The sequence below is a fragment of the Streptomyces sp. LHD-70 genome (assembly GCF_031157275.1).
Lineage (GTDB): Bacteria > Actinomycetota > Actinomycetes > Streptomycetales > Streptomycetaceae > Streptomyces.
Genome location: NZ_JAVIFW010000008.1, coordinates 1 through 227318 on the forward strand (window position 1 = coordinate 1; position 227318 = coordinate 227318).

Annotated in this window: 213 protein-coding genes, 3 pseudogenes and 2 riboswitches (1 of these 218 running past the window's edge); of the genes and pseudogenes, 87 read left to right on the forward strand and 129 right to left on the reverse strand. The window is 71.3% G+C overall.

All coding sequences use genetic code 11. The features are described 5' to 3' along the window. The 4 genes from RCO28_RS16780 to RCO28_RS16795 form a co-directional block, all read right to left on the reverse strand. On the reverse strand, window positions 1-809 hold an 809-nt coding region (locus RCO28_RS16780), incomplete at its 3' end, for a polysaccharide deacetylase family protein (protein ID WP_308941947.1). A gap of 250 nt (window positions 810-1059) precedes the next feature. Next, window positions 1060-1446, reverse strand: coding sequence for a VOC family protein (locus RCO28_RS16785; protein ID WP_308941948.1), 387 nt, complete (start codon window positions 1444-1446; stop codon window positions 1060-1062). Between the two features lie 198 nt (window positions 1447-1644). Further along, window positions 1645-2907, reverse strand: a complete 1263-nt coding sequence (locus tag RCO28_RS16790) for an Ig-like domain-containing protein (protein ID WP_308942254.1) — start codon at window positions 2905-2907, stop codon at window positions 1645-1647. A gap of 183 nt (window positions 2908-3090) precedes the next feature. Further along, entirely contained in the window at window positions 3091-3465 is a 375-nt protein-coding gene (locus tag RCO28_RS16795) for a hypothetical protein (protein WP_308941949.1), read from the reverse strand. Window positions 3466-3573: 108 nt separating this feature from the next. Here RCO28_RS16795 and RCO28_RS16800 point away from each other — a divergent pair, with 108 nt between their 5' ends. Next, entirely contained in the window at window positions 3574-3837 is a 264-nt protein-coding gene (locus RCO28_RS16800) for an LAETG motif-containing sortase-dependent surface protein (protein WP_308941950.1), read from the forward strand. A gap of 9 nt (window positions 3838-3846) precedes the next feature. Here the strand turns inward: RCO28_RS16800 and hutH are convergent, their stop codons facing one another. The 5 genes from hutH to RCO28_RS16825 form a co-directional block, all read right to left on the reverse strand. Then, window positions 3847-5421, reverse strand: a complete 1575-nt coding sequence (gene hutH / locus RCO28_RS16805; RefSeq protein WP_308942255.1) for a histidine ammonia-lyase — start codon at window positions 5419-5421, stop codon at window positions 3847-3849. 190 nt (window positions 5422-5611) lie between these two features. Continuing rightward, a complete protein-coding gene (locus tag RCO28_RS16810) occupies window positions 5612-6766 on the reverse strand; it encodes a GGDEF domain-containing protein (RefSeq protein WP_308941951.1) in 1155 nt (384 codons plus the stop codon). A 209-nt stretch (window positions 6767-6975) separates the two neighbouring features. Continuing rightward, complete coding sequence (locus tag RCO28_RS16815) at window positions 6976-7764, reverse strand: enoyl-CoA hydratase-related protein (protein WP_308941952.1); 789 nt, start codon at window positions 7762-7764, stop codon at window positions 6976-6978. A gap of 177 nt (window positions 7765-7941) precedes the next feature. Next, a complete protein-coding gene (locus RCO28_RS16820) occupies window positions 7942-9066 on the reverse strand; it encodes an adenylate/guanylate cyclase domain-containing protein (protein ID WP_308941953.1) in 1125 nt (374 codons plus the stop codon). Window positions 9067-9334: 268 nt separating this feature from the next. Next, a complete protein-coding gene (locus RCO28_RS16825) occupies window positions 9335-10264 on the reverse strand; it encodes a biotin--[acetyl-CoA-carboxylase] ligase (protein ID WP_308941954.1) in 930 nt (309 codons plus the stop codon). A gap of 162 nt (window positions 10265-10426) precedes the next feature. Between RCO28_RS16825 and RCO28_RS16830 the strand changes: the two genes are divergently transcribed. Continuing rightward, the gene (locus RCO28_RS16830; RefSeq protein WP_308941955.1) at window positions 10427-12025 is read left to right on the forward strand and encodes an acyl-CoA carboxylase subunit beta; all 1599 of its coding nucleotides are present in this window, start codon (window positions 10427-10429) and stop codon (window positions 12023-12025) included. Between the two features lie 16 nt (window positions 12026-12041). Further along, a complete protein-coding gene (locus RCO28_RS16835) occupies window positions 12042-12251 on the forward strand; it encodes an acyl-CoA carboxylase subunit epsilon (RefSeq protein ID WP_308941956.1) in 210 nt (69 codons plus the stop codon). A 126-nt stretch (window positions 12252-12377) separates the two neighbouring features. Here RCO28_RS16835 and RCO28_RS16840 read toward each other — a convergent pair whose 3' ends face one another. Beyond that, window positions 12378-13562, reverse strand: coding sequence for an SGNH/GDSL hydrolase family protein (locus RCO28_RS16840; protein WP_308941957.1), 1185 nt, complete (start codon window positions 13560-13562; stop codon window positions 12378-12380). A 219-nt stretch (window positions 13563-13781) separates the two neighbouring features. Here RCO28_RS16840 and mmpB point away from each other — a divergent pair, with 219 nt between their 5' ends. From mmpB to RCO28_RS16860, 4 genes are all read left to right on the forward strand, one after another. Beyond that, on the forward strand, window positions 13782-13910 hold the full coding sequence (gene mmpB, locus RCO28_RS16845) for a morphogenic membrane protein MmpB (RefSeq protein WP_308941958.1): 129 nt from the start codon (window positions 13782-13784) through the stop codon (window positions 13908-13910). A 104-nt stretch (window positions 13911-14014) separates the two neighbouring features. Beyond that, window positions 14015-15481: a penicillin-binding transpeptidase domain-containing protein gene (locus RCO28_RS16850; protein ID WP_308941959.1), complete on the forward strand. Its 1467-nt coding sequence runs from the start codon at window positions 14015-14017 to the stop codon at window positions 15479-15481. A gap of 92 nt (window positions 15482-15573) precedes the next feature. Beyond that, window positions 15574-16191 (forward strand): nucleoside triphosphate pyrophosphatase, encoded by a 618-nt coding sequence (locus tag RCO28_RS16855; RefSeq protein WP_308941960.1) that lies wholly within the window; start codon window positions 15574-15576, stop codon window positions 16189-16191. A gap of 154 nt (window positions 16192-16345) precedes the next feature. Further along, window positions 16346-17284 carry a hypothetical protein gene (locus RCO28_RS16860; RefSeq protein WP_308941961.1) on the forward strand — a complete coding sequence of 313 codons (939 nt, stop codon included), beginning with the start codon at window positions 16346-16348 and terminating at the stop codon, window positions 17282-17284. Window positions 17285-17348: 64 nt separating this feature from the next. On the opposite strand, the gene RCO28_RS16865 is transcribed toward RCO28_RS16860, so the two are convergent. Continuing rightward, window positions 17349-17810, reverse strand: a complete 462-nt coding sequence (locus RCO28_RS16865; protein WP_308941962.1) for a hypothetical protein — start codon at window positions 17808-17810, stop codon at window positions 17349-17351. A gap of 356 nt (window positions 17811-18166) precedes the next feature. Here RCO28_RS16865 and RCO28_RS16870 point away from each other — a divergent pair, with 356 nt between their 5' ends. Next, the gene (locus RCO28_RS16870; RefSeq protein WP_308941963.1) at window positions 18167-19939 is read left to right on the forward strand and encodes a biotin carboxylase N-terminal domain-containing protein; all 1773 of its coding nucleotides are present in this window, start codon (window positions 18167-18169) and stop codon (window positions 19937-19939) included. Window positions 19940-20102: 163 nt separating this feature from the next. Next, window positions 20103-20717 carry a TetR/AcrR family transcriptional regulator gene (locus tag RCO28_RS16875; protein WP_374991179.1) on the forward strand — a complete coding sequence of 205 codons (615 nt, stop codon included), beginning with the start codon at window positions 20103-20105 and terminating at the stop codon, window positions 20715-20717. A gap of 155 nt (window positions 20718-20872) precedes the next feature. Here RCO28_RS16875 and RCO28_RS16880 read toward each other — a convergent pair whose 3' ends face one another. Next, complete coding sequence (locus tag RCO28_RS16880) at window positions 20873-21811, reverse strand: DeoR/GlpR family DNA-binding transcription regulator (protein ID WP_374991190.1); 939 nt, start codon at window positions 21809-21811, stop codon at window positions 20873-20875. Between the two features lie 221 nt (window positions 21812-22032). Further along, the gene (locus RCO28_RS16885; RefSeq protein ID WP_308941965.1) at window positions 22033-23472 is read right to left on the reverse strand and encodes an NAD(P)H-quinone dehydrogenase; all 1440 of its coding nucleotides are present in this window, start codon (window positions 23470-23472) and stop codon (window positions 22033-22035) included. 201 nt (window positions 23473-23673) lie between these two features. Between RCO28_RS16885 and RCO28_RS16890 the strand changes: the two genes are divergently transcribed. The 5 genes from RCO28_RS16890 (at window position 23674) to RCO28_RS16910 (ending at window position 28187) form a co-directional block, all read left to right on the forward strand. Next, on the forward strand, window positions 23674-24111 hold the full coding sequence (locus RCO28_RS16890; protein WP_161699145.1) for a gamma-glutamylcyclotransferase: 438 nt from the start codon (window positions 23674-23676) through the stop codon (window positions 24109-24111). Window positions 24112-24248: 137 nt separating this feature from the next. Next, window positions 24249-25061: a purine-nucleoside phosphorylase gene (locus RCO28_RS16895; RefSeq protein ID WP_308941966.1), complete on the forward strand. Its 813-nt coding sequence runs from the start codon at window positions 24249-24251 to the stop codon at window positions 25059-25061. A gap of 82 nt (window positions 25062-25143) precedes the next feature. After that, window positions 25144-26793, forward strand: a complete 1650-nt coding sequence (locus tag RCO28_RS16900; RefSeq protein WP_308941967.1) for a phospho-sugar mutase — start codon at window positions 25144-25146, stop codon at window positions 26791-26793. A gap of 186 nt (window positions 26794-26979) precedes the next feature. Beyond that, complete coding sequence (locus RCO28_RS16905; protein WP_308941968.1) at window positions 26980-27567, forward strand: hypothetical protein; 588 nt, start codon at window positions 26980-26982, stop codon at window positions 27565-27567. Continuing rightward, on the forward strand, window positions 27507-28187 hold the full coding sequence (locus RCO28_RS16910) for a hypothetical protein (protein ID WP_308941969.1): 681 nt from the start codon (window positions 27507-27509) through the stop codon (window positions 28185-28187). The genes RCO28_RS16905 and RCO28_RS16910 overlap by 61 nt, the downstream gene beginning before the upstream one ends. A gap of 29 nt (window positions 28188-28216) precedes the next feature. Here RCO28_RS16910 and RCO28_RS16915 read toward each other — a convergent pair whose 3' ends face one another. From RCO28_RS16915 to RCO28_RS16930, 5 genes are all read right to left on the reverse strand, one after another. Next, the gene (locus RCO28_RS16915; protein WP_308941970.1) at window positions 28217-28516 is read right to left on the reverse strand and encodes a hypothetical protein; all 300 of its coding nucleotides are present in this window, start codon (window positions 28514-28516) and stop codon (window positions 28217-28219) included. A gap of 86 nt (window positions 28517-28602) precedes the next feature. Then, window positions 28603-29790 (reverse strand): helix-turn-helix transcriptional regulator, encoded by a 1188-nt coding sequence (locus tag RCO28_RS16920; protein ID WP_308941971.1) that lies wholly within the window; start codon window positions 29788-29790, stop codon window positions 28603-28605. A gap of 147 nt (window positions 29791-29937) precedes the next feature. After that, window positions 29938-30195 (reverse strand): hypothetical protein, encoded by a 258-nt coding sequence (locus RCO28_RS16925; RefSeq protein WP_308941972.1) that lies wholly within the window; start codon window positions 30193-30195, stop codon window positions 29938-29940. A gap of 68 nt (window positions 30196-30263) precedes the next feature. Continuing rightward, a complete protein-coding gene (locus RCO28_RS39365; RefSeq protein ID WP_374991180.1) occupies window positions 30264-30512 on the reverse strand; it encodes a DUF6188 family protein in 249 nt (82 codons plus the stop codon). A 1157-nt stretch (window positions 30513-31669) separates the two neighbouring features. Then, window positions 31670-31966 carry a hypothetical protein gene (locus RCO28_RS16930; RefSeq protein ID WP_308941973.1) on the reverse strand — a complete coding sequence of 99 codons (297 nt, stop codon included), beginning with the start codon at window positions 31964-31966 and terminating at the stop codon, window positions 31670-31672. Window positions 31967-32165: 199 nt separating this feature from the next. On the opposite strand from RCO28_RS16930, the gene RCO28_RS16935 reads away from it, so the two are divergent. From RCO28_RS16935 to RCO28_RS16950, 4 genes are all read left to right on the forward strand, one after another. Beyond that, window positions 32166-32900, forward strand: coding sequence for a PH domain-containing protein (locus RCO28_RS16935; protein WP_308941974.1), 735 nt, complete (start codon window positions 32166-32168; stop codon window positions 32898-32900). Window positions 32901-33072: 172 nt separating this feature from the next. Beyond that, window positions 33073-34023, forward strand: a complete 951-nt coding sequence (deoC, locus tag RCO28_RS16940) for a deoxyribose-phosphate aldolase (protein ID WP_308941975.1) — start codon at window positions 33073-33075, stop codon at window positions 34021-34023. 5 nt (window positions 34024-34028) lie between these two features. Beyond that, window positions 34029-35480: an aldehyde dehydrogenase family protein gene (locus RCO28_RS16945; RefSeq protein ID WP_308941976.1), complete on the forward strand. Its 1452-nt coding sequence runs from the start codon at window positions 34029-34031 to the stop codon at window positions 35478-35480. Next, complete coding sequence (locus RCO28_RS16950; protein ID WP_308941977.1) at window positions 35473-36363, forward strand: aldehyde dehydrogenase family protein; 891 nt, start codon at window positions 35473-35475, stop codon at window positions 36361-36363. Before RCO28_RS16945 ends, RCO28_RS16950 begins: the two co-directional genes overlap by 8 nt. Window positions 36364-36462: 99 nt before the next feature. Here RCO28_RS16950 and RCO28_RS16955 read toward each other — a convergent pair whose 3' ends face one another. Next, window positions 36463-36888 (reverse strand): hypothetical protein, encoded by a 426-nt coding sequence (locus RCO28_RS16955; RefSeq protein ID WP_308942257.1) that lies wholly within the window; start codon window positions 36886-36888, stop codon window positions 36463-36465. A 145-nt stretch (window positions 36889-37033) separates the two neighbouring features. Between RCO28_RS16955 and RCO28_RS16960 the strand changes: the two genes are divergently transcribed. After that, on the forward strand, window positions 37034-37693 hold the full coding sequence (locus RCO28_RS16960) for an ATP-binding protein (RefSeq protein ID WP_308941978.1): 660 nt from the start codon (window positions 37034-37036) through the stop codon (window positions 37691-37693). A gap of 251 nt (window positions 37694-37944) precedes the next feature. Here RCO28_RS16960 and RCO28_RS16965 read toward each other — a convergent pair whose 3' ends face one another. After that, entirely contained in the window at window positions 37945-38694 is a 750-nt protein-coding gene (locus RCO28_RS16965; protein WP_308941979.1) for a SigE family RNA polymerase sigma factor, read from the reverse strand. A 244-nt stretch (window positions 38695-38938) separates the two neighbouring features. Between RCO28_RS16965 and afsQ1 the strand changes: the two genes are divergently transcribed. The 5 genes from afsQ1 (at window position 38939) to RCO28_RS16990 (ending at window position 42836) form a co-directional block, all read left to right on the forward strand. Beyond that, window positions 38939-39616: a two-component system response regulator AfsQ1 gene (afsQ1, locus tag RCO28_RS16970; protein ID WP_282510855.1), complete on the forward strand. Its 678-nt coding sequence runs from the start codon at window positions 38939-38941 to the stop codon at window positions 39614-39616. Then, the gene (locus RCO28_RS16975; protein ID WP_308941980.1) at window positions 39514-41208 is read left to right on the forward strand and encodes a HAMP domain-containing sensor histidine kinase; all 1695 of its coding nucleotides are present in this window, start codon (window positions 39514-39516) and stop codon (window positions 41206-41208) included. Before afsQ1 ends, RCO28_RS16975 begins: the two co-directional genes overlap by 103 nt. Then, window positions 41205-41831: a hypothetical protein gene (locus tag RCO28_RS16980; RefSeq protein ID WP_308941981.1), complete on the forward strand. Its 627-nt coding sequence runs from the start codon at window positions 41205-41207 to the stop codon at window positions 41829-41831. The genes RCO28_RS16975 and RCO28_RS16980 overlap by 4 nt, the downstream gene beginning before the upstream one ends. A gap of 187 nt (window positions 41832-42018) precedes the next feature. Then, entirely contained in the window at window positions 42019-42558 is a 540-nt protein-coding gene (locus RCO28_RS16985; RefSeq protein ID WP_374991181.1) for a VanZ family protein, read from the forward strand. Between the two features lie 77 nt (window positions 42559-42635). Then, complete coding sequence (locus tag RCO28_RS16990) at window positions 42636-42836, forward strand: PspC domain-containing protein (protein ID WP_282539402.1); 201 nt, start codon at window positions 42636-42638, stop codon at window positions 42834-42836. Window positions 42837-42964: 128 nt separating this feature from the next. Here RCO28_RS16990 and RCO28_RS16995 read toward each other — a convergent pair whose 3' ends face one another. Continuing rightward, on the reverse strand, window positions 42965-43285 hold the full coding sequence (locus RCO28_RS16995; RefSeq protein ID WP_308941983.1) for an ATP-binding protein: 321 nt from the start codon (window positions 43283-43285) through the stop codon (window positions 42965-42967). Window positions 43286-43417: 132 nt separating this feature from the next. Next, window positions 43418-44572, reverse strand: a complete 1155-nt coding sequence (locus RCO28_RS17000; RefSeq protein ID WP_308941984.1) for an adenosine deaminase — start codon at window positions 44570-44572, stop codon at window positions 43418-43420. A gap of 137 nt (window positions 44573-44709) precedes the next feature. Here RCO28_RS17000 and RCO28_RS17005 point away from each other — a divergent pair, with 137 nt between their 5' ends. Beyond that, on the forward strand, window positions 44710-45468 hold the full coding sequence (locus RCO28_RS17005) for a prolyl oligopeptidase family serine peptidase (protein WP_308941985.1): 759 nt from the start codon (window positions 44710-44712) through the stop codon (window positions 45466-45468). Window positions 45469-45667: 199 nt separating this feature from the next. Here RCO28_RS17005 and RCO28_RS17010 read toward each other — a convergent pair whose 3' ends face one another. Then, window positions 45668-46651 carry a LysR family transcriptional regulator gene (locus RCO28_RS17010; protein ID WP_308941986.1) on the reverse strand — a complete coding sequence of 328 codons (984 nt, stop codon included), beginning with the start codon at window positions 46649-46651 and terminating at the stop codon, window positions 45668-45670. A gap of 62 nt (window positions 46652-46713) precedes the next feature. On the opposite strand from RCO28_RS17010, the gene RCO28_RS17015 reads away from it, so the two are divergent. Together RCO28_RS17015 and RCO28_RS17020 are read left to right on the forward strand one after the other, a co-directional pair. Beyond that, entirely contained in the window at window positions 46714-48027 is a 1314-nt protein-coding gene (locus RCO28_RS17015) for an MFS transporter (protein WP_308941987.1), read from the forward strand. Between the two features lie 144 nt (window positions 48028-48171). Further along, window positions 48172-49173 (forward strand): sigma-70 family RNA polymerase sigma factor, encoded by a 1002-nt coding sequence (locus RCO28_RS17020; protein ID WP_308941988.1) that lies wholly within the window; start codon window positions 48172-48174, stop codon window positions 49171-49173. Here the strand turns inward: RCO28_RS17020 and RCO28_RS17025 are convergent. From RCO28_RS17025 to RCO28_RS17075, 11 genes are all read right to left on the reverse strand, one after another. Next, on the reverse strand, window positions 49069-49452 hold the full coding sequence (locus RCO28_RS17025; RefSeq protein ID WP_308941989.1) for an STAS domain-containing protein: 384 nt from the start codon (window positions 49450-49452) through the stop codon (window positions 49069-49071). The two genes, RCO28_RS17020 and RCO28_RS17025, sit on opposite strands and share 105 nt — an antisense overlap. A gap of 102 nt (window positions 49453-49554) precedes the next feature. Further along, window positions 49555-50832, reverse strand: coding sequence for a thymidine phosphorylase (locus RCO28_RS17030; protein ID WP_308941990.1), 1278 nt, complete (start codon window positions 50830-50832; stop codon window positions 49555-49557). Window positions 50833-51097: 265 nt separating this feature from the next. After that, window positions 51098-51499 (reverse strand): cytidine deaminase, encoded by a 402-nt coding sequence (locus RCO28_RS17035; RefSeq protein ID WP_308941991.1) that lies wholly within the window; start codon window positions 51497-51499, stop codon window positions 51098-51100. Further along, the gene (locus RCO28_RS17040; RefSeq protein ID WP_308941992.1) at window positions 51496-52761 is read right to left on the reverse strand and encodes an ABC transporter permease; all 1266 of its coding nucleotides are present in this window, start codon (window positions 52759-52761) and stop codon (window positions 51496-51498) included. The genes RCO28_RS17035 and RCO28_RS17040 overlap by 4 nt, the downstream gene beginning before the upstream one ends. Then, entirely contained in the window at window positions 52758-53921 is a 1164-nt protein-coding gene (locus RCO28_RS17045) for an ABC transporter permease (protein WP_308941993.1), read from the reverse strand. Before RCO28_RS17045 ends, RCO28_RS17040 begins: the two co-directional genes overlap by 4 nt. Beyond that, window positions 53921-55549, reverse strand: coding sequence for an ABC transporter ATP-binding protein (locus tag RCO28_RS17050; protein WP_308942258.1), 1629 nt, complete (start codon window positions 55547-55549; stop codon window positions 53921-53923). The genes RCO28_RS17045 and RCO28_RS17050 overlap by 1 nt, the downstream gene beginning before the upstream one ends. Before the next feature lie 123 nt (window positions 55550-55672). After that, on the reverse strand, window positions 55673-56719 hold the full coding sequence (locus tag RCO28_RS17055) for a BMP family ABC transporter substrate-binding protein (RefSeq protein WP_308941994.1): 1047 nt from the start codon (window positions 56717-56719) through the stop codon (window positions 55673-55675). A 222-nt stretch (window positions 56720-56941) separates the two neighbouring features. Next, on the reverse strand, window positions 56942-58015 hold the full coding sequence (locus RCO28_RS17060; RefSeq protein WP_374991182.1) for a BMP family protein: 1074 nt from the start codon (window positions 58013-58015) through the stop codon (window positions 56942-56944). Between the two features lie 153 nt (window positions 58016-58168). Then, complete coding sequence (locus RCO28_RS17065; protein ID WP_308942259.1) at window positions 58169-59377, reverse strand: M20 family metallopeptidase; 1209 nt, start codon at window positions 59375-59377, stop codon at window positions 58169-58171. Between the two features lie 498 nt (window positions 59378-59875). Beyond that, complete coding sequence (locus RCO28_RS17070) at window positions 59876-60202, reverse strand: hypothetical protein (protein WP_308941996.1); 327 nt, start codon at window positions 60200-60202, stop codon at window positions 59876-59878. Continuing rightward, window positions 60199-60348 carry a hypothetical protein gene (locus RCO28_RS17075; protein WP_308941997.1) on the reverse strand — a complete coding sequence of 50 codons (150 nt, stop codon included), beginning with the start codon at window positions 60346-60348 and terminating at the stop codon, window positions 60199-60201. The genes RCO28_RS17070 and RCO28_RS17075 overlap by 4 nt, the downstream gene beginning before the upstream one ends. A gap of 374 nt (window positions 60349-60722) precedes the next feature. Between RCO28_RS17075 and RCO28_RS17080 the strand changes: the two genes are divergently transcribed. Further along, window positions 60723-62075, forward strand: coding sequence for a hypothetical protein (locus tag RCO28_RS17080; protein WP_308941998.1), 1353 nt, complete (start codon window positions 60723-60725; stop codon window positions 62073-62075). Between the two features lie 32 nt (window positions 62076-62107). Here RCO28_RS17080 and RCO28_RS17085 read toward each other — a convergent pair whose 3' ends face one another. From RCO28_RS17085 to RCO28_RS17100, 4 genes are all read right to left on the reverse strand, one after another. Further along, on the reverse strand, window positions 62108-63253 hold the full coding sequence (locus RCO28_RS17085; RefSeq protein WP_308941999.1) for a hypothetical protein: 1146 nt from the start codon (window positions 63251-63253) through the stop codon (window positions 62108-62110). A 34-nt stretch (window positions 63254-63287) separates the two neighbouring features. Beyond that, on the reverse strand, window positions 63288-64226 hold the full coding sequence (locus RCO28_RS17090; protein WP_308942000.1) for an N-acetylneuraminate synthase family protein: 939 nt from the start codon (window positions 64224-64226) through the stop codon (window positions 63288-63290). 11 nt (window positions 64227-64237) lie between these two features. Beyond that, window positions 64238-65557 (reverse strand): N-acylneuraminate cytidylyltransferase, encoded by a 1320-nt coding sequence (locus tag RCO28_RS17095; protein ID WP_308942001.1) that lies wholly within the window; start codon window positions 65555-65557, stop codon window positions 64238-64240. Between the two features lie 110 nt (window positions 65558-65667). Beyond that, complete coding sequence (locus RCO28_RS17100; RefSeq protein ID WP_308942002.1) at window positions 65668-67005, reverse strand: DUF6716 putative glycosyltransferase; 1338 nt, start codon at window positions 67003-67005, stop codon at window positions 65668-65670. Between the two features lie 187 nt (window positions 67006-67192). On the opposite strand from RCO28_RS17100, the gene RCO28_RS17105 reads away from it, so the two are divergent. From RCO28_RS17105 to RCO28_RS17115, 3 genes are read left to right on the forward strand one after another with little or no spacing between them, the layout of a single operon-like run. Further along, on the forward strand, window positions 67193-68179 hold the full coding sequence (locus RCO28_RS17105) for a glycosyltransferase family 2 protein (protein ID WP_308942003.1): 987 nt from the start codon (window positions 67193-67195) through the stop codon (window positions 68177-68179). Continuing rightward, entirely contained in the window at window positions 68179-69540 is a 1362-nt protein-coding gene (locus RCO28_RS17110; protein WP_308942004.1) for a polysialyltransferase family glycosyltransferase, read from the forward strand. Before RCO28_RS17105 ends, RCO28_RS17110 begins: the two co-directional genes overlap by 1 nt. After that, complete coding sequence (locus tag RCO28_RS17115) at window positions 69537-70691, forward strand: acyltransferase (RefSeq protein ID WP_308942005.1); 1155 nt, start codon at window positions 69537-69539, stop codon at window positions 70689-70691. The genes RCO28_RS17110 and RCO28_RS17115 overlap by 4 nt, the downstream gene beginning before the upstream one ends. Window positions 70692-70701: 10 nt before the next feature. Here RCO28_RS17115 and leuE read toward each other — a convergent pair whose 3' ends face one another. Both leuE and RCO28_RS17125 read right to left on the reverse strand, forming a co-directional pair. Further along, window positions 70702-71355, reverse strand: a complete 654-nt coding sequence (gene leuE, locus RCO28_RS17120; protein WP_308942006.1) for a leucine efflux protein LeuE — start codon at window positions 71353-71355, stop codon at window positions 70702-70704. An 81-nt stretch (window positions 71356-71436) separates the two neighbouring features. Then, window positions 71437-73017, reverse strand: coding sequence for a methylmalonyl-CoA mutase family protein (locus RCO28_RS17125; protein ID WP_308942007.1), 1581 nt, complete (start codon window positions 73015-73017; stop codon window positions 71437-71439). Window positions 73018-73181: 164 nt separating this feature from the next. Here RCO28_RS17125 and RCO28_RS17130 point away from each other — a divergent pair. Continuing rightward, window positions 73182-73307 (forward strand): annotated as a pseudogene (locus tag RCO28_RS17130) (L,D-transpeptidase); the annotation flags it as partial. A gap of 210 nt (window positions 73308-73517) precedes the next feature. Here the strand turns inward: RCO28_RS17130 and RCO28_RS17135 are convergent. The 3 genes from RCO28_RS17135 to RCO28_RS17145 form a co-directional block, all read right to left on the reverse strand. Further along, entirely contained in the window at window positions 73518-74669 is a 1152-nt protein-coding gene (locus tag RCO28_RS17135; RefSeq protein ID WP_308942008.1) for a hypothetical protein, read from the reverse strand. After that, a complete protein-coding gene (locus RCO28_RS17140; RefSeq protein WP_308942260.1) occupies window positions 74669-75334 on the reverse strand; it encodes an RNA polymerase sigma factor in 666 nt (221 codons plus the stop codon). The genes RCO28_RS17135 and RCO28_RS17140 overlap by 1 nt, the downstream gene beginning before the upstream one ends. A 254-nt stretch (window positions 75335-75588) precedes the next feature. Continuing rightward, window positions 75589-76125: a hypothetical protein gene (locus tag RCO28_RS17145; protein WP_308942009.1), complete on the reverse strand. Its 537-nt coding sequence runs from the start codon at window positions 76123-76125 to the stop codon at window positions 75589-75591. A 277-nt stretch (window positions 76126-76402) separates the two neighbouring features. Between RCO28_RS17145 and RCO28_RS17150 the strand changes: the two genes are divergently transcribed. Beyond that, the gene (locus RCO28_RS17150; RefSeq protein WP_308942010.1) at window positions 76403-79117 is read left to right on the forward strand and encodes an FG-GAP-like repeat-containing protein; all 2715 of its coding nucleotides are present in this window, start codon (window positions 76403-76405) and stop codon (window positions 79115-79117) included. Window positions 79118-79147: 30 nt separating this feature from the next. Here the strand turns inward: RCO28_RS17150 and RCO28_RS17155 are convergent, their stop codons facing one another. Then, window positions 79148-79855 (reverse strand): hypothetical protein, encoded by a 708-nt coding sequence (locus tag RCO28_RS17155; protein WP_308942011.1) that lies wholly within the window; start codon window positions 79853-79855, stop codon window positions 79148-79150. 250 nt (window positions 79856-80105) lie between these two features. Between RCO28_RS17155 and RCO28_RS17160 the strand changes: the two genes are divergently transcribed. Both RCO28_RS17160 and RCO28_RS17165 read left to right on the forward strand, forming a co-directional pair. Beyond that, window positions 80106-80423, forward strand: coding sequence for a hypothetical protein (locus RCO28_RS17160; protein WP_308942261.1), 318 nt, complete (start codon window positions 80106-80108; stop codon window positions 80421-80423). Between the two features lie 130 nt (window positions 80424-80553). Continuing rightward, window positions 80554-80781, forward strand: coding sequence for a hypothetical protein (locus tag RCO28_RS17165; protein WP_308942012.1), 228 nt, complete (start codon window positions 80554-80556; stop codon window positions 80779-80781). A gap of 18 nt (window positions 80782-80799) precedes the next feature. On the opposite strand, the gene RCO28_RS17170 is transcribed toward RCO28_RS17165, so the two are convergent. The 3 genes from RCO28_RS17170 to RCO28_RS17180 all read right to left on the reverse strand — a co-directional run bounded on the left by RCO28_RS17170 (window position 80800) and on the right by RCO28_RS17180 (window position 83774). Beyond that, a complete protein-coding gene (locus RCO28_RS17170; RefSeq protein ID WP_308942013.1) occupies window positions 80800-81315 on the reverse strand; it encodes a hypothetical protein in 516 nt (171 codons plus the stop codon). Between the two features lie 212 nt (window positions 81316-81527). Further along, complete coding sequence (locus RCO28_RS17175) at window positions 81528-82025, reverse strand: hypothetical protein (RefSeq protein ID WP_308942014.1); 498 nt, start codon at window positions 82023-82025, stop codon at window positions 81528-81530. Window positions 82026-82151: 126 nt separating this feature from the next. Beyond that, window positions 82152-83774 carry a glycoside hydrolase family 20 protein gene (locus tag RCO28_RS17180; protein ID WP_308942015.1) on the reverse strand — a complete coding sequence of 541 codons (1623 nt, stop codon included), beginning with the start codon at window positions 83772-83774 and terminating at the stop codon, window positions 82152-82154. 408 nt (window positions 83775-84182) lie between these two features. On the opposite strand from RCO28_RS17180, the gene RCO28_RS17185 reads away from it, so the two are divergent. From RCO28_RS17185 to RCO28_RS17230, 10 genes are all read left to right on the forward strand, one after another. After that, window positions 84183-84740 (forward strand): 2-oxo-4-hydroxy-4-carboxy-5-ureidoimidazoline decarboxylase, encoded by a 558-nt coding sequence (locus RCO28_RS17185; protein WP_308942016.1) that lies wholly within the window; start codon window positions 84183-84185, stop codon window positions 84738-84740. A gap of 137 nt (window positions 84741-84877) precedes the next feature. Next, a complete protein-coding gene (gene sdhC / locus RCO28_RS17190) occupies window positions 84878-85258 on the forward strand; it encodes a succinate dehydrogenase, cytochrome b556 subunit (RefSeq protein ID WP_282510925.1) in 381 nt (126 codons plus the stop codon). 5 nt (window positions 85259-85263) lie between these two features. Further along, on the forward strand, window positions 85264-85737 hold the full coding sequence (locus RCO28_RS17195; RefSeq protein WP_308942017.1) for a succinate dehydrogenase hydrophobic membrane anchor subunit: 474 nt from the start codon (window positions 85264-85266) through the stop codon (window positions 85735-85737). A 22-nt stretch (window positions 85738-85759) separates the two neighbouring features. Continuing rightward, entirely contained in the window at window positions 85760-87529 is a 1770-nt protein-coding gene (sdhA, locus tag RCO28_RS17200) for a succinate dehydrogenase flavoprotein subunit (RefSeq protein ID WP_308942018.1), read from the forward strand. Next, on the forward strand, window positions 87529-88287 hold the full coding sequence (locus tag RCO28_RS17205) for a succinate dehydrogenase iron-sulfur subunit (RefSeq protein ID WP_308942019.1): 759 nt from the start codon (window positions 87529-87531) through the stop codon (window positions 88285-88287). The genes sdhA and RCO28_RS17205 overlap by 1 nt, the downstream gene beginning before the upstream one ends. Window positions 88288-88431: 144 nt before the next feature. Further along, window positions 88432-89049, forward strand: a complete 618-nt coding sequence (locus RCO28_RS17210) for a Uma2 family endonuclease (protein ID WP_308942020.1) — start codon at window positions 88432-88434, stop codon at window positions 89047-89049. A 9-nt stretch (window positions 89050-89058) separates the two neighbouring features. Then, window positions 89059-89472, forward strand: a complete 414-nt coding sequence (locus tag RCO28_RS17215; RefSeq protein WP_308942021.1) for a VOC family protein — start codon at window positions 89059-89061, stop codon at window positions 89470-89472. Window positions 89473-89584: 112 nt separating this feature from the next. After that, window positions 89585-90013, forward strand: a complete 429-nt coding sequence (locus RCO28_RS17220; protein WP_308942022.1) for a hypothetical protein — start codon at window positions 89585-89587, stop codon at window positions 90011-90013. A gap of 4 nt (window positions 90014-90017) precedes the next feature. Beyond that, the gene (locus RCO28_RS17225; protein WP_308942023.1) at window positions 90018-90533 is read left to right on the forward strand and encodes a DCC1-like thiol-disulfide oxidoreductase family protein; all 516 of its coding nucleotides are present in this window, start codon (window positions 90018-90020) and stop codon (window positions 90531-90533) included. A gap of 11 nt (window positions 90534-90544) precedes the next feature. After that, the gene (locus tag RCO28_RS17230) at window positions 90545-91309 is read left to right on the forward strand and encodes a TetR/AcrR family transcriptional regulator (RefSeq protein WP_374991183.1); all 765 of its coding nucleotides are present in this window, start codon (window positions 90545-90547) and stop codon (window positions 91307-91309) included. 23 nt (window positions 91310-91332) lie between these two features. Here the strand turns inward: RCO28_RS17230 and RCO28_RS17235 are convergent, their stop codons facing one another. From RCO28_RS17235 to RCO28_RS17255, 5 genes are all read right to left on the reverse strand, one after another. Beyond that, window positions 91333-91710: a hypothetical protein gene (locus RCO28_RS17235; protein WP_308942024.1), complete on the reverse strand. Its 378-nt coding sequence runs from the start codon at window positions 91708-91710 to the stop codon at window positions 91333-91335. A 75-nt stretch (window positions 91711-91785) separates the two neighbouring features. Continuing rightward, window positions 91786-92181, reverse strand: coding sequence for a hypothetical protein (locus RCO28_RS17240; protein WP_308942025.1), 396 nt, complete (start codon window positions 92179-92181; stop codon window positions 91786-91788). 9 nt (window positions 92182-92190) lie between these two features. Next, a complete protein-coding gene (locus RCO28_RS17245) occupies window positions 92191-92625 on the reverse strand; it encodes an ATP-binding protein (RefSeq protein ID WP_308942026.1) in 435 nt (144 codons plus the stop codon). Between the two features lie 154 nt (window positions 92626-92779). Continuing rightward, window positions 92780-94090 (reverse strand): metallophosphoesterase, encoded by a 1311-nt coding sequence (locus tag RCO28_RS17250; RefSeq protein WP_308942263.1) that lies wholly within the window; start codon window positions 94088-94090, stop codon window positions 92780-92782. Window positions 94091-94143: 53 nt separating this feature from the next. Continuing rightward, window positions 94144-94386, reverse strand: coding sequence for an SCO4848 family membrane protein (locus tag RCO28_RS17255; RefSeq protein ID WP_308942027.1), 243 nt, complete (start codon window positions 94384-94386; stop codon window positions 94144-94146). Between the two features lie 175 nt (window positions 94387-94561). On the opposite strand from RCO28_RS17255, the gene RCO28_RS17260 reads away from it, so the two are divergent. Further along, complete coding sequence (locus RCO28_RS17260) at window positions 94562-95764, forward strand: D-alanyl-D-alanine carboxypeptidase family protein (RefSeq protein ID WP_374991184.1); 1203 nt, start codon at window positions 94562-94564, stop codon at window positions 95762-95764. A 52-nt stretch (window positions 95765-95816) separates the two neighbouring features. On the opposite strand, the gene RCO28_RS17265 is transcribed toward RCO28_RS17260, so the two are convergent. The 7 genes from RCO28_RS17265 to RCO28_RS17295 form a co-directional block, all read right to left on the reverse strand. Then, on the reverse strand, window positions 95817-96701 hold the full coding sequence (locus RCO28_RS17265; RefSeq protein WP_308942029.1) for a YihY/virulence factor BrkB family protein: 885 nt from the start codon (window positions 96699-96701) through the stop codon (window positions 95817-95819). Next, on the reverse strand, window positions 96689-97120 hold the full coding sequence (locus tag RCO28_RS17270) for a GtrA family protein (protein WP_308942030.1): 432 nt from the start codon (window positions 97118-97120) through the stop codon (window positions 96689-96691). Before RCO28_RS17270 ends, RCO28_RS17265 begins: the two co-directional genes overlap by 13 nt. Before the next feature lie 14 nt (window positions 97121-97134). Beyond that, the gene (locus RCO28_RS17275) at window positions 97135-98088 is read right to left on the reverse strand and encodes a decaprenyl-phosphate phosphoribosyltransferase (RefSeq protein ID WP_308942031.1); all 954 of its coding nucleotides are present in this window, start codon (window positions 98086-98088) and stop codon (window positions 97135-97137) included. Next, window positions 98081-98644 (reverse strand): phosphatase PAP2 family protein, encoded by a 564-nt coding sequence (locus RCO28_RS17280; protein WP_308942033.1) that lies wholly within the window; start codon window positions 98642-98644, stop codon window positions 98081-98083. Before RCO28_RS17280 ends, RCO28_RS17275 begins: the two co-directional genes overlap by 8 nt. A gap of 171 nt (window positions 98645-98815) precedes the next feature. Then, window positions 98816-99406: a 2'-5' RNA ligase family protein gene (locus RCO28_RS17285; RefSeq protein ID WP_308942034.1), complete on the reverse strand. Its 591-nt coding sequence runs from the start codon at window positions 99404-99406 to the stop codon at window positions 98816-98818. Between the two features lie 56 nt (window positions 99407-99462). After that, complete coding sequence (gene trpS / locus RCO28_RS17290) at window positions 99463-100482, reverse strand: tryptophan--tRNA ligase (protein WP_374991185.1); 1020 nt, start codon at window positions 100480-100482, stop codon at window positions 99463-99465. Window positions 100483-100696: 214 nt separating this feature from the next. Continuing rightward, window positions 100697-102160 (reverse strand): glycine hydroxymethyltransferase, encoded by a 1464-nt coding sequence (locus RCO28_RS17295; protein ID WP_308942036.1) that lies wholly within the window; start codon window positions 102158-102160, stop codon window positions 100697-100699. Between the two features lie 49 nt (window positions 102161-102209). Then, window positions 102210-102296, reverse strand: a riboswitch (ZMP/ZTP riboswitch). 120 nt (window positions 102297-102416) lie between these two features. On the opposite strand from RCO28_RS17295, the gene rocD reads away from it, so the two are divergent. Further along, window positions 102417-103622: an ornithine--oxo-acid transaminase gene (gene rocD, locus RCO28_RS17300; protein ID WP_308942037.1), complete on the forward strand. Its 1206-nt coding sequence runs from the start codon at window positions 102417-102419 to the stop codon at window positions 103620-103622. Window positions 103623-103672: 50 nt separating this feature from the next. On the opposite strand, the gene RCO28_RS17305 is transcribed toward rocD, so the two are convergent. The 3 genes from RCO28_RS17305 to RCO28_RS17315 form a co-directional block, all read right to left on the reverse strand. Beyond that, window positions 103673-104857 carry a glutathionylspermidine synthase family protein gene (locus tag RCO28_RS17305; RefSeq protein ID WP_308942038.1) on the reverse strand — a complete coding sequence of 395 codons (1185 nt, stop codon included), beginning with the start codon at window positions 104855-104857 and terminating at the stop codon, window positions 103673-103675. A gap of 3 nt (window positions 104858-104860) precedes the next feature. Next, entirely contained in the window at window positions 104861-105166 is a 306-nt protein-coding gene (locus RCO28_RS17310) for a hypothetical protein (protein ID WP_308942264.1), read from the reverse strand. 258 nt (window positions 105167-105424) lie between these two features. Next, window positions 105425-106894 (reverse strand): PLP-dependent aminotransferase family protein, encoded by a 1470-nt coding sequence (locus RCO28_RS17315; protein WP_308942039.1) that lies wholly within the window; start codon window positions 106892-106894, stop codon window positions 105425-105427. A gap of 47 nt (window positions 106895-106941) precedes the next feature. Here RCO28_RS17315 and RCO28_RS17320 point away from each other — a divergent pair, with 47 nt between their 5' ends. The 8 genes from RCO28_RS17320 to RCO28_RS17355 all read left to right on the forward strand — a co-directional run bounded on the left by RCO28_RS17320 (window position 106942) and on the right by RCO28_RS17355 (window position 111587). Next, complete coding sequence (locus RCO28_RS17320) at window positions 106942-107469, forward strand: carboxymuconolactone decarboxylase family protein (RefSeq protein ID WP_308942040.1); 528 nt, start codon at window positions 106942-106944, stop codon at window positions 107467-107469. A 59-nt stretch (window positions 107470-107528) separates the two neighbouring features. Further along, window positions 107529-107933, forward strand: a complete 405-nt coding sequence (locus RCO28_RS17325; RefSeq protein WP_308942265.1) for a carboxymuconolactone decarboxylase family protein — start codon at window positions 107529-107531, stop codon at window positions 107931-107933. 72 nt (window positions 107934-108005) lie between these two features. Then, complete coding sequence (locus tag RCO28_RS17330) at window positions 108006-108734, forward strand: isocitrate lyase/phosphoenolpyruvate mutase family protein (protein ID WP_308942041.1); 729 nt, start codon at window positions 108006-108008, stop codon at window positions 108732-108734. A gap of 316 nt (window positions 108735-109050) precedes the next feature. Then, window positions 109051-109269 (forward strand): hypothetical protein, encoded by a 219-nt coding sequence (locus RCO28_RS17335; RefSeq protein ID WP_308942042.1) that lies wholly within the window; start codon window positions 109051-109053, stop codon window positions 109267-109269. A 97-nt stretch (window positions 109270-109366) separates the two neighbouring features. Beyond that, entirely contained in the window at window positions 109367-109528 is a 162-nt protein-coding gene (locus tag RCO28_RS17340; protein ID WP_308942043.1) for a hypothetical protein, read from the forward strand. Window positions 109529-109542: 14 nt separating this feature from the next. Then, the gene (locus RCO28_RS17345) at window positions 109543-110172 is read left to right on the forward strand and encodes a hypothetical protein (RefSeq protein ID WP_308942044.1); all 630 of its coding nucleotides are present in this window, start codon (window positions 109543-109545) and stop codon (window positions 110170-110172) included. 66 nt (window positions 110173-110238) lie between these two features. After that, the gene (locus tag RCO28_RS17350) at window positions 110239-110895 is read left to right on the forward strand and encodes a hypothetical protein (protein ID WP_308942045.1); all 657 of its coding nucleotides are present in this window, start codon (window positions 110239-110241) and stop codon (window positions 110893-110895) included. A gap of 98 nt (window positions 110896-110993) precedes the next feature. After that, window positions 110994-111587, forward strand: coding sequence for a hypothetical protein (locus RCO28_RS17355; protein ID WP_308942046.1), 594 nt, complete (start codon window positions 110994-110996; stop codon window positions 111585-111587). A 21-nt stretch (window positions 111588-111608) separates the two neighbouring features. On the opposite strand, the gene RCO28_RS17360 is transcribed toward RCO28_RS17355, so the two are convergent. Further along, the gene (locus RCO28_RS17360) at window positions 111609-112019 is read right to left on the reverse strand and encodes an ATP-binding protein (RefSeq protein ID WP_308942047.1); all 411 of its coding nucleotides are present in this window, start codon (window positions 112017-112019) and stop codon (window positions 111609-111611) included. Between the two features lie 211 nt (window positions 112020-112230). On the opposite strand from RCO28_RS17360, the gene RCO28_RS17365 reads away from it, so the two are divergent. Both RCO28_RS17365 and RCO28_RS17370 read left to right on the forward strand, forming a co-directional pair. Then, complete coding sequence (locus tag RCO28_RS17365; RefSeq protein ID WP_308942048.1) at window positions 112231-113112, forward strand: helix-turn-helix transcriptional regulator; 882 nt, start codon at window positions 112231-112233, stop codon at window positions 113110-113112. 4 nt (window positions 113113-113116) lie between these two features. Then, a complete protein-coding gene (locus RCO28_RS17370; RefSeq protein ID WP_308942049.1) occupies window positions 113117-113311 on the forward strand; it encodes a DUF397 domain-containing protein in 195 nt (64 codons plus the stop codon). A gap of 74 nt (window positions 113312-113385) precedes the next feature. Here RCO28_RS17370 and RCO28_RS17375 read toward each other — a convergent pair whose 3' ends face one another. The 5 genes from RCO28_RS17375 to RCO28_RS17395 all read right to left on the reverse strand — a co-directional run bounded on the left by RCO28_RS17375 (window position 113386) and on the right by RCO28_RS17395 (window position 120730). Next, entirely contained in the window at window positions 113386-114378 is a 993-nt protein-coding gene (locus tag RCO28_RS17375) for a glycine betaine ABC transporter substrate-binding protein (protein ID WP_308942050.1), read from the reverse strand. A 60-nt stretch (window positions 114379-114438) separates the two neighbouring features. Continuing rightward, the gene (locus tag RCO28_RS17380; protein ID WP_308942051.1) at window positions 114439-116457 is read right to left on the reverse strand and encodes an ABC transporter permease subunit; all 2019 of its coding nucleotides are present in this window, start codon (window positions 116455-116457) and stop codon (window positions 114439-114441) included. Window positions 116458-116500: 43 nt separating this feature from the next. Further along, window positions 116501-117622: a glycine betaine/L-proline ABC transporter ATP-binding protein gene (locus RCO28_RS17385; RefSeq protein WP_308942052.1), complete on the reverse strand. Its 1122-nt coding sequence runs from the start codon at window positions 117620-117622 to the stop codon at window positions 116501-116503. After that, window positions 117619-119154, reverse strand: a complete 1536-nt coding sequence (locus RCO28_RS17390) for a GMC oxidoreductase (RefSeq protein ID WP_308942053.1) — start codon at window positions 119152-119154, stop codon at window positions 117619-117621. Before RCO28_RS17390 ends, RCO28_RS17385 begins: the two co-directional genes overlap by 4 nt. Window positions 119155-119251: 97 nt before the next feature. Continuing rightward, window positions 119252-120730, reverse strand: coding sequence for an aldehyde dehydrogenase family protein (locus tag RCO28_RS17395; protein ID WP_374991191.1), 1479 nt, complete (start codon window positions 120728-120730; stop codon window positions 119252-119254). 291 nt (window positions 120731-121021) lie between these two features. On the opposite strand from RCO28_RS17395, the gene RCO28_RS17400 reads away from it, so the two are divergent. Next, a complete protein-coding gene (locus RCO28_RS17400; RefSeq protein WP_308942055.1) occupies window positions 121022-121702 on the forward strand; it encodes a hypothetical protein in 681 nt (226 codons plus the stop codon). A 104-nt stretch (window positions 121703-121806) separates the two neighbouring features. Here RCO28_RS17400 and RCO28_RS17405 read toward each other — a convergent pair whose 3' ends face one another. From RCO28_RS17405 to RCO28_RS17435, 7 genes are all read right to left on the reverse strand, one after another. Next, on the reverse strand, window positions 121807-122679 hold the full coding sequence (locus tag RCO28_RS17405) for a hypothetical protein (RefSeq protein WP_308942056.1): 873 nt from the start codon (window positions 122677-122679) through the stop codon (window positions 121807-121809). Between the two features lie 2 nt (window positions 122680-122681). Next, window positions 122682-123059: a hypothetical protein gene (locus RCO28_RS17410; RefSeq protein ID WP_308942057.1), complete on the reverse strand. Its 378-nt coding sequence runs from the start codon at window positions 123057-123059 to the stop codon at window positions 122682-122684. Then, a complete protein-coding gene (locus tag RCO28_RS17415; protein WP_308942058.1) occupies window positions 123046-124812 on the reverse strand; it encodes a hypothetical protein in 1767 nt (588 codons plus the stop codon). Before RCO28_RS17415 ends, RCO28_RS17410 begins: the two co-directional genes overlap by 14 nt. Before the next feature lie 179 nt (window positions 124813-124991). Next, the gene (locus RCO28_RS17420; RefSeq protein WP_308942059.1) at window positions 124992-125981 is read right to left on the reverse strand and encodes a malate dehydrogenase; all 990 of its coding nucleotides are present in this window, start codon (window positions 125979-125981) and stop codon (window positions 124992-124994) included. 547 nt (window positions 125982-126528) lie between these two features. Continuing rightward, window positions 126529-127650, reverse strand: coding sequence for a DUF2690 domain-containing protein (locus RCO28_RS17425; RefSeq protein ID WP_308942060.1), 1122 nt, complete (start codon window positions 127648-127650; stop codon window positions 126529-126531). Window positions 127651-128134: 484 nt separating this feature from the next. Further along, window positions 128135-128563, reverse strand: coding sequence for a DUF3017 domain-containing protein (locus tag RCO28_RS17430; protein ID WP_308942061.1), 429 nt, complete (start codon window positions 128561-128563; stop codon window positions 128135-128137). 1 nt (window position 128564) lies between these two features. Next, entirely contained in the window at window positions 128565-129446 is an 882-nt protein-coding gene (locus RCO28_RS17435) for a bifunctional methylenetetrahydrofolate dehydrogenase/methenyltetrahydrofolate cyclohydrolase (RefSeq protein WP_308942062.1), read from the reverse strand. A gap of 245 nt (window positions 129447-129691) precedes the next feature. Between RCO28_RS17435 and RCO28_RS17440 the strand changes: the two genes are divergently transcribed. The 4 genes from RCO28_RS17440 (at window position 129692) to RCO28_RS17455 (ending at window position 132627) form a co-directional block, all read left to right on the forward strand. Further along, the gene (locus tag RCO28_RS17440; RefSeq protein WP_308942063.1) at window positions 129692-130258 is read left to right on the forward strand and encodes a hypothetical protein; all 567 of its coding nucleotides are present in this window, start codon (window positions 129692-129694) and stop codon (window positions 130256-130258) included. A gap of 46 nt (window positions 130259-130304) precedes the next feature. Next, window positions 130305-130946, forward strand: coding sequence for an RDD family protein (locus tag RCO28_RS17445; RefSeq protein ID WP_308942064.1), 642 nt, complete (start codon window positions 130305-130307; stop codon window positions 130944-130946). Between the two features lie 182 nt (window positions 130947-131128). Beyond that, window positions 131129-131761, forward strand: a complete 633-nt coding sequence (locus RCO28_RS17450; RefSeq protein WP_308942065.1) for an RDD family protein — start codon at window positions 131129-131131, stop codon at window positions 131759-131761. A 170-nt stretch (window positions 131762-131931) separates the two neighbouring features. Next, window positions 131932-132627 (forward strand): ester cyclase, encoded by a 696-nt coding sequence (locus RCO28_RS17455; protein WP_308942066.1) that lies wholly within the window; start codon window positions 131932-131934, stop codon window positions 132625-132627. Window positions 132628-132643: 16 nt separating this feature from the next. Here RCO28_RS17455 and RCO28_RS17460 read toward each other — a convergent pair whose 3' ends face one another. Both RCO28_RS17460 and RCO28_RS17465 read right to left on the reverse strand, forming a co-directional pair. Continuing rightward, window positions 132644-132853, reverse strand: coding sequence for a DUF397 domain-containing protein (locus tag RCO28_RS17460; RefSeq protein ID WP_308942067.1), 210 nt, complete (start codon window positions 132851-132853; stop codon window positions 132644-132646). After that, window positions 132834-133688: a helix-turn-helix transcriptional regulator gene (locus RCO28_RS17465; RefSeq protein WP_308942266.1), complete on the reverse strand. Its 855-nt coding sequence runs from the start codon at window positions 133686-133688 to the stop codon at window positions 132834-132836. Before RCO28_RS17465 ends, RCO28_RS17460 begins: the two co-directional genes overlap by 20 nt. Window positions 133689-133801: 113 nt before the next feature. Between RCO28_RS17465 and RCO28_RS17470 the strand changes: the two genes are divergently transcribed. Then, window positions 133802-134035 carry a hypothetical protein gene (locus tag RCO28_RS17470; protein ID WP_308942068.1) on the forward strand — a complete coding sequence of 78 codons (234 nt, stop codon included), beginning with the start codon at window positions 133802-133804 and terminating at the stop codon, window positions 134033-134035. Continuing rightward, window positions 134026-134400 (forward strand): ATP-binding protein, encoded by a 375-nt coding sequence (locus tag RCO28_RS17475; RefSeq protein WP_308942069.1) that lies wholly within the window; start codon window positions 134026-134028, stop codon window positions 134398-134400. Before RCO28_RS17470 ends, RCO28_RS17475 begins: the two co-directional genes overlap by 10 nt. Here RCO28_RS17475 and purH read toward each other — a convergent pair. Beyond that, a complete protein-coding gene (purH, locus tag RCO28_RS17480) occupies window positions 134397-135968 on the reverse strand; it encodes a bifunctional phosphoribosylaminoimidazolecarboxamide formyltransferase/IMP cyclohydrolase (protein WP_308942070.1) in 1572 nt (523 codons plus the stop codon). The two genes, RCO28_RS17475 and purH, sit on opposite strands and share 4 nt — an antisense overlap. Next, window positions 135965-136606, reverse strand: coding sequence for a phosphoribosylglycinamide formyltransferase (gene purN, locus RCO28_RS17485; protein WP_308942071.1), 642 nt, complete (start codon window positions 136604-136606; stop codon window positions 135965-135967). The genes purH and purN overlap by 4 nt, the downstream gene beginning before the upstream one ends. 217 nt (window positions 136607-136823) lie before the next feature. On the opposite strand from purN, the gene RCO28_RS17490 reads away from it, so the two are divergent. Then, window positions 136824-137684 carry a hypothetical protein gene (locus RCO28_RS17490; RefSeq protein WP_308942072.1) on the forward strand — a complete coding sequence of 287 codons (861 nt, stop codon included), beginning with the start codon at window positions 136824-136826 and terminating at the stop codon, window positions 137682-137684. Window positions 137685-137697: 13 nt separating this feature from the next. Here RCO28_RS17490 and RCO28_RS17495 read toward each other — a convergent pair whose 3' ends face one another. Continuing rightward, window positions 137698-139428 carry a DUF6350 family protein gene (locus RCO28_RS17495; RefSeq protein ID WP_308942073.1) on the reverse strand — a complete coding sequence of 577 codons (1731 nt, stop codon included), beginning with the start codon at window positions 139426-139428 and terminating at the stop codon, window positions 137698-137700. 180 nt (window positions 139429-139608) lie between these two features. On the opposite strand from RCO28_RS17495, the gene RCO28_RS17500 reads away from it, so the two are divergent. Next, window positions 139609-140910, forward strand: coding sequence for a helix-turn-helix domain-containing protein (locus tag RCO28_RS17500; RefSeq protein ID WP_308942074.1), 1302 nt, complete (start codon window positions 139609-139611; stop codon window positions 140908-140910). A 73-nt stretch (window positions 140911-140983) separates the two neighbouring features. Here the strand turns inward: RCO28_RS17500 and sucD are convergent, their stop codons facing one another. The 7 genes from sucD to RCO28_RS17535 all read right to left on the reverse strand — a co-directional run bounded on the left by sucD (window position 140984) and on the right by RCO28_RS17535 (window position 151322). Next, window positions 140984-141868, reverse strand: coding sequence for a succinate--CoA ligase subunit alpha (sucD, locus tag RCO28_RS17505; protein WP_308942075.1), 885 nt, complete (start codon window positions 141866-141868; stop codon window positions 140984-140986). Between the two features lie 21 nt (window positions 141869-141889). Beyond that, window positions 141890-143068, reverse strand: a complete 1179-nt coding sequence (sucC, locus tag RCO28_RS17510) for an ADP-forming succinate--CoA ligase subunit beta (RefSeq protein WP_308942076.1) — start codon at window positions 143066-143068, stop codon at window positions 141890-141892. A 573-nt stretch (window positions 143069-143641) separates the two neighbouring features. Next, window positions 143642-144946, reverse strand: coding sequence for a hypothetical protein (locus RCO28_RS17515; protein WP_308942077.1), 1305 nt, complete (start codon window positions 144944-144946; stop codon window positions 143642-143644). A 120-nt stretch (window positions 144947-145066) separates the two neighbouring features. Then, window positions 145067-146188, reverse strand: a complete 1122-nt coding sequence (locus tag RCO28_RS17520; RefSeq protein WP_308942078.1) for a hypothetical protein — start codon at window positions 146186-146188, stop codon at window positions 145067-145069. Between the two features lie 147 nt (window positions 146189-146335). After that, a complete protein-coding gene (locus RCO28_RS17525) occupies window positions 146336-147556 on the reverse strand; it encodes a VWA domain-containing protein (protein WP_308942079.1) in 1221 nt (406 codons plus the stop codon). Further along, window positions 147553-150132 (reverse strand): DUF5682 family protein, encoded by a 2580-nt coding sequence (locus tag RCO28_RS17530; protein WP_308942267.1) that lies wholly within the window; start codon window positions 150130-150132, stop codon window positions 147553-147555. Before RCO28_RS17530 ends, RCO28_RS17525 begins: the two co-directional genes overlap by 4 nt. 41 nt (window positions 150133-150173) lie before the next feature. After that, window positions 150174-151322, reverse strand: coding sequence for an AAA family ATPase (locus tag RCO28_RS17535; RefSeq protein ID WP_308942080.1), 1149 nt, complete (start codon window positions 151320-151322; stop codon window positions 150174-150176). A 163-nt stretch (window positions 151323-151485) separates the two neighbouring features. On the opposite strand from RCO28_RS17535, the gene RCO28_RS17540 reads away from it, so the two are divergent. Continuing rightward, window positions 151486-152850: an SWIM zinc finger family protein gene (locus RCO28_RS17540; protein WP_308942081.1), complete on the forward strand. Its 1365-nt coding sequence runs from the start codon at window positions 151486-151488 to the stop codon at window positions 152848-152850. 118 nt (window positions 152851-152968) lie between these two features. Beyond that, window positions 152969-154726, forward strand: coding sequence for a DUF5691 domain-containing protein (locus RCO28_RS17545; RefSeq protein WP_308942082.1), 1758 nt, complete (start codon window positions 152969-152971; stop codon window positions 154724-154726). Window positions 154727-154856: 130 nt separating this feature from the next. Here RCO28_RS17545 and RCO28_RS17550 read toward each other — a convergent pair whose 3' ends face one another. Continuing rightward, a complete protein-coding gene (locus tag RCO28_RS17550) occupies window positions 154857-155273 on the reverse strand; it encodes a cobalamin B12-binding domain-containing protein (protein ID WP_308942083.1) in 417 nt (138 codons plus the stop codon). A 501-nt stretch (window positions 155274-155774) separates the two neighbouring features. On the opposite strand from RCO28_RS17550, the gene RCO28_RS17555 reads away from it, so the two are divergent. Both RCO28_RS17555 and RCO28_RS17560 read left to right on the forward strand, forming a co-directional pair. Next, the gene (locus RCO28_RS17555) at window positions 155775-156629 is read left to right on the forward strand and encodes an alpha/beta fold hydrolase (RefSeq protein ID WP_308942084.1); all 855 of its coding nucleotides are present in this window, start codon (window positions 155775-155777) and stop codon (window positions 156627-156629) included. A gap of 238 nt (window positions 156630-156867) precedes the next feature. Continuing rightward, window positions 156868-158598 (forward strand): peptidoglycan DD-metalloendopeptidase family protein, encoded by a 1731-nt coding sequence (locus tag RCO28_RS17560; protein WP_308942085.1) that lies wholly within the window; start codon window positions 156868-156870, stop codon window positions 158596-158598. Between the two features lie 124 nt (window positions 158599-158722). On the opposite strand, the gene pcrA is transcribed toward RCO28_RS17560, so the two are convergent. After that, on the reverse strand, window positions 158723-161179 hold the full coding sequence (gene pcrA, locus RCO28_RS17565) for a DNA helicase PcrA (protein WP_308942086.1): 2457 nt from the start codon (window positions 161177-161179) through the stop codon (window positions 158723-158725). 250 nt (window positions 161180-161429) lie between these two features. Further along, window positions 161430-161610: riboswitch (cyclic di-AMP (ydaO/yuaA leader) on the forward strand. 6 nt (window positions 161611-161616) lie between these two features. On the opposite strand from pcrA, the gene RCO28_RS17570 reads away from it, so the two are divergent. After that, complete coding sequence (locus RCO28_RS17570) at window positions 161617-162786, forward strand: NlpC/P60 family protein (protein ID WP_308942087.1); 1170 nt, start codon at window positions 161617-161619, stop codon at window positions 162784-162786. 125 nt (window positions 162787-162911) lie between these two features. Here the strand turns inward: RCO28_RS17570 and RCO28_RS17575 are convergent, their stop codons facing one another. Further along, window positions 162912-163265 carry a hypothetical protein gene (locus RCO28_RS17575; protein WP_308942088.1) on the reverse strand — a complete coding sequence of 118 codons (354 nt, stop codon included), beginning with the start codon at window positions 163263-163265 and terminating at the stop codon, window positions 162912-162914. 343 nt (window positions 163266-163608) lie between these two features. Here RCO28_RS17575 and RCO28_RS17580 point away from each other — a divergent pair, with 343 nt between their 5' ends. Then, entirely contained in the window at window positions 163609-164664 is a 1056-nt protein-coding gene (locus tag RCO28_RS17580) for an NlpC/P60 family protein (RefSeq protein WP_308942089.1), read from the forward strand. Between the two features lie 23 nt (window positions 164665-164687). On the opposite strand, the gene RCO28_RS17585 is transcribed toward RCO28_RS17580, so the two are convergent. After that, on the reverse strand, window positions 164688-165266 hold the full coding sequence (locus RCO28_RS17585) for a GNAT family N-acetyltransferase (protein WP_308942090.1): 579 nt from the start codon (window positions 165264-165266) through the stop codon (window positions 164688-164690). Between the two features lie 114 nt (window positions 165267-165380). Here RCO28_RS17585 and RCO28_RS17590 point away from each other — a divergent pair, with 114 nt between their 5' ends. Then, on the forward strand, window positions 165381-166001 hold the full coding sequence (locus RCO28_RS17590; RefSeq protein ID WP_308942091.1) for a hypothetical protein: 621 nt from the start codon (window positions 165381-165383) through the stop codon (window positions 165999-166001). 39 nt (window positions 166002-166040) lie between these two features. Here RCO28_RS17590 and RCO28_RS17595 read toward each other — a convergent pair whose 3' ends face one another. Both RCO28_RS17595 and RCO28_RS17600 read right to left on the reverse strand, forming a co-directional pair. After that, the gene (locus tag RCO28_RS17595; protein WP_282535628.1) at window positions 166041-166754 is read right to left on the reverse strand and encodes a response regulator transcription factor; all 714 of its coding nucleotides are present in this window, start codon (window positions 166752-166754) and stop codon (window positions 166041-166043) included. Beyond that, window positions 166751-168076: a PspC domain-containing protein gene (locus RCO28_RS17600; RefSeq protein ID WP_308942092.1), complete on the reverse strand. Its 1326-nt coding sequence runs from the start codon at window positions 168074-168076 to the stop codon at window positions 166751-166753. The genes RCO28_RS17595 and RCO28_RS17600 overlap by 4 nt, the downstream gene beginning before the upstream one ends. Window positions 168077-168424: 348 nt before the next feature. On the opposite strand from RCO28_RS17600, the gene RCO28_RS17605 reads away from it, so the two are divergent. Then, window positions 168425-169774, forward strand: a complete 1350-nt coding sequence (locus tag RCO28_RS17605) for a PspC domain-containing protein (protein ID WP_308942093.1) — start codon at window positions 168425-168427, stop codon at window positions 169772-169774. Then, the gene (locus tag RCO28_RS17610; RefSeq protein WP_308942094.1) at window positions 169761-170240 is read left to right on the forward strand and encodes a hypothetical protein; all 480 of its coding nucleotides are present in this window, start codon (window positions 169761-169763) and stop codon (window positions 170238-170240) included. Before RCO28_RS17605 ends, RCO28_RS17610 begins: the two co-directional genes overlap by 14 nt. Here the strand turns inward: RCO28_RS17610 and RCO28_RS17615 are convergent. The 3 genes from RCO28_RS17615 to RCO28_RS17625 form a co-directional block, all read right to left on the reverse strand. Further along, window positions 170147-170662, reverse strand: coding sequence for a DoxX family protein (locus RCO28_RS17615; RefSeq protein ID WP_308942268.1), 516 nt, complete (start codon window positions 170660-170662; stop codon window positions 170147-170149). The two genes, RCO28_RS17610 and RCO28_RS17615, sit on opposite strands and share 94 nt — an antisense overlap. A 104-nt stretch (window positions 170663-170766) precedes the next feature. Then, window positions 170767-172032: a hypothetical protein gene (locus RCO28_RS17620; RefSeq protein ID WP_308942095.1), complete on the reverse strand. Its 1266-nt coding sequence runs from the start codon at window positions 172030-172032 to the stop codon at window positions 170767-170769. Between the two features lie 202 nt (window positions 172033-172234). Beyond that, a complete protein-coding gene (locus RCO28_RS17625) occupies window positions 172235-173020 on the reverse strand; it encodes a class II aldolase/adducin family protein (protein WP_308942096.1) in 786 nt (261 codons plus the stop codon). Window positions 173021-173237: 217 nt separating this feature from the next. Here RCO28_RS17625 and RCO28_RS17630 point away from each other — a divergent pair, with 217 nt between their 5' ends. Beyond that, the gene (locus RCO28_RS17630; protein WP_308942097.1) at window positions 173238-174707 is read left to right on the forward strand and encodes an FG-GAP and VCBS repeat-containing protein; all 1470 of its coding nucleotides are present in this window, start codon (window positions 173238-173240) and stop codon (window positions 174705-174707) included. A gap of 110 nt (window positions 174708-174817) precedes the next feature. Then, window positions 174818-175296: pseudogene (locus RCO28_RS17635) on the forward strand (pyridoxamine 5'-phosphate oxidase family protein). 32 nt (window positions 175297-175328) lie between these two features. On the opposite strand, the gene guaA reads toward RCO28_RS17635, so the two are convergent. Next, window positions 175329-176903 (reverse strand): glutamine-hydrolyzing GMP synthase, encoded by a 1575-nt coding sequence (gene guaA / locus RCO28_RS17640; RefSeq protein WP_308942098.1) that lies wholly within the window; start codon window positions 176901-176903, stop codon window positions 175329-175331. Between the two features lie 425 nt (window positions 176904-177328). On the opposite strand from guaA, the gene RCO28_RS17645 reads away from it, so the two are divergent. Both RCO28_RS17645 and RCO28_RS17650 read left to right on the forward strand, forming a co-directional pair. Then, window positions 177329-177664: a chorismate mutase gene (locus RCO28_RS17645; RefSeq protein ID WP_308942269.1), complete on the forward strand. Its 336-nt coding sequence runs from the start codon at window positions 177329-177331 to the stop codon at window positions 177662-177664. 791 nt (window positions 177665-178455) lie between these two features. Continuing rightward, window positions 178456-179442: an LPXTG cell wall anchor domain-containing protein gene (locus RCO28_RS17650; RefSeq protein WP_308942099.1), complete on the forward strand. Its 987-nt coding sequence runs from the start codon at window positions 178456-178458 to the stop codon at window positions 179440-179442. A gap of 111 nt (window positions 179443-179553) precedes the next feature. Here the strand turns inward: RCO28_RS17650 and RCO28_RS17655 are convergent, their stop codons facing one another. From RCO28_RS17655 to RCO28_RS17685, 7 genes are all read right to left on the reverse strand, one after another. Next, on the reverse strand, window positions 179554-181368 hold the full coding sequence (locus RCO28_RS17655; protein ID WP_308942100.1) for a GMC family oxidoreductase: 1815 nt from the start codon (window positions 181366-181368) through the stop codon (window positions 179554-179556). A gap of 60 nt (window positions 181369-181428) precedes the next feature. Then, window positions 181429-183084: a succinic semialdehyde dehydrogenase gene (locus tag RCO28_RS17660; RefSeq protein WP_308942101.1), complete on the reverse strand. Its 1656-nt coding sequence runs from the start codon at window positions 183082-183084 to the stop codon at window positions 181429-181431. A gap of 139 nt (window positions 183085-183223) precedes the next feature. Continuing rightward, the gene (locus tag RCO28_RS17665) at window positions 183224-185086 is read right to left on the reverse strand and encodes a serine/threonine-protein kinase (RefSeq protein WP_308942102.1); all 1863 of its coding nucleotides are present in this window, start codon (window positions 185084-185086) and stop codon (window positions 183224-183226) included. A gap of 118 nt (window positions 185087-185204) precedes the next feature. Continuing rightward, window positions 185205-186833: a serine/threonine-protein kinase gene (locus tag RCO28_RS17670; protein WP_308942103.1), complete on the reverse strand. Its 1629-nt coding sequence runs from the start codon at window positions 186831-186833 to the stop codon at window positions 185205-185207. 157 nt (window positions 186834-186990) lie between these two features. After that, on the reverse strand, window positions 186991-188712 hold the full coding sequence (locus RCO28_RS17675) for a serine/threonine-protein kinase (RefSeq protein ID WP_308942104.1): 1722 nt from the start codon (window positions 188710-188712) through the stop codon (window positions 186991-186993). Between the two features lie 180 nt (window positions 188713-188892). Further along, the gene (locus RCO28_RS17680) at window positions 188893-191376 is read right to left on the reverse strand and encodes a protein kinase (RefSeq protein WP_308942105.1); all 2484 of its coding nucleotides are present in this window, start codon (window positions 191374-191376) and stop codon (window positions 188893-188895) included. 190 nt (window positions 191377-191566) lie between these two features. After that, entirely contained in the window at window positions 191567-193594 is a 2028-nt protein-coding gene (locus RCO28_RS17685; RefSeq protein ID WP_308942106.1) for a serine/threonine-protein kinase, read from the reverse strand. Window positions 193595-193878: 284 nt separating this feature from the next. Here RCO28_RS17685 and RCO28_RS17690 point away from each other — a divergent pair, with 284 nt between their 5' ends. Further along, window positions 193879-195042, forward strand: coding sequence for a serine hydrolase domain-containing protein (locus RCO28_RS17690; protein ID WP_308942107.1), 1164 nt, complete (start codon window positions 193879-193881; stop codon window positions 195040-195042). On the opposite strand, the gene RCO28_RS17695 is transcribed toward RCO28_RS17690, so the two are convergent. From RCO28_RS17695 to RCO28_RS17705, 3 genes are all read right to left on the reverse strand, one after another. Then, window positions 195039-196169: an MFS transporter gene (locus RCO28_RS17695; RefSeq protein ID WP_308942108.1), complete on the reverse strand. Its 1131-nt coding sequence runs from the start codon at window positions 196167-196169 to the stop codon at window positions 195039-195041. The two genes, RCO28_RS17690 and RCO28_RS17695, sit on opposite strands and share 4 nt — an antisense overlap. Window positions 196170-196360: 191 nt before the next feature. Then, entirely contained in the window at window positions 196361-197275 is a 915-nt protein-coding gene (locus RCO28_RS17700; protein ID WP_308942109.1) for a LysR family transcriptional regulator, read from the reverse strand. 80 nt (window positions 197276-197355) lie between these two features. After that, entirely contained in the window at window positions 197356-199062 is a 1707-nt protein-coding gene (locus RCO28_RS17705; protein ID WP_308942110.1) for a glycerol-3-phosphate dehydrogenase/oxidase, read from the reverse strand. 221 nt (window positions 199063-199283) lie between these two features. On the opposite strand from RCO28_RS17705, the gene RCO28_RS17710 reads away from it, so the two are divergent. Further along, entirely contained in the window at window positions 199284-200543 is a 1260-nt protein-coding gene (locus RCO28_RS17710) for a nucleotide sugar dehydrogenase (protein WP_308942111.1), read from the forward strand. A 92-nt stretch (window positions 200544-200635) separates the two neighbouring features. Here the strand turns inward: RCO28_RS17710 and RCO28_RS17715 are convergent, their stop codons facing one another. The 4 genes from RCO28_RS17715 to RCO28_RS17730 all read right to left on the reverse strand — a co-directional run bounded on the left by RCO28_RS17715 (window position 200636) and on the right by RCO28_RS17730 (window position 205139). Further along, window positions 200636-201760 carry a GuaB3 family IMP dehydrogenase-related protein gene (locus RCO28_RS17715; protein ID WP_308942112.1) on the reverse strand — a complete coding sequence of 375 codons (1125 nt, stop codon included), beginning with the start codon at window positions 201758-201760 and terminating at the stop codon, window positions 200636-200638. Window positions 201761-201878: 118 nt separating this feature from the next. After that, a complete protein-coding gene (guaB, locus tag RCO28_RS17720; RefSeq protein ID WP_308942113.1) occupies window positions 201879-203381 on the reverse strand; it encodes an IMP dehydrogenase in 1503 nt (500 codons plus the stop codon). Window positions 203382-203520: 139 nt separating this feature from the next. Further along, window positions 203521-204108 (reverse strand): sigma-70 family RNA polymerase sigma factor, encoded by a 588-nt coding sequence (locus RCO28_RS17725; protein WP_282535606.1) that lies wholly within the window; start codon window positions 204106-204108, stop codon window positions 203521-203523. Between the two features lie 419 nt (window positions 204109-204527). After that, a complete protein-coding gene (locus RCO28_RS17730) occupies window positions 204528-205139 on the reverse strand; it encodes a response regulator transcription factor (protein WP_003948568.1) in 612 nt (203 codons plus the stop codon). A 384-nt stretch (window positions 205140-205523) separates the two neighbouring features. Here RCO28_RS17730 and RCO28_RS17735 point away from each other — a divergent pair, with 384 nt between their 5' ends. Continuing rightward, window positions 205524-205853 carry a WhiB family transcriptional regulator gene (locus RCO28_RS17735; protein WP_308942114.1) on the forward strand — a complete coding sequence of 110 codons (330 nt, stop codon included), beginning with the start codon at window positions 205524-205526 and terminating at the stop codon, window positions 205851-205853. Window positions 205854-205946: 93 nt separating this feature from the next. Here RCO28_RS17735 and RCO28_RS17740 read toward each other — a convergent pair whose 3' ends face one another. Continuing rightward, window positions 205947-206843, reverse strand: a complete 897-nt coding sequence (locus RCO28_RS17740) for a LysR family transcriptional regulator (RefSeq protein WP_308942115.1) — start codon at window positions 206841-206843, stop codon at window positions 205947-205949. A gap of 79 nt (window positions 206844-206922) precedes the next feature. On the opposite strand from RCO28_RS17740, the gene RCO28_RS17745 reads away from it, so the two are divergent. Beyond that, a complete protein-coding gene (locus tag RCO28_RS17745; RefSeq protein ID WP_308942116.1) occupies window positions 206923-207603 on the forward strand; it encodes an MOSC domain-containing protein in 681 nt (226 codons plus the stop codon). Window positions 207604-207663: 60 nt separating this feature from the next. Next, on the forward strand, window positions 207664-208437 hold the full coding sequence (locus tag RCO28_RS17750) for an SDR family oxidoreductase (protein WP_308942117.1): 774 nt from the start codon (window positions 207664-207666) through the stop codon (window positions 208435-208437). Window positions 208438-208586: 149 nt separating this feature from the next. On the opposite strand, the gene groL is transcribed toward RCO28_RS17750, so the two are convergent. Both groL and groES read right to left on the reverse strand, forming a co-directional pair. Continuing rightward, window positions 208587-210215, reverse strand: coding sequence for a chaperonin GroEL (gene groL, locus RCO28_RS17755; protein WP_308942118.1), 1629 nt, complete (start codon window positions 210213-210215; stop codon window positions 208587-208589). 96 nt (window positions 210216-210311) lie between these two features. Continuing rightward, entirely contained in the window at window positions 210312-210620 is a 309-nt protein-coding gene (groES, locus tag RCO28_RS17760; RefSeq protein WP_016434667.1) for a co-chaperone GroES, read from the reverse strand. Window positions 210621-210932: 312 nt separating this feature from the next. On the opposite strand from groES, the gene RCO28_RS17765 reads away from it, so the two are divergent. After that, window positions 210933-212309 (forward strand): FtsW/RodA/SpoVE family cell cycle protein, encoded by a 1377-nt coding sequence (locus RCO28_RS17765; protein WP_308942270.1) that lies wholly within the window; start codon window positions 210933-210935, stop codon window positions 212307-212309. A gap of 10 nt (window positions 212310-212319) precedes the next feature. Here the strand turns inward: RCO28_RS17765 and RCO28_RS17770 are convergent, their stop codons facing one another. Next, a complete protein-coding gene (locus RCO28_RS17770; protein ID WP_308942119.1) occupies window positions 212320-213138 on the reverse strand; it encodes a polysaccharide deacetylase family protein in 819 nt (272 codons plus the stop codon). Next, complete coding sequence (locus tag RCO28_RS17775; protein ID WP_308942120.1) at window positions 213135-214091, reverse strand: polysaccharide deacetylase family protein; 957 nt, start codon at window positions 214089-214091, stop codon at window positions 213135-213137. The genes RCO28_RS17770 and RCO28_RS17775 overlap by 4 nt, the downstream gene beginning before the upstream one ends. Here RCO28_RS17775 and RCO28_RS17780 point away from each other — a divergent pair. Then, window positions 214090-215385, forward strand: a complete 1296-nt coding sequence (locus RCO28_RS17780) for a class I SAM-dependent methyltransferase (protein ID WP_308942121.1) — start codon at window positions 214090-214092, stop codon at window positions 215383-215385. The genes RCO28_RS17775 and RCO28_RS17780 overlap by 2 nt on opposite strands. 47 nt (window positions 215386-215432) lie before the next feature. On the opposite strand, the gene RCO28_RS17785 is transcribed toward RCO28_RS17780, so the two are convergent. From RCO28_RS17785 to tsaB, 6 genes are all read right to left on the reverse strand, one after another. Next, window positions 215433-216725, reverse strand: coding sequence for an RNA polymerase sigma factor (locus RCO28_RS17785; RefSeq protein WP_374991186.1), 1293 nt, complete (start codon window positions 216723-216725; stop codon window positions 215433-215435). A 35-nt stretch (window positions 216726-216760) separates the two neighbouring features. Beyond that, the gene (locus tag RCO28_RS17790) at window positions 216761-217117 is read right to left on the reverse strand and encodes a YciI family protein (RefSeq protein WP_308942122.1); all 357 of its coding nucleotides are present in this window, start codon (window positions 217115-217117) and stop codon (window positions 216761-216763) included. A gap of 110 nt (window positions 217118-217227) precedes the next feature. Further along, window positions 217228-217488, reverse strand: coding sequence for a hypothetical protein (locus RCO28_RS17795; RefSeq protein WP_308942123.1), 261 nt, complete (start codon window positions 217486-217488; stop codon window positions 217228-217230). Further along, on the reverse strand, window positions 217485-218594 hold the full coding sequence (gene tsaD / locus RCO28_RS17800) for a tRNA (adenosine(37)-N6)-threonylcarbamoyltransferase complex transferase subunit TsaD (RefSeq protein ID WP_308942124.1): 1110 nt from the start codon (window positions 218592-218594) through the stop codon (window positions 217485-217487). Before tsaD ends, RCO28_RS17795 begins: the two co-directional genes overlap by 4 nt. Beyond that, a complete protein-coding gene (gene rimI, locus RCO28_RS17805) occupies window positions 218587-219069 on the reverse strand; it encodes a ribosomal protein S18-alanine N-acetyltransferase (protein ID WP_308942272.1) in 483 nt (160 codons plus the stop codon). Before rimI ends, tsaD begins: the two co-directional genes overlap by 8 nt. 50 nt (window positions 219070-219119) lie before the next feature. Further along, window positions 219120-219773 carry a tRNA (adenosine(37)-N6)-threonylcarbamoyltransferase complex dimerization subunit type 1 TsaB gene (gene tsaB / locus RCO28_RS17810; protein ID WP_308942125.1) on the reverse strand — a complete coding sequence of 218 codons (654 nt, stop codon included), beginning with the start codon at window positions 219771-219773 and terminating at the stop codon, window positions 219120-219122. A gap of 105 nt (window positions 219774-219878) precedes the next feature. Between tsaB and RCO28_RS17815 the strand changes: the two genes are divergently transcribed. Then, complete coding sequence (locus tag RCO28_RS17815; RefSeq protein ID WP_308942126.1) at window positions 219879-220427, forward strand: hypothetical protein; 549 nt, start codon at window positions 219879-219881, stop codon at window positions 220425-220427. Between the two features lie 73 nt (window positions 220428-220500). Here RCO28_RS17815 and RCO28_RS17820 read toward each other — a convergent pair whose 3' ends face one another. From RCO28_RS17820 to glmS, 7 genes and pseudogenes are all read right to left on the reverse strand, one after another. Continuing rightward, window positions 220501-220683, reverse strand: coding sequence for a hypothetical protein (locus RCO28_RS17820; RefSeq protein WP_308942127.1), 183 nt, complete (start codon window positions 220681-220683; stop codon window positions 220501-220503). Window positions 220684-220941: 258 nt separating this feature from the next. Then, entirely contained in the window at window positions 220942-221463 is a 522-nt protein-coding gene (tsaE, locus tag RCO28_RS17825) for a tRNA (adenosine(37)-N6)-threonylcarbamoyltransferase complex ATPase subunit type 1 TsaE (protein WP_308942128.1), read from the reverse strand. Between the two features lie 53 nt (window positions 221464-221516). Beyond that, window positions 221517-222739, reverse strand: a pseudogene (locus RCO28_RS17830) (alpha/beta fold hydrolase); the annotation flags it as partial. A 70-nt stretch (window positions 222740-222809) separates the two neighbouring features. Beyond that, window positions 222810-223952, reverse strand: a complete 1143-nt coding sequence (gene alr, locus RCO28_RS17835; protein WP_308942130.1) for an alanine racemase — start codon at window positions 223950-223952, stop codon at window positions 222810-222812. 146 nt (window positions 223953-224098) lie between these two features. Beyond that, on the reverse strand, window positions 224099-225523 hold the full coding sequence (locus tag RCO28_RS17840) for an NAD(P)H-hydrate dehydratase (protein WP_308942131.1): 1425 nt from the start codon (window positions 225521-225523) through the stop codon (window positions 224099-224101). 10 nt (window positions 225524-225533) lie between these two features. Further along, window positions 225534-225902, reverse strand: coding sequence for a holo-ACP synthase (locus RCO28_RS17845; RefSeq protein WP_282511120.1), 369 nt, complete (start codon window positions 225900-225902; stop codon window positions 225534-225536). After that, on the reverse strand, window positions 225899-227318 hold the 3' portion of the coding sequence (glmS, locus tag RCO28_RS17850) for a glutamine--fructose-6-phosphate transaminase (isomerizing) (RefSeq protein ID WP_308942132.1). The gene runs 428 nt beyond the window's last position; 1420 of the gene's 1848 nt are visible here — the last part of the coding sequence; its start codon lies beyond the right edge, outside the window; its stop codon occupies window positions 225899-225901. Before glmS ends, RCO28_RS17845 begins: the two co-directional genes overlap by 4 nt.

A 227318-nucleotide genomic window follows, 5' to 3' on the forward strand; every position in this document is an offset into this window, starting at 1 on the left:
ACGGCACAGCAGTTCCCGGCTCCGCCGGGCAGCCGTAGGGGCGCTCCGCGCCCGTCAAACCCGGCACCGCGACGCTCCGCGTCGCAACCCCGAGATGCGATTCCTCCCGGCCCTGAACGGCCGGGGTTCCTCGCAAGGATTCCGCTGAACTGGCGCACGACCCCGTCGGCCGGCTTCCTGCCGGGCCGGTCCGCGGCGACCAGGAGGTAGCCGTCGTCCTCCGAGGCGCTGCGTGCGGCGGGCCGCTCGGCCCCGCACAGCGTGGGGACGGTGGTGGTCATCGGCATCCGCAGGAGGGAGGTCCGGAAGCCGTCGGCGCCCGCGAAGGCGCTCTGCGTGAGGTGGTGCTCCATGGCGCCGCGCACCGCGGAGGCGGTACCGAGATCGGCCCCGGTGTACGTGTGGGAGCCGATCTCGTGGCCTTCCGCCCTGATGCGGCGGACCAGGTCGGGGTGCTCGGCCGCCCTGGCGCCGTCGAGGAAGAACGTGGCGTGCGCGTCGTGCTTCGCGAGCAGGTCGAGCAGGCGCGGCGTCCACTCCGGGTCGGGCCCGCCGTCGTACGTGAGGGCGACGGTGCCCGCGGGCATCGAGGCCGAGCGCACCCGGTCGCCGCGGAGGGAGAGGACGGGCCCGGCGTCGGCCGCCGCCCGGGGCACCGGAGCGGTGCAGTCCTGCTTGGTCTTGGCTCCGTCGACCTCGTTCTGCACCCAGCCGTGGAACAGCAGGGCCCCGAAGAGGACGGACAGGGTGAGGAAGAGGAGCGGCCAGTGCGCCCGCGGATCCCGGGCCTGCTTGTGCCGTGCCGCCATCAGGTGGCGGACGCGGCGCCGGCGTCCAGCGGGTCCAGGCCTTCACGCGATGGCCCAGTCGACCACCCGTTCTTCACGCTCCAATCACACATGGGAGGCGAGTCTATTGATCTCCCGACCCGCGAATTGGGGCATTACCTGACAAGCATGACCATCGGAGAGCATGACCTGCCCCACACTTCGGGCGTCCCGTGCAACCTTCTGACGCCCCGGAAGGACCGCGGGAACGGTCAGGAATGGTCAGGAACGGTCAGGAACCACTCCCGTACGGCCGCGTGAGGATCTCCATGTTGTGGCCGTTGGGGTCGATGAAGTACGCGCCGCGGCCGCCGTCGAGGTGGTTGATCTCGCCGACTCGGCGGTGGCCGGGGTCCGCGTAGTACTCGACGCCCGCGGCCTGGATGCGGCCGAAGATCTCGGTGAACTCGTCCTCGGAGACGAGGAACGCGTAGTGCTGCGAGGTGATGGGGCCGTCACCCGTGTCCAGGTAGTCGAGCGTCACCCCGTTGGGGATCTGCACCGGGACGAACGGGCCGTACTGGGGGCCGACCGCGAGGCCGAGCAGGTCGGCGAGGAACGCGGCCGAGGCCTCCTTGTCGTGGGCGGCGACGATGGTGTGGTTGAGCTCGATGGTCATCTCTGCACCTCCACCCAGAACGCTAGAGGCACTCCCGGGGGCGAACCATCGGGAATTCCGCCTAGGGCCCCGGACCACCCGTTCGGGGACCCGGGGCCTAGGTCATGGCCGCTAGGACCGGTGCGCCCCCACGGACGCAGGCGGGCCCGCACCGGAGATCCGGTGCGGGCCCGCGTGCGTAGAGCGGCCGGAGAGGGATCAGGCGGCGGAGCCGGCCTTCCACTCGGACCAGTCCATGTTCCAGCCGTTGAGGCCGTTGTCCGGGGTGATCGTCTTGTCCGGGGAGTTCTTGACGATCACGACGTCGCCGATCAGCGAGTTGTCGTAGAACCAGGAGCCCGGAGTCTTCGAGTCGTTGGCGCCCTTGGCGTCGGCGAGGCCGACGCAGCCGTGGCTGGTGTTGGCCGAGCCGAAGATCGACTTGGCGCCCCAGTAGTTGCCGTGGATGAACGTGCCGGACGTCGACAGCCGCATCGCGTGCGGGACGTCCTTGATGTCGTACTCACCCTTGCCGTCGTCGTCGGTGAAGCCGACCGTGGCGCCGTTCATCCGGGTCTCCTTGAACTTCTCGGAGATCACCATCTGACCGTTGTACGTGGGGTTCTCCGGGGAGCCCGCGGAGATCGGGATGGACTTGACGGTCTTGCCGTCCTGCGTGACCGTCATCGTCTTGGTCTTGGCGTCGACCGTGGAGACCTGGTTGCGGCCGATCTTGAACGTCACGGTCTTCTGCTGGACGCCGTACACACCGTCGGCGCCCTCGACGCCGTCGAGGTCCAGCTTGAGGGTCACGGTGGAGCCCTCCTGCCAGTAGTCCTCGGGGCGGAAGTCCAGACGGTTGCCGTTGAACCAGTGGCCGACGACCTCCTGGCCGCTGCTGGTGCTGACCTTGATGCCGTCCTGTACGGCGGCCTTGTCGGTGATCGCCTTGTCGAAGTTGATCGACACCGGCATACCGACGCCGACGGTCGTGCCGTCGTCCGGGGTGAAGTTGCCTATGAAGCTGTTGTCGGACGACACGGTCGTGAACTTGGCGTTCTCGTGCGCCTCGCGGCCCTTGCCGTCCTTCGCGACGGCCGTGACCTTGTACGTCGTGCCGCGCTCCAGCTGGGCGTCGGGCTTCCAGCTCTTCTTGTCGGCGGCGAGGGAACCGGCGACCTCGGTGCCGTCGGTGGTCTTCATCGCGACTTCGGTGAGCTTCCCGTCACTGACGGTGACCTTGGCCGCGTTGTTGATGCTGGCCTTGTTCTCGCCGTTCTTGGGCGTGATCTTGATCTGCGCGGTCGACGTCTCCTTGGCGGCGGCCTCGTCGGCCTGGCTCTGCGACTTCTTGCTGCCGTCGCTCGCCTCCGCGCCCTCGTCACTGCTGCAGGCAGAGAGCACCATTACGCCACTGAGCAGGGCAGACGCGGCTATGAGTCCCCTGCGCCGCTTCCGAGCCGTCATCACACGCTTCTCCATCATTGCCGAATCCCCATGTCCCCTTGCGGGCGCCCGCGGAGGCAGTCCCGCCATGCTTTAGAACACCCATGGTGGTTCGTCCGGTTCCAGGTGCGTCGAAGATGTGGGGAAGACCACGTACGTGTGCCCGTATCTCTGCCGTTTCTAGCAGTACGTGTACGGGTGGTGGAACCCGGCCCCGGTTCAGACCCTCCCGGGCAGGGACTCCTCGCCCTCGTCCACCTCGTCGTCCACGTCCTCGTCCACGTCCTGGTCCACGTCCTCGTCCCAGTCCGGCTCGTCCGGGTCGTAGTCGACGGGCTCGCTGCTCCACGAGGCCTGGGCGAGCTCGACCCCCGGGACCTTGCCGACCAGGTCGAAGGGGTCGACCAGATACGCGAGGGCCTCCGCGCCGTCCTCCCGCACGGCCGACTCGGCATGCGCCCGCTCCTCGTCGGGCATGAACTCGTCATGCCCGATGCGGTCGAGGGCGGCGCCGGTGAGGGCGCCGGGGTCGCTGATGTCCAGGACCAGTTCGACCTTCAGCCGGACATAACGGGAGGTCTCAGGAGTGCTCATATGACGGAGCGTAAGGCGTGACCCCTCCCGGCTTTCCCGCGACCCGCGGCTTTCATTAGCATCAGCTCACACGGCCAAATCGCCAGTACCACAAGGGGGATCGATCCCGTGTCCGCCGCACGTCGCTCGCTGCTCACCACCACTGCCGCGGCATCCGTCCTGGGTGCCCTGTGGTTCGTCCCCTCCGCGAATGCGACGGCCGACCTGCACGAGGAACGCCAACGCGTCGAGAAGGCCTCCGCGCACTCCGAGACCCGCCTCGCGGAGACCGGTTCCGCGCAGACCACTCCGTACGTGGTCGGCGGACTGCTCTTCCTCGGCGCGGGCGCCGGCTTCGTGGCGTACTCGGCCCGCCGGGCCCAGCTGCCCTAGCCGCAGGCCTTACGCCAGGGGTCCGGTCACCGACTCCGCTGCCGCGACGAGCGCCCCGCTGCGTACGAACTCCTCGGCGCGCGCCAGATCGGGCGACAAGTGCCGGTCGGGGCCCGGGCCTTGGATGCCGGCCGCGCGGGCGGCGGCGATCACGGCGCGGGAGGCGGGCGCGGGTTCCAGGCCCTCGCGCAGCTCGATCGCGCGCGTCGCGGCGTACAGCTCGACGGCCACGATCCGCGTCAGACTCCCCACCGCCGTACGGAGTTTGCGCGCCGCGGACCAGCCCATCGAGACGTGGTCCTCCTGCATCGCCGAGGACGGGATGGAGTCGGCCGAGGCGGGCACCGCGAGCCGCTTCATCTCGCCGACCAGGGCGGCCTGCGTGTACTGGGCGATCATCAGGCCCGAGTCCACGCCCGGGTCGTCGGCGAGGAACGGCGGCAGGCCGTGCGAACGGTTCTTGTCGAGCAGCCGGTCCGTGCGCCGCTCGGCGATCGACCCGAGATCGGCGGCGGCGACGGCCAGGAAGTCCAGGACGTACGCGACGGGCGCCCCGTGGAAGTTCCCGTTCGACTCGACCCGTCCACCTCCGTCCCTGAGCACCACCGGGTTGTCGATGGCCGCGGCCAACTCCCGCTCCGCGACCGTACGCGCGTACGCGATGGTGTCCCGGCCCGCGCCCGCGACCTGTGGGGCGCAGCGCACCGAGTAGGCGTCCTGGACGCGCGGCGAGTCGTCCTGGTGATGGCCGGTGAGGCCCGAACCGGCCAGCACCTTCCGCATGTTGGCCGCCGCGGCGGCCTGGCCGGGGTGCGGGCGGATGGCGTGCAGCTCGGGCGCGAGGACCTTGTCGGTGCCGAGCAGGGCCTCAAGGGAGAGGGCGGCGGTGACGTCGGCACCGCGGTAAAGCAGCTCCAGGTCGGCGAGGGCGAGGAGCAGCATGCCGAGCATCCCGTCGGTGCCGTTGAGCAGCGCGAGCCCCTCCTTCTCGTGCAGCTCGACGGGGGCGATGCCGTGCTCGGCGAGGAGCTCGGCGGCGGGCCTCACCGTGCCGTCGGGGCCCTCGGCCTCGCCCTCCCCGATCAGTGCGAGGGCGCAGTGCGCGAGGGGCGCGAGGTCGCCGGAGCAGCCGAGCGAGCCGTACTCGGGGACGACCGGGGAGATGCCCGCGTTCAGCAGGTCGGCCATGGATCGTGCGACCTCGGGGCGGACGCCGGTGTGGCCGGAGCAGACCGTCCTGAGGCGCAGGAACATCAGGGCGCGCACCACTTCGCGCTCCACGCGCGGGCCCATGCCGGCGGCGTGCGAGCGGACGATGTTGCGCTGCAGCTGGGCGCGCAGCCCGTGGCCGATGTGCCGGGTGGCCAGCGCGCCGAAGCCGGTCGAGACGCCGTAGACCGGCTCGGGCCCGGCGGCGAGCGCGTCGACGATCCGCCGGGCCGCGGCAAGCGCCTCCACGGCCTCCCCCGCCAGCTCGACCCGCACCCCGCCCCGGGCGACGGCGACGACATCGGCCGCGGTGACCCCCGACGTACCGAGGACCACAGCGCCCCCCGAACCGGCCTCCGCACCGACAGCAGGCATATCCATGGTCAGCAGCGTACGGATCGAGCGGGGGCACGGGGGGCGGCTCGGCTGGGCTCACCTCTTGCGGGTTGTCGGAGCCGCCCCCACCAGTCCGCTCGAGCGCTCGCCCCCCGGCCCAGCTCGGCCCGGGCCCACCAGCCCCCGCCCGGCCCCGACCGCCCCCGTGAGGCGCCCCCGCGAGCTTGGCTCACCGCCCCCGGAAGCGCCTTCGCTCGCCCTCGCGCGGGGCCGGGCCCGGCTCGTCGGCCAGGCGGACCACCGGGTCGTCCGGGCCCTCGCGGCCCGCCACCACCGGCTTCGCCGAGCGTGCGGCCTTGGCCCGGTACTGGGCGGCGTCCGCGAGGCGGAACAGGCGGCGGGCCGAGCGCACCGGACCGATCGGGTCGCCGGTCGACGCCACCCCGCAGGCCACACCCTCGCCGAGCTCCAACTCGGCCCCGCGTACGCAGAGTTCATCGGCGACCCGGACCACCTCGTCGGCGCTCGGCCCCGTCGACAGGAGGCAGAACTCGTCGCCGCCGAGCCGGGCCGCGAGCGCACCGGGCAGCATGGCGCCGCACAGCGAGAGCACCGAGCCGAAGCGTTCGAGCAGCCGGTCGCCGACCGCGTGGCCCCGGGTGTCGTTGACCCGCTTGAGGCCGTTCAGATCGCAGACCACGAGCGAGACCACGACGCCCTCCGGGTCCGCCCGGTGCCGCTCGATCGCCTCGTCCAGGCGGGCGTCGACGGCACGGCGGTTGGCGAGCCCGGTCAGGGCGTCCGTGTACGCCAGCCGGCGGGCCTCCTCCAGCCGCTCGAACTGGGCGATCCCCGCCGCGATCACGGACGCCAGGACGGTCGCGAAGTCCGCGTCGGGCCGCCCGAACTCGGGGGCGTCGAGCGACCGCCCCACGTACAACTCGCCCCAGGCCAGCCCGTGCAGCACGATCGGCGCGACCACGCAGCTGCTCCGGCCGCGCCTGCGCAGCGCCGCCACGCGCTGGTGGCAGTAGCCCGCCGTGGTGCCCTCGCTCGGCCCGCGCGCCGTCTCGACCCACGCGTCCGGTTCGCCGCCCCCGGCCCACCGCTCGTGCAGGAACTCGGTGATCTCCGGGAACTGGTGCACCGGATACGCCTCGTCCTCGGGGAACTCCTCCTCGTCCGGGGCCCGTTCGCCCGCGTTGACGAGGACCCGGAGGCGGCCGCGGTGCCGCTCCCACACCGACAGTGCGGCGAAGCTCCCGCCCAGGGCCCGGCGCGCGCCCTGCGCCGCGGCCAGCCAGGACTCCCGCGGCGTGTGCGCGGCGGCCATGGCCTGCGCGAGCGCGACGACGGCCCGCAGCCGGTCTTCCTCCTCAGCCATCCTCCCAGGCTAGGGAGTTTCCTCCCGATTCGCCGCTTTCAGGCCGGTCACTCGGGGTGCCCCGAAGGGGCGCGGGGCTGCGACATGTGCGGCTCCGCCGCGGGGCGCGCCCAGCCACCCGCTACCGGCAGCCGCGGTAGGACCGGTCACACCGACCTTGACGGCGGCCCGCCGCGCCCCGGACGACGGCGAGGCTCGGACCACCTGAGTCACGGCCACACCGGCTTCCGCTTCTCGTTGAAGGCCGCGACCCCCTCGGCCCGGTCCCCCGAGAACGCCACCGCACGCCATGCCGCGTCCTCCACGTCGAGCCCCGCCCGCAGATCGAGCCCCTGGCCGAGGCGCAGGGCGCGCTTGGCCGCGCGCAGCCCGACCGGGGAGTTGCCCGCGATCCGGGTGGCGAGGGCGAGCGCCTCGTCCCGGTCCCGGCCGGCCTCCACGAGCTGGTCGACGAGGCCCAACTCCCTTGCCTCGTCCGCCTCCACGCGCCGCGCGCTGAACACCAGCTCGGCGGCGCGCGCGGCCCCGACCCGGCGCGGCAGCAGCTGCGTACCCCCACCGCCGGGGATGACGCCCACGGACACCTCGGGCAGGCCGACCACGGCGGTGGCGTCGGCCACGATCAGGTCGCAGGCCAGGGCGAGTTCGAAGCCGCCGCCGAGGGCGAAGCCGTGCACGGCGGCGATGGTCGGCATGGGGAGTTCGAGCACACCGGTGTACGCGGCGCGGGTGGTGGGCCGCTGGCGCACGAGCTCGGCGTCGGAGAAGGAGTTGCGCTCCTTCAGGTCGGCGCCGACGCAGAAGGCCCGCTCGTGGGTGGAGGTGAGGACGGTGACGCGTACATCCGGGTCGTCGCCGAGGGCGCGGCAGGCGGCGGAGATGGAGCGGGCCATCGCGGTGGACACGGCGTTCATGGCCTTCGGCCGGTCGAGCACGAACTCGGCGACGTACTCGTGCCGCCTCACGACGACGTGCTCCCCGAACCGCTGCTCTGACATGGCGCCTCCGCCCTGGATCACACTGGGACACTTGTTAACGGTCGTTACCAGCGGATCATGTCAGGCCGCGGCGCCGGGGCCAATACCTGCCCGGACACCGCCTCGCGGAGAGCACGCACGGGGCCCGGCGCGGAGCGCACTCACGGAGCCCGCGCGGCGAGCCCGCGCGGACAGCGCTCAGTCGCGGCGCGACAGCAGCCAGGGCTCGATCATGCCGAGGCCACGCACCGGCCGCTGCCACATCGGCTGCAGCCCGAAGCGGTACGTGACCGGCTCGGCGCCCTCCTTCTCGGCGCGCTCGGCCTCCGCGGCGGCCTCGGACTCGGAGGCGGGGGCGTCGCCGGTCCTGGTGAGCTCCTCGGCGAGGGCCCCGTCGACCAGGACGGCGTCCTTGGGCGCTATCGAGGTGAGCCGGCTCGCGAGGTTGACCGTCGTACCGAACACGTCGCCCATCCGGGTCGTCACCGTGCCGAAGGCGATGCCGACGCGGAGCTCGGGCATCGTCTCGTCGTTGGCCATGGTCTCGATCAGGCGGAGCGAGATCTCGGCGGCGGTGCCCGCGTCGTCGGCGGCGAAGAGGACCTCGTCGCCGAGGGTCTTGATGAGGCGCCCGCCGCGCGCGGCGACGAGGTCGGCGGCGGTGGTCTCGAAGGCCTCGACCAGCTCGCCGAGCTCCTCCTCCTCCATGCGCCTGGTGAGCCGCGTGAAGCCGACGAGGTCGGCGAAGCCGACGGCCAGGCGCCGGTCGACCATCTCCTCGTCGTCGGCGACCTGGACGACCCGGCCGGTGGCCGCGGCGAGCTGGCGCCGCCAGACGTAGACGAGGAATTCCTCCAGCTCGGGCAGGAGCAGCTCGACCAGCGGGTACGTGACTTCGGTGCGGGTCATGCCCGGCTCGGGCGGCTCGGTGAGGCCCTCCAGGAAAGAGTCGATCTGCCATTCGGCCAGGCGGGCGGTGGTCTGCCCGGTGGAGCGGGCCACCTGCACGGCCATCGCCTCGCTGAGCAGGCCCGCCTCGACGAGACCCGCGAGGCGCCGCAGGGCGAGCACGTCCGCCTCGGTGAGCGCCTTGGCCTGGCCGATGTCGGGGAAGCCCATGGCCCGCCAGAAACGGGACGCCAGCTCCATGGAGACGCCCGCGGTACGGGCCGCCTGGAAGGCCGTGTAACGCCGCTCGGCGCCGAGGATCAGCTGTTCGAGCCGGAGCGCGAGCGGATCGTCCGCGTGGTCGGCCGCGGCGTCGTCGGCATCCCGGGGGGCGGGGTGGGTGCCCGTGCCTGAGCCCGTGTCGTCGACGGTCACTGCGTGTTGCCCTTCCGGTCTGTCGCGGTCTGATAACGACCGGGCCCCACGATACGGCAGGTGTGGGGTGCCTCACGTATGCCTGCCCATCCCGTCCGTTCCGGGTTCGACGGGCCCCTGCCGGGGAACACTGCGCGGCCGCCTCGGCCCGGTGCGCGCGGGAGGGACGGGACGCACCGGCCCCTCCGGCCTGGACGCACCGGCCCCTCCGGCGCGGATCCCGGTACGTCCGCGGCCCCAGGCGCCGCCCGCACCGGGACAACGCCCGCTACTCCGCCCGGAGATGCACCACGTCCCCCGCGCCGACGGGCTCCCGGGCGCCCTCGTCCGTCGTGACGACCAGGCGGCCGTCCGTGTCGAGGGCCGTGGCCTCGCCGACCAGGGTGCGGTCGCCGGGGAGTTCGGCGCGGACGCGGCGGCCGAGGGTCGCGCAGCCCGCCGCGTACGTCTCCTGGAGGCGGGACTCGGCCGGGTCGCCGCCCGCCGCGCGCCAGTCGCCGTACCACTGCTCCAGGGAGCGGAGCAGGGCGCGGACCAGCGGGTCGCGGTCGGTGCTCTGCGCGCCCGCGAGGGCGAGGGAGCCCGCGCCGGGGACGGGGAGTTCGTCGGCGCCGAGCGTGACGTTGATGCCGATGCCGAGGACCACGCCGGCCTCCTCGCCCGCGCCGGCCCGCTCGGCGAGGATGCCGCCGGCCTTGCGCTCCTCGCCGTCGACCGTGACGAGGAGGTCGTTGGGCCACTTCAGGGCGGTGTCGACGCCGGCCGTGCGGGAGAGCGCGGTGGCCGTGGCGACCCCGGCGAGCAGCGGCAGCCAGCCCCACCGCTCGACCGGCACCTCGCGCGGCTTGAGCAGGACGGAGAGGAAGATCCCGGAGCGCGCGGGCGCCGTCCAGTTGCGGTCCAGACGGCCGCGCCCCGCGGTCTGCTCCTCGGCGATGAGCACGGCGCCCTCGGCGTCGTCCACGGCACGGGCCGCGAGGTCGACGTTGGTGGAGCCGGTGCTCGGCACGACGTCGAGCACGGTCCAGAGCCCGCCGGGCCTGACCAGCGCCCGGCGCAGCGAAGTGGCGCTCAGCGGCGGCCTGTCGAGGTCGGACCAGGGGCCCGCTCCGGTGCCGGGGGCGGTGCTCGGAGCGGAGGCGGACGACGGGTTCGACGAGGAGTCGGGCGCTGATCCTGAGGACTTCGTTGGCGTCATGCAAGACAGCCTAGGTGTGGTAAATGCCGCACTGCCGAGGCGTGCCCGCGCCATTACGCTACGGCTCAGTAGCTCGGCGAGTCCCCAGCTCAGCACTTGCCGAGTCGCCACCCCAGCGCACGTCCCCATGAACCCGTGACCAGCCAGGGAGCCGCACCCCCGATGTCCGAGCCGGAAGCGCAGAGCGCCATCGACATCCACACGACCGCAGGCAAGATCGCGGATCTGCAGCGCCGTATCGAGGAGGCGACGCACGCCGGTTCGGCGCGGGCGGTGGAGAAACAGCACGCCAAGGGCAAGTTGACGGCGCGTGAGCGGATCGAACTGCTTCTGGACGAGGGTTCGTTCGTGGAGCTGGACGAGTTCGCGCGGCACCGTTCGACCTCCTTCGGCCTGGACGCGAACAAGCCGTACGGTGACGGTGTGGTGACCGGTTACGGGACGGTGGACGGTCGTCCGGTGGCGGTGTTCTCGCAGGATTTCACGGTGTTCGGCGGGGCCCTCGGTGAGGTCTTCGGGCAGAAGATCATGAAGGTGATGGACTTCGCCCTGAAGACGGGCTGTCCGGTGGTCGGTATCAACGACTCCGGTGGTGCCCGTATCCAGGAGGGTGTGATGGCCCTGGGGATGTACGGGGAGATCTTCCGCCGCAACACGCATGCGTCGGGTGTGATTCCGCAGATCAGTCTGGTCGTGGGCCCGTGCGCGGGCGGTGCGGTCTACTCCCCGGCGATCACCGATTTCACGGTGATGGTCGACCAGACCAGCCACATGTTCATCACCGGCCCGGATGTGATCAAGACGGTCACGGGTGAGGATGTGGGCTTCGAGGAGCTGGGCGGGGCCCGTACGCACAACTCGGCTTCGGGCGTGGCGCATCACATGGCCGGGGACGAGAAGGACGCGATCGAGTACGTCAAGTCGCTGCTGTCGTATCTGCCGTCGAACAATCTCTCCGAGCCGCCGGCCTTCCCGGAGGAGGCGGATCTGGAGACGAGTGACGAGGACCGTGAGCTGGACACGCTGATCCCGGACAGCGCGAACCAGCCGTACGACATGCACACGGTGATCGAACACGTCCTGGACGACCAGGAGTTCTTCGAGACGCAGGCGATGTTTGCGCCGAACATCGTGACCGGTTTCGGCCGGGTCGAGGGCCATCCGGTGGGTGTGGTGGCGAATCAGCCGATGCAGTTCGCGGGGTGTCTGGACATCGACGCCTCGGAGAAGGCGGCGCGTTTCGTACGGACCTGCGATGCGTTCAATGTGCCGGTGCTGACGTTCGTGGATGTTCCCGGGTTCCTGCCGGGTGTCGAGCAGGAGCACACGGGGATCATCCGGCGCGGCGCGAAGCTGATCTACGCGTACGCGGAGGCGACGGTCCCGCTGATCACGATCATCACGCGCAAGGCGTTCGGCGGGGCGTACGACGTGATGGGCTCCAAGCACCTGGGTGCCGATCTGAATCTGGCCTGGCCGACCGCGCAGATCGCGGTGATGGGCGCGCAGGGCGCGGTGAACATCCTGCACCGGCGCACGATCGCCGCGGCGGACGAGTCGGAGCGTGAGGACGTCCGTACCCGGCTGATCCAGGAGTACGAGGACACGCTCCTGAATCCGTACACGGCGGCCGAGCGCGGCTACATCGACGCGGTCGTGATGCCGTCGGAGACGCGCCGCCAGGTTGTCCGCGGGCTGCGCACGCTGCGTAGCAAGCGGGAGTCCCTGCCGCCGAAGAAGCACGGCAACATCCCCCTGTAGGCCTGTAGGAGGACCGATGATCAAGGTCGTACGGGGCAACCCGACCCCGGAGGAATTGGCCGCCGCGCTGGCGGTGGTGCAAGCGCGGAGCGTCGCGCTGGCGTCCGCGGCGGAGAGTTCCGTCCCCGCCCCCTCGGACGCGTGGTCCGACCCGGCGCGGGTGGCACGCCATCGCCTGCCGCAGCCGGGGCCGTCGTCCTGGGCCCGCACGTACTGGCCCGGCTAGGGCGTTCGGGGCCTCCGGCGCCGAAGGGGCTGAATTTTCAGCCCCTCCGGCGTTTGAGGAGGCCCGTCCGGCAGGCCACGCGGCGCCAGCCGCATATCGGACGCTGCGGGAAGGGGCGGGGAGGGGCTAAAGCACGCGGGTCAGTTCCTCGGCCATCCGCACATACCCCGCATCGTTCGGGTGCAGGGCGTCCCCGGAGTCGTACTCCGGAGCCAACCGGTCCGGGTCGGACTTCGCGGCCAGCGCCTTGTCGAAGTCGACGTACGTGTCGTACTCACCGGACGTGCGGATCCAGCCGTTGACCTCGTCGCTGACGCGCGCCGCGTGCGGGCCCCAGTGGTCGGAGCCCTTCAGGGGCAGCAGCGTCGCGCCGACCACCCGGACGTCGCGCGCACGCGCCTGGCGGATCAACTCGCGGTGCCCGGCGATCAGTTCGCGGGCGGAGACGACCGGCGCCGGATGGAACGTCGGCCGGTCGTGCCCCTGCGCGTGCGCCTCGCTGAAGCCGATGTCGTTGAGGCCCTGGAGAACCACGGCCGTGGCGACGCCGGGCTGGTCGAGGGCGTCCCGGGCGAAGCGCGCCGTGCCGCGTTCGCCGTACCAGGACGAGTCGTTGAGGACGAGGTTGCCGCCGATGCCCGCGTTGAGCACCGGCCCCTCGACGCGTTCGGCGAGCGCGTCGGACCAGCGGCGGTCGGCGCCCGGTGTAGAGCCGAAGCCGTCGGTGACGGAGTCCCCGAAGAGCACCACCGCGCCCGGGCGGCCGGACGCGCCCCGCCCGTCCCGCACGTCGACGCCCGACAGGTAGTACCAGGACTGCGTGCGGTCCTGGAACTCCGCGCCCGAGACACTGTCCAGGCGGTCGCCCGCGGCCTGGTAGGAGTCCGTGAAGCCCTGCGCGTGGAACGTGGCGGGTCCGGTCGTACCCGCGAAGTACAGCGTGACCGCCACCGGCTCGCCCCGGCCGAGCGGGAGGCGGACCGCGTCACTGGCGATCCGGCCGTACGCGGGGATCTCGGCCGAGCGCGCCCCGCCGAACGTGAGCCGCCCGACCGTGCCGGGCTCTACGGCCGCGCCGCCCGCGCCACGGGCCACGGTGGCCCCGGTGATCCGCAGCGGCGCGGTGCCGTACGCGTTCGACAGCCGGACGCGGATCTCGTCGCCGGCGTGGGTGACGCGGACGATCTGGCGCACGCTCTGGTGCGAGAAGCCCTGCTGTGACCAGTTCGGCGTGAAGCCGGTGCTGGGCGACTGCGGCGCGGCGGTCCAGGCGGCGGCCCAGTCCTGCTGCGGCATGACGAGGTTCTGCATCACAAGATCCCTGTCTCTCATCAGCGAGCCCAATGGAGCCCTATCGAGCTCTGTCGAGCCCTGTCGAGCCTTATCGGGTCTGACGTTCCCTTAAGGCGCTCCGTACGCTAGCACCGGACCCCGCACTAAAGGAACCTTGTTCCCGATTAGCTAGGTGGGGGCTCAACTGAGTACGCGTACTCAGGCGCCCCCGCCCCCGCAGCCGCGACCATCGACCTCATGCTCTGGTCCGACCCGAAAGACGAGCCACCGGAGGAACTCCGGGAAACTCAGGCGATGTTGAGGCGCGCCGGGCTCGTCCTCGCCCTCGCGATGGTCGTGGCGATGCTCGTCCTGGGCGCACCCTGACCGCGACCCCACCCGGCACGGCCCGCGGGCACCGGCGCAACCAAGGGGCCGTACCCTTCGTCCTACTTCCTCGGGATGGACAGATCGAAAGGGTTCGGTAGCCGGTGAACAGGCCACTGCGGCACATAGCCGTGTTCTGCGGGCTGCTCGTGCTCGCACTGCTGATACGCGCCAACTGGATCCAGTACGCGCAGAGCGAGCCGCTCGCCAAGCACGAGAAGAACCGGCGTGTGTCCATCGAGCGGTACGCGAAGGAACGCGGCAACATCATCGTCGCCGGAAAGCCCATCACCGGCTCGAAGGCGGTCGAGGGCGCGGACTTCAAGTACAAGCGCACCTTCAAGGACGGCGCGATGTACGCCCCGGTCACCGGGTACGCCTCGCAGGCCTTCGGCGCCAACCAGCTGGAGGCGCTCAACGACGAACTGCTCTCCGGCACCGACGACCGGCTGTTCCTGAAGAACACCCTCAACATGTTCACCAACGACGAACCGCGCGGCGGCGACGTCGTCACCACCATCGACCCGGCCGCACAGAAGGCCGCCTACGAGGGCCTCGGCGACCTCAAGGGCGGCGTCGCGGCGATCGACCCGGACACGGGCCGCGTCCTCGCCCTCGCCTCCACGCCCTCGTACGACCCGTCCACGTTCGCGGGCATGTCCGAGAAGGACTCGAAGGCCTGGCAGAAGCTCAACAAGGACAAGAACAAGCCGCTGCTGAACCGGGCCCTCAAGGAGACCTACGCGCCCGGCTCGACCTTCAAGGTGCTCACCGCGGCCGCCGCCATCGAGTCCGGCCGGGTCAGCGACATCAACGCCCCCACGGACACCCCCGAGCCGTGGACGCTGCCGGACACCAGGACCGAGCTGCCGAACCTGAACAAGAGCGGTGTCTGCAAGAACGCCTCGCTCAAGGTCGCCATGCAGTACTCCTGCAACACCGTCTTCGCCAAGCTCGCCGCCGAGATCGGCAAGGACGAGATGCGCGAGATCGCCGAGAAGTTCGGCTTCAACAACGGCGAACTGGACATTCCGGTACGGGCCGGCAAGTCCGTCTACCCGACCGACATCAACAGGCCGCAGACCGCCCTCACCGGCATCGGCCAGGGCTCCCTGACCGCCAGCCCGCTGCAGATCGCCATGATCGCCTCCGCCATCGCCAACGACGGCAAGCTGATGGAGCCGCACATGATCGACGAGCTGCGCGGCCCCGACACGGACATTCTGGAGAAGACCGATCCCAAGGAGATGGCGCAGCCCATCTCCGCGGAGACCGCCGACAAGGTCCGCGAGGCCATGGTCTTCACCGCCGAACAGGGCTCAGGACAGCCCGCCCTGATCGACGGCATCGAGGTCGGCGCCAAGACCGGCACGGCCCAGCACGGCGTCGACAACAAGCTGCCGCCGTACGCCTGGTTCATCTCGTACGGGAAGAACGCGGAGGGCAAGAAGGTGGCCGTGGCCGTCTTCGTCGACCCGGGGCAGGACATTCCGCGCGACCAGATCGCGGGCGGCAAGCTCGGCGGGCCGATCGCGAAGGCGGTCATGGAGGCGGTCCTGAAGAAGGGCTGACCCCGCCTCGGCAGCCACCCACCGGGCGCCCCACGAACCCTCTCGCTCGGGGAGGGAGTTCGTGGGGCGCTTGTCGTCGATACCCTCTCCCCATGACCGATCAGCGCCGCCGCCTCGTCCTCGCCTCCCAGTCCCCCGCCCGGCTCGGGCTGCTCCGCCAGGCGGGACTCGAACCCGAGGTGATCGTCAGCGGGGTGGACGAGGACGCGCTCTCCGCGCCCAGCCCTGCCGAGCTGGCCCGGGTCCTGGCCGAGGCCAAGGCGAGCGCGGTCGCCGGGCGTCCGGAGGCCGCGGGCGCCCTCGTGGTCGGCTGCGACTCGGTGCTCGAACTCGACGGCGAGGCGCTGGGCAAGCCCGCCGACGCCGAGGAGGCCACCGCCCGCTGGAAGTCGATGCGCGGCCGCGCGGGCGTGCTGCAGACCGGTCACTGCGTGATCGACACGGCCACCGGACGCCGCACCTCGGCCACCGCCTCCACCACGGTCCGCTTCGGCGAGCCGTCCGACGCGGAGATCGCCGCGTACGTCGCGAGCGGTGAACCCCTTTACGTGGCAGGGGCGTTCACGCTCGACGGCCGCTCGGCGCCGTTCATCGACGGCATCGAGGGCGACCACGGCAACGTCATCGGCCTCAGCCTGCCGCTGCTGCGCAAGCTGCTCGCGGAGCTCGGCGTCGGCATCACCGAGCTGTGGAGCCCGGCGGCCTCCTGACCTGCCGTCTCCCGACCTGCCGTCTCCTGACCGGCGGCCTCCTGACCTGCCGTCTCCAGACCGGCGGCCTCCTGACTGGCCGCCCGGTCAACCCCCCGATCCCGGTGCGGATAACATCCTCGGGCCAACCGCGTCGCACGTTCCGGGGGAGAAGATGAGCAACTCGTTCGGCCCGCCCGAGGGCCAGTTCGGCCCACCTCAGGGCCCGCCGGGACCGCCGCAGGGCGGCTCGGGCTTCGGCCCGCCCCAAGGGCCTCCGCAAGGGCCTCCGCAAGGACCTCCGCAAGGGCCGCCTCCCGGTGGGCAGTTCGGTCCGCAAGGGCCGTTCCCGCCTCCGCCGCCGCGCCGCAACAACAACGCGGGCGTCGTCATCGCCATCGTCGGCGCCCTGGCGCTCGTGCTGGTCGTGGTCGTCGGGCTCGCCTTCTTCCTCGTGCCCAACCTCTTCGACGACGACGGGGGCAGCAACACCTCGTCCGACTCCCCCGGCGTCTCCGCCGCGCCCACGGACGGCTCCTCCTCCGGCTCCGGCGGCCTCGACTCCAAGCCCGGCACCGACGCCACCTCGGCCGCCCCCGACCCGACCGAGAGCGCCTTCAAGGACGTCACCGCCGGCGACTGCCTGCCCCTGTGGGACACCGGCCACGGCGGTACGAGCACCGTCGAGTGGAGCTCCGAGCAGCCCCCGGACCCGGTCTCCTGCAAGAGCGACGACGCCCTGGTCCAGGTCACCGGCACCTCCGGCAGCTGCGACAGCGGTACGAACCAGGCCACCTGGACGTACTCCTCGCCCAGCTCGGGCGAGACCACCCGGCTCTGCCTCTCGCGGGTCTACCACAAGGGCGGCTGCTTCCTGGCCAACCAGGAGAACGGCAAGATCACCGGCATGGGCCCGATGACCGCCGTGGACTGCACGGCCAAGAAGGTGCCCAGCGCGTACAACCAGGTCATGCACATCACGGGCGTCTACAACACGTCCAAGGGCACCGACGCCAGCCTCTGCCGACGCGTGCAGAACGACCAGACGACGTACTGGTCCTGGACCGTCGACAACGGCGACACCCTGCTCTGCACGATGGTCTACCAGGGCTGATCCCTGCGCAGACCGATCCCTGCGCAGGCCGATGCCTGCGCAGGCCGATCCCTACGCAGGCTGATCAGGCGGGGCTCGGACCGTTCGCGGCGGCGGTCGTCGGCGTACCGTCCGGGCCCTCCTCGTTCGCGTCCGCGTCCTTCCCGTACGCGACCAACGTCAGTACGAGCAGGCCGAGTACGACCATCAGGAACGCGAAGGCCGTCCAGCCCACCAGGCCCACCGAGAACGCGCCGAGCACCGCGTGCAGCACCGCGGCCGCGATCAGCAGGATGCGGCCGACGCCGCCGGGCGCCCGGTCGCGCACTCCCGTACGCAGCAACACCAGGCCGCACAGCAGGAGATAGAGCCCCATCAGGCCGCCCGCCACCCACGAGCCGACGGTCATCGCGTGCGGATCCAGGCCGGCCAGGGACATCTTCTGGTTGTCCACGACCAGCCCCAGGAACCAGTTCAGCCACGCGATGCCGGCCGCCTCCACGACGAGCACGAGCGCGGCCACCAAGGCCACCGGTCTGCGCGCCACGGCGCCCCACCCACTTCCCCACGCCGTTACCCCCGGTAGGTCCGAGGGCGCCGCAAACGCTACTAACGGGTAAACCGCGGGACAAGACTCTGCGGAGGGGCAAAGATTGATACCGCCATTCGTAGGGACTCCACAAAGAAACCAGATCGGCTCCTGGCCTCACAGACAGAGACCTGCGCCACACCGTCCCGTTACTGTGCGGTTCAGGATCCCGTCGTACCGTGGTGCGACAAGGGATTTTGCGACTCGAGCGCCCCTCGAATAACGCTCCGTGTGGGCAAGCTCACTATTGGGGACGGGTCGATCCGCCGTGTCGGCAGTCCCTAAACTCAGCTTGTTTCAAGGAGGGAGCCAACGTGCGCAAGGTGCTCATCGCCAACCGTGGCGAAATCGCTGTCCGCGTGGCCCGGGCGTGCCGGGATGCTGGGATCGCGAGTGTGGCCGTCTACGCCGATCCGGACCGGGACGCCCTGCATGTCCGTGCGGCCGATGAGGCGTTCGCCCTGGGCGGTGACACCCCGGCCACCAGTTATCTGGACATGGCCAAGGTGCTGGCCGCGGCGAAGGATTCGGGTGCGGACGCGGTGCACCCCGGGTACGGGTTCCTCTCCGAGAACGCGGAGTTCGCGCAGGCGGTTCTCGACGCGGGCCTGATCTGGATCGGCCCGCCGCCGCACGCGATCCGTGACCTGGGCGACAAGGTCGCCGCCCGGCACATCGCGCAGCGCGCCGGTGCCCCGCTGGTGGCGGGCACGCCGGATCCGGTGAGCGGCGCCGATGAGGTGGTGGCGTTTGCCGAGGAGCACGGTCTGCCGATCGCGATCAAGGCGGCTTTCGGTGGTGGCGGTCGTGGTCTGAAGGTCGCCCGCACGCTGGAGGAGGTGCCGGAGCTGTACGACTCGGCGGTCCGTGAGGCCGTCGCCGCGTTCGGCCGGGGCGAGTGCTTCGTCGAGCGCTACCTGGACAAGCCGCGCCACGTCGAGACGCAGTGCCTGGCCGACAGCCACGGCAACGTCGTCGTCGTCTCGACCCGTGACTGCTCGCTGCAGCGCCGCCACCAGAAGCTGGTCGAGGAGGCCCCGGCGCCGTTCCTGAGCAAGGAGCAGAACGCCGAGCTGTACGCGGCGTCGAAGGCCATCCTGAAGGAGGCCGGGTACGTCGGTGCGGGCACCGTGGAGTTCCTGGTGGGCCTGGACGGCACGATCTCCTTCCTGGAGGTCAACACCCGTCTGCAGGTCGAGCACCCGGTCACCGAGGAGGTCACCGGCATCGACCTCGTACGTGAGATGTTCCGGATCGCCGACGGCGAGGAGCTCGGCTACGGCGACCCCGAGATCCGCGGCCACAGCTTCGAGTTCCGTATCAACGGCGAGGACCCGGGCCGGGGCTTCCTGCCCGCGCCCGGCACCGTGACCCTGTTCGCCCCGCCGACCGGCCCCGGTGTGCGCCTGGACGCGGGCGTCGAGTCCGGCTCGGTGATCGGCCCGGCCTGGGACTCCCTCCTTGCCAAGCTGATCGTGACCGGCGCGAGCCGCCAGCAGGCGCTGCAGCGCGCGGCGCGTGCGCTCGCGGAGTTCCACGTCGAGGGCATGGCCACCGCGATCCCGTTCCACCGGGCCGTCGTGGTCGATGAGGCGTTCGGGCCCGAACTGGGCGGTTCCACCGAGCCGTTCAAGGTCCACACCCGCTGGATCGAGACCGAGTTCGTCAACGAGATCAAGCCCTTCGCCGCCGGTCCTGCCGAGGCCGAGGAGGACGAGACGGGCCGTGAGACCGTCGTCGTCGAGGTCGGCGGCAAGCGCCTGGAGGTCTCGCTGCCCTCCTCGCTCGGCATGTCGCTGGCGCGTACCGGTCTGGCCGCGGGTGCGAAGCCCAAGCGCCGGGCGGCGAAGAAGTCCGGTCCGGCCGCGTCCGGCGACACCCTGGCGTCCCCGATGCAGGGCACCATCGTCAAGGTCGCCGTGGAGGAGGGCCAGCAGGTCAAGGAGGGCGACCTCGTCGTCGTCCTGGAGGCCATGAAGATGGAACAGCCCCTCAACGCCCACAGGTCCGGCACCGTCAAGGGCCTGACCGCGGAGGTCGGCAACTCCCTCACCTCCGGCGCCGCGATCTGCGAGATCAAGGACTGACGTCCGAGACACGCGTACGACGAAGGGCTCCCGGTTCCGTACCGGGAGCCCTTCGTCGTACGCACACGCCGCTGGGTGCGTCCGGTGACTGGCCGTTCGCGCACCGTACGGGGTGGCATCCTGGAAGCAGACCAGGGCCGAGGGGCCAGGGAGGACGGCTGTGATGACGACCAGCACCGGGCGAACCGAAGCGGTGCCCGCCGCGGTGCCCGCCGCGGTGCGTCCGATGCGCGCGGATGCGCGGCGCAATTACGACCGGCTGCTCGCCGAGGGCCGTGCCGCGTTCGCCGAGCACGGCACGGACGCGTCCCTGGAGGACATCGCGCGCCGCGCGGGCGTCGGGATCGGCACGCTGTACCGGCACTTCCCGAACCGGCACGCGCTGCTGAGCGCGGTCTTCGAGGACGCGGTGCGCGCGCTGCTCACCCGCTCGCGCGAGCTGCTCGACGACCCACAGCCGTGCGCGGCGCTCGTGGAGTGGCTGCGGGCGCTCGTGACGCACGCGGGCGAGTACCGCGGCCTGTCCCGGGCCCTCATGTCGGTCTCGCAGGACGACAGTTCGGCCCTCGCGCGGTGCAGCGCCCCGATGCGCGGGGCGGGCGGGGCGCTGCTCGTACGGGCGCAGGAGGCCGGGTCGGTGCGCTCGGACATCACGATCGGCGATCTGCTCCAGCTGACCAACGCGATCGCGCTGGCCGCTGAAGAGACGCCGGGGGACCCGGAGTTGGCGGATCGGTTGCTGATGCTTACGCTGCGCGGGCTCAAGTCGGGTACGTAGGGCTGCGCTTACGGAGTGCGGTCAGGTGCTGTTGTCCAGCGCACCCTCGATCGCCCTGCGGGCTCGTCCTCAAACGCCGGACGGGCTGATATTTCCGACGCGGCCGATAACGCCTGCGACGCCGCACAACAAGCAAGCGGCAGAAGCCAGTAGACCTACCTGCGCCTCAAGTCCGCCACCCTGGCCGCCCGTTCACGTTCCCGGTCGCCCGGGGTCGGGTCGGTCAGGGCGCTTGCCGTGCGCAGGGACGGTGGACCCGGTGTGACGTTCCTCCGCTGGCCCGGCAGGGGGACGTCCCGGCGCTGTGGAGGGCCCGGCGGCACCGGGTCGGCGGTGCCGCCCGGTGGGGTCGCGCCCGCCACCGCGACCTGGACGCCCTGGTCGGCGAGGGCCTGCAGTTCGGCGGCCGCGCGTTCGTCGTGCACCGGGGGCTCGTCCGTGACGAGCCGGGTGATGACGTCCGTGGGCACCGTCTGGAACATGGTGTCGGTGCCGAGCTTGGTGTGGTCGGCGAGGACCACCACCTCCGCGGCGGCCTGCACCAGGGCCCGGTCGACGCTCGCCGAGAGCATGTTGGACGTGGACAGGCCGCGCTCCGCGGTCAGCCCGCTCCCGGAGAGGAAGGCGCGCGACACCCGCAGCCCCTGGAGGGACTGCTCGGCTCCGCTGCCCACGAGGGCGTAGTTGGAGCCGCGCAGGGTGCCGCCGGTCATGACGACCTCCACGCGGTTGGCGTGCGCCAACGCCTGGGCGACGAGCAGGGAGTTGGTGACGACGGTCAGGCCGGGGACGCGGGCGAGCCGGCGGGCCAGCTCCTGCGTGGTCGTACCCGCGCCGACGACGATGGCCTCGCCCTCTTCGACGAGGCCCGCGGCGAGATCGGCGATGGCCGTCTTCTCGGCCGTCGCGGACAGCGACTTCTGCGGGAAGCCGGACTCACGCGTGAATCCGCCCGGGAGTACCGCGCCGCCGTGGCGGCGGTCGAGGAGTCCTTCGGCCTCGAGCGCCCGCACATCCCGCCGTACGGTCACTTCGGAGGTCTGGACTACGCGGGCGAGCTCCCGGAGCGAAACCGCTCCGTTGGCCCGCACCATTTCGAGGATCAATTGGCGACGTTCTGCAGCGAACACGAAACTGACAGTAACCCCAACGACCGTCTGCTTTCAGCAGTTTGCGCCGAATAACAGAAGTTGTTCGCATGGTCCGACGCGAAGTGGTATACGCAGGCCCAGTCCCCCGGCATAGTCCGGGTGACTGGGCCAATGACGTCGTACGAGGGCTCAACTCGCCCTCGGAGCAGGGGTTTTACGGGCTGTCAGGCCTCGCCCGCCGTCTTGCGCGTGTGCAGCTGGCGGGCAACCTCGGCGATCGAGCCGGACAGCGAGGGGTAGACGGTGAACGCATTCGCGATCTGTTCCACCGTCAAGTTGTTGTCGACCGCGATCGAGATGGGGTGGATCAGTTCCGAAGCGCGCGGCGAGACGACCACGCCGCCGACGACGATGCCGGTGCCGGGGCGGCAGAAGATCTTCACGAAGCCGTCCCGGATGCCCTGCATCTTGGCGCGCGGGTTGCGAAGCAGCGGCAGCTTCACCATGCGGGCATCGATCTTGCCCTCGTCCACGTCGGACTGGCTGTAGCCGACGGTGGCGATCTCCGGGTCGGTGAAGATGTTCGCCGAGACGGTCTTCAGGTTCAGCGGCGTCACCGCGTCGCCCAGGAAGTGGTACATCGCGATCCGGCCCTGCATGGCGGCGACCGACGCGAGCGCGAAGACACCGGTCACGTCACCGGCCGCGTACACACCGGGGGCGGAGGTGCGGGACACCTTGTCGGTCCAGATGTGGCCCGAGTCCTTCACGCGGACCCCGGCCTCCTCCAGGCCCATGCCGCTGCTGTTCGGGATCGCGCCGACCGCCATCAGGCAGTGCGTACCGGTGATGACGCGGCCGTCGGCGAGCGTGACCTCGACGCGGTCGCCGACGCGCTTGGCGGAGGCGGCGCGCGAGCGGGCCATGACGTTCATGCCGCGGCGCCGGAACACGTCCTCCAGGACGGCGGCGGCGTCCGGGTCCTCGCCGGGCAGCACGCGGTCACGGGAGGAGACCAGCGTGACCTTGGAGCCGAGCGCCTGGTAGGCACCGGCGAACTCGGCACCCGTGACACCCGAGCCGACCACGATGAGCTCCTCGGGAAGCTCGTCCAGGTCGTACACCTGCGTCCAGTTGAGGATGCGCTCGCCGTCGGGCAGGGCGTCGGGGATCTCGCGCGGGTGCCCGCCGGTCGCGATGAGCACGGCATCGGCGACGAGGGTCTCCTCGCTGCCGTCCGCCGCGGTCACGACGACCTTGCGGGAGCCGTCCATGTCCTGCTGGCCCTCGAGCCGGCCGCGGCCGCGTACGACGCGGGCGCCCGCGCGGGTCACGGACGCGGTGATGTCGTGCGACTGGGCGAGCGCGAGCCGCTTCACCCGTCGGTTGACCTTGCCCAGGTCCACGCCGACGACGCGGGCGGCCTGGTCGATGTGCGGCGTGTCGTCCTCGACGATGATGCCCAGCTCTTCGTACGAGGAGTCGAAGGTGGTCATCACCTCGGCCGTCGCGATGAGGGTCTTGGACGGCACGCAGTCGGTGAGCACCGACGCCCCGCCCAGACCGTCGCAGTCGACGACGGTCACCTCCGCGCCGAGTTGGGCGCCCACCAGGGCCGCCTCGTATCCGCCGGGTCCGCCGCCGATGATCACGATCCGGGTCAAGGGATTTACGCCTCGCGCTCTCGTTTCCGGCCCGCCCACCGCGTTCCGGCCGGGGGTCCCGGGGTCGCCCCCGGGCAGATGCAGTACGTACTCCATTGTCCCGCACGCTTCAAGTTGCTTCGCCCCGGGGCCCTCCAGTGGGGTACGACGGGCTCATGAGACCGCACGACCTGCGGCGGTCACTGTCGTACCCTCGGTCCCATGTCGCTCTACGCCGCGTACGCCGGCAATCTCGACGCGCGGCTCATGTCCCGCCGCGCCCCGTACTCGCCGCTGCGCGCCACTGGCTGGCTCAACGGCTGGCGGCTGACGTTCGGCGGGGAGCACATGGGCTGGGAAGGCGCGCTCGCCACGATCGTGGAGGCCCCGCGCTCCCAGGTCTTCGTCGCGCTCTACGACATCGCGCCCATGGACGAGGAGTCCATGGACCGCTGGGAGGGCGTCGGCCTGGACATCTACCGCAGGATGCGGATCCGCGTGGAGACCCTGGAGGGCGAGATGCCCGCCTGGGTGTACGTCCTGAACGGCTACGAGGGCGGCCTGCCCTCGGCCCGCTACCTCGGCGAACTCGCCGACGCGGCGGAGTCGGCGGGGGCGCCGCACGATTACGTGATGTCTTTGCGGAAGCGGCCCTGCTGAGGCCGGTAGCTGGTCACCCTCCGGGGGCTCCGCCCCCGCCCCCCCCGCGAGCTTGGCGGAACGTACAAGGCAACGATCGCGACACTGTCGACGGCAGCATCTACGCGCGTGGAACGACAACGGCTACCCTCGACCGCGTGAACGCTTCCGTAACCCCCACCGACCCGTACGCCGCCGCAGACGCCGCCGCCGCGCGGCTGCGTGAGATCACCGGCGCAGAGACCCATGACGTCGCCCTCGTGATGGGGTCGGGCTGGGCCCCCGCCGTGGACGCGCTCGGCACGCCCGAGGCCGAGTTCCCCGTCACCGAACTGCCCGGCTTCCCGCCGCCCGCCGTCGAGGGCCACGGCGGCAAGATCCGGTCGTACAAGATCGGTGACAAGCGCGCCCTGGTCTTCCTCGGCCGCACCCACTACTACGAGGGCCGCGGCGTCGCCGCCGTCGCGCACGGGGTGCGTACGGCCGTGGCCGCGGGCTGCAAGACCGTCGTCCTGACCAACGGCTGCGGCGGCCTGCGCGCGGGCATGCGCCCCGGCCAGCCGGTCCTGATCAGCGACCACCTGAACCTGACGGCGACGTCGCCGATCGTCGGCGCCAACTTCGTCGACCTGACCGACCTGTACTCGCCGCGCCTGCGCGCCCTGTGCAAGGAGGTCGACGCGAGCCTGGAGGAGGGCGTGTACGCGCAGTTCCCCGGCCCGCACTACGAGACCCCGGCCGAGGTCCGCATGGCCGGTGTCCTCGGCGCCGACCTGGTCGGCATGTCCACGGTCCTGGAGGCCATCGCGGCCCGCGAGGCGGGCGCCGAGGTGCTCGGCATCTCCCTGGTCACCAACCTGGCCGCGGGCCTGTCCGGCGAGCCCCTCAACCACGAGGAGGTCCTCCAGGCCGGCCGCGACTCCGCAGCCCGCATGGGCGCCCTGCTCACGCAGGTCCTCGGCCGGATCTGAGCGACAGTTCCGAGCGACGGTTCCGAGCGACAGTTCCGAGCGATCCGACCCGTACGACGTACGACGAGAAGCTGAGGCAGACGTGCAGGCAGACGCACACGAGGCGCTGATCACCCGGGCCAGGGCCTGGCTGGCCGAGGACCCCGACCCCGAGACCCGCGAGGAGCTGGCCAAGCTCATCGACGCCGGGGCGCACGAGGAGCTGGCGGACCGGTTCTCCGGCACCCTCCAGTTCGGCACCGCCGGGCTGCGCGGCGAGCTGGGCGCGGGCCCGATGCGGATGAACCGCTCCGTCGTCATCCGCGCGGCCGCGGGCCTGGCCGCGTACCTGCGCGCGCAGGGCAAGGCGGGCGGGCTCGTGGTCATCGGGTACGACGCGCGGTACAAGTCGGCGGACTTCGCGCGGGACACGGCGGCCGTGATGACGGGCGCCGGGCTGCGCGCGGCGGTGCTCCCCCGCCCGCTGCCCACCCCCGTCCTGGCCTTCGCCATACGGCACCTGGGCGCGGTCGCGGGCGTCGAGGTCACGGCCTCGCACAACCCGCCGCGCGACAACGGCTACAAGGTGTATCTGGGCGACGGCACGCAGATCGTGCCCCCGGCGGACGCGGACATCGCCGCCGAGATCGACGCGGTGGGCGCCCTCGCCGACGTACCGCGCCCGTCGGAAGGCTGGGAGACGCTGGGCGAGGAGGTGCTCGAGGCGTACTTGTCGCGGACGGACGCGGTGCTGGCCCCCGGCTCCCCGCGTACGGCCCGTACCGTCTACACGCCCATGCACGGCGTCGGCAAGGAGACCCTGCTCGCCGCGTTCGCGCGGGCCGGGTTCCCCGAGCCGGTGGTCGTGGCCGAACAGGCCGAGCCGGACCCGGACTTCCCGACGGTGGCCTTCCCGAACCCGGAGGAGCCGGGCGCGATGGACCTGTCCTTCGCGGCGGCCCGGGACTCCGAGCCGGACCTGGTCATCGCCAACGACCCGGACGCGGACCGCTGCGCGGTGGCGGTGCACGACTCCTCGGCGGGTGACTGGCGCATGCTGCGCGGCGACGAAGTGGGCGCGCTGCTTGCCGCGCACCTGGTCAAGCGGGGTGTGACCGGGACCTTCGCGGAGTCGATCGTCTCGTCGTCCCTCCTTGGCCGGATCGCTTCGGCGGCGGGTCTGGCGTACGAGGAAACCCTCACCGGCTTCAAGTGGATCGCCCGCGTGGACGGCCTGCGGTACGGCTACGAGGAGGCGCTCGGCTACTGCGTCGACCCGGAGGGCGTGCGCGACAAGGACGGCATCACGGCCGCGCTCCTCGTCACCGAGCTGGCCTCGGAGCTGAAGGAGCAGGGCCGTACGCTGCTCGACCTCCTCGACGACCTGGCGATCGAGCACGGCGTGCACGCGACGGACCAGCTGTCGGTGCGGGTCGAGGACCTGTCGATCATCGCGGCGGCGATGCGGCGGCTGCGCGAGCAGCCGCCGACGGAGCTGGCGGGCCTGCCGGTGACGCTGGCGGAGGACCTGACGCGGGGAACGGCCTCGCTGCCCCCGACGGACGGGCTCCGCTACACGCTCGACGGCGCCCGGGTCATCGTCCGGCCCAGCGGCACGGAGCCGAAGCTGAAGTGCTACTTGGAGGCTGTCGTACCGGTGGCCCCTTCGGACGGTCTGCCGGCGGCACGGGCGAAGGCGGCGGAGCTGCTTGCGGCGCTGAAGCGGGATCTGGCTGCGGCGGCGGGTATCTGAGCCGGTAGCGTTCCGGCCTTGAGGGGCGGCGGTGACCTGGACGGTCACCGCCGCCCCTCTTCGTACGTTGGGACCACCTGAACGGGTGATTCCCGCAGGGCACTTGACGCAGCGGGGCGGGAGGGGTGGGGCCCGCAAGGAAGGTGGACCGGTCTGCGCCCGACCGGCCCCAGGGGCTGCCCGCCCGTGTCCGCCCCCACCGAGGCCGTCCGCCGCGCCCTCCCCACCTCCCGGCGCCCCCGTCCCCGCCCCCAGGGCACGCCCCCACCCCGCGCGGACCTCCCCCACCGCATCGTCCGCGCCCTGCGCCACGCGGCCCCCGCGCTCTACGGCTACGCCTGCGTACGCCTCTTCTGCCTCCTCGTCGTCTCCCTCTGGGCCCACCGGGAAGGCCAGGGCCTCTGGCCGATCCTGGCGACCTCCTGGGACTCGTCCTGGTACCTGGGCATCGCGGAGAACGGCTACGCGCGGGAGCTGGGCACGGTGTACGACGCGAACAACCTGGCGTTCTTCCCGCTGTACCCGCTGGTGGTACGGGTGCTGGCGTGGGTGCTTCCCGGTTCGTCCGCCGGCGTGGGCCTGCTGGTGGCGGTGGTGGGGTCGTTCTCCGCGGCCTGGGGCATCTTCGCGGTGGGCGCGCGGCTGCACGGCCGCAGGGTGGGGTGTGCCTGGCGCTGCTGTGGGGCGGGCTGCCGGTCGGCCTGGTCCAGTGGATGGGCTACACGGAGTCCCTGTTCACGGCCTTCGCGGCGTGGTCGCTCTACGCGTCCTTGACGGGCCGCTGGGTGTGGGCGGGCACGCTGGCGTCGTTGGCGGGGCTGACGCGTCCGGCGGGGGTGGCGCTGGCGGCGGCGGTTTCGTTGGGGGCGCTTTTGGCTCTGCGACGGGGCTTCTCGTGGCGGACGGTGGCGGGTGGCTTGCTGGCCCCGCTGGGCTGGTTGTCGTACGTCGGCTGGGTCGGCCTCCGACTCGGCCGCTGGGACGGCTACTTCGCGGTCCAGGAGCTGTGGCACAACCATGTGGACGGCGGCGCGTACACGTTGCGCAGACTGGACGACCACTTCATCGACGACTCGACACCCGAACTGTTCCTGATCCTGGTGTCGTTGGTGCTCGTCGCGTCGGCGCTCCTCTTCGTACGGTGCGTGCTGGACCACCAGCCCCTGGTGCTCCTCGTCTTCACGGGCCTGCTCCTGGCCATCGTGCTCAGCAGCGGAGGCGTCTACTTCTCCCGAGCCCGCTTCCTCCTCCCGAGCTTCCCACTGCTGCTGCCCCTGGCCGTGCTCTTGGCCCGCGCATCGCTACGGCATGCCGTGGCTTGGGTGGTGGGGGTTGCGGTGGCGGCGGCTTATTGCGGGGGGTACATGGTTTTGGTTTGGCCTAGTGCGCCTTGAGGGGGCACTTCCAGCAGCGCCTTCAAACGTCAGCTGCAGGTGCCGGTCAGTCGTGCGCCCCTGCTGTCCGCGATGCGCTTCACGTCGCGCAGGGACTCGCTCATCCGTGCCAGGCCGTAGCGGAGTTGATCTGGCGTTGCCCTCAGGTCTGCGAGTAAGTCGTCGATGTGGTCGAGGAGTTCACCGGCCATTCCGAGTTGGACTGACTCCATGTTGTCCGCGACGCGCGTGAGGTAGCCGTCCCCGTCGGTCAGCAGGAAGCACGGCTTCCCGTCAGAGCCAGTCCATGGCAGCAGCCGTGCGATGTGCACTCCGTGCGGTTTGGTCATGCGTGTGACGCTACGGAGCTCAACGCCGCACTCTCAATGGCACTTTGACGTGACATCAGGCAGAAGTGCCACCCGAAGTCTCCGGGTCACATCGGCACCCCTATGGCGTCCGCGAGGATTCGCATGTCCGGGGTCAGTGTGCGCCGCCGGGCAATGATCCGGCCGAAGATGTCGCGGGCGTAGCGCTGGTTCGAGAGCCACTCGGGCGCAGAGGCCCGGATCTCCTGGAGGACGTCGATCGCTTTCGCGTAGTCCCGCGCCCGCGTGTGCGCCTCAGCGACGTCGAGCAGATGGCGGTTGCGGTTGTTGGACGTCGCGCGCATTCCGGACGTGGGGATGCGGGCGGAGAGCTTGAGCACCAGGTCCGGGCGGTCCACCACCATGGCGTTCTCGGCTCGCTTGAGCGCGACCGTGACGGGCCCGAACGCCCTGAGGAAGTCATCACCGGGTGCGAACTCCCGCCCCATGGCGACGGCTGCCGAGTTCGCGTACCGCAGGGTGTCCTCCGCCTCCCCCGGCCGGTTGTCCCGCACCGCCGCGGCAGAGGCCCGCAGCAGCAGCCAGCCCCAGGCGCTCAACTCGGCAGGCGTGGCACGGGAGATGCGCGGCTCCACCTGGTCCGCCCAGCGAACGGCCAACTCGCGTGCCTCGCCCAAACGCCCCTGTCGCAACAGCAACCAGCACCGCGTATTGGCCGTAGCGGCGATTTGAAGGTGGTCGGATGCGTCGTGGAGCGACCGATCGAGGGCGGTGTCCGCAGCACCGAACTGCCGGGTCTGTGTCAGCAGCCATCCCGTGAGCTGCATCAGCCGTACGCGCACGCCCCGTCCGGCCGGCCCGCCCGTCTCGGCGATCAGATCCGCATCGCGGATCATGGCGGGCAGGATCAGGCTCAACTCCCGGAACCGGTCTCCGGAGAAGAGCGGCAGGGCCGCGTCGATCAGGTCACGCATCCCGGCAACGGTGGGTGCTTCGCTCATGTCGGCACTGCCCAGGGGGCGGACGAGCGCCTGCCGGACGGGAGCCCACTGATCGTCACCATCAGGTTCCGCGTCTTGGTCGGCCCCCGCTGCGGGGCTCACCAAACTCGTGGTCGGGACACGCAACGCCACGGCCAACCGCCGTGCCGTCTCGAGACGCGTATCCGCCCTCTCCCCCTGCTCCAGCTTGCGAATCAAGGAGACGGATACCCCAGACACGGAGGCAAGTTCACGCTGCGTGAGCCCCCGCCGCTTGCGCACACCCTGAAGCCGCTTGCCCATGTCGGCACTCATGGTGCGAGCGTACGGCGACGAGGGACTGGCCGTGCAGCGATTCGTGTGGCGCCACCAGTCAAGGTCAAGGGGGTGGCCCGCTGGAGGCCAGGACCAGTCCAGGGCATGGTGCTCAGACGCGTGGCGACGTACGACCAAAGATCGAGGCTAGAGCGCCTTGAACGAGCCGGACGACAGCCACTCCACGGCCCACTCGCCCTCGGCGAAGAACTGGCCCACGGAAGCGAGGTCCTCGACCCAGTAATCCCCGCACCCGCGCCTGAACTCCCGGTCGTACGCCAGCAGAACGAGGTAGCTCGGCGGCTCCCCCGGAAGTGCGTCCACCCTGACGAACTTCCCGAGCTCGTCCCCGGCGACGATCCGTCCGACCACACCAACCCGCCCAGCGGACCAACCTGCCGTCATCGCCTCACCTGAACCCGGTATTCGGTACGTCGAACTCGCTGCGGCCAAAGGCCCGAAGGTCCCGTCGGTCACCGGCGCCACACAGCTAAACCACCGCCTGGAACCGAGACGATTTTGTGTCCTGCGGACGCAGAAAGCTGCCACGCCTCGAATTCATCGTCAGCGGCAACCCGAAGAACTGACCCGTCAGCAAAATTCACGTTCAAGACCCCAGACTTCACTCGCGCCTCATTTAAGCCCGAACCCTCGCCGATTCCGCGGCCACCGCCCTGGGGCCGATGGCCATGTTGTTCAACTTCCTCATAGCTGCGCCACACGCGACCCTCCCCCAACGCATCCGAAGCTCCGGCTCAAATGCTCATCGAACCAACCGGCCGCCGCATGACGGGGAAGTGGATCGGCTTCGGCATGGATTTTGACGTGAACTCGGGGCCTTGGGAGCGCTTCAGCCGCCTGCCTCAATAGCGGCGGACGAATCGAGCATTCGTCCGCCAACCCTCACCTAGATCAAATCCTCACAGAATTGAATCGACTACCGCGCGAACATAGCCATCCAGAAAACGATTCTGCTCTTGCGAGCATCCGCAAGGAACAGCTGAAATCCCCCAACCTCGGGACGTACGCTCAGCATCGACAAGGGATCTTCGGAGTACCCTTCGATAAATTCCAACAATTCAGAAGTCTGCTCATGGAGGACGGAACGGCCAGGAGACCTCCTCAAGCGTCGTTCATAAATGCGCTGCAACGTGACACGCGAAACGTCGCCCATCTCGTACGAAAAATCCCCGGAGACCGAATCAAAGGCAGCCTGCGGACATATTCCTGACTCGAAAGCGGAGCGCACAAGGCCCCTCACTACACCCTGGTCCACGACCCTCCATTAATGCCGATTTCCGCATCGCTGACTACTCCACGGTTCGTCACCTCTGATTCTTGCGCATACGAAATTCCTGGCACCCGTCTCGGAGGCCGTGAACGCTTCCATGAGGGAGAGTTGCCGCGCCGTGGCCGATTCCGGGTGGAGCTGGCAAGGCGACGCCCAGGCCACCTGGCGTGAGCGGAATGCGTCCGCCGCCTCGATCAGTGCGGATATCGCCCGATCCGTCTCGCGCAGCGCCGGAAGTCGACGACTGCCTGATCCGCTCCCTCACGGACGCTACGCCGAGGAAATCATCCGTACCTGCGATCAAGGCGAAACCCTGGTCCGTGACGAGCAGCGCGCCGGAAAAGTCGGGCAGCGCGATCAGCCGCCATTCCTCGTCGACGCCGACGGATCTCCTGGGCGAGTGCCTCGCCCGTCGCATCCACCTCTGCCGTCCGCGACTCACGGTCGGCGCCCTTGCGCCCGCAGACGAGGACGTACTCGTGGCCCCTCCCTCGAGCCCTCGCACACATCCGGCTGCCCAGGTGCACGGCATGCCCTGGATCGAACGGCGACGGTACGACCCTGCCGGCGCCATCCCCACGTCCACCGTCACCCGCCGGTCCACGACTCGATCGCCGCCTCCAACTCGTCCAGCGCGTAGCCCGTACGCAAGAACAGTTCGCGCGGGCTGAGGGAGACGAGGACTCCCCGGAAGAGGGCGGCCCAGAGCGACCGTTGGTGCGGTGGGATCTCGTCGAACCCGACGCCGCCCGCAGCCGAACCCCGCTGCGCCCCGGCGTGCCCGAACACACCGAGAAGAAGCGTCAACTCCCGTTGCGAGCAGCCCCATTCGGCAAGTCTCGTCTCCGAGAACTGCGGAAGCTGCCAGGCGATCTGTCGAAGCACCTGGAACCGTTCCTCAATGGGTATGTCGACACCGTCCACGCTGCTCGCCCTCTCCCCCGCACCGATGACTCCCCGGATGCCGCATCGGCACAGCGCGGTCGCGGCCGTGCGGCGTGGGCCGGCGCGTCAGCCGCCCGTCGGTACATCGTCGCCCAGCCCCAGTGCCACTCTCACCCCCCACTGCGTAACAATCACCCCCATGACGAGCCCGGACCCCACTCCCGATCCGCAGCCCGATCCGCAGCCCGATCCGAAGCCAGAGCCGCAGCCAGATCCGAAGCGCAAGCCGCGCTCCGAAGCGGAGTCGGCGCCCGCGGACGCCGCCCCCGAATACGCCGACCGAACCCACCGTTCCCCCGGCGCCATCGCCGGCGGCGTCCTCCTGCTCGGGCTCTGTGCCTGGCTCGGTGCGGACGCGCTCGTTCGGGGGACCGGGCGGACGCCGTGGCTGGCGTTGGCCGGGCTGCTGTTTCTCGTGCCGTTGGTCGTCGCGTACACCGTGCGGCCCGCCGTGTTCGCGAACCAAGTGCGGCTGCGGGTGCGGAACCCGTTCCGGACGATCACGCTGCCCTGGGGCGCTGTCGAGGGGCTGCGGGCCGGGTATTCGAGCGAGGTGTTCGCGAAGGACGGCAGCAAGTACCAGCTGTGGGCGATTCCCGTCTCGCTGCGGGCGCGCAAGAAGGCCGCGCGGCGGCAGGTGCGGGCCGCCGTGGACGATCCGCACGGCCGTACGTCCACCGTCCTGTCCGGGCGCGACGCCGGCAGCACCCGCGCCCCCGCCGACCAGGCCCTCGACGACCTGCGCGAGCTCGCCGAGCGGCACGCGGGAGCGCCGGGGGCGCAGGGTGAACCCGCCGTGCGCTGGGCGTACGAGATCCTCGCGCCGAGTGCCGCGGGGGCGCTGCTGCTCGTGGTGCTGTTGCTGATCGGCTGAGGGCGGGAGCCAGACGGATGCGCGAGTGGCCAGGGCCCACAAGAGACGGGTCCCGGCCACTCGGGCATCCGGGCTCGGCCACTCGCGAATCCGGGTCGGCCGATCTCACCCCACGATCCCACCCCACCCCTGTACAAGCCGCTACGCGCGTAGATATGCTCGCCTGGTGACCATGCCCACCACTGCACCTGCTTTCGCCGACGCCACCGCGTCCGACAGTGCGCTGCGCCGCTTCCTGCACGGGCTGCCCGGCGTGGACGCGGTCGGACTCGAGGCGCGCGCCGCCGCGCTCGGGACGCGTTCCATCAAGACGACGGCCAAGGCGTACGCCATCGACCTGGCCATCTCGATGATCGACCTGACGACCCTGGAGGGCGCCGACACCCCGGGCAAGGTCCGGGCGCTCGGCGCGAAGGCCGTCCACCCGGATCCGACCGACCGTACGACTCCGCGGACCGCCGCCGTGTGCGTGTATCCGGACATGGTTGCGACCGCGAAGGAGGCCGTAGCCGGGTCGGGAGTGAAGGTGGCGTCCGTCGCCACCGCCTTCCCGGCCGGGCGTGCCGCGCTCGCCGTGAAGCTCGCCGACGTCCAGGACGCCGTCTCCGCGGGGGCCGACGAGATCGACATGGTCATCGACCGCGGCGCCTTCCTCGCGGGCAAGTACCTGAAGGTGTACGAGGAGATCCGCGCCGTGAGGGAGGCCTGCGGCGAGCGGGCCCGGCTCAAGGTGATCTTCGAGACCGGCGAGCTGTCGACGTACGACAACATCCGGCGCGCCTCCTGGCTCGGCATGATGGCCGGGGCCGACTTCATCAAGACCTCGACCGGCAAGGTCGGCGTCAACGCCACGCCTGCCAACACGCTGCTGATGCTGGAGGCCGTGCGCGACTTCAAGCAGCAGACCGGGGTACAGATCGGGGTGAAGCCCGCAGGCGGGATCCGGACGTCCAAGGACGCCGTGAAGTTCCTGGTGCTCGTGAACGAGACGGCCGGGCCCGACTGGCTCGATAACCACTGGTTCCGGTTCGGCGCCTCCAGCCTGCTGAACGATCTGCTGATGCAGCGGCAGAAGCTGGCCACCGGCCGCTACTCCGGTCCCGACTACGTGACGGTGGACTGAGACCCATGACCATGGACAAGCAGACATCTGTGTTTGAGTACGCACCGGCCCCCGAGTCGCGTTCCGTCGTCGACATCGCCCCGTCGTACGGCCTGTTCATCGACGGCGAGTTCACCGACGCCGCGGACGGCAAGGTCTTCAAGACCGTCTCGCCCGCGACCGAAGAGGTGCTCTCCGAGGTCGCCCAGGCCGGGGCCGAGGACGTGGACCGGGCCGTGAAGGCCGCGCGCAAGGCCTTCGAGAAGTGGTCCGCCCTGCCGGGTGCCGAGCGGGCCAAGTACCTGTTCCGGATCGCCCGGATCATCCAGGAGCGCTCCCGCGAGCTCGCCGTCCTCGAAACCCTGGACAACGGCAAGCCGATCAAGGAGACCCGGGACGCGGACCTCCCCCTGGTCGCCGCGCACTTCTTCTACTACGCCGGCTGGGCCGACAAGCTCGATCATGCGGGGTACGGGGCGAATCCGCGGCCGCTCGGTGTCGCCGGGCAGGTCATCCCGTGGAACTTCCCGCTGCTGATGCTGGCCTGGAAGATCGCCCCGGCCCTCGCCACCGGTAACACGGTCGTCCTCAAGCCCGCCGAGACCACCCCGCTCTCCGCCCTGTTCTTCGCGGACATCTGCCGCCAGGCCGGGCTGCCGAAGGGCGTCGTCAACATCCTTCCGGGGTACGGGGACACGGGCGCGGCGATCGTCGCGCACGAGGGCGTGGACAAGGTGGCGTTCACCGGTTCCACGGCCGTCGGCAAGGAGATCGCCCGGACCGTCGCGGGCACGGACAAGAAGGTCACGCTCGAGCTGGGCGGCAAGGGCGCCAACATCGTCTTCGACGACGCCCCCATCGACCAGGCCGTCGAGGGCATCGTCTCCGGGATCTTCTTCAACCAGGGGCAGGTCTGCTGCGCCGGCTCCCGGCTGCTCGTACAGGAGTCGATCCAGGACGAACTGCTCGACAGCCTGAAGCGGCGGCTCTCCACGCTGCGCCTCGGTGACCCGCTCGACAAGAACACGGACATCGGCGCGATCAACTCCTCCGAGCAGCTCGCCCGGATCACCTCGCTCGTCGAGACCGGCGAGGCGGAGGGCGCCGAGCGCTGGTCCGCGCCCTGCGAACTCCCCTCGTCCGGCTACTGGTTCGCGCCCACGCTGTTCACCAACGTCACGCAGGCGCACACCGTCGCGCGGGACGAGATCTTCGGCCCGGTCCTCTCGGTGCTGACGTTCCGTACGCCCGAGGAGGCCGTCGCGAAGGCCAACAACTCGGCGTACGGCCTGTCGGCGGGCATCTGGACCGAGAAGGGCTCGCGGATCCTCGCGGTCGCGGACCGGCTGCGCGCCGGGGTCGTCTGGGCCAACACGTTCAACAAGTTCGACCCGACCTCGCCCTTCGGCGGCTACAAGGAGTCGGGCTTCGGCCGCGAGGGCGGCCGCCACGGCCTGGAGGGTTACCTCGATGTCTGACGCACGCCTCAGTGTCTTCAAGACCTACAAGCTGTACGTGGGCGGGAAGTTCCCGCGATCCGAGAGCGGCCGGGTGTACGAAGTGACCTCACGCAAGGGTGAGTGGCTGGCCAACGCCCCGCAGTCGTCCCGGAAGGACGCGCGGGACGCGGTCGTCGCCGCCCGCAAGGCCTTCGGCGGCTGGGCCGGGAAGACGGCCTATCTGCGCGGCCAGATCCTGTACCGCGTCGCGGAGATGCTGGAGGGCCGCCGCGAGCAGTTCGTCCGTGAAGTCGCGGACGCCGAGGGCCTGTCGAAGTCCAAGGCCGCCGCGCAGGTGGACGCCGCGATCGACCGCTGGGTCTGGTACGCGGGCTGGACCGACAAGATCGCGCAGATCGCCGGCGGCGCCAACCCGGTCGCCGGGCCGTACTTCAACCTGTCCTCGCCGGAGCCGACGGGCGTGGTCACCGTCGTCGCCCCGCAGGGCTCGTCGTTCCTCGGCCTGGTCTCGGTGATCGCCCCGGTGATCGCCACCGGCAACACGGCGGTCGTGATCGCGAGCGAGGCGGCGCCGCTGCCCGCGCTCTCCCTCGGCGAGGTCCTCGCCACGTCGGACCTGCCGGGCGGCGTGTTGAACATCCTGTCGGGCCGTACGGCGGAGATCGCGGCCCCGCTCGCCGCGCACCAGGACGTCAACGCCCTTGATCTGTGCGGCGCGGACGAGGTGCTCGCCAAGGACCTTGAGGTCGCCGCGGCCGACAACCTGAAGCGCGTACTCCGTCCACAGCCTGTGGACGACTGGACGGCCGACCCGGGCACGCACCGCCTCACCGCGTTCCTGGAGACGAAGACGGTCTGGCACCCGACGGGGTCGCTGGGGGCGTCCGGCTCCGCGTACTGACGAAGGCCGCTCAGCGACAAGGGCTGCTCACGGACGAGCGCCGGGCAGGACCGACTGCGGTCCGCCCGGCGCTCGTTCGCCTTACGTGGCCCCGGAGCCTCAGCCCGGCAGCAGCCCCGTCGCCGTGCCCACCACGGGCAGGGTGCCGAGCGTGCCGCCCTCCGTGACCGGGTCCGTCACCGCCGCCGTCGACACCGGCTGGAAGTCGGCGACCTGCGTGCCCACCGCGTTGTCCAGCGGGTCGACACCGGTCTTGGCCAGCGGGTCGAGCTGCAGGTTCTTCAACGGGCCCGTCGCGTACGGCAGGGCCCCCGTGAGGGCCTGACCGGCCGCCAGCACGTCCAAGTCGCCGAGCGGTACGGGCAGTTGGGCGGGCGGGGCTGCCGGGGCGGCCGCGGGCAGGGGCTGCGCGCTCGCCGTCGCCGCGCCTCCCGCGCCGAGGGCCGCGCCGGCCGCGGCGAGGGTGAGTCCGGCGCGCATCAGCGTGCGGTGCGCGGGCCTTCGGGATGCTGCATGTCGTGCCATCTGCCGTGCCATGGGTACGCCACCTGTCCAGGCCGTGATCGTTGCGTAATCGACTGGGCACGAAGCGTAATTGAGATGTGATGCGGCTTTCAAAGAACCGCCCGCGGGGTCGCCTGTGCGAGGGAATGCAGCACACTGGTGTGCCGTGAGCGCCCATCCCCCGATACCGACGCGCGTCGTCCTCCTCACCGGCCCCTCCGGCGCCGGCAAGAGCCGACTCGCCGCCCGCTCCGGCCTCCCGGTGCTGCGCCTCGACGATTTCTACAAGGAGCACGACGACCCCACGCTCCCGCTGGTCGCGGGCAGTCGGGACGTCGACTGGGACTCCCCCGACTCCTGGGACGCGGACGTCGCCGTGGCCGCGATCGCCGAGCTGTGCCGTTCGGGGCGTACGCGGGTGCCGGTCTACGACATCTCGGTCAGCGCGCGGGTCGGCCACGAGACGTTCGACATCGAGCGCACGCCGCTGTTCATCGCCGAGGGCATCTTCGCCGCGGACATCGTGGAGCGCGTACGTGAACTGGGCGTCCTGGCCGACGCGTTGTGCCTGCGAGGGCGGCCGACGACGACGTTCCGGCGGCGGCTGCTCCGCGATCTGAAGGAGGGCCGCAAGTCGGTGCCGTTCCTGCTGCGGCGCGGCTGGCGCCTGCTGCGTTCGGAGCGTTCGGTGGTGGCCCGGCAGGCGGCGCTCGGCGCGCATCCGTGCGGCAAGGAGGAGGCCCTCGGCCGGCTCGCGTCCGCGGCGGCGGGGCGGTGCGTGTCCGCACGCGGTACGCGGCGGAGTTCGGCGCCGGATCCCGCGTGACGTGGCGACGGGACCGGTAAGACCCCCCGGCCTCCCGGTCCCGCTGCCTGTTTCTCCCCGTGTTTCCCCCGTGCTCCCCCTGTTCCCCCGTGTCCCCGTTTCCCCCGTCGGGATCCCCGTTCCCCGTACGCCCCCGTACGCCCCCCCGTGGGATCCCGTTTCCCTGTTCCCCCGTTGTTCCCCCGTGGCCCCCTGGGCCTTTTCCGTCGCGTCCCCCGATGCGACGGCCCCCGTACCTTCGACTGCGGCGGCTACGCCACCAGTTCGCCGAAGGACTCCTCCAGGTCACGGCCGAAGCTGAGGACCTCGTCCTCGCGCAGCCGGCGCAGGGAGCGCCAGATGCTGGACTTCACCGTGCCGACACTGATGTCGAGAATGTCCGCGATCTCCGGGTCCGTACGGCCCTCGTAGTAGCGGAGCACGAGCATCGTCCGCTGCAGTTCCGGAAGGCGGGCCAGGGCCTGCCAGAGAACCGCGCGCAGCTCCGTGCCGCGCATCGCGTCCGTGTCGCCCACCGTCTCCGGCAGCTCCTCGGTCGGGTACTCGTTCAGCTTGCGGCGGCGCCACGCGCTGATGTGCAGATTCGTCATGGTGCGGCGGAGGTAGCCCCCGACCGCGGCCTTGTCGGTGATCCGGTCCCAGGCGCGGTACGTCGAGAACAGCGCGCTCTGCAACAGATCCTCGGCCTCGAAGCGGTCACCGGTCAGGTGGTACGCGGTGGCGTACAGGGAGGCGCGGCGCTCCTGGACGTAGGCGGTGAACTCCACCTCCGACAGGGACGTCCGCTCCCCCGAGTCCTCCCCGTACGATCCCCCGTTGCCGACGCCGCCCGTGGAGCGGGCGTCGACCACCGTCATGTACCCGGTGTGCTGCCGTCCGGTACCGCGAGCGCACCCCCGCACTCCCGCACCGGACTTCTCGTGCTGGCCCGCACTCCGCGTGGTGATGTCGTGCAGACGCGTGACAACTGCGCTCGCGCTGGTGCCGTGCAGTGTGTTCATCTCGCGCCCCCCGTCGTGGAGTCTGGTCCAGCGGCACCGTCCGAAGATCCGTGGCCGGTGCGTTCCGTGTGACCAAAGCCTGCCCTTCGACTTTCATCGCGGTGTCTGTCGACTGTCACAGGCCTGTCACAGCGCCTGTCGGTCGCGGAGACCGACTCGGAGATCCCCGGGTGAACGGCCTGGTCGGCGCCGGGAGCGTCCCAACTGTCGAAACACCACCGCACCATGCGACAGAATGACCGACGTGCCTTCCCTGTTGCTGATCGAAGACGACGACGCCATCCGCACGGCCCTTGAGCTGTCGCTGACGCGCCAGGGGCATCGTGTGTCCACCGCCGCCACCGGCGAGGACGGTCTGAAACTGCTGCGCGAACAGCGCCCGGATCTGATCGTTCTCGACGTGATGCTGCCCGGCATCGACGGGTTCGAGGTGTGCCGCCGCATCCGGCGCACGGACCAGTTGCCGATCATCCTGCTCACCGCGCGCAGCGACGACATCGACGTGGTCGTCGGCCTGGAGTCCGGCGCCGACGACTACGTGGTCAAGCCCGTGCAGGGCCGGGTCCTCGACGCCCGGATCCGTGCCGTGCTGCGCCGCGGCGAGCGCGAGGCCAACGACGCGGCGGCCTTCGGCTCCCTGGTCATCGACCGCTCCGCGATGACGGTCACCAAGGACGGCGAGGACCTGCAGCTCACGCCGACCGAGCTGCGACTGCTGCTCGAACTCAGCCGCAGGCCCGGCCAGGCCCTCTCCCGCCAGCAGCTGCTCCGCCTGGTGTGGGAGCACGACTACCTCGGCGACTCCCGCCTGGTGGACGCGTGTGTGCAGCGGCTGCGCGCCAAGGTCGAGGACGTGCCGTCGTCGCCGACCCTGATCCGCACGGTCCGTGGCGTCGGGTACCGCTTGGACACGCCTCAGTGACATCCGCACAGGAGGGCTCCGGGGCTCCGCACAGAACCTGGAGCCGCTCCCTCTTCACCAGCCTCCGTCTGACCAGCCTGCGGCTGCGCCTCGTCCTCGTGTTCGCGCTGATCGCGCTGATCGCGGCCGTCTCCGCGTCCGGCATCGCGTACTGGCTCAATCGCGAGGCCGTGCTCACCCGCACCCAGGACGCGGCGCTCGGCGACTTCAAGGAGGCCATGCAGGACCGCGTGGCCTCGCTGCCGCGGAAGCCCACGAAGGACGAACTCGACCGCGCGGCACGGAACATGGCGCACGGCAGCCAGGGCTACAGCGTCGTCCTGATCGGCGAGAACCCCGACGGCAGGACCGTCGTCGGCACCTCCGAGCTGGACGCCTTCACCGTCGACGACGTCCCGGCATCGCTGCGCAAGGCCGTCAACAAGCCGGTCGCCGAGAAGTCGGACGACGGCGCGGACGAGGAGACGTACCGGCTGTTCTGGCAGCGTGCGGTGGAGGACGGAACTCCGTATCTCGTGGGCGGTACGCGGGTGATGGGCGGCGGGCCCACCGGGTACATGCTCAAGTCCCTCGAACCGGAGGCGAAGGACCTCAACTCCCTCGCCTGGTCCCTCGGGATCGCCACCGCGCTCGCCCTGATCGGCGCCGCGCTGCTCGCCCAGGCCGCCGCGACGACCGTGCTCAAGCCGGTGCACCGGCTCGGCGTCGCCGCCCGCCGGCTCGGCGAGGGCAAGCTCGACACCCGCCTCAGGGTCTCCGGCACCGACGAACTGGCCGAGCTGTCACGGACGTTCAACTCCACGGCCGCGTCCCTGGAGAAGAAGGTCGCGGACATGAGTGCCCGCGAGGAGTCCAGCCGCCGCTTCGTCGCCGACATGTCGCACGAGCTGCGCACCCCGCTCACCGCGATCACCGCCGTCACCGATGTGCTCGAAGAGGAGGAGGACAGCCTCGACCCGATGATCGCCCCGGCAGTACGCCTGGTGGTCAGCGAGACCCGGCGCCTCAACGACCTCGTCGAGAACCTGATGGAGGTCACCCGCTTCGACGCCGGCACCGCCCGCCTGGTCCTGGACGACGTGGACATCGCCGACCAGATCACCGCCTGCATCGACGCCCGCGCCTGGCTGGACGCCGTCGACCTGGACGCCGAGCGCGGCACCATGGCCCGGCTCGACCCGCGCCGACTCGACGTGATCCTCGCCAACCTGATCGGCAACGCCCTCAAGCACGGGGGGTCGCCGGTGCGCGTCTCCGTGCGCCAGGAGGGCGACGAGCTGGTGATCTCGGTACGGGACCAGGGGCCCGGCATCCCCGAGGAGGTGCTGCCGCACGTCTTCGACCGCTTCTACAAGGCCAGCGCGTCCCGGCCGCGCTCCGAGGGCAGCGGCCTCGGCCTCTCCATCGCCCTGGAGAACGCCCATATCCACGGCGGCGAGATCACGGCCGCCAACTCCCCGGGCGGCGGCGCGGTGTTCACCCTCCGGCTGCCGAGCGGCGAGGACACCGACAGCGGGGACGGCGCCGGAGACGACGGGGACGGCGGAGACGACGGCGGTACGGACCAGCAGGCGAAGAAGGCGGACCGATGACGGCACGTACGCGCACCCGGAGGCTAGTGGCCCGGGGTGCCCTGGCCGCCGTGCTCGCCGCGGGCGTCGCGGGCTGCGGCATCCGCGCCACGGAGGTCCCGACGGAGTTCGGCCCGGCCCCGTCGCGGGTGCCGTGCGTGAGCACCGCGGCCGACATCACGACCACCCGGGCGCAGACCGGCACCGTCCCGGAGGAGATCTTCCTCGTCTGCGGTTCCCAGCTGGTACGCGTCGACCGCGCGGTACGCCTCTCCGACTCGGCCGCCGAGGACCGGGTGCAGGTCGCCCAGGCCCTCCTCTCCGAACTCGGGGAGCCGCCCACGGAGGCCGAGGAGCAGGCCGGGTTCACCTCGGACGTCAAGGGCCACCCGAAGGTCACGGGCCCGCGCGGCGACGACCCGTCGAAGGCGCTGCGGATCAGCACCCCGCCCGAGCGGATGTCGCCGTACGAGCTGGCCCAGATCGTCTGCACGTTCGCCCAGAGCGTGGCCGCGGAGCGGGACGGGGCGGTGGTCCTCGGCGGCACCGAGGAGAGCTCGCCCCTCCGGCGGTACGAGTGCACGGAGGAACTCCGGGCCCGGCCCGGAACGGTTCCCGCCCCGGCGGAGACGGTCGCCCCATAGGGGCGCGGGGCTGTGACATTTGCGGCTTCGCCGCGTGGGCGCGCTCAGCCACGACGAAGCCGCAGACGCGTCTGCGTGGTGCATGCGCAAGTGCGACTGCGACAGGTCGCGGGTTGCTCGCGCAGTTCCCCGCGCCCCTTACGGGGCACAGGGAACCGTTTCCGCCGGAGGCGACGTCTTCGACGGCGTGCAGTGTCAAGGCCAAAGCGGCAGCGTGCCCCTTCGCGTGGCGGGAGCCCTCCTCCTCCTCGCGCATCTTCTGTTCGTCGCCTGGGTGACGCTGCGTCCCCTGGACGTGGCCTGGGTGAGCGCGCCCAACCTGCAGCCGATGGCCGGGATCAGAGCGGACCTGGCGCTCGCGCCGCGGGAGGCGGTGCGCCGGATCGGCGAGCAGATGCTGCTCCTCGCCCCGCTCGGGGTGCTGCTCCCGCTGGTCGGCGGACGCCTCTGCGCCTCGCCCCTGATGTCGCTGACCCGTACCGTCACCGCGGGCGGCCTTGTCTCCCTCGGCATCGAGCTGCTGCAGACCGGCGTGCCGGGGCAGGTCGTCGACATCGACTCGCTGCTGCTCAACACCCTCGGGGTGGCCCTGGCCCACGTGGCCGTCGTGCCCGCGGCCCGCGCACGGCTGCGCCGGCGGCCACTCGGTCCGGCGCGTGCCCGCCCCAGGGACGAGAGCGCTCAGGGTTCGACCCCGACGATTCCCAGGGTCGGGATCGCCCCCTAGTCCGACGCTTTGCACCGCTTCGCGGACGTACCGTCGAAGACACACAGACGATTTCCTCGTACCGCGAAGGAGCCACCATGACCGCCCTTGTTCGCCCCAGGAACGGACGGATGATCGGCGGAGTGTGCGCAGCGCTGGCCCAGCGCTTCGGCACCTCCGCGACGACGATGCGCGTGATCTTCGTGGCCTCGTGCCTGCTGCCCGGACCGCAGTTCCTGATCTATCTCGCGCTGTGGCTGCTGCTGCCGTCGGAGAAGCGGGCCACCGCCGCCTGGTAGCCCGTGGCCCGTGGCCCTTGGCCCGTACGCGCACACAACAGCGGCGGGGTGCGCACTCGTTGAGGAGTGCGCACCCCGCCGTCCGTCGTTGCCCGCGACCGGGAAGGGGCCGGTCGCGGACCGGCGGATCAGCCGCCGATGGGCAGGCCCTTGCCGACGGGCAGGCCGCCGATCAGGCCGCTGACCGGGTCACCCTCGCCCGAGGGCGCGGCGGTCGTCTGGGTGGCGGACAGGCCGCCCGCGAGGGCCTGCTGCCCCTGGGCCAGGGACTCGCCGGCGGGCAGGGTCTTCGCGACCTCGCCGACCGGCAGGGTGGAGGCCACGTTGCCGACGGTCCCGGCGGCGTCGGTCAGGCCCGGGACCACGGCCGACGCGCTGCCCGCACCGGCAGCGGCGAAAGCGGCACCGAGAGCGGCGACACCGAGGGTCTTGGCGGCAGAGTGCTTCATGGTGAATACGTCCTCGTGACGGGGATGGAGCGGTTTGGCAAGCTATCCACGGGCCGTACGCGCTCGCAAACACCAAAACGCCAGGAAAAAGGGCCGGGAACAAACGTCCCGGCCCTTTCCGATTTCCCCGAATCAGCCCGCCGAGGCGGCAGAACCCCTGGTCGAGGCGGTCTGCTGGAACAGCCACTCGGATTTCAGCTCGGCGTAACCCGGCTTGATCACGTCATTGATCATGGCCAGTCGTTCATCGAAAGGAATGAACGCTGATTTCATCGCATTGACTGTGAACCACTGCATGTCGTCGAGCGTGTAGCCGAAAGCGCCGACCAGGTGCTCGAATTCGCGGGTCATGCTCGTGCCGGACATCAGGCGGTTGTCCGTGTTGACCGTGGTCCGGAAGTGCAGCCGGCGGAGCAGCCCGATGGGGTGCTCGGCGTACGAGCTGGCCGCGCCCGTCTGCAGGTTGGACGTCGGGCACATCTCCAGCGGGATGCGCTTGTCGCGTACGTACGAGGCGAGGCGGCCGAGCTCGACCGTGCCGTCGTCGGCGATCTGGATGTCGTCGATGATGCGGACGCCGTGGCCGAGGCGGTCCGCGCCGCACCACTGCAGGGCCTGCCAGATCGAGGGGAGCCCGAAGGCCTCGCCCGCGTGGATCGTGAAGTGGTTGTTCTCGCGCTTGAGGTACTCGAACGCGTCCAGGTGCCGGGTGGGCGGGAAGCCCGCCTCCGCGCCCGCGATGTCGAAGCCGACGACGCCGAAGTCCCGGTAGCGGTTGGCGAGTTCGGCGATCTCCAGGGCGCGGGCCGCGTGCCGCATCGCGGTGAGCAGGGCGCCCACGCGGATGCGGTGGCCGCTCTCCTTCGCGCGCCGCTCGCCCTCGCGGAAGCCCGCGTTGACGGCCTCGACGACCTCTTCGAGGGTGAGCCCCTTCTCCAGGTGCTGCTCGGGCGCGTACCGGATCTCCGCGTAGACCACACCGTCCTCGGCGAGGTCCTCGGCGCACTCGGCGGCGACCCGGAAGAGGGCCTCCTTGGTCTGCATGACGGCGCAGGTGTGGGCGAACGTCTCGAGGTAGCGCGGCAGCGAACCGGAGTCGGCGGCCTCGCGGAACCAGATGCCGAGCTTGTCGGCCTCGGTCTCGGGGAGTGCCTCGTACCCCACTTCGCGGGCGAGGTCGATGATCGTGCCGGGGCGCAGGCCGCCGTCGAGATGGTCGTGGAGCAGCACCTTCGGGGCCCGCCGGATCTGCTCCGGGGCCGGTGCGGGAGTGGTCTGGCTCGTCATCTCGGCACTGTAACGCCTACGCGCGTAGATGTCTCCGTTCGTACCGCCCTTCGATACGGAACCGTGGCGCGCGTCGATACGGAACAGTGACCGGCGCTTGGGGCTCCGTACACCTGCGCTTCTGAGAGTGTTCTGTCATGGCTCAGCAAGCAATGCCCTTACCGGGCACCCGACTTGGGCGCCTCATCGGCGCGGAGAACTCCGCCGTCAGCGGTGTCGTGCTGCTGCTGCCCGGCGGCGCCGAGGTCTCCACGCGCCGCCCCTCGCCACTGGCGGTGAACACGGCCCGGGTGCTTGCCCGGAACCTGGTCCGGGCGGGGCGCGCGGAGGGGCTCGTCGGGCATGTCGTGCGCGGCGGGCGGCGCGGCTGGAACGGCTCGGACGCGCTGCCGGCGCGCGATGCCCGCTGGGCGGTGGAGGAGGTCGTACGGCGCTACGGGGACGTGCCGGTCTGCCTCGCCGGGATCGACATGGGCGGGCGGGCCGCGCTGCACGCCGCGGGTCATCCGGCCGTCGACTCCGTGCTCGCGCTGGCTCCTTGGCTGCCGGAGGACGATGTCGCGGTGGCGCCCGAACCGGTGAAACAGCTGAGTGGCCGGCATGTGCTGATCGTGCACGGCACGAACGATGAGCGGACCGATCCGGAGTTGTCGTTCCGGTTCGCCGAGCGGGTGAAGAAGGCGAACCGGGACACGTGCCGGTTCGAGGTGCACTCGGACGGGCACGGCCTGCATCAGCATCGGGCCGAGGTGGCGGCGCTCGCGGCGGACTTCGTCCTCGGCACGCTGTTCGGGCGGGCCTTCTCCCGCCCCCTCACCGACGCGTTCGCGGCCCCGCCACCGCTGGGGCTGCGCATGCCGCTCGCGTCTGGGTTCGGGCGGTCGTTGCGGGAGTAGTCGGGGGTGCGCGGTCCCTGCGGGGCTAGCTTTTCCCCTACCCGCCCCTTCCCGAAAGTCCTGCCGGACGGGCCTCCTCAATCGCCGGAGGGGCTGAATTTTCAGCCCCTCCGGCGATTGAGGAGCGGGGGTCCGGGGGCTGGCCCCCGTGGCTGTCCGCAGGACTTTCGGGAAGGGGCGGGTAGGGGAAGACAGCGCCTCACGGCAGCAACCGACCCCGCCGCCCCAGCAGAAACCCCCGGAACGCCGCCACCGGAGGCGGTACCGGGCGGTCGGCCAGCCAGGCCACGCCGATCTCCCGTACCGCCCGAGGCGCCGTCACCGTGAGTTCGACCACCCCCGGACGGGCAAACGGCGGCGGCGGCAGCAGGGCCACGCCCAGGCCCGCCGCGACGAGCCCGCGCAGCGTCTCCGCCTCCTCCCCCTCGAACGCGACCCGCGGCCGGAACCCCGCCTGCGCGCACAGGTCGTCCGTGATCCGCCGCAGCCCGAAGGGCGGTTCGAGCGTGACGAACGCTTCCTCCGCGGCCTCCACGAGCCGGACCCGCTTGCGGGAGGCGAGCCGGTGGTCCTCCGGTACGACGAGCCGCAGCCGCTGCTCGTCCAGGCGGCGGGCGACCAGGTCCGGGGCGTCCGGCACCGGCGAGGTCAGACAGAGGTCCAGCTCGCCCGCCCGCATCCGCTCCAGCATCCACTCGCCGTAGTTCTGCACGAGCGAGAACCGCACGCGCGGATGGTGCACGCGGAACTCCCGGATCAGCGCCGGTACGGTCTCCGAGCCCATCGTGTGCAGAAAGCCGAAGGCGACCTTGCCGGCCTCCGGGTCCGCGTCCGCGCGTACCGCCTCCGCCGCGCGCTCCACCTCGCCGAGCGCGCGCTCCACCGAGGCGAGGAACGTACGGCCCGCGGGGGTGAGCGAGAGCGTACGGCCGTGCCGGGCGAACAGGTCGACGCCCAGGTCCTGTTCGAGCCTGACCAGCGCACGGGACAGCGTCGACTGCGGCACCTGCATCTCCTGCGCCGCGCGCGTGACGTGCTCGGTGCGGGCGACCCCGGCGAAGTACGCGAGGCGCGGCGCGAGCACGGCCGGCCAGGATTCGAGGCTGGTCTCCACCGTCCGTCCGATGTCTTCCGGGTAACTGTTCTGCGACAGCCTCCGCCGTGCGCTGCTCTCATGCACCATGGGAACGATTGTCGCCTGTTCATGCATTGGACGCATCAGGCGCGCGTGTCTACGTTCGACGTATGCCACCTGCCAGTAGCAAGGCGTCCGCACAACCCGCGGGCGCCCTCACTTCCGCATCCCCTTCTGACTCCGCTCCCGCCCCGGCCGAGACCGACACACGTCTCACGCCCGGCGGCCCCGGCTACCGCCGGATGAGCTTCGCCCTGTTCGCCGCGGGGCTCGCCACCTTCGCCCTGCTGTACTCCACGCAGGCCCTGCTCCCCGCGATCTCCGCGGACTTCGCCGTCACCGCCGACACGGCGAGCTGGACCGTCTCCGCCGCGACCGGCGCCCTCGCCCTGTTCGTCCTGCCGCTCAGCGCGCTCTCCGAGCGGTTCGGGCGGCGCACGCTGATGACGGTGTCCCTGACGGTCGCCGTGCTCGTCGGCCTGCTCGTGCCATTCGCGCCCGACCTCGGCTGGCTGATCGCGCTGCGCGCCGTGCAGGGCGCCGCGCTCGCCGGTCTGCCCGCCTCCGCGATGGCGTACCTGGCGGAGGAGGTACGCCCCAAGGCGCTGGTCGCCGCGATCGGCCTGTTCGTCGCGGGCAACTCCATCGGTGGCATGAGCGGCCGCGTCCTGACCGGCTGGGTCGCGCAGGCCTGGGACTGGCGCGCGGCGCTCGCCGCGGTGGGCCTGATGGCCCTGGTGTGCGCCCTCGTCTTCCGGCTGCTTCTGCCCGCTCCCCGGCACTTCCGGTCCGGTTCGCTGCGCCCCCGGGTGCTCGCCCGGACCGTGCGCGGCCACCTCGCCAACCCGCTGCTCTGCCGCCTGTACGTGATCGGCGCCCTCTTCATGACGGTCTTCGGCGCCGTCTACACGGTGATCGGCTACCGGCTCGTCGACGCCCCGTTCTCGCTCCCCCAGGGCGTGGTCGGCTCGATCTTCCTGGTCTACCTGGTCGGCACGGCCTCCTCGGCCGCCGCCGGCAAGCTCGTCGGGCGGCTCGGGCGGCGCGGCGCGCTGTACCTGGCCGTCGGCACGACCGCGTCCGGCCTGCTCCTGTCCCTGTCCGACGGGCTCGCCGCCGTCCTGCTCGGCCTGGTCCTGATCACGGCGGGCTTCTTCGCGGGGCACGCGGTGGCGTCCTCTTCGGTGAGCCGTACGGCGACTCAGGGGCGCGCGCAGGCCTCCGCCCTGTACCAGTCCGCGTACTACCTGGGGTCCAGCGTGGGCGGCACGCTCGGCGCGTTCGCGTTCCACGCCGGGGGCTGGGCCGGCACCGTCCTGCTCGGCCTGCTCGCGGTGCTCGGCGTCGTCTCGGTGACGCTGTACGGCTCGCACGCGGCCCGCGCGGAACGCCGCGTCCTGGTCGCCGCGGCGGCGCACCGCTGAGCGGGCCCGACCGCTTCACCGTCAACCTCAACTGCCGCTTCGTACTTGGTTTTCCCAGCTCCCGCGCGATTGTCAGTGGGGTCCTGTAACTTCCAAAGTGACGGTCGACACAGGCCGTACGAAGCGGTGGTTGAGGTGGACTCCATGAGTGATCTGGCAACGACGCAGAGCGAGCTCGACGCCGGCATGCAGAAGTACCGGACGGAGCTGACGGGGTACTGCTACCGCATGCTCGGATCCAGCTTCGAGGCCGAGGACGCGGTGCAGGACGCCTTCGTCCGCGCCTGGAGGGCGTACGACAAGTTCGAGGGCCGCTCCTCGCTGCGCTCCTGGCTCTACCGCATCGCGACGAACGTCTGCCTGGACATGCTGAACGCCGGGAACAAGCGCGCTCTGCCCATGGACTTCACCGAGCGCGGCCGCCAGGCCACGGCACAGCTCAACCCGCATCCGGAGGCCGTCTGGCTGGAGCCGATCCCGGACAGCCGCATCCTGCCGTCCACCGCGGACCCGGCGGACACGGCCGTGGTCCGGGAGTCCGTGCGGCTCGCCTTCATCGCCGCGCTCCAGCATCTGCCGCCCAAGCAGCGCGCGGTGCTGATCCTGCGCGAGGTGCTCGCCTGGCGGGCGAACGAGGTCGCGGAGCTCCTCGACACCTCGGTCGCCTCGGTGAACAGCGCGCTGCAGCGCGCCCGCGCGACCCTCAACGAGTCCCCGGTCAAGGACTCCGACCCGGCGGACCCGCTCGACGAGGAGCAGCAGGACCTGCTGAAGCGCTACATGGAAGCGTTCCAGGGGTACGACATGAAGGCCCTGGCCGCCGTGCTGCACGACGACGCGATCATGACGATGCCCCCGTTCGACCTGTGGCTCAAGGGGCACGACGACATCCTGGCGTTCCTGGTCAACCAGGGTGCGGGCTGCGAAGGCTCCAAGCTGCTGCCGACCTTCGCCAACGGCACCCCGGCCTTCGCGCACTACAAGCCGGACCCGGAGGGCTCGGACGCGATGGTGCCCTGGGCGCTGCAGATCATCGAGACGTCAAACGGCCGGATCAGTGGGTTCCACTGCTTCCTCGACACCAAGCGGTGGTTCCCGCTCTTCGACTTCCCCGAACAGCTCAGCAAGGCCGACCAGGGCGAGTAGCCCGGCAAGGCGGGGGTCGGGGTCCCGGATGCGCATCCCGGCTCCCGCTCTTCGTGCGGTGAGGCGCATCCGGGCCAGGGCCTCGACGGCGGCCATATCGGGCACGGCGAGCGCACCGGCGTCGCAGACCACCTCGGTGGCTCCGGTGGCCTGCAACCCCGCGATCATCTGCTCGCACAGCTGCGGGACCTCGTCCCGGGCGACCCGGGCGCCGAGACCGACGACGAGCGGTTCTGATGCCTTCACACAGAGGAGACCGGCGGACCGCCCGGAACTCATCGCAGGGTGCGGAGCCTTCACCGTACGTGCACGAGGCCGCCGCGCCCCGGGGCTCCCCGCCCCGGGTGCGGCCGTCGGTGCGTTCCTCAGGCGGTGCGTTCCTCAGGCGATGCGGTCGATGACGATCGGCTGCGCGGTGAAGTCGGTGCCGGCGGGGGCGATGTCGTACGCGGAGTCCAGCGCTTCCAGGGCGTAGTCGAAGCGGTCCGGGGTGTCGGTGTGCAGGGTGAGCAGCGGCTGCCCCTTGGTCACCGTGTCGCCCGGCTTGGCGTGCAGTTCGACGCCCGCGCCGGCCTGCACCGGGTCCTCCTTGCGGGCCCTTCCGGCGCCCAGACGCCAGGCGGCGACCCCCACGTCGTACGCGTCGAGGCGGGTCAGGACGCCGTCCGAGGCCGCCTCGACGATCTGCTGTTCGCGGGCGATGGGCAGGTCCGCGTCCGGGTCGCCGCCCTGGGCCGCGATCATGCGGCGCCACACGTCCATCGCCGAGCCGTCCGCGAGGGCCTTGGCCGGGTCGGCGTCCTTCAGGCCCGCCGCGTCCAGCATCTCGCGGGCGAGGGCGAGGGTCAGCTCGACGACATCGGCGGGGCCGCCGCCCGCCAACACCTCGACGGATTCCCGTACTTCGAGGGCGTTCCCGGCGGTGCGGCCGAGCGGGGTCGCCATGTCGGTGAGCAGGGCGACGGTGCGGACGCCGTGGTCGGCGCCCAAGCCGACCATGGTTTCGGCGAGTTCACGCGCGTCCGCCTCGGTCTTCATAAACGCGCCGGAGCCGACCTTCACGTCGAGGACGAGCGAGCCCGTGCCCTCGGCGATCTTCTTGCTCATGATCGAGGAGGCGATCAGCGGAATGGCCTCGACGGTGCCGGTGACGTCGCGCAGCGCGTACAGCTTCTTGTCGGCCGGGGCGAGGCCGTCGCCCGCGGCGCAGATGACGGCGCCGGTGCTGTTCAGTACGTCGAGCATCTCGGCGTTGGAGAGCAGGGCGCGCCAGCCGGGGATGGCCTCCAGCTTGTCGAGGGTGCCGCCGGTGTGGCCGAGGCCGCGGCCGGACAGCTGCGGCACGGCGGCGCCGCAGGCCGCGACGAGCGGGGCGAGCGGGAGCGTGATCTTGTCGCCCACGCCGCCGGTGGAGTGCTTGTCCGCGGTGGGGCGGGTGAGGGTGGAAAAGTCCATCCGCTCACCGGAGTTGATCATTGCTGCGGTCCAGCGGGCGATCTCGGGTCGGGTCATGCCGTTGAGGAGGATCGCCATCGCGAGGGCGGACATCTGCTCGTCCGCGACGTCGCCTCGGGTGTAGGCGTCGATGACCCAGTCGATCTGGTCGGGGGTGAGTTCTTTGCGGTCGCGCTTGGCTCGGATGACGCTGATGACGTCCATGGGTTCACCTTCCAGGTGCGGGTTGGTTGGTGGTTGCGGCTTTTGGGTCCCCTCCCCGCCCCTTCCCGGCTGTGTCCGATATGCGGCTGGCGCCGCGTGGCTGCGGCGCTTCGGGGGCTCCGCCCCCGGACCCTCGCTCCTCAAACGCCGGAGGGGCTGGATTCACGTGCCCCTTCAGGGGCGCGGGGAACTGCGCGACCAGCCACGACGGCGCCGCAGCCGAAAGACAGCTGCTGCAAGCTTTCGGGAAGGGGCGGGGAGGGGATCAAGAAAGGTGCCCGGGGCCGAAGGGCTGGGGGAGCATATCGGCGAGGGGGAGGACCCCCTCGGGCGTCTCCAACAGCAGCTCGGCGCCGCCGAATTCGTACAGCAACTGCCGACACCGCCCGCACGGCACGAGCACCGCACCCGTGCCGTCCACGCACGTGAAGTGGGTCAGCCGCCCCCCGCCGGAGAGGCGAAGCGCCGACACCAGGCCGCACTCCGCGCAGAGTCCGAGGCCGTACGACGCGTTCTCCACGTTGCAGCCGCTGACGACCCGGCCGTCGTCGACCAGGGCCGCAGCGCCGACCGGGTAGCCCGAATACGGGGCGTACGCACGGGACATGGCGTCCCTGGCGGCGACGCGCAGGGCGTCCCAGTCGACGTCGACGGCGGCCGGTGTCACGTGCCTTGTCCCCTTCGGTACGGCTTGCCGTTCGCCCTCGGCATCCGCAGGCGCTGCGCGGACAGGGAGAGGACGAGGAGGGTCACCACGTACGGCGTGGCGGTGACGACCTGGGTCGGCACCTCCGTCGTGGTCGCGTACCAAGCAAACACCAGGGCCGAGACGGCGACCGAGATGGCCGCGCCGACGTACTTCTTGCGGACCGCGAGCCAGACCGCGCCGATCAGCACGAGGATCGCGATCAGGAGCAGCAGCGCGTGCACGTTCTCGGTGCCGCCGCGGAGCTTGAGGCTGTCGGTGTAGCCGAACAGGCCCGCGCCGAGGGCGAGTCCGCCGGGCATCCAGTTGCCGAAGATCATCGCGGCGAGGCCGATGTAGCCGCGGCCGCCGGTCTGGCCCTCCAGGTAGAACGGGTTGGCGACGATGGAGAGGAACGCGCCGCCGAGGCCCGCCAGGCCGCCGGAGATGATCACGGCCAGGTACTTGTACTTGTAGACGTTGACGCCGAGGGACTCGGCGGCGATCGGGTTCTCGCCGCAGGAACGCAGGCGCAGGCCGAACGAGGTGCGCCACAGGATCCACCAGCTGGCCGGGACCAGGGCGAGGGCGACCAGGGTCAGCGGCGACATGTTGGTGACGAGGCCGCCGAGCAGTCCGGCGAGGTCGGAGACCAGGAACAAGCCCTTGTCGTTCAGGGTTTCGAGGCCGTCGGAGAGCCCTGGGACCGAGAACTGGCCGAGGGATTCCACCGGCGGGGACTGCTTGGACGTGCCCTGCGGGACGCCCTCGAAGGCGAACGCGGAGACGTACCGGGTGACGCCCAGGGCGAGGATGTTGATGGCCACACCGGAGACGATGTGGTTGACGTTGAACGTGACCGTGACGATCGCGTGCAGCAGGCCGCCGAGGGCGCCGCCCGCGATGCCGGCGAGGACGCCGATCCACGGGCCCCACTGGTAGCCGGCCCAGGCGCCGAACCAGGTGCCGAGGATCAGCATGCCTTCGAGGCCGATGTTGATGACGCCCGCGCGCTCCGCCCACAGGCCGCCCAGTCCGGCCATGCCGATCGGCACGGCCAGCTTGAGGGCGGTGGACATCTGGCTGACGTTGGTGATGCCGTCGGCGCCCGTGACGATGCGGACGATCGAGGTGAGCGCCAGGACGCCCGCGATGATCAGCAGGAGGACGGGCAGCGTGACGCGGCGGCGGCCGGTCGCGGATGCGGCGGCGGGCCGCTTGTCCAGGGTGGGTGCCGTGCTCATCGGGCCGCCACCTCCTTGTCGGAGTCGTTGCCGTTGGAGCCGGAGGTGCCGGATGAGCCGGAGTTGCCGTCGGCGCCGATGACGTGGCCCGCGGCGATCTCCTCGCCGACGCGCTGCTGCTGGCGGCGCAGGCCCCAGCGGCGTACGGACTCGTAGCTGACGACGACCGCGATGACGATCAGGCCCTGCATGATGACGGCGATCTCGGTGTCGTAGCCGCGGTAGTCCAGCTCCGCGGAGGCCTTGTCGAGGAAGGCCCAGAGCAGCGAGGCGAAGGCGATGCCGGCGGGGCCGCCGCGGCCGAGGAGCGCGATGCCGATGGCGGTGAAGCCGAGCGAGGTCGGGAACGACAGGCTGTACGTGTGCGTGTCGTTGAGCAGCGTCGGCATGCCCGCGAGGCCCGCGACCGCGCCGGAGAGCAGCATCGCCGTGAGGACCATCCGCTTGGCGTTGACACCGCTGGCCGCGGCGGCGGACTCGGAGGCGCCGGTGGCCCGCAGGTCGAAGCCGAAGCGGGTGCGGTTCAGGACCACCCAGTACGCGACGCCGAGGGCAGCGGCGACGAAGACGAAGCCGTAGAGCTCGCCGGCCGGGCCGAGGTCCAGGTTCGGGAACCAGCCGGAGTCGTGCATCTCGCCGGTGGTCTTGTTGTTGCCCTGCTGGACGCCGAAGACCGAGGGCAGCGTGAAGTAGCCGATGACGGCGGTCGCGATGGAGTTCAGCATGATCGTCGAGACGACTTCGCTGACGCCGCGGGTGACCTTGAGGAGGCCCGCGATCCCGGCCCAGAACGCGCCGGTCAGCGCGGCGACCAGGATCAGCACCGGCAGTTGCAGCGCGGCCGGGAGCGCGACCTTGGCGCCGACGACGGCGGTCACCATGGCCGCGAGCCGGTACTGGCCCTCGACGCCGATGTTGAATAGGTTCATGCGGAAGCCGATGGCGACCGCGAGCGCCGCGATGTAGTACCCGGAGGCGGCGTTGACGATCAGTACCTGGATGTCGGCGAAACCGGCCTGCTCCAGCATGATCGCGTACGGCTCGAACGGGCTCTTGCCCGAGGCGAGCAGCACGACCGAGGTGAGCAGCACGGCGACCACCAGGGCGATCACCGGTCCCGCCAGGCCGAGGAGCAGCCGCTCCCTGTCGAACTTCTTCATCAGGCCTCGTCCTCCGGGGCGGCGGCTTCGGTGGGGGACTGCTCGGCGTCGCCGGCGTGTTCCAGGTGGCCGGAGGCGGCACCCGTCATCGCCGAGCCCAGCTCCTCCGGGGTGATGGTGGCCGGGTCGGCGTCGGCGACGAGCCTGCCGCGGTAGATCACCCGCAGCGTGTCGGAGAGGCCGATCAGCTCGTCCAGGTCGGCGGAGATCAGGAGGACGGCGAGGCCCTCGCGGCGGGCCTCGCGGATCTGGTCCCAGATCTGCGCCTGCGCGCCGACGTCCACGCCGCGGGTCGGGTGGGCGGCGATCAGGAAGCGCGGCTTGTGGCTCATCTCGCGGCCGACGATCAGCTTCTGCTGGTTGCCACCGGACAGCGAGGCCGCGGTGACGTCGATGCCGGGCGTGCGTACGTCGTACTCCTCGACGATGCGCCGGGTGTCCGACTGGGCCGACTTGAGGTCGAGCCAGACGCCGTTGCTGTTGGGCTTCTCGGTGACGTGGCCGAGGATGCGGTTCTCCCAGAGCGGGGACTCCAGGAGCAGGCCGTGGCGGTGCCGGTCCTCGGGGATGTAGCCGACGCCCTGCTCGCGGCGCCTGCGGGTGGACCAGGAGGTGATCTCCTCGGTCCCGCCGCCGGGCTCCACCTCGACCGCGGCCATGCGGAGCGTGCCGGAGTCGGCGTGCTTGAGTCCGATGAGTGCGTCGACGAGTTCGGTCTGGCCGTTGCCCTCGACGCCCGCGAGGCCGAGGACCTCGCCCTCGTGGATGGTGAACGAGATGTCGTCGAGGAGCGGGCGGCCGCCCTCGCCGAGCAGCTTGAGGTGGTGCACCTCGATGACCGGGCGCTCGGTGACGGTGGACTCGGCGGTCTCGGGCGTGGGTAGTTCGCTGCCGACCATCAGCTCGGCGAGCTGCTTGGTGGTGGTCTCGGACGGTACGACGGTGCCGACGGTGGTGCCGCGCCGGATCACGGTGATCTCGTCGGCCACGGAGAGGACCTCGCCGAGCTTGTGCGAGATGAAGATGACGCTGAGGCCTTCGGACTTGAGCTCGCGCAGGTTGTCGAAGAGCGCGTCGACCTCTTGCGGGACGAGCACCGCGGTGGGCTCGTCGAGGATCAGGGTGGTGGCGCCGCGGTAGAGGACCTTGAGGATCTCCACGCGCTGCCGGTCGGCGACGCCGAGGCTCTCCACGAGGGCGTCGGGGCGGGCCCCTAGGCCGTACCGCTCGGAGAGTTCGACGATCTTGGCGCGGGCCTTGGAGCCGATGCCGTGCAGCTTCTCGCTGCCGAGGACGACGTTCTCCAGGACGGTGAGGTTGTCGGCGAGCATGAAGTGCTGGTGCACCATGCCGATGCCGCGCTCGATGGCGTCGCCGGGCGAGGCGAAGGTGACCTGCCGCCCGTCGACGGCGATGGTGCCCTCGTCCGGCTTCTGCATGCCGTAGAGGATCTTCATCAGGGTGGACTTGCCGGCGCCGTTCTCCCCGCAGAGGGCGTGCACGGTGCCCTTGCGGACGGCGAGGTCGATGTCGTGGTTGGCGACGACACCGGGGAACCGCTTGGTGATTCCGGTGAGTTCGACGGCGGTGGCCGTTCCCGCCTCCGGCGGGCTGCTGGACGTGGCGATGGCGCACTCTCCTGGGAAAGGGGGGCCATCTACACGCGTAGCGCCCCTACTTGATGTCAGAGGGTCGGCCGACGGGGCGCCAGGAAACTCCCCGCGCCCCGTTCCGAACCCGTGTCCCTGTGGTTACGGCTTGTCCTTGACCTTGATGTCGCCGTTGACGATGCCCTCCTCGGCCTTCTTCACGGCCTCCTGGATCGCGGTGTCCTTCGCGAACTTCGGGTTGGAGTCGGACAGTGCCACCTCACCCGACTTCAGGTCACCGCGCACGACGCCGGTGGTCGGCTTGCCATCCTGCACCGACTTGGCCAGGTTGAACACGGCCTTCGCGACGTCCTTCGTGGCGGACGTCAGGATGTACTCCTTGTACGCGGCCAGGGGCTTCTGCTCGTACTGGTCCGAGTCCACTCCGATGGCCCAGTTCTTGGACTTCGCGGCGGCCTCGATCACGCCCTGCCCGGAGAGGCCCGCGGCGTGGTACACCACGTCGGCGCCCTTCTCGATCTGCGCCTCGGCGGCGGCCTTGCCCTTGTCCGGGCTGGTGAAGCCGCCCTCGGCGGCGGTCTCCGTGAGGTACTGCCGCTGGACCTTGATCTTCGGGTCGGTGTCCTTGACGCCCTGCGCGAAGCCCGCCTCGAACTTGTGGATCAGCGGGACGTCCACGCCGCCCACGAAGCCGACGTTCTTGGACTTGGTGGCCTTGGCGGCGGCGACTCCGGCGAGGTACGAGGCCTCCTGCTCGCTGAAGACCAGGGACGCGACGTTCTTCGCCTTGATGGTGGCGTCGTCGACGATGCCGAAGGTGACCTTCGGGAACTTCTCCGAGGCCTCCTTGACCGCCGGGGCGTAGGCGTAGCCCACGCCGATCACCGGGTTGTAGCCCTGCTTGGCCAGGGAGATCAGGCGCTGCGTCTTGTCCGCGTCGGACTCGCCGTCCTTGGGCTCGACGGCCGTGCCCTTGTACTTGAACTCCTTCTTCGCCCGCTCCATGCCGGCGGTCGCGGCGTCGTTGAAGGACTGGTCGCCCCTGCCGCCGACGTCGTACGCGATGCCGATGCCCTTGGACTTGCCGCTGCCGGACGCGTCGGCTGACGTGCCGCCGCAGGCGGAGACGGAGAGGGCGAGAGCGGCGGACGCCACGCCCGCGACCGCTATTCGGGAAACCCGGCGCATGTGAAGTGCTCCTTCGTACAAGCGCCGACACGGATCGGAGGGGTTCGACGCTGACTCCGCCGCAGATTAACGCGCGTAGACCGACGGGAGAAGACCTTCCGGCAAACCCGTTATCGGGCTGTGTCGAAGGGGCCTTCCGGCCCGGTCCGGGCTCGCTGTACGCGAACGGGCGGGCACCCGGAGTCCTCCCGGATGCCCGCCCGCCGACGGTCGGTGTCCGCGCTACGGCGTGGTCGCGACCTTGATCTTCCCGGCGACGATGTCCTTCTTGGCCTGGTCGACCGCCGCCTTGAGCCCCGGGATCTCCCCGAACTTCGGGTTGGACTCGGTGACTCCGACGCCGCCCTCCTCCAGCGAGAACCGCTGCTCACCGCTGAGCGGCTTGCCGTCCTCGACCGACTTGGCCAGGGCGAACACGGCACCGCCGACGTCCTTCGTGGCGGACGTCAGGATGTACTCCTTGTACGCGCCCAGGGCCTTCTGCTTGTACTGGTCGGAGTCGACGCCGATCGCCCACTTCTTCTCCTTGGCGGCGGCCTCGACGACACCCTGGCCGGAGAGCCCGGCGGCCTGGTAGATGACGTCGGCGCCCTTCTCGATCTGCGCCTCGGCGGCGGCCTTGCCCTTGTCCGGGCTGGAGAAGCCGCCCTCCTCCGCGGTCTCGGTCAGGTACTGCGTGATGACCTTGACCTTCGGGTCGGTGTCCTTGACGCCCTGCGCGAAGCCCGCCTCGAACTTGTGGATCAGCGGTACGTCCACGCCGCCCACGAAGCCCACGCTCTTCGACTTGCTCGCCTTGGCGGCGGCGACACCGGCGAGGTACGAGCCCTGCTCCTCGTTGAAGACCAGCGAGGCGACGTTCTTCGCCTTGACCGTCGAGTCGTCGACGATGCCGAACGTGGTGTCCGGGTAGGCCTCCGCGGCCTCCTTGGTGGCGTTGGCGTAGATGAACCCGATGCCGACGACCGGGTCGTACCCCTGCCTGGCCAGCTGCTTGAGGCGCTGCACCTTGTCGGCGTCGGACTCGCCGTCCTTGGGCTCGACGGCCTCGCCCTTGTAGCCGAACTCGGCGCGCGCCTTCTCCAGGCCCGCGTAGGCGGCGTCGTTGAAGGACTGGTCGCCCTGGCCGCCGATGTCGAAGGCGATGGCCATGCCCTTGTCGCCCTGCTCCCCCGCCCCTTCTCCCGAGGTGCCGCCACAGCCGGTGGCGAGGAGAGCGAGCGCGGCGACGGCCACGGCGGTACGGCTACATCTGCGGGTGACACGAGACTGAGTGATACGAGGCATTCGACGCATTGGAAGCACCCCTTCATCCCCGACGCGCCGCTGCGGGCGCCGATTTTGGGCGCACCGTAACGCGCGTAGAAGCAACGGTCAGTCCTATTGTCCGCGCCGTTATCGAAACGTGCCGCCGCGAGGACGCGACGGCACGTTTCGGAGCCGGGGGGATCACGGACGGGCGTCGAGCAGCGCCGCCGCCGTGAAGAGTTCGACGCCCACGGTGATCGCGGTCTCGTCGGCGTCGAAGTCGCCCTGGTGGAGATCGCGTACGGTGCGCTCGCCCGGGGCGCGGACGCCGAGGCGGGCCATGGCGCCGGGCACGTGCTCCAGGTACCAGGAGAAGTCCTCGCCGCCGAGGCTCTGTTCGGTGTCCTCGACGCTCTTCGCGCCGCGCCGCGCGGTCATCGCGTCGTACAGCAGATCGGTGACCGCCGGGTCGTTGACGACGGGCGGGACGCCGCGGATGTAGTTGATCTCGGACTTGGCGCGGTGCAGGTCGGCGATCTCCTGGATCGCGCCGTGCACCAGGTCCGGCGCCGCCCGCCACGCCTTGAGGTCCAGGCAGCGCACGGTGCCGGAGAGTTCGGCGTGCTGCGGGACGACATTGCAGGCGTGCCCGGACTCGATCCGCCCCCAGGTCACGGCGAGCCCCGAGCGGGCGTCGACCCGGCGGGCCACGAGCGCGGGCACGTCGGTCGCGACCTTGGCGGCGGCGGTCACGAGGTCGGTGGTGAGGTGCGGTCGGGCGGTGTGCCCGCCCGGGCCGTCCAACGACACCTCCAGGCGGTCGCAGGCCGAGGTGATGGGCCCGTGCCGAAGGCCGATCCGCCCGGCGTCGACCCGCGGGTCGCAGTGCACGCCGATGATCCGGCCGACACCTTCGAGCACCCCGGACTCGATGGCGTCCGGCGCCCCACCCGGCAGCACTTCCTCGGCGGGCTGGAAGATCAGCCGTACGGGAGCGGGGAGCCGGCCCTGCCGCTCCAGCTCGGCGAGGACGAGTCCCGCCCCGAGCACCACCGTCGTATGCACGTCGTGCCCACAGGCGTGCGCCCGGCCGGGCACCGTCGAGCGGTACGGCACGCTCGCCTTGGTGTCCGGAATGGGCAGGGCATCGATATCGGCCCGCAGCGCGAGCACGGGGCGCAGTGGATCCGGTACGCCGATGTCACACACGAGCCCGGTCCCGGTGTCGAGCACACGCGGCGCGAGCCCGGCCTGTTCGAGCCGCGCCTTGAGGGCCGCGGTCGTACGGAACTCCTGGTTCCCCAGCTCGGGGTGCATGTGCAAGTCACGCCGGAACGCGATGAGTTCGGCACGCAGCGCGTCGGGGAGGGTGCCGGGCAGGAACTCAGCGACTTCGGACTCGGGGGACATCAGTTGGTTCACCCTGCGAAGGGTAGGGCGGTTTCGGGGTCAACCAACCCGCGATCAACAAAACTTCAGCCAGATTGACGCAAGAAAGTCAGGTCGGGGGTGTATGGGTGGGGGGTGTGGGGGGTATGACTTCTGGTTCGGTCGGGCCGGGGCTGCGTATCGGGCCCGGTGCTCACACCACCCGTACCGAATCCACCTTCCGCACCCCCCGGGCCGAGCCCGTAACCCCCGAAAGGAACCCCTCCGCCCGCGGCGACGCGTTGATCCGTAGAGCCCTGCCGTGAACTGGCGCGTGTACGACACGGCGGACCCTGCTACGCGTCGGGATGTGACGGCTGACGCGCTTGCGGCCGTGGCCGCCCGGTTCCCCGACGGGATCTCAGGGGTCGGGGCCGACGGGAGGGTTCATCATTCCGCCGAAGGACGGCTGATCGCCTGCCCTCGCGTCCCGGTCGCAGCCGGGACGCGAGGGCGGCGGCTCAGATTCCGCACTTCGGGTCAGCCCTGCGGATCGCGCATCGAAGCGTCGCCGTCGCACGCGACGGCCCACAGGCGGGCGCCCCTGCTGACGGCGATACGGCACACATCGCGCAGGGATTCCGTCATGCGGTCCACCAGGAAGCGCAGTTGGGCATCGGTCACCTGCTCGTCCGCCTTCATGTCGGCGGCGTGATCGAGTAGCTCATCGGCCATGTCGAGCTGCACGGATTCGATGTTGTCGGCGACGCGGGAGACGTGGCTGGAGCCGGTGCCGTCGCCGATCAGGTAGCAGGGCTTGCCCTCCGGGCTGGACCAGGGGAGCAGCCGAACGGTGTGGCGGGTCACGGCGTCACCTCCACCCCGTGGATCCGGCTCGGCCCGACATCGATGCCGTACGAGGAGAGCAGGAGGGCCCGGCGGCGGGCACGCTGGAGGCGGGCTTCCTGGCGTTCGTGTGCCGCCAGGAACTGGCGGCCGAGTGGAGCGCTCATGCCGCAGAGCGGGGACCCGTGAGGGACGTGGAGCCCATACGAGACAGGTGGGACCGGAGGCGAAACGGCGGCGGCCCTCGGCTCAGCGTCGGGTAGGCGGTGACGTCCTGAGGCCGGCCAGATCAGGCACAACAGCGGCGCCACGAAACGGGCGATAGAGTGCAACACGTCGTCAACTCCCAGTAGTTGGGGACCATGCCCCCGGGCCGTCACCAGCGGTCGCGGGGGTCCTCGCTGCGAGGCCGAGTTCTTTCGACCCCTGTGCAAGAGGTAACCGCACGGACACTCTGCGCAGGTACCGTTGGAAGACGGTCAGACCGTGAACACCGTGAACGCGACCGTGAAGACCCATGGAAATATGGGGAGTTGAGGACATGTCAGCACGGAAACGCACCCCCAACCCGGCGTTGGGCGACCTGCTCGACCAGGCGCGATGGACCCGGACCCAGCTCGCCCAGCACGTCAACCGCCTCGGCCCGCAAGCCGGACTCGACCTGACGTACGACCGCACGGCAGTTACCCACTGGATCGCAGGCGTTCAACCCAAACCCCAGGTCAGAGCGCTGATCATCGAAGTTCTCTCGGTTCGGCTCGGACGCCCCGTCACGCACGCGGAAGCCGGTCTGGAGCCCGCCCCTCACCTCCTCGCAGCGGAAGGGGGCGACACTGTCGAGGAGTTGATCGATCTGGGGAGGGCAACCATGGATCCGTCCCGCCGCACTCTGCTGGCAGCCTCCTTGTTCTCCGCCGCGTTGTCCGTGCCCGCCTTCGCCTCGCCGGCGCAGGCCGCCTCGGGGAATGTCGTCCAGGGCAAGAGGACCGTCCGCATCGGCAGCTCACAGGTGCAGTCGATTCGCACCATGACCGATCGGATCGCGGACATCCTCGACGAGCTCGGTGCGGGCCACGCCATGCCCATGGCGTCCGCGTTCCTCGTGAACACCGTCGGCCCCTGGCTCCGAGCCCAGTCCACTGAGTCCGTCCGCAAGGAGATGCTCGCCGCCGCCTCCGACCTCACGTACTTGACGGGCTGGATGGCCATGTACGAGAAGGCCCACGGGCTCGGACAGCGCTACTACGTCCAGGCGCTCGGCCTCGCTCGCGAAGCGGCGGATCAGGCCACGTACTGCAGGACGCTGCGCGGCATGTCCCTCCAAGCCTCGAATCTGGGACACGGACGGAAGGCCCTGGAACTCGCAGACGCCGCAGCCGAGGCGGCCCCCGCCGCGGGGCCACGGCTCGTGGCGTTCCTACGCGGTCAGCAGGCTCATTCGGCGGCCATGGTCGGGCTCAGGCATCAGGCGTACTCCCGCCTCAGGGAGGCAGAGGACGCCCTCTCGAAAGCGGACAACCACAGGGACGCCATCGGCGGTTACGACAAAGCGGCCTACCTCTTTCACGTCTCCCATGTCCTTTACGAGGAGCAGGACTTCGAAGGCTCGGTCGAGGCGCTCAAGCAGTCCATCCGCTTCCAGCCCGAACAGGAACGACAAGGGCGCGCGCACTTCTACGCGGTCCTCGCGCAAAGACAATTGCGCCTGGGGCACCTGGACGCGGCGTGCGAAAGCTGGTCACGTTTCCTCGACGCGTACGAACACGTCTCGTCCAAGCGAGGGGACGACCACTTCCGCACCCTGCGGACCGTACTGCGCAGGCACCCGAGCGCCCGTTCCGTACGTGAGATCGCCGACCGCACACGCGCAGTCGCCGAATCCAAGGCCGCCTGAGCCAGGACGAAGAGCTCCCCTGACACCGTCCCTCAGGCGTTCCCCGTAGAAGAAAGCCGCCGCACATCCCGAGCCGTCCCCGTGACCCCCGACAAGAACCCCTCCGCCCGAGGCGAAGCCTTCTCCGTCAGCCACGACGGGTCGATGTCGCAGACCGCCACCTCCACCTCCGTGCCCGCAAGGGCGAGCGGCAGCGTGTGGACAACCGTGGACGGGAAGCTGAGGATGGTGCGGCCGATGGGGCCTCGGCGGGCGATGAGTTCCAGGGGGAGGTCGGGGCGGACTATCTCCAGGCCCGTGACGGACGCCAACTCGTGGAGTTTCTCGGCGCTTTCGCGGCGGTGGGCGAAGTAGCGGGTGGCGCCGTGGGTGCGGGCGAGGCGCCTGACCGCCTCCAGGTAGCGGTCCGGGTCGACCACGCCCGTCTCGACCAGGGACGTGCCCACCAGGTCCGCGCCCTTCGTCAGGCGGGGCGGGCCGAAGCGGGCGCGGGTCCAGGCGAAGGTGTTCGGGGTGAGGCGTACGCCCTCGGGGATGTCGTTCACCGGCATCGAGGAGAAGACCTCCACCGACGAGCCGGAGCCGGGCGTCAGGCGGCGGCGGGCCGCGGCCGAGAACGGGGCGAAGACCAGGTCGCGGGGACCGGGGCGGCCGCCGCTGCGGTGCCAGCGCACCAGCCGCTCGCCGCGGGCGAGTTGGGCGATGAACTCCATCGTGGCCGTGCCGTCGTCGACGACCACCAGGTCACGGGAGCGGGTGATGGTGAGGAGGAGCTGTACGTAGCGGGAGAACGGGTCTCCGATGACGACGCGGGCGGCCCGGCGCAGTTCGGGAGCCAGGGCGCCGATGGTCTTCAGGGGGGCGCTCGGACCGCCGCGCGCCTCCTCCCAGCGCACCGCGTGCCCCTCGTCGCGGGCCAGTTGGGCGACGCGGCGCAGCTGGCCGCGGGACATCGGGTCCAGGGGGGAGAGGACGACGATCGTCACCTTCCCCTGGATGCCCGGCCGTTGCGCGTCCGCGTGGGCCCACTCCAGGGCGTTCAGGAGCTGCACCGGGCTCTCCACGAACGCGAGAGTGCCGCCCGTACGAGGGTGGGCACCGCGGCCGCCCGGGGCGCGGAGGTCAGGGGTGACCTGCTCCGCGTCCCGGGGCGCGCCGTGGGGCCCGTGTTCGGACATCACCGTGAGGTGTCTCCGTGTTCCGTGGTCGGGGTCAGACCGCGACCGGCTCGCGGTCTGCCGACTCAGCCTCGGCCACGACGCCCTCGACGCGGCGCAGCTTCTTCATCGGGCCGAGCTCGGACTCGTAGACCTTCTTGACGCCGTCACCGAGGGAGGCCTCGATGGTGCGGATGTCGCGGACCAGGCGGGTCAGGCCCTGCGGCTCCACGGACGCGGCCTGGTCGGAGCCCCACATGGCGCGGTCGAGGGTGATGTGGCGCTCGACGAAGGTGGCGCCGAGCGCGACCGCGGCGAGCGTGGTCTGCAGGCCCGTCTCGTGGCCGGAGTAGCCGATCGGGACGTTCGGGTACTCGCCCTGGAGGGTGTTGATGACGCGGAGGTTGAGCTCCTCGGCCTTCGCCGGGTACGTCGACGTGGCGTGGCAGAGCAGGATGTTGTCCGAGCCCAGGACCTCGACCGCGTGCCGGATCTGGCGAGGGGTGGACATGCCCGTGGAGAGGATGATCGTGCGGCCCGTCGCGCGGAGCGAGCGCAGCAGCTCGTCGTCCGTGAGCGAGGCCGAGGCGACCTTGTGGGCCGGGATGTCGAACTTCTCCAGGAAGGCGACGGCCTCGGTGTCCCACGGGGAGGCGAACCAGTCGATGCCGCGCTTCTTGCAGTGGTCGGAGATGGCCTGGTACTCGGCCTCGCCGAACTCCACGCGGTGGCGGTAGTCGATGTAGGTCATCCGGCCCCAGGGGGTGTCGCGCTCGATGTCCCACTGGTCGCGCGGGGTGCAGATCTCCGGGGTGCGCTTCTGGAACTTGACCGCGTCGCAGCCGGCCTCGGCGGCGGCGTCGATCAGCTTGAAGGCGTTCTCCAGGTCACCGTTGTGGTTGATGCCGATCTCGCCGGTGATGTAGACGGGACGGCCGGGGCCCGCGGTCTTGTTGCCGAGGGTGCGCAGGCGGGACTGGGATGCAGCAGACATGAGGTGTTTCCTTAGCTGTTGAGGGAGTCGAGAGAAGGGCCGAGGATCCAGCTGGCGATCTCTCGGATCGCGCCTTCGCCACCGGGGACGGTGGTGACGGCGCGTGCGGCGCCGCGCACGACGTCGTGGGCGCTCGCGACCGCCACGGGCCAGCCGACGAGGCCGAAGCACGGGAGGTCGTTGACGTCGTTGCCGACGTAGAGCACGCGCTCAGGCGCGATGCCCTGCTCCTCGCACCACTGCTTCAGTGCGAGGTCCTTGCGGTCGATGCCGTGCAGCACGGGGATCTTCAGCTTCCGTGCACGGGCCGCGACCACAGGGTTCTGTTCCGTGGACAGGATCAGCAGCGGGATGCCTGCCTTGCGCAGGGCCGCGATGCCGAGTCCGTCGCCGCGGTGCACGGCGACGACCTCCCGTCCCTCGGAGTCGATCAGCACCTTGTCGTCGGTCTGGGTGCCGTCGAAGTCGATGACGATCGCGTCGACGTCGGACGCGGTCGGGAGCTCCTCGCGGTCGAGAAGCGGGGCGAGCGCGCGGGCGCGCGCCAGGTCGTGCGGGTCGTCGACCTCCAACACCCTTGCGGGGTCGGTGCGGACGAGTTCCGTACGGCCGAAGAAGCGGTGCCGGTGCTCGCGGAAGCCGGGGGCGTCCATGGCGTACGCGGCGCCGGTCTCCAGGAGGTCCTGCGGGCGGTCCTGGCGGCGCGGGCGGAACGACTTGTCGTGGTTGACGCCGTAGCCGTCGCCGCTGCGGTCCGTGGCGACCACGGTGGTGGTGGCGCCCTCGACCGACTGCGTGCTGCGCCCGCCGATCACCTCCGCCACGGATCCAGCCGCCTCGTCCGCGCTGTCCCGCCACACGAAGCCGTGGAAGGGGGCGACGGTGAGGGCGGTCTCGGCGCCCTGCTCGGCGACCGCGGCGGCGACGCCGTCCACGTCCTCGCGGGTCAGGAACGGGCTGGTGCACTGGACGAGGAGGACCACGTCGACGGGCGAGCCGTGCAGCGCCTCGTGCGCGTCCATGGCGTGCAGGACGGCGGCCTCGGAGGTCGCGGTGTCCCCGGCGATGGCGGCGGGGCGGAGCACGACCTCGGCGCCGGCCTCACGGGCGACGGCGGCGATGGCCTTGTCGTCGGTGGAGACCACCACGTCGGTGACGTGCCGGGCGGCGCGGCACTCGCGTACGGCGCGGGCGACGAGCGGCACGCCCGCGACGGGGGCGAGGTTCTTGGCGGGTACGCCCTTGGAGCCGCCGCGTGCGGGGATCACGGCGAGAACGCGGCGCACGGGCGCGGCGGTTGGGCTCGGTTCTCCCGGTTGCGAGTTGCTCATGGGCTGTTCTCCTTGGGGGGCGGTGGGTACGCGGAAGGCCTGGGAGGCGCCGGCCACGGCGGTCGTACGGGGAGTCACGGCGGGGCGGGGACTCCCGGCGGGGCGGGGAGTCACAGCTCGCCCATCCGCCGGATCACCGGGGCCACGCGCTGCACGCCGTGCCGGTAGGCGCCGCGCGCGGCCTGCCGTACGACCTGGCGCACCGGGCCCGGCTCCTTCGCGGCGACCGGCGCACCGGGCAGCGGGGCGCCGTCGGGCCCGAGGTGGTGCCGGGCGAGCACGCCGGGCTGGTAGCCGGGTGCGGTGACGGGCGTGTAGTACGGGTCGAGGGGCGGCATCCGGTCCAGGGCGGCGAGCTCGGCGACGCGGGCGCGGGCGGCGTCGTAGGCACCGTCGACCTCGACGCCCTGGCGGGCCAGCCACGTCTCGTCCGGCTCCGGCACGTGCCCCTCGTCCAGCTGGTCCCAGGAGGCGAGGCAGCCGGAGCCCACGAAGTGGTGGTTGCCGAGCGCCTCGCGCACCCCGAGGTCGGTGAGGACCGCGGTGGGGATGCGCCGGTGCAGGGACTCCAGGGCGGCGGTCGAGGAGACCGTGACCAGGAGGTCGGTGCGGTCCAGGACCTCGCCCATGTGCCCGTAGACGAGGCGGCAGTTGGCGGGCAGTCCGCCGGGGACCTTCTGCGCCAGCTTCTGGTACGGGAGTTCCTCGATGTGCGTGGTGTGCTCGCCGGGCTTGGAGCGCAGCTTGATCAGCACCTCGCGCTCCGGGTGCCGGCGGGCGTGCGCCACCATCCGGTCGAGGAGGTAGGCGCGGTCCTTGCGGCTCTCCGGCACGGAGGGCTGCGCCGCGAAGACCACGGTGTACGGGTCGTTCTTCTCGTGCCGGTCCTTCTTCTTGTACGGCTCGCCGCCGAGGAAGGGCAGCGCGCACTCCACGACCGAGCCGGCGTCGGCGCCCACGCCCTCGTACACGGCGCGGAAGCGCTCCGCGTCCTGGCGGGAGTTGGCGAGGACCAGGTCGGCGCCATGGCGCAGGAGCAGGCCGTCGGCGAGCTTCTCGTAGACGACGCCGACATAGCCGGTGGCGACCACGGGGCGCTGCTCGCGGTCGCGCCAGCTGTGGGCGAGACCGTGCAGGAGGGCCTGCACGGCTCCGCCGACCAGGGCGAGCACGATCAGGTCGTACGGCTCCTCGCCGTCCCGCTCCTCCCCCTGCATGAGTCGCAGGAACTCGACGGCGGTGACTTCGCGCAGCGTGTCGGCGCGCACCCCCACCTCGGCGAGCTGGCGGGGGGTGGGCGTCGCCCGGCCGCGGAGCAGGTATCCGTCGAGGCGGACGTCCTGCCGACGGTCCTCGATGAGGCGGCTCGCGGTGAGCGAGCCCCACTTCCATCGGGTGTCGGAATCCGCGAGGACGGCGACCCGCTGCTTCTTCCTCGTACTTGGCACGTCGATGACGCTAGGAAGGAATTCGGAGGCGCGGCCTAATCCGAATACAACAAACGGTTAACAGCAGACCGCCGAACGGCCAACTGGCCCGCGAGAAAGGCCGGTTAACCATTCCGCCACGCTTCGTTCACCTACCGGCCCACTTACGGTCGAGACGAATGGCGCTCGGCAACCTAACGTCCCCTGCGTGGTTAAGCTCTCCGTCATCGTGCCGTTCTACAACGTGCAGCAATACGCGCCCGACACCCTGAGATCGCTGCGGGACAACGCGCGTGCCGACTTCGAATTCATTCTCGTCGACGACTGTTCGCGCGACGAGACGCCGGAGATCCTGCGGCGGGCCGAGCGCGAGCTCTCCGACGTCGCCCGGGTCCGATATGTCCGACACGAGGTGAACGGCGGTCTGGCCACGGCGCGGAACACCGGCCTCGACGCGGCCGAGGGCGAGTACCTCACGTTCCTGGACGGCGACGACTGGCTCGCGCCCGGGTACTACCCGCAACTCCTCGCGTCCATGGAGGAGTTGGGCTGCGACTTCGTGCGCACCGACCATGTGCAGTGCACCGCGCGGGCGCGCAGCGTCCACCGGGTGCCGCACGGACGGCGCGGCGTGGTCCTCGACCCGCGCTCGATCATCCTGCCCGCGGACCGGTCCACGTCGGTGGACTACGCGTTCGCCTGGGCCGGGATGTACCACCGCCGGCTTGTCGACAAGGGCCTCCTGCACTTCACCGACGGACTGCGCACGGCCGAGGACCGGCCGTGGATCTGGCGCCTGCACCGCGAGGCCGAATCCATGGCCGTTCTCGGGCATCTGGGCGTCTACTACCGGCGCGGGGTGGCTTCTTCGCTGACCCAGATCGGGGATGTGCGCCAGCTCGATTTCATTCGGGCGTTCGACCAGGTGGTACGGGAAACCGCCGCTGACCGGGACGCGGCCGAATTGCTGCCGAAAGCGGTGCGGACGTACTGCGCGATCATTTCCCACCACCTGGGATCCATCGAAAGGTTTGAACCTCCCGTGGCCCGAAAGCTGCGCTCGCTGAGCGCCGCGGCACTGAAGCGCATGCCGCAGGACGTACTCGACGACGCCCTCGACTCCATGGACGTGAAGCGCGCGACCCGGCTGCGCCGGCTGCGCCGCCGTCCGGTCTCGGCGGAGGTGGCCGCGTGATGACCTCGCACACGTCGACGGGGGGCCGCAGGACCACCCAGATCTTCTTCGCCTCCACGCTGTACGGGACGGCCACCCTGGCCGCCGCCCTGGACGCGGACTGCTTCCCGGCCGCTTCCCGGCGCCTGCTGCTGATCAGCAACAACGCGGCCAACCCGGAGACCGCCCCGTCCCTCGACACGATGCCCGGCTTCGAGCAGCTGCGCGGCCGCTTCGACGGGGTGCTCTCCTGGAACGAGGCCATCTCCCCGTTCCACCCCGGGGGCTGGTCGCCGCGCGGCGACGACATCCCGCTGTGGGAGCGGTATCTGCGGATGCTGTGGGACCTCGGCGACGACGATATCCAGCTGGCCGTCGAGTCGATCCAGGTCAACCCGGCCCTCGCGCTCACCCAGGTCTTCACCGGCGCCCCCGTGGACGTGTACGCGGACGGCCTGATGAGCTACGGGCCCACCCGCAACAAGCTGGACCCGCTGGTCGGCACCCGCATCGACCGGCTGCTGCACCTGGACCTCGTACCGGGTCTGAAGCCGCTGCTGCTCACGGAGTTCGGGGTCGAGCCGGAGATCGTGCCGACCGACACCTTCACCAAGGTGCTCGGTGAACTCGACGACAGCCAGGGCGACTTGGAGCTGCCGTCCGGTCAACCGGCGCTGCTGCTCGGCCAGTACCTCTCGGCGCTCGACATCCTCACCGCCGAGGAGGAGGAGCGGCTGCACGTCCGCATGCTCAAGGGCGCCCTCGAACTCGGCCACGAGCACGTGGTGTTCAAGCCGCACCCGAGCGCCCCGGTCCGCTGGTCGCGCCATCTGGAGGCGGAGGCGGAGCGGCTCGGCGCCCGGCTGACCGTCCTGGACGAGCCGGTCCTCGCCGAGGTGCTCTACCAGCGGCTGCGGCCCGCCCTCGTCGTCGGCTGCTTCTCCACGGCCCTGCTCACCGCGTCCGCGCTGTACGGCCTGCCGGTCGCGCGGATCGGCACGGAGGTGCTCCTGGAGCGGCTCAGCCCGTACCAGAACAGCAACCGGGTGCCGGTCACGATCGTCGACGCGACGGTGCCCGAGCTGACCGACCGGGCGGCGGTCGAGGCCCAGCACCAGGAGACCCCGGACCTGGAGGGGCTGGTCAAGGCCGTCGGCTTCGCGATGCAGCCGCAGATCTACCCGGCGCTGCGCCCGGCCGCCGAGAGCTACCTCTCGGACCGCCTGAACGCGCACACCTGGCGCTACTTCAAGCGCCGCCGGCTCACCGCGCTCGCCCTGCCGGGTGCGGTCCCCAGCCAGCTGGGCTTCATCCCGCGCAATGCGACGGTGCGGCGCGTGGCCCGCCGGGCCAGGGTCGTCAAGCGGGCAGCTCTCGGATGAGCGCGCCGTCGTCGGTCCTGCCCACACCCGCCCCTGTTGTCGCAACGCCCCCGGCCAGGACCGCCCGCCGCGTCCCGCGGCCGGCCAGGACCGCCCGCCGCGTCCCGCGCCTGCGCGCCCTCGACGGCCTCCGGCTCATCGCCGCCCTGATGGTCGCCGCGTACCACTACGGCGGCCGGGACGGCGAGATCGGCGAGGCCTGGGGCAGCTCGCCCTCGGTCCAGTTCCCGACGGCGCACGAGTGGTTCGCGTACGGCTGTCTCGGTGTGCAGATCTTCTTCGTGATCAGCGGCTTCGTGATCTGCATGAGCGGCTGGGGCAGGCCCCTGCGCTCCTTCTTCGCGTCCCGGGTCTCGCGCCTCTTCCCCTCGTACTGGGTGGCGATCGTCCTGGTGACGGCGGTCTTCGCGCTGCCCCCGGTGACGTACGCGGCGGTCTCGCCCAGCGACGCCCTGGTGAACCTGACGATGCTGCAGCAGCCGCTCGGCGTGGACCGGGTGCTCGGGGTGTGCTGGACGCTCTGGGCGGAGCTGCGCTTCTACGCCCTGTTCGCGCTGTGCGTGGTCCTGCCGGGCGCGAACCGGCAGCGGGTGGTGCTGTTCTGCGCGGTCTGGACGCTCGCGGCGGCCATCGCGGAGGCGGCGAACTGGCCGTTGCTCGACCTGGTCCTGATGCCGGAGTACGCCCCGTTCTTCATCGGCGGCATCGGCCTGTACCTGGTGCACCGGGACCGGAAGGACATCACGGCCTGGGGCATCGTCGGCGTGAGCTGGCTGATCGGCCAGCACTACGCGGTGGACCGGCTGTGGCACGCGCCGAACCCGGAGTTCTTCTCGTACCGCTCGTCGCTCGCGATCATCTCGGTCGTCACCCTCGGATACGTCGCCGTCGCGGCGATCGCCCTCGGCTGGCTGAACCGCGTCGACTGGCGCTGGCTGACCACGGCGGGCGCCCTCACGTACCCCTTCTACCTGGTCCACGAACACCTCGGCTGGGTCTCGGTCGCCGCCTTGCACCGCGGCCTCGGCCTGCCGTCCTGGGCGACGTTCGGCCTGACGATCCTGGCGATGCTGGTGCTTGCGCGGCTGCTGAACCGGTACGTGGAGGAGTGGGCCACGCCGTTGATACGGAGGAAGCTGACCGGGCGCTGAGCGCGCCGGATCAGCCCGAGCCGGCCAGCGACAGCTTCGCCGCGAAGCCCAGGAACAGGGCGCCCGCCGCCGAAGTGGCCGTTGCCGAGAGGCGCTTGCGGCGGCGGAAGGCGTTGGCGAGCTTCGTGCCGCTGAAGATCAGGGCCGAGAGGTACAGGACCGAGGCGAGCTGGGCGAAGGCGCCGAGTACGACGAAGGAGAGCGCCGGGTAGGCGTAGCTCGGGTCGACGAACTGCACGAAGAAGGCGATGAAGAACAGGATCGCCTTCGGGTTGAGCAGGCTGATCACGAAGGCCCGGCGGAACGGCCGCTCGTCGGAGCCCTCGGCCCGCTCCTCGTCCCCGGCCCGCTCCTCGCGCCGGCTCTTCCACATCGACCAGGCGGCGCGCAGCATGCCGACCGCCATCCAGGTCAGATAGCCCGCGCCCGCGTACTTCACGATGCCGAACAGCAGCGCGTTGGCCTGGAGCAGCGAGGCGACACCGGCGGCGGAGAGCGTCATCAGGACCGTGTCCCCGCCCCAGACGCCGGCCGCCGCCCGGTACCCGGTGCGTACGCCGCGACGGGCGGCCACCGAGAGGACGTACAGGGAGTTCGGGCCGGGCAGCAGAATGATCAGGGCCAGGCCCGCGAGGTACGTGGGGAGGTCTATGACGCCGAACATGCGCGGAGTCTCGCACGGCGCCCGGCGCGCGGGACAGCGCATTCCGGATAGCGGACGGCGCGCACCGGCGGCAGGCGCCGGTCAGAACCGCTCCGTCGGCTCGTAGGCCCCCCACACCTCCCGCAGCGCCCCGCACACCTCGCCGACGGTGGCCCGCGCCCGGAGCGCCTCCTTCATCGGGTACAGGGTGTTCGCGTCCCCCGCCGCCGCCTCCCGCAGCGCCGCGAGGGCCGAGTCGACCGCCGCCCCGTCCCGGGAGGCGCGCAGTTCGGCGAGCCGGCGCACCTGCCGGTCCTCGAGGGCCGGGTCGACCCGCAGCGGCTCGTAGCGCTCCTCCGCGTCGGACACGAAGCGGTTGACGCCGACCACCACGCGCTCCCCCGCCTCCGTCTCCCGCGCGATGCGGTACGCGTTCCGCTCGATCTCGCCCTTCTGGAAGCCCTGCTCGATCGCGGCGACCGCACCGCCCAACTCCTCGACCCGCTCCATGAGGTGCAGCGCCGCCGCCTCCACCTCGTCCGTCATCCGCTCCACCACGTACGAGCCCGCGAACGGGTCGACGGTCGCCGTCACGTCGGTCTCGTACGCGAGGACCTGCTGGGTGCGCAGGGCGAGCCGGGCGGAGCGGTCGGTGGGCAGGGCGAGGGCCTCGTCGAAGGCGTTGGTGTGCAGTGACTGGGTGCCGCCGAGGACCGCGCCGAGGCCCTGGACGGCGACCCGCACCAGGTTCACCTCGGGCTGCTGCGCGGTCAGCTGCACCCCGGCGGTCTGCGTGTGGAAGCGCAGCATCAGCGACTTGGGCTCGCGCGCCCCGAACTCCTCGCGCATCACCCGGGCCCACATCCGGCGCGCGGCCCGGAACTTGGCGACCTCTTCGAGGAGCGTCGTACGGGCCACGAAGAAGAACGACAGGCGCGGCGCGAAGGCGTCCACGTCCATGCCCGCGGCGAGCGCCGTGCGCACGTACGCGATGCCGTCGGCGAGCGTGAACGCGATCTCCTGCGCGGGCGAGGCCCCGGCCTCCGCCATGTGGTAGCCGGAGATCGAGATGGTGTTCCACTTCGGCAGCTCGGCCCCGCAGTACCGGAACAGGTCCGAGGTGAGCCGCAGCGAGGGCGCGGGCGGGAAGATGTACGTGCCGCGCGCGATGTACTCCTTGAGCACGTCGTTCTGGACCGTGCCCGTCAACTGCGCGGCGGATACGCCCTGTTCCTCCGCGACGAGCTGGTAGAGCAGGAGCAGCAGCGCGGCCGGGGCGTTGATCGTCATCGACGTGGAGACGCGGTCGAGGGGGATGCCGTCGAAGAGGGTCCGCATGTCGTCGAGCGAGTCGACGGCCACGCCGACCTTGCCGACCTCGCCCGCCGCGAGCGGGGCGTCGCTGTCGTGGCCCATCTGGGTGGGCAGGTCGAAGGCGACGGAGAGCCCGGTCGTGCCGTGCTCGATCAGCTGCCGGTAGCGGGCGTTGGACTCGGCGGCGGTGCCGAAACCGGCGTACTGCCGCATCGTCCAGGGCCGCCGGGTGTACATCGCCGGGTACACGCCCCGCGTGAACGGATACGCGCCGGGCTCGCCCAGCTGCCCCGCGGGATCCCAACCCGCGAGCGACTCGGGGCCGTAGACCGGCTCGATGGGCAGACCCGACTCGGACTCGCGCGCCATCTGCTGTCCCTCTCGTACGGACGTGACGGTTCGCTCCCCATCATGCGCGGGAACCCTCCCAAAGGGGACACGACAGCAGGGGGGACGGGATGCGTCGTACGAACGGGAGACGTGCGCGGGCGGGGATGGGGTGCGGGGTGGCGCTCGCGGTGGCCGCGCTGCTCGCGGACTTCGCGGCGCGCGGCTACGCGGGCGCCTCGCACGGCTGCGTGAACGTCCGGGACGAGAAGAAGATCGCCGCACTCTTCGCGCAGGTCCGCAAGGGCGACAAGGTCGTCGTCCACTGGTGAGGCTTCCGACCGGGCGGAGGCCGGGCGGCCAGGGCCGGGAAGAGGAGGGGCGGAGGTGGGACCGGGGGAACGTGTCCCACCCCCGCCAATTGCGCTGGAGCCGTGGGGTACGGGGGGAACCCCGGCTCGCGCGCGGCCGATGACCAGTCGGCTCACTTCTTACTGCGCCACCTTGCCGAAAACTGTCACACCCGGGTGATCACGGTGAGGTCACGGATTTCCGGTGCCGTCGGCACCGGCCGTGGAGACCGAGTCCGTGGCCGCCTTGGTCGTGGCACTCACCGTGGGAGTGGCCGAGGTGGGTGCGGTGGACGTGGGCGCGGCCGAGCTGGGCGAGACGATCGCCCCGGTGCCGCCGTTGCCCTCGTGCCGGTTGCCGCCGTCCGCGCCGTCGCCGCCGTCCTCGGAGCCGCGGTCCGCACCGCTGTCCCCGTTGCCGCCGCCGTCCTCGCCGGAGTCGCCGCTGCGCTGGTCAGTGCTGCCGCCGTCGTCGGAGAGGACCTTCCGGCAGAACTTCCGTACGCCTTCGGGCCCGCCCGCGGACTCCTCGATACGGCGCTTCTTCTCCGCGTCCATCGGCTTGCCGGCGAGATAGTCGCGGCAGCCGGTGACCACGCGTGCGTACCACCGGGCCTGTTCGTCCTTCGGGAGGGCCGAGTCGGTGGGCTTCGGCGCGGTGCCGCCCGGGTCGGACGAGGCGCCGCCGTGCGAGGGGTGCCCGGAGCCCGGAGCGCCCTCGGTCGCGCCGTCCGGCGTCGCGGAACCGGAGTGCCCGCCGTCGGGGTCCGACGCGGAGGTGCTGGGCGAGGGTGACACCAGCGGGTCGGCGTCGGAGGGTGCCGCGGAGACGGAGGCGCCGGGGCCCGGTTCGGGGCCGCGGTCGAAGGGCATGGGGATGACACCGGCGCCGGCCATCGCGACCCCGCCGAGGGTGCAGGCTGCCAGCGCCGCGGCGAGGCCGTAGCGCAGGGGTCTTCCCCAGCGCGTACGCGGCTTCCCGTCGCCTGTGCCCATGCGTACGGCACCGCTGTCACCGAGCACTCCGGCGGTGTCGCCGGGACCGGGACGGCCGCCGAGGACCCAGGCGCCGGGGGCGTCGTCTACACGCGTGGCATACGCGCCGCGCGCGTCCCGGAAAGCCGCCAGCGCGGCGGCCTCGCCGGGCAGTTCACCGTCGTGGGGATGCGGCCCGCGGGCGCCTTCCGGCTGCTGGGAGGGGTGTGCGCGGCGGGCGTCGCCGAGCACGGCGGAGAGACGTTCCGCCTGGACACGGGCGTGATCGTCGACGGCGTCGAGGGGCTCGCCGCGGAGCAAACGCTCCGCCGCGTCCCCATCAAGCCAGTGGTACTGCTCGTCGGCCATCACATGTCCTTCTGCGTCCGCGAACGCGAATCCGTCACACCCGCCGGAAATTTGGGCGCCTGTCCGGCGCGGCCTCGGCCGGGTTGCGGGGGCACCGCGCCGAGGCCGTCGGCGGCGTCGGCGCCGAGCAGTTCGGCGAGCTTCTTCAGACCCCGGTGCGCGGCGGTGCGCACGGCACCGGGGCGTTTGCCGAGGGTCTGCGCGGCGCTCTTCGCGTCGAGGCCGACGACGACGCGGAGCACCACGGCCTCGGCCTGGTCCTGCGGCAACTGCGATATCAGGGCGAGGGTGTCCCCGGTGGCGAGCGCCTCCATGGCCTCGCCCGCGGTGTCCGCCTCGGCGGCCTTCCCGGTGAGTTCCGTCTCGTCCCCGCCGATGGCCGGGCGGCGGCCGCGCATCCGGATGTGGTCGAGGGCGCGGTTGCGGGCGATCCGCGCGGCCCAGCCGCGGAAGCGGTCGGCGTCGCCCTCGAACCGGTCGAGGTCGCGGGCGATCTGCAGCCACGCCTCCGACGCCACGTCCTCGGCGTCGGGCTCGCCCACGAGCGTGCGTATGTATCCGAGCAGCCGTGGGTGCACGGCGCGGTACACAGTACGGAACGCGGTCTCGTCACCGTTCTGTGCCGCAAGCACCGCGGCGGTCAGCTCCGCGTCGTCCCCCAACAACTCCCTCATCCTGCCCATTTCGCAGCCAGCAGGAACAAGACGCTACGGCGTGAATGGCCCCCACGTCCATGTCTGCACAACGTGCAACCGCCGGGTGACACAGAGCGGTGTGACAGAAAACCCAACGGTGGCGCTGAAGAGAGTACGGGCCTGTGCGGCCCGTGCCGTGCGACGGCCGGGGCCTCTCCTGTGGGGGGTGGCGGCCCCGGCCGATCGCTGGCGGTTCTTTTTTGGGCCTGGTCAGGGCCGCTGCCTTAAGGTTCCGCGTCCTGCTGTACGGCATCCCGGACGTCTGCTGTCTCGGCGGCGAAAGCCTCCAGGTCCCACTCGTCCACGTCGGACGCCTCCGAAGGCGGGACACCCCACGTGACCTGGGCCACGGCGCCCGCGTCGGCCCACGCGCAGGAACGCCACACGGACACCTTGTCGGGGCCGGGGCGGTCCGCCTCCAGCAGCCGGCAGGTCATCATTTCGCCGACGTCCGAGCTGATCGTTTTCTCTGCCACGATCCGCCGGCCGTCCCGCTTCCGGGCCCGTTCTTCGACGTACTCCAGGAACGCGTCGAACGTCCCGACCAGCCAATCGACCTTGCCGTGCACGCCCTCGACGGTGAGCCGGCCGGCGTCCTCCTCGCCTCTCGGCGGGTCGTACGCGCCGGACACTCCGACCGCGCCGGACACCTCGTCCCGCATCGCACGCGCCAGCGCGGGGTCGGGCCCCGAGTCCGCCAGGCGGAAGCGGATCCCGATCGACTCGCGGGAAGCGCGGAGGCACATCTCACCAGCGTCCACGTCGACACGATCAACCGGCCGACCTTTGCGGCCAGTTGTGAACGCCGGACACACCGCCCTGGCCGCACACCGCCCCATTTCACCCCGTACGGCCCCGTTCGCCGGAACGAGTGCGGCCAATAGCAGCGTCGCCCCGCCCAGAAATGTCACCCGAAAATTCGTTCTGCCGGACGTACAACCAAAGCCCGCTCCGGAGGGTCGTACTTGCTCGTCACACACAGAACTTCCCTGAGGGGTGGGGCATTTGAGCCCGAAAGGTACAAGACGCTACAGACCCATGCCGCTGCGGCGACGGGTCTGGGTGACCCTCGGCGCGGTCGTCGTCGGCGGCACCGGCGTCGCCACGTACGCCATGGCGGGGCCGGACGCGGAGACCGACGATCCGGCGCGCGCCAAGCGGCCGGTCGAGGTGCACGACATCGCGCTGCGCTCGGCGGGCGCCGGCAAGCGGGAGCTGCCGCGCACCGCGACCGAGCCGTTCTCGCTGCTCGGCGTCTCCTGGCAGGGCCCGCGCAAGACGGTCGAGGGCAGCGCGCAGGTGCGCACCCGGTCGGTGGAGAGCGGCACTTGGTCGCCGTGGCAGCCGCTCGGCCTCGACCCGCATGTGCAGGAGGACGTGGAGCCCGGCATGCGGGGCGCGTCCGAGCCGCTGTGGGTCGGCCCCTCGGACGGCGTCGAGGTACGCGTCGTCGCAGCGGACGGCACCTCGACGGCCGGGCTGCCCAAGGGACTTGAGGTCAACCTCGTCGACCCGGGCGTGACCGCGAAGGAAGCGAAGAATCCGGCCCTGGACACGGAGGCGATGAGCACGGCGGCGTACGCGCTGCCCGCCGCCACCGAGGAGCCGACGCCCACCGACCCGGCCCCCACCGAGCCGACGCCCACGGACCCGGCCCCCACGGACCCGGCGCCCGAACCCACGACGTCCGCCCCCACCCCGGACCCCACCGGCGAGCCGACGGCAGAGCCCACCGCCTCCCCGGACCCCACCCCCACGAAGCCCCCGGCGCCGCCGTCCACGGTCGAGCGTCCGCCGATCATCGAGCGGGCCGCGTGGGGCGCCGACGAGTCGAAGGTGAAGGACCCGGTCGAGTACATCGACAAGGTCCAGGCGGTGTTCGTCCACCACACGGTCGGCGCGAACAACTACAGCTGCGCCGAGTCCCCTTCGCTGGTGCGCGGGATCATGGCGTACCACGTGGACGTCGAGGGCTGGAACGACCTCGGCTACAACTTCCTGGTCGACAAGTGCGGCCAGATATTCGAGGGCCGCGGCGGCGGCGTCGACCTGCCGGTCAAGGCCGCGCACACCTACGGCTACAACTCGTACTCGACGGGCATCGCGTTCCTCGGCGACTTCGAGGGCACCTCGACCAGCCCGGCCGGCCGCCCCACGCGCGCCGCCCTGGAGTCGGCGTCCCGCGTCGCGGCCTGGAAGCTCGGCCAGTACGGCGGCGACCCGAACGGCAAGGTGACGCTGCAGCAGATCCTCACCAAGTCAGACGGCACCGAGTACAACGGCGTGCGCAAGGAGTTCGACGTGATCTCCGGGCACCGGGACGGCTTCGCCACCGTGTGCCCCGGCAAGGCGCTCTACCCCAAGCTCAGTGAGATCCGCCGGTACGCGGGGAGCGCGGGCCGCGACTCCGCCGTGCCCACCGCCGACGTCAACCGGGACGGCATCGCCGACCTGGTCGCGGGCACGCCCCGCGCGTCCGGCGACGCCGGCACGCTGACCGTCGTACCCGGCGGCCTCGACGGCCCGGTGGCCACCGCGAAGAACACCCTCACCCAGTCGAGCCCCGGCGTCCCCGGCGCCTCCGAGTCCGGCGACGGCTTCGGCTCGGCCACGGCCTGGGGCGACATCAACGGCGACGGCTGGGCGGACCTGGCGATCGGCGCGCCCGGCGAGGACGACACCAGCGGCCACGCCGACCGGGGCGCGGTCACGGTCCTGTACGGCCCGGCCCTGAACACCGGCACGTCCTTCACCACCGCCGCGGGCGCCGCCCCGACCGGCGCGAAGCTCGGCTCGGCGGTCACCGTCGGCGACTTCGACGCGGACGGCAAGGCCGACGTGTTCGCGGCCGCCACCGGCACCGGCGGCTTCTGGCAGTCCCGCACCGGAACGGACACCGGCACCGCGACCGGCTCCGGCCCGGGCGGCGCCCTGACGACCGGCACGGGCGCCCTCGCGTACGCGGCCGCCACGTCCGGCGACTTCAACCGCGACGGGTACGCGGACGTCGCGCTGAACTACCGCGACCAGTCCGGCACCGGCCGCGTCGTCTGGTTCAAGGGCGGCAGCGCGGGCCTGACCAAGGCCGGCACGCTCTCCGTGAAGGGCGGCCGCTCCCTCGCGGCCGGCGACTTCAACGGCAACGGCTACGACGACCTCGTGATCGGCCAGGCGTACACGGCGGAGTCCGGCGCGTACGCGGGCGGCCAGCTGACCATGGTCCTCGGCACGTCCACCGGCCTCACCACGACCGGGGCGCGCACGATCCACCAGGCCACCTCGGGCGTCCCGGGCGCCGCCGAGGCGGGCGACGCGCTGGGCTGGTCGGTGTCGGCGGGCGACGTGAACGCGGACGGGTACGCGGACGTCCTCGCGGGCGCGCCCCGCGAGGACATCACGCGCGACGGCACGGCCCGCAAGGACGCGGGCACCAGCCTGCTCATCCGGGGCACCTCGACCGGGCTCAGCGGCACCGGCGCCGTCGCGTACACGCAGGACACGTCGGGCATCACCGGCGCCACCGAGGCGGGCGACCGGCTCGGCTCCGCCGTCGTCCTGCACGACCTGTCCGGCTACGGCCGCGCGGACCTCGCCATCGGCGTGGACGGCGAGGACGCGGGCAACGGCACGGTCCTGCAGCTGGACAGCGGCAGCAAGGGCGTGTCGACGTCGGGCGGCGTGTACTACGGCGTGACGCAGCTCGGCACGCCGGCGGGCGCCCGCCTGGGCGGGACGCTGACGCCGACGCACTGAGGCACCGACTGCGGCAGGCGCCCGGGCCGTTCAGGACCCGAGCGTCTGCCGCAGCTTCCTGAGCTGGGCGTCGTACAGATCCTGCGGCAGCTCCGCCTGCTCCGGGTCGCTCAGGTGCAGCGCGAGGAACAGCGCGAGCACGTTCCCCTGGCGCACGGCGGTCATCCGCAGCGGCACCTGCTGGCCCTGCGCCTTGCCGGTCATGGACCACGCGACGGCCTCGTCCCCGCCGGACGGGGCCTCGTCGGTCCGCACGTCCACGTACTCGACGGTCGCGCCGCCGTTGTTCCCCGAGGTGCTGAACCCGTCGGCGCAGTCCTTCAGGGCCATGCGGACGGCGGCGATCGTGGTGGCGGCGCCCTCGCCCTCGTACGAGAAGAGGCTGGTCGTCACGGCCAGGCCGCGTTCCGTCGTCGAGCCGTAGGAGCGGCTGGACCAGGCCTTCGCCGCGGGGGTGCGCGTGACGCCGGAGCCGGTCATGTCGGCGAGCGGCCGGCACGCCTCCCGGTCGGCCTTCGGGCGTACGGCGGGCTGGTCGTTGTCCTCCAGGCGGTAGCCGCGGACGTCGGTCCTGGTGGCGAGGGCGCCCGCGAGCCGGATCTCGGACGGGACGGGGGTGGCGGAGCTCTTCGTCGCCGAGGCGGCCGGGGTGTCCGGCTCGCTCGACCCGGCGGAGCATCCCGCGACACAGGCGAGGGCGACGACTGCGGTGGCGACGGCACGCAGGGGGCGTCGCATACGTATCTGCTTCACATCCGTACAGCGCCGCCCGCGCCCCGCCCGTCACTCGGCGCGCTCCGCCGGATCCCGTGTCGATTCGGCGAACTTCGGCGAACACGGTGCGACGCGTCTGTGAGGGTTCCGGGGACCTGCCCCGAACCGGGTAATGATCTGCGCCTCCAGCGCGCAGTAGCCCTACGTGACTGCACTGCAAGCAACAGCCGCCACGCCCGCGAAGCCCGCCCGCTGGGCCGCCGACTCCGTCTCGATGCTCCGCGAGGGCGCACGCCTCCGCCTGGACCACACCCCGCAGAGCCTGTGGAGCGTGGACCGCGTCATCGCCGAACTCCGCCGCGAGGACCCGCCGTACGAGGCGGTCGCCCAGGCGCTGCGCGGATTCGGCGCGTACGCGGGCGAGGTCCTGGTCCGCGAACTGGGCGCGGCCTGGGAGGAGTCGGGCGACTCCTACGGGCTGCGCACCCCGGACGGCACCCTCTGGGACCCGATCGCCGAGGCCCGCCGCACCTTCGAGGGCGAGGGGTCGCTGCGCCTGCTGTGCCGGGACGCGGTGCACGCGGCGCCGTAACTCACCGCACTCTGCTGGGATTTGCCCACACTTCCGGGAATTGCCACTTCCGGGAATTGCCCCGGTTCGCCCCCTCGGGTCGCGTGGTTCCGCGCGCCGCCACGCGCCTTGTTCCTGGGGGGACTTGCCCATGAAGATCCGTATCTTCAGACGCACCGCGGCCCGCTCGGGCGCGGTGCTCGCCGCGGCCCTGGCCTTCGCCACGGCGGGCCTCGCGCACGCCCCGGCCGCGCAGGCCATGGACCTGGCCAAGGTGCGCAACCGCTTCGAGCTCGGCCCCGCCGAATCGCTGCAGACGTTCTACCTGACCCTGCACGGCCGCGCCCGCCACCGCGCCACCCGCCCGAACCGCCCCTGAGGCGGCCGCCGGCGTCGGCTACCCCTGCACCCGAGCCCGCCGCGACACCACGGCCCGCACCACCCGGCGGCCCTCCGTCGAGACGACCAGGGCCTGGCGCAGGCCGCCGCCGGGGGTGGCGAGGAGGTCCAGGACGCGGGTCTGGCGGCGGAGTTCGCCGGAGGTCAGCGGGCCGTCCGTGTCGGTCGGGGACGTCGCGTCGAGGAGGCGGTGGATCTGCAGGGACGCCGCCGAGCAGGCGTCGGCCCAGGCGCGCAGGTCCGGGGACGGGAAGTGGTCCGGGGTGGCGGACAGCATCCGGTGCACGAGGGCCGCGCCCTCGTCGGACGGCTCCCCCACCGTGCCGTACGCCTTGCGGACCAGCGCCAGTTCCTCGCCCCAGCCCGCGCCGCCCGCGTCCAGGCTTGACCAGAGCGGGCGAAGCACCTCGTCGTCGGCCTCGCCGAGCAGCGGCAGGCAGCGGTCCAGGCAGGCGAGTCCGCCCGCGGCCAGACTTCGGTCGTCGGCCTGAGCGATCAGTTCCACCAGGCTCATCGGGGTCGCCTTCCGTCGCGGACGCTGCACTTCCTGTTACTGCGTTCCACTGGCCGAAAGCGTCACCGCCGTGGCCGAATCGTCACCGTCGGGGCAGCCGAAGGCACCGTCGGGGCAGCCGAAGTCACTGCCCGGGCAGCCCGAAGCCACCGCCGGGTCAGCCCGAAGTCACTGCCGGGGCAGCCCGAAGCCACCGCCGGGGCAGCCCGAAGTCACTGCCGGGGCAGCCCGAGCCGTTCCAGGAACCGGAAGAACAGCAGCTCGGCGGAGGGATCGGCGGGCGCCTGCAACACCTTCACCAGGTCCGCCACCGGCGCGGGTTGCCGCCCCGCCTCCGCAGCCCAGGCCGCGGCCCGCTCCGCGGCGTCCTGCGGCGGCAGGAACAGATCGTCCGGTTCCTTGCCCTCGGCCGCGAGGAACGAGGCCATCCCGTCCCGCGCCAGGCACGCGTTCCACGCCCCGCTCCGCGGCCCCGCCGCCTCGACCGCCACGCACGCGCTGTCCATCACGAACCCGAAGAGCGCGGGCTCCCCGGAGTCCTCGGCGAGCTTCACCATCGACCCGACGTCGGGGACGGAGGCCTCCCAGATCTGCCAGTCGTCGGCGCGCCGTTCGTGCAGCGCGAGCCCTTCGCGTACGCCGCCGAGCGCGTCGAGTTCCGCCAGCGGCCGCTCGCCGTGCCCCACGACGTAGTACCCCCAGAAGCCCATCCCGCTTCCCCCTTGCCCCCGTGTCGGACGGTCGGCTCTGCACTGAGTCCGAACTGAATCCAACACACCGGCAAGGGAGTTCGCCACCGAAAGCGCCCAAGATCCACCCGACGGATCCCGCGCACCTCAGCCAAGGCGTTTCGCCAGCTCCTGGAACTCGGGCCAGGACAGGGCGGGCTTGCGCTCGTCCCACACCTTCTGCGCCATGGCCCACAGCGGCATCCGGATGCCGTCGGCGACCTGCGCCTGCGTCTGCGACTCGGACAGATCGCACCAGACCGCGAACCGCGCGCCCAGGATCTGCTCGTCGTACTTCTCCGCGACGGGCTCCGTGCCGCGCACCACCAGCGGCGTCCACTCCTCGTAGATCCGCTCACCGGTCGGGTACGTGAACTCGTTGGGCTCTCCCAGGACGTAGTAGAGGTACTCGTCGTTGAGGTTGACCAGCTTGCGGCCCGCGTCCAGATACTCCACCGGCTCGCGGGCGCCGATCTCCTTGCCCGTCCAGTACTCGACCTCGATGTCCTCGGCCGCCTTCACCGTGCCGCCGCGGAAGAACCCGTCGTTCCAGGCCTTGAGCTTCTTGCCGGTCGGCCGGACAGTGTCCGCCCGGTCGTTGAGCCAGCCCGTCGCCAGATCCTGCACCTTCGCCGCTCCGCCGTACTTCTGCTGCGCCGCCCGCGCCAGCTGCGGGTACGAGGCCTCCGGGTCCGAGGCCATCAGCGCCTGGTACTCATCGGCGCCCAAGTGCCAGTAGCCGCCCGGGAACAGCTCCGCGTACTCCTTCAGGAGCTCGTCGACGATCTTCGCGGCGGCCGGCTTCGAGATGTCCACCGCGCCCCGCGCCGGCTCCCCGCTCGCACTCACCAGCTGCAGCTCCGGGTGGGCGCGGATCACCGCACCCAGGTGCCCGGGAGAGTCGATCTCCGGGATCACCGTGATGTGCAGGTCCTGCGCGAGCTTCACGATCCGCCGCACCTCGGCCTTCGTGAGGTGCTGCTCCGACACCACCTCGGGGTGGTCGTCCGACTCGATCCGGAAGGCCTGATCGTCCGAGAAGTGCAGCCCCAGCTGGTTGTACTTGAGGTCCGCGATCTCCCGTATCCGCTCCTCGATCCACTCCGCCGAGAAGTGCTTGCGCGCGATGTCCAGCATGAACCCGCGCTGCGCCTTGGCCGGTTCGTCCCGTACGACCCCCTCGGGGGCGGTGCCGTCGCCGCTCGTCATCTGCTTCAGGGTCCGTGTGCCGTAGAAGACGCCCGCGTCGTCCGTCGCGGAGATCCGCACCCGCTTGTCTCCGACGTCGACGGTGTACGCCTCCCCGCCCGCATCGCCCGAGTTCAGGACCAGCTCGACGTCGCCCGGCCCGGCCTTCGCGCCCTGCGCGTACTTCAGCTGCAGCTCACCGGCGAGCAGCCGCCCCTCGTCGGCCAGCTCGTCCTTGTCCTTCTCCGCGACCACGACCTGGCCCTCGGGCCCCGGCTTCCAGCCCGGTCCGCGCGCGGCCTTGTGCTCGGCCACGGCGGGGATCGTCTGCGGCGCCTTCGACACCGGGTACGTCGGGCTCGGCTCGGCCGCCTGCGGCGGCGGGCTGTTGTCCGCCCGGTCCGCCCCGCCGCCCTCCGAGCCGCCGGGCCAGACGGTCACGGCGAGGAGTACGGCACCGGCGGCGGCGACCGCGCCGCCGGCTATCGCCCCGGTCCTGCGCCGGCCGCGACGCTCCGCGCGCCGGCCGTGCTGCCCGGTCATGTGGGGCTCCCGGTGCCCGGGCCGATGGCCGTCGTTCCCGCGTCAAAGATCATCCGCATCACGTGAGCAACCTCCCATGAGAGGCGACACCCCCGAACGGTTTCCGGACGGTCGTCCACGACACGTACCGAAACTCTCCCGTCCGGGTGAAAATCGCGCATCCGTCGGACAGCTCCCGTCACGCGTCGATAGCGTGACGCCACTTCTTCGCCCGAAGACGTCTCGTCTGTCGGCTTCTTCTGTCGGCTTCGTCTGTCGGGGCCGGGCCCGACTCCCACCGGCGCCTTCCACCGGCACCGCCTCACCGAGGAGCGCACGCTGTACACGCCTCCGCCACCGCGCGCCAGGAAACCGCCCGAGCCCGGAGCCATACCGGCCCGAGGCCGCGGCAGCGGCCCCACCTCCACGGTGCACCGGGGCCTCCAGGTCTTCAACCGCGCCCCGGAGACCACGGCGACCAGCTGGCTCCTCACCTGCTGCAGCAGCCCCGCCTGGGCCGGGCGCCTCGCCGCCCACCGCCCGTACCCGACCACGGACGCCCTGCTCGCCGCCGCCGACGAGGCCGCCTACGACCTCGCGCCCGCCCAGCTCGCCACCGCCCTGGCCGCCGAACGGCCGCACGGCCCGCACCCCTCCGGCATCCCCGCCGCCGCCCGCACCGCGCTCGACGCCGCGCACGCCGCGTACGAGAGCCGTTTCGGCCATGTCTTCGTCATCGCCCTGGCGGCCTACCGGCCCGACGAGCACCTCGACCAGACCCTCGCCGGACTCCGCGCCCGCCTCGCCAACGACGCCGAGGAGGAGCGCGTCGTCGCCGCCGAGGAGCTGCGGCGAGTGGCCCGGGCGCGGCTCACCCGGCTCGTCTCCGGAATCGGGGCGCAGGCCGTCGGCGAGGCGGTGAAACCCGGGAAATCGGGGGAATTTCCGGACTCAGGCCCGGCCGATAGCCCGTACGTGCCTGTTTGATCACACCTGACGACCCCGCGCGGGCGTGCCGACAGTTGGTCGATACGATGACGGACGGCCGGTGGACCGTACCCGGCCGGGCCAAACCGACACAGAAGCCGGCGCGGCCCCAATCCCCGCTCCCGGAGGGTTCTTCCGTGCCGGCTGGAACGCTGTACCGCGGCCGGGAAGGAATGTGGTCCTGGGTGGCTCACCGAGTCACCGGCGTCCTCATTTTCTTCTTCCTGTTCGTACACGTCCTCGACACCGCACTCGTGCGTGTCTCCCCCGAGGCGTACGACGAGGTCGTGGCCACCTACAAGACACCGCTGGTCGCACTCCTTGAGTACGGCCTCGTCGCGGCCATCCTCTTCCACGCGCTCAACGGCCTGCGCGTCGTCGCCGTCGACTTCTGGTCGAAGGGCGCCCGCTACCAGAAGCAGATGCTCTGGACCGTCATGGCCATCTGGTTCGTGCTGATGGTCGGGGCGCTCTACCCGGTCCTCGGCCACGCCGTCCGCGAAGTCTTCGGGAGCTGAGGCACATGTCCGCTGACACGACCGCTGCCGCCGGCGCCACCGAAGTGACGCTCTACGACGTGGACAACCCCGCGCCCGTCATCGAGGCCCCGCGCAAGCGCACCAAGAAGACCCCGAAGGCCACGCGCGGCAACTTCGAGATGTACGGCTGGCTGTTCATGCGCCTGTCCGGCATCGTCCTGGTCGTCCTGGTCCTCGGCCACCTGCTGATCCAGCTCGTCCTCGACGGCGGCGTCTCCAAGATCGGCTTCGCCTTCGTGGCCGGCCGCTGGGCCTCGCCGTGGTGGCAGGCCTGGGACCTGGTGATGCTGTGGCTCGCCATGTTGCACGGCGCCAACGGCCTGCGCACGATCATCAATGACTACGCCGAGCGCGACAACACGCGCTTCTGGCTCAAGATGCTGCTGTACACCGCGACGGTGTTCACCGTCCTGCTGGGCACGCTGGTGATCTTCACCTTCGACCCGAACATCCGCTAGGCCGGGGCTGAGGTAACCACTGATGAAGATTCACAAGTACGACACCGTCATCGTCGGCGCCGGCGGCGCCGGCATGCGCGCCGCCATCGAGGCGACGAAGCGCAGCCGCACCGCCGTGCTGACGAAGCTCTACCCCACCCGCTCCCACACGGGCGCAGCGCAGGGCGGCATGGCCGCCGCGCTCGCCAACGTGGAGGAGGACAACTGGGAGTGGCACACCTTCGACACGATCAAGGGCGGTGACTACCTGGTCGACCAGGACGCCGCCGAGATCCTCGCGAAGGAGGCCATCGACGCGGTCCTCGACCTGGAGAAGATGGGCCTGCCGTTCGGCCGTACGGAGAACGGCACCATCGACCAGCGCCGTTTCGGCGGTCACTCCCGCAACCACGGCGAGGCTCCTGTCCGCCGCGCCTGCTACTCCGGTGACCGCACCGGCCACATGATCCTCCAGACGCTGTACCAGAACTGCATCAAGGAGGGCGTGGAGTTCTTCAACGAGTTCTACGTCCTGGACCAGCTCATCGTCGAGGACCCCAAGACGGGGGTGAAGCACTCCGCGGGCGTCGTCGCGTACGAGCTGGCCACCGGCGAGATCCACGTCTTCCAGGCGAAGTCCGTGATCTACGCCTCCGGCGGCACCGGCAAGTTCTTCAAGGTGACCTCCAACGCGCACACCCTCACCGGTGACGGCCAGGCGGCCTGCTACCGGCGCGGACTGCCGCTGGAGGACATGGAGTTCTTCCAGTTCCACCCGACCGGCATCTGGCGCATGGGCATCCTCCTCACCGAGGGCGCGCGCGGCGAAGGCGGCATCCTTCGCAACAAGGACGGCGAGCGCTTCATGGAGAAGTACGCGCCCGTCATGAAGGACCTCGCCTCGCGTGACGTCGTCTCCCGCGCGATCTACACCGAGATCCGCGAGGGCCGCGGCTGCGGTCCCGAGGGCGACCACGTCTTCCTCGACCTGACGCACCTGCCGCCGGAGCAGCTGGACGCCAAGCTCCCGGACATCACCGAGTTCGCGCGTACGTACCTCGGCATCGAGCCCTACACGGACCCGATCCCGATCCAGCCGACCGCGCACTACGCCATGGGCGGCATCCCGACCAACGTCGAGGGTGAGGTCCTGGCGGACAACACCACCGTCGTGCCGGGTCTGTACGCGGCGGGCGAGGTCGCCTGCGTGTCGGTGCACGGCGCCAACCGCCTGGGCACCAACTCGCTGCTCGACATCAACGTGTTCGGCCGCCGCTCCGGCATCGCCGCCGCCGAGTACTCCGCGAAGGCCGACTTCGTCGAGCTGCCGGAGAACCCGGCCGAGCTGGTCCAGGAGCAGGTCGAGCGGCTGCGGAACTCCACGGGCAACGAGCGCGTGGCGGAGCTCCGCAAGGAGCTGCAGGAGACCATGGACGCCAACGTCATGGTGTTCCGCACCGAGCAGACCATCAAGACCGCGGTCGAGAAGATCGGCGAGCTGCGCGCCCGCTACAAGAACGTGTCCGTCCAGGACAAGGGCAAGCGCTTCAACACCGACCTCCTCGAGGCCATCGAGCTGGGCAACCTGCTCGACCTGGCCGAGGTCATGGCCGTGTCCGCGCTCGCCCGCAAGGAGTCGCGCGGCGGTCACTACCGCGAGGACTTCCCCAACCGCGACGACGTGAACTTCATGCGCCACACCATGGCGTACCGCGAGGTCACGGGCGAGGGCGAGGACGCCAAGGACTCGATCCGGCTCGACTACAAGCCCGTCGTCCAGACCCGCTACCAGCCGATGGAGCGTAAGTACTGATGGCAACTCCCGTACTGGACAAGGTCGAGGCCGAGGCTGCCGCCTCTCCGTACATCACGGCCACGTTCCGGATCCGCCGCTTCAACCCGGAGATCTCGGACGAGTCCACCTGGGAAGACTTCCAGGTGGAGATCGACCCGAAGGAGCGCGTCCTCGACGCCCTCCACAAGATCAAGTGGGAGCTGGACGGGTCGCTGACCTTCCGCCGCTCCTGCGCGCACGGCATCTGCGGCTCCGACGCGATGCGGATCAACGGCAAGAACAGGCTCGCCTGCAAGACGCTGATCAAGGACATCAACCCGGAAAAGCCCATCACGGTCGAGGCCATCAAGGGCCTGACGGTCCTGAAGGACCTGGTCGTGGACATGGAGCCGTTCTTCCAGGCGTACCGCGACGTCATGCCGTTCCTCATCACCGAGGGCAACGAGCCGACGCGTGAGCGCCTGCAGAGCCCCGAGGAGCGCGAGCGCTTCGACGACACGACCAAGTGCATCCTGTGCGCCGCGTGCACGTCGTCGTGCCCGGTGTTCTGGAACGACGGGCAGTACTTCGGCCCGGCCGCGATCGTCAACGCGCACCGCTTCATCTTCGACTCGCGCGACGAGGCCGGTGAGCAGCGCCTGGAGATCCTCAACGACCGCGACGGCGTGTGGCGTTGCCGCACGACCTTCAACTGCACGGACGCCTGCCCGCGCGGCATCGAGGTCACGAAGGCGATCCAGGAAGTGAAGCGCGCCCTGATCACGCGCCGCTTCTGAGGTCGTTCGCTTCACGTGGTCGAGGCCCCGTCTCCCTTGTGGGAGGCGGGGCCTCGCTCGTATGGGTGAAGGCCTCGGGACCAGACGTTCGAGGCGCAGCCGGTCTACGATGATGGCCTCGACACCCGCCACCGGGAGGCCACGATGTCCGCAGCACCTGTCGAGCACTTCGGCACCGACGCCACGGCACCGTCGCTGCTCGAAGAGGCCAACACGCTCATGGAACGCCTCCCCGGCTACCGAGTCGAGATCATCGAGGGCCGCCTGACCGTGACACCTCCCGCAGACGTCGCCCACTCCAGGGCCCTCAACCGTCTGGTCCGTCCGTTCATCGCCGCAGGCCTGGACGACGGGGCGACGGAAGTTCACCAGGCCATCGGGCTCTGGCTGCCGACCGGGGCCGAGGACTTCGCCATCCCTGACCTGTCCATCGTGGACGCCGATGTCGACGAGCACCTCGTCGAGAACAACTGCTACGACCCGGTCTGCTTCCGGCTGGTCCTGGAGGTCACCTCCAGCAACTACCGCGCCGACCTGCGCACCAAGGTCGCCGCCTACGCAGACGCGAAGGTCCCGGTCTACCTGATCGTCGACCGCAAGCACCAGCGCCTCCACACCCTCACCGAGCCGCTCGCCTCGGGCTACGACAACCACCAGGTCTACGCTCCCGGCCAGACCGTCGCCCTCCCCGAATCCATCGGCGCCGAAGTGACCCTCGATGTCGCCGAGATCCTCAAGGCCGGGGAGCCCCGCCGCCCCTAATGTGACGCCATGTCACTTCAACTGCTCGGCTTCGACAACGTCCTGCTCCCCGTGGGCGATCTGGACGAGGCCGTGGACTTCTACGAGCGGGTCGGCTTCCCGCTCTCCTTCCGGCTCGACGAGGCCGGGATCGCCCTGCTGAAGGTGGGCGACGAGACGCCCGGTGTGCTGCTGCGCCAGGAGGACGGCCTGCTTCCCCGCGCACCCGGGACCTGGACGCCACGCATCTGGCTGGAGGTGCCGGACGCCCGCGCGGCCTCCGGAGACCTGGCGGCCGCGGGCCTGCGCCCCGATCCGCCGCTCTCCGTCTCGACCGGCTGGACCGTCGAACTCGCTGACCCCTGGGGCAATGTCATCGGTTTCACGGACTACCTGAAGCGCCCCTCGCTCGCCCGGAAGCAGTCCGCCGAGACTCCCGCTTGAACGTGTTCAAAAACAGGTCTACAGTCCATGACAACAGCTTTTGAACGCGTTCAAGAGGGCTGACGACGGCATCCTGCCGTCCCCTCGGGCGCCTTGAAAGGGGCAGGGACCCATGGACCTCACCGTCCTCGCGTACGTCGTCTACCTGGCGATCAGCATCGGCCTCACCGTCTGGGTGGCCCGCACCCTCAGCCGCAACGGGCGGATCTTCCTCGGCGACGTCCTGCACGGCAACGAGAAGCTCGCGGAGGCCGTCAACCACCTTCTGGTCGTCGGCTTCTACCTGGTCAACCTCGGCTTCGTCGCCCTCTACCTGAGCGGCGACGAGGAACTCGGCACCGCCCGCGAGGTGTTCGAGGCGCTGTCGGTGAAGCTGGGCGTCGTCCTGCTCGTCCTCGGCGTGATGCACCTCGGCAACGTGTGGGTGCTCAACAAGATCCGGCGGCGCGGAATGATGGAGCGCGAGCAGCTTCCGCCCGTACCGCCGCAGGGCCTGAGCGGCCAGCAGGGCGCCTGGGCGGCCAAGCCGGCCGGGGCCTGAGCCGATGACCGCCGAGGCCACGGCCGCCGACCGGGACCCCGCGCGGGTCCCGGTCCGCCGGCTCACCGTCCTGTACGACGCGAACTGCCCGCTCTGCACCCACGTACGCCAATGGCTCGCCCGGCAGCGGCAGTTGGTGCGGCTCGACCTGGTGCCCGCCGGGTCCGAGGAGGCGCGCCGGCGGTTCCCGGGGCTCGACCACGGGGCCACGCTCGACGAGATCACCGTCGTCGCCGACGGCGGCCAGGTCTACCGGGGGCCCGCCGCCTGGGTCGTCACCCTGTGGGCCCTCGCCGAACACCGCCCGCTCGCCCACCGCCTGGCCACTCCGGCCGGCGCCCGCCTCGCGCGCGGCGCCGCGCTCGCCGCCGCGAAGTGGCGCGAGGGGCACCGGGAACAGCCCGGTGGCGGCTGGGGCGGCGGGGTGTACCGCACCGCGGACGGCTGGGTCTACCACCCGAAGCACGGCTGGAGCCGTACGACACCGTCCTGTGCCGACGGCTCCTGCACCACTGGTTAGGCTCTGTCACCGTGGCAGCGACGAACGACGAAGCAGACGCGAACCCCGGCGGGGACGAGGGCCGGAAGTCCCCCGCGAAGAGCGAGCAGACCCGCGCCCTGATCCTCGAAACGGCCATGCGGCTCTTCCAGGAACGCGGCTACGACAAGACGACGATGCGGGTCATCGCCAAGGAGGCCGGGGTCTCCGTCGGCAACGCGTACTACTACTACGCGGGCAAGGAACACCTCATCCAGGGCTTCTACGACCGGATCGCCGCCGAGCACCAGGCGGCGGTCCGGCCGGTCCTGGACCGCGAGACCGACCTGGAGGCGCGGCTCGCGGGCGTGCTGCGCTGCTGGCTCGACATCGCCCAGCCGTACCACGAGTTCGCCGCCCAGTTCTTCAAGAACGCCGCCGACCCGGACTCCCCGCTGAGCCCGTTCTCGCCCGAGTCGGAGCACGCCCGCGAGGCCGCCATAGACGTGCACCGCGAGGTGCTGCGCGGCTCCAAGTCCAAGGTGCCCGAGGAACTCCGTGAAGTCCTCCCCGAGTTGATGTGGCTCTCCCAGATGGGACTCGTCCTGTACTGGGTCTTCGACCGCTCCCCCGGCCGCACCCGCAGCTACCGCCTGGCCGCCCGCGGCGCTCGCCTCACCACCCGCGGCGTGGCCCTGTCCCGCTTCCGCGTCCTGCGCCCCCTGGTCCGCGAGGTGCACGAACTCTTCACGGACTTCCTGCCGGGGATGACGCGGCCGGAGGACCCCGCGAAGCCCGAAGCGGACAAGGGGCCCTAGGCCGTGTCCGTGCCCGCTCGCCGCTACCCGGGGAGTCGGCCCGCCAGCAGGATCAGTGCCGCGAGCCCGGCCAGCGCGCCCCCGCCGACGGCCATGGCCACACCGCTGCGCCTGGCCGTGCACACGCCCAGGACGGAGACGACGCCGACGGCGGGCACGACGTACGAGGTGAGCGCGGTGAGGACACCGGGGAAGCCAGGGGTCCGCACCCCGTCCCGGCAGGTGCCGCAGGCGATGGCCAGAAGCGGTACGACCACCATGATGGCCACCGTCAGAAACGCGAGGACGATGGCGAGGACGGCGCGCACCGCCCGGTCGGCGGCGGGCGGCCAGTCCGGGGCGCCGTTCTCGGACGAGGCGCCGTTCTCGGACGGGGAACCGGCGGGATCGGTCGGTGTCATGACGGCGAAGCTACGGTCCCGTGCGCGGGCCTCGGATCCGCGCTCGTACTCAAGTGCCGTACTCAAGTGCCGCACTCAGCGGGCCCGGGTGTTCTCGCCCAGCTCGCGCATGGCCCACGCGTGGGCGCTGATCTGGCGGCGCAGGGAGCCCGTCGTGAAGAGGGCCACGCCTGCCGCCGACACCGGGACGGAGAGGGCGAGGACCGCCAGGGCCTCGGGCCAGTCGCGTTCGTCCTCGCACCGGTCGCCGCGCTGCAGACCGCCGTTGGCGGTGCCGTACTCGGTCAGGAGGCGGGACTCGCACTCCTGCGGGTGCTGGTCGTCGGGCTTCCTGTCGACCTCGTACGGGGTGAGCAGCAGCATCACGCACCAGGTCCACTGCAGGGCCGCGACGACCAGCAGGACGACGCCCCATGTGCGTATCCGGGTGGCTCTGTCGCGGTAGTCGAGGTCGTACTCGCGTGCTCGCATGCCGTGAATCTAGCCCGCGAGGCAGGGCTCGGCGGAGCCGACCAGGACCCAGACCGTCTTGCCGTGCGGGCCGCGCCGCCACACTCCCCACGCGTTCGCCACCGACTCGACCAGCTGCAGGCTCCGCCCGTGGTCGTCGCCGCCCAGGCCCACCAACAGGCCGGGTCCTGCGCGGAGTTCGGGGCCCGTGTCGGACTCGTCGGAGACCTCGATGAAGCACGTGCCGTCCGCGAGGACCGTCACCGCCACCTCGAACTCCCGCTCCCGCAAGGGCCCATGGCGTACGAGGAGGGTCGCGAGCTCGGAGACGAGGAGGGCCGCGTCGGCCACGGCGGGGGTGTGCGCGCCGTGGCCCCAGGCCGTCATGTGGTCGCGGACCCGCAGCCGGGCGAGGCCGACGGACGCCGGGTGCCGGGGCAGCCGGAACGCCGCACGTCTGAGCACGACCCACCTCCCCGGATTCCTCCGCGCACAGTCACGGGTTCTGCACACCCGACATCCCCGATGCTGCGCCGTTGCGGCGGGTGATGCCAGAGGGGCGGGCGTCAAGAACCGTGGACTGGCCGGAACCGGACCTCAGGGAGGGCGCCGGGCGGGCTCAGGCCTGGCGCGAGGCCAGCGTCACCACGGTGATGTCGGACGGCGCGCCCACCCGCACCGGCGGACCCCAGGCGCCCGCGCCCCGGGTGACGTACAGCTGAGTGTCGCCGTAGCGCTCCAGGCCCGCCAGGGTCGGGTTCGCGAGGTCCGCGATGATGTTGCCGGGCCACATCTGGCCGCCGTGGGTGTGCCCGGAGAGCTGCAGGTCGACGCCGTGCCGGACCGCGTCGTGGATCATCACCGGCTGGTGGGCGAGGAGCACGGAGGCGCGGCTGCGGTCTCGGTCGCCGAGCGCCTTGGCGTAGTCGGGGCCGTCCTCGTACCGCTCGCCCGCGAGGTCGTTGACGCCCGCGAGGTCGAAGCCGCCGATCTCCACGCGGGCGTTCTCCAGCGGGTGCAGGCCGAGTTCGCGTACATGGTCGACCCACTGCTCGGCGCCCGAGAAGTACTCGTGGTTCCCGGTGACGAAGAACGAGCCGTGCCGGGCGCGCAGTTGGGCCAGCGGCTCGGCGGCCGGGCCGAGGTTTTCCACGCTGCCGTCGACCAGGTCGCCGACCACCGCGATCAGGTCGGGCTGCGTGGAGTTGATGGTGTCGACGATGCGCTGGGTGTGGGCGCGGCCCAGGATCGGGCCGAGGTGGACGTCGCTGACGACGGCGATCCTGAACCCGTGGGCGGCGCGCGGGAGTTTGGCCAGCGGCACGGTGACGCGCTTGACGCCGGGGCCGCGCAGCACGTTGTTCGCCCCGTACCCGACGGTGCCGAGGGCGGCGGCCACGGCGGCACCCGCGACGACGCGGGAGACGAAGAGGCGGCGGGAGGGGCCGCTCGTGGCGCCGGTGAGGGCCGCGGGCGTGTCCGGCACCGAGGGCGGCGACGACAGCGGCGACAGCGGCGGCGGCTCCGATGCGGCGTCCGCCAGGGCGGGTTCGGGGTCGGGCGCGGTGTCGGCGGGGGCCGGGGTCGTGACGGGCTTCGCGCTCGGCGCCGCGGCGGGGGTCGCGGGGGCCTCCGCAGGGGCAGGCTGCCGCATACGTACGTCCCCGCGCCGCAGCACCCGCAGCAGCACCGGTCGTACGGCCTCGCCGACGAGCAGCGCGAGCGTCAGGTAGATGGAGACCGCCATCCACAGATAGCCGGGCCAGGCGAGGACCTGCTGGAGCCAGAACGGCGCCCCGGCGCGGTCGCTCATGAACCCGGCGATCATCAGCAGCGGCCCGGCGACGAACACGGCCGTACCGATCCGGCGGGCCCGCGTGCGCCGCGCCGTGGTGTCGCGCACCACGCGCCGCCAGCCGTACCACTGCATGCCCACGAGGAGCGCCAGGATCGCGAGGAACAGGAAGCTCACGGCAGTGCTCCCTATGACCTTCGGCGCAGTGCACGCACGCCGCGCAACCCGATGACCCCGATGACCGTCCCCAAGACAAAGGACACCACGGCAAGCAGCAGATGGACCCAGAAGTACCCGGTCGGGTCACCGGCGTCGTCGAAGGCGAGCCCGCTTCCGTCCTTCCAGAGGTTCTTGACGAAAGTGATCCAGATGACCCAGGACCAGACGCCGAAGGCGAGCAGGAACCACGAAACCGGGCGGCTGAGCTTCATATCCCCAGTATCGCGCCCGGCTCGCGCACGCCGCCGTCGGGGTGGTTCGAGTGATGATCCGAAGACACAGCCGAACGGGCCGCGCACAGGTCGGCGAATCCCCTGTACGTTCCTCACCGTGCCTGCCTTGACTGCGTCTGTGACCGCATCTCTCAAGCGAACGACCGCTGTTGCAGTGGTTTCTGCCGCTTTTCTGACCGCTTCTGTCGCCGCTCCCGCCGTCGCGGACGAGAAGCCGGGCAACAAGCCGGACAAGCCGAAGCCCCCGGCGACGATGTCTCAGGTCGGCGGCGCGCGGCTCGGACAGGCGGGTACGCAGGTCAACCTCGGGCCTGGCGTCCCGGCGCTGCCGAAGAAGCTCTCGGGACGCTCCTGGATCGTCACGGACGCCGAGTCGGGCGACGTCCTCGCCGCGCACAACGCGCACTGGCGGCTGCCGCCCGCGAGCACGATGAAGATGCTCTTCGCGGACACGGTCCTGCCGAAGTTCCCCAAGGACCAGAAGCACCTGGTGGAGCGGGAGGAGCTGCTCGACGTCGGCGTGGGCAGCAGCCTCGTCGGCATCAAGGAGAACAACACGTACAGCGTGCACGACCTGTGGCTCGGGGTGTTCCTGCGCTCCGGGAACGACGCGGTGCACGTGCTGTCCCACATGAACGGCGGCATCGAGAAGACCGTCGCCGACATGCAGAAGCACGCCGACGAGCTGCAGGCCCGCGACACCCATGTGGTCAGCCCCGACGGCTACGACGCGAAGGGCCAGGTCTCCTCCGCGTACGACCTGACGCTGTTCGCGCGCTCCGGGATGCAGAAGAAGGACTTCCGGGAGTACGCGGCGACCGCCACCGCCGAGTTCCCCGGTGAGCAGAAGAAGGGCAAGAAGCGCGGGCACTTCGCCATCCAGAACACCAACCGCCTGCTGACCGGCGCCGACGGCGTGACCCCGTACAAGGGCATCGCGGGCGTGAAGAACGGGTCCACGACGAACGCGGGCACGACGTTCACCGGGGTCGCCGAGCGGAACGGGAAGGTGCTGCTCGTCACCGTCATGAACCCGGACTCGGACGAGTCGATGGCCGTCTACAAGGAGACCGCGCGCCTGCTCGACTGGGGCTTCGCCGCCGACGGCAAGGTCGAGCCGGTGGGCGAGCTGGTCGCCCCGGCGAGCGCGGACCGGAACGCGAAGGGTGCGGCCGCGCCCGAGAAGACCCCTGCCGGGGGGAAGTCCGAGGCCGCCGCGGGGAAGGGCGAGTCGAGCGGTGTCGGCATCGCGCTCGCGGTGACGGGTGGGGTGCTTGTCCTCGTCGGCGCCGGAGTGTTCCTCGTCAACCGGCGGTGGCCGCTGCCGGAGCTGGTTCGGCGGTTGCCCCGCAGGTAGTCGTGCCCGCACCGTCGGCTCGGGTGCCGTCTATCGCCCTGCGGGCTCGTCCTCAAGCACCGGACGGGCTGGTTGTAGCCGCCTCAGGCTCCTTGCTGCGTGTAGCCGTCCACGCCGCGCAGAAGAGCAGCAGCTTTGCCGTGAAGTTGATCCACAGGAGCAGGGCGATCGGGGTGCCGAACGCGCCGTACATCGACTTGCCCGCGACGCCCTTGATGTAGCCGCCGAGCAGGGCCTTGAGGAGTTCGAAGCCGACGGCCCCGATCAGCGCGGCGACGACGAGCCGGTGGCGCGGCGGATGCACGCCGGGCAGCAGGGTCAGGACGTACAGCAGGATCAGGAAGTCCGCGAGGACGGCCAGGGCGAAGACGGCGGCGGACAGGAGCGGGCCGATCCACCCCTGGTCGTCCAGGCCGAGGGCCTCGGTGATCCGTGTGACCGCCGTGTTGCCGACGGCCGAGGCGACCAGCGAGACGAGGCCCACCCCGCCGAGCCCGACGAGTACGCCCGCGTCCTTGATCTTGCGCAGGAACGGGTTCTCCTCCTCGTCGTCCTTCTCCCACACCGCGCGCAGGCAGTCCCGCATCGAGCCGACCCAGCCGATGCCGGTGAAGAGCAGCAGCGCGCCGGCGACCAGGCCGACGGTGCCCGCGTTCTGCACGAGGGCGTTGATGTCGAGCTGCTCGGAGATGCCGGGGACCTGCTCGCTGAGCTTGTCCTGCAGTTCGGCCTGCTGCTTCTTGTTCAGGGTCGCGGCGGCCACGGCGGCGGCGACGGTCAGCAGCGGGAACAGCGCCAGGAAGCTGAGGAAGGTCATCGCCGCGGCCAGGCGCGACCAATGCACCCGTTCGAGCGTTTCGTAGCTGTGCCAGGCGTGCGTGTCCATCAGGCGGCTCACGAGCGGCCCGATCACGGGGAGGTTCTTCAGCCAGTCCATGATCTCTGTCTGCCCTCCATAGGGAAGACCAAAGTCCGAGTACCCCAGAAGCGGACCACAGTGGCCAGCGCCATGCCGACTCCCGCGCCGGAAACGGTGTCCGCGGTCCGTGAGGTGAGGCCGAGCCCGTAGTGCGAGCAGGCCAGGCAGAGGAGTTGTACGAGGGCGCCCGCGACGTTGACCGCGAGGAACACCACGTACTGGCGGAGCCGGGAGCCGTCCGGGGTGCGGTGCCGGTAGGTGCCGAGGGCGTTGCCCGCGTACGCGACCGTGCAGCCCGCGACGAAACCGGCGGCCTTGGCGGTCAGCGGGTCCCAGCCGGCCGGGCCGCGCAGCCAGACGAACAGGGCCAGGTCGGCGGCGTACGCGCTGACGCCGGAGAGGGCGAAGCCGACGAGTTCGGCGCGCCGCACGTTCACAGGTCGGCGACCGCTCACAGGTCGGCGACCGCGAGGCCGTACAGGCCGAGCCAGACCAGGCCGATCAGGGCGAGCGGGCGGTCGCCGAGGACGACGTCCTCAGGCTCGCCCGCGCTGCCCCGGTCGGCGAAGACCGCGTACCGCAGGACCGCGAGGATGAACGCGACCATGGACAGCTGACGCCACGGCAGCAGTCCCGCGTCCGCGACGCCGCCGGACTCCATCGCCCACAGGCAGTAGGCGAGGACGGCGACGCCGGCGGCGAGCTGCCAGACGAAGCGGAGGTAGCCGGAGGTGTACTCGGTGAGCAACGCCCGGGTGGCACCCGTACGTTGCTCATCCACGGTGACGGACTCGGAGTAGCGCTTCGCGGAGACCATGAACAGCGCGCCGAAGCCGGTGGTGATCAGGAACCAGCGGGAGAGCGGGATGCCGAGGGCGACGCCGCCGATCATCGCGCGCATCAGGAACCCGGTGGTGACGACGACCAGGTCGACGACGAGGACATGCTTCAGGCTGACGCAGTACGCGAGTTGCATGCCGAGGTACGCGGCCAGCAGGGCCGACGTCATCGGGTTGCAGAGGACCGCGGCGGCGAGCGGCGCGAGCACGGCGAGCAGAGCGCCGACCGCGTACGCGACGGGCACCGGGACCTGTCCGGCCGCGACGGGGCGGCGGCACTTGGTGGGGTGGGCGCGGTCGGCCGCGACGTCACGGGCGTCGTTGATCAGGTACACGGCAGCCGCGGCGGCGGTGAACAGGGCGAAGACCAGGGCGAGTTGGACGGCCGCGGCACGCGTGAACAGCTCGCCCGCGGCGGCCGGGGCGGCGACGACCAGGATGTTCTTGACCCACTGGCGGGGCCGGGCGGTCCTGAGCAGGCCGAGCGGCAGGCTGACCGGTCCTGGCCGTTCGGGGGCCTGGCACTGGGGGCGGCGCTGCTCGACGAGTGCGGTGCGCTCAGCCACGGTCGCCTCCGCTCCTGGCCCAGTCGGAGCCCAGCTTGGCGGTCAGCGCACCGAGGGCGGCCCCGGCGGCGACGTCGCTCGGATAGTGCACGCCGACGACCAGGCGGGAGACGCACATCGCGGCGGCGAGCGGCGGGACGAGGCGGGCCCCGGCGGGGCGCAGGGCGCCGTAGGCGACGGCGGCGGCCGCGGCCGAGGTGGCGTGCGAGCTGGGGAAGGAGTGCCGGCCCGCGGTGCGGACGAGGGGGCGTCTCCCCGATGGCCGCGGGCCCGCAAAGATCGGGGAGACGCCCCCTAGGGGCTCGGCGTCGGGGCGCGGGCGGCGCACGACGCGCTTGACGCCCATGCTCGTCAGGTGTGCGGCCGCGGTGAGCGCGGTGGCGCGCAGCCAGTCGGCGCGGCGCTCCCGGTCGAGGGCGGCGCCAGTGAGTCCGGCGGCGAGCCAGAGCGCGCCGTGCTCCCCGGCGCACGAGAGGGCGCGGGCCGCGGCGGCCACCCGCCGGTCGCTGCCGCAGTCCCGTAGCGCGGCGAGCAGTCTGCGGTCCAGGTCGTGCACCGGGCCTCCCAGGCGCGTGTCGAATATCCCGTTTAATCCGGTTTTGCCGCAAATAACCTTTCTGTCAATTGCGTTAAGGATTACGGCAATACGAGGCGACACTCGCTCAATCACCCGTTCCGGGCACGCCAAAGGGCCCGCTCGGTGAACGGGCCCTGGAAGAGGGAGAGGTCAGGCGGTGGGCAGTGGGCCGCGCGGGGTGCAGGAGTCCTGCGGCTCGCCCTGCGCCGGAACCGTCGCCGAGCCGAAGGTGAACTCGCGCAGCTTGCGCCAGACAGCGTCCGGGCCCTGCTCGTACAGCGCGAAGCCGGTGACGGACCACTCCGCCGCGTACTCGGCGAGCTCGGCGAACGCGCGGTCCATGGCCGCCTCGTCGATGCCGTGCGCCACCGTGACATGCGGGTGGTACGGGAACTGCAGCTCGCGCGCGACCGGCCCGGAGGCGTCCCGCACCTGCTTCTGCAGCCACGTACAGGCCTCGGCGCCCTCGGCGACCCGGACGAACACCACCGGGGACAGCGGGCGGAACGTGCCCGTGCCGGAGAGCCGCATCGGGAAGGGGCGGCCGGCGGCGGCGACCTCTTCGAGGTGCCGCTCGATCGCGGGGAGCATGACCGCGTCGACCTCGGTCGGCGGCAGCAGCGTGACGTGCGTGGGGATGCCGTGTGCCGCGGGGTCCCCGAAGCCCGCGCGCCGCTCCTGGAGCAGGCTGCCGTGAGGCTCCGGGACCGCGATCGAAACGCCGAGCGTTACGGTCCCCACGTCGTTCTCCTTGGTCAGGTGCGGGCGGTGCGGGCGGTGCTCTGTGGCCGGTACGTTCAGTGCTTCGCCGGGACGAATCCGACCCTGTCGTACGTGGCGGCCAGCGTCTCCGCCGCCACGGACCGGGCCTTCTCCGCACCCTTGGCCAGGATCGAGTCCAGCGTCTCCGGGTCGTCGAGGTACGCGTGCGTACGCTCGCGGAACGGGGTCACGAACTCGACCATGACCTCGGCGAGGTCGGTCTTCAGCGCACCGTAGCCCTTGCCGGCGTACTTCTGCTCCAGTTCCGGAATTCCCGTTCCGGTCAGGGTGGAGTAGATGCTCAGCAGGTTGGAGACGCCCGGCTTGGCCTGCTGGTCGAAGCGGATCTCGGTGTCCGTGTCGGTCACCGCGCTCTTGACCTTCTTGGCCGTGACCTTCGGCTCGTCGAGCAGGTTGATGAGGCCCTTCGGCGTGGAGGCCGACTTGCTCATCTTGATCGACGGGTCCTGAAGGTCGTAGATCTTCGCCGTCTCCTTGAGGATGTGCGGCTTCGGGACCGTGAACGTCTCGCCGAAGCGGCCGTTGAACCGCTCCGCGAGGTCCCGGGTCAGCTCGATGTGCTGGCGCTGGTCCTCGCCGACCGGGACCTCGTTCGCCTGGTACAGGAGGATGTCCGCGACCTGGAGGATCGGGTACGTGAACAGGCCCACCGAGGCCCGGTCCGCGCCCTGCTTGGCCGACTTGTCCTTGAACTGCGTCATCCGGGAGGCCTCGCCGAAGCCGGTGAGGCAGTTCATCACCCAGGCGAGCTGCGCGTGCTCGGGCACGTGGCTCTGCACGAAGAGGGTGCAGCGCTCCGGGTCGAGACCGGCGGCGAGGAGCTGGGCCGCGGCGAGCCGGGTGTTGGCGCGCAGCTCGGCCGGGTCCTGCGGGAGCGTGATCGCGTGCAGGTCGACGACCATGTAGTACGCGTCGTGAGTCTCCTGCAGGGACACCCACTGGCGGACGGCGCCGAGGTAGTTGCCGAGGTGGAACGAGCCGGCGGTGGGCTGGATTCCGGAGAGCACGCGAGGTCGGTTGGCCATGGGGCCCATTGTCTCAGGTGCGGCGGGTTGTTCGGCCCCGGTCCCGGTGTTGCCTCCCCCACGCCACGGGCTCCGCTGCGGACCCTGCTCCTCAATCGCCGGAGGGGCTCAATTTGAGCCCCTCCCCGCCCCTTCCCGAAAGCCTGCGGCGCTTGTCGTTCGTCTGCCGCGCCGTCGTGGCTGGTCGCGCAGTTCCCCGCGCCCCTTAAAACAGGGGAAAAGATCAGCTCAGGTCCACGCCCGGGTACAGCGGGAACCCGCTCACCAGGTCGGAGGCGCGGCGGGCGACGTCGTCCGAGATCTTCTCGTCCAGGACGTGCTGCGCCTTCGAGGGCGCACCCTTCGCCGTCGTGCCCGGCTCCGTCGACGTCAGCACGGTGTCGATGAGAGCCGCGATCTCGTCCATCTCCGAGACCCCCAGCCCCCGCGTCGTCAGCGCAGGCGTCCCGATCCGGATGCCCGACGTGTACCAGGCGCCGTTCGGGTCGGCCGGGATCGCGTTGCGGTTGGTGACCACGCCGGAGTCGAGCAGCGCGGCCTCGGCCTGGCGCCCGGTCAGGCCGTACGAGGACGCCACGTCGATCAGGTTCAGGTGGTTGTCCGTACCGCCCGTGACGAGGGTGGCGCCGCGGCGCATCAGGCCCTCGGCGAGTGCGCGGGCGTTGTCGACGACGCGCTGCGCGTAGTCCTGGAAGCCGGGGCGGCGGGCCTCGGCGAGTGCCACCGCCTTGGCGGCCATGACGTGCGGGAGCGGACCGCCGAGGACCATCGGGCAGCCGCGGTCCACCTGGTCCTTGAGGCTGTCGTCGCACAGGACCATGCCGCCCCGCGGGCCGCGCAGCGACTTGTGGGTGGTGGTGGTGACGATCTGCGCGTGCGGTACGGGGTCGAAGTCGCCGGTGAGGACCTTGCCGGCGACGAGGCCCGCGAAGTGCGCCATGTCGACCATGAGCGTCGCGCCGACCTCGTCGGCGATCTCCCGCATGATCCGGAAGTTCACCAGGCGCGGGTAGGCCGAGTACCCGGCGACGATCACCAGCGGCTTGAACGCGCGGGCCTGGGCGCGGAGCGCCTCGTAGTCGATGAGGCCGGTGGCGGGGTCGGTGCCGTAGGAGCGCTGGTCGAACATCTTGCCCGAGATGTTCGGGCGGAAGCCGTGTGTGAGGTGGCCGCCCGCGTCCAGGGACATGCCGAGCATCCGCTGGTTGCCGAAGGCCTGGCGCAGCTCGGCCCAGTCGGCGTCGGAGAGGTCGTTGACGTTGCGGACGCCTGCCGCGGCCAGCGCCGGGGCCTCGATGCGGTCGGCGAGGATCGCCCAGAACGCGACCAGGTTGGCGTCGATGCCGGAGTGCGGCTGGGCGTAGGCGTGCTGCGCGCCGAAGAGTTCGCGGGCGTGCTCGGCGGCGAGGGCCTCGACGGTGTCGACGTTGCGGCAGCCGGCGTAGAAGCGGCGGCCGACGGTGCCCTCGGCGTACTTGTCGCTGAACCAGTTGCCCATGGCGAGCAGCGTGGCCGGGGAGGCGTAGTTCTCGGAGGCGATCAGCTTGAGCATCTCGCGCTGGTCGTGCAGCTCCTGGCCGATGGCGTCGGCGACGCGGGGTTCGACGCCGCGGATCACGTCGAGGGCGCTGCGGAACGCCGTCGATTCGGTGGAGTGAGAGGAGGGTGAGGAGGGTGCATCTGACATGGGGACCTCCGGACGCGTTTGCGGTGCGGTCGTTCTCGGACGACGTTCTCGGTACGGCCCAGGCGCACGGCACACAGTTCACGAGCCGCTCCCCGATGGTTGATCCCATCTCAGCGCGCCAGTCACGACCCGCTGCTCACCTTACCGGCGTGCATGCGGGCGAGGTTTCCTCGTCCGTCATGCGAGCGACGATAGGCATGGGGGGCGACATCCCGCCCCTCATGGGTCCCTAGCTCCACGACGAAACGGAGATCCCGTGTCCCGTACGGAACAGGCCATCGCCTCGGCCGACGCCCACAGCGCGCACAACTACCACCCGCTGCCCCTGGTCGTCGCCACAGCCGAGGGCGCCTGGATGACCGACGTCGAGGGGCGCCGCTACCTCGACATGCTCGCCGGGTACTCGGCGCTGAACTTCGGGCACGGCAACCGGCGTCTGCTCGACGCGGCCCGGGCCCAGCTGGAGCGGGTCACGCTGACCTCGCGGGCCTTCCACCACGACCGCTTCGCGGACTTCTGCACGCAGCTCGCCGAGCTCTGCGGCATGGACATGGTGCTGCCGATGAACACCGGCGCCGAGGCCGTCGAGACCGCCGTGAAGACCGCCCGGAAGTGGGGCTACCGGACCAAGGGCCTTCTCGACGGCACGGCGAAGATCGTGGTCGCGGCGAACAACTTTCACGGCCGTACGACGACGATCGTCAGCTTCTCCACGGACCAGGAGGCCCGCGCCGAGTTCGGCCCGTACACCCCGGGCTTCGAGATCGTGCCGTACGGCGACCTGGGCGCGCTGCGGGAGGCCGTCACCGACAACACGGTCGCCGTGCTCCTCGAACCGATCCAGGGCGAGGCGGGCGTCCTGGTGCCGCCGGCCGGGTACATGGCGGGCGTGCGCGAGCTGACCCGCGAGCGGAACGTGCTGTTCATCGCCGACGAGATCCAGTCGGGCCTCGGCCGTACGGGCAGGACCTTCGCGTTGGAGCACGAGGGTGTCGTGCCGGACATGTACGTGCTCGGCAAGGCGCTGGGCGGCGGGGTCGTGCCGGTGTCGGCGGTGGTGTCCTCGGCGGATGTGCTCGGGGTGTACAAGCCGGGTGAGCACGGCTCGACGTTCGGCGGGAACCCGCTCGCGTGCGCGGTCGCCCTCGAGGTGATCGCGATGCTGCGCACCGGCGAGTTCCAGGAGCGGGCCGCCGAGCTCGGCGAGCATCTGCACCGCGAGCTGAAGCTGCTCGTCGGCGGCGGCGCGGTGCGGGAGGTGCGCGGGCGCGGGCTGTGGGCGGGCGTCGACATCGACCCGTCGTTCGGCACGGGCCGGGAGATCTCGGAGAAGCTGATGGACCGGGGTGTCCTGGTGAAGGACACCCACGGGTCCACGATCCGGATCGCGCCGCCGCTGGTGATCTCCAAGGAGGATCTGGACTGGGGCCTGGACCAGCTGCGGGCGGTACTCACCAAGTGACTGCTACGAGCGGTACTCACCAAGTGACCGAGTGAGCCCGCCCGCGACGGCTAAAGGATCACGTGCGGAAGGAATCGCGCGTACTCGTCGGTGATCAGACCCGACGACTCCCGGATGCCGAGCCCCGCCGCCTCGTCCTCGACGACCCACGCGCCGAGCACCACACGGTTGCCGTCGAAGTCGGGCAGCGGGGCCAACTCCTGGTAGCAGCACGGCTCGTCGCGCAGCACCGGCTCCGCGCCCGCCTCGTGCACGGTGACGCCCGCGCCCTCGCGGCCGAGCAGCGGCTTCGCCACGTACCCGCCGTCCGCGGCGAGTTCGCGGGGGCCGTCGAGGTAGGCGGGCAGCAGGTTCGGGTGGCCGGGGTAGAGCTCCCAGAGGATCGCGAGCAGAGCCTTGTTGGAGAGCAGCATCTTCCAGGCCGGCTCGATCCACAGGGTGGAGCCGGTGCCGCCGCCGTTGTCCAGGGTGTCCAGGACCTGCGGGCCGAAGGCGTCGGTGGCCAGCCACTCCCACGGGTAGAGCTTGAAGCAGCTGCGGATGAAGCGGAGCTTCTCGTCCACGAACCGGCCGGAGATCCGGTCCCAGCCGACGTCCTCCATGGCGATCGCCTCGGTGTCGATCCCGGCCTGCTGTGCGGTCTCGCGCAGGTACGCGACCGTCATCAGGTCCTCGCCGAGCTCGTCGCCGTTGGAGTGCGCGAAGTACAGCGGACTGCCCGGCGGGAGCAGCGCGGCCTGCTTCTTCCAGGCGTCGACCAGGCGCTCGTGCAGCGAGTTCCACTGGTCGGCGCCGGGAAAGCGCTCCTCCATCCAGAACCACTGCGGGCTCGCCGCCTCGACGAGGGAGGTGGGCGTGTCCGCGTTGTACTCCAGCATCTTGGCCGGGCCCGTGCCGTCGTACCGCAGGTCGAACCGCCCGTACACGGACGGGAGTTCGGGCTTGCGCCGCCAGGCCTCGGCGATCAGCGAGGCGAGGCGCGGGTCGGTGATGCCGAGGTCGGCGAAGCGGTCCTGCTCGACGATGTGCGCGGCCGCGGCCAGGCACATGGCGTGCAGCTCCTCGACGACCTCCTCCAGGGCCTCGACCTCCGGCAGCGAGAAGACGTAGTACGCGCTCTCGTCCCAGTACGGGCGGAGGGAATCGTCCGGGTAGCGGGTCAGGGGGTAGATGCAGCCCTGCTCCTCGACCGTCTGCTGCCAGCCCTCGCGGGGCTCGATCGTGCGGCGCTCCACGGCTCAGCCGCCGCTGGAGGAGGAGCAGCCGAAGCCGCCGCGGGACACGGACGACTTGTCGAAGCTGCCGCCCTCGACCTTGCCGTTCTTGGAGCTGCCGCCGTAGTAGTACGAGCCGCTGCCGCCCTTGCCGCTGGTGCTGCTGCCGCCGCCGCTCTTGCACTCGTAACTCGGCAGCTGCTTGCGGGACGTGGGGTCCACGCAGCGCTTGTCGGGCTCGGAGCCGCAGGCGCTGAGGGTGACGGCGAGGAGGCCCATGCCGCCGAGTACCACGGTGCTGGAACGCAGCTTGCGCGATCCGGCACCCATGCGCCGCTTGCCCGGCTCGGCCACTGTTTCGGTCACTGTTTCGACGTTCGTCCCGATCGTCATGATCCGGCCACTCCCCCGTTGTACGTATGCGGTGTTCGACTCGGGCCAGCGTAGAGAACAGCCCCCGTGGAACCGCAAGCTGACCCCCTGTCACCCGCGCGGGCTGCTCTGACTTCGTCCTGATTGGGACGGTTTGCGCGCTCGGTTCCGCTGTCTCATTCGGTACGGCCTACGGTACGGACTCCGTCCTGCGGGCTAATCCTGCGGACCGCCACGGGGCTCCGCCCCGGACCCCACCACCCCCGCCAACGCATCGCACAACGCGTCCAGCGCCCCCGCCCACGCGTGGTCCGGCGGGGTCGCGTACCCCACGACCAGCGCGGCACGGCCCACGGCAGGGGCCTCCGGGTGCCGGAAGCGGTCCAGGCCGAGGACCGTCAGGCCGTGCCAGGCGGCGGCACGGATCGCCAACTGCTCGGTACCGTAGGTAAGTTCGAGCACCGCGTGCAGCCCGGCCGCGATCCCGCTCACCCTCACCTCGGGCACGCGCGCGGCGAGCGCGGCCACGAGCTGGTCGCGGCGGCGCCGGTAGCGCAGGCGGGCGGCGCGCACGTGCCGGTCGTACGCCCCCGAGGTCAGGAACTCGGCAAGGGTCAGCTGGTCGATCGCCCCGCAGGCCCAGTCCGACGGCCCCTTGGCGCGGGCCACGTCGGCGGCGAGCGCGGCGGGCAGCACCAGCCAGCCGAGCCGCAGCGCCGGGGCGAGGGACTTGCTGGCGGTGCCGAGGTACACGACGCGGTCCGGGTCGAGGCCCTGCAGTGCGCCGACCGGCTGCCGGTCGTAGCGGAACTCGCCGTCGTAGTCGTCCTCCAGGATCAGGCCGTCGGAGCGCCGCGCCCAGTCGACGGTCTCGGCGCGGCGCTCCGGCGACAGCGCGACGCCCAGCGGGAACTGGTGCGCGGGCGTGAGCAGCACGGCGTCCGGGCCGAGCCGCGTCAACTGGTCGGTGCGGGTGGCGCGTTCGTCGTACGGGAGCGGGGGTGTGCGCAGTCCGGCCGTGGTGAGGAGTTCGCGGTGCACGTCGAGGCCGTACGAGTCGACGGCGACGGAACGAGTCCTCCCGGGCCCCTGCTGCAGGACCCGGGCCAGCAGCATCAGCCCGTGGGCGGCGCCGGAGCAGACGACGATGCGGTCCGGGTCCGCGTAGACGCCCCGGGCGCGCGCGAGGTAGTGGGCGAGGGCGGTGCGCAGTTCGACACGGCCCCGCGGATCGCCGTACCCGAAGGCCTCATTGGGCGCGGAGGACACCGCCTTGCGGGCGGCCTTGAGCCACGCGGCGCGCGGGAACGAGGCGAGGTCGGGGGTGCCGGGAATCAGATCGTGGCGCGCGGGGCCCGGTGTGCGGCGTGGCGGTGGAGTGGCGGCCGGGCGGCTGACGGCGCGCTCGGCGACCCGGGTGCCGGAGCCCTGCCGTGCGGTGAGCCAGCCTTCGGCGACCAGGTCGGCGTAGGCGTCGGCGACGGTGTTGCGGGAGATGCCGAGGTCGGCGGCGAAGGTGCGGGAGGAGGGCAGCCGGGTGCCGGGGGCGAGCCGCCCGCCGCGGACGGCCTCGCGCAGGGCGTCGGTCAGGCCCTTGCGGATGCCGGGTCCGCGCAGGTCAACGTGGAGGTCGACGCCGCTGCCGCCGGGTTCGGGGCCGGGCAAAGTGGCCCAGGTTTTCGCCATGGAAATGGACCATACTCCTGGGCCATCGTGCTCGTAGGGTCGAGGCCATGAGCAACGAGCACACCGACGACAACGACGACCACACCCGTGGCTTCGTCCCCGAGCACACCCCCCGCATGGAGTGGGCCAAGCTCGCCCCCGACGTCTACAAGGCGATGTGGCAGCTGGAGCAGGCCGTCCGCAAGGGCCTCGACCCGTCCCTCTACCACCTGGTCAAGATCCGCGCCTCGCAGATCAACCACTGCGCGTTCTGCCTCGACATGCACACCAAGGACGCCCTCGCCGAGGGCGAGTCGGTGGAGCGGATCATCCAGCTGAGCGCCTGGGAGGAGTCGAAGCACTTCTATACGCGCAGGGAGATCGCGGCGATCGAACTGACCGAGGCCGTCACGGTGTTGACGGAGGGCTTCGTTCCGGACGAGGTGTACGCGAGGGCCGCGGAGGTCTTCGAGGAGGCCGAACTCGCCCAGCTGATCGCGGGGATCACGACGATCAACGCGTGGAACCGGTTCAGCGTGGCCACGCGGAAGGTGCCGGGCCACTACAAGTCGGCGGCCCCGGGGGGCCGTTCGTGAAGCCGTCCGTGAGGTCGTATCCGCGTACCACCGAACTGCCGGCCGATGCCCGTACCGCGATGCAGGCGTTGAGCGCGGCAGCGAAGCGCGGGCTCGGCGACGCGGCGCTCGCCGAGCTGGTGATGATCCGAGCCTCGCAGCTCAACCGGTGCGCGTTCTGCCTCGACATGCACCTGGCGCTGGCGCGCAAGGCGGGCGAGTCGGAGGAGCGCCTGGACCTCCTCGCCACGTGGGAGGAGACGACCGGCACGTACACGGCCCGCGAGCGCGCGGCGCTGGCCCTGACGGAGGCGGTGACCGTCCTGACGGAGGGCTTCGTACCGGACGAGGTGTACGCGCGGGCCGCGGAGCTCTTCGAGGAGGCCGAACTCGCCCACCTCATCGGGGTGATCACGGCCATCAACTCCTGGAACCGCCTGATGGTCGCCCGCCGCATCCAGCCGGGAGGCCCGGCATGGACGTGAGCACCTTCTCCAGGCTTCCGGGAGGCCCGGCATGGACGTGAGCACCTTCTCCAGGCTTCCGGGAGGCCCGGCATGGACGTGAAGACCTTCCGCGACCTGCACCACGACCGCGCCCCCGGCGACCCGCTAATCCTGCCGGGCCCCTGGGACGCGGCCAGCGCCCGCGCGTTCGCCGGGGCGGGCTTCCCGGCCCTCGCGACGCCGAGCGCGGGCATCGCGGAGTCCCTCGGATACGAGGACGGGGCCACCCCGGCCGACGAGATGTTCGCGGCGGTCGCCCGCATCGTCCGCGCGGTGACCGACTACGGCATCCCGGTCTCGGCGGACCTGGAGTCGGGCTACGGGCTACCGCCCCGCGAGCTCGTCGACCGGGCCCTGGCGGCGGGCGTCGTCGGCCTCAACATCGAGGACTCCGACCCGACCGCCCCATCCGGCCTCGCCGACCCGCACAAGCACGCGGACCGCCTCGCGGAGATCCGCACGGCGGCGGGCGACGCCCTGTTCGTCAACGCTCGCGTGGACACGTACGTACGGGGCGTTCCGGACCTGGATGAGACGGTCCGGCGGGCCCGCCTGTACGTGGAGGCGGGCTCGGACTCCGCCTACCCGATCCTGGCCCCGGCGGACGCCCTCCCAACCCTGTGCGCCACGATCCCCGCACCGGTGAACGCCCTGGCCCTGCCGGACGGCCCGTCGCCACGGGAGCTGGGCCGACTCGGCGCGTCTCGGGTGACGTTCGGGCCTGGGTTGCTTCGGCGGGTCATGGGGGTTGCGGGGGAGATCGCGAAAGAGTTGCGCTAGCCGACACCGTGCGCCCCCATCACGCCGATTGCATCGGTCAAGTAGTGGCCCGGTGTAGATCCGGTGCGGGCTTCTCCGTCGGCCGCCCAGGACGAAGTACCTGTCCACAGGGCTTATATGACGGATGTAAGGTGCCGAGAGGTCCAGAGGGCGGCGAGCCTTCTGGGCCTTTCACGGCCAGCACCGAACGGGGAACAGCGGTTCATGGGAGAGCGCTTCAAGACGGACATCGACCATCGACCAACTCCAGCAGTTCCTGACGAACCTGGAGAGATGCGTCGACGACCTCAACGAGGCCCGGACTGCCCTCGCCCACGTGCGCGGTGACCAGATCGGCACCGCTCGGCTCGATGAGGCCTGTGACACGTTCCAGATGGAGTGGAAGTACGGGTCCGACAGGACCAAGGAACTGATCGACGAGATCAAAGAGGGCGTGAAGGCCAACAAGAAGGGCTACGAAGAGGTCGAAGAGGCCTTGGAGAAGGCCCTCAAGCAGATCGCCGACCAGAGCACCTCGGGCGGGCGCGGTAAGTGATGGCCGCGAACCCGTACCCCAATATCGGCTTCAACCCCGTACCAGGGGCACTGTCGCGGTCACCGGCTCGGGTACGCCCGACATCATCGTGGTGCAGATGGTGACGCCCGCTCTCCACCTCGCCGACGTGTACCGGGACATCCTGCTCGGAGTCGCCCACACGCTGACGTTCACCGATCCCGCAAAACCCGCGGTGCCTGCGGAGAGCGAGCCGTCGATTCGATCAGCGGCGGCAGCCATACGCAACGACTTCGGATAAGGATGGAGCACCCCATGGACACCCCGCCTGTCGCACCCGACGTCCAGCAAGTCCTCAAGCACAACCGTGGTCTGCTCTATCGGCAGCTCGGAATGCGCCTCGCGCTTGCTGCCGCTCTGGTCGCCCTGACCTACCTGCTGGATGTGAGCGGGGTTCCGGCTTCCTTCCTCACGGGCCTTCCGGTCATAGTCGCCGCGCTGATGATGTTCTTCACGCTGATTCGGGTGGGTGCCGGCCGACGGCTCAAGGTGTGCGAGCGAGTGCTGAGTGCCTATCCCCTTGAGTACCGCACGCGCGTGGTCAGGAAGGAGTCGCAGTGGCTGCTCCTGGGAGACGTGCACACGGTCAAGCTCTCCGTACGCGGACAGCACGGGGCACCCCATATGCGGGCGCTCAACGCCTCGACACGGCGCCGGTGGCCCCAGGCCGCCGAGGACGGCGGAGCCTGGTTCGCGGGTGATCCCGCATTTGGTGGCGTGATGATCGTGCCCAGCACCAAGGACATGCTCTTTCTCCAGCCCGCCGGCTGGGACAAGTTCGCGGCGGAACGCGAGAGCGCCGATCCCGCCCGCCTCGCCAGGGCCCAACAAGCGGGGATCACCAAGAAGCTGGAACGCGAACCCCGCGTCCTGCCCACCGGATAGCCGACCGCTACCCGGCATGAACTTCGGAGAGCGCCAGCAGGGCTGGGGCGGACTGCAGGAGACGAAGTGCCCGACAACGCCCAAGAGGCGCAGACACCAGGCGTGCTGGACACCGCCGCACTCCGGCGGAAGCTGGTCAACCGGATGTGGTGGGCCGGCAGCCGCAACCTCGTGGGCTACGGGCTGATGGCCTTCGCGATGCCTGCGCTGGGGCAAGTGGCGAAGGGCGCCGGTATGTCCTGGGTTCCGGTCGTGGGGATCCCGATCATCATCATCGGCATCTTCGGCGTCCTCGGCACGCTCCGCAGCCTCATCTCCGCCTTCTTCATCACCCGAGGCGCCAGCCGCACCCTCGCCCACTACCCCTTCGACACCTTCGTCCCCCGCATCACCAAGGTCGACGGCGCCGAAGCCACCAAGGGCCGCCCCAAGAGCATGACGCTCACCCTGCACACCGCCGACGGCAACGAGTCGCCGCTGATGCGGATCAACCCCGTTCCCCGGCGCGGCCCGTGGCGCAACCCCTGGCCCGAGGGCATCGACGGCGGCCTCCACATCGCGGGCGACCCGCACTTCGGCGCCGTCGGCTACATACCGTCCAGTGGGGTCTTCCTCTTCATGCAGCCCGACGACTGGGACGGCACCGCGGGCGAGCGCCGGCAGGCAAGCCCTGAGCGAGCTCGACTGGCGGCGGAAGCCGAGCTCAACCAGCGGATCATCTGACGCGCCGAGGACAGCGCCGACGTCCGAGTGCGGCCAATGGCCGGACGAAGGCGGCGCCGTAGCAGGACGGCGGATCACAGAACGGAACATCCAGCCCCATGACCGAAACAACCACTGCGACCACTCCCCGCCCCCGCCACCCCATAGCCCGAGGCTTCCTCTGGCTCGGCAGTGCCCTGATCGCGTTCGCCGGCGCGTTCTGGTTCGTGACCGCCACCGTGGACCTCGCGCTGTCCGCCGGGCTCTACGGCACCCCGGGTACGTACAAGGTGAGCTCCTGTTACGACACCGACAGCAGCAGTAAGAACTCCGACTACTCCTGCTACGGGGACTTCCGCCCGGACGGCGGGTACGCCACTTCCGAGGAGTTGGAGGACACCGGGAACGACTACCCGGACGGGTACATCTTCGACGCCCGGCGGGGAGACGTACCGGAGGAGTCCGGGAGGGTGCAGCGGACCGGGGTCTGGGGTGTGGCCGGGGAGTTGTGGCAGGTCGGGGCCGCCGTGATCATGCTCGCGTGGGTCGCGTACATGGGGATCAAGCCGCCCGCGTGGAAGCCGGACCCGAGCGGCGAGCCTTCGCGGCGTACCAGGGTGGCCGACCGGATCGGGATCGTCTTCATCATGGGCGGCATCGCCGTGGGGGCGCTGAGCTGGGTCGTCAACTTCGTGGGGACGTTCGTCTACTGACAAACGAAGACGACGGTGCCGCTACAGCTCCACCCCCAGGTCCAGTTCCGCCCACACGGTTTTACCGACCGTGAGTTCCTCCACATCCCAACACGCCGCCAGCGCCTGCACGATGGCGAGGCCGCGGCCGAATTGGTCCTCGCCCGCGTCGGCGCGGAGAGACGGCCTGCGTTCGCCCTTCGGGTCCGTGACGGCGATCCGAAGGACTGTCCCCGTCAGGATCACTTCGAGGCGGAACAGGCGGTCCTTCAGACAGCCGTGCAGCAGCGCATTCGTGACGAGTTCGCTGGTCACGAGGGCGGCATCTGCGGCGAATTCAAGGTGCCCCCAATCAGCGACGAGGCGTGTGACCCGCCGCCGAGCGATGGGGACGGACTTGAGCTGGGGCGGGTAAGTCGCCACGTCGTAGCGGGCGTTGGAGGGTGACTCCATGCACGCGCACCTCCTTGTGCGGGCGGATCCGCGTGACGGTGGCATTGCCGCGTCCGCGCAGGGCGAAGCGGTGCACTTCCGCCAACTGGCTCCGCTGTGCGAGCGGTTGAGTACTGACGGTAGGGGTACTAATAGACTGGCATCAACCTCATTGCCAGAAATATTTACTCACTCACTTGTCCCGCGCTGGAGATCGCCTGCAAACTGAGGCATGGCTGACAACCGCTCCGACCGAGGCGTCTCGGTCTCAACCGTCCTCGCTCGCAGGCTGGGCGGCGAGCTGCTGCGTATGCGTGAGGGGTGCGGCATGCGACAGCCGCAGGCCGCAGAGGCTCTCTCCGCTTCGGTGGCGAAGGTGACCAAGATGGAGCGCGGGTTGGTCCCCATACGCGATCCGGACATTCGCTCGCTGTGCCAGCTGTACGACGTACACGACCCGCAAGCCATCGACCGTCTCCTCGGCCTGGCCAAGGCCGACCGGGAGCGCCGGAAGGCCAAGGGGTGGTGGAACCAGTACCCAGTCCTCGGCGCTCAGGTCGAGTACGTCGCGTTGGAGGATGTCGCGGCACAAGTCCGCACCCATCAGGTCACCTTGATCCCAGGGCTGCTCCAAACCCCCGACTACGCACGCGCATTGGTGGTCGGCTGCGGTGCATGGGAGGACCCGGACGAGATTGAGCGGTTCGTGGAGGCCCGCATTGCTCGACAGGACCGCCTCAACAGCACACCCCCACTCCAGCTCTGGGCCCTGATCGGCGAAGGCGCGCTGCGACAGCACGTCGGCGGCCGGGACGTCATGCGCGGCCAGCTCGAATACTTGCTGAAGCTGACAGACCGACCGAACATCAAGGTCCAAGTACTCCCCTTCCTGGGCGGTGCGCACGCCGGAATGCAGGGAGCGTTCAACATCATCTCGTTCGCTGAGGTCGACGCACTGGACGTCGTCTACCTGGACACGCCTTCGTCTAGCCTGTGGCTGGAGAGTGAGCAGGACGCGGCTCGCCATACGGCCATCTTTGATCGCACTGCGCGGAACTCCCTGGCCCAGGCCGACTCGCGGTCGCTCATCCGGCGTGTGATCAAGGAGCTCTAGCCAGATGACCCAGTTCGAGTTTGTGAAGTCGACTTACAGCGGTGGCACCGGCGAGTGCCTGGAAGTCGCCACAAACATCCCCGGCACCATCGCCATAAGGGACTCCAAAGCCCCCGACGGTCACATACTCCGCTTCAGCCCGAGCGCATGGCGGTCCTTCGCCGCGTACGCCCAAGGACCTGCCGCACGACGACCCTGAACGCGACGGTGCCGGTCGCCCCATCAAGCAAGGGGCGACCGGCACCGTAACGCGCGCAGTACGTCAGCCGAGAATTACTTCTTCGGCAGCCACGCCTCCCACACGTCCTTGTTCTCCTTGACCCACTTCTTCGCCGCCTGCTCGCCGGACATCTTGTCCTTGGCGATCCACTTGGCGACCTCGTTCTGCTGCTCGGTGGTCCACTTGAAGTTCTTCAGGAACTCGGCGGCCTCACCGCCGTCCTTCGCGAAGTCCTCGTTCAGGTACTTCTGCAGCGGCGTGTTGGCGTAGCCGCACTCCGTCTTCGCGGCCGGCTCGTTGCAGCCTTCCTTGAACTCCGGCAGCTTCACCTCGACGAGCTCCACGTCGGAGTTCAGCCACTGCGGGTCCCACCAGTAGGTGATGAAGGGCTGCTTGTTCTTGTACTTCTGCTGGATCTCCTTGATCTGAGCGGCCTCGTTGCCGGTCTCCTTGACCTTGAAGTTCAGCTTGTGGTTCTTGATGAGGTGCTCGTCGTACGTGGTGTACGAGGGCGCCGCGCCCAGGAACTCGCCCTTGTCGCCGGACTCGGAGGTCTTGAAGTCCTTGGCGAGCTTGTTCAGGCCCTCCAGGGTGGTCGCCTCGGGGTGCTTGTCGGCGTAGTACTTCGGGATGAACCAGCCGATGTGGCCGGTCACGCCGAGGTCGCCGCCCTTGACGACGCGCTTGTCCTCGTTGGCCTTGCCGCCCTTGCCGTCGTCGAGGTACAGCTTCTGCTTCTCCGGCTGGCCGTCCCAGTCCTCCAGGATCGCGTCGGCCTTGCCGTTGTTGAGGGCGTCCCAGGCGATGGGCTCGTCCATCGTCTTGAGCGTGACCTTCTTGACGTCCAGCTCCTCCTCGAGGATCACCTTGGCGACCTCGGCGTTGGCCTGGGCGCCGACCCACGACGGGACCGTGATCGTGACCTCGTCGGAGCCACCGGTCTTGCCGGTCTCGGCGGCGCAGCCGCTGAGGGCGACGACACCGAGGACGCCGACACCGGCGACGAGGGTGGTGGATATCCGCTTACTGGGCTTGCTGGGCTTCACTTGAACGTCCTTACTTGGCAGGGGAGTTGAGGAAGAAGAGGAGGAGGAGCCGGGCCCGGCTCAGGAGACGCCGCGCTTCACGTCCGCGCCCGGCTGCGAGACCCGGTCGAGCAGAATGCCCAGGCAGACGATCGCGATACCGGCCGTCATACCGAGGCCCAGGTCGCCCTTGGCGAGGCCCTTGACGACGTCCACGCCGAGCGCGCCGCCGCCGATCATGCCCGCGATGACGACCATCGAGAGGACCAGGACGACGCCCTGGTTCACGGCGAGCAGCAGCGACTTGCGGGCCAGCGGGATCTGGACCTGGCGCAGTTGCTGGCCGGTCGTGGCGCCGAGCGAGCGGGACGCCTCCAGGGCGGCGGGGTTGATGGAGCGGATGCCCTGGTTGGTGATGCGTACGACCGCGGGCAGCGCGTAGATCACGGCCGCGGCGACACCGGCGAAGCGGCCGCCCATGAACAGCGCCACCATCGGGATCAGGTAGATGAACTGCGGCATCGTCTGCATGGTGTCGAGCACCGGGCGGATCGCGCGGTCCAGCCAGTCGACGCGGGCGGCGAGCACGCCGATCGCGAAGCCCAGGATCAGGGTGAGCACCAGGGCCGCGATGACCTGGGACAGGGTGTCCATGGAGCGGGTCCACAGGCCCATCCCGCCGATCATGCCGAGCGCGAGGACGGTGGTGAGCGCCGCCCGCCAGCGGCCCGCGAGGTACGCGAGGACGCCGCCGAGCACCAGGATCGCCCACCACGGAGTGGCCTGGAGGGCGTCGCGCATCGGGTTGATGACATGGGTGGCGAAGCCGGAGGCCCAGGTCAGGGTGCCGCCGATGACCGGGATGCCGGAGCCGAGCTCGTCCTCGATCCACGCGGTCGCCGAGTTGACCGGACCGGAGATGGACACGACCCAGGTGTCGGGCCACTCGACCCGGCCGAGCGCGGAGCCGACCACCGCGGCGATCGCCGTACCGACGACGACCACGCCGCCCTGGATCCAGGACGCGCCCTGGGACCGTACGGCCGAGGGGTCGTCGAGGCGCTCGCCCGCGGCGGCCGTGGTGCGGTCGAACCAGACGGCGATCAGGACGATCGCGATGCCGGCGCTGAGGGACTGGCCGATGTCGAGGATCGACAGGGCGCGGAAGATCTCCTCGCCGAGGCCTTCGGCGCCGATCATCGACGCGAGCACGACCATCGACAGACACATCATGATCGTCTGGTTGAGGCCGAGGAACATCTGCTTGCGGGCCAGCGGCATCCGGGCCGTCTTCAGCTGCTGCCAGGGCGTGGCGCCGAGCGAGCGGGACGCCTCCAGGGCCACCGGGTCCGCGCCGCGCAGGCCGAGCGCGGTGAGGCGGGCCATCGGCGGAGCCGCGTAGATCACGGTGGCCGCGAAGGCGGCCGGGACGCCGACGTCGAAGATCAGCACGAACGGCAGCAGGTACGAGAACGCCGGCAGCACCTGCATGGTGTCGAAGACGGGGCGCAGGATGCGCTCACCGCGGTCCGAGAGCCCGGCGATCAGGCCGAGCAGGAGGCCGACCAGGGCCGAGGCGATCACGCAGATCACCATCAGGCCGAGGGTCTCCATGGCCGGTTCCCACATGCCGAGCAGGCCGATCACCAGGAAGGTGACGAGGGCGGTGCCCGCGGTGCGCAGGGCGCGGCGGTGCAGTCCGGCGCCGCCCGCGTACCAGGCGAGCAGCACCGCGAGGACGGTCACGCCGATGAAGCCGAGCGACTCCAGAAGGGAGACCACGGTGTCCACGGACGACTCGGCGGTGTTGCTGATGTGCAGCAGGAAGTAGAGGAAGATCCAGTGGCTCTCGCGGTTGTGGACCAGCCACGCGTTGAGGTCGGACAGCGGAGTCCGCAGATCGAAGGTGAGGCCCTCCGGCCAGACACCGCTGCCGGTGACGGCCGCGCTGACGGCCGCGAGCAGCAGGGCCGCGATCAGCAGCAGCGCCTTCGGGTTGGCCGCGAGCCGGGCGAGGAGTCCGGGCGCCTGCGGGACGGCCGGGGACTTGTCCGGCGTATCCGCCTTGTCCAGTACGGGAGTTGTCGGGGTGGCGCTCATCGGCGGCCCCCGTAGGGATGCGGCGGTATCGGGAGGTGCGTGCTCATACGGCCGCCACCGCCTTGTCCTCGGCCTGCGGGCTGCCGCCGTCGATACCGGCGACCACGGCGAGCAGCCGCTCGTGGTCGACGATGCCGAGGGTGCGGCCGTCCTCGACGACGCGGCAGGGCTCGCCGCTGTTCGCGACGGCCTCGATGGCGTCGACGACGAGGGTGTCGGGGGCGAGCTCGGTGCCCGAGTCGGACTCGGCCGCGTCGGCCGGGCGCATCGCGCGGCGCACGGAGATGACCTGTTCGCGCGGCACGTCCCGGACGAAGTCGCGGACATAGTCGTCGGCCGGGTTGGCGACGATCTCCTCGGGCGTGCCGAGCTGCACGATCGCGCCGTCCCGCATCAGCATGATGCGGTCGCCGAGGCGCAGGGCCTCGCTGAGGTCGTGGGTGATGAAGACCATGGTGCGGCCCTCTTCGCGGTGCAGGCGGATGACCTCCTCCTGCATGTCCCGGCGGATCAGCGGGTCGAGGGCGCTGAACGGCTCGTCGAAGAGCAGCACTTCGGGGTCGACGGCGAGGGCGCGGGCCAGGCCCACACGCTGCTGCTGACCGCCGGAGAGCTGGGTGGGCCGACGCTCCTCCATGCCGGCGAGGCCGACCTTCTCGACGATCTCCTGGGCCTTGGCGCGCCGCTCGGCCTTGCCGACGCCCTGGATCTCCAGGCCGTACGCGACGTTGTCGAGGACGCTGCGGTGCGGCAGGAGGCCGAAGTTCTGGAAGACCATGGCGGTCTGGCGGCGGCGCAGCTCGCGCAGCCGGTTCTTGTCCATGCCGAGGACGTCCTCGCCGTCCATGGCGATGGACCCGGAGGTCGGCTCGATCAGCCGGGTCAGGGTGCGCACCAGCGTGGACTTGCCGGAGCCGGACAGGCCCATGACGACGAAGACCTCGCCGCGCTGCACGTCGAAGCTGACGTCCCGGACGGCGGCCGTGCAGCCGGTCTTCTCGCGCAGCTCGGCGGTGGAGAGGGCCTTGTGCTCCGGGTTGCCGGGTATCCGGTCCGCCTTGGGGCCGAAGACCTTCCACAGGTCGCGTACGGCGAAGGCGGGCGCGGCGGGGTCACCCGCAGTCGGCTCCGTGGTCTTGGCCGTGTTGGTCTTGGGGTCGGTCATCGGACATCACTCCCGGTCAGCAGGTCCGCGCATTTCTCCCCCACCATCAGCACCCCGATCATCGGGTTCACTGCGGGCATCGTCGGGAAGACGGACGCGTCGGCGATACGGATGCCATTCATGCCGCGGATCGTCAAGTCCGGGGACACTACGGCGAGTTGGTCGTCCACGGCACCCATGCGGCAGGTGCCGGCCGGGTGGTAGACGGTGTGTGCGGCCTTGCGGACGAGTTCGCTGATCTCGGCGTCCTCGGTGACGTCGGGGCCGGGGAAGACCTCGCGCTTGAGCCACTTCTTGAACGGCTCGGCCTCGGCGACCTTACGGGCCAGCTTGATGCCGTCGACGAGCGTCCGCCCGTCGTAGTCACCCTCGTCCTCGAAGTACTTGAAGTCCAGGGCGGGCTTGGCCTCGGGGTCGGCCGAGGTCAGGTAGAGGCGGCCGCGGGCGCGGGACTTGGGGATGTTCGGTGTCATGGAGACGCCGTGCTCGGGGCGCTCGTAGCCGAGGCGCTCCGGGTTGTCCGTGAACGGGATTTGGTAGAAGTGGAACATCAGGTCCGGGCCCTTGTGGTCCGGGTCCCGCTTCACGAACAGGCCCGCGTCGGAGTCCATCGCGGAGTTGTCCGGGATCGGCCCGTCGGTCTCCCAGACGATCACCGACTCGGGGTGGTCGATGAGGTTCTCGCCGACGCCCGGCAGGTCGAGCGTGACGGGGATGCCGAGCGCTTCGAGGTCCTTCTTCGGCCCGATGCCGGAGTGCATGAGCAGCCGCGGGGTGTCCACGGCACCGGCGCAGACGAGGACTTCGCGGCGGGCGGTGAGCAGCTGCTCCGTACCGTCCTTGCCCCGGACGTGCACACCGCGCGCGGTCGTCCCGTCGAGCTCGAGGCGGTACGCCCAGGTCTCCAGGAAGAGGTGGAGGTTCGGGCGGTCACCGGCCTCCAGGTGCGGGTGGAGGTAGGCGACGGAGGCGGAGGAGCGCTTGTTGTTCTCCGGGTGGTACGAGAGGTCGAAGAAGCCGACGCCCTCCTCGAAGGGCTGGTCGTTGAAGCCGACGACCTCGGGCACGCCGAGCGCGGTCTTGGTGGCCTCGACCCAGTCGGTGGCTATCTGGTTCTGGTCCTTCTTGGCGACGCGCACCACGTTATTGCGCAGCTTGCCGAAGTAGGGGTCCATCGCCTTGAAGTTCCAGCCGGTGGCGCCGGCCTCCTCCCACTCGTCCCAGTCGGACGGCAGCGGCTTGAAGGAGATCAGCGTGTTGTGCGAGGAGCAGCCGCCGAGGACCTTGGCGCGGCTGTGCAGGATGTGCGAGTTGCCGCGCGGCTGCTCGGTGGTCGTGTACTCGTAGTCGAGTTCGCCGCCGAGCAGGCCGAGCCACTTGCGCAGGGTCAGCACGTCCTCGCGGTCGATGTCGGACGGGCCTCCCTCGATCACGGCGACGGTGACGTCCGGGTTCTCGGTGAGGCGGGACGCGATCACGGATCCTGCGGTGCCGCCGCCGACGATGACGTAGTCGAACTCGGTTCCGGTCATGGAAGTACTGCTCCTCTTCCTGCGAGGGTGGTGCACAAGGTGCTTGCGCTTAAGGGGCGGGCGCCGTGAAGGAGTTCACGGCGCCCGCGGGGTGGTCTCAGCCCGCGAACCAGCGCACCGGCTCCGGCGCGAGGTTCTCGTACACGTGCTTGGACTCGCGGTACTCGGCGAGGCCGGCGGGGCCCAGTTCGCGGCCGACGCCGCTCTTGCCGAAGCCGCCCCACTCCGCCTGCGGCAGGTAGGGGTGGAAGTCGTTGATCCAGATCGTGCCGTGGCGCATCCGGCGGGCCATCCGGCGGGCGCGGCCCGAGTCGCTGGTCCAGACGGCGCCGGCCAGGCCGTACTCGGTGTCGTTGGCGAGGGCGACCGCCTCGTCCTCGGTGGTGAAGGTCTCCACGGTGAGGACCGGGCCGAAGACCTCCTCGCGGACCGCGCGCATCCCGCGGTGGCAGCCGTCGAGGACGGTCGGCTCGTAGAAGTACCCCTCGGCGGGCCGGACTTCGCTGGGCTCGGGGCGCTTGCCGCCGGTGAGCAGCTTGGCGCCCTCCTCCAGGGCCGAGTCGACGTAGTACTCGGTCTTGTCGAGCTGCTGCTGCGAGACGAGGGGGCCGCACTCGACGCCCTCCTCGGTGCCGCGGCCGAGCTTGATCCTGCTTGCCCGTACGGCGAGTTCGGCGACGAAGCGGTCCCGCACCGACTCCTCGATGATGAGCCGGCCACCGGCCGAGCAGACCTGGCCGCTGTGGATGAACGCGGCGTTGAGGGCCTGGTCGACGGCGGTGTCGAAGCCCTCCTCGGTGGCGCAGGCGTCCGCGAAGACCACGTTGGGGTTCTTGCCGCCGAGCTCGAGGGCGACCTTCTTGACGGAGACGGCCGCGGCCTGCGCCACCTTCGTACCGCTGATGAGGCCGCCGGTGAAGGAGATCAGGTCGACGTCGGGGTGGTCGGCGAAGCGGGCGCCGACCGTGTGGCCGGGGCCGGTGACGATGTTCGCGACACCGTCGGGGAGCCCGGCCTCCTTGAGCAGCTCGATCAGCGCGACCGTGGTCAGCGGGGTGATCTCGCTGGGCTTGATGACGAAGGTGTTGCCCGCGGCGAGCGCCGGTGCGATCTTCCAACTGGCCTGGAGGAGCGGGTAGTTCCAGGGCGTGATCATCGCGCAGACGCCGACCGGCTCGTGCACGACGACGCTGTGCACGGTGTCCGTGCCCGCGTCCACGACGCGGCCCGCGCCCTCGCCGATGACGAGGTCCGCGAAGTAGCGGAAGGCGTCGGCGACGCAGTCGACGTCGACGCGGCCTTCCTCGACGGTCTTGCCCGCGTCCCGGCTCTCCAGGAGGCCTATCTTCTCCCGGTCCCGTACGAGCAGTTCGGCGACCCGGCGCAGCAGGGCGGCCCGCTCGGCGACCGGGGTGTCCGGCCACGCACCGTGATCAAATGCCTTACGGGCCGCGGCGATCGCGGCGTCCGCGTCGCTCGCGTCACCTTCCGCCACAACGGCGAACGGCTTGGCATCCGCGGGGTCGAGGATCTCGCGCGTGGCCCCCGAGGCGGCGTTATGCCACCGTCCGTCCACGTGGATGGTCTGTTGTGCCGACACTTCGCGTCTTGCCTTCCGTTTACCGATTTGTTCACCCCGAGTCACTGAGGTGATCCGATCTCCCTGCCCTCGGGGCCGAAAAGCATGTCGGTTCCCCTGCCGAAAGTGCCGTGAGTCACTCCGCATGCGATCAAAAGGCCCGGGTCGTACGGTTTATTGCGGAATCTCCCAGCGGGAGGTAGCGCTATGCCCAAGGCTCATAAGGCAACTTTCAGCACATTCGGTGTCACTCTCTGTGCCACCGCGCTCGTCGGCGGACTCTCCGGCGTGGCAGTCGCCGACGACAACGGCATCGCCGACAAGAGCCCCCAGGAGATCGGCGTCCAGGCCCGCGCAGCACTACAGAGCGTGAAGTCGCTGCATGTCGAGGCGGAGATCAAGGGCATGGCCGAACCCGCCCCCGCGTCCTTCGAGCTCTCGTACGACACGCAGGACAACTGCACCGGGTCGGTCACCGAGCAGGGGGGCAAGGGCCGCATGGAGGTCCTGCGCAAGGGCGACCGGGTGTGGATCAAGCCGGACGCGCGGTGGCTCTCCTCGCAGGCGCCGCATCTCGGCGGCGACGCGGCGGCCCAGCTGCTCAAGGGCAAGTACCTGGAGACCAGCGCCGGGGACGCCGACGGCGCGAAGATCGCCCAGCTCTGCGACCTCAACGCCTTCAAGGCGCAGATCACCGAGCGGTCCGGCAAGGCCGAGGCCGCCACGGTCACGAAGGGCGAGCGCACCGAGGTCGACGGGCGGCCCGCGATCGAGCTGAACGTCACCCGGGGTGCGCAGAAGGGCAAGACGTACGTCTCCACCGAGGACAAGCCGTACCCCCTCAAGGTCGAGGCCGACGAGCCCGCGAAGGGTGTCGAGATCGACATGACCTTCTCCGAGTTCGACCGGCCGGTCGACGTGAAGGTGCCTCCGGCGGACCAGACGGTCGACATCGGCCAGTCCGACTGACCGCCACGGGGCTCCGCCCCGGACCCCGCATCGCGCTCCGCGCGCGTCCTCAAACGCCGGACGGGCTGAAAAATCAGCCCCTCCGGCGTTTGAGGAGCGGGCAGTCAACGCGGACCGAAGCCCCCCAACGCATCCTCCAGGACCCGCCGCTGCAACGGCCACGCATCCTCCGGCCCGATGCTCAGCACCGCCCACAACGCAGAGCCCTCCGGCCCCGCGGGCACGACGCGGTCCAGGGTCCGCAGGTCCATCGCCCACTCCTCGCTGGAGTACGAGTAGTCCAGCTCCGCCGCTTCCCCGTAAGCGTGCTCGACCGGCCCCAGAGAGTTTCGCTCATACCCCGGCAACCGCTTCAGATCCTTCTCGGCCAGCTCGACCGTGCTCATCGGAGTCGCGTCCGCCTCCGTGACGCGGAAGACCTGGATCCGCTCGGGCCCCTCGGGCGCCTCGTAGTAGTAGAGCGTGACGCCGTTCTTGCCCTCCTCCGTCCGGCGCTCCCAGTCCTCGGGCACGGCCAGGCTGAACTCGTCCTCGCTGACCATGCGGTACCCGGGCGGGGCCGAGGCCGACGGGGACGTGGGCTCCGAGGGGCTCGGCTCGGCCGTCGGCTCCTGGCTCTCCGGCGGCAAGGAGCTCGCGCTCGCCGAGGCCGACGGCTTGGCGTCCGGCGCGGGCTCCTCACCCCCGCCCCACAGCAGATACGAGCCGACGCCCGCGGCGAGCACGGCGACGGCCACCGAGCCGACGACGGCACCCCGCCGGAACCACGGCCGCGGCTGCGGTTCCGGCCCGTACTCGGGCTGGGGGTACGACGAAGGGCCGAACTCCGGTGCGCCCGGCTCCTGTTCGGCCGCACCCGGCGCGTGCTCGGGGCGCGGTGGGGGCGGCGGGGTGTACGGGGCGGGCTGCGGTCCGCCGGTGTCCCAGCTCTGCGTCTCGGGGTTCCAGCGCACCCCGCCCCGGCCCTGGTCCGCCACGCTCAGCCCCCGACGATCACGCCGACGGCCTGCGAGACCGCCACGGCCGAGGCGAGCAGACCGGTCACCGTGCCCGCGTCCGAGAGCGCCTGGCGCAGCCGCGCGATCCGGCCGGGGCCGGCCTGGCCGGTCTGCTCGATCTCGCCCTGCGCGCCTTCGAGTTCGGCGTCGAGCGCGGCCGTCTCGTCGTTCGGCACCTGCCGGGCGAGGTCGGCGCGGAGCTCCCGTACCGCCCGGAGCAGTTCCTCGTGCGCGGGGTCGCGCGGGGGCGTGCCCGCCTGCTGGTTGACGACGCTGTTGTTGTTGCCGACGGCGAAGGCTCCCTGCACGTTGCTGATGTGGACGCCGCCGCCCGTGCCCGGCTCCTCATGCGCTGCCACTCGAATCTCCCCCTGGCTTGGTGAACGGTGAGCCCGAACTCCCGGGCTGCGTCGTCTGGTTGGTGATGACGTTGTGGTCGCCGACGGCGAAGGCGCCGCTGGCGTTCTCGATGAGCGTGCCGCCGCCGCTGACGTTCACGATCTTCTGGGCGAACTCGTCGGTGCGGTACCCGGCGTCCCGCAGCGCGGTCCGCACCCCGTTCGCCACCCGGTCCTGCACGGACTTCAGATAGCGGCGTACGTCCATGTCCTGGAAGAGCGAGGACTCGCCGTCCGAGCCCAGCTCCCGCACGGAGACGGCGGGGCCGTCGGGCATGGCCGCGCCATGGCCGCCGGTGAGGATGTGCCAGGAGAAGGCGATGCCCCGGCCGAGGGTGGTGAGCGCGGACACGAGGGAGCGCGGCGTACGGGCGAGCGCCCAGACGGCCTTGCCGAACAGGCTGTTGTGGCGGTACTGGTGCGCGATCCGGTCGGCGTTCTCGAAGTCCTTGCGGATCGGGAGCAGGACGTGCGGGGCGATCTCCAGCATCAGCATGCCGCCCTGGGTGTGCACCCGTACGAACACGGTGGTGACGACCTCCTCCTCCCAGCCGCCGACCCGGATCCGCAGGAAGTGCCGCCGCGTCTCGCCGCCCTCCTCCACCGACTCGGCCCGGTGCACGAGGAACGACTGCTCGTCGTAGGGCGCGAGGTCACGCTGCGGCAGCCCGTCCACCGGCAGGAACACGCACTCGTCGATCTGCAGCTGGCGCAGCCGGTCGCGGACGCCGCCCGCCGCGTGCGGGGCGGGCACCCGGAGTTCGGCGAGCAGCGGCCGCACCGCCTCCAGGATCACGCGGTTGCTCAGCGGCAGCTGCGTCCGCTCCGGGTCGGGCCGCAGCTCGACGGCGAGCGTCCAGGAGTCGTACGGCTCGCCCGCGCCGCAGAAGGGGCGCGCCGCGTGGTACATGACGAGCGGGGCGTGCTGCTCGGTCCTGATGCGCCGGCGCAGCCGCTGGAACCGGCCGCCCTCCGCCCGCTCCGCCGGGTCGGCCGCCATGTCGCCGAACTTCTTCGGGTGCAGCTCGCCCGCGAGGGCACGGGCGAACTGGCCGCGCTGGGCGGCGACGCAGGCCGCGACGAGCAGCAGCGTCGCCAGGCAGACCCAGGCGTGGAAGGGCTTGACCGCACCGCCGGACGAGTCGAGGGAGAGGACCACCTCGGCGAACGCGTCGGGCAGCACCTCCGCGAGGAACCCGGCGACGCTCACGCCCTCGCCCTCACCGGCCACCACGGCGACCAGGGTGCCGAGCGCGAAGAGCAGCATCAGCCGCCCGTACCACTTCATCCACCAGGCCGGGAAGCGGCGCCAGACCGGCGGGTTCTCGGCCGGGCCGCGGATCTTCCTGGCGAGGAAGAGCAGCAGCGAGGGCATCAGGAACACGAACAGCAGGTATTCGCTGAGGACCACGCCGATGATCCACAGGAAGAGGACCCCCGCCGCCCAGCCCAGTTCGAGCCGCCGGGCCCGCAGCGCGTGCGCCAGGACGCGGGCCGCGTCGAAGCCCAGCGAAGGGGCGGCGATGCGCTCCTCGTGGACGTACAGCTCGTCGATGACCGCGTTGCGGTACGTCTCGTCCAGGTAGCTGCCCGCGCACAGCAGCCGGGTGGCCTCGCTGGCGCCGGGCGGGGTGACCGGGAGCGCGGGCGGCAGTCCGCCCCCCGAGGGCTCGGCCGGTCCTGACTGTGGCGGCACCTGCGCCTGCTGCGACAACGCTCCCCCTGTGACTCAACTGCCGTACTGCACACGCGAGTTGGCGACCCGTTGTGTTCGGGATCACATCATAGAGGAGCCGCGGCGACACGGCGTACGAAAAAAGCCTCCGCCCCGGCGGCCGTCGAACGGCCGCCGGGGCGGAGGCAGAAGTGCTGTGGTCGCTGCGGGTTCGGGGCTCAGAGCAGGTCGAGACCGCGGACCGCCTCGCGCTCCTCGGCGAGCTCCTTGACGGAGGCGTCGATGCGGGCGCGCGAGAACTCGTTGATGTCCAGGCCCTGGACGATCTCGTACTTGCCGTCCTTGGTGGTGACGGGGAAGGAGGAGATCAGGCCCTCCGGGACGCCGTACGAACCGTCGGACGGGATGCCCATGGAGGCCCAGTCGCCCTCGGCGGTGCCGTTGACCCAGGTGTGGACGTGGTCGATGGCGGCGTTGGCGGCGGAGGCGGCCGAGGACGCGCCACGGGCCTCGATGATCGCGGCGCCGCGCTTGGCGACGGTCGGGATGAAGGTGTCGGCCAGCCACTGCTCGTCGTTCACGACCTCGGCGGCGTTCTTGCCGGCGATCTCCGCGTGGAAGATGTCCGGGTACTGGGTCGCCGAGTGGTTGCCCCAAATGGTGAGGCGCTTGATGTCCTCGACGGAGGCGCCGGTCTTCTGGGCCAGCTGCGTCAGGGCGCGGTTGTGGTCCAGGCGGGTCATCGCGGTGAAGCGCTCGGCCGGTACGTCCGGGGCGGCGGCCTGGGCGATCAGGGCGTTGGTGTTGGCCGGGTTGCCGACGACGAGGACCTTGATGTCGTCCGCGGCGTGGTCGTTGATGGCCTTGCCCTGCGGCTTGAAGATGCCGCCGTTGGCGGCGAGCAGGTCACCGCGCTCCATGCCCTTGGTCCGCGGGCGGGCGCCGACGAGCAGCGCGACGTTGGCGCCCTCGAAGCCCTGGTTCGGGTCGTCGAAGATGTCGATGCCCTTGAGCAGCGGGAACGCGCAGTCGTCGAGCTCCATGGCGGTGCCCTCGGCGGCCTTGACGCCCTGCGGGATCTCGAGGAGGCGCAGCTTGACCGGCACGTCCGCGCCGAGCAGGTGGCCGGAGGCGATGCGGAAGAGCAGCGCGTAGCCGATCTGGCCGGCCGCGCCGGTGACGGTGACATTCACGGGAGTGCGGGTCATGGCGATCTCCGTTAAGACAGCTGGCGGTTGGGGCCCTGCCCCGGGGTGCGGGATCTCCGTACAGCCGCCTTCGTACCGATCGCCGATGGCTTCTCGATGATCGATCTCTTGGCGTCAAGAGAGATCCACCGGTCAGGCTATACCGCCCCACCGAACCCGCACCGCCGGACCCGTGTGGCCCGGCCCACACCACCCGCAGCGGCGACGGCCGTCCGTGACGACGGCCGCCGCCGTCCACCTGCGTTCCCGTGGGGGGAGATGGACAGGCGCCTGCCCGAAGTCACGTGGACCATGCCTGATTCCCGCGCTCTGTTCGGCTGCGGCACCGTCGTGGCTGATCGCGCAGTTCCCCGCGCCCCTAAGAAACCGCCCCTTCGGGGCAAAAATCAGCCCCTCCGGCGTTTGAGATGGGGGTCCCCCCTGCTCGAGCGAAGCCGAGAGCTTGGGGGAGGGGTCCGGGGCGGAGCCCCGTGGCTGTCCGCAGGCCACGCGGCGCCAGCCGCATATCGACACAGCCGGGAAGGGGCGGGTAGGGGATAAGCCCACCTCAGCCACCAGCCCCCGTGCAGCCCTTCAGGCCCGACGCAAGCGTCGCGCACGCCTTCGCGTCCGCGGCGGACCCCACGGCCACCATCGGCGTGTACGCGTCCCCGTCCCCGTCGACCTCGCCGTCCTGACCGTCCTGGCCGTCCTCGCCGTCCTGGCCGTCCTGGCCGTCCTCGCCGTCGGACGTCGCGCCCGATCCCGTGATCCGCACCGTGTCGCCGGGCGCGGCCTGGGTGATGCGGGCCCAGGCGGCGCCGCAGGTCTTGCTGTAGCGGACCTCGACGAGGGCGGTGCCGACGGTGACGCTGGTCGACGTCAGCGCCAACTCGCCGCTGCACTCCATCCGTTCGGGGTCCTCGCCGGTGCAGTCCGCGCCCACGCACTTCACCCCGTCGGGCAGCTTCGGCGCGCTGCTCGTCGGCGCCGGGGACGGCTTCGCCTCCGCCTCGCCCCCGCCGAACCCGAAGCCGGTGAGGTACAGCGCGCCCGCGGCCACCGCCAGGACCAGGACGGCCGCGACGAGGATCGCCGTCCCCTTCCGCCCCTTCCGCGGCCCACCGCCCGCCGGGCGCCCCGGCCCCGCTCCCCCGGGCAGGGCGTCCCGCGGGGTGCCCGAGGGGTCCACGGGGCCGAGGGGGTACGCGGACGCCGCGGGGCGCGCGGACGGTGCGGCGGTCGCGGCGGACGCAGCCGGCGCAGCGGTCGCGGCCGGGCCGCCGCCCTGCCGTCCACGCCCCCCGGCGCCCGCGCCCCCACCGCGCGCCTTCGCGTCCGGCTGCGGCCCGAACTCCCCCAGGGCGGCGCGCGCCTGGGAGATGCGGATCGCCTCCATGGTCATGTCGTGCCGCATCTCGGACCGGCTCCAGGCCCGCTCCGCCAGCTCCCACATCGTGGTGAGGTGCATCGGATTGGTACCGGTGACCTCGGCCAGGGCGACGATCGCACCCTTGGGCGCGAGCAGCCGGCCGTTCAGATACCGCTCCCAGGACGTCTTGCTGTACCCGGTGCGGTCCGAGAGCGCGGCGATGCTCAGACCGCTGCGGTCGACGAGCCGGCGCAGCTGGCTCGCGAACTCCCGTACCTGCGGATCGAGTTCCTCCGGCAGTGCCTTCCAACGAGGCATACTTCCCCCCTTCTCCCCAGTCCCCCGCGTCCGACGTGACGACCCCCGCGCGTGCTGCCTGCCGTACCCGCGTCCTGACTACCCAGGGGGATGGCCGTGCCCGGGAGGTCAGTTCCCTCGGCGGGGGCGGACAGTTGCACGCATGACCCGTGCGCGCCCCGGCGCGCCCGTGAATACGCCGTCAGTCTCCCACCGCCGTACGGATGCGCCACATGGAGCCCCGTGACCTTGCCGCCACGGCCCCGGACGCCATGGCCGGAAGGTCATTACGGGCTCGTGAAGATCGTTGCCGCCCGGACACACCGTGTCGGAATGGTCACCTCCGCGTCACAGGCACCAGGCGGCACTTGATCCCCCGTTGTCGCGTCCATGACTCTGGATTCCGGGCGGGAACGCAGCGGGGGAGAACACCTGCGACCCGCCCGCTCAAGCCGACGGCGCCCGTCCTCCCTCGGGGGAGAGGACGGGCGCCGTCACGGTTGGCCTAGTTGGTCACCGTGAAGTGCAGGATCCCCTCCAGGAACGGGATTTCCAGGCCGTCCGGCTGCGCCATCAGCGCGAGCAGCACGATCACCAGGCCCAAGAGCCCGTACGTCACCATGTCGGTGAAGCGGGAGCGGACCGCCAGCATGCCCACCGAGGGCAGCACCCAGCGCAGCACGGCACCCGCGAGCAGGGCGACGCCGATCAGGACCGTGCCGACCCGGAACAGGTCGAACGCCGTCAGGAGCAGCCCGACACCGGTCAGGCCGAGCACGGTGAGCATCGGCCACTGGCGTGCGGGCGCGGGCGCGTCCCCGGCGGCGGCGCGGCCACCGCCCTCGGGCCGCGCGGTGTCCCGGGTGATCGACGGGAACCGCCGCGTCTTCTTCCGGGGCTCCTGGGCCTCTTCACTCACGGACGCACCACCCATGTCACCGAGCACCCTGTGCGCCCGCGGCCTGCTCCGACGCAAGCTCGGCAGCCTCCACCACGTTCACGAGCAGCTGCGCCCGCGTCATCGGGCCCACGCCGCCCGGGTTGGGCGACAGCCAGCCCGCGACCTCGGCGACGCCCGGGTGCACATCGCCGACGATCCTGCCGTTCTCGTCCCGGCTGACGCCGACGTCGAGCACCGCGGCGCCCGGCCGCACGTCCTCCGGCTTGATCAGGTGCGGGGAGCCGGCCGCGGCCACGATGATGTCGGCCTGGCGCAGCTGGGCGGCGAGGTCACGGGTGCCGGTGTGGCACTGCGTCACGGTCGCGTTCTCCGACTTACGGGTGAGCAGCAGCGGCAGCGACCGTCCGATGGTCACGCCCCGGCCGACGACGACCACGTGCGCCCCGTTGATCTCCACACCGAACTGCCGGAGCAGCTGGATCACGCCGTACGGGGTGCAGGGCAGCGGCGCCGGCTCGTTGAGGACGAGTCGGCCGAGGTTCATGGGGTGCAGGCCGTCCGCGTCCTTGGCGGGGTCGATGAGCTCCAGGATGCGGTTCTCGTCGATGCCCTTGGGGAGCGGCAGCTGCACGATGTACCCGGTGCAGGCCGGGTCCTCGTTCAGCTCGCGCACGACCGCCTCGATCTCGTCCTGCGTGGCGGTGGCGGGCAGTTCACGCTGGATGGACGCGATGCCCACCTGCGCGCAGTCGCGGTGCTTGCCCGCGACGTACTTCTGGCTGCCGGGATCCTCCCCGACGAGCACGGTGCCGAGGCCGGGGGTGACACCCCGCGCCTTCAGCGCTTCCACACGGCGGACGAGGTCGGCCTTGATCGCTGCGGCGGTGGCCTTGCCATCGAGAATCTGGGCGGTCATGCCCCCATCCTCGCGGATGAACCGCCCCACGCTCCAATCCGGACGGATCCGACCCCCGACCTCACCCTGTGTTGCACTTGCACAACTCTTCAGGCCGTGGCTGGACAAACACGCCGCGCGTTTAGAACGATGAGCGGCGCAGTGCCGCGGGCAGTGCACGGGGGGAACACCGCAAGACCGCTCTGACTCAAGGTCCTCCGTACCGACCGCGTAGTCCACGCACGTCAACGGAGGAATCAACCGCCATGAGTTTCGGCGACCCGAACAATCCCTACGGGCAGCCGCCCCAGCCCGGCCCGTACGGCCAGCCCCAGGGCCAGCCCGGTTACGGCTACCCGCAGGCCCCGCCGGTGCAGCAGCCGTACGGCGGCTACCCGGCCGGCCCGATGGAGATGCCCAAGCCCGCCGGGCAGGCCCGGATCTTCGTCGGGATCGTCGCCGGTGCGCACGCGATCGTCGCGGTTCTCTACGGTGTCGCGATGGCGATGTTCGACAACTACGTCGACAACGCGGGACTCTCCGACGACGAGGCTTCGATGGCCTCCGGCCTCGGCCTGGGCTTCATCGGCTTCTTTATGGTGCTCGCCACCGTGTGGGCGATCCTCGGTCTCGTCATCTCTCTGCAGTGGCCGAAGGGCGGCAACGGCCTCCGCGTGTTCGCGATCGTCTACGGTTCCCTCGCGATCATCACTGGCATCTTCAACATCACCACATACGGCCTTGGCCTGGCCATCATCGCGCTGTCGATCCTGGTGATCGTGTTCGCCGCGAAGCGCGAAACGGCCCAGTGGTTCCAGCGCCCGCGCTACTGAACCACACCGCTCTCCTCAGTCCCCCCATTCCCGGAGGAATCTCGCCATGAGTTTCGGCGACCCGAACAACCCCTACGGCCAGCAGCCGCAGCAGCCCCAGCAGGGCGGCCAGCCGTACGGCTACCCCCAGCAGCCCCAGGGCCAGCCCGGCTACGGCTACCCGCAGCAGGCCCCCCAGGGCGTCCCGCCCCAGCAGGGCTACGGCTACCCGCAGCAGCCCGGATACCCGCAGCAGCAGGCCGGCTACCCGGGCCACCCGCAGCAGATGTACGGCGGCGCCCCCCAGTACGCACACTGGGGCCTGCGCGCCGGCGGACTCATCGTCGACGGGCTCGTGTTCGGCGTGGCGTACATCCCGGCTCTGATCGGTATCGCGATCGCCCAGGACAGCCCGGAATTCGCGACCATCCTGTCCATCCTCGGCTTCGTTCTGCTGGTCGGTCTCGCCATCTACCAGCTCATTCAGGAAGGCAAGACCGGACAGACGATCGGCAAGAAGGCCCTCGGTATCCGTCTCCTCCGGGAGACGGACGGCCAGCCGCTCGGCGTGGGCATGGCCTTCGTGCGCCGACTCGCCCACTTCCTCGACTCCCTGGCCTGCTACCTCGGCTGGCTCTGGCCGCTCTGGGACGCCAAGAAGCAGTGCTTCGCCGACAAGGTCTGCGGCTCCATCGTGGTCAAGGGCTGACCACACGTTCGCACGACCACCGTGCCCCTCTCTGGATGACAGCGTCCGAAGAGGGGCACGATCGTCAACACGTGCCCACGCACTAAGGTTTGGCCCTGGTTCCGGCTTCGTACCATCTCGCCGTTCTTCGACAGCTCGGCCGTCGGCAGGGCCGGCACGACAAGGCAGGATGAAGAAGCGCCATGAGCTTCGGTAACCCGAACAACCCGTACGGGCAGCAGTCGCAAGGTCAGCCCGGCTACGGCTACCCGCAACAGCAGGCCGGCCACCCGACCCCAAGCAGCCTCGGCTTCGTGCAGCTGCCGACGCTCGGCACCGTCCAACTCGCGAGCATGGGCTCACGGTTCGGAGCCCGCCTGATCGACGGCGTCGTGCTCGGCGTCATCTGCGGCATCCTCGGGACCGTCGGGCTGCTCAGCGCGATCGGCCTGGCCAACGAGGCTGACCAATGCAACTGGCGGGACGCCGACTATTACGAGTGCCGCGACGACGCCTACATGAACGCCTTGGTGGTCGGCCTCGGCGTCACGGCTGCCCTCGTCCTCATCACTCTGCTCTACGAATGGCTGATGATCTCGTTCGTCGGCGCGACGCTCGGCAAGAAGGCCCTGGGTATCAAGGTCGTGCGGGACGACACCGGTCAAGCTCCCGGCATCGGCGGCGGCTTCGTGCGCTGGATCATGCCGCAGCTCGGCGGCATCCTCTGCGGGATCGGCACACTACTCGTGTACCTTTCCCCGTCCTGGGACAACTCCGGACGCCAGCAGGGGTGGCACGACAAGGCCGCGCACACGGTCGTCATCAAGAAGCCGTAACCCCACCCCCCACTTGGCACGGCGAAGCGCCCCTCTCCGGTCCCGTCCGGAGAGGGGCGCTTCGCGTTCGCCGTGATCTCAGAAGCCCTGGCGCGACGCCCTCACGCGCCAGGTATAGCCTGAAATCGTCTCATTGGTTAGCACGGTCGCTCTTCACACAGGAGTGACTCATGACCTTCGTCCAGCTCATCGACTGCAAGACCAGCAATATCGACCGGCTCAATCGGTTGATGGACGACTGGGTCGTAGCGACCCAGGGCAAGCGGACCGCCACGCATTCGATCGTCGGCCGGGACCGCTCCGACTCCACGCACGTCGTCGAGATCGTGGAGTTTCCGTCCTACGAGGAGGCGGTGAAGAACTCCAACCTCCCCGAGACCAACCGCATCTTCGAGGAAATGGTCGCCGCCTGCGACGGGATGCCCACGTTCACGGACCTCGATGTCGTACGCGACGAACAGCTCAACAAGCTCACGTGCCAGCGCTTCTTCGACGAGGTGGTCAACAACAAGAACATCGACCTCGCGGACGAGCTGTGCACGGCCGACTACCGGGAGCACGACCCCTCCCTCTCGTCCTACGACCTGGACTTCGCGCAGGCCAAGCGGGAGAACGGCGAGATCATGGACGCCTTCGGCCCTCGGATGACGGTGGAGGGCATGATCGCCGAAGGTGACATGGTGACCTGTCGGCTCACCTTCCAAGGCAAGCACACCGGCGCCTACCAGGGCATGGAGCCCACGAACAAGGACGTCTCCGGCACCGGACACGCGACGTTCCGCTGCAAGGACGGCAGGATCGCGGAGTCCTGGTGGAACTGGGACAACCTCGGACTGCTACGACAACTAGGGGTGGTTGAAGCCTGACCCGCCGCGTGCCGTTTCAGTCCAGGGGGCCCCGGAGCTCGCGCACGAACACCCCCCACGCGGAGGCGGGAAACACGAGCACGGGGCCTTCGGCGTTCTTGGAGTCCCGAACGGGGACGAGACCGGGGAGGTCGTCGCGGACTTCGACGCAGTGCCCGCCATCGCCATTGCTGTAGCTGGACTTCCGCCAGACAGCGGTGCTCAAGTCAGTGCGGTTGCTTGCCATTTCGATAGTCCTCTGCCGCGTCCTCGATCATGGCGAGGGACGCCTCAGGCGGCAGTGCGGCGGCCCTGAGCAGATCGTACGACTTGCGGTACCGCTTCACGAGGGCCGGATCGTCGATGGTAGTTCCGCTGTACGCAGACTCCGTGTACACCAGCGGCGGGGCGTCAGGGAAAGTCATCATCATGGCGCCGCCCTGCATCATCGGGTAGGTCCCGCCGTTCCACGGAAGGATCTGCGCAAAGATCCTCCGCCTCCGTGCCAACGCCGCTATCCGGTCGAGCTGTTCGGCCATCTCCGCAGGTAGCAGAACAGGGTGGCGCAGGATCGACTCGTGCATGATCGCCCAGTACTCGGGCTTGTCGTGGTCGTCCTCGAAGAGCCGCGCCCGCCTCATCCGGGCAGCAACCTTCTCTTCCACCCACTCCTCAGTGGCACCGGGGTGAGCGGACAGCGCCATGGCCCGCGCGTACTCGGGCGTCTGCAGCAATCCAGTGAGGACATTCGGGCACCAGTCCTCGATGGCGTCCGCATGCTTCTCCGCCTCCAGTACGTACTCGAAGTACTCCGCGTGCCCCTTCCGCTTCGCCCTTCGTACGTCCTCGCAGCACCGCTCGAAGAACCCGTCCGTCCCCAGCACACGGTCGACGTGCCGCGCCAAGTCGCCCGGCATCCGTCGCTGCCCGCGCTCGATCTCACTCAGGTAGCTCGTGCCGTAGAACGAACCCTCCACCGTCTGTTCCAGCGTGAGCCCCGCCGCCTCGCGCTTGAAGCGCAACTCCTTGCCGTAGAAGGCCGGGACGCTCGCCGAGCCGTCAATGTCCTTACGCGCGCCCATAGTTGCCGCCTTCCACAACGCGCACCGTGGTGCCGAAACCCCTTCAACCGTACGCAACCCAACGTCACGCTGTGAGGGATTCGTCACACACCGCACACACGGAAAGGCGCCCCATGGCAATGGACATGGACATGGACACGGACCCGGACATCGACACCTGCGTGGAGCAACTCCGCACCGCCCTCGCCACCCACGGCATCAAACTGCCGTCACTCGGCGTCGACGCCCCGACCTTCGCCGCACAGCTCCCCATCCGCCCCCTCGTCGCGCTCGGGAACTGCAACACCGCAACCGCCCAAGCCCTCACCCACGTACTGAACAAGGCGGCGGGCACCCCATGCGACTGATCCTGGAACTGCCCGCGCAGGCGAAAGCGGTACCGGAGGTACGCCGGGCCGTACGCCGACACCTCGGCACCGGCAGCAGTCCCGAAGTCGAGTTGTGCGTGAGCGAGTTACTGACCAACGTCGTGCAACACGTGGGTGAGGGAGCCCCGGTGACCGTCGATGTGAGCCCGACCCGGGTGGCGGTCAGCGATCCGGATCCGCACGGCCTGCCCGTATCCCTGCAACAGCAAGACCCCGGCGCCGAGTCGGGCCGGGGTCTGATGCTGCTGGCCGCCGTGTCAGCGCGCTGGGGCGTGACACGGCGGCCGGACGGCAAGACCGTCTGGTGCGAGCTGCTGCCTACGACGCACCAAGTCGGAACCTAGTGGAAGAAGTGCCGAGTCCCCGTGAAGTACATCGTCACGCCCGCCTTCTTCGCGGCCTCGACGACCAGCTCGTCGCGGACCGAACCGCCGGGCTGGACCACGGCCTTGACGCCCGCGGCCGTGAGGATCTCCAGGCCGTCCGGGAACGGGAAGAACGCGTCGGACGCGGCGTACGAACCGGCCGCGCGCTCCTCGCCCGCGCGCTCCACGGCGAGCTTCGCCGAGTCGACGCGGTTGACCTGGCCCATGCCGACGCCGACCGAGGCGCCGTCCTTGGCGAGCAGGATCGCGTTGGACTTCACGGCCCGGCAGGCGCGCCAGGCGAAGGCCAGTTCGGCCAGCTCGCCGGAGGACAGCGCCTCGCCCGTCGCGAGCGTCCAGTTCGCCGGGTCGTCGCCCTCGGCCTGCAGCGTGTCCGTGATCTGGGCGAGGCCGCCGCCGTCGATCGGCTTGAACTCGGCGACCAGCTCGGGCGCTTCGGGGCAGCGCAGCACGCGGATGTTCTTCTTCCGCGCAAGCACCTCGACCGCGCCGTCCTCGTAGTCCGGCGCCACGATGACCTCGGTGAAGATCTCCGCGACCTGCTCGGCCATCGCCACGGAGACCGGGCGGTTGACGGCGATCACGCCGCCGAACGCGGACAGCGGGTCACAGGCGTGCGCCTTGCGGTGCGCCTCGGCGACGTCCGCACCGACCGCGATGCCGCACGGGTTGGCGTGCTTGATGATCGCGACGGCCGGCTCGGCGTGGTCGTACGCGGCCCGGCGCGCGGCGTCGGTGTCCGTGTAGTTGTTGTACGACATCTCCTTGCCGTGCAGCTGCTCGGCGCTCGCGAGACCGCCGCAGCCGCCGGTGTAGAGGGCGGCCGCCTGGTGCGGGTTCTCGCCGTACCGCAGCACGTTCTTGCGCTCGTACGTGACGCCGAGGAAGGACGGGAACTCGCCGCCGTCGCCCGCGTAGTCCGCCGCGAACCAGCCCGCGACGGCCACGTCGTACTCCGCGGTGTGCCGGAAGGCCTCGGCCGCGAGCCGCTTGCGGGCGGTCAGGTCGAAGCCGCCCTCCTTGGCGGCGGCGAGCACGTCCGCGTACCGCTCGGGGCTGGTGACGACCGCGACCGAGGGGTGGTTCTTGGCGGCGGCGCGGACCATCGACGGGCCGCCGATGTCGATCTGCTCCACGCACTCGTCGGGCGTCGCACCGGACTCCACGGTCTGCGTGAACGGGTACAGGTTCACGACGACCAGGTCGAAGGGCTCCACGCCCAGCTCGGCGAGCTGCTCACGGTGGGAGTCGAGGCGCAGGTCGGCGAGGATCCCGGCGTGCACGCGCGGGTGCAGCGTCTTGACCCGGCCGTCCAGGCACTCGGGGAAGCCGGTGAGCTCCTCGACCTTGGTGACGGGCACCCCGGCGGCGGCGATCTTCGCGGCGGTGGAGCCGGTGGAGACGAGCTGGACGCCCGCCTCGTGCAGCCCGAGCGCCAGCTCTTCGAGGCCGGTCTTGTCATAGACGCTGATGAGAGCCCTGCGGATGGGGCGCTGACCTTCTACGGTCGTACCTTCGGCGGTCACGGGATGGAAACCTTTCGTCCCTCAATGCGGTAGCCGTGCCGGGCCAGACGCCCCACGACCTCGACGAGCAGCTTGCGCTCGACTTCCTTGATGCGCTCGTGGAGCGCGGCGCCACCGTCCTCGTGGTCCTCGTCCCGGACCTCGACCACGCCCTGCGCGATGATCGGCCCGGTGTCGACGCCGTCGTCGACGAAGTGGACGGTGCAGCCGGTGACCTTCGCGCCGTACGCGAGCGCGTCACGCACGCCGCGGGCACCGGGAAAGCTGGGGAGCAGCGCGGGGTGGGTGTTCACGGTCCGCCCGCCGAAGCGCGCGAGGAACTCCTTGCCCACGATCTTCATGAACCCGGCGGAGATCACCAGGTCGGGCTCGTAAGCGGCGACGGCCTCGGCGAGCGCCCGGTCCCACTCCTCGCGCGTGGGGTGGTCCTGCACCCGGCACACGAAGGTCGGCAGGCCCACATGCTCGGCCCGTTCCAGACCGGCGATCCCGCTCCGGTCGGCGCCGACGGCGACGATCTCGGCACCGTAGGCGTCGCTGCCCACGGCGTCGATTTCGTCGATCAGCGCCTGGAGGTTGGTACCGGACCCGGAGACGAGCACGACGAGGCGCTTCGGGGCGGCGGCAGATGAGGCCACGACGGGGCCCTTTCATGGCTTGCTCGGCTTTGTGCGGTCGTACAAATGCTTCATGACCCCCGATACGGGGAACTCTACGAAGCGCTCGACCGTCAGCAACGATACCGGCACACGATGCGGCCCCCACGGGACGGGGACCCGGCCGGAAGGTAGCGTCTGGGAAGCAAGCGCTACGCATGCCCAGTACGGGCCTCAACTAGGGGAAGACGCACACCAGATGCCGGACCGACTGCCCACGCCCCCGTCCTCGCCGCAGCAGGACCCGTCCGAGGACGGGATCCGGCCGAGCGCGGGCCCGGACACGGAGAGCACCGGCGCCGACACATCCGGCAACGCGAACGGCGCGGACCGTGCGGATCGCGCGGACCGGGCGGATCGTGCGGACAACCCCTTCGCCCCGCCGCCCGAGGGCAGCCCGGACCGCCCGTGGCAGCCGCGGCAGCAGGACAACGGCGAGCGGAAGGGCGGCCAGGGCGGCGGCAGCCGCTGGAGCAGCCGCCAGCCCGGCCGCTCCTCGGGCCCGTTCGGCCAGCGGCCCGGTGACCCCGAGGGCCAGGGCGGCGGCCAGGGCGGTCCCGGCAGCGGGCTGCGCTGGGACCCGACGGACCCGGTCCAGCGCCGCGCGCGGTACGCACTGCTCGCCGGCATGTGGGGCTTCTTCTTCGCCCTGTTCTCCTGGCCGTACGTGGCGCTGCTGCTCGCCGCGCTCGCGATCTACTGGGCGGTCGGCTCGCTGCGCGGACTCCCCGTGGGGGACGGCAAGGGAGGCGGGAAGGCCGAGCGGTCGGCTTCCGCGACTGCCGCTCAGGTGGCTGGGACCGCGCCTTCGCCCGGGGCGGGGCCCGCGGGCCCTCCCGCCCACGAGGGCGTCGGCAAGCCGCAGAGGACTGCGGCGATCAGCGGTCTGGTGACCGCGATCCTGGCGCTCGCGATGGTCGCGGCCACGTTCACGGCGCAGATCGTCTACCGCGACTACTACACCTGCGTCAACGACGCCCTGACGACCACGGCCCAGAAGTCCTGCGAGGACCTGCTCCCGGAGCAGCTCCGCCCGTTCCTCGGCACGCCGGAGGAGTAGCGGCTCCGCCCGTTCACCTGGAGTCGGGCTCGGGGTCCGGCCCCCGGTTCGGCTTCGGGTCTGGCCCCCGGTTCGGCCTCGGCTTCGGTTCCGGTTCCGGTTCCGGTTCCGGTTCCGGGCGTACGGAGAAGTCGTACGGCTCGAAGCCGAGGGCCGAACTCGCCTCCTGCGTACCGGACTTGGCGCGCCACGGCGCCCACCAGTGACGGCGACCGGCTGCCACGGGACGCGTCCGCTCCTGCTTCGCGCGGCGACGCCACAGCCGTACGCGCGGCAGCCGCACGCGCGGCAGCCAGTCCCAGCGCGGCAGCCGCACGCGCGGCACCCGAGCCCAGCGCGGAAGGCGCGGCACCGGCACCCGTACACCCGCGGCCCGAGCCCACAGGTCCCGCGCCCGCCAGGTCCGTACGCGCCAGGCCCGCAGACCCAGGGCGACCGGTGTGCCGAGCAGGCCCGACCAGAGCAGGGCCGCGCCGCCCGTCTGCCACCACACCGGACCGAAGTCCGCGAGCGCCCCGTCGCCCAGCGGGCCGCCCGCGAGCGCCGCGAGCAGGGCGAGGGCGAGCCCGCACAGCAGCGCGGCGAGCCCCGCCGTCAGCGCCGTCTCACCCCGCGACCATGCCCGGGCCTCCGCGCCCTTCGCGCCCTTCTCGTCCTCCGCGCCCTTCGGCGCCGCCGCGCGTGCCGTGAACCAGCCGACCGTCAGCCCGCACACCCCGCCGACCGCGCACGCCGCCCAGGTCAGCGGCGTACCGGTGGCCGAGTCCGGGATCGCGGCTAGCAGCGGGAAGGGCGGAAGCTGCGGGTCCGCGGGGGCGCCCGCGGGCCAGGCCGCGCCGCTCGCGCCGAGCGTGAAACCGGGCCCGAGGCCGTAAGAGGCGCCCCACACCGCCGCGTTGGGCACCAGCGCGATCGCCAGGAGCAGCACCGCGACCCGCCCCGCCCACAGGTCGCTCAGCTGGAGATACGTGGTCTGCGCGGCCTGGGCGTGCACGACGAGCGAGACCGCGACGAGCAGCGCGCCGCCGCCCACCAGGACCACCACCCCGGCGGCGGCCGCCCGCAGCGCGGGGCCGGTCCGAGGGCGGGGACGGCCTTCCCGGTGCGGATCCGGGTCGACGAGACGGCTGAGCCGGGCGGGCAGCGGGCCGTGCGGGCGGCCGTACGCGTTCCACACCCCGGCGGCCGTGCCGAGCACCGCGAGCGCGACGAGGTGCAGCCCGGCGCTCAGCGGGTCCGCGCGCAGCGGGCCGTCGGTCGCGAAGAGCGTCGCGAGCGCGCCGACCGCCAGGTACCCGGCGACGACTCCGCCCAGGGCGATGCGCGGCCCGTCCGCGCTGTCGGCGGCGTCGCGGCCCGCGCGGTGCAGCAGCAGCGCGGGCACGACGGCGAGGAGCAGCGGGGTCACGCCGAGCGGCGCCGGGTCGCCGGAGAGGCCGTCGGTCCTGACCAGGTCGGCGCCGTGGGCGAGCAGCCACAGTCCGGCCGCGACATGCAGCGCACCGTCCGCGCCGCTGTCCGGATACGGCGAGCTGACCCACCCGGCGATCACGAGGACGGCGAACCCGCCGAGGCCGACTCCGGCCGCGACGCCGCCACCGACAACTGCGCCGAGGAGCGCGGAGCTTCTACGCCGCCGGCCGCTGCGCGCGAGCCCGCCGAGCACCGACGACGGCGGCGCCGCCGAGGCCTGCGAACCGGCTGGGGGACGGGGCGACGAGCTGCGGTCGGTTGTGTGCGTCACGCCCGCCATGCTCCCAACGACACGCGATTTCTCGTCGTAACAGGCGAATACACGCAGTGTCGCCCAATATACGTTTATGTACTTTTTCGTACGGCATTGGGCTGCACGCACCACTGCGGTCCGCCTTGCGAACGACGGTTCGAACGACGGTCCTACGGCCCACGGTGTGGAGAGTCCGACATGACCCAGAGCCCCGCCACCCCGCTGCCGTCCCCCAAGGAGTGCCGACGGCTGCGGGAGGCGCAGGATCTGACGCAGGCACAGGTCGCGGCGAAGGTCGGCGTCACCCGCGAGACGGTCAGGTCCTGGGAGACCGGCCGCACCACCCCCCGAGGCAGCAAGCGCGCAGCATACGCCCGCCTGCTCGCCGCCGCCCCGGCCCCGGCCCCGGCCTCCACCCGCCCGCCGAACGCCTCGCCCAAGGGCCGCTCGACGAGCACGTCACGAACGCCGAAGTCCACCGGCGCCGGGAAGACACACGGCTCGAAGGCGACAAGCCCGAGCAGCACCGACACCGACACCGACGCGGCACCGGCGGCCACGGCGGCACCGGCGGCCACTGCGGCCACTGCGGCCACGGCGGCCACGGCGGCCACTGCGGACAGCGGTGCCCCGGAGAAGGTGACCGAGCGAGCGGCGGAGCCCTCGCCACCAGAAGCCGCGACCGGCTCCGCAAGCAGTGGCCGACTGACGCCCGATCAGGCCTTCGACGCCCTGTACGCGTTCACCTCCCCCGCCCTCGTACGCCAGACGTATCTGCTCACCGGGCGGCGGGAGCTCGCGAAGGAGGCGGTGGAGCGGGCGTTTCAGCAGGCCTGGGAGCGGTGGCCCGAAGTGGCCGTCGACCGGGACCCGGTGGGGTGGGTGCGGGCGGTCGCGTACGAGTACGCGCTCTCGCCCTGGCACCGGCTGCGCCGCAGACACCGGCAGCCGGAGGCCCCGCCCGCCGAGGCCGAGGACCGCAAGCTGCTCGACACCCTGCTCGGCCTGCCCGCGCCGTACCGCCGGACGCTCGTGCTCTACGACGGTGTCGGGCTCGATCTGCCCGAGACCGCCGCCGAGACGGAGGCCTCCACTCCGGCCGCCGCGCACCGGCTCCTGCACGCCCGCGAGGCCGTCGCCGAGCGGCTGCCCGAACTGTCCGATCCGACCGAACTTCAGCGCAGGCTGGACGAGTTGGCGCGCGCGGAGAAGCTCGGCGCCGGTCCCGCCACCGTCGTACGACGAGGTGGAGAGCACCGCTCCCGGTTCTGGACGCGGGCCGCGATCGCGTTCACGGCGCTGATCATCGGCGCCTCGGCGCTGGCGCTCGCGACCTCGCCGCGCCAGTACGAGCCGGTGCCCGCGCCCGGGGCGCCGATCAGCGGGGTGCCGGCGCGGATGGGTCCCGGGCCGCTCACCCCGCAGGACAAGTGGCTGCAGCAGAAGCTGAAGGCCGACCCGAGGAACGGTCCGGAACGGCTCGCTCCGCGAGTCGAGTGACCCCCCTTTACGCATACGCGCGGGCCCGCACCCCAGGCAGGAGGGGTGCGGGCCCGCGTACGTACAGCGCTGGTCAGCCGCCCAGGATGGCGCGTGCCAGCTTGGCCGTCTCGGTCGGGGTCTTGCCGACCTTGACGCCCGCGGCCTCGAGGGCCTCCTTCTTGGCCTGCGCGGTGCCGGAGGAGCCGGAGACGATGGCGCCGGCGTGGCCCATGGTCTTGCCCTCGGGGGCGGTGAAGCCCGCGACGTAACCGACGACCGGCTTGGTGACGTTGGCCTTGATGTAGTCGGCCGCACGCTCCTCGGCGTCGCCGCCGATCTCGCCGATCATCACGATCAGGTCGGTGTCGGGGTCGGCCTCGAACGCCTCGAGGGCGTCGATGTGCGTCGTACCGATGACCGGGTCGCCACCGATGCCGACGGCGGAGCTGAAGCCGATGTCACGGAGCTCGTACATCATCTGGTACGTCAGCGTGCCGGACTTCGAGACCAGGCCGATGCGGCCCGGCTTCGTGATGTCGCCCGGGATGATGCCGGCGTTGGACTGGCCCGGCGTGATGAGGCCGGGGCAGTTCGGGCCGATGATGCGGGTCTTGTTGCCCTTGGCCTTGGCGTACGCCCAGAAGGCGGCCGAGTCGTGGACGGCGATGCCCTCGGTGATGACCACGGCGAGCGGGATCTCGGCGTCGATGGCCTCGACGACCGCGGCCTTGGAGAAGGCCGGGGGCACGAAGAGGACGGAGACGTTGGCGCCCGTCTTCTCCATCGCCTCGGCGACGGAGCCGAAGACCGGTACCTCGGTGCCGTCGAAGTCGACGGACGTGCCGGCCTTGCGCGGGTTCACACCGCCGACGACGTTGGTGCCGTCACCGAGCATGAGCTTGGTGTGCTTCATGCCGGTGGCGCCGGTCATGCCCTGGACGATGACCTTGCTGTCCTTGTTGAGGAAGATAGCCATGGCTGTTCTGTCCCTCGTCCCTTACTTCGCGGCCGCGAGCTCGGCGGCCTTGTCGGCCGCGCCGTCCATGGTGTCCACGCGCTGCACCAGCGGGTGGTTGGCGTCGCTGAGGATCTTGCGACCCAGCTCCGCGTTGTTGCCGTCGAGGCGCACGACCAGCGGCTTGTTGACCTCTTCGCCCTTGGACTTGAGGAGCGCCAGGGCCTGGACGATGCCGTTGGCGACCTCGTCGCAGGCGGTGATGCCGCCGAAGACGTTGACGAAGACGGACTTGACGTCCGGGTCGCCGAGGATGATCTCCAGGCCGTTCGCCATGACCTCGGCGGAGGCACCGCCACCGATGTCGAGGAAGTTGGCGGGCTTGACGTTGCTGTGCGCCTCACCGGCGTACGCGACGACGTCCAGGGTCGACATGACCAGGCCGGCGCCGTTGCCGATGATGCCGACCTCGCCGTCGAGCTTCACGTAGTTGAGGCCCTTGGCCTTGGCCGCAGCCTCGAGCGGGTTGGCTGCGTCCTTGTCCTCGAGCGCCTCGTGCTCGGGCTGACGGAAGTCGGCGTTCGCGTCGAGCGACACCTTGCCGTCGAGGGCCAGGATGTCGCCGTTGGCGACCTTGGCGAGGGGGTTCACCTCGACGAGGAGGGCGTCCTCGGCGACGAAGGTGTCCCACAGGGTCACCATGACCTCGGCGACCTTCTCGGCGACCTCGGCCGGGAACTTCGCCTGCGCGACGATCTCGCGGGCCTTCTCGAGGGTGACGCCCTCGTTGGAGTCGACCGGAACCTTGGCCAGGGCCTCGGGGGTCTTCTCGGCGACCTCCTCGATGTCCATGCCGCCCTGCACGGACGCCATGGCGAGGAAGGTGCGGTTGGTGCGGTCGAGGAGGTACGAGACGTAGTACTCCTCGAGGATCTCGGGAGCCGTCTCGGCGATCATCACCTTGTGGACCGTGTGGCCCTTGATGTCCATGCCGAGGATGTCCGTCGCGCGAGCGACGGCCTCGTCCGGCGTCGCCGCCAGCTTCACGCCGCCGGCCTTGCCGCGGCCGCCGACCTTCACCTGCGCCTTGACGACGGACTTGCCGCCAAGCCGCTCGGTCGCCTCGCGGGCTGCCTCAGGCGTGTCGATGACTTCACCGGCCAGCACCGGTACACCGTGCTTGGCGAAGAGGTCCCTCGCCTGGTACTCGAACAGGTCCACGCGCGTCCGTCCCTTTTCAGTGGTATCGCGTCGATCGCGGTGCGGCAGGCACTTCGGTTGTGTGTGCCGTCGCTTCGCGTTCTGTCACGTTCGTTTTCTGCGTGGGCGTGCCGCGAAGGGCAACGTGACTGCGCTGTCACTGAGGGTGGCGTGCACGGTGTCCGTGGACGCGGCATGTCCGTCTCGCAGGTTATCGCCGTGGGACGTAGGTCCCTAAATCGCAGATCACACTCCGGCGGTGATTACGGTCACAGGCGGGGTCACGGACAGCGGGCCGAGCGGCGCTGCGCGTGGCCTTCGAGGTTCCGAAGGCCACGCGCAGCGCGGGTCCGCTCGGCCCGCTGTTCGGGTGCTGCTGGGGTGTGTCCGTTCCTTGCAGGCGGGACGCAGCTCCGTTTTGTGCCGTGGTGCTGTGGTGCTGTGGTGCGTGGTGCCGTGGTGCCGTGGTGCTGTGGTGCCGCCGGGTGTCCGGGCGTCGTCCGGGTCGGTCACCGGCCGGGGTCCGGCCGAGTCGGGTCAGCTCGGTCGGATCGCCCCGGCTCGGGGCGCCCGGGTCGGGTCACCTCGGTCGGGTCAGAGGCCCGAGAGGAAGTTGGGCGTGATCGCCGAGACCGTGTTCTGGACACCGGAGACGGCGTTGCCCACGAGCGGGGTCGCGTCCGACTTGACCGTGCCGGTCAGGTCCTGCGCGAGCGGCTGGACGCCGGCGGTGACGTTCTGCGTCAGGCTGGTGGTGCTCTGGCCGACGCCCTGGCCCAGGGTCGTCACCTCGTCGGTGACGCCGCCGACGGCCGGCTTCGCGTCCTCCACGACGGCACCCGCGAACGGCTGCACCTCACCGACGACGCCGGCCGCGAACGGCTGCACGTCGACGCTGACGTCCTGGGCCAGCACACCGGCGTCGGACACGGCCTGGCCGGCGACCGGCAGGACCGAGTCGACCGCGGCGGAGGCCAGCGGCGGCAGCACGGCGCGGGAGGTCTCGTCCACGATCGGCGAGGCCTGGGCCACGGCGCCCTGGGCGGCACCCTGCGCGGCACCCGGAGCCTGGGCGACGAGGTGCTGCGCGTGGCCCTGGCCGCTCTGCGCGTGGCCCTGGACCTGGAGACCGGCGCCCTGCACCTGGCCCCTGGTCTCGGCGCCGACGCCCTGGACCTGGCCCGGGGCCTGCGCGACCAGCTCGGGGGCGAAGGTGGCGAGCGGACCGAAGAGGTAGTCGACCTGACCCTGCGCGTCCGCGACCTGGCCCTTGACCTCGCCCTTCGCGTCCGCGACGTGACCCTTTGCGTGGGCGACCTGGCCCTTGGCCTCACCCTTCGCGTCCGCGACGTGACCCTTTGCGTGGGCGCCCTGGCCCCGGACGTCGCCGAGGTCCGGGGTGCCGACGGCCGGGATGGCGCCGTACGCCGGGAGTTCGCCGTCGACGTACTGGCGGGCCTGGTCCGCGGCGTCCCTCACGTCAGCGGCGCGCTCGTCCTTGAGGTCGCCGACCTGACCGGCGGTGCCCTCGACCTTGCCCGTCGCCGCGCCCTTGGCCTGCGCGGCCGTGGACTTGGCCTTGCCGGTGACGCCGTCGGCCTTGCCGGTGACGGCCTCGGCCTGCGACTTCACGCCGGAGGCGGTCGACTTGGCGGTGCCGGTGGCGCCGTCGACAGCGTCGATGTCGGTCACGTCGCCGACCGTGTCCTGGACGCCCTTGACCGCGTCGACGTCCACGTCCGGGGTGCTGACGGGCAGCGAGGAGGTGGGCAGTTCGGCGGCGTTGGCGCCCGCGGCACCCATCGCGATGACGCTGGTGGCACCAGCGGCTATGACGACGGTGCGGCGCAGGTTCCGGCTGGCGGTCACGGCTTTGCTGGGCTTGCTGTGCTTGCTCATGCTTGCGTCGATTCCTTCGAATTCGAGAGGGTCGGGAGCGCAAGGGGAAGTGCGCGCTCCCTGGATGGGCAGACCTGTCCCGCCCCCGCGCGGCAGGTCCAAGGCGGGGGAAGGCCTGCCCTAACCCGGGAATTCGAGGATGTCGCGGTGCCTGTCACGCGTCGGGTAGTACGCCGCGGCGGCGCCCCCACCGGCCGTGAGCCCGAACGTCGGCTCACCCGCCGCGGCCGCCGCGTGCAGCTCGCCGTGCCGCTGCGCACCGCTGTCGCTCGCCGACTGCCCGGCGATTCCGTACGGGCCGGGGCCCTGCGGACCGTCGTACGGCAGCTGCGGCTGCGACCGGCGCGCGTCCCGGCCCACGGAGTCGTGCGCAGGGTGACCGGCCATGGCGAAGGCGCCGACGCGCCGCTCCCGCAGCTGGCACGCGGAGTCCTGCCGCGCCTTGCGCTTCTCGCCGCTGACCCGCGGACCGTGCTCGCGCGCCGACGGAGCGGTGCCGTCCAGTACGGGCTGCGTGGCGTCCCGGCCCGATCCGATGTCCCCGGGCCCCGGCAACGACGGCCGGGGGAACGGCGATTCGGGCAACCTCCGCGCGGCCTCCTCGGCCAGCACCCCGAGCGGATTCCCGACGGCACGGACCACCTCAGCCGTGAGGGACCGGACGAGGGTGGCCGTGGCGGAGGCTGTCGCGGTGGTTGCCGCGGTGGTTGCCGCGGTGGTTGCCGCGTCCGTCGTCGCGGTGGCTGTCGCCGTGGCTGTCGCCGTGGCTGTCGCGGCGATGGTGGAGGCGGCGGTGGAGGCGGCGTCCCGCAGGGTGGGGTTCAGGGCGGGCTTGGGTGCAGGCTTGTGCGTGAGCCCCTGCGCGGGCTTCGAGTCGGAGGCCGTGGCCGCGCCGTCCGGCGAACTGACCGCGTCCGTGGCCTGCTTGTCTGCGTCCGCGTCCGCCCTCGCGGTGTCCGAGCCCACGGTCGAGGTGCCCCGTCCCACCGGCGAAGTCTCCGCGTCCACCGTGGCAGTGGAGGCAGCCGGGGTGGGAGTGGAGGTGGCCGTGGAGTTGGAGGTGGTGACGGTGTCCGGCCGTTGCGGAGTGTCCATCGCCTCCGCCGCCTGCGCCCGGCCGCCGAACAGCAACCCGAGCGCGAACAGCGCACCCACGAACAGGCTCACGCGCAGCGCACGCCGACCGCCCGCCGAGCGCACCATGCGCTCGGCGGCGGCGGGAAGCGCGGCTGCTGCAGTCAAGTTCGGGGAGCCCTCCAAGTAGGCGGCGCCCGATACTTGCATGCGACGGCAGGCGTTGCGCAAGTCCCCTGTGACTGATGGGCAGCCATATCCGATATAGCCAACTGCGGCCACTCCCGCCCGATTCGGCCACCCTTCACCTGGCGTTCAGGCCGTGTCCGGTATCGGCAGTTGCCGCTTCTCGATCGCGGCCGCCATCACCTCCGGGAACAGGTCGGGCGTGCAGGCGAACGCGGGTGCCCCGAGCCCGGCGAGCGCCGCCGCGTGCTCTCTGTCGTACGCGGGCGCTCCCTCGTCGGAGAGCGCGAGCAGCGTCACGAACTGGACGCCCGCCGCCTTCATCGCGGCGACCCGCTTCAGCATCTCGTTCCGTATCCCGCCCTCGTACAGGTCCGAGATCAGCACCACGACCGTGTCCGCGGGCCGGGTGATCTGCGACTGGCAGTACGCCAGGGCTCGATTGATGTCCGTGCCCCCGCCGAGCTGGGTGCCGAACAACACATCCACCGGGTCGTCCAGTTGGTCCGTCAGGTCGACCACCGCCGTGTCGAAGACGACGAGCCGCGTCGCGATCGACCGCATCGACGCCAGGACCGCGCCGAACACCGAGGCGTACACGACGGACGCCGCCATCGAACCGGACTGGTCGATACAGAGGATCACCTCCTTCTTCACGGACTGCGAAGCCCGCCCGTACCCGACAAGGCGTTCCGGCACCACCGTCCCGTACTCCGGCAGGTAGTTCTTCAGGTTGGCGGCGATGGTGCGGTTCCAGTCGATGTCCCGGTGGCGGGGCCGGCTGATCCGCGCACTGCGGTCGAGCGCGCCGGTCAGGGTCGCGCGCGTACGGGACGCGAGCCGCTTCTCCAGGTCCTCGACGACCTTGCGCACCACGGCCCGCGCGGTCTCCTTCGTCGTCTCCGGCATCGCCTGCCTGAGCGAGAGCAGCGTGCCGACCAGATGTACGTCCGCCTCGACGGCCTCCAGCATCTCCGGTTCGAGCAGCAGCGCGGACAGCCCGAGACGGTCGATGGCGTCGCGCTGCATCACCTGCACCACGGAGGACGGGAAGTACTTCCGGATGTCCCCGAGCCAGCGCGCCACCGACGGCGCCGAGGCCCCGAGCCCGGCCGCGCGGTCCCGGCCCTTCCCCGCCCGGTCGCCCTTTCCGTACAGCGAACCGAGGGCTCCGTCCATCGCCGCGTCCTGCCCCCGCAGCTGACATCCGGTCCCGTCGGCCGCGTCTCCCCCGAGCACCAGCCGCCACCGCCGAAGGCGTTCCGCTGCTTCTGCTTCTGTTACTGCTGCTGTTTCTGCTTCTGTTTCTGCCCCTGGTCCGCCTGCTTCTGCGGTGCCTGTGGTTGTCATGCGTTCACCTCCGTGTCGGGTTCGTGGCCGAGGAGCAGATGCAGCACCGGCAGCACCGCGTCGGCCCGGTCCTGGTCGGGCTCCGCCGCGAAGCCACGTATGCCGGTCGTGGCCGCGATCGCACCGGCCGCGTCTCCGGGCCCGCGCCGCACCAGCTCCCCGAGCGTGCGCCGCACTCCTGCCTCGTACGCCGAGAAGGTGCGGCGCAGCAGCGGCAGTACGTCCGTGAACGCCTCGTCGGGAACAGACGTCAGCCAGGAGTCGAGGAGGCCGAGCAACCGGTCGTCGTGGATGAGCAGCATGCCGCCGCCCGTCCCTCCGGAGCCGCTGCCGACGAACCCCTCGATCCACGCCGCCGCGTCGGCCGGCGCCGTCACCGGCGACAGGGCGAGGCCCATCAGCCGCGCCGCCGACTCGTGGTCCGACTCCCCCTCGTCGAGCAGGAGTCGGACCGCTCTTCCCCGCACCTCCCCCGGCACGGAGTCCCGTCCTCCGAGCACTCCGAGCACGGAGTGCCAACGGCCGCGCATGGGTGTCGTGCGGTTCCTCGCCGTGCGGGCGGCCTCCTCCGGAGGCGTGCCTTGCGCACCGGTGTCCGGCGGTGCTGCCTCGGTGAGGAGGCCGACTGCCGTGTGCACCGCGTCGACATGGCCTCGCATCTGCGCCCCGCCGTCCGCGTCGAGCCCTGCGCAGGCGGGCGGCAGCCCGACGAAGACCCGCTCGGCGAGGCCCGCGGCGACCTCGGCGAGCGCACTGGTGTCCGTGCCGCGTACGTCGCCGTACCGGAGCGAGCGGACCAGGGCGGGCAGGGCCTGGGCGAGGTGCCCTACGTCCGTGTCCAGGGCGGCCCGGTCGCCGAGCACCTTCATCACCGTCGGGAGCGCGTCCGGCAGTCCGGCGAGGAGGCAGCGCTCGGCGAGCGCGGTGACGTCGGCGAGCGCCGGGGCCGAGATCGCCTCCGACTCCGCCTTCGCGGTGGCGGCCGCGAGCACCGTGGTCCCCCAGACCCCCGCTTCGGCGACTCGCACCGCCAGCTCCGGCTCCCAGCGAAGCCGCCAGCTCTCCCGGAACGTGCCGGTGGAGCCCCGCGCCGCCTCCGAAGGCTCGCCCCAGCCGATGCCCAACAGCCGCAGGCGGTGCAGGAGTCGGCTGCGCGCGGCGTCCGTCTCCTTGCGCAGGTCGAGGTCCAGCTCGCGGTCCAGCGCCTCGGGTTTGAGGCGCAGCCGACGCTGGGCCGCGCTCAGGTCGCGCTGCAGCGGCACGGCCGGCGCCGACGCGGGCACCTCGCCGAGCACATCTCCGACGACGAGCTTGTCGTGCACGAGGGCCAGCGGCACGTCCGAGCCGTCGCACATCACGGCACGGACCGCGTCGGTGGTCTCCGACAGGCCGGGCAGGGGCCTGCCGCGCATCACGGCCAGGGTGTCGGCGAGTCGTACGGCCTCGATGACGTGCGCCGACGACACTCCTCTGTCCTCGTCCCTGAGCAGCCCGGCGACCTTGGTCATCCAGCGCTCCACGGGCCGGTCCGGGGCACGGAACAGATGCGCGTACCAGCCCGGCGAGGCGATGCCCGCCCCGTAGCCGCTCGCCCGGGACAGTCTGCGGTGGGTCCAGGGCACCCAGGTCATGTCGACCTTGGCCTTCGGTAGCCCTTTCAGGAGGGCCCGGTCGGCGGTCACGGTGGCCTTGGCGGCGAGCGCGGGGACATGCCAGGCGCCGCACACCACCGCCACGCCGTCCCCGAACTCCTTCCGCGCCGAGCGGAGTTGCAGGCGCATGTACGCCTCCCGTACCGCATCGCGCGCGTGCCCGCCGTCGCCGTACCGCTCGCGCAGCGCACCCATCGCCTCGGCGAGCGCGGCGAACGGTGCCAATGCGTCATCGGCAGCACCGCGGTGCTCGACGACGTCCTCCCACCAGCGCTCCGGGTCGTCGTACCCGGCCGTCTCGGCCAGGACCGCGAGGGGATCGATCCGCAGCTCTTGCTCGCCGGAGCCGCTTCCCTGGCCCGCCTCGACACCCAGATCCGCACCGCCCTCGACGCCTGGATCCGCACCGCCTTCGGCGCCGAGTTCCGTACCCGACGCCGTGCCTGACGCCGTGCCTGACGCCAGGCCTGGCCCCGTGTCCGCCTCCCCGTCCATCGCCGGTTCGGGTTCCTCCTCCGGGTCCTCGCCCGCGGGCGGTTCCGCCAGTGAGTGGGCGGCCGGCAGGTCGATGAACCGTACGGCTACGCCGCGCTCCACGGCCCAGCGCAGCGCGACCCACTCCGGGGAGAACTCGGCCAACGGCCAGAACGCCGAGCGGGCCGGGTCGTCCGTGACATGCGCCAGGAGTGCCACCGGCGGGCTCATCCCGTCGTCCCCGACCAGCTCCACGAGTGCGTCCGCCTCGGGCGGTCCCTCGATGAGCACGGCACGCGGCGCGCAGGCGTCCAGCGCCTCCCGTACGGCCCGTGCCGAGCCGGGGCCGTGATGGCGCACGCCCAACACCCATGGGCCGTCCGCCCGTTCACCCCCGCGGTACTGCGGGGCGCCGCCCTCACCCCCGTGCAAGGCGGCGCCCCTGTCCATGGGCCGGGCGCGCGGGCCCGGCGCCGCTTCCGCGAAGCCGTTCACGCGCTCACCTCCCGGCACGCGCGGTAGAAGTCCTTCCAGCCCTCGCGCTCGCGGACGACCGCCTCCAGGTACTCCTGCCAGACGACCCGGTCGGCGGCCGGATCCCGCACGACGGCCCCGAGAATCCCGGCGGCGACGTCGGCCGGCCGCAGAATCCCGTCCCCGAAGTGGGCCGACAGGGCAAGTCCGTTGGTCACGACCGAGATGGCCTCGGCGGTGGAGAGGGTGCCGCTGGGCGACTTCACTTTCGTACGCCCGTCGGCCGTGACTCCGTCGCGCAGCTCGCGGAAGACCGTGACGACACGGCGGATCTCGTCGACGCCGTCCGGAACGGCGGGCAGGTCGAGCGAGCGGCCGAGCTCGTCGACCCGGCGGGAGACGATGTCCACCTCCGCGTCCACACTCTCCGGCAGGGGCAGCACGACCGTGTTGAAGCGGCGGCGGAGCGCGCTCGACAGCTCGTTCACCCCGCGGTCCCGGTCGTTGGCCGTCGCGATCAGGTTGAACCCGCGTACGGCCTGCACCTCCTGCCCCAACTCCGCTATCGGCAGAGTCTTCTCGGACAGGATCGTGATCAGGGAGTCCTGCACGTCCGCCGGGATGCGCGTGAGTTCCTCCACCCGCGCCGTCATCCCCTCGGCCATCGCCCGCATGACGGGGCTCGGCACGAGCGCGTCCCGGCTCGGCCCATGGGCGAGCAGCTGCGCGTAGTTCCAGCCGTACCTGATCGCCTCTTCCGGCGTGCCCGCCGTGCCCTGCACCAGCAGCGTCGAGTCACCGCTCACCGCCGCCGCCAAGTGCTCGGACACCCAGGTCTTCGCGGTGCCGGGGACGCCGAGGAGGAGAAGCGCCCGGTCCGTGGCCAGTGTGGTCACGGCGACCTCGACGAGGCGCCGCGGGCCTACGTACTTCGGTGTGATCACCGTGCCGTCCGGCAGCGTTCCGCCCAGCAGGTACGTGGCCACGGCCCACGGCGAGAGGCGCCAACGCGCCGGCCGCGGACGGTCGTCGGCCGCCGCCAGCGCCTTCAACTCGTCCGCGAACGCGTCCTCGGCATGCGGACGCAGCGCCTCCGCACCACCCGTTCGCAGCGCGTCCGCGTCGTCCTTCGAGCCGTTCACGGCGGTGTTGACGGACACAGTCATGGATCCCCCTCCAAATGCGCAGGACTGAGCACCTCGACGGATCGGCGGGCCTCGGCCCGAGTTGATCGCCGGTTGTGGTCTCCACCGTGCACCACGCCACTGACAATCGACCGTCGTCGCAGGTCAGGGCCGATTGTCAGTGGCGGCCTCTAACGTCGAGGACATGAATCAGCAGGGGGTGCGCTGGACGGCTGATCAGGTGCTCGCACTGGCTCCTGACGCCGCGTCACGCAAAGCGGGAAGCAAGCTCGGCGCGGCCGGGCCGTGGTCCGAGGCGGGGAATTCGAGCGAGGGGGCGGTATGGGGGCTGTGCAAGGGAAGCGGCAGCAAGCCGTACCAAACGGTCGTGGACACCACGGGCCCTGCGTACAAGTGCAGTTGCCCGAGCAGGAAGTTTCCGTGCAAGCACGCACTCGGCCTGCTGCTGCTCTGGGCCGGACCGGACGGCGCGGACGGCACAGTTCCGGAAGCCCGGCCGCCGGAGTGGGCGGAGCAATGGCTGGCCGACCGGCGTAAGCGAGCGGCCGAGCAAGGCGAGTCAACTCCGGTCGCAGGTAGGGGCGGTGAGGCGGAGGGGGCGCGCCGCAGAGCCGAGCGGCGGGCGGAGAGGGCGACGGCGGGGGCGACCGAGCTGGAGCAACGCCTGACCGATCTGCTGCGCGGCGGACTCGCCGGTGCGGAGTCGGCCGGGTACGGGATGTGGGAGGAGACGGCCCGCCGCATGGTGGACGCGCAGGTGCCGGGACTCGCCTCGCGCGTACAGGAATTGGGATCGATCCCGGGTTCGGGCGCCGGTTGGCCGGTGCGGTTGCTCGAGGAGTGCGCCCTGCTCCACCTGCTCGACCAGGCTTGGCTGCGACGCGAGCAGCTGCCCGGGCCACTGGCCGCCACCGTGCGCACCAGGCTCGGCCTGCCCGTCTCGGCCGAGGGCCCGCCGGTTCGGGATCAGTGGCTGGTCCTGGCCCAGTACGACTCGGCCGACGGCAAGCTGACCACACGGCGCATCTGGTTGTACGGAGAAGAGTCGGGGCGCACGGCACTGCTGCTGTCCTTCGGGGCTGCCGGGCGGGCACCGGAGCTCACCCTTCCGGTAGGTCTCGTGCTGGACGCGGAGTTGTCCTCCTATCCGGGGGCGGGCCAACTGCGGGCGGCGCTCGGTGAACGGTTCGCCGTTCCGGAGCCGCGCCCGCTTCGCCCCACGACCCTGGACGTCGCCGATGCTACGGCGGCGTACGGCATCGCGTTGCGCGACGACCCGTGGCTGGAGTCGTGGCCCGTCACCCTGAGGGACGTCGTACCCGTCCAGGAAGAGGTCGGGGGCGCGGGCGGGTGGCAACTTGCCGATGCGGACGGCAAGTTCGCTCTTCCTGTCGCGGGCAAGGCCGTATCCCGTCCGGGCCTGTGGAAGCTAGTCGCAATCTCGGGCGGGGCGCCGGTGACCGTGTTCGGCGAGTGCGGGCACGGCGGCTTCACCCCTCTCACGGCCTGGCCCGCGGAGCCCGGCGCCGAGGCGATATCGCTGAGCTGAGGCTGTGCTGCGCTGCGTCCGGCCGCCCCGCGGCCACCCGTGCACGTGCACCTTCGGCGTCTCTCAGCACCTCTCGACGGCTCCCACCCTCCGCAGACTCGACGCTCTGGAGAACCGCATGAACGCGACCGGACCGATCACCACCGAGCCCCACCCCGGGGCAACTGGGGGCTCCGGGCCCGACCCCGGCACAGCAGGAGGCTCCGAGTCCCACCCCGCCACAACAGGGAGTGCCGAGCCCTTCCCCGGCACAACGGCGATTGCCCAGCCCTCCCCCGTCGCCACCTGGGAAGAACTCGTCACCTCCGCCCTGCTCGGCACCGACCGGCGCAGGCCACCCGTGGCCGTGCCGCCCGGAACGGACCTGCCCGCCGCGCTGCTCGACGCGGCGGCCGTGGAAACCGTGCGCCGCCGTGCCGGGCTGCGGCCTGCGGACGCCGCCGAGCTGCCCGAGCAAGCGGCACCCGAGACGAGGCCACCCCTGCCGGCAGCCGCCCGGCGCCGCCTCGCGCTACTCCTGGCCGACCGGCCGGGCTCCGGGGGCGGCCGACGCAGCACAGCCCCCGACCTGACGGAGCTGCTGCCGCAGTGGCTGGCGGCGGCCAACGACCACGGGTACGCCGCGCCCGCCGAGTTGCTGCCCGCCCTGCTCGACGCGGCCCGAGGCCGGACCGACCTGCGGCCGCAGGCCCTGCGCTTCGCCGGTCCACGGGCGCTGTGGCTGGCCCGCCTCAACCCCGACTGGAAGTTCGCGCTGCGTACGTCGCCGGGAGGCAACGCGCTGCCGCGCGCCAAGGACATCGATGCGGTCCAACGGCTGTGGGAGGAAGGCCTGTTCGCGGAGCGGGTCGCGTTGCTCGCCGCGGTGCGTGCCGACGACGCCGAGGCCGCCCGCGAGCTGCTCGCCGCCACCTGGTCCGCCGAGCGGGCCGAGGACCGCCTGATGTTCCTCGACTCGCTGCGCGCAGGGCTGTCCGACGGCGACGAGTCGTTCCTGGAGCGCGCCCTGTCCGACCGCAGCCGGAATGTCCGGGCCACCGCCGCCGAGCTGCTGTCGGCGCTGCCGAACTCAGCCCTCGCGGCCAGGATGGCGGACCGCGCGTCATCCTGCGTGGCCATGGACCAGACACGCAGCGGCATCACGGTCGAGGCGCCGCACGCCTGCGACGCAGCGATGGAACGGGACGGAGTCGTGTCCCAGGCACCGTCCGGCAGAGGGCAACGCGCCTGGTGGCTGGGGCAGTTGGTGGAAGCGACGCCCCTCGCCACCTGGCCGTCCCGCCTGGGCGGGCGCAGCCCCGAGGAGATTACGGCCCTTTCCGTGCAGGACGACTGGCGCCCGGAACTGCACGCCGCGTGGTGCCGTGCGGCCGTACGCCAACGGGACGCCGTCTGGGCGCGGGCGCTGCTCGGCGTCCCGTCCGCGCCGGAAGCGGGCGGTCCCGGCGCGGTGTCACTCGCCGAGCGGGCCAAACTCCTGGCCGTGCTCCCGGCCGCCGAGCGGGCCGGCTGGGTCGCCGGGTTCATCGACGCCCACGGCCTGTCGGAGGCGTTCCAACTGCTCGGCGTATGCACCCTGCCCTGGTCGGGCACGCTGGGCAGAGCTGTCGTCGACGCCCTCAACATCGCGCGGGACGCGGGCAGTTACCCGTGGAGCTTCAGCGGAGTGATGGGACTGGCCGAGCGCTGCCTCGACCCCACCGAGACCAGCCGCCTGGAGTCCCTCACCGCGATATCCGACGAACCGGAGGACGGCGCGCCCGGAGCGGTGGGCTACTGGGCGGAGGCGTTCCAGCGGCTCGTCGGCACGCTGAGACTGCGCGCGGCGATGATCGCGGAACTGGCCCCACCCGGGGCGGCGGACATGGAGGCGTGAGGCGCACCTGGCGCCGGGCACGAGGGCACGCGAGACGTGGGCAGGCAGGCAGGCTCAGCCCGGGCCGCCGCGCCAACCCCTCGCCAGCCCGCGTCAGGCCCCTCCTCGAGGCCCTCCCTCATGCCCCGCCTCAAGCCCCGGCAGTCTGTGTGACGTTCGCCCGGACCCAGTCCACGATCGATGTCGTCGTCGCACCCGGCGTGAAGATCTCCGCGACGCCCAGCTCCTTGAGGGGAGCAATGTCGTCCTCCGGGATGATGCCGCCGCCGAAGACCTTGATGTCCTCCGCGTCGCGCTCCTTCAGGAGCTGGATCACCTTCGCGAACAGGGTGTTGTGGGCGCCCGAGAGGATCGACAGGCCGATCGCGTCGGCGTCCTCCTGGATGGCGGTGTCCACGATCTGCTCCGGCGTCTGGTGCAGACCGGTGTAGATGACCTCCATACCGCCGTCGCGCAGTGCCCGCGCGATCACCTTGGCCCCGCGATCGTGCCCGTCGAGCCCCGGCTTGGCGACCACCACGCGGATCGGACCGGCTGCCACACCCATCACTGCCTCCATGTACCGAGTAGCCCCTCAGGAATCCGCCACCAGCCCCGAGACGTCTCGCGAAAGGTGAACCAGTAGAGGAACGATGTGAACGAACGTTATCTCCAGGATCCCGTACGCGGCAGTTTCGCGGTGTGGAGGGAGGGGGAAATCACATGGTGAGACACGTTCGCCGGGCGTGCACACGGGGACGGCTGCAGGACGCCGCGCCCGGGTCGCGCGCATGGGGAGCCGTCAGGAGAACGCTGCATCACCGCGCCGTCAGCCGCACGGCACGGTGGTGCGGTGCGTCGGCCGGATGTCAGCGAGAAGGCGGCGGCGGCTCGCTTCGAGCCGGAGCTGTCTGAGAAACCCGAGCTGACAAAGAAACGGTCGCCGCCGGAGCCGCAGCCACGCGACTCCGTAGCATCCGACACGGCAACCACAGCGGGCACACGGGGGCACAGAGCCGACTCCCGCGTGCGGTTCGGGAGGTCGGCCGTGAAGGTACTGCCCGTACTGATGTCGACACTCGAGTCCTGCCTGCGCCGCCCGGGACTGCTTCCTCCCGGACAGCATCTGCGGTTGTCCACCGCGCTGTTGAAGGCCTCGGCGCTGGAGCTGGCCATCCTGGCCGGACATCTCTTCCTCTACCCCTCGGGCATCCGGCAGGAGCAGGCCTCCCGGGAACAGGCGCGGCGAGAGCGGATGCAGCCCGTCCGGTTGCCGAGTGCCACGGCCGAGCGGCCCGTGGTGCTGCTGCACGGCTTCATCGACAACCGTTCGGTCTTCGTGCTGCTGCGCCGGGCCCTGGCGAAGGAGGGCCGACAGCACCTCACGTCGCTCAACTACTCACCGCTGACGTGTGACATCCGCGGTGCGGCGGAACGCCTCGGCCGGCATGTGGAGGAGATCTGCGCACGCACCGGGCAGCCCGTCGTGGACATCGTCGGGCACAGCCTGGGCGGACTGATAGCCCGCTATTACGTGCAGCGGCTCGGCGGTGACATCCGAGTGCGTACGTTGGTCACGCTCGGCTCGCCGCACGGCGGCACCCGTGTCGTGCCGTTGATGAGCGCGCACCCGATCGTGCGCCAGATGCGGCCCGGCTCCGATGTGATCGAGGAGTTGAGGGAGCCCGCTCCGCGCTGCAGGACCCGGTTCGTCTGTTTCTGGAGCGACCTCGACACGGTGATGTCCCCACCGCAGACGGCCTGCGTCGACCACCCCGATCTCCTTGCGCACAACATTCAGGTGACCGGAATCGGGCATCTCGCCCTGCCGGTTCATCCGGCGGTCGCCGCCGCCATCCGGCAAGCCATCGACGCGGAGGAGGCCATCACGTCGGCCACGGGCCCAGCCGCAGTCGTGGCCTGATCCCACCGCCGACGGCCGCCGACCGGTTCTGCCGCCGCCTCCAGAACGACATCTGGGCATCCGATAGTCGAACGACACTCGAACGCAGCGCCAAAGCTCCGCCCACAGTCCGCCGAAAGGCGGCCGATTGCCCGTTTCTGGAAGGCGGGAAACCTCTGGAAGATTGTCGCCGTCGCGTACCGCCGGGTACAGTCACCGCACTGCTCTGCCCCCTGCTGTCGAGGCGAAAGAGAAGTTGGTGAACGACCAGCACGGCTATGCCGCCGGTTACGACGGCTACACCACCGGTGCCTTCGACACCACCTCTTTCGACGCCGACCCGCTGTTCGGCGCGATGCCGGGTGAGACCGGCGCGTACGACGCCGGACAGAGCGGTCAGTGGGACAACGGCCAGTGGGCGCCGGGTGGCCAGGCGGTCTACGACCCGTACGCCAACACCCCGCAGGATGCGGGCAGTTACGCGTCCGGCAGCTACGACACGACCGCCATGTGGGCGACGGGCGGGTACCAGCCACTCGCCGACATCCCCGCACAGCCCGGCCCGCAGACCGCCGAGCAGTGGGACGCCACGGGACAGTGGCAGACCCCGAACCTCGGGCAGCCGACCGAGCAGCCCACCGGTATGGAGCACGGCCAGTCGTTCCTGGAGACGGGCGCGTACGACGCCACCGCGTGGAACGTCGACGGAGCCGTGCCCTCCGCACCTTCCGCTCCCGCCACGTCCGCCGACGGCTATGACGCCTACGGAACGTTCGACGCGGGCAGCACAGGATTCGAGACCCAGGCCGCCCCCGTCTTCGACCCGCTCGCCTTCGAGACGCACGGCCTCGATCCGCAGAGCCTCGAAGGCCAGCACCTCGAGCCCCAGGCCTTCGACACGCAAGCCTTCGCCGGTCAGGGCTTCGAGACCCAGGCGTTCGAGCCCCATGCCTTCGACACACAGGCCTTCGAGCCCCAGAGCTTCGAGGCCCAGACCTTCGACACCTCGATGTTCGAGCACGTCGAGCACGTCGCGCACATCGAGCAGCCCGTTCCGGGCGAGCACGGCGCGGCCGAACAGCACGGCGCCGAGGGCGAGTTCAGCCCGATCGAGTTCAGCAGGCCCGCGGAGCCCGGTGACGGCGTGTCCCTGCCGGGCCAGGTCGACGCGGCGGACGCGGCCGATGCCGCCGACGCACCGTTCGCCGCCCCGATCGCCCCGGGCACGCCGGTCGGCCCCACGCCCCGCAGCCGGAGTCGCCGCCGTGCCCCCGCCAAGCGTTCCGCTCTGCTGACGGTCGCCGTGCCGTCGGTGTGCGCGCTCGGTGTCGCGGGCGTCGCCGCCGCGTCCGTGGCCGGCGGCATGAGCGACGAGCAGGCCGACACGCAGACCCAGGCCGCGCCCGACCCCAGCACGGTCAAACCGTCCACGGCCAACAGCAAGCTGGACACCCAGCTCGCCAATCTCTCCGCGGACGCCGACGACTTCGCCGACCGAGCCAGCCGGACGCAGGAACGCATCGACCTCAAGGAGCGCCAGGAGGCCGAGCGCAAGCGGAAGGCCGCCGAGGCCGCGCGCAAGGAGGCGATGCGGCCGAAGTTCGCGCTGCCGGTTAAGCAGCACGGGCTGAGCGCGTTCTACGGACAGTCCGGCATCAACTGGATGTCCACCCACTCGGGCATCGACTTCCCGGTCTCGTACGGCACTCCCGTCCTGGCCGCGGCGGACGGCACCGTGCGGACGCAGTGGAATCCCGCGTACGGGAACATGGCGATCGTGACGACCGCCGACGGCACGGAGCTCTGGTACTGCCACCTCTCCAGTACGAAGATCCGCAGCGGTTCCGTGAAGGCCGGTGACACCATCGCATACTCCGGCAACTCCGGTAACTCCACCGGCCCGCACCTGCACTTCGAGGTGCGCCCCGGTGGCGGCTCGGCGATCGACCCGCTGCCGTGGCTGCGCAGCCACGGCCTCGACCCGACCTGATCCCGGCCGGGGGCTCCGAACACCAACCCCGCTCGGCCGCCCCTCCCCGTCCTCCCGCCTGTTACGGAGATTCCGGGACGGCCGATCAGAACCGGCCCGGAATCAGACCACGCGAACCGAACCGTCAGAGCTTCTCGACCGGCGCGTATCTCAGCAGCAGCACCTTCGGCTTCGGGTCGCCGAAGTCGATCGTCGCGCGGGCCTTGTCCCCCGCGCCCTCCACGCCGACGACCGTGCCGAGGCCGAACTGGTCGTGCGTGACCCGGTCCCCCGCCGACAGCGAGACGACCGGCTTGTCCCCGCCGGTGCGCCGCGTCGCGAAGCCCGAAGGTCCGCCGCGGGAGCGGGAGGACGAGAGCGAGGAGACGACTGAACCGGCCGGGCCGCGCGAGGGCGGCGGCGCGGCGGGGCCGGTGCGCTTCCAGTCCAGGTGCTGCTCGGGGATCTCCTCGAGGAAGCGGGACGGCGGGTTGTACGAGGGCTGTCCCCAGGCGGAGCGCATCGTGGACCGCGTCAGATAGAGGCGTTCGCGGGCGCGCGTGATGCCCACGTACGCGAGGCGGCGTTCCTCCTCCAGCTCCTTGACCTGGCCGAGCGCGCGCATGTGCGGGAAGACGCCGTCCTCCATGCCGGTCAGGAAGACCACCGGGAACTCGAGGCCCTTCGCGGTGTGCAGCGTCATCAGCGTGATGACTCCGGAGCCGTCGTCCTCGTCCGGGATCTGGTCGGAGTCGGCGACGAGGGCGACCTTCTCCAGGAAGTCCGCGAGGGTACCCTGCTCGCCCTCCTCCCGCTCCTGCTCGAACTCCAGGGCCACGGCGGCAAGTTCCTGGAGGTTCTCGATGCGGGTCTCGTCCTGCGGGTCGGTCGAGGACTGCAACTCGGCGAGATATCCGGTGCGTTCGAGGACGGCCTCCAGGACAGTGGCCGGACCGGCGCCGGATTCCACGATCGTGCGGAGCTCCTCCATCAGCGTGTTGAAGCGCCGGACGGCATTGGCGGAGCGAGCCGCCATTCCGTAGGCCTCGTCCACCCGCTTCAGCGCCTGCGGGAAGCTGATCTTCTCGCGCAGCGACAGCGCGTCGATCATCGCCTCGGCGCGATCGCCGATGCCGCGCTTGGGGACGTTGAGGATACGGCGCAGCGGAACCGAGTCCTCCGGGTTGGCGAGGACGCGGAGGTAGGCCAGGACGTCCCTGACCTCCTTGCGCTCGTAGAAGCGGACGCCGCCGACGACCTTGTAGGGCAGGCCGACGCGGATGAAGATCTCTTCAAAGACGCGGGACTGGGCGTTCGTACGGTAGAAGACCGCGACGTCTCCGGCCTTCGCGTCGCCCGCGTCCGTGAGGCGGTCGATCTCCTCGGCGACGAACTGTGCTTCGTCGTGCTCGGTGTCCGCGACGTACCCCGTGATGCGGGCGCCCTCGCCGGCGTTGGTCCAGAGGTTCTTGGGGCGGCGGCTCTCGTTGCGCTCGATGACGGCGTTGGCGGCGCTCAGGATCGTCTGCGTGGAGCGGTAGTTCTGCTCCAGGAGGATCGTCGTCGCGTTCGGGTAGTCCTCCTCGAACTGGAGGATGTTGCGGATGGTCGCGCCGCGGAAGGCGTAGATCGACTGGTCCGCGTCACCCACCACGCACAGCTCGGCGGGCTCGATGGCGGGGGCGCCGTCGGCCACCGGCTCGCCGTTCCCCACCAGCTCGCGCACCAGGGCGTACTGGGCGTGGTTGGTGTCCTGGTACTCGTCGACCATGACGTGGCGGAAGCGGCGGCGGTAGTGCTCGGCGACGTCCGGGAAGGCCTGGAGCAGGTGGACCGTCGTCATGATCAGGTCGTCGAAGTCCAGGGCGTTGGCCTCGCGGAGGCGCTGCTGGTACATCGTGTACGCCTGCGCCAGCGACTTCTCGAAGCCGTCAGCCGCCTGCCCGGCGAAGGTCTCCTCGTCGATGAGCTCGTTCTTGAGGTTGGAGACCTTGGCGCTGAAGGACTTCGGCGGGAACTTCTTCGGGTCGAGGTCCAGGTCCCGGCAGCACAGCGCCATCAGGCGCTTGGAGTCGGCGGCGTCGTAGATCGAGAACGAGGACGTGAAGCCCAGGCGCTTCGACTCGCGGCGCAGTATCCGCACGCACGCGCTGTGGAAGGTCATCACCCACATCGCGTTCGCCCGCGGGCCGACCAGGTCGGAGACGCGTTCCTTCATCTCGCCCGCGGCCTTGTTCGTGAACGTGATCGCGAGGATCTGGCCCGGGTGGGCGTCCCGCTCCGCGAGGAGGTGCGCGATGCGGTGCGTGAGGACGCGGGTCTTGCCGGAGCCCGCGCCCGCGACGATGAGCAGCGGGGAGCCGGAGTGGACGACGGCCGCGCGCTGGTTGTCGTTCAGCCCCTCGAGCAGGGTCGCCGGATCGACCGCGGGGCGGGGGGCGCCGTCGCGGTAGTACGCGTCCCTGGGCGGGGGCGCGTCGAAGCGGCCGCCGAAGAGGTCGTCCGGAATCTCCTCCGGAGCGGACTCCTCGGGCGGCGGCGGAGGCCCGTGATCCTTGGGCTGCAGGTCCGCCAGGAAGCTGTCGTCAAAGAGGCTGCTCATCGCCTACCGAGTCTAGGCGGCCCCACTGACACCCCGACCCCGGTTCCCGGAGCCCGCCCGAAAGCGGATGCGCGAGCGGCTGCCCGGAATGCCGCGCACACTCCGCCTCATCGTGTTCAGGCGCTCACACAGAGCGAAAGTCACGAAAATGTATCGGGCATATCGAACACCAACCTTCACAGCTGACACACGAGTTGGCTACTTTGCCTTCGGGCCGCACGTCCCCCCACCGACGGAAGACGTCGGGAGCGCGCGGCCTGCGCCGAGTCCGGTGCGCTCCCCCGCGGGCAGCCGGAGCCGGGGACCCACCTTGATATTTGGGGTGAATCGGTCCCGTACAAGAGCACAACGTACGAGACCGTAGGGCAGCCCTTCCGAACCATCCGCCCGAACCCGACAGCTAACCCGGTAGGCGGCAGACGGAAGGAGCGCCTCCTTTGGCGTCGCACCGCAAGCCGCGGTCCAGGCCGGGTCTCGTACGGACGTCCCAGGCCGTCGGCATCACCACCGCCGCACTCACCTCCGTCGCGCTGCTGTCGCAGACGGCGGGCGCCGCGCCGGCCGAGCCGAAACCCTCGCTCGAAGAGGTCCAGAAGAAGGTCGACGACCTGTACCGGCAGGCCGGGGTCGCCACGCAGAAGTACAACGCCGCCAAGGAGCGCACCGACCGGCAGCGCGGCGAGGTCGACGGGCTGCTCGACCAGGTCGCCGAGCGCACCGACAAGGTCAACGAAGCGCGCCGCGAGCTCGGTTCACTCGCCGCGGCCCAGTACCGCAACGGCGGCATGTCCGAGACCGCGCACCTGCTGCTCGCCGACGATCCGCAGTCGATGTTCGACCAGCGTCAGCTCATGTCCCGCCTCAGCGACCGCCAGCAGCGGGCCGTCGACGACTACGAGTCGCTGCAGCGCGAGGCCACCGCCGAGCGCGGCAAGGCGCAGAAGAGCCTGGAGTCGCTGACCGATTCGCAGGCCGACCTCAAGGAGAGCAAGCGGGCCGTGCAGGCCAAGCTCTCCGAGGCGCGCGAGCTCCTGTCGAAGCTGACCGCCGAGGAGAAGGCGCGGCTGGCCGCGATCGAGCGGAAGAAGGAGGCCGAGGCCAAGCGCAAGGCCGAGGAACTCGCCCGCAAGCAGGCCGAGGAGGAGCGCAGGCGCAAGGCCGAGGAGGAGGCCCGCCAGGAGGAGGAGCAGGGCTCGGGGTCGGGCTCAGGGTCCGGTTCCGGTTCCGGTTCCGGCTCGGACGCGGGCACCTCGTACGCCGCCAAGGCGCAGAAGGTCATCGCGTTCGCGGAGGCGCAGATCGGCAAGCCGTACGTCTGGGGCGCCACCGGCCCCGACTCGTACGACTGCTCCGGGCTCACGCAGGACGCGTGGAAGACCGCGGGGATCTCGTTGCCGCGCACCACCTGGGACCAGGTGGAGGTCGGCACGACCGTGAAGACCGCCGACGCCGAACCCGGTGACCTGGTGTTCTTCTACGACGACATCAGCCACGTCGGGATCTACATCGGCGACGGCAAGATGATCCACGCGCCGAAGCCGGGGGCGAACGTGCGCACGGAGTCGATCTACTACATGCCTATCCACAGCGTGGTGCGGCCCGTCTGACTCCGCCGCTGACCGCCCCTGCTGAACCGAAGGGCCCGGACCGCCGTCGCGGTCCGGGCCCTTCGCCGTATGCCGTCCGGACCTCTCGGGCCCGGTCAGGAACCCTCAGGTCCAGTCCAGACCTCTCAGGTCCAGAGCGTCGCGATGAAGATGTTCACGGTGGTGAGCGCGCCTACCGTGACGAACATCCCCTTCTCCACCTTCTCCTCGTCGCGCTTCACGTACACGAGGCCGAGGATCACGATCAGCAGCGCCAGCTTCACGCCGATCTTGATGTTGTTCACGGTCTGGTCGTCGGCCTGGTTGAGGCCGACCAGGGCCACGCCGGTGACCAGCATCGTCAGCGCGCCGTGCAGCATCGCGGGGGTGAAGCGTGCCGTGCCCGCGCCCATCGCCTTCATCTGAGTCAGGAAGCCGCCGAGGAGCGAGGCGATTCCGATGATGTGCAGGGCGACGAACACATTGATGAGTACGTCCATGATGCGGAGCCTAACCGGGGCCATAGCAGCAGTCGGCAGGCAGGTCCTGCCGGACGGCCGCAACGGTCGCGGGGGTACCAAAAACCGGCACCACGCGCGCGTGCGGCCGGTCAGTTGCGGTCATGCTCCACTCTCTGCGGCCAGTTGCGTACATTCCGTCATCGCCCCGTGACGCTGAGGTTTAGCGTCCCTGGCCAGGTGACCGGCGCACCACCGCCGCTCCCGCCCCGTAGGGCGGCATGCCGGTCACCCCCGCCGAGAAGTCCGGCGGTGGCCCGCTCCCCCTGTGCGGGCCGCCGCCGGACGCGCGGGAAGACCGGACGCGCAAGGAAGAAGTGGATCCGTGACCGCGCAGCGCAAGCACCGAAAACCCAGGCACCGCTCGATCAGTGGCCATACGGCCCGCACCGCCGCCACCCTGGCACTCGCCTCGGCCGCGTCCGGTGCGGCGCTCGAAGGGACCGGGAACGCGGAGCCCGGGCTCACCCCGGCTCAGGTGAAGGCCAAGGTCGACAAGCTCTACCACGAGGCGGAGATCGCCACCGAGAAGTACAACGGCGTCAAGGAGCGGGCCAAGGCCGCCGAGGACCGTGTCGACGAGCTGCAGGACGAGGCCGCCCGCAGGACCGATCGACTCAACTCCGCGCGCGCCGGGCTCGGTTCGGCCGCCGCAGCGCAGTACCGCACGGGCGCGATCGCCCCGTCCATGCAGCTCGCGCTCGCCTCCGACCCGGACAACTATCTGGACCGGGTGATGCTCGCCGACCGCGCGGGCAGCCGACAGGCAGCCGCGGTGCGGCGCGTCCGGGGCGAGCTGCGGGAACTCGACGGGCTGCGCGCCGAAGCCGGCCGCAGGAGCGACGAACTCGGCGAGCACCGGGCGAAGTTACGCCAGCACAAGAAGGACATCAACGGAAAGCTGGCCTCCGCCCAGCGCCTCCTCGACCGGCTCACCGCCGCCGAACGCGAACAGCTCACCGACGGCCTGCACGGCAGCAGCGACACCCGCGCCTCCCGCGACCTGCCCCGCGACCCCCTCAAGGCCCCCAACTCCCGTGCTTCACAAGCTGTTTCGTACGCGTACGACGCGATCGGCAGCCCCTACGTGTGGGGTGCGTCCGGGCCGAACTCCTTCGACTGCTCCGGCCTCACCCAGGCCGCGTACCGCTCGGCGGGCGTCTCCCTGCCGCGGACGACGTACACGCAGATCAATGCCGGGCAGCGCGTCTCGCGCTCCGAACTCGCCCCCGGTGACCTGGTGTTCTTCTACTCCGGCATCAGTCATGTCGGCCTCTATGTGGGAGGCGGGCAGATGATCCACGCCCCCAACCCGAACGCTCCGGTGCGGCTCGCCCCGGTGGACTCGATGCCGTTCTCCGGGGCTACGCGGGTGTCCTGAGCCCGATCCGCTCGCACCCGCCGCTACCGCTCGGCGGGCCTGAGGTCGCCCAGCGGCAGCCACATCTTCACGTCGTCGAACCGCTCCTCGCCCACCGCGATACCGCCCGGGAGTCTGCCCCACTCGCGGAAGCCGAGGCGGGAGTACAGCTCGATGGCCGACTGGTTGTTCCCGCGCACGCCGAGGGTCAGCAGCTCCAGACCTGCCGTACGCGCGTGTTCCACCAGGCCGGAGACCAGCCGCTGGCCGAGGCCGAGCCCGCGCGCCGCCGGATGCGTCATCAACTGCCGCAGCTCACCGCTGTGTCGGTACGTCGCGACAGCGCCCCGGCGCTGCCAGAGGCCGCAGCCCGCGACCCTGCCGTCGACCGTGGCCACCGCGAACGCCGCGTCGCCGGCCCGCACATCGGCGAGCACGGCGCCCAGCCAGGCGTCCGTCTCGTCCCGCGGCGGCGGGGCGAGATAGCCGATGGCGCCGCCGTCCGCGGTGACGTCGCCTATCAACCGGTGTATTCCGAGCCGGAGTTGAGCCTCCTCCTCGGTCGGCCAGACGAGGGCGAGCTGGGGGCGGGGCCTGGCGGGAGCGCCGGAGGAGGTGTTCATGGTCAGCCATGCTAGGGGGCACCGCCGACGTTCTCCGAAGCTGTCCACAGGCCCGCGGGCGGAGTTATCCACAGGCCGGGCGAGCGGGAACACCTGTGCGGTACGTTCGCCCGCATGTCCCGCGTTCCCCTTCCTCCACCTCCTCCGCCACCGCATCTGCGCACGTGGCCGGACCGCGGCTCGCTGCTCTCCGACAGAGCCGGTGCGTTGACGGTCCTGCACCGCCGCGGCCTCGGCCTGGCTCAGCTCGGCGTGCTGTGGCTCATGGCGCTGCTGGCGCTGTGCGGCTGGTCGGGGGTCGCGGGCGCCGTGCAGATGGCATCCACTTCAGGGGGCTTCCCGCTCGACGTGCTGTTCGCCCTGCTCGTCGCGGTCGTGGGCCTCGCCATCATGGCTCCGGCCGTGGTCGTCACGGTCCTGTGGTTCCGAAGACAACGGCGCATACGGCAACTCACCGACGCGTGGCTGGCGTTGGACTCCGACCCGGCGGCCGACAACCGCCTCCGCTCCCCCGGGCTCAGCCTGACCTGGATGCTGCTGTCGTTCCTGCTGTGCGGGCTCGGAATCCTGAGTTCCTACGCCTCGGCCGCCACCGCGTCCGGTGCGGACGCGGTGTTCCAGGTGCTCCTGGGCATGGGCGGCGGGGTGATCATCTGGGTGACCGGACTCCTGGGCATCCGCAAGGCGTTCGGGCACCGGCAGTGGGTCATGTCGCGGCTCGGACGGTCTCGGTAATCCTTCCCCCGAGGCCCCGAACGCCTGGGGCCGCAGCCCTCAGACCAGCCGCCTCGCCGTGGCCCACCGCGTCAGCTCGTGCCGGTTGGACAGCTGCAACTTCCGCAGTACGGCCGAGACATGGGACTCGACCGTCTTCACGGAGATGAACAGCTGCTTGGCGATCTCCTTGTACGCGTACCCGCGGGCGATCAGGCGCAGCACCTCGCGCTCGCGCTGGGTGAGGCGGTCCAGGTCCTCGTCGACCGGCGGGGAGTCCGTGGACGCGAAGGCGTCCAGGACGAAGCCGGCCAGGCGCGGCGAGAACACCGCATCGCCTTCCTGCACACGGAAGATGGAGTCGACCAGGTCGGTACCGGTGATCGTCTTCGTCACGTATCCACGCGCGCCGCCGCGGATCACGCCGATGACGTCCTCGGCGGCGTCGGAGACCGAGAGGGCGAGGAAGCGCACCGGGTTCTCCGGGTCCGCCATGAGCGGGGCGCAGCGCCGCAGCACCTCGACGCCGCCGCCACCCGGCAGATGGACGTCGAGCAGCACGACCTCGGGGCGGGTGGCCGTGATCACGGTGACGGCCTGCTCCACGTCGGCTGCCTCGCCGACGACTTCGACGCCCGTGGTCTCCGTACGGCCGATCTCCGCCTGGACTCCCGCGCGGAACATCCGGTGGTCGTCGACCAGGACGACCTTCACCCGGCGCGCGCCGGGCTCACGCTCGGGCTCGCCCTGAGTCTGTTCGGTCGCGTCACTCATGCCGTGGTCGCCCTCTCCATCTCCAACTCGACTTCCGTGCCCCCGCCAGGCACCGTACGCAGCCGGGCCGTACCGCCGTTGCGCTGCATGCGGCCGATGATCGACTCCCGTACGCCCATGCGGTCCGCGGGCACCGCGTCCAGGTCGAATCCCGGGCCGCGGTCGCGCACCGACACGAAGACCGTCCGTCCCTCGACCTCCGCGAAGACCTGGACGGCGCCGCCCTCGCCACCGTACTTGGCGGCGTTGACCATCGCTTCCCGCGCGGCCTGCAGTTGGGCGGAGAGCTTCTCGTCCAGCTCGCAGTCGCCGACGACGACCACCTCGATGGGGACGCCGTACTTGTCCTCCACCTCGGCGGCCGCCCTGCGCACCGCGTCGGCGAGGTTCTCCGGCTCGTTCTCGTCGTCCTTGCCGCTGGGTTTGTACAGCCAGGTGCGCAAGTCGCGCTCCTGGGCGCGGGCCAGCCTGCGGACCTCGCCGGGGCTCTCCGCGTTGCGCTGGATCAGGGTCAGGGTGTGCAGCACCGAGTCGTGCACGTGCGCGGCGACTTCGGCGCGCTCCTGGGCCCGGATGCGCATCAGGCGTTCCTCGGAAAGGTCCTGTGTCATACGGACGAGGTAAGGGCCCGCGAGCAGGGCGATACCCACCAGGACGGCGAGGGCCGCCTGCAGCACGGCGCCGAGGTTCTGGAGGGAGCCCTGCAGGACGAAGATGCCGGTGACGCCGGTGCCGACGAGGACGACACCGGCGGCGGTGCGGGCCAGGTTCAGCGTGCGTCTGCGGCGGCCGACCTCCATCCAGCGGGCCCTGCGGGCGTTGTCCGCCTGCCGCCAGACCAGGGCCACACCCGCGGCCACGAGGAGCACCGGCCAGAGATAGACCTTGCCGGGGCCACTCACGTCGACAGTGCTGACGAAGACCATCGCGACGACGACCATGGCGAGCAGCGCGATCAACTGGCCCCTGTCGACCTTGCGTACGACGAGCTTGCGGCGGCCGTCGGGACCGACCTCCGTCGTCACGGCGTGCTGCCGCTCGGCCGCCCCGCCCACGCCCGCCGCGCCGACACCTCCGACACTCCCGACACCCCCGACACCCCCGACGCCGAGCGGGACGAAGAACCAGAACGCGGCGTACAGGAGCGCGCCCAGGCCGTCGGCGAGGAACAGGCCGACGAAGACGAGGCGCACCCAGATCACCGGCAGCCCGAGATGGCCCGCGAGCCCGCGCGCGACTCCCCCGAGCCAACGGCCCTCGCCGCTGCGGTAGAGCTTGCGCAGCGGCTGGGGATCCTCGGTGGCGGGGGCGGCGGTCGGCATGCCATCGATGGTCACACGGTGCACGACGGAAGACATCAGGGTCCGCCCCCGAGACGTCCCTGATCTCCGGCCGGCCGTCGGCTGGGTCCGGCGAGTGCGCGTCGACGCGCGCCGGCCCTCGGTCAGAGCCCCGGCCGTCCTGCCCCCTCAGCCCCGGCCTCCCCTCGGCCCGGCCACCCCTCGCCCCGGTCTCCCGCGCGCACCGTCGGGTCGCGCGCCCCGGGTCCGCTCCGGGCCACTCCGGGTTCGCGCCCCTGGCGCCCCGAATCGATCTCGGGGTCGGATATCAGGGTCGGACCAGGGTCGTCCCGTCTGCCGAAGCCGGCCTCGTCCCGTCACCATGGACACATGAACGATCAGGACCTGGCCGGGGCGAGCGCCGCCGAGCCGAGCGCCCCGCCGGGGCTGCGCCGCGAGCGGTCGCACCGCATGCTCGGCGGTGTCTGCTCGGGCCTCGGTCGGCACTGCGACATGGACCCGGTGATCTTCCGTATCGGCCTCGCCGTGCTCGCCGTCACGGGCGGCCTCGGCCTGATCTTCTACGGCTTCGCATGGCTGCTCCTCCCGCTCGACGGGGACGAGGAGAGCGAGGGTCGCAAGCTGCTCACCGGCCGGGTCTCCGGCGCCGGCCTGTCCGCCCTGCTCTGCGCGCTCATCGGCTGCGGCGTCTTCCTGTCCATGCTGAACAACGGCGGGGTGCTCACGTTCGCGGCGGTGCTCGCCCTACTGCTCGCGGGCGCGGGGTACTGGTCGCAGACCCGCCGCGACACCCACGCCGCCCCGGTCACGGCACAGTCGGTCGCCGACGCCCCGCCGGAGGCCCAGGCCCCGCCGGTCACGGGAGTCTGGTCGTGGTGGCGGGACCCGATAGTGAAGGACGGCACGCACGACGGAGGCACGGGGTACGCATGGGGTCCGGTCGACCACACGATCGAGTACCCGGTGGACTTCATCGACGGCACCAAGGGCCCCCGGATCGCCATGCCGCCGGGCCCGTACCACCGGACGTACCGCCCGACGGTCCCCAAGCCCTTCCCCAAGCCGAAGCCGCGCGGGCCGCGCTGGATCGGCGGCTGGGTCTTCCTGCTCGCCCTGCTCGCCGGGGTGCTCGGCACCGGACTCACCTGGAGCGATCACGGGGGCGCCGGCTCGCTCGGCCTCAGCCTGCAGGCGGGCCTGGCCTGTGCGCTCGCCGTGTTCGGCCTCGGCATCGCGGTGAGCGCGTTCCTGGGGCGTACGGGCGGGGGCTCGATCGTCCTCGCGGTACTCACGGCAGGCCTGCTCGCGGTGGCGACGATCCTGCCGGAGAACATCGGTACGACCTGGACGCGCACGGACTGGCGCCCCACCGGCACGGCGCAGGTGCAGCCGGTGTACGAGGTGGGTTCGGGCGTCGGCACGCTCGACCTCACGGGGCTCGACCTGCGCAAGGGCCAGACCGTGAGGACGGCCGCCGAGGTCGGGGCAGGGCGCGTGGAGGTGGTCGTGCCGAAGGACGTGACCGTACGGCTTCGGGCCGAAGTGGGCGTGGGAGACATCCGCTTGCCCGGCGAGGCATCCGACGACGTGGACATCGCCCCTGGCCAGGACCGCCGCATCACGCTGAGACCGCCCGAAGGCACCTCCGAGGCGGGCACGGTGGAGCTGAGACTCGAAGTGGGCGTCGGACAGGCGGAGGTGAGACGTGAGACCTCCTGAGCACGAGACGGGCGACCAGCGCCCGGCCACCGCCCCCTCGGCGGACACCTCCCGCACGCCCACCGGCTCGTCTGCAGGCGCCTCCCGCACGCCCACCGACACCCCGACGGGCACCACCCACACGCCCACCGACACCCCGACGGCCACCACCCACACGCCCACCGACCCCTCGGCAGGCACTCTCCACCCGAAGGAGTCCCGCATGCTGCGGCACGAGTTCCAGCCGGGAAAGCTCGTCGCGGGCGCGGTCCTGCTCGCCGCGGGGGTGGCCTACGCGGGGGACGCGACCGGGGAGTGGCAGGTCCCGTGGTTCGTACTGATCCCGCTGGTGTGCGGCGGGCTGTTCCTCGCGGCCGTCGTGGCCGCGGTGACCTACGGGATCCGGCGCCGCCGCTCCCGCAGGAGAGCGTCCAGGGAGAACGTGGGGGCGCCCGCGAGCACCAGCGGGAGCCAGGCCATCAGATAGGCGAGATCGTTGCCGTAGTAGTAGGGCTCGACGGCCCAGCTCACCGTCAGCCACAGGCTCAGCGAGATCATCGCGCCGCCGAGCGCGGCGAGGCGGGTGAGGAGGCCTGCCAATGTGCCGAGGCCGACGGCGAGTTCGCCGATGGCGATGGCGTAACCGAAGCCGAGAGGGCTCTTCAGGGAGAGGTCCACCAGGGCGGGGATGGCCGAGGAGTCGCGGACGCCCTCCATGGTCTCGGCGATGGATCCGGCGCCGGACGCGGACATGAAGGTGGAGTCGGTGAGCTTGTCGAGTCCGGCGTAGATGAAGGTGACGCCGAGGAAGATCCGCAGGGGAAGGAGGGCGTGCCGGGTGAGGGTGGCCTTCAGGCTGCCGCCGTCGGCCCGTGCGATGTAGGGGTCGGTGGGAATGCCGTGCGCCATGGTGTCCGCCGCCTCTCGTTGATCGGCCAACAGACCATACGTACGACAGAAGGGGCGGGTTCACCAGTACCTGGAGCCGAACGGAGCGTTCCGGGAAGGTGGCGTCAGTCGGTCACCTCGACGGCGCAGCGGTTGCTCTCCACGCCTGCCGCCGTGATGACCTGCACTTCCACGCGGCCGGGAGGGATATCGACCGGGACCGGAACGGTGAGTGCCGAGTCGGTGGGATTGGTGAAGCCGCCCGGAACCGGAACCAGCGGGACATGGGCGTGCACCGCTCCGACGCGGACGACCACCCGGGCGAGACGGTCCGGGGCGCCGGCGCCGGGCGGTACGAATCCGGTGCCGCGGATCTCGATGTCGTCGCCGGTGCGGATCGGTGCGTCCAAGTCGCCGGGCTCGCGGGCGCGGACCACGGAGAGGATCACGGGCCGACCGCCCTCGGCGAGCTTGCCCGCGAGATAGGTGGCGGCCGAGACCAACATGAGCGCGGCGAGCCCCCACGGCAGGTCGGGCAGTCGGCCGGGGTCGCGGGCGAGACGGACGGCGGCGAAGGCGAGGGCACCGGTGGAGACGAGCACGTACTGGACGTCGGTGAAGCTGCCGCGGCCCGCGTCGTCGGTGATCAGGTCGGACAGGCGGGGACGGTCGGCGGGCAGTTTCTGGAGCCGCTGCGCCTGGACGCGTACGACGACGACGCGGCGGACCAGTACGGCGGCGCCGGAGACGACGGCCACCACGGTCAACAAGCCGACAGAAAAGCCGAGTTGGAGGCCGTCGAGCAGGGCGGAGCGCTCGCGGCCGGGAGCGGAGAGGGCGAGGCGGGCGGTGAGGACGAGCACGGCGAAGACGGTCAGGAGGACCCAGGCGGCGGCGACGGCGCGGGAGGTGGAGAGCCGGTTGTCCTCGCCGACGAGGGGCGCGAGCACTCCGCCGTGCGCCCGCTGCGCGTGGCCGACGGCGAGGAGAGCGCCTCCGGTGAGCGCGGCGGCGAGGGCGCCGGCGGTGCGGGCGGCGGTCCAGCCGGAGTCGATGGCGGTGAGGGCCTGGGCCAGCAGGAACAGGGTTCCGGCGGCGGCAACGGCGAGCAGGGTGCGGCGCCACATCTGGTGCAGCCAGGCCCTGCCCTCGGCGCGGCCGCGCTCGGCGACGGCGGCGGCCGACTGGGTGAGGGCGTCGGAGGCCCACTGGCGGGAGGCTGCGGCGGAGTGGGCGAGGGCGGCGGGCAGGCCGTCGCCGGAGGCCAACTTGTCGCGCTGGGCGAGGAATTCGGCGACGGCCCGCCGATGTCCGGTGCGCGCACCGTGCGGGCAGTCACCGCAGGCGCAGCCGCCCTCGTGCGCCCCCTTTTCCGTCACTTGCACTGCCACGTGCGCTCCCCATCAATCCAACGATCCTCTTGACCGCCAACGCCCTTGATTTGATGGGGAATTGTGTCGCACTGAGCGAGCGCAGGGGGCGCATTGTCAGGTCAGAGGGGGTGAGCGACGTGGCGCGAGGTTGACTCGATCTTCCCGCAGCGCGCGGCGGACACCCCGCCCGACAGCAAGCGCCCCCTACGACAAGCGCCCCCTACGACAGCAGATCCGGCTCCCCCCGGCTCACGTCCTGCCACAGCGGCTGGTAGTTGATCCACGCCACCAGGTCCGTACCCAACTGCTCGCGCAGCGCGACCGCGTCCTTGTGGCCGATGAGGACCGGGCGGCCCGCGGCGCGGGCCTCCAGCTGGACCTGGCAGGAGCGCTCCATGGAGATGAACCACCAGGCGGCCGCGTCGACGGAGTCGCCGACGGTGAGCAGCCCGTGGTTGCGCAGCACCGCCGCCTTGCGGTCGCCGAGGGCGGCGGCGATACGGCGGCCTTCGTCCGCGTCGACGGCGGCGAGCGTCGCGGCGTCGTACAGGGCGTGGTCCTCGTAGAAGGCGCAGGCCTCCTGGTTGATCGGTTCGAGGAGCTCGCCGAGCGCGGACAGGGCGCGGCCGCGCAGGGAGTGGCAGTGGGCGACGGACACGACGTCCGGGCGGGCCTCGTGCACCTGGGCGTGCACGGTGATGGCGGCCTGGTTGACGTGATAGCGGCCCTCGAGCACCTGGCCCGCGCCGTCGACCAGGATCAGGTCACTGACGGTGATGTGCTTGAAGGGCATGCCGAAGGGGTTGACCCAGTAGCAGTCGGTGAACTCCGGGTCCCGGGCGGTGATATGACCCGAGACGCCGTCCTCGTACCCGAATCGGCCGAAGAGTCGCAGGGCGCCCGCGAGCCGTTCCTTGCGGTGGCGCCGCTCGTCCGCGACGGACTCATGCACGGGTGGCAGCGCGAACTGCAGCTGGTCGACGGGTATCGGCGTGGGCGCGGACATGGTCGTCCCTCCATTCCTGGTGTACGGGGCGGAAGTTACCGTCGGTCAACCGAAGTGACCAGGGGCGTCCTGTGAAGAGAGTGCGCAGCCGCCGACAGCGACGGGTCGGCGACGGGGCGATGACAGGACGGTGACGGGACCGCGACGCCCAGGCGCACAACCGTGTGGGCCGGTCGGCAGTCTGCCTGGGCAGACCACACGTTTCACAGGAGGAACCGTGCGCCACCGCCCCCACACCCTGGCCGCCGGCTGCGCTTTGGCCGCTGCCCTGCTGACCGCCCCGCTCGCCCTCGCCGCGCCTGCCTCGGCGACGCCAGTCACCAAGGCCCCCGCGACCGAGGCCGTGACCGAGGCCGTGACCGAGGCCGGGGCCGGGGCCGGGGCCGGGGCCGGGGCCGTGACCCAGGCCGCCGCCAAAGCACCCATAGGCACGCCCCCCAAGGCGGACTTCGACGGCGACGGCAAGGCGGACGTCGTCTCCGCGGCGCCCTCGGCCACGGTCGGGGACCAGGAGGGCGCCGGATATGTCTCCGTGGTGTACGGAGGCGGCCGCCACCAGACGGTCACCGCGGCCACTCCGGAGGGCGGCACGGCGTTCGGCGGCGCGACGGCCGCGCGCGACCTCGACGGCGACGGCCACACCGACCTCGCGGTCCAGGACCGGAACTCCGTCGTCGTCCACTGGGGCTCGGACCAGGGCCTCGGCGAGCAGGCCACGCCGCTGCCGGCCGCCGCGCGCGCGGGCGGATTCCCGCTCACCGAGGGCGACTTCGACGGCGACGGCCACGCCGACCTGGTCGCCACCGACAGCGACCCGGACGCCGAATGGGGCGAACTGCGCGTCTTGTACGGCCCGTTCAAGCGCGACGGATCCCCCGCCCGCACCGCCGACCTGGCCACCGGCCGCACCTTCGAGCCCACCGGCATGGTCGCGGGCGACATCACCGGCGACGGCCGGGACGACCTGGTGACGACGCACGCCTTCGAGGAGATGTCGGAGTCGAGCCAGTTCTGGGCCGGCACCGCGAGCGGCCTGTCGACCACCGCCAAGTCCCTGCCGGACGCGGCCGCGGCGACCATCGGCGACGTCGACAAGGACGGCCGCGGCGACCTGGTGATCCGTACCGTGCCCGGCGGCGTCGTGGAGAACCTGCCGTACGACGCGGGCACGGTCAAGGTCCTCTACGGCACCGCGTCCGGGCCCTCCACGAGCCGCACCAAGACGCTCACGCAGAACTCCGCGGGCGTGCCCGGCGCGAGCGAGGACGGCGACCAGTTCGGGTACGCGCTGGCCGCGGGCGACGTGAACGGCGACGGCTACGCGGACATCGCGGCCGGCGTCCCGTACGAGGACCTCGCGGGCGCGGCCGGCGGCGGCAAGGACGCGGGCTCGGTCGTACTGCTCAAGGGCGGCGCGTCCGGCCTCAGCGGCACCGGCGCCCAGGCGTACCACCAGGACACGGCCGGTGTGCCGGGCGTCGCGGAGGCGGGCGACCGCTTCGGCACCTCGGTGGCGCTGCCCTCCGGCCTCGGCGTGGTCGCGGGCGCGCCCGACGAGGACACCACGGCCGGCCAGGGCTCGGGCGCGGTCTGGCTGCGCCTCGGCGTCTCCGGTACGTACGCGGTGAACCCGGGCGACATCGGCGCTCCCGCCCCGGGCGCGGCCTTCGGCACGTACCTGCGCTGACCGCAGCCGTAGCCGAAGCCGAAGCCGTAGCCGCAGGAGGCCGGGATTCCCGACAGGAGATGTCGGGAATCCCGGCCCACACTGAGCGCATGACGTCCAACACTGAGCGCATGGCGTTCAACTGGGAAGCCTTCGCGTCCGCCGAGCCCGACCTCGCCGCGACCGTCGAGGAACGTTTCGAGCGTTCACGCACCACATCGTCGCGACGCTCCGCAAGGACGGTTCGCCGCGCACCAGCGGCATCGAAGTCCGCTTCCTGGACGGCGAATTGTGGCTCGGCATGATGCCGCACTCACTGAAGACGCTCGACCTGCGCCGCGACCCCCGCTTCGCGCTCCAGGCCAACCCGGGCGCGGGCCAGGACATGGGCGGCGGCGACGTACGCATCGCGGGCCGCGCCGTGGAGGTCCACGACCCGCAGGACCGCGCCCGCTACACGCACGAGGTCGAACCCCCGGACCCGGACGCCTTCCACCTGTTCCGCGCCGAACTCACCGAGGTCGTACGGACGTACATCGAGGACGAGACGTATCTGGCCGTACAGATCTGGAAACCCGGAGAGCCCCTCCGTACCGCCAGGCGGACGTGAGGGGCTCTCAGAGGGTCAGGGAGTCAGGGGGACTACTCCCACTCGATCGTGCCCGGCGGCTTGCTCGTGACGTCGAGGACGACGCGGTTCACATCGGCCACCTCGTTGGTGATCCGCGTGGAGATCTTCGCCAGGACGTCGTACGGCATACGCGTCCAGTCGGCCGTCATGGCGTCCTCGGACGAGACCGGGCGCAGGACGATCGGGTGGCCGTACGTACGGCCGTCGCCCTGCACGCCCACCGAGCGGACGTCGGCGAGGAGGACGACCGGGCACTGCCAGATCTCGCGGTCGAGACCGGCGACGGTCAGCTCCTCGCGGGCGATGGCGTCGGCCTCGCGCAGCAGGTCGAGCCGGTCCTTGGTGACCTCGCCGACGATACGGATACCGAGGCCGGGGCCGGGGAACGGCTGGCGCTGCACGATCTCGTCGGGCAGGCCGAGCTCCTGGCCGACCATGCGGACCTCGTCCTTGAACAGCTGCCGCAGCGGCTCGACGAGCTCGAACTCGATGTCCTCGGGGAGGCCGCCCACGTTGTGGTGGGACTTGATGTTCGCGGTGCCGGTGCCGCCGCCGGACTCGACGACGTCCGGGTAGAGGGTGCCCTGGACCAGGAACGCGACCTCGGGGCCCTCCTCCTGGAGGATCTCCAGCTGCGCCTGCTCGAAGACGCGGATGAACTCACGGCCGATGATCTTGCGCTTGGTCTCCGGGTCCGAGACCCCGGCGAGCGCGGTCAGGAACCGCTCGCTGGCGTCGACGACCTTCAGGTTCGCGCCCGTCGCGGCGACGAAGTCCTTCTCGACCTGCTCGGTCTCGCCCTTGCGCATCAGGCCGTGGTCGACGTACACGCAGGTCAGCTGGGAGCCGATGGCCTTCTGCACGAGGGCCGCGGCGACCGCGGAGTCGACGCCGCCGGAGAGGCCGCAGATCGCGCGCTTGTCGCCGACCTGGGCGCGGATCGCCTCGACCTGCTCCTCGATGACGCTGCCCGTGGTCCAGTTCGGCTCGATGCCGGCGCCGCGGTACAGGAAGTGCTCGAGGACCTGCTGGCCGTGCGTGGAGTGCATCACCTCGGGGTGGTACTGCACGCCGTACAGCTTCTTCTCGTCGTTCTCGAAGGCCGCGACCGGGACCACCTCGGTGGACGCCGTGACGGTGAAGCCCTCGGGGGCGGCGGAGCAGGCGTCGCCGTGCGACATCCACACGGACTGCTCGGTCGGGGTGCCCTCGAAGAGGGTCGAGCCGGCCTTCGAGACGTGCAGCGGCGTGCCGCCGTACTCACGGGCGCCGTTGTCGTCGACGGTGCCGCCCAGGGTCTGGGCCATCAGCTGGAAGCCGTAGCACATGCCGAAGACCGGGACGCCGGCCTCGAAGAGCGCGCGGTCGAGGCTCGGGGCGCCCTCCGCGTACACCGACGAGGGGCCGCCGGAGAGGATGATCGCCGCGGGGTTCTTGGCGAGCATCTCGGCGACCGGCATGGTGCTCGGGACGATCTCGCTGTAGACCCGGGCCTCCCGCACGCGGCGGGCGATGAGCTGGGCGTACTGCGCACCGAAGTCGACGACCAGGACGGTGTCGGGGGCGGCAGATGAGGGTGCAGACACTGCTGGCACTGCGGCGGCCTTCCGGCGGTGGGGAGGGGGTCTCTACTTGTCGATTCTAACGGCGCGCGGAAGTACCCCTTCGTCACTCCGTCCGAACCGCCCTCGCCGCCCTCGCCGCCCTCGCCGCGCGGGCCCGTCTCACCATCCGAGCCCCGCTCCGGCCCGTCTCACCATCCGAGCCCCGCTCCGGCCCGCCTTGACCCGGCGGGCGCGGGTGCGGCAATACTGTCCCCGTGAACAAGCAGACCTTCGCGTACGTCGCGTTTACCTATGGCACCGGGCCCACCGGCTGCCATGGTCGTGCTGCTTGATCCACTGAAGCGACTTCCCAGGCGCCCCGGGCCGACAAGGCTCCGGGGCGTCTGTCGTTTCCGGGGCCGCGTCCCCCGGGGCACACCGTGACCACCAGAACCGGAGCCCCGATCATGACGACCCTCACCACTGCCACCGCGGCCACCACTGCCACCGCCGCCCCCGCTGCCACTCCCGCCGAGCGCACCGGCGCCCACACCGTCGAGGCCGCCGAGCTGATCGGCGGCGAGCGGGAGCGGATCGACGCGCTCGACGACCGCATCATCGGTCTCGTACAGGAACGCATGGCCGTCTCGGCGGTGATCCAGGAGTCCCGGATCACGTCGGGCGGCCGCCGCGTGAACCTCTCCCGCGAGATGGAGATCCTCGGCCACTACAGCGACGCCCTCGGCAAGCCCGGCACCGCGCTCGCGATGACTCTGCTCGAACTGTGCCGCGGCCGGGTCTGAACCCCCGGAGCACCCCCGGAGCACCCCCGGAGCACCTCCTGGGCACCCCTGGACGCCTCCTCCGCATCCGCGTTCGGCCGGACCTGAGTTCGGGTGCGCTCTCACCCGTACGGCGCGTGACCGCCGCGCGGCGGGCTTCGTTGGTCCCGATGTCCGTGCCAGCCAGGGGCGGGCCCGAAAGAACCACGCGTGGCTCCGCTGGAGCGATGAGACGTACGGATGGTGCCGTGCGTCGTGGGACCTCGCTCCAGAGTGACCGGACGGCAGGGGACAGCAGCCCGGTCACGAGGGAAAGATTGGTCGGCTCCGGGGACGCCCGGAGCCGGCCGACGGCTCGACAACTGGCCAGAAGTGGCCGAAACGGTTGCGCGGGCCCCGGATCATCCAGCACGATGCGTAAGAGGCACCTCCCCAGTGCCGTGATCCACAACTTCATTGCCATTGGTCGAGACCACTTGAGCGCCCCTTGTGCGCCGGGTCGCCGACCGGCTCCCCGAAACCAGCGGCGCACCCCCCGGCGCCGCCCCGCGGCACCGACGCTGCCCTGACGTCGGTGCTGTCAGCAAAGGGCCCCGCAGCTCGCACTCTGCGGGGCCCTTCGCCGTTCCCGGGGGCGCAGCCTCGGCCAGCCTCGGTGATCCACGTCACATAAAGATTCTGTGAGGGGTGACGCAACCATGCACTCCCTTCACAGGTCATGCATGCGTACCAACGGCCACTCCCGCGCCCCACCGCGGAGGCCTCCACCTCCGTACCGCACCAGCGGTACGCCGGACTTTCCGAGGTCTTCCATGAAGCTTCGCCGTGTCATGGCCACCGCGGCCGCTACGGCAGTCATAGCCCCGGTCGCGCTGCTCGCGGCCCCGGCCGCCTTCGCGACGGAGGGGACGGACCCGTCCCCGACCGTCAGCGCCCCCGAGACCGAGCCCACCGAGGACCCGACGGTCGAGCCGAGCGAGTCGGAGACGACCGAGCCGTCCGAGGAGCCCACGGAAGAGCCCACCGAGGCGCCCACCGAGGAGCCGACCGCCTCCGAGAGCGCCCCGGAGCCGACCGAGTCGGCGACCGACGAGCCCACGGAGGAGCCCACGGAGGAGCCGACCGAGCCCAGTGAGTGCACCGACTCCAAGGTCGACGTCGACATCAAGGGCCTGCCCGGCAAGATCAACCGCGGCTCCGGCTGGCACAAGTTCGAGATGACGGTCGCGAACAACTCCGACACCACCGTCAAGGACCTCTTCTTCGTCGCCGGTGCCTCCGCCGACAAGGAGGGCGAGAACGTCTTCAAGACCCGCCAGGTCGAGCTGCAGGCCCTCAACCCGGAGACCGGTGCCTGGGAGCGGATCGGTACCGACGGCCACACCGCCGGCTTCGTCGGCTGGACGGACTCGCTCGAGCCCGAGTACCAAGTCGACATCCCGCTGCGTCTGAACGTCAAGAAGAGCGCCCCGGTCGGCGCCGGCTTCTCGCTCGGCGGCAGCGTGTACAGCGACGAGGACGCCGAGTGCGTCGGCTTCGGCCAGGTCGCGTACAAGTTCCAGATCGTCGGCGCGGGCACCCCCACCGGCGGCACCGAGCCGCAGGAAGGCGGCAAGGTTCCGGTTCCGGCGGAGAAGCCGAGCAAGGACAAGGCCGCCGAGGTCACCGGCAGCCTCGCCGAGACCGGCTCGAGCTCGGCGCTGCCGACCATCGGCCTGATCGGCGGCATCACGATCGTCGCCGGCGCCGGTGTCGTCTTCGCCGTCAAGCGTCGCCGGAGTGAGGGCGCGGTCGCGTAACAGCGCCTGAACTCCCACCCCCAGCCTCCGGCCGGGAGGTGCCCCCCAGCGACAAGGGACCTGCACTCGGAGGGGGGTGCAGGTCCCTTCGTCGTACGTGGAGTGGCGCGGCTACTTCTTCGGCGGCACCGCAGGCATCCCCAGGAACGGGAGCTTCAGCGCGCCGAAGGCGGCCGCGGGGACCGTCGGGGACTTGGGCTCCACCGCGGCGAGGCGCTGGTAGGCCCGGCCCTGGGCGGGGCGCCGGTCGTCCTCGCCCTTGTTCGGCCAGAACGACATGGCGCGCTCGGCCTGTGCGGTGATCGTCAGGGACGGGTTCACCCCGAGGTTCGCGGAGACCGCGGCGCCGTCGACGACCGAGATGCCGGGGTGCCCGTAGAGCCGGTGGTACGGGTCGATGACGCCGCTCTTCGCGTCGGCGCCGATCGGGCAGCCGCCGAGGAAGTGGGCGGTCAGCGGGGTGCCCATCAGCTCGCCGATGTTGGACCCGGCGAAGCCGTTGATCTCCTTGGCGAGCAGCGAGGCCGCCTCGGTGGCCGCCTGGATCTGGTTGGGGTTGGGCGCGCCGTGGCCCTGCCGCGCCGTCAACAGGCCCTTGCCCAGGCCCTTTTCCTTGCGGTACGTGGTCAAGGAGTTGTCCAGGGACTGCATGACCAGGCCGATGATGGTCCGCTCCGACCAGCGCCGGTTGGAGAGCGAACGCAGCGACTGGACGGGATGCTTGGCGCAGTTGGCCAGCCAGGCGGCCACCCGCCGCGAGCTGTAAGGGACTTGGAGGACCGTCATGCCGCCCATCGCGTTCGAGCCCTTGCCGTAGCGCACCGGCTCGATGTGGGTGTCGCCGTCGGGGTGGATGGACGACGTGATCGCGACGCCCTGCGTGAAGTCCACCTTGGCGGCGCCGTGGCGCTTCTTGTAGCGCCGGTTGTCGGTCTGCGCACCCACCAGGGCCTCGGAGTTGGTGCGGGTCAGATCGCCGAGCCGCTCCGAGATGTGCGGCAGCAGGCCGTTGTCCCTCATGCGGTGCAGGAGGGTCTGCGTGCCGTACGTACCGGCCGCGATCACCACGCGCTCCGCGCGGAAGACACGGCCCTTGCCCTTGCGCTTGTCGTTCGTGGGCAGGGTGGCCACGGCGAAGCCGCCGCGGGAGTCCTCGGTGACCGAGACGACCGAGGTCATCGGGTGGATGGTCGCGCCCGCCTGCTCGGCGAGGTGGAGGTAGTTCTCGTTCAGGGTGTTCTTCGCGCCGTGCCGGCAGCCCGTCATGCACTCGCCGCACTCGGTGCAGGCCTTGCGGGAGGGGCCCGCGCCGCCGAAGTACGGGTCGGGGACCTCGCCGCCCGGCTTGGCCTTCGCCTCGCCGGCCGCGTCGTTGCCGTCGCCGTAGAAGACGCCGACGGGCGCCATGTGGAAGGAGTCGCCGACGCCCATCGCCTCGGCCGTCGCCTTCAGATGGACGTCGGAGGGGGTCATCGTGGGGTTGAGCCGCACGCCGAGCATCCGCTGGGCCTGGTCGTAGTACGGCTTCAACTCCTCCTGCCAGTCCGTGATGTCGCGCCACTGCGGGTCGTTGAAGAACGGCGCGGGCGGTACGTACAGGGTGTTGGCGTAGTTCAGGGAGCCGCCGCCGACGCCCGCGCCCGCGAGCACCATCACGTTGCCGAGCAGATGGATGCGCTGGATGCCGTACAGGCCGAGAGCCGGGGCCCACAGATAGTTCTTCAGGTCCCAGGAGTTCCTCGGCAGCTCGGAACGGGTGAAGCGGCGGCCCGCCTCCAGGACGCCGACGCGGTAGCCCTTCTCGGTCAGGCGCAGCGTCGAGACAGCGCCGCCGAAACCCGAGCCCACGACCAGGACGTCGTAGTCGTACGTCCCGTCGGCCTCGTCCCAGCCCGCCTGGTTCTGGACAGACTCGTCCTGTGACACCGATACCTCCGTAGAAACGTGCAGGTCAGACGCGTACTGCCGCAGAGGGCAGCGCAGGGGTCAGCGCAGGCGGAAGGCCTTCATCGCGCGCAGGCTGCGGCTCATGAACGCCGCGTACTTCTCGTCGTCCATGCCGAAGGACGGGGCCATCGGCATGATCCGCTGGGTGGCCACGGTCTGTGCCTCGGTGTACTTGAGGATGCCCTCGGAGCCGTGCCGCCGCCCGAGGCCGGAGTCCTTCATTCCGCCCATCGGGGACTGGACGCTGCCGTACGCCGGGGCGTAGCCCTCGTTGACGTTGACCGTGCCGGTGCGCAGCCGGGCGGCGACGGCGCGGCCGCGGCGGCCGTCCTTCGTCCACACCGAGGAATTCAGGCCGTACGAGGTGGAGTTGGCGAGCTCGATCGCCTCGTCCTCGTCGCTGAAGCGGTAGACGGAGACGACCGGGCCGAAGGTCTCCTCGGTGCACACGGCCATCGGGGCCTCGACTCCGTCGAGGATGGTCGGCTCGTAGAAATACGGGCCGATGTCCGGGCGGGCCGTGCCGCCCGCGACGAGCGTGGCGCCCTTGGCCACGGCCTCCTCGACGTGCCGCTTCACGGTCTCCAGCTGCCGCTCGCCGACCAGGGAGCCCATGTCCGCGCCGTACGCGAGGGACGTGCCGAGGCGCATCGCGCGGGTACGGGCGGCGAAGCGGGCCACGAACTCGTCGGCGATCGACTCGTGGACGTACAACCGCTCGATGGAGATGCAGAGTTGGCCCGCGGACGAGAAGCAGGCGCGCACGGCGCCGGCCGCGGCCTTGTCCACGTCGGCGTCCTGGAGGACCAGCATGGCGTTCTTGCCGCCGAGTTCGAGGGAGACGCCGACGAGCCGGGCGGCTGCGCCCTGGGCGACCTCGCGGCCGGTGCGAGTGGAGCCGGTGAACGAGACGTAGTCGGCGTACTTGACCAACTCCGGTCCCACGACCGGGCCTTCGCCGAGCACGACCTGGAACACCTCGGCCGGAAGCCCCGCCTCGATCAGCAGGTCACGCGCCCACAGGGCGGTCAGGCAGGTCTCGGTGTCGGGCTTCATCACGACGGCGTTGCCGGCCACGAACGCCGGGAGCGCGTCGCCGACGGACAGCTCGAACGGGTAGTTCCACGGCGCGATCTGGCCGACGACGCCGCGCGGCACCCGGTTCTCGACGACCTTGGTGAGCGTCGGCACGGCCCCGGTGTGACTGCGCGAGCGCAGGTACGAGGGGGCCTTGCGGCCGTAGTGCCGGGCGGCGACCGCGACGGCCTGCACCTCCTCGTGGGCGTGCAGGCGGGCCTTGCCGGTCTCCAGCTGGATCAGGTCGAGGACCTCGGCCTGCCGCTGCAGCACCAGGTCGTGGAAGCGGAGCAGCACCGCCGCGCGCTTGCGCACGGGCGTCGCCTCCCAGGCGCGCTGCGCGGCGCGCGCCCGCTCGAAGGCCCGCTCGACGTCCTCGGGCGTGGACTCGGGCAGGTCCGCCAGCTTCTCGCCGGTGAACGGCGTGTGGTTGGCGGTCCGCCCGGATCCGACGACGTCACGGGTGAGCTGGGCTATCAGCTCCGGCGTGACCACATCGTCCGCGGTACGCGCGCCTGCGGGCGCCGGAGCGACGGGGTTGGTGCCGGTGTCGCTCGTGCCGTGCGTGTCGTCCTGCGTGTCGTTCGTGCCCTGGGCGGGAGCCTGCGAGTCCGTCATGGGCGTGAGCGTACGACCCCGGAAACCTTTTGGGTACCCGTCGGTAACGAGGTTTCACGGGGTGCGCACATCGCGCCAGTGGGCGCTGGCAGCAAAGGGGCTGATCAGGGGTGTTGTCAGCACCCCTGGCCCCGCTCGGTCAGAGTTTGTCGATCTTCAGGCTGTCGATCGCGGCTTGGGCGACTTCACGGCCTCGCTCGGTCATGTCGCCCTTGCCCGGGTACCTGACTGTGAGCTTGTACATGTCCCCAGACTTGGTGCGGTAGTAGAAGATCCTGGCCTCGCGAGGGATCTTGATCTCGTCGGGGTCCACCTCATACCGGACGGTGTTCTCGGCGGCCTTCCGCTCCTGGTACTTCAAGTCGTTCTTGGTGACGACCTTGGCCGACTCCATGTCGGCGTCCGGCAGGATGTCGTGTGAGGAGGACGTGCCGCCCCGCAGCCCCTCCGCGTCATCGAACGCCTCGGCCGCCGCGCTGCTGGCGATCTCGGAGTCGTCCTCCGCCTTCTTGTACAGGCGCAGTTGGACATTGATCACGCCGCTCGGGTCGCTGTACTCAGCGAAGTGCTCGCCCTGGTCCATGTCTGGATCAGGGGCATCGGTCTGCACGTAGTGCGCAGGCAGCGCGACGGAGCCGCCGACTCCCTTGAACTCCTTGGCCTTCCAGCCCTCCGCGTCCGCCACCGCCCCCGCGAACGGATCCGCGATCACCAGTGCCGCGGCGACCACGGACGCCAGCACCACCGCCACACCGCCCAGCAGCACCTTGCGGCTGACCCGCACGCCGTCCACCGGACCGCGTGCCGTGCCCACGGCCTGGGTGCGCGTCGGCGCCGGTGGGCGCGTGGCCGCTTCCAGGAGCTGGCGGATCTGCGGGGCCGCCGGGCGCTGGTTCGGGTCCTTGATCAGGAGCCGGTTGACGGCGTCGGCCAGCGGGCCCTTCGCGGCGTTCGGCGCTGCGGGCGTCGCGTTGATCACCGACTGGAGCGTCGCCGGGGTGTTGTTGCGGCGGAACGGCGAGACGCCCTCCGTCGCGGCGTAGAGCACCACGCCGAGCGACCACAGGTCCGAGGCCGGGCCGGGGCGCTGCCCCAACACCCGCTCGGGCGCGATGAATTCGGGCGAGCCGACGAAGCTGCCGGTGTCCGTCAGGTTGGTCTCGCCCTCGATCTGGGCGATACCGAAGTCGGTCAGGACGACGCGGTCGTGCCGGCCGAGCATCACGTTGTCCGGCTTCACGTCCCGGTGCAGGACACCCGCCGCGTGCGCCGCCTCCAGGGCGCCGAGCACTTCGAGGCCGATCCGGGCGGCCTCGCTGCCGCTGAGAGTGCCTTCCTGCAGCACCTCCCCGAGGGAGCGGCCCTGCACGAACTCCATGACGATCCAGGGCTGGCCGTCCTCGACCGCGACATCGTGCACGTTCACCACGGCCGGGTGGTCCAGCTTCGCCGCGGCCCGTGCCTCGCGGCGCATCCGCTCGAAGGCGTTGGCCCGCTCCCGCTCCGGCAGGTGGTCCGGGATGCGCGGCTCCTTGACGGCCACCTCGCGGTCCACCGTCTCGTCCTTGGCCCGCCACACGGTGCCCATGCCGCCGTGGCCAAGCTTGGACAGCAGGCGGTAGCGGCCCGCGATCAGGCGGCCCGCGCCCGGGTCGGGCTGCGCCTGCTGCTGGGGCGCGACCTGCGTGGGGATGGCGTGCGGCTGCGGAGGCGGAGGGGGCGTGGGGGCGTGCGGGCCGCCGTGGCTCTGGCCGCCCGGCCCGTGGTTCTGGCCGTGGTTCTGCCCCGGACCCTGGTTCTGGCCGTGGTTCTGGCCCTGGTTCTGGCCCGGACCCTGGTTCTGGCCGTACGCCGCGGTCTCCTGCTGGGCGTGCTGCTGCGCCGCGTACGGATCGCCGGGGGTGCCGTACGGCCCCGGAGCGCCCGGCGGGGGCTGCGGCGGCTGCAGGCCGTAGCTCGTCGGGTCGTGCTGTCCGTAGGGCGTTCCCCCGTGGTTGCTCATGTGTCCATCCTTATCGCGGTGCCCGTCCATGGTTCCACGCAGGTACGACAGCGGTCACTGACTCGTGACCCGGGCCGCCGGGTTCGTCCGCGTACAGGGTTTTTGCCCGGACCGGCGCTCAGCCCGCGGGGACCCGCTCGAACGTGTCCAGGGCCCGGTCGAGATGGCGCCGCGCCTCCTGCGCGCGGCCCACGGGCGCCGACACCGACACCTCGTACCTCCGGCCGCCCTCCTCCCACGCCACGTGCAGCTCGCGGCGCGCGCCCCAGCCGTCGCCCGGCCCGTCCCAGGTGAACTCCCAGCGGGCGGCGGGGTGTTCGTCGTGCCGGCTCGCGGCGGTCGTGCCCGCGCGGTACCCGGCGTGCGTGCGCGGACCCTGCTCATGCGCCTCGCGCAGCGCGGCCGACGGGCCACCCGGTACGGGACCGGCCTCCCGCACCCCGATCCGGAAGGCCTCGCCGGGCGAGCCGTAGAAGATCCGCGGCGGCTCGGACGCGCGCACGTACCCCTCCGGCACGGCCAGCGAGAACCCCGCCGGGTCGTGCACCAGGCGGTACCCGGCGGGTGCGGAGCCCGTGCCGGTCGGCACCCGGGTCACCGTGACCGTCGGCGTCGGCGTCGGCGTGTGCGTGCCGAGCGAGTCCGACGGGTGCGGCCTGCCGTCGTCCCCGTCGTCGCCCCCGTCGGACAGCAGCACCCCCGCGACCACCCCGGCAGCCGCGAGCACCGCCACCAGGGCCCCGGCGAGCAGTGCGGCACGCGCGCGTGGTGGCCGTTTTGGGCGCCACGCGCGCGTGGGACCCGCCGGGTCCGCCGTACGGCGCGGGACGGCGGTGCGCAGCGGGGCGAAGGCGGGCGGGAGGCCGCGCCGCTCGGATGCGTAGAGGCCGCGCCGCTCGGGTGCGTAGGGGACGACGCCCGTCTCCACGTACGCCCGAAGGAGCCGTTCCGCCTCCGCCGCGTCGATCCTGCGCTCCGGGTCGCGCTCCAGGAGCCCGCGGACGACCGGCAGCAGCGGGCCCGCGGCACTGGGCGGGCGCAGGTCCTCCATCATGACCGCGGCGATGATCCCGCCCAGCGTGTCCCGCTGGAACGGCGAGCGGCCGGTCAGAGCGGCGCAGAGCAGTACGCCGAGCGACCACAGGTCGCACTCGGGCCCGGCCGCGCCGCCCGACATCCGCTCCGGCGCCGTGTACTCCGGCGAGCCGACGAAGGAGCCGTGCTCGGTGAGCGTCGAGGCCCCGGCGACCTGGGCGATCCCGAAGTCCGTGAGCACGACGCGGCCCGAACCGGCCTCCATCAGGACGTTGCCCGGCTTGAGGTCGCGGTGCAGCACGCCCTCGCTGTGCGCCGCGCGCAGCGCGCCGAGCAGCGCGAGGCAGAGCCGGGCCGCCTCCTCGGTGCCCAACGGGCCGTCCCCGTCGAGCCGGTCGGCGAGCGAGCCGCCCTCGATCAGCTCCATCACGATGTACGGGCGCCCGTGCTGGACCAGGACGTCGTAGACGACGATCACGTGCGGATGGTGGATCTGCGCTATCGTCCGCGCCTCGCGCAGGGTCCGCTCGCGCAGCTGCCGGGCCTCGTCGAAGGAGAGCGAGGGGTCGAGGACGACCTCCTTGACGGCCACCTGCCGGGCGAGCAGCTCGTCCGTGGCACGCCAGACAACCCCCATGCCGCCCCGGCCCAGTTGCTCCCCCAACCGGTAACGGCCCGCTATCAAGCGGCTGTTGCCCCGCTCGCTCGCCATGACTTCATCATGCCGCACACCCGTACGGTCAATCCCTCACGTCACGACGGACTGCCGCCGAGGCTATGGGTGTCGGCCACTCTGCTTATGGGTCCAGCTCACACCCCGCCGGTGCGGGCCAGGCGTCGCGGGCCCGCAAGGATCGGGGAGACGCCCCCTACGGTCGCCAGCCGCGCAGCACATGCTCGAACTGCTCCCGCGTCCTGTCCCAGTCCGACGCCGGTCCGGCCATGTAGATCGCGTACTCGGTGCCGTCCTCCGCGATGTAGAACTGGTCGATCGCCCGCCGCTCGCCCTTGCCGACCCCTTCGGTCTCGGTCCAGCTGAACTCCCAGATGGCGCCCGGGTTTCCACGGAAGGTGTTCGACTCCAACTGCACCCGCTCGTACGTGGGCAGCCGCCCCATCCCCTGCTTCTCCAGGTTGACGGCGTGGATGTACGAGTTCTCGTGCGGGGGCTTCTCGCTGACGCCGATGCGCAGCAGGTGGCGGCCGTTGTCCGGGGTGTAGTCGATCTGGTCGCCGAAGGTGCGGCGCTTGAAGTCCGGCGGCAGGAGCAGGCTGAAGCCCGCGACGTCGTCGTTGACGCGCACCCAGTCCTTGGGCACGGCCCCTTCCGTACGCTCCTTGCCGTTCTGCGTGGTGCCGCCCTGACCGCCCTGCTCACCGCCCCGGTCGGCGAACTGAAGAATCCCGAACGCCGCGCCCGCGCCCACCAGTCCGGCGGCCACGATCACGGCCAGAGCGGTACGCCAGCGGCGCCGGGGACGCTGCGGTCCGGGCTCCGGTTGCACGCCGGGCACGGTCGAGCCGATGGGCCGGGCACCGGAGTGCGGAGTGCTGCGGTCGGCTCGCGGGGCGGCGGGCGGGGTGGAGCGCGGGTCGACGGGCGGGGCGGTCGGCGCGGACGCCGGAGTGGGCGTAGGAGTAGGCGCCGGGTTCGGGTTCGGCACAGGCGTCGGCGTCGGCGTCGGCGTGCGGAAAGCGTGCGGCGCCGGGGTGTCGAACCGCCGCGTAGCCACGTACTCCTGAGCCGCCGAAGGCCTGCGTCCCTCCGCGACCTCCGCCAGCATCTGCTCGGTCCGGTCCGCGTCGGGCCGGACCCCCGGGTCCTTGCTGAGCAGCGCCGCGATCACCGGCCCGAGCGGACCGGCGTGCTCCGCCGTGCCCGGCTCGTCCACCACCACGGCCTGCATCGTGGCCAGCGGCGACTGCCGGCGGAACGGCGAGAAGCCCTCGACGGCCGCGAAGAGCAGCACGCCCACGGCCCACAGGTCGGCGGCCGGACCGGGGTCGGCGCCCCGCACCCGCTCGGGCGCCAGATAGTCGAGGGAGCCGACGAGTTCACCGGTCCTCGTGATCGTCGAGTCGCCCTCGATGGCCGCTATGCCGAAGTCCGTGAGCAGCACCCGCCCGTCCCTCGCGAGCAGCACATTGGCCGGTTTCACATCCCTGTGCAGCACCCCCGCCGCGTGCGCCGCGCGCAACGCGCGCACCACCCACGCGCCGATCCGCGCGGCCTCGACCGGCTCGATCCGCTCCCGCCGCTGCAGCGCGTCGGCGAGGGAGCCGCCGTCGACGAGCTCCATGACGATCCAGGGGCGGTCGTCGTACTCGAACACGTCGTGCACCGTCACGACCGCCGAGTGGTTGATCCGCGCGGCCGCCCGCGCCTCCTTCTGGGTGCGCGCGAGGAGCACGGCCCGGTCGGCCTCGGAGACATAGAGGGCGGCCGTCAACTCCTTGACGGCGACGGTGCGGTGGAGCACTTCGTCGTGGGCCCGCCACACCTTGCCCATGCCGCCGCGCCCGAGCGACTCGGCGAGCCGGTACCGCCCCGCGAGTACGTCGCCCTGTGCCGTGCCTTCGGTGTGATCCACGTTCCCCCGCCCGTCCTTCTTCCGGCCAAGCGTAAGGAACGCGCCGCCGCGTCCGGAAGGCGGTGGTGCGTTACCCGCGATACCCGCGATGCCCGCGTTACCCGTAATACCCGCGATACCGACGGGAGGTGGCCGCCGCCCGCCGCGCCACCCTGGTCCGGTTCCGGCTCCGGTTCCGGCTCACTTGTCCGGCCGGTACGCGGCGACCGCCTGCTCGTGCAGCCGCGTCACCTCGTCCCGCTCGGCCTCCGGGCCCTTGACCAGGACCACGTGGTACCGCCCGTCGATCAGCAGCGCCGCATTGCGTACGTACACCTCGTCGCCGCCCGAGTCCGTCCACGTGAACTGCCCCTCGGCGCGCACCTGTCCGCCGACGTCGATGCGCCGCATGCCCGTCGACGTGGCCCAGGTCGAGTCCCGGAACGGCTGCAGCTCGACCTCGCGCTCCCGCTGGTAGTAGAGCGGATCGCTGCTCCTGCCGGTGGCCTTGTCCCGCCCCGGCACGACGATCAGCTCGAACTGCCCGCTCCCGTACGCCACTTGGCTGCGGCTGTTGGCGCCCCTGCGCTCCCAGCCCTTCGCCACCGCCACCCGGAAGCCCTCCGGGTCCTTGCGCAGCTCGAAGCCCTCGGGCACGTCGGGTCCCGAGGACTGCGGGTCGGGCCGCTGCGAGGTCGGCGACTCCTCGTTGCCGTCGCCCGGGGCGTCCTGCCCGGCCCCGCCCTGCCCCGGCTCGGCGGGCGCCGAACTCGCGGAGCCCGCCTGCCCGGTGCGCCCACCCGTATCGGAACCCTCGCTTCCGCGCGGCTCGGCCTTCGGCATGAACAGCACGGCGTACGCGACCGCCGCCACGAGCCCGAGCAGGATCAGCACGAGCAGCATGCGGCCGAGCCGCTTCGGGGCCTGCCCGCTCGCGGTACGGGCGGGTTTCCGGGCCGCCCGTCGGGGCTCGTACGACCGGTACTGCTCCTGGAGGTCCGCCGAGACCCCACCGGCACCCGCGACGGGCCTGGCTGGGACGGGCCTGACTGTGGGCCCGGCCGCGGCGGGACTGGCTGCGGGCCCGGCCGCGACCGGCTTCGGCCCGCGCCTGTGCCGGCTCTTGTGCCGCCCGGCCCGCCGCTTGCGGACCAGCTCGCCCCGGCGTCGTACGACGGGAAGCAACGCGCGGTCGAACGGCGGCGCGGGCACCACGTTCTCGCCCGCCTCGGGCTCCGGCGCCGAGCGCACGAGGGAGCGCAGCCAGCCGCGCAGCTCCTCGAAGTCCGGGCGCTCGGTGGGGTCCTGGCGCAGCAGCGACTCCACGACCGGACGCAGCGGCCCGCACTCCTCGGCGAACGCCGGCGGCTCCCCGCACACCAGCTGCACCAGCTCGTACGCACTGTCCTCCGGGTACGGGGCGTGCCCCTGCACCGCGCGGAACAGCAGCGCCCCGAGCGCCCACAGGTCGGTGGCCGGGCCGACCGGGGCCGCCAACTGCCAGTTCTCGTGCACCGGTCCGGCCTGCTCGGGCGCCCAGCGCTCGGTGACCGCGCCGACGACGTTCATCCGCGCCTGGCGTGCGCGCTCGGCGGCCAGGGGGGTGGTGGGGCCGCGGCCGCCGCCCTTGGAGTGCTCCTTCGGCGGAAGGGGTTCCTCCCATCTTCCGCCCTTCTGCGCGGAGTTGGGGGCTGCCACCGGGTTGCCGGTCCGCGGCGAGCTGCGCCCGGACACCCCGTACGGGTCGACTATCCGGCCGGGCGGGCCGGAGTCGGAGCCGTCGCGGTCGGAGGCGTCGCGGTGGGTGCCGTCGCGGCCGGAAGCTTCGCGGTTGGTGCCGTCGCGGCCGGAGGCGTCGCGGCCGGTGCCGTCGCGGTCGGAGGCGTCGCTTCCGCGCGTTGCGGCCTGCGTGCCCGCCCGGTACGCGGCGATCGCCCCGGACCGTGCGGCGCGGGAGTCGGCGCCCGGCAGCGCGGCCCGCCCCCCGGACCCGACCTCACGGCGCGGCCCCGGCACCTCCGGCGCGGGCCCTGATTCCGGCTCGTGTTCCGGCCCGGCCTCCGCCTCCGCCTCTGGCACGGGGTCGTACCCGCACAGGGCCTCCTCCGCGGCGCCCGTCGCGAGGCCGGTGAGCATGACGCGGCCGTTGTCGCAGACCAGGACCGTGCGCATCGTGATGTTCCGGTGGACCCAACCGTGCGCGTGCAGGGCGCGCAGCGCGGTCAGCACCTCGGAGGCGACCTCCGCGGCGCGGTACGGCGTGAGCGGCTTCTCCGCGATCAGCGCGGCCAGCGGCAGCGCCGCGACGAGCTCGCTCACGATCCACAGCGAACCGTCCTCCGCGAACACGTCGAAGACCTGGTCGAGCCGCGGATGGTCGGGTATCTGCGCGGCCGCCTGCGCCGCCTCGATCGCCCGCCGCACGGCCGGATCCGCGGGCCTGCGCGCGGCCCGCCCACCGTCGTACCCGCCGTATCCGCCGTACCCGTCCTCGTACTCACGGGCGTACGCGCTTTCGTCGACCACTTCCGCGTCGACCGTCTCGGGCAACGGGACCTGGCGGACCAGGACTTCCTGGCCGCTGTACGTGTCGAAGGCGCGGGTCTCGGCGAACTCGTACGCGTCCGAGGGCGGCAGCGGCAGGCGGTAGCGTCCGGCGAGCACCCGGCCCGCGTAGTCGTCCACGTCGCCTCCCCGTCAGCGCGCGCAGCTGGGCGTCCCTGCGCCGACCGCCCTATCACTCCCCGAACCTTCACGATACGTGGCCCCGGCCGGGTCCGCCGCAGGGTCTCGCCAACCGGTCGGCCCCCGGACTGGCCGCCCCCGAACCGGCCCTTGGGTCAGTCCTTGGGTCAGCCTTTCGGTCAGTCCTTGGTCAGTCCTTGGGCTCGAAGGTCTTGAAGGCCGTCTCGCGGAGGGTCTTGCACTCCTTCTCGTCCCACGCGTCGGCCTTGCACGTCACCATGATCGAGTAGCCGCGGTGGGCGTCGACCTTGAAGCCGCGGTTGAGGACCCGCACCCGCTGCCCGCCCTGGTCGCGCTCGAACTCCCAGTCGGCGACGGTCGGATAGCCGTTGAACTCGACCTCCGCGATGCGGATGTGCCGGTAGTTGGGCATGCTCCCGCTGACGGCCTGCCTGAGCTGACGCCAGGCCTTGGCGGCGTCGTCACCCGGGCTGCGGTTGAAGTCGATCTGGACGCGCGGGAATCCGCCATTCTTGCTGAATATGGCCCCGGAGTTCTGTCCGGCCGTGCCCGTACGACGGAAGTCCTTCGGCATCTGCATGGCGAACATGAACTGGCCGTTCGAGACCTTCTCGTACCCGGCCGGAACCCCGCCGTCCGTGGCTCCGTCGTCCCCGGAGCCCTCGTCGTCCTCGTCCTGGCCCGTGTCCTCGCCCCGGCCGTCGTCCTCGCCCTTGCCGTCGTCGTCCGCGGCCGGGTCCGGGCCCGGGTCTGCGGGCTTGTCCTCTCCGCCCTTGCCCTGGTCGCCCGTGGCACCCGCCGAGGTGGACGCCTCGTTCTTGCCGCCCTTGCCCGACGGATCCTCGTCCCCGCCGAACGCCACGGCGAACACCGTGCCGAGCACGGCCAGCGCGACCACCACGGCCACGACGACCAGCGTGCGCTTCGGCACCACATCGGTGAGCGCCGCACGCGTGGACGCGACGGCCCCGCCGCCCGCGCCCGGCGCCTTCGCTCCACCGGATGCGCCGGAACCGGCCGTGACCGCACCCGACTTGGCGCTCTTGTCGCCATCGACCGGATTCGCGTCCGGACCGGACTCGCCGGTACCCGCCTTGCCCGTACCCGCCTTGCCCGTACTCGCCTTGCCCGTACTCGCCTTGCCCGTACCCGCCCTGTCCGTACCGGACTTCGGGCCCGCCGCCGCGGACGCCGCCGCCGCGTTGCGCACCGACCGCAGCGCGCCGCGGAGCCGCTCCGCCGCCGCCTCGCTGCGCCGGGGGCCGCTCTCCGCGGGCGCCTCGGGCAGCGGTACGACACGGGTCGCGGACAGCTGGTCGTCGGCCTGCCCCGCCGGCTCGTCCTCGGGGGCGTTGATCACGTCGTTCAACAGGGCCCGCGCGCCCGTGTCGTCGAGCCGCAGGTCCGGGTCCTTCTCCAGGAGCCCGTAGATCACCTTCTCCAGGCGTCCGGCGTTGCGCGGCGGTTCGAGCGACTCGGTCATCACCGCCGTGAGCGTGGCGATCGCGGACCCCTTGTCGTACGGCGGGACACCCTCCACCGACGCGTAGAGGAGGCCGCCGAGCGACCACAGGTCCGCCGCGGGGCCGGGCTTGTGGCCGCGGGCCCGCTCCGGCGAGATGTACGAGGGCGCGCCGACGAGCATGCCGGTCGACGTGATCGACGGGTCGCCCTCGACCTGCGCGATACCGAAGTCCGTCAGGACCACCCGGCCGTCGTCCTTCGCGATCAGCACGTTCGACGGCTTCACGTCCCGGTGCAGGATGCCCTCGCGGTGCGCGGCAAGCAGCACGTCGAGCACGGCGAGGCCCACCTCGGCGGCGCGGTGCGGCGTCAGATGGCCGTCCTGGCGCACCACTTCGGCGAGCGACTTGCCCTCGATCAGCTCCATCACGATCCAGGGACGGTCGTCCTCGTCGACCACGTCGTAGACCGTGACCGCGCCGTTGTTGCGGATCCGGGCGATCGCCTTGGCCTCGCGCAGCGTGCGCGTGATCAGCCGGCGCTTCTCGTCCTCGTCGATGGCCGAGGGGAAGCGCAGCTCCTTGACGGCGACCGTACGGCCGAGCGTCTCGTCGACCGCGCGCCAGACCGTGCCCATGCCGCCGCGGCCGAGCATCTCTCCCAGCCGGTACCGACCCGCGAGGAGGCGCCCCTTGGTCTCCTGGGTCTCCTGCGGCTGCTCAGCCTCCGACATGCGTCCCCTCTGCAATCAACGCGCCCTGGCAGAGCGTCCATTGTCTCTCATGCCCGGGGTGGGGAAGGCCCGGGTCCGCGCGATGATGGGCCGGCACGGATCAAGGGACCGATATGACCGACAAGCACTTCTCACACCCCCCTCACATATCTCCCACCCCAACCCCGCACCAGGGCCACCGGTCGGCCACGTGGTGCGGGCGGATTCGCGGGGGTCTGTTAGGAGTTGCGGCGATCGCTGCGGTGATCTCTGCGGCCATCGCTGCGGCCATCGTGGCGGGAGCCATGGCCGCACCCACGCCGCACACGCCCGCCCCCGGGCACGGATCCCCAGCTCCCTCCGGTCAGCCTTCCTCCCCGAGCGCCCCCGCGAATCCCTCTCTCCGCGCCTCCCTGCCGCCGCTCGCCACCAGCGCCCCCGCCCCGGGAGCCGCGGCCCTCTCGCAGCTCACGACCACCGCCCACACCACGAGGCGTTACGAAGCGACAGGAACCGCCGACACCACCACCAACCGCCCTGTCAGCCGCAAGGATCACTTCCGCATCGGCAGCCTCACGAAGTCCTTCACGGCCGTCGTCGTGCTGCAGCTCGCCGCCGAGCACAGGCTGACCCTCGACGACACCGTCGAACGCCATCTGCCCGGCCTCATACGCGGCCACGGCAACGACGGCCGCGACCTCACCCTGCGCCAACTCCTCACCCACACGAGCGGTTTGTACGCCTACACGGACGCTCCGGGAGCCCCGCTCACCCCGCACGCCCCGGATCCCCGCACCACTACCTGCGGTACGCGCTGCGACCCCCCTGCCCTCGACCGCCACTACACCCCCACCCAACTCCTCCGCATCGCCCTCGCCCACCGCCCCCTCTTCCCGCCCGGCACCGACTGGTCGTACTCCAACACCAACTACACCGTCCTCGGCCTCGTCATCGAGAAGGTCACGGGCCGCAGCTACGCCGAGGAGGCACGGCGCCGCATCATCACCCCGCTGCGGCTGACCGGCACGTCGTTCCCCGGCACCGACCGACGACTGCCCACCCCGCACGGCCGCGCCTACTCCGGAACTCCCGCCTCCGCCACGGACGTCACGGAACTCGACCCCTCAGGTGCGGGCGCGGCAGGCGAGGCCATCAGCACCCTCGACGACCTCAACCGCTTCTACGCCGCACTCCTCACCGGAGACCTGCTGCCCGCACCCCAACTCGCCGCGATGCGCAGCACCCACTCGTCCGACGGCGTCTATGGCATGGGCCTGATGCCCACCAAGCTCTCCTGCACCACGGTCTGGGGCCACACCGGCCGCATCATCGGCTCGTACGCCGCCACCGCCGCCACCGCCGACGGCCACCACGTCCTGACATACCGCCTCAACTCCGACCACCCAACCGACACAGCACGCGAACGCGCCCTCCTGGAAGCCGAGTTCTGCGGGCACAGAGGGCGCTAGCGCCCTGACCGGTACGCGAGGAGGAGGCCTGCGAGGCCGAGCAGCCCGGCGATCCACAGGGGTGCTGCGTAGCCACCACCGGCGGCGAGCGCGGAACCGGCCAGGAGCGGCCCGCCCGCATTGCCGACGTTGAACGCGGAGATGTTGGCCGCCGAAGCAAGGCTGTCGGCTCCCCGGGCCGTGGCCATGACCCGGGCCTGCAGAGGCGGGATGACGGCGGCCCCGGCCAGGCCGAACAGGAAGAAGGCGACCACCGCGGCAGGCTTGCTGTGCACCGCGGCGAGGAGCAGCAGGGACACGACCGTCACTCCCGCCAGGGCCCCGATGAGCGTGGGCTCGACGGCACGGTCGGCGAGCCGCCCGGCCAGCGGCGTCCCGACCACCATGCCGAGGCCGACGAGCACCAGGACGAGCGGCACCGTCCCGCTGTCGAACCCGGTGACTTCGGTGAGCATCGGCGCGATGTACGTGAGCACGGTCAGGAACGGCGCCCAGCCCACCGCCGTCGCGGCCAGGGCCCGCCACACCCGACCGCGCCGGAAGACGGCAAGTTCGCGGCGGACGTCGGCGCCTTCCGCTACGGGCACATGAGGCACGAGCAGGGCGAGCGCCGCCAGCAGGACCACGCCGACCAGGGTCACGGCCCAGAAGGTGGCCCGCCAGCCGAGCGCCTGCCCCAGGGCCGTTCCGCCGGGCACGCCAAGGACGTTGGCGATGCTGAGGCCCATGAAGACGGTGGCGATCGCTCGGGCTCTCCGGTCGGGCGCCACGATGCCGGCGGCGACCACCGACGCGATCCCGACATACGCGCCACCCGCGAGCGCGGAGAGCACCCGCCCGGCCAGCAGCGCCCCGTACCCGGGCGCGACGGCACTCAGGAGACTGGCCGCGACGAACAGCGCCACCAGCCACAGCAACAGCAGCTTCCGGGGAACCCTCGCCCCCAGCACCGCAAGCAGCGGCGCCCCCACCACCATGCCCGCCGCATACCCCGACACCAGCAGCCCTGCCGTCGGCAGCGTGACCCCCAGGTCGTCCGCCACTTCGGGCAACAGACCCGCGATGACGACCTCGGTGGTCCCCACGGCAAAGCCCCCCAACGCGAGCGCGGACAGCGCGAGGGACACGGGCGTACGAGAAGGGGCCGACGCCGTTACACCGGGCGGTGGTGCCACCTCGGGGGGCGCGGACGCAGGGGAAGGGGCATCAGTCGGCACGGTGGCCGGTTCGTTGGTCATGCCACCAGCCTGGTGATCAACAGGCTCCTGATCAGCCCCTGCTTCCGCAACAATCGGTAAGCCCCGCTGACCGATTGGCCTTACCTACACGCCCAGCCGCTTGCCCCGCCCGCCACCAACTCCTCCGCCGCATCCACGAACCCCCGAATCCGGGCGGTCTCCCCCGCCGCCCGCCAGACCAGCCCGTACTCCAGCGGCTCCGCGTCGCGCAACGGAAGGTAGACCACGTTCCGAGGCGTGAACGACTCAGCCACATCCGCCCCCACCGGCGATATGCCCTCCCCCGCGCCGACCAGGGCGAGAGTCTCGGGCAGCGTCGCCGCGGACCGTCCCCGCCTGACAGGCCGACCGCCGGGTGTCCACGAGGGCGCCAGGTGTTCCTGCCAGTACTCCGGGACATGGCCGGAGCAGGCAAAGACCCGCTCGCGCGCCAAATCCTCGACGGACGCGCTGTCCTGTCGGGCGAGCACATGGTTGGCGGGAACGGCCAGCATGCGGGGGATGCGCAGCACGACCGGCCCACATACCAAGTCCGGCTCTACCACTGGCAGTTGCGTGACCAGTATGTCCACCTCCCCCTCCCGCAACGGCCCCAGCATGTCCCTGACCTGCGTCTCGTGAATCCGGACGTCCGTGCCGCTGTGCCTCCGGGTGAAGCGCCGGGTCACATCGAGGACGAACTCGCCTGCCGCCATGCCCAAGTAGCCGACGGTCAGGCTCCCTTCCAGCCCTCTTGCCTCGGCCTGCGCGGCGGCGAGAGCACGCTCGATCCGGCGGTAGCCCGGCTCCACCTCCTCGACCAGGCGCCGGCCCAGCGGAGTGAGCCGCACCCGGCGGCTGGTGCGCTCGAAGAGCGGGGCACCGACCCGGCGCTCGAGCCGCTGGACCGTCTGGCTGACCCTCGCCCGCGACACCTGAAGTCGCTCCGCCGTGCGGCCGAAGTGCAACTCCTCGGCGAGGGTCAGCAGGCTCTCGATCTCCAGTCGCTCCAGCACCCGGCAACCGTACTCAGCCCGTCGGCCACCCATCCGACCAGGTCAGGTCAGGTCCCGGAGCGCTCGAAACCCCGGCACCCTCACAACGGCACGATGTCCGGCGCCCCCAACCGTGCCGCGTCGGCCGTCAGGTCGTCCGGCTGGCGCTGCGACTCCCGCTCCGCCTCGACCCGCTTCTCGTAGTGCTCGACCTCTCTGTCGACGTGGTCCGCGCCCCAGCCGAGCACCTTCGCCATCAGCTCCGCGCACTCCCGGGCACTGCGCGTGCCGCGGTCGAAGGTCTCGATGGAGATACGCGTGCGCCGCGTCAGGACGTCGTCCAGATGCCTGGCGCCCTCGTGCGAAGCGGCGTAGACGATCTCGGCGCGCAGGTAGTCGTCGGCGTACTGCAGGGGTTCGCCGAGGGATGTGTCGTCCGCGATGAGGTCGAGGAGTTCCTCGGTCAGCGATCCGTACCGGTTCAACAGGTGCTCCACGCGCACCACATGGAGCCCCGTGCGGGCGGCGATTCGCGCGCGGGCGTTCCACAGCGCCTTGTAGCCCTCGGCGCCGATGAGCGGGATGTCCTCGGTGACGCAGTCGGCGACGCGCTGGTCGAGTGCGTGCACCGCCTCGTCCACGGCGTCCTTGGCCATGACGCGGTACGTCGTGTACTTGCCGCCGGCGACGACGACGAGGCCGGGCACCGGGTGGGCGACGGTGTGTTCGCGGGAGAGCTTGCTGGTGGCGTCGGACTCCCCGGCGAGCAGCGGCCTGAGCCCCGCGTACACCCCCTGCACGTCGTCCCTCGTGAGGGGGACCGCGAGCACCGAGTTCACATGCTCCAGCAGATAGTCGATGTCCGCGCTGGAGGCGGCCGGGTGGGCCTTGTCCAGGTCCCAGTCGGTGTCGGTGGTGCCGATGATCCAGTGCCGGCCCCAGGGGATGACGAACAGCACGGACTTCTCCGTACGCAGGATCAGCCCGGTCGTGGAGTTGATGCGGTCCTTGGGGACGACCAGGTGGATGCCCTTGGAGGCGCGGACGTGGAACTGGCCGCGTTCGCCGACCATGGCCTGCGTGTCGTCGGTCCACACCCCGGTGGCGTTGACGATCTGGCGGGCCCTGACCTCGTACTCCCCACCGGCCTCCGCGTCCTCCACACGGGCGCCGACGACGCGTTCGCCCTCGCGCAGGAATCCGGTGACGCGGGCGCGGTTGGCGACCTTCGCGCCGTAGGCCGCGGCCGTGCGGACCATCATCGCGACGTATCGGGCGTCGTCCATCTGCGCGTCGTAGTACTGCATGGCGCCGACCAGCGCGTCCCTCTGCAGGCAGGGCGCGACGCGCAGGGCGTGACGGCGGCTGAGGTGACGGTGCATCGGCAGACCGCGGCCGTGGCCCCGGGACATCGACATGGCGTCGTAGAGGGCGACGCCGGATCCGGCGTAGAGCCGCTCCCAGCCCTTGTGCTGCAGCGGGTAGAGGAACGGGACGGGTTTGACGAGGTGCGGGGCGATGCGTTCGAGCAGGAGTCCGCGCTCCTTCAGTGCCTCACGCACCAGTGCGAAGTCGAGCATCTCCAGATAGCGCAGGCCTCCGTGGATGAGCTTGCTCGACCGGCTCGACGTGCCGGAAGCCCAGTCGCGGGCCTCGACGAGGCCGGTGGAGAGGCCTCTCGTGACGGCGTCGAGCGCGGTGCCGGCACCGACCACGCCCGCGCCGACGACCAGCACGTCGAGTTCCCGTTCGGCCATGCCCGCGAGTGCTTCCGCCCGCTCGGCCGGTCCCAGTGTCGCTGTCCTCACTGCTGCCTCCCGTCGCCCCCGTGTGGTCGGGCTCACAACGTCGATTCTGTCCGCAGTCGCGGACTTCAGCCACCGCCTGTGGACAACACTCCGAAGACAGGCATCGCGCAATGCCGCATCACGGTCATATTTACTCCTAACCTGACATTGCGCTGGTCCGCTCTGTCCACAGGGCTTGCGCGCTCCTCCCGTTCCGGCTATTGGGAAGGACGGCCCACGCCATGCCCGCAGATCTCGCCGTCATCGGACTCGGACATCTCGGCCTGCCCCTCGCCCAGGCCGCCGTCGCGTCCGGGATCGAGACCATCGCCTACGACCCCCGCCTCAGCGCCGACCTCGCCGCGGGCCGGCTGCCCGCCGACGAGGGCACCCTGACCGCGGCCGACCTGCGCCGGATGCTCTCGGGGGGCTTCCGGCCGACCTCGAACCCGGTGGAGCTCGGCCGGGTGCGCACCGCCGTCATCTGCGCATCGACCCCGCTCGGCGCCGACGGCTCCCTCGACCTGAGCCAGGTCGCCGAGGCGGCCCGCGACCTCGCCGCCCGGCTGCGCCCGCACACCACGGTCATCCTGGAGTCGCCCGCGTACCCGGGCACCACGGACGACGTCGTCCGCCCGCTCCTCGAGAAGGGCTCAGGGCTGCGGGCCGGACGCGACTTCCACCTCGCGTACTCGCCCGGCCGCCTCGACCCCGGCAGCCGCACCCACGGCTACGCCAACACCCCCAAGGTCATCGGCGGCCTCACCCCGGCCTGCACCGAGTCGGCCGCCGCGTTCTACGGCCGCCTCACCGACAAGGTCGTACGCGCGCGTGGCCCCCGCGAGGCGGAGACGGTCCAGCTCCTGGAGACCAACTACCGGCACGTCAACATCGCCCTGGTCAACGAGATGGCCGTCCTCTGCCACGACCTGGGCGTCGACCTCTGGGACGTCATCCGCTGCGCCGAGACCAAGCCCTTCGGCTTCCAGGCCTTCCGCCCGGGACCCGGCGTCGGCGGCCACGGCATCCCGCTCGACCCCAACTACCTGCCCCACCACAGCCGCACACCCGGCCACCCGCTGCGCATGGTCGGCCTCGCGCAGGAGATCAACCACCGCATGCCGCAGTACGTGATCCAGCGCGCGGCCACGCTCCTCAACGAGCACGGCAAGTCCGCCCGCGCCGCGCGTGTGCTGCTTCTCGGCGTCACCTACAAGCCCGACCTCGCCGACCAACAGGGCTCACCCGCCCACGAGATCGCCACCCGCCTGATGGAGCTCGGCGCCGCCATCAGCTACCACGACCCGTACGTCCCGCACTGGAACGTCCTCGGCCGCCCCGTCCCCCGCGCCGACTCCCTCTACGAGGCGGCCGCCGACGCCGACCTGACGATCCTGCTCCAGCCCCACCGCACGTACGACCTGCAAAGCCTCGCCGTGAAGGCCCAGTTGCTGCTCGACACCCGGGGCGCGACCCCGATCGGGGCGGCCCACCGCCTCTGACGAAACCGGCACAGCACCAGCGAATCCCGCACTACAGAAGAAGGGCCGTACCGCTCGCGCGCGGTACGGCCCTTCTTCTGTAGTGCTGTGTTTCAGCGGCGGTGCACCGAGTCAGCGACCGTCACCTCGACGCGCTGGAACTCCTTGAGCTCGCTGTAGCCGGTCGTGGCCATCGAACGACGCAGGGCGCCGAAGAAGTTCATCGAGCCGTCGGGCGAGTGCGAGGGACCGGTGAGGACCTCCTCGGTCGTGCCGACCGTGCCCAGGTCGACCTTCTTGCCGCGCGGCACATCCTCGTGCACGGCCTCCATGCCCCAGTGGTGGCCCTTGCCGGGCGAGTCCGTGGCACGGGCCAGCGGGGAGCCCATCATCACCGAGTCCGCACCGCAGGCGATGGCCTTCGGCAGGTCGCCGGACCAGCCCACGCCGCCGTCGGCGATGACGTGGACGTACCGGCCGCCGGACTCGTCGAGGTAGTCCCGGCGCGCGGCGGCGACATCGGCCACGGCGGTCGCCATCGGGACCTGGATGCCGAGGACGTTGCGCGTGGTGTGCGCGGCGCCGCCCCCGAAGCCGACGAGCACACCCGCGGCACCGGTACGCATCAGGTGCAGCGCGGCCGTGTACGTGGCGCAGCCGCCGACGATCACCGGGACGTCCAGCTCGTAGATGAACTGCTTGAGGTTCAGCGGCTCGGCGGCACCCGACACGTGCTCGGCCGACACCGTCGTACCGCGGATCACGAAGATGTCGACGCCCGCGTCCACGACGGCCTTGGAGAACTGGGCCGTGCGCTGCGGGGAGAGGGCCGCGGCGGTGACGACACCGGAGTCGCGGACCTCCTTGATGCGCTGGCCGATCAGCTCTTCCTTGATCGGCGCGGCGTAGATCTCCTGCAGGCGGCGGGTCGCGGCCTCGGGCGCCAGCTCGGCGATCTCGTCGAGCAGCGGCTGCGGGTCCTCGTAACGGGTCCACAGGCCCTCGAGGTTGAGCACGCCCAGGCCGCCCAGCTCGCCGATACGGATCGCCGTCTGCGGCGAGACGACCGAGTCCATGGGGGCCGCGAGGAACGGCAGTTCAAAACGGTAGGCGTCGATCTGCCAGGCGATCGAGACCTCCTTCGGGTCCCGCGTCCGGCGGCTCGGCACGATGGCGATGTCGTCGAACGCGTACGCCCTGCGGCCGCGCTTGCCGCGCCCGATCTCGATCTCAGTCACGTTGTGTGGCCTTTCCACTCTCCGGTCTGCGTCTTCCAGTATCCCCGACACACACACCGAGGCCCGCGGGCGTAGTACCCACGGGCCTCCAAGCGTGCTCCCCGTCTGTGCCCGTCGGTCAGCGACCAGCGTAGTTGGGCGCCTCGACGGTCATCGCGATGTCGTGCGGGTGGCTCTCCTTGAGCCCGGCCGAGGTGATCCGGACGAACCGGCCCTTGACCTTCAGCTCCGGGATGTCGGCGGAGCCCACGTACCCCATGGAGGCGCGCAGGCCGCCGACCAGCTGGTGCGCGACCGAGGAGAGCGGGCCGCGGTAGGGCACCTGGCCCTCGATGCCCTCGGGCACGAGCTTGTCCTCGGAGAGGACGTTGTCCTGGAAGTACCGGTCCTTGGAGAAGGACCGGGCCTGGCCGCGGGACTGCATCGCGCCGAGCGAGCCCATGCCGCGGTACGACTTGAACTGCTTGCCGTTGATGAACACCATCTCGCCCGGCGACTCCTCGCAACCGGCGAGCAGCGAGCCGAGCATCACCGTGTCGGCGCCGGCGGCGATGGCCTTGGCGATGTCGCCGGAGTACTGCAGGCCGCCGTCGCCGATGAGGGGGACGCCCGCGGCGTGGCACGCCTTGGCGGCCTCGTAGATCGCGGTGACCTGCGGGACGCCGATGCCGGCGACGACGCGGGTGGTGCAGATGGAGCCGGGGCCGACGCCGACCTTGACGCCGTCGACACCGGCGTCGATCAGCGCCTGGGCGCCTTCGCGCGTCGCGACGTTGCCGCCGACGATGTCGATGTTGATGTTGGTCTTCAGCTTGGCGATCATGTCGAGGATGCCGCGGCTGTGGCCGTGCGCGCTGTCCACAACGAGGAAGTCGGCACCGGCCTCGACGAGGGCCTGCGCCCGGTCGTACGCCTCGTCCCCGACGCCCACCGCGGCGCCGACGACCAGGCGGCCCTCGGCGTCCTTCGCGGCGTTGGGGTACTTCTCGGCCTTCACGAAGTCCTTGACCGTGATGAGGCCCTTGAGGATGCCGGCGTCGTCGACGAGCGGCAGCTTCTCGATCTTGTGGCGGCGGAGCAGCTCCATGGCGTCCTCGCCGGAGATGCCGACCTTGCCGGTGACCAGCGGCATCGGCGTCATGACCTCGCGGACCTGGCGCGAGCGGTCCACCTCGAAGGCCATGTCGCGGTTGGTGACGATGCCGAGGAGCTTGCCGCCGCCGTCGGTGACGGGCACGCCGCTGATGCGGAACTTGGCGCACAGCTCGTCGGCCTCACGCAGCGTCGCGTCCGGCGAGACCGTGATCGGGTCGGTCACCATGCCGGACTCGGAGCGCTTCACCAGGTCGACCTGGTTGGCCTGGTCCTCGATGGAGAGGTTGCGGTGCAGCACACCGGCGCCGCCCTGCCGGGCCATGGCGATGGCCATCCGGGCCTCGGTGACCTTGTCCATCGCCGCTGAGAGCAGCGGAATGTTCACCGAGACGTTGCGCGAGACACGCGAGGCGGTGCTCACCTTGTTCGGCAGGACTTCGGAGGCGCCCGGCAGCAGCAGGACGTCGTCGTATGTCAGCCCGAGCATCGCGAATTTCTCGGGTGCTCCGTCGACGTGGTCACTCATGACACCTTCCCCAATGCTCTTGCCAGGCGCGGACCACCATGCTAACGGCCCGCGGGAGCGCTTCATTCCACGATCCCATCACAGCGAACGGCGATCGTTGTACGTTCCTACGACAACGCGGCGCCGGACTCCGCCCGCCTCACTGCTCCGCGAGTGCCCGCAACCGGCTCAACGCCCGGTGCTGTGCGACCCGGACGGCGCCGGGCGACATCCCCAGCATCTGGCCGGTCTCCTCGGCGGTGAGCCCGACGGCGATCCGGAGCAGCAGCAGCTCGCGCTGATTCTCCGGAAGATTGGCGAGGAGTTTCTTGGCCCACGCGGCGTCGCTGCTGAGCAGCGCGCGCTCCTCGGGCCCGAGGGAGTCGTCGGGCCGCTCGGGCATCTCGTCGGACGGCACGGCCGTGGACCCCGGGTGGCGCATCGCGGCGCGCTGCAGGTCGGCGACCTTGTGCCCGGCGATGGCGAAGACGAAGGCCTCGAAGGGGCGCCCCGTGTCCCGATAGCGCGGCAGCGCCAGGAGCACGGCGACACACACTTCCTGGGCGAGATCCTCCACGAAGTGCCGTGCGTCACCCGGCAGTCGGGACAGCCGGGTGCGGCAGTAGCGCAGCGCGAGGGGGTGCACGCGGGCCAGGAGGTCGTGCGTGGCCTGCTCGTCACCGTCGACCGCGCGCCGTACGAGTGCACCGATGGCCCCTTGGGCAGCAGCAGCCTCGTCGTCACGCATCGGTCCATGGTGCCTCGGCGTCTGCCGATCCGTGGCACCGCGTCCAGAGTTGTGCACCGAAGCGTTATGAGCAGGTGCGCCGGAACTCATCTCCTGCGCCCTCCCCTCCCGCTCGATCGAATCGTCCCCGAGGAACTCCACACCTCAAGGATGCGGCATCGCGCGGGAAACGAAGCACGGCACGGTCCGAGCCGTCCGAACCGCAGGTCACGACGCGTCCCGTCCGCGTGGTGGCGGACGGGACGCACTGACGACGACACGGAACCCGCGCGGCGGCGCACTTCCAGGCCGTGTCCGAAAAGTCCCGCCGTCCGCCCGAAGGGCGGGCCCTGCGGCTCCCCCAGCCTTCGGCCGGGGAAGTCGCGGGGCTGGGGGCACCTCCCGCCCGAAGGCTGGGGGCGGGGCTCTACGGGCACGGCCTAGCGGACCAGGCCCCAGCGGAAGCCGAGCGCCACGGCGTGCGCGCGGTCCGAGGCGCCGAGCTTCTTGAACAGTCTGCGCGCGTGCGTCTTGACCGTGTCCTCGGAGAGGAACAGCTCACGGCCGATCTCGGCGTTGGAGCGGCCGTGGCTCATGCCTTCGAGGACCTGGATCTCACGCGCGGTGAGCGTCGGCGCCGCCCCCATCTCGGCGGAACGCAGCCGCCGCGGGGCGAGCCGCCAGGTCGGGTCGGCGAGGGCCTGCGTGACCGTCGCCCGCAGTTCGGCGCGCGAGGCGTCCTTGTGCAGATATCCGCGGGCGCCGGCGGCGACCGCGAGCGCGACGCCGTCGAGATCCTCGGCGACGGTCAGCATGATGATCCGGGCGCCGGGGTCGGCCGAGAGCAGCCGGCGCACCGTCTCGACGCCCCCCAGACCGGGCATGCGTACGTCCATCAGAATCAGGTCCGAGCGATCGGCGCCCCAGCGGCGGAGGACTTCCTCGCCGTTGGCCGCGGTCGTCACGCGCTCTACGCCGGGCACGGTCGCCACCGCGCGTCGGAGCGCCTCTCGGGCAAGCGGGGAGTCGTCGCAGACGAGGACGGAAGTCATGACTGTCCCCCGCGGCTCTCACAGCTGCTGCGCGTCACCTTGAGCCTCCAGGCTGGTACGAATCGTCACCTGTGCGATTGACGCCCTCGGACACCTGCCCGAGCGCTTCTGTTTTCAACCGCCTCACACCCTCAACGACGGTCACTCGAAAGAGTTACGGGCTCGTGACCCCTCTTCGACACTCTACGTGAGGGCTCGGACACCGCACCGCTACCGCAGGTCACCGCAACTTCGCCTGAAGCTATGCCCCATTTAGCGGCTTTTCTTCCCTTTTCATGGTGTCTGTGACTAGATTCGCCATGAGTCATATTTTCATCTACTCAGACAGTAGATGTACGGTCATGGGTCCGTAGTCCGCACAAACAGGTTGCAAGGGGACAAGCAATGGCAGATTTCTCCCGCCTTCCCGGACCGAACGCCGATCTGTGGGACTGGCAGCTCCTGGCAGCCTGCCGCGGGGTGGACAGCTCTCTGTTCTTCCACCCGGAGGGCGAGCGGGGCGCCGCGCGAAGTGCACGTGAGAACTCGGCCAAGGAGGTCTGCATGAGGTGCCCGGTGCGCGCCCAGTGCGCCGCGCACGCGCTCGCCGTACGAGAGCCGTACGGCGTCTGGGGCGGGCTGACCGAGGACGAGCGCGAGGAGCTCATGGGGCGCGCGCGGCATCGCCTCGTCACGGCGGCGGCGACGTCCGGCGCGAGCAGCTCGGTGCACTGACCCGAGCTCCACAGAACACCGAAGGAACGTTTCTTCGCAGGGACCGCAACCGTCACAGGTGTCGCACGCAGCGCCACCGGGGATGTGGACGGCTCAGCGGGTCGCGGCCCTGGCGAGGTGGTCAAGGGTGGCCGCCACCGCCGGGACCTGCTCCAGGTCGGGCAGGGTGAGCGCGACGATCTCGCGGCGCACGGCAGGCTCCACCGCCACCGCGCGGGCCCCCTTGGGACGTACGGACTCCAGGGCCAGCTCCGGCAGTACGGCGACGCCGAGGCCCGCACCCACCAGGCTGATCACCGCCGGGTAGTCGTCCGTCGCGAAGTCGATGCGCGGGGTGAAGCCGGCGCCCTCGCAGACGTCCACCAGCTGTCGGCGGCAGCGCGGGCAGCCCGCGATCCAGGGCTCGTCCGCGAGTTCGCCGATGGCGACGGAGGCCGAGCGCGCCAGGCGATGCCCCTCCGGGACGAGGCCTACGAGCCGGTCGGCGAGCAGCGGCCGGACGACCAGGTCGCTCCAGTCCTCCGTGGCGTGCGCGCCGTCGTACCGGAAGGCGAGGGCCACGTCGCAGTCGCCGTCGCGGAGCATCTCCACCGAGCGGGGCGGTTCGGCGTCGACGAGGGAGACCCGCGTGCCGGGGTGGGCGGCGCGGAGGGCGGCGAGTGCGGTCGGCACGAGGGCGGAGCTGCCGCTGGGGAAGGAGACGAGGCGGACGCGGCCGGCGCGCAGGCCGGCGATCGCGGCGACCTCCTCCTCGGCGGCGGTGAGTCCGGCGAGGATGCCCGAGGCGTGTCTGACCAGGGCTTCTCCGGCCTGCGTGAGGCGCATCTCGCGGCCCGTGCGGATCAGCAGCGGGGTGCCCGTGGACTGTTCGAGCGCCTTCATCTGCTGGCTCACGGCGGGCTGGGTGCAGCCGAGCTCACGGGCCGCCGCGGAGAAGGAGCCGGTGGCGGCCACGGCGCGGAGTACGCGGAGATGACGGGCCTCGATCATGCGTCGAGCATAAGTCACTCTTGGGGGAAGCGGAGATTAACGCTTCGACGCTTTGGCTTCTGCGGCTTAGCGTGCCCGTATGGAGCTTCTTTCAGTGAACGTGGGCCGCTTCAAGTCCGTGGAGTACACCGACGCGCCCTCGGGTGGGACCGGTATCGACAAGCGGCCCGTCGAGGGGCCGGTACGGATCGCGGCGCCGGGCCCGAAGGGCGGGGCCGGCAGCGGGCTCTCCGGTGACACGGTGTCCGACCTGCGGCATCACGGCGGTGACGACCAGGCGGTGTACGCCTTCGCGCGCGAGGACCTGGACGCCTGGGAGCGCGAGCTCGGCCGGCCGCTGGCGCACGGCGCGTTCGGCGAGAACCTCACGACGTCGGGGCTCGACGTGAGCGGCGCCCGGATCGGGGAGCGGTGGCGGATCGGCGGGGAGGTCGTCCTCGAGGTGACGTCCTCGCGGATCCCGTGCCGTACGTTCGCCGGGCATCTCGGCGAGAAGGGCTGGGTGCGGCGGTTCACGCAGGGCGCGGCGCCGGGGGCGTATCTGCGGGTGATCGAGCCGGGCGAGGTGCGGGCCGGGGACGCGATCGAGGTGCTGCACCGGCCGGACCACGAGGTCACCGTCGCCTTCCAGTTCAGGTCCGCCACCACCGAGCGGGCCCTGCTGCCGCGCACGCTCGCGGCCGGTGCCGCCCTGCACCCGGAGGCCGCGGCGCACGCGCGGACCTACGTCGAGAAGTACCGGGGTACCGATTCCGCTTAGGGCCTGCGGCGTAAGGGAGTTGGCGTCAGGGCGGATCAACGGGGCCCTTAGCCTTGGCCCATGACTACCGCTCTGATTACGGGATCGACCGCGGGCATCGGCTCCGCCTTCGCCCGGCGCCTCGCCGCCGACGGCCACAACCTCGTGCTCGTCGCACGCGACATCGCGCGGCTGCGGGAGCAGGCCACCGAACTCCACGACCGGCACGGCATCGAGGCCGAGGTGCTCTCCGCCGACCTGGCCACCGAGGCGGGCATCGCGGCCGTCGAGAAGCGGCTCGGTGACCGCCGCGACCCGGTCGACCTGCTGATCAACAACGCCGGCTTCGGTCACAAGGGGGCGTACCTCGATGTGCCCATGGCCGAGGAGTTGACGATGCTGAAGGTGCACATCGAGGCGGTCCTGCGGCTCACATCGGCGGCCGTCGAGGCGATGCGGGACCGCGGCCGGGGCGGTGTGGTCAACGTGGCGTCGGTGGCGGCGTTCGTGCCGCGCGGTACGTACGGGGCGTCGAAGGCGTGGGTCGTGCAGTTCACGCAGGGCGCGGCGAAGGACCTGGCCGGGTCCGGGGTGCGGCTGATGGCGCTGTGCCCGGGATTCGTGCGTACGGAGTTCCACGAGCGGGCCGGGATGGGGACCGACAACATTCCGAAGTGGATGTGGCTGGACGCCGACAAGCTGGTCGCGGCGGCGCTCGCGGATCTGGCGCGGGGCAGGACGCTGTCGATCCCGGACCCGCGGTACAAGGCGCTGATGGGCGCGGTGAGGGTCGTTCCGCGCAACTTGCTGGGCGGGATCACCAGCCGTACCGGCCGCAAGTACGGGCCGAGGTAGTTCCCGGTCCGCGGCCCGGTGGCCCGTCCTCGCGCAGTTCCCCGCGCCCCTGAGGCATGCGCTGCGCGCGCCTCCCCCGGGCAAGGCCTGAGGCCCGCCACCCCGGAACGGGGCGGCGGGCCTCAGGAACAGCTCAATGCGGCGGAGCGTCAGTGGGAGTGGCCGTGACCGTGGCCGTGGCCCGCGTCGGCCTCCTCCTCGGCCGGCTTCTCGACGACCAGGGTCTCGGTCGTGAGCAGCAGGGAGGCGATGGAGGCGGCGTTCTCCAGGGCGGAGCGGGTGACCTTGACCGGGTCGATGACGCCGGCCTTCACCAGGTCGCCGTACTCACCGGTGGCGGCGTTGAAGCCCTCGCCCTTGCCCAGCTCGGCGACCTTGGAGGTGATGACGTAACCCTCGAGGCCGGCGTTCTCGGCGATCCAGCGGAGCGGCTCGACGGCGGCGCGGCGGACGACGGCGACACCGGTGGCCTCGTCGCCCTCCTTGCCGAGGTTGCCCTCAAGCACCTTGACGGCGTGGACCAGAGCGGAGCCACCACCGGAGACGATGCCCTCCTCGACCGCGGCGCGGGTCGCGGAGATGGCGTCCTCCAGACGGTGCTTCTTCTCCTTCAGCTCCACCTCGGTGGCGGCGCCGACCTTGATGACGCACACGCCGCCGGCCAGCTTCGCGAGACGCTCCTGGAGCTTCTCGCGGTCCCAGTCGGAGTCCGTGGACTCGATCTCGGCCTTGATCTGGTTGACGCGGCCCGCGACGTCCTCGGAGTTGCCGCCACCGTCGACGACGGTCGTGTCGTCCTTGGTGATCGTCACGCGGCGGGCGGTGCCGAGCACGTCCAGACCGGCCTGGTCGAGCTTGAGGCCGACCTCCTCGGCGATGACGGTGGCACCGGTGAGGGTGGCCATGTCGCCGAGCATCGCCTTGCGGCGGTCACCGAAGCCGGGGGCCTTCACGGCGACGGCGTTGAACGTGCCGCGGATCTTGTTCACGACCAGGGTCGACAGGGCCTCGCCCTCGACGTCCTCGGCGATGATCAGCAGCGGCTTGGAGCCACCGGACTGGATGACCTTCTCGAGCAGCGGGAGCAGGTCCTGGATCGAGGAGATCTTGCCCTGGTGGATCAGGATGTACGGGTCGTCGAGGACGGCCTCCATACGCTCCTGGTCGGTGACGAAGTACGGGGACAGGTAGCCCTTGTCGAAAGCCATGCCCTCGGTGAAGTCCAGCTCCAGACCGAAGGTGTTGGACTCCTCGACGGTGATGACACCGTCCTTGCCGACCTTGTCCATCGCCTCGGCGATGAGCTCACCGATCTGCTTGTCCTGGGCGGACAGCGCGGCGACCGCGGCGATGTCCTCCTTGGAGTCGATCGGGCGGGCGGTGGCGACCAGGTCGTCGGAGACGGCCTTGACGGCGGCGTCGATGCCCTTCTTCAGGGCGGCCGGGGAGGCACCCGCGGCGACGTTGCGCAGGCCCTCGCGGACCAGGGCCTGGGCGAGCACGGTGGCGGTGGTCGTACCGTCACCCGCGATGTCGTTGGTCTTGGTCGCCACCTCCTTCACGAGCTGCGCGCCGAGGTTCTCGTACGCGTCCTCGACCTCGACCTCACGGGCGATGGTCACGCCGTCGTTGGTGATGGTGGGGGCGCCGAACTTCTTGTCGATGACGACGTTGCGGCCCTTGGGGCCGATCGTCACCTTGACCGTGTCGGCAAGCTTGTTGACGCCGCGCTCGAGGGCGCGACGGGCGTCCTCGTCGAACTTCAGGATCTTCGCCATGGAGCTTTGTCAGTCCTCTCGAAAACGAACAGCGCCCCCGGCGCCCGGCTTCTTATGGCGGGGGCCAGGGGCGCAGTTCAAAGCAAAACCGGTGAATTACTTCTCGACGATCGCGAGCACGTCGCGGGCCGAGAGGACGAGGTACTCCTCGCCGTTGTACTTCACCTCGGTGCCGCCGTACTTGCTGTACAGCACGATGTCGCCGGTCTTGACGTCGAGCGGCAGGCGCTCGCCGTTCTCGAAACGGCCCGGACCGACAGCGAGGACGACGCCCTCCTGGGGCTTCTCCTTCGCGGTGTCCGGAATGACCAGGCCAGAGGCCGTGGTCTGCTCGGCGTCGAGCGGCTGGACCACAATGCGGTCCTCGAGCGGCTTGATGGCAACCTTGGAGCTGGCGGTCGTCACGATCCGACCTCCCCCTTCGGAGATCTCACGGGGTTAACTGTCTGAGGTGGCGACCAGGTGGATCCGTCGTCGCGGGTGCCGGACCTGCCCGTCGCTGTGTTGGCACTCTCCAACGGGGAGTGCCAGAGCCGACACTATGACCGCGATTAGCACTCGGTCAAGCGGAGTGCCAATCACGGCCCCGTCCCGCCCTCCGACTGGCCGCACGCCACCCCCTCCCCCGCCCTGCGGAACCGCTCCGGGATCTTCCCCGTCTTGGTGCGCGTGACGAAAAAGGGACCAATAGGCGAACAGGACGGACAGGTCGCACAGATCGGACAGGCCGCCTACCGTCGGCCCGCGCCCGCCGCGCTGTCGCGCCGGCGCACCGAGGCCCTGCTCCTGCTGTTCACGGTCGCGATCGCGGTCTTCGGGCACGCCTGCGTCGGCCTCGCGATGACGGGCCGACTCCCCACCGGAATCGCCCAGTTGACGGCGAGCCTGGCGCTGCTCGCCGGGGTCGGACACCTCACGGTGCGCCGCTTCGCGCCGTACGCGGATCCGCTGATCCTGCCGCTCGCGACGCTGCTCACCGGGCTCGGGCTCGTCCTGCTGCACCGTCTGGACATCTCGTACGCGGAGAAGTACCGGAACTCCGCGGCCACCGCGGACGGGCAGTTGCTGTGGTCGGTGATCGGGATGGCGTGCTGCGCCGGGGTGCTCGCGGTGCTGCGCGACCACCGGCGGCTGCAGCGGTACGTGTACCTGACGATGGCCGTCGCGCTCGTCCTGCTGATGGCGCCGGCGTTCTTCCCCGGGGACACGTACGGCGCGAAGCGGTGGATCTATCTGGGCGGGATGTCGTTCCAGCCGGGCGAGTTCGTGAAGATCATGATCGCGGTGTTCTTCGCGGGCTATCTGACCCTGAACCGCGACGCCCTCGCCCTCACCGGCCGCCGGCTGCTCGGCGTGCGGCTGCCGCCGGGGCGGCAGCTCGGGCCGATCCTCACGGTCTGGGTGATCAGCCTGCTCGTCCTGGTCTTCGAGCGGGACCTGGGCACCTCGCTGATCTTCTTCGGGCTCTTCGTGGTGATGCTGTACGCGGCGACGCAGCGGACCTCGTGGGTCCTGTGCGGTGTGCTGCTCGCGGCCGTCGGCGCCTTCGTCGTCGGTTCGCTTGAGCCGCATGTGCACGGGCGGGTGGCGGCCTGGCTCGACCCCTTCGCCGCGCTGACGCCCGAGGGCCGGGCCGCGGGCGCCTCCGACCAGTTGGCGCAGGCCCTCTTCGGTTTCGGCACCGGAGGACTCACGGGGACGGGGCTCGGCCTCGGACACCCGGAGCTGATCGGGTTCGCGGGCCGCAGCGACTTCATCCTGACCACCGTCGGCGAGGAGTTGGGCCTGACCGGGGTGATGGCCGTACTGCTGCTCTACGCCCTGCTCGTGGAGCGCGGGCTGCGGACGGCCGTGCTCGCGCGGGACCCGTTCGGGAAGCTGCTCGCGGTGGGGCTCTCGGCAGCGCTGATGCTGCAGGTGTTCGTGGTCGCAGGCGGGGTGCTCGGCCTGATCCCGCTGACCGGGAAGGCGCTGCCGTTCCTCGCCAAGGGCGGGTCCTCGCTGGTCGCGAACTGGGTGCTCGTCGCGCTGCTGCTGCGGATCAGCGACAGCGCGGGACGGCACCGCGAGGCCGCCGACTCCCCTGCCCAGTAGGCGGGTTGGGTCAAAGGTAGTCCTCCAGGCGGGCCACCGTGTAGCCCTGGGCCTGGATCTTGCGGAGCATACGGGCCGTCATCTCGGTCAGGGACGCGCCGCCCAGCTCGGCCGGGCCGCGGAAGTGGGCGAGGATGATGTCGCCGGGCCGGAGCTTGCCGTCGTCCGCGTACCGCAGGTCGTTGATCTGCATCGACACGCGCCACAGGACCACCGCGGAGATCCCGCAGTCGGCGGCGGCGCGCAGGGTGTCGTCGTTGTACTCGCCGTACGGCGGCCGGAAGAGCCGGGGCGCGAGGCCGAAGCGCTCCTTGAGCTTGTCCTGCTGGCCGCAGATCTCCCAGCGCTGGCCCGCGTAGGAGAGCCCGGGCAGGTAGGGGTGGTCGAGGGTGTGGTTCTGGACGGTCGCGCCGACGGAGCGCAGCGCGCCGAAGTGGGCGTAGCCGGGCCCGAGCACGCGGTCCGTGAGGAACATGCTGACCGGCAGCTTCAACTCCCGGACCATGCGCACGAATCGGGGATCGCGCTCGGCCCCGTCGTCGAAGGTCAGGAAGACGACCTTGTCCTGGGTGCGGACGCGGTCGACGACCGGGGGCAGCCCCGGCCCCGCCCCTTCGTACGTACGCCGGGCCGGGGGCTTCGGCGGCGGGGCGAGCGGTCGGTCGAGGCCCCAGCGGCGTGCGGTGGCCGTGCTGACCCGGCGCTCCTCGACCTTCTGCGCCGCCTTCCGGCCGAGCCGCTCGATCGGGTCGACGGACTCGGCGCAGCCGGACAGCGTCAGCGCACCGGCTGCCAGTACCCCGGCGAGCAGCCGGTGCGCGCGCCTCACCGGCGGGCCTGCGCGGACCCGGTCTGCGCCGGGCCGGTCTTGGCAGGCTCGGCCTGCGCGGGCAGGTAGTCCTCCAGGCGCGCGATGGCGTACCCCTTGTCCGTCACCGTCTTCAGCAGGCGGCGGATCATGTCGGTCATGGTGCCCTTCCAGTCCTCCTTGCCGCGGAAGTGGGTGAGGATGATGTCGCCGGGGTGCAGGTCGCGGTCCCACTCGCGCCAGTCCATGCGGTCGACGAAGGCCTCGGCGTTCCACAGCGGAACGGACGTGATGCCGCAGGACTTGGCGGCCCTGAGGGTGTCGCGGTTGTAGTTGCCGAAGGGCGGGCGGAAGAGCTCGGGGCGCTTGCCGAACCGCTTCTCGATGACGTCCTGCATGCCGCAGATCTCACGCTTCTGCTGCTCGTACGTGAGGCCGGGCAGGTACTTGTGGTTGAGGGTGTGGTTGTTCAGGCCGACGCCGCGGTCCTGCATCTTCTTGAAGTAGCCGTAGTCGTCCTTGACCACGTAGTCGCTGAGGAACGCGGTGTACGGGATCTTGAGCTCGCTCATCATGCGGAGGAACTCGGGGTCCTTCTCGGCGCCGTCGTCGATGGTCAGGAAGACGACCTTGTCCTTGGTGGGGACGGTCGTGTAGACGGGCGGCAGGTGCTCCTGGCCGGACACCTCGAAGCCCTTGCGAGTGGTGATCCTCGGCTTCTTCGCCGGGGGCTTCGGCGGCGTCAGCGGCATCTTGGCCACGTTCCACTTCTTGACCGCGGCGACCCGGGCGGCATGCGCGGCGGCCTGCTGCTCGGCGGCCTTGGCCTGCTGGCCATGGGCCGGCTTGACGGGTTCCTGCGCTCCGCTTGCACAGCCGGAGGCCAACGCGGTGGCGGTGAGGACGGCCAGGCCGGCTCGCACCTGGAGTGACCGGTTCCTGATGAACTTTTCCTTTTGTCGTACTAGTTGCATGGCGTCGGATCCTGTCAGCGCGGGTCGGCCCCGCTCCGCCGACACCGCCGCCCGGAACCGCACGATCCACCGCTTGGCCGACAATGGCCGGGTGACCGACCTCGACCCGCTCGCCGCCTTCGAAGCCCTGCTCACCGACGAGGGCCAGACCCTGCTCGACGCGCTGCGCGACCACGACCCCGCGCAGGAACTCGCCCTCGCCACCCGGCTGCGCCGCGACCACCCCGCCGAGCTGGTGTCGGCGGCGCTCGGCCAGGCACGCCTGCGGCAGCGGGCGGTCGCCAAGTTCGGGGCCGACGACGCGGCGCGGATGTACTTCACGCCGGACGGCGTCGAGCAGGCGACCCGTACCAGCGTCGCCGCGTACCGGGCGGAGCGGTTCCGGGCGCTCGGCGTGCGCGGCCTGGCCGACCTGTGCTGCGGGATCGGCGGCGACGCGATCGCCCTTGCCCGCGCGGGCATCTCCGTCCTGGCCGTCGACCGCTCCCCGCTGACCTGCGCGGTGGCCCGGGCCAACGCGGCGGCGCTCGGCCTCGACGGGCTGATCGAGGTGCGCTGCGCGGATGTCGCGGAGGTGGACACGTCGGCGTACGACGCGGTGTTCGTGGACCCGGCGCGGCGCGGCGGCCGCGGCCGCGTCTTCGACCCCGAGGCCTACTCGCCGCCGCTGTCCTGGGCGGTCGAGGCGGCCCGCAAGGCGCCGCACGCCGCGCTGAAGATCGCGCCCGGGGTGCCGCACGAGGCCGTGCCCGAGGACGCCGAGGCGGAGTGGATCTCCGAGCGCGGAGATGTGAAGGAGGCCGTGCTGTGGTTCGGGGCGGGCATCGCGCCCGGCGCCATGGCGGCGACGCTGCTGCCCGCGGGCGCGACCCTGCGCGCGGAACCGGAGGCGATGCTGCCGGACCCGGAGCCGCGCCCCGTCGGCCGCTACCTCTACGAGCCGGACGGCGCCGTCATCCGCGCCCATCTCGTCGCCGAGGTGGCCCGGGAGGTGGACGGCGGGCTGATCGACCCGATGATCGCGTACGTCACGAGCGACGCCGAGCACACCAGCCGCTTCGCCACCGCGTACGAGATCACCGACCAACTCCCGTTCAACGTCAAGAAGTTGCGGGCGCTGCTGCGGGAGCGGCAGGTCGGCGTGCTGACCGTGAAGAAGCGCGGCTCGGCCGTCGAGCCGGAGGAGCTGCGCCGCAAGATGAAGCTGTCGGGCCCGAACGCGGCGACGGTCTTCCTGACGAGGGTCGCGGACGCGCCGACGATGCTGGTCGGCAGGCCCCTGGGCAGCGCCTGATCAACTCCCCTCCTGCTCAACTCCCCTGCCGTTCAACTCTTCTGCGTTCAACTCCCCTGCCGGACCGCCTTCTTGAGCAGCAGCTCCCGCTCCCGGACGTTCCTGGCCAGGGACGCCGCCCGTTCGAACTCGGCCCGCGCCTCCTTCGTACGTCCGAGGCGGGCGAGCAGGTCGCCGCGGACGCTCGGCAGCAGGTGGTAGTCGCGCAGGCCGGACGCGGCGGCGAGGGCGTCAACCAGTTCGAGGGCGCGCTGCGGGCCGTGGGCCATGGAGACGGCGACCGCGCGGTTCAGCTCGACGACCGGGGAGCCGGTGCGGGCGGCGAGGAGGTCGTAGAAGGCGACGATCTGCGGCCAGTCGGTCTCCGCGTACGTGAGCGCCTCCGCGTGACAGCCCGCGATGGCCGCCTGGAGGGTGTACGGGCCGGGGGCGCCGCCGCAGGCGTGGGCGCGGGTGAGGGCGGTGAAGCCGCGGCGGATCAGGAGCCGGTTCCAGCGGGTGCGGTTCTGGTCGGCGAGGAGCACCGGCTCGCCGTCGGGCCCGGTGCGGGCGCCGGCGCGGGACTGCTGGAACTCCAACAGGGCGGCCAGACCGTGCACTTCGGCCTCGTCGGGCATCAGGCCCTGCAGCACGCGGGCGAGCCGAAGCGCGTCCTCGCAGAGGGCGGGGCGCAGCAGGTCGTCGCCCGCGGTGGCCGCGTACCCCTCGTTGAAGATCAGGTAGATGACTTCGAGCACGGAGCCGAGCCGGGCCTCGCGGTCCGGGCCGTACGGCACCTCGAAGGCGACGCCCTTCTTCGCGAGGGTGCGCTTGGCGCGGACGATGCGCTGGGCGAGCGTCGCCTCCGGGGCGAGGAAGGCGCGGGCGATCTCGGGGGTGCTGAGGCCGCCGAGGAGTTTCAGGGTGAGCGCGATCCGGGCCTCGGCCGAGAGCACCGGGTGGCAGGAGATGAAGACGAGCCGCAGCAGGTCGTCGTCGATGTCGTCCGGGTCGGCGGGCTCCTCGACCGGGGGCACGGACTCCAGATCCCGGCCCACCTCGGCGAGCTTCCGCGCGTACCGCTCCTTGCGGCGCACCAGGTCGACGGCGCGGCGGCGGGCGACGGTGAGCAGCCAGGCGCCCGGGTTGTCGGGCACGCCCTGCCCGGGCCACTGTTCGAGGGCGGCCACGAGGGCGTCCTGCGCGAGCTCCTCGGCGAGGCCGACGTCCCGTACGACACGGGCGACGGCGGCGATCACACGAGGCGACTCGATGCGGAAGACGGCCTCGACGGTGGCGTGGGCGCGGTCGGGCCGGGGCCGGTGGGTGGCCGTGGGACCGGAGGAAGGTTCGTCCGTCACGGCCACCCATCAAAGCATCCGGGGCGGCGCCGGGCTCAGCCTTCCTCGATCTCCCGGACCTCCGCGGTGATCGTCCAGTAGTCCTCGTGGGTCTGCAGGAACCGCTTGGTCCACTCGACGGCCTCGGCCTTGTCCTTGCACTGGGAGATCGAGTAGCCGCCGATGACCTCCTTGGTCTCGGTGAACGGCCCGTCGGTGTACGAGATCTTGCCGTCCTGCCAGTGCACCCGGGTGCCCTCGGAGGTCGGCAGCAGACCGGCCGTGTCGAGCATGACCCCGGCCTTGGTGATCTCCTCGAAGAGCTTGCCCATCCGCTCCTGGAGCTCGGGGCTCGGACCTGAAGCCGGGGCGTTCTTCTCGTCGATGCGGATCAGCGTGAGAAAGCGCGGCATGGTGACTCCTCGGGTCGCGGGACAGGGGCCGTTCCCCTGTCCCTCACCCAAGCGTCGAACGGGCATCGAGCCAATCGACACACGCCGCGAAAAAACTTCCGCGAGGGTTCCTACGACTCCACGCCGAGCGATGCGAACCGCCACCGGTGGACCGGGCGCTGCACCAACGCGGCGTCCGGCTCCGGCAGTTCGGGCAGGTCGGCGTCGAGCTCCGCGTCCCACCAGGTGATGACGAGGACCCGGTCGCCGCTCGCCGCGAAGGTCTCCCGGCGCACCGGGTCGGCGGCCAGCCACTGGGCGCGGGCCCACTCCAGGAGCTCCCCGCCCCGGCCCTCGGCGGCACGGGCCTCCCACATCAGGGCGACGGTCATGAGTAGAGGTTGTCCTTGCTGATCTCGTGCACGTGGTCGTGGTCGTGCGCAGGGGCATGGGACTTCCCCGGCACGTGCGGGTCCGTCACCGGCAGCGAGGAGTCCGCGGGCAGGTCCCAGTCGGACGCGGCCCGGTTCCGGGCGACCATCTCGGCGCCGAGGGCCGCGACCATCGCGCCGTTGTCCGTGCACAGCTTGGGCCGCGGCACCCGAAGCCGGATCCCTGCCGCCTCGCACCGCTCCTGGGCCAGGGCCCGCAGGCGCGAGTTGGCGGCCACGCCACCGCCGATCATCAGGTGGTCGACGCCCTCGTCCTTGCAGGCGCGGACGGCCTTGCGGGTCAGCACGTCGACGACGGCCTCCTGGAAGGACGCCGACACATCCCGTACGGGAACGTCCTCACCGGCATTGCGCTTGGCCTCGATCCAGCGCGCGACCGCGGTCTTCAGGCCGGAGAAGGAGAAGTCGTACGCGGCGTCGCGCGGGCCCGTGAGACCGCGCGGGAAGGCGATCGCGTTCGGGTCGCCCTCCTTCGCGTACCGGTCGATGACCGGGCCGCCGGGAAAGCCCAGGTTGAGCACGCGGGCGATCTTGTCGAAGGCCTCGCCCGCCGCGTCGTCGATGGTCGCGCCCATCGGCCGGACGTCCGAGGTGATGTCGGAGGACAGCAGCAGCGAGGAGTGGCCGCCGGAGACGAGCAGCGCCATCGTCGGCTCGGGCAGCTTGCCGTGCTCCAGCTGGTCGACGCAGATGTGCGAGGCCAGGTGGTTCACGCCGTACAGCGGCTTGCCGAGCGCGTACGCGTACGCCTTCGCCGCCGAGACGCCGACGAGCAGGGCGCCCGCGAGGCCCGGTCCCGCGGTCACGGAAATGCCGTCGAGGTCGCGGGCGCTGACGCCCGCCTCCTTCAGGGCCCGCTCGATGGTCGGGACCATCGCTTCGAGGTGGGCGCGCGAGGCGACCTCCGGGACGACGCCGCCGAAGCGGGCGTGCTCGTCGACGCTGGAGGCGATGGCGTCGGCGAGCAGCGTCGTGCCGCGCACGATGCCCACGCCGGTCTCGTCGCAGGAGGTCTCGATGCCGAGAACGAGTGGTTCGTCAGCCATGGGTGGTGTCGCTTCCTTGCACTGGTACGGAGGCCGGGTCGGCGTGACGCATCACCAGGGCGTCCACGTTCCCGGGTTGGTAGTAGCCGCGCCGGAAGCCGATCGGCTCGAAGCCGAAGCGCTCGTACAGCTTCTGGGCGCGGGTGTTGTCGACGCGGCATTCGAGGAGCACCTCGGTGCACTCGAAGGCGGTGGCGGCGTGCAGCAGGTCGGTGAGGAGCACGGCGCCGAGGCCGCTGCCCCAGTGGTCGCGGGCCACCGCGATGGTCTGGACGTCCCCGAGCCCGCCGGCGGCGGCCAGGCCCGCGTACCCCACGATCCGCTCGTCGTCATTGACGGCCACGATGAACCGGCGGGTCGCCAACGGGCCGCGGGAGTGCGCGAGTTCGGACCAGAACATGCCGCGCGACCAGGCGTCCTCGGGGAACAGCTCACGTTCGAGTACGAGCACCGGCTCGATGTCCCACCAGCGCATCTCGCGCAGCACGGGGCCCGGGGCGGCGTCCGGCCCGGAGGCTACGGGGGTCACTTGGGGGTGACCACCTTGTAGTTCTTGGGCACCTGGGCGTCGGGCCGGCGCAGGTACAGCGGCCGCGGCGGCTCCAGGTCCTGTCCGGCCGCAAGGCGCTCGGCGGCGAGTGCGGCGAGCGCGCCGGCCGAGACGTGCTCCGGGCCGCGGGCGCCGGTGAACGTGTCCGGGTAGAGGAGCGCGCCCGCGCCGACCGCGGGCAGTGAGGCGACCTGCTCGGCGATCTCGGCGGGGCGGTCGACGGCCGGGTCGGTGAGGCGGGTGCGCGGGTCCGCGTACCGCGCCCAGTAGACCTCCTTGCGGCGGGCGTCCGTGGCGACGACGAAGTCGCCCTCGATCCCGGCCGCGTACGCGAGGCCGTCGAGGGTGCACACGCCGTGCACGGGGATGCCGAGCGCCGAGCCGAAGGTCTCCGCGGTCATCAGGCCGACGCGAAGGCCGGTGTAGGGGCCGGGGCCGACGCCGGTCACGATCGCGGTGACGGCGTCGAGCTTCACACCGGCCTCGGCGAGCACCCGGTCGACGGCGGGCAGCAGCAGCTCCCCGTGTCTGCGCGCGTCCACCTGACTGGACTCGGCGATGACGGTCGCACCGTCGTGCAGGGCGACGGTGACGGCGGGGGTGGCGGTATCCAGAGCGAGCAAGAGCACGCAAACAGCCTACGGCCCCCGCGCCCCGGGCACGGTGCCCAGGCGAGCCCTTCACCGGCTGCTACCGTCAGCGCACAAGTCCGTATATACGAAGGGTGGAGCACGGTGGCACGCAGCAGCTCGGGAATCGTGGCCGGGCTCACCGCGGCTGCCCTCGCCGCAGTCGGCTTCCTCGCCTACCAGGCTTCGGCGAGCGCCCCCGAGTCACTGGGCAAGCCGAAGCAGGACGCTCCCGCGACGGCCCCCCGCACCCCCAGGACGAACGCCGACCCGAAGGCGGTCCCGGCGGCCTCGGGCAAGGGCCTGCGGGTCGTGTACGCGCTGGAGGCGGACCGCGTCTGGCTGGTCGGCGCGGGCGGCAAGGCCAAGCGCACCTTCGAGGTCACGCCCTCCACGGTCGACCCCACCCCGGGTGAGTACAGCGTGACCACGCGGTCCGGCAAGGTCACCGGCTCGGACGGGGTGCCGATCGAGCACGTCGTGCGGTTCGCGAACGTGGACGGGGTGTCGGTCGGCTTCAGCGCCGCGGTCGACGGCTCCACGCCGAAGCCCGACCCCGCGAAGCAGACCGGCGGCATCCGGGAGTCGCGCGCCGACGGCCAGGCGATGTGGGAGTTCGCGACGGTCGGCACGAAGGTCGTCGTCGTCCCGTAAGGCACCGCGGGCGACCGGTCTCACGGCGTACGGGACCACCCGATCCGGCGAACACGTACCCAGGGCGTTCGAGTCAGGCCGCGTCGCGGTGGGTGTGCGGGCCCTCGTCCTCGCGCTTCGGCTCCGGGATCGCGACCGTGTGACGCTCCGGCGCCCGTGGAGGTCTCGACACCGCCTCGGCGGCGGCGCACGACGCGAGCAGGGCGCTCATCGACAGCCCTTGCGGCTTGGTCTCACGGGGGTCCGACGCCGACATGGTGCCTCCCGGGCTCAGAGGGCAACGAAGTTAGGCAAGCCTAACCACGTCGTGGTATCCATGTGACCACGCCGGATGCCCCCCGCGCAACATCTTCCCGACAGCTTGTCGGAACCTCCGAGCGGACGCTCCGTCCGTGCGCCTCGGGCCGCCAGTGCCTGGTGCCTCGGGCCGCCAGTGCCTGGTGCCTCAGGCCGCCAGTGCCTGGTGCCTCAGGCCGCCAGTGCCTGGCGCCTCAGGCAGCCACCGCCTGGCGCCTCAGGCAGCCACCGCCGCGAGGTCGGCCGCGTGCCAGCGCGCGCCGATGCCGGTCAGGCGGACCTGCCGTACGTCGTCGTCGGTATCCCCGGTCGCCCGGTGGATCGCCACGTGCAGCCGGTCGTCGGACAGGTCCTCGACCTTGCCCTCGCCCCACTCGACGACGATCACCGACTCCGGCAGCGAGACGTCCAGGTCCAGGTCCTCCATCTCGTCGAGCCCGCCGCCCAGGCGGTACGCGTCCACGTGCACCAGCGGCGGGCCGTCGCCGAGGGCCGGGTGGACGCGGGCGATCACGAAGGTGGGCGAGGTCACGGCGCCGCGCACGCCGAGCCCCTCACCGAGGCCGCGGGTCAGCGTCGTCTTCCCGGCGCCCAGCTCGCCGTTCAGCATCACCAGGTCGCCGGGGCGAAGGAGCTTGGCCAGGCTGCGGCCCAACTCCCGCATCTGCTCGGGGGAGGTGACGGTGAGGCGGACGGTCTCGCCGGGGGCGGCCGGGGACTGGGTGTGCGGTGCTTCCATAGCAATCCACGGTAGCCCCTGCACGGCCCTGCCGGTCCCCCGCCGAATCCCCTCCCGTACGGGCTCAGACCGCCGTGCTGCGGGACTGCTCCCGGGCGCGTACGACGAGGTCCGCGAGGCGGTCGAGCACGGTCTCCGGGTGCTCCAGCATCACCAGGTGCCCGGCGTCCGGAACGATCACCAGCTCCGCCTCGGGCAGCAGGTCGGCCATGGCCTCGCTGTGCTCGCTCGGGGTGACCAGATCCTTGTCTCCGGCCAGGACGAGCACGGGCAGCGCGGCGAAGTGCCGCAGCGCCTCGGCCTTGTCGTGGTCGGCGAAGGCCGGGTAGAACTCCGCGACCACGTCGATCGGAGTGCCCTCGATCATCCGCTCCGCGAACCGCGCCACCGCCGGGTCCACGTCCCGCGAGGCGAAGGAGTACCGCTTGATGATCCCCGCGAACAGGTCGGCGGTCGCCCGGCGCCCCTTCTCGATCAGCTCGGCCCGCTGACCGAGCGCCTTGAGCACACCGGGAAGGACCCGGCGCACCGCGTTGACGCCCGCCACGGGCAGGCCGTAGTTGACCTCGCCGAGCTTGCCCGACGACGTACCGACGAAGGCCACGCCGACGACGCGGTCGCGGATCAGCTGCGGGTACTGGTCGGCCAGGGCCATCACCGTCATGCCGCCCATCGAGTGCCCGACGAGGACCAGCGGGCCCTCGGGCGCGGCCGCGTCGATGACGGCCTTCAGGTCGCGGCCCAACTGGTCGATGTCGACGGGCACCCGGTCCTCGGCCTGCGCCCGGCCGCGTTCCGAGCGGCCGTGGCTGCGCTGGTCCCAGTAGACGGTGCGGACGGCGCCGCGCAGGGCGGCCCGCTGGAAGTGCCAGGAGTCCTGGTTGAGGCAGTAGCCGTGGCTGAAGACGACGGTGACCGGGGCGGGGTTGCGGCGGCCGAAGAGGCGGCGGCGCCGGGGGCCCGCGTCCTTCGCGTCCGGGTCGGGCTCGTCCACCTCGTAGTACAGCTCGGTGCCGTCGTCGGCGCGGGCCCGGCCGGGCATGCCGCGCAGCGTGCCGTACGGACCGGCGGAGTCCAGGGCGAGCCGGGCCTTCTTGCGCATGCCGCGGCCGACGGTCAGCCGCTCGATCGCGACGCCGGTGGCGGCACCCGCGGCGACCACGCCTATCGCGGCGCCGGCGATGCCCGCCAGACGCAAACTCGTGCTACCCGAACCGGCGGCCTGCACCGCGTCCACCGCCGCTTCCACGGCCGACCCCGCACTGGTCTCGCTCACCTGCCGCTCCTGCCTGTTCGCTCACCTTTCCCGGGCTGTGGGGACGGCCCGGGTACTCGTTCACGTCCGGTCACTCGTTCACATAGACGCGCGGGACCCTCGATCCGATCCGCGTCACGATCTCGTACGCGATGGTCTCGGCCGCCTGCGCCCAGTCCTCGGCGGTCGGCTCGCCGCGGTCGCCGGGGCCGAAGAGGACCGCCTCGTCGCCGGGCGCGGGCTCGTCCCCGTCCAGGTCGACCACGAACTGGTCCATCGCGATCCGCCCGGCCGCCGTCCGCACCTTCCCGCCGATGAGGACCGGGGCGCGGCCCGAGGCGTGCCGGGGCAGTCCGTCGCCGTAGCCGACGGGGACGAGGCCGAGAGTGGTGTCGGCGGGGGTCGCGTAGTGGTGGCCGTAGCTCACCCCGTGGCCCTCCGGGACGTGCTTGACCAGGGCGAGGGACGCGGTGAGCGTCATCACCGGGCGCAGGCCGAAGTCCGCGGGCACGCCGATCTCGGGGCTCGGCGAGATGCCGTACATCGCGATGCCGGGGCGCACCAGGTCGTACTGCGCGTCGGGCAGGGTCAGAGTGGCCGGGGAGTTGGCGATATGCCGTACGTCGGGGCGCAGGCCCGCGTCCTCGGCGTACGCCACGGCCTGGGCGAAGGCCTCCGACTGGGCGGCGATCGAGGGGTGGCCCGGCTCGTCCGCGCAGGCGTAGTGCGACCAGATCCCGGTGACCCGGAGTACGCCCTCGGCCTCGGCCTTCAGGCACTCCTCGACGAGCTCGGGCCAGTCGGCGGGCTGGCAGCCGTTGCGGCCGAGGCCGGTGTCGGCCTTCAGCTGGACGCGGGCGGTACGGCGGGCCTCGCGGGCGGCGTCGGCGACCTCGCGGAGCGCCCACATGCCGCTCACCGACACCTCGATGTCGGCCTCGATCGCCTCGCGCCACGGGCCGCCGGGCGTCCACAGCCAGCACAGGACGCGGGCCTCGTCCGGCCCGATCCCGGCGCCGCGCACGGCGAGCGCCTCCTGCGGGGTGGCGGTGCCGATCCAGGTCGCGCCGGCTTCGAGGGCGGCGCGGGCGCAGGGCAGCATGCCGTGTCCGTACGCGTCCGCCTTCACCACGGCCATGAACTCGGCGCGCGGCGCGCGGGCACGCAGAGCCCGCACGTTGGCTCGCAGAGCGGCCAGATCGATCTCGGCGCGGACGCGCGGTGTCTCTTTCATGGTCCGCCCAGTCTCTCGCACGGTCCAGGAGTGCGTCGTACGGGGCTCGCCCGGTGGATCTTCCCCTCCCCGCCCCTTCCCGAACTGGGGCTCCGCCCCAGACCCCGCATATCGACACAGTCGGGAAGGGGCGGTAGGGGAGAAGCTCAGCCCCCGACGACCTCGCGCCAGGCCACCGGCACCGCCTCCGCCACCTCCTGCGCCCCGACCGGCGCACCCCGCGCAGCCAGGCGGGCCGCGAGGCCGTGGAGGAAGGCGCCCGTGGACGCCGCGTCCACGGTGTCGAGGCCCGCGGCCAGGAGCGAGCCCGCCAACCCCGACAGCACATCCCCGCTCCCGGCCGTGGCCAGCCAAGACGTACCGGTCGGGTTCACCCGCACAGGCCGACCCGCAGCCGCGACCAGCGTGGTCGAGCCCTTCAACAGCACCGTCGCCCCGTACTCCTCCGCGAGCCGCCGTACCGCCGTGAGCCGGGCGGACTCGACCTCCGCGCGGTCCGTGCCGAGCAGCGCGGCCGCCTCGCCGGCGTGCGGCGTGAGCAGGGTCGGGGCCGTGCGGGCGCGGACCGTCGCACGGTCGGCGAGGCGCAGGCCGTCCGCGTCGATCAGGACCGGGACGTCCGCTGCGAGCACGTCCCGTACGCGGTCCGCGTCGTCGCCGAGGCCGGGGCCGACCACCCACGCCTGGACGCGGCCCGCCTTGGACGGCGGCCCGGAGTGCACCAGCGTCTCCGGGAACCGGTCGATCACCGCGTCCGCCGCGGGCCCCACGTACCGCACCGCCCCCGCGCCCCCGCGCAGCGCGCCCGCGACCGCCAGGACCGCGGCGCCCGGGTAGCGCTCGGAGCCCGCCGCGATGCCGACGACACCACGCCGGTACTTGTCGCTCTCGGCGCCCGGCACCGGAAGCAGCGCCGCCACGTCCGCGTACTGCAGGGCCTCCAGGTCGGCCGCGGCGGGCAGTTCGAGCCCGATGTCGATCAGGCGGACCGCGCCCGCGCGTTCCTGCGCGGGGTCCACGAGGAGACCGGGCTTGTACGTGCCGAACGTCACCGTCGCGTCCGCGCGTACCGCCGGACCCCGCACCTCCCCCGAGTCCGCCTCGACGCCGCTCGGCAGGTCGACGGCGACCACGAAGGCGCGGGACTCCGCGGCCAGAGCGGCCAGCCGGGCCGCCTCCGGGCGGAGCCCGCCCCTGCCGCCGATGCCGACGATGCCGTCGAGGACCAGGCGGGCCTCCGCGAGGTCCCGCTCGGGCGCCGCCGACACCCGCCCGCCCGCCGCGAGCAGCGCGCGCAGCCCGCCCTCGTGCGTACGCTCCGGCGCGAGCAGCACCGCCGCGACCCCGGCGCCCCGGCGCGCGAGCCGGGCGCCCGCGTACAGCGCGTCCCCGCCGTTGTCCCCGCTGCCGACGAGCAGCACGACCCGCGATCCGTAGACCCGGCCGAGCAACTCCGCGCACGCGGCGGCCAGTCCGGCCGCCGCCCGTTGCATCAGCGCGCCCTCGGGCAGCCGCGCCATCAGCTCCCGCTCGGCCGCCCGTACCGTCTCGACCCTGAACGCCGTACGCATACGAGGATGCTCACCCTTCCGCGATCACCACGGCGGAGGCGACCCCCGCGTCATGGCTCAACGACACGTGCCAGCCGCGCACGCCGAGCTCCGCGGCCCGCTGCGCGACCGTTCCCTTGACGCGCAGCCGGGGCTGCCCGCTGTCCTCCACGTACACCTCGGCGTCCGTCCAGTGCAGCCCCGCCGGTGCGCCGAGGGCCTTGGCCAGGGCCTCCTTGGCGGCGAACCGGGCGGCGAGCGAGGCGATGCCGCGCCGTTCGCCGCTGGGCAGCAGCAACTCCCGCTCGATGAAGAGCCGTTCGGCCATCCCCGGGGTCCGCTCCAGGGACGCCTTGAACCGGTCGATCTCCGCCACGTCGATCCCCACCCCGATGATCATTCGACGGTGACCGACTTCGCGAGGTTGCGCGGCTGGTCCACCTCGTTGCCGCGCGCCGTGGCCAGTTCGCAGGCGAAGACCTGCAGCGGCACCGTCGCCACGAGCGGCTGGAGCAGCGTCGGCGTGGCCGGGATGCGGATCAGGTGGTCCGCGTACGGCACGACCGCCTCGTCGCCCTCCTCCGCGATCACGATGGTGCGGGCCCCGCGCGCCCTGATCTCCTGGATGTTGGACACGATCTTGTCGTGCAGGACCGAGCGCCCGCGCGGCGACGGCACGACCACGACCACCGGCACGCCCTCCTCGATCAGCGCGATCGGCCCGTGCTTGAGCTCCCCGGCGGCGAAGCCCTCGGCGTGCATGTACGCCAACTCCTTGAGCTTCAGGGCCCCTTCGAGCGCGACCGGGTACCCCACGTGCCGCCCCAGGAACAGCACCGTGTTCCGGTCGGCGAGCGAACGCGCCAGCTCCCGCACCGGCTCCATCGTCTCCAGGACCTGCTCGACCTCGCCCGCGATCTGCGCGAGCTCCCGGATCACCGCGCCGATCTCGTCGCCCCACTTCGTACCGCGCACCTGGCCCAGGTACAGCGCGACCAGGTAGCAGGCGACGAGCTGGGTGAGGAACGCCTTCGTGGAGGCGACGGCGACCTCGGGACCGGCGTGCGTGTAGAGCACGGCGTCCGACTCGCGCGGGATCGTCGAACCGTTGGTGTTGCAGATCGCCAACACCTTGGAGCCCTGCTCGCGCGCGTGCCGCAGCGCCATCAGCGTGTCCATCGTCTCGCCGGACTGCGAGATAGCGACGACGAGGGTGCGGGCGGCGAGGATCGGGTCCCGGTAGCGGAACTCGCTGGCCAGCTCCACCTCGCAGGGGATCCGCGTCCAGTGCTCGATGGCGTACTTGGCGATCAGGCCCGCGTGGAACGCCGTACCGCACGCGACGATCACGACCTTGTCGACCTCGCGCAACTCCGCGGCCGGGATGCGCACTTCGTCCAGGGTCAGCGAACCGGAGGCGTCGATCCGGCCGAGCAGCGTGTCGGCGACCGCCTTCGGCTGCTCGGCGATCTCCTTCAGCATGAAGTAGTCGTAGCCGCCCTTCTCCGCGGCCGAGGCGTCCCAGTCGATGTGGAACGTGCGTACGTCCGCGGGGTGCCCGGCGAAGTCCGTGACCGTCACCCCGTCCCGGCGCAGCTCGACCACCTGGTCCTGGCCCAGCTCGATCGCGGAGCGGGTGTGCGCGATGAACGCCGAGACGTCCGAGGCGAGGAATGACTCGCCCTCGCCGACGCCCACCACGAGCGGGGAGTTGCGGCGCGCCCCGACCACCACGTCCGGCTCGTCCGCGTGCACCGCGACCAGGGTGAACGCCCCGTCGAGGCGGCGGCAGACCAGGCGCATCGACTCGGCCAGG

What these genes read in the sequence shown, in the direction of transcription:
- RCO28_RS16785 (WP_308941948.1), bottom strand. Translation starts at nt 1,446, where the DNA reads ATGACCATCGAGCTCAACCACACCATCGTCGCCGCCCACGACAAGGAG.
- RCO28_RS16790 (WP_308942254.1), bottom strand. Translation starts at nt 2,907, where the DNA reads ATGGAGAAGCGTGTGATGACGGCTCGGAAGCGGCGCAGGGGACTCATA.
- RCO28_RS16795 (WP_308941949.1), bottom strand. Translation starts at nt 3,465, where the DNA reads ATGAGCACTCCTGAGACCTCCCGTTATGTCCGGCTGAAGGTCGAACTG.
- hutH (WP_308942255.1), bottom strand. Translation starts at nt 5,421, where the DNA reads ATGCCTGCTGTCGGTGCGGAGGCCGGTTCGGGGGGCGCTGTGGTCCTC.
- RCO28_RS16810 (WP_308941951.1), bottom strand. Translation starts at nt 6,766, where the DNA reads ATGGCTGAGGAGGAAGACCGGCTGCGGGCCGTCGTCGCGCTCGCGCAG.
- RCO28_RS16815 (WP_308941952.1), bottom strand. Translation starts at nt 7,764, where the DNA reads ATGTCAGAGCAGCGGTTCGGGGAGCACGTCGTCGTGAGGCGGCACGAG.
- RCO28_RS16825 (WP_308941954.1), bottom strand. Translation starts at nt 10,264, where the DNA reads ATGACGCCAACGAAGTCCTCAGGATCAGCGCCCGACTCCTCGTCGAAC.
- RCO28_RS16830 (WP_308941955.1), top strand. Translation starts at nt 10,427, where the DNA reads ATGTCCGAGCCGGAAGCGCAGAGCGCCATCGACATCCACACGACCGCA.
- RCO28_RS16835 (WP_308941956.1), top strand. Translation starts at nt 12,042, where the DNA reads ATGATCAAGGTCGTACGGGGCAACCCGACCCCGGAGGAATTGGCCGCC.
- RCO28_RS16840 (WP_308941957.1), bottom strand. Translation starts at nt 13,562, where the DNA reads ATGCAGAACCTCGTCATGCCGCAGCAGGACTGGGCCGCCGCCTGGACC.
- mmpB (WP_308941958.1), top strand. Translation starts at nt 13,782, where the DNA reads ATGCTCTGGTCCGACCCGAAAGACGAGCCACCGGAGGAACTCCGGGAA.
- RCO28_RS16855 (WP_308941960.1), top strand. Translation starts at nt 15,574, where the DNA reads ATGACCGATCAGCGCCGCCGCCTCGTCCTCGCCTCCCAGTCCCCCGCC.
- RCO28_RS16860 (WP_308941961.1), top strand. Translation starts at nt 16,346, where the DNA reads ATGAGCAACTCGTTCGGCCCGCCCGAGGGCCAGTTCGGCCCACCTCAG.
- RCO28_RS16875 (WP_374991179.1), top strand. Translation starts at nt 20,103, where the DNA reads ATGACGACCAGCACCGGGCGAACCGAAGCGGTGCCCGCCGCGGTGCCC.
- RCO28_RS16880 (WP_374991190.1), bottom strand. Translation starts at nt 21,811, where the DNA reads ATGGTGCGGGCCAACGGAGCGGTTTCGCTCCGGGAGCTCGCCCGCGTA.
- RCO28_RS16890 (WP_161699145.1), top strand. Translation starts at nt 23,674, where the DNA reads ATGTCGCTCTACGCCGCGTACGCCGGCAATCTCGACGCGCGGCTCATG.
- RCO28_RS16910 (WP_308941969.1), top strand. Translation starts at nt 27,507, where the DNA reads ATGGGCTACACGGAGTCCCTGTTCACGGCCTTCGCGGCGTGGTCGCTC.
- RCO28_RS16915 (WP_308941970.1), bottom strand. Translation starts at nt 28,516, where the DNA reads ATGACCAAACCGCACGGAGTGCACATCGCACGGCTGCTGCCATGGACT.
- RCO28_RS16920 (WP_308941971.1), bottom strand. Translation starts at nt 29,790, where the DNA reads ATGAGTGCCGACATGGGCAAGCGGCTTCAGGGTGTGCGCAAGCGGCGG.
- RCO28_RS16925 (WP_308941972.1), bottom strand. Translation starts at nt 30,195, where the DNA reads ATGACGGCAGGTTGGTCCGCTGGGCGGGTTGGTGTGGTCGGACGGATC.
- RCO28_RS16935 (WP_308941974.1), top strand. Translation starts at nt 32,166, where the DNA reads ATGACGAGCCCGGACCCCACTCCCGATCCGCAGCCCGATCCGCAGCCC.
- deoC (WP_308941975.1), top strand. Translation starts at nt 33,073, where the DNA reads ATGCCCACCACTGCACCTGCTTTCGCCGACGCCACCGCGTCCGACAGT.
- RCO28_RS16945 (WP_308941976.1), top strand. Translation starts at nt 34,029, where the DNA reads ATGACCATGGACAAGCAGACATCTGTGTTTGAGTACGCACCGGCCCCC.
- RCO28_RS16950 (WP_308941977.1), top strand. Translation starts at nt 35,473, where the DNA reads ATGTCTGACGCACGCCTCAGTGTCTTCAAGACCTACAAGCTGTACGTG.
- RCO28_RS16955 (WP_308942257.1), bottom strand. Translation starts at nt 36,888, where the DNA reads ATGGCACGACATGCAGCATCCCGAAGGCCCGCGCACCGCACGCTGATG.
- RCO28_RS16965 (WP_308941979.1), bottom strand. Translation starts at nt 38,694, where the DNA reads ATGAACACACTGCACGGCACCAGCGCGAGCGCAGTTGTCACGCGTCTG.
- RCO28_RS16980 (WP_308941981.1), top strand. Translation starts at nt 41,205, where the DNA reads ATGACGGCACGTACGCGCACCCGGAGGCTAGTGGCCCGGGGTGCCCTG.
- RCO28_RS16990 (WP_282539402.1), top strand. Translation starts at nt 42,636, where the DNA reads ATGACCGCCCTTGTTCGCCCCAGGAACGGACGGATGATCGGCGGAGTG.
- RCO28_RS16995 (WP_308941983.1), bottom strand. Translation starts at nt 43,285, where the DNA reads ATGAAGCACTCTGCCGCCAAGACCCTCGGTGTCGCCGCTCTCGGTGCC.
- RCO28_RS17000 (WP_308941984.1), bottom strand. Translation starts at nt 44,572, where the DNA reads ATGACGAGCCAGACCACTCCCGCACCGGCCCCGGAGCAGATCCGGCGG.
- RCO28_RS17005 (WP_308941985.1), top strand. Translation starts at nt 44,710, where the DNA reads ATGGCTCAGCAAGCAATGCCCTTACCGGGCACCCGACTTGGGCGCCTC.
- RCO28_RS17010 (WP_308941986.1), bottom strand. Translation starts at nt 46,651, where the DNA reads ATGGTGCATGAGAGCAGCGCACGGCGGAGGCTGTCGCAGAACAGTTAC.
- RCO28_RS17015 (WP_308941987.1), top strand. Translation starts at nt 46,714, where the DNA reads ATGCCACCTGCCAGTAGCAAGGCGTCCGCACAACCCGCGGGCGCCCTC.
- RCO28_RS17020 (WP_308941988.1), top strand. Translation starts at nt 48,172, where the DNA reads ATGAGTGATCTGGCAACGACGCAGAGCGAGCTCGACGCCGGCATGCAG.
- RCO28_RS17025 (WP_308941989.1), bottom strand. Translation starts at nt 49,452, where the DNA reads ATGAGTTCCGGGCGGTCCGCCGGTCTCCTCTGTGTGAAGGCATCAGAA.
- RCO28_RS17030 (WP_308941990.1), bottom strand. Translation starts at nt 50,832, where the DNA reads ATGGACGTCATCAGCGTCATCCGAGCCAAGCGCGACCGCAAAGAACTC.
- RCO28_RS17040 (WP_308941992.1), bottom strand. Translation starts at nt 52,761, where the DNA reads ATGAGCACGGCACCCACCCTGGACAAGCGGCCCGCCGCCGCATCCGCG.
- RCO28_RS17045 (WP_308941993.1), bottom strand. Translation starts at nt 53,921, where the DNA reads ATGAAGAAGTTCGACAGGGAGCGGCTGCTCCTCGGCCTGGCGGGACCG.
- RCO28_RS17055 (WP_308941994.1), bottom strand. Translation starts at nt 56,719, where the DNA reads ATGCGCCGGGTTTCCCGAATAGCGGTCGCGGGCGTGGCGTCCGCCGCT.
- RCO28_RS17060 (WP_374991182.1), bottom strand. Translation starts at nt 58,015, where the DNA reads ATGCGTCGAATGCCTCGTATCACTCAGTCTCGTGTCACCCGCAGATGT.
- RCO28_RS17065 (WP_308942259.1), bottom strand. Translation starts at nt 59,377, where the DNA reads ATGTCCCCCGAGTCCGAAGTCGCTGAGTTCCTGCCCGGCACCCTCCCC.
- RCO28_RS17075 (WP_308941997.1), bottom strand. Translation starts at nt 60,348, where the DNA reads ATGAGCGCTCCACTCGGCCGCCAGTTCCTGGCGGCACACGAACGCCAG.
- RCO28_RS17080 (WP_308941998.1), top strand. Translation starts at nt 60,723, where the DNA reads ATGTCAGCACGGAAACGCACCCCCAACCCGGCGTTGGGCGACCTGCTC.
- RCO28_RS17085 (WP_308941999.1), bottom strand. Translation starts at nt 63,253, where the DNA reads ATGTCCGAACACGGGCCCCACGGCGCGCCCCGGGACGCGGAGCAGGTC.
- RCO28_RS17090 (WP_308942000.1), bottom strand. Translation starts at nt 64,226, where the DNA reads ATGTCTGCTGCATCCCAGTCCCGCCTGCGCACCCTCGGCAACAAGACC.
- RCO28_RS17095 (WP_308942001.1), bottom strand. Translation starts at nt 65,557, where the DNA reads ATGAGCAACTCGCAACCGGGAGAACCGAGCCCAACCGCCGCGCCCGTG.
- RCO28_RS17110 (WP_308942004.1), top strand. Translation starts at nt 68,179, where the DNA reads ATGACCTCGCACACGTCGACGGGGGGCCGCAGGACCACCCAGATCTTC.
- RCO28_RS17115 (WP_308942005.1), top strand. Translation starts at nt 69,537, where the DNA reads ATGAGCGCGCCGTCGTCGGTCCTGCCCACACCCGCCCCTGTTGTCGCA.
- leuE (WP_308942006.1), bottom strand. Translation starts at nt 71,355, where the DNA reads ATGTTCGGCGTCATAGACCTCCCCACGTACCTCGCGGGCCTGGCCCTG.
- RCO28_RS17125 (WP_308942007.1), bottom strand. Translation starts at nt 73,017, where the DNA reads ATGGCGCGCGAGTCCGAGTCGGGTCTGCCCATCGAGCCGGTCTACGGC.
- RCO28_RS17135 (WP_308942008.1), bottom strand. Translation starts at nt 74,669, where the DNA reads ATGGCCGACGAGCAGTACCACTGGCTTGATGGGGACGCGGCGGAGCGT.
- RCO28_RS17150 (WP_308942010.1), top strand. Translation starts at nt 76,403, where the DNA reads ATGCCGCTGCGGCGACGGGTCTGGGTGACCCTCGGCGCGGTCGTCGTC.
- RCO28_RS17155 (WP_308942011.1), bottom strand. Translation starts at nt 79,855, where the DNA reads ATGCGACGCCCCCTGCGTGCCGTCGCCACCGCAGTCGTCGCCCTCGCC.
- RCO28_RS17160 (WP_308942261.1), top strand. Translation starts at nt 80,106, where the DNA reads ATGCTCCGCGAGGGCGCACGCCTCCGCCTGGACCACACCCCGCAGAGC.
- RCO28_RS17165 (WP_308942012.1), top strand. Translation starts at nt 80,554, where the DNA reads ATGAAGATCCGTATCTTCAGACGCACCGCGGCCCGCTCGGGCGCGGTG.
- RCO28_RS17170 (WP_308942013.1), bottom strand. Translation starts at nt 81,315, where the DNA reads ATGAGCCTGGTGGAACTGATCGCTCAGGCCGACGACCGAAGTCTGGCC.
- RCO28_RS17175 (WP_308942014.1), bottom strand. Translation starts at nt 82,025, where the DNA reads ATGGGCTTCTGGGGGTACTACGTCGTGGGGCACGGCGAGCGGCCGCTG.
- RCO28_RS17180 (WP_308942015.1), bottom strand. Translation starts at nt 83,774, where the DNA reads ATGACCGGGCAGCACGGCCGGCGCGCGGAGCGTCGCGGCCGGCGCAGG.
- RCO28_RS17195 (WP_308942017.1), top strand. Translation starts at nt 85,264, where the DNA reads ATGTCCGCTGACACGACCGCTGCCGCCGGCGCCACCGAAGTGACGCTC.
- sdhA (WP_308942018.1), top strand. Translation starts at nt 85,760, where the DNA reads ATGAAGATTCACAAGTACGACACCGTCATCGTCGGCGCCGGCGGCGCC.
- RCO28_RS17205 (WP_308942019.1), top strand. Translation starts at nt 87,529, where the DNA reads ATGGCAACTCCCGTACTGGACAAGGTCGAGGCCGAGGCTGCCGCCTCT.
- RCO28_RS17210 (WP_308942020.1), top strand. Translation starts at nt 88,432, where the DNA reads ATGTCCGCAGCACCTGTCGAGCACTTCGGCACCGACGCCACGGCACCG.
- RCO28_RS17215 (WP_308942021.1), top strand. Translation starts at nt 89,059, where the DNA reads ATGTCACTTCAACTGCTCGGCTTCGACAACGTCCTGCTCCCCGTGGGC.
- RCO28_RS17220 (WP_308942022.1), top strand. Translation starts at nt 89,585, where the DNA reads ATGGACCTCACCGTCCTCGCGTACGTCGTCTACCTGGCGATCAGCATC.
- RCO28_RS17225 (WP_308942023.1), top strand. Translation starts at nt 90,018, where the DNA reads ATGACCGCCGAGGCCACGGCCGCCGACCGGGACCCCGCGCGGGTCCCG.
- RCO28_RS17235 (WP_308942024.1), bottom strand. Translation starts at nt 91,710, where the DNA reads ATGACACCGACCGATCCCGCCGGTTCCCCGTCCGAGAACGGCGCCTCG.
- RCO28_RS17240 (WP_308942025.1), bottom strand. Translation starts at nt 92,181, where the DNA reads ATGCGAGCACGCGAGTACGACCTCGACTACCGCGACAGAGCCACCCGG.
- RCO28_RS17250 (WP_308942263.1), bottom strand. Translation starts at nt 94,090, where the DNA reads ATGCAGTGGTACGGCTGGCGGCGCGTGGTGCGCGACACCACGGCGCGG.
- RCO28_RS17255 (WP_308942027.1), bottom strand. Translation starts at nt 94,386, where the DNA reads ATGAAGCTCAGCCGCCCGGTTTCGTGGTTCCTGCTCGCCTTCGGCGTC.
- RCO28_RS17265 (WP_308942029.1), bottom strand. Translation starts at nt 96,701, where the DNA reads ATGGACTGGCTGAAGAACCTCCCCGTGATCGGGCCGCTCGTGAGCCGC.
- trpS (WP_374991185.1), bottom strand. Translation starts at nt 100,482, where the DNA reads ATGGGCCCCATGGCCAACCGACCTCGCGTGCTCTCCGGAATCCAGCCC.
- RCO28_RS17295 (WP_308942036.1), bottom strand. Translation starts at nt 102,160, where the DNA reads ATGTCAGATGCACCCTCCTCACCCTCCTCTCACTCCACCGAATCGACG.
- RCO28_RS17310 (WP_308942264.1), bottom strand. Translation starts at nt 105,166, where the DNA reads ATGGGTGCCGGATCGCGCAAGCTGCGTTCCAGCACCGTGGTACTCGGC.
- RCO28_RS17315 (WP_308942039.1), bottom strand. Translation starts at nt 106,894, where the DNA reads ATGGCGAAAACCTGGGCCACTTTGCCCGGCCCCGAACCCGGCGGCAGC.
- RCO28_RS17320 (WP_308942040.1), top strand. Translation starts at nt 106,942, where the DNA reads ATGAGCAACGAGCACACCGACGACAACGACGACCACACCCGTGGCTTC.
- RCO28_RS17325 (WP_308942265.1), top strand. Translation starts at nt 107,529, where the DNA reads ATGCAGGCGTTGAGCGCGGCAGCGAAGCGCGGGCTCGGCGACGCGGCG.
- RCO28_RS17330 (WP_308942041.1), top strand. Translation starts at nt 108,006, where the DNA reads ATGGACGTGAAGACCTTCCGCGACCTGCACCACGACCGCGCCCCCGGC.
- RCO28_RS17340 (WP_308942043.1), top strand. Translation starts at nt 109,367, where the DNA reads ATGGTGACGCCCGCTCTCCACCTCGCCGACGTGTACCGGGACATCCTG.
- RCO28_RS17345 (WP_308942044.1), top strand. Translation starts at nt 109,543, where the DNA reads ATGGACACCCCGCCTGTCGCACCCGACGTCCAGCAAGTCCTCAAGCAC.
- RCO28_RS17355 (WP_308942046.1), top strand. Translation starts at nt 110,994, where the DNA reads ATGACCGAAACAACCACTGCGACCACTCCCCGCCCCCGCCACCCCATA.
- RCO28_RS17360 (WP_308942047.1), bottom strand. Translation starts at nt 112,019, where the DNA reads ATGGAGTCACCCTCCAACGCCCGCTACGACGTGGCGACTTACCCGCCC.
- RCO28_RS17365 (WP_308942048.1), top strand. Translation starts at nt 112,231, where the DNA reads ATGGCTGACAACCGCTCCGACCGAGGCGTCTCGGTCTCAACCGTCCTC.
- RCO28_RS17370 (WP_308942049.1), top strand. Translation starts at nt 113,117, where the DNA reads ATGACCCAGTTCGAGTTTGTGAAGTCGACTTACAGCGGTGGCACCGGC.
- RCO28_RS17380 (WP_308942051.1), bottom strand. Translation starts at nt 116,457, where the DNA reads ATGAGCGCCACCCCGACAACTCCCGTACTGGACAAGGCGGATACGCCG.
- RCO28_RS17385 (WP_308942052.1), bottom strand. Translation starts at nt 117,622, where the DNA reads ATGACCGACCCCAAGACCAACACGGCCAAGACCACGGAGCCGACTGCG.
- RCO28_RS17390 (WP_308942053.1), bottom strand. Translation starts at nt 119,154, where the DNA reads ATGACCGGAACCGAGTTCGACTACGTCATCGTCGGCGGCGGCACCGCA.
- RCO28_RS17420 (WP_308942059.1), bottom strand. Translation starts at nt 125,981, where the DNA reads ATGACCCGCACTCCCGTGAATGTCACCGTCACCGGCGCGGCCGGCCAG.
- RCO28_RS17425 (WP_308942060.1), bottom strand. Translation starts at nt 127,650, where the DNA reads ATGCCTCGTTGGAAGGCACTGCCGGAGGAACTCGATCCGCAGGTACGG.
- RCO28_RS17430 (WP_308942061.1), bottom strand. Translation starts at nt 128,563, where the DNA reads ATGGGTGGTGCGTCCGTGAGTGAAGAGGCCCAGGAGCCCCGGAAGAAG.
- RCO28_RS17435 (WP_308942062.1), bottom strand. Translation starts at nt 129,446, where the DNA reads ATGACCGCCCAGATTCTCGATGGCAAGGCCACCGCCGCAGCGATCAAG.
- RCO28_RS17440 (WP_308942063.1), top strand. Translation starts at nt 129,692, where the DNA reads ATGAGTTTCGGCGACCCGAACAATCCCTACGGGCAGCCGCCCCAGCCC.
- RCO28_RS17445 (WP_308942064.1), top strand. Translation starts at nt 130,305, where the DNA reads ATGAGTTTCGGCGACCCGAACAACCCCTACGGCCAGCAGCCGCAGCAG.
- RCO28_RS17450 (WP_308942065.1), top strand. Translation starts at nt 131,129, where the DNA reads ATGAGCTTCGGTAACCCGAACAACCCGTACGGGCAGCAGTCGCAAGGT.
- RCO28_RS17455 (WP_308942066.1), top strand. Translation starts at nt 131,932, where the DNA reads ATGACCTTCGTCCAGCTCATCGACTGCAAGACCAGCAATATCGACCGG.
- RCO28_RS17460 (WP_308942067.1), bottom strand. Translation starts at nt 132,853, where the DNA reads ATGGCAAGCAACCGCACTGACTTGAGCACCGCTGTCTGGCGGAAGTCC.
- RCO28_RS17465 (WP_308942266.1), bottom strand. Translation starts at nt 133,688, where the DNA reads ATGGGCGCGCGTAAGGACATTGACGGCTCGGCGAGCGTCCCGGCCTTC.
- RCO28_RS17470 (WP_308942068.1), top strand. Translation starts at nt 133,802, where the DNA reads ATGGCAATGGACATGGACATGGACACGGACCCGGACATCGACACCTGC.
- RCO28_RS17475 (WP_308942069.1), top strand. Translation starts at nt 134,026, where the DNA reads ATGCGACTGATCCTGGAACTGCCCGCGCAGGCGAAAGCGGTACCGGAG.
- RCO28_RS17490 (WP_308942072.1), top strand. Translation starts at nt 136,824, where the DNA reads ATGCCGGACCGACTGCCCACGCCCCCGTCCTCGCCGCAGCAGGACCCG.
- RCO28_RS17500 (WP_308942074.1), top strand. Translation starts at nt 139,609, where the DNA reads ATGACCCAGAGCCCCGCCACCCCGCTGCCGTCCCCCAAGGAGTGCCGA.
- sucD (WP_308942075.1), bottom strand. Translation starts at nt 141,868, where the DNA reads ATGGCTATCTTCCTCAACAAGGACAGCAAGGTCATCGTCCAGGGCATG.
- RCO28_RS17515 (WP_308942077.1), bottom strand. Translation starts at nt 144,946, where the DNA reads ATGAGCAAGCACAGCAAGCCCAGCAAAGCCGTGACCGCCAGCCGGAAC.
- RCO28_RS17525 (WP_308942079.1), bottom strand. Translation starts at nt 147,556, where the DNA reads ATGACAACCACAGGCACCGCAGAAGCAGGCGGACCAGGGGCAGAAACA.
- RCO28_RS17530 (WP_308942267.1), bottom strand. Translation starts at nt 150,132, where the DNA reads ATGGACAGGGGCGCCGCCTTGCACGGGGGTGAGGGCGGCGCCCCGCAG.
- RCO28_RS17535 (WP_308942080.1), bottom strand. Translation starts at nt 151,322, where the DNA reads ATGACTGTGTCCGTCAACACCGCCGTGAACGGCTCGAAGGACGACGCG.
- RCO28_RS17540 (WP_308942081.1), top strand. Translation starts at nt 151,486, where the DNA reads ATGAATCAGCAGGGGGTGCGCTGGACGGCTGATCAGGTGCTCGCACTG.
- RCO28_RS17545 (WP_308942082.1), top strand. Translation starts at nt 152,969, where the DNA reads ATGAACGCGACCGGACCGATCACCACCGAGCCCCACCCCGGGGCAACT.
- RCO28_RS17550 (WP_308942083.1), bottom strand. Translation starts at nt 155,273, where the DNA reads ATGGGTGTGGCAGCCGGTCCGATCCGCGTGGTGGTCGCCAAGCCGGGG.
- RCO28_RS17555 (WP_308942084.1), top strand. Translation starts at nt 155,775, where the DNA reads ATGTCGACACTCGAGTCCTGCCTGCGCCGCCCGGGACTGCTTCCTCCC.
- pcrA (WP_308942086.1), bottom strand. Translation starts at nt 161,179, where the DNA reads ATGAGCAGCCTCTTTGACGACAGCTTCCTGGCGGACCTGCAGCCCAAG.
- RCO28_RS17575 (WP_308942088.1), bottom strand. Translation starts at nt 163,265, where the DNA reads ATGGACGTACTCATCAATGTGTTCGTCGCCCTGCACATCATCGGAATC.
- RCO28_RS17585 (WP_308942090.1), bottom strand. Translation starts at nt 165,266, where the DNA reads ATGAACACCTCCTCCGGCGCTCCCGCCAGGCCCCGCCCCCAGCTCGCC.
- RCO28_RS17590 (WP_308942091.1), top strand. Translation starts at nt 165,381, where the DNA reads ATGTCCCGCGTTCCCCTTCCTCCACCTCCTCCGCCACCGCATCTGCGC.
- RCO28_RS17595 (WP_282535628.1), bottom strand. Translation starts at nt 166,754, where the DNA reads ATGAGTGACGCGACCGAACAGACTCAGGGCGAGCCCGAGCGTGAGCCC.
- RCO28_RS17600 (WP_308942092.1), bottom strand. Translation starts at nt 168,076, where the DNA reads ATGCCGACCGCCGCCCCCGCCACCGAGGATCCCCAGCCGCTGCGCAAG.
- RCO28_RS17605 (WP_308942093.1), top strand. Translation starts at nt 168,425, where the DNA reads ATGAACGATCAGGACCTGGCCGGGGCGAGCGCCGCCGAGCCGAGCGCC.
- RCO28_RS17615 (WP_308942268.1), bottom strand. Translation starts at nt 170,662, where the DNA reads ATGGCGCACGGCATTCCCACCGACCCCTACATCGCACGGGCCGACGGC.
- RCO28_RS17625 (WP_308942096.1), bottom strand. Translation starts at nt 173,020, where the DNA reads ATGTCCGCGCCCACGCCGATACCCGTCGACCAGCTGCAGTTCGCGCTG.
- RCO28_RS17645 (WP_308942269.1), top strand. Translation starts at nt 177,329, where the DNA reads ATGACGACCCTCACCACTGCCACCGCGGCCACCACTGCCACCGCCGCC.
- RCO28_RS17650 (WP_308942099.1), top strand. Translation starts at nt 178,456, where the DNA reads ATGAAGCTTCGCCGTGTCATGGCCACCGCGGCCGCTACGGCAGTCATA.
- RCO28_RS17660 (WP_308942101.1), bottom strand. Translation starts at nt 183,084, where the DNA reads ATGACGGACTCGCAGGCTCCCGCCCAGGGCACGAACGACACGCAGGAC.
- RCO28_RS17665 (WP_308942102.1), bottom strand. Translation starts at nt 185,086, where the DNA reads ATGAGCAACCACGGGGGAACGCCCTACGGACAGCACGACCCGACGAGC.
- RCO28_RS17670 (WP_308942103.1), bottom strand. Translation starts at nt 186,833, where the DNA reads ATGGCGAGCGAGCGGGGCAACAGCCGCTTGATAGCGGGCCGTTACCGG.
- RCO28_RS17685 (WP_308942106.1), bottom strand. Translation starts at nt 193,594, where the DNA reads ATGTCGGAGGCTGAGCAGCCGCAGGAGACCCAGGAGACCAAGGGGCGC.
- RCO28_RS17690 (WP_308942107.1), top strand. Translation starts at nt 193,879, where the DNA reads ATGGCCGCACCCACGCCGCACACGCCCGCCCCCGGGCACGGATCCCCA.
- RCO28_RS17710 (WP_308942111.1), top strand. Translation starts at nt 199,284, where the DNA reads ATGCCCGCAGATCTCGCCGTCATCGGACTCGGACATCTCGGCCTGCCC.
- guaB (WP_308942113.1), bottom strand. Translation starts at nt 203,381, where the DNA reads ATGAGTGACCACGTCGACGGAGCACCCGAGAAATTCGCGATGCTCGGG.
- RCO28_RS17725 (WP_282535606.1), bottom strand. Translation starts at nt 204,108, where the DNA reads ATGCGTGACGACGAGGCTGCTGCTGCCCAAGGGGCCATCGGTGCACTC.
- RCO28_RS17730 (WP_003948568.1), bottom strand. Translation starts at nt 205,139, where the DNA reads ATGACTTCCGTCCTCGTCTGCGACGACTCCCCGCTTGCCCGAGAGGCG.
- RCO28_RS17735 (WP_308942114.1), top strand. Translation starts at nt 205,524, where the DNA reads ATGGCAGATTTCTCCCGCCTTCCCGGACCGAACGCCGATCTGTGGGAC.
- RCO28_RS17740 (WP_308942115.1), bottom strand. Translation starts at nt 206,843, where the DNA reads ATGATCGAGGCCCGTCATCTCCGCGTACTCCGCGCCGTGGCCGCCACC.
- RCO28_RS17745 (WP_308942116.1), top strand. Translation starts at nt 206,923, where the DNA reads ATGGAGCTTCTTTCAGTGAACGTGGGCCGCTTCAAGTCCGTGGAGTAC.
- RCO28_RS17750 (WP_308942117.1), top strand. Translation starts at nt 207,664, where the DNA reads ATGACTACCGCTCTGATTACGGGATCGACCGCGGGCATCGGCTCCGCC.
- groL (WP_308942118.1), bottom strand. Translation starts at nt 210,215, where the DNA reads ATGGCGAAGATCCTGAAGTTCGACGAGGACGCCCGTCGCGCCCTCGAG.
- RCO28_RS17780 (WP_308942121.1), top strand. Translation starts at nt 214,090, where the DNA reads ATGGCGTCGGATCCTGTCAGCGCGGGTCGGCCCCGCTCCGCCGACACC.
- RCO28_RS17775 (WP_308942120.1), bottom strand. Translation starts at nt 214,091, where the DNA reads ATGCAACTAGTACGACAAAAGGAAAAGTTCATCAGGAACCGGTCACTC.
- RCO28_RS17790 (WP_308942122.1), bottom strand. Translation starts at nt 217,117, where the DNA reads ATGCCGCGCTTTCTCACGCTGATCCGCATCGACGAGAAGAACGCCCCG.
- RCO28_RS17795 (WP_308942123.1), bottom strand. Translation starts at nt 217,488, where the DNA reads ATGACCGTCGCCCTGATGTGGGAGGCCCGTGCCGCCGAGGGCCGGGGC.
- tsaD (WP_308942124.1), bottom strand. Translation starts at nt 218,594, where the DNA reads ATGGCTGACGAACCACTCGTTCTCGGCATCGAGACCTCCTGCGACGAG.
- rimI (WP_308942272.1), bottom strand. Translation starts at nt 219,069, where the DNA reads ATGCGCTGGTGGGACATCGAGCCGGTGCTCGTACTCGAACGTGAGCTG.
- RCO28_RS17820 (WP_308942127.1), bottom strand. Translation starts at nt 220,683, where the DNA reads ATGTCGGCGTCGGACCCCCGTGAGACCAAGCCGCAAGGGCTGTCGATG.
- tsaE (WP_308942128.1), bottom strand. Translation starts at nt 221,463, where the DNA reads ATGGAAGCACCGCACACCCAGTCCCCGGCCGCCCCCGGCGAGACCGTC.
- alr (WP_308942130.1), bottom strand. Translation starts at nt 223,952, where the DNA reads ATGAAAGAGACACCGCGCGTCCGCGCCGAGATCGATCTGGCCGCTCTG.
- RCO28_RS17840 (WP_308942131.1), bottom strand. Translation starts at nt 225,523, where the DNA reads ATGCGTACGGCGTTCAGGGTCGAGACGGTACGGGCGGCCGAGCGGGAG.
- RCO28_RS17845 (WP_282511120.1), bottom strand. Translation starts at nt 225,902, where the DNA reads ATGATCATCGGGGTGGGGATCGACGTGGCGGAGATCGACCGGTTCAAG.